This is a genomic window from Candidatus Amarobacter glycogenicus (genome assembly GCF_016704105.1).
GTDB classification, from domain to species: Bacteria; Chloroflexota; Dehalococcoidia; order Tepidiformales; family Tepidiformaceae; genus Amarobacter; species Amarobacter glycogenicus.
Genome location: NZ_JADJAT010000022.1, coordinates 1 through 221,748 on the forward strand (window position 1 = coordinate 1; position 221,748 = coordinate 221,748).

Below are 221,748 nucleotides of genomic sequence, written 5' to 3' on the forward strand. Positions count from 1 at the left end.
TCGCCGCCCTGTTCGCCCCGCTAGTCGCTCCGTTCGATCCGAACTGGATCGCTGGCCCAGTTTTATCAGCCCGGCGGTCTTTCGCACTTCCTCGGGACGGACAACCCCGCCGCGACGCGGGTGCTCTCCCCGGGTGATCTACGCGGGGCGTGTTTCGATGCGGGTGGGGCTTCGCCGTGCTCCTCGGCACCACGCTTTCCGTCACTATCGGTATTGTCGGGCGGGTACCGGCGGCTGATCGACATGCTTTTCCAGCGCGCCTCATCGATGCACGGATCGCCTTCCCCGCGATCATCTTCGTGATGGTGTTGATCCGGTGACGGGCCCCGGATTCTGGTGGTTGACGTTGCCATCGGGATGCAGCTCGGCGTCGGCAGCTCGCGCATCATCCGCAGTGCCACCTCTCCGTGAAGAGCATGCCGTTCGTCTTAGCGGCCCGGTCGCTCGGTGCGGCTAATCCGCGATTCTTCGCGCGCCACATCTTGCCCAACGCCATCGCCCCGGCAGGATCACGCCTGCGACCCTGGTCTCGGGAGTGATCCCGATCGAATCCAGTTTGAGCTTCCCTCGGCCCCGGTGTGCCCGACCAGCCAACCGGGAGGCCTCTGAGCCAGGGCCGCGCGTTCATGCTCGATGCCCTCCTGGCCCGTGATCGTGCCCGAATGGCCCCCTCAGCCTCGCCGTCTTCGGTTTCAACATGCTCGGAGACGCCCTCCGCGACCTGCTCGATCCCCGCCTCCGCAAGGCGTGATCCGTGGTCGCTTCGCCGAGGGTAGGCTGAGCAACTCCCCTGTTTCAGCCAGTCGCTCGGGCGGATCGCCCACTTCGCCCAGGGAGCCACCCCTCCCGGGTTGCCCGATCCCCTAAGCCCCCGGCGCGGAGTCCGCCTCCCAGGCTTCCGGGCCGGCCCCTTCCGAATGACGCAAAGGCCCACGCCCCGAGCACGGAGAGGAGGATGTCCTCAAGCCGCGAGCGGGTCCATTAGTCGTTCTTCCGCTCCGGGCCCGCGGGTGTGATGGAGCCGCCCGCCCGCCCGGAACCGACGGAGACGGCGACGAACCAGCGGGTGCCGCCCATGCGCGGCGTTCCGTGAGGGCGAACGTCACCGTGTTGGTCTCGCCGATGGTGACGGAGAAGCCCGGATTGGCCGTCGCAGCGCTTCGGTGCGGCCGATGCTGATGGCAAGCGCCTCGCATACACGGCCGCGATGTCCCAGGTTGCGCTGGTCCAGTTGTGGAGCGTGAGCAGCAGGTCGAGTTGCGAATCGGTCGCGGATGCCCGCGAGGTTCTTGATCCGGCGTCGTTCGGTCCACGAGGCGAAGGAGCGCGACTCGTTGCTGGAAACCGTCGCCACTCTCATTGGCATCTCCGACTCCTTGCTGCTTCGGCGTGGTGTTACTGGACGCCCGCGGCGAATTCGGCGGCGAGGGTTCGGGCTGGGGACGGTTCGTGCGTCCGGGAACCATTGGTAAGCGGCTTTCAACAGCAACGGCGCCACGATGGTGGTAAACGATCGTGACGACAATCGCGACTGAGTAGCCGGTGGCATCGACGACGCCTCTTCTGCCAGGCCGACTGAGGCGACCACGAGCGCAACTGCCGCGGCCTACCATCCCCGCGCCGACACGGGACCGAGGTCGCAAGCGACCGCCGCAGAGCCGCGCAGGGATGCCGCAGCCAGCGAGTTTCGTGATGAGGGCCACGAGGACGATGGCTGCGGAGATGAGCGGCGCGCCGTCAGGTCCGCCGTAGGTTCACGCTGCTGCCGATGTAGACGAAGAAGATGGGGATGAAGAGCGTACCGAAGGCGGGAGACCGGCTCGACTGATGTGGTGGCCGAGGTCGGTGCGAGGAGAGCATGACGCCCGCGAGGAACGAGCCGGTGACCTCGGCCAGGCCGCCGACTTCGTATGCGAGCCAGGCGAAGCCGAGTGCCATCGCCAGCGTCAGCAGCGCGCGTAATGCGCGATTCGATCCGGTATGGTGATCGCGATCAGCGGCATCATTACCCATCGCCCGATGCCAGAGGCCAGCAGCGAGAAGAGGACGAGTTTGATCAGGCTCGCCGATCGACCCTCCCGACTCCGGCGACGACGGAGCGCACTGGAGGACGAGCACGCCGGAGGACATCGTCGATGATTGCCGCGCCCATGATGATGTTCCTCGCGGCTGCGTGAACGGCCCAGCTCCTTCAGGTCTCGGCCGCGATGCCGACCGAGGTCGCCACCAGATCGGCCCGAGGAAGAGCGCGTGCATCGTCTCCACTGCCCGCGAGCTTAAGCGCCGACGGCGTAGCCCGCGCCCATTGGCAGTGCGACACCGCCGATGGCTACAAGGAAGGAGGTCCGGCCAACGGTGCGGAGGCCCCGAGGTCCGTCCTGAGGCCAGCCAGAACATCAGGAGGACGACGCCGATGTGGCCGGAGGTTGCCGACGAATTCGTCGTGGGTGAATGAGTCCGAGCGCCGCCGGGCCTGCCAGCAAACCGGCGACGTTTAGGATCCCGAGCACCGAGGGCATGCTGAACCGGATGGCGACTGCGCCGGAGACCTTCGCCAGAGCAGGAGCCCGGCGATGAGGAGCAAGGAGTCTGGAGACGTTCCACATGGCGGAGGCTAGCGGAGACCCGTTTCGCGGGGGTTTGCGAGGGTGTTACGGGTGGTTTGCGGGTTCGTTTCGAACACGTTTCCGGCCATTCAACAACAGGCCCGCACGGGTGTGCGGGCCTGCCTGCCGGAGGCTCGGGAAGGCGGCCTGAGCGGAAGTGCGCCGGTCCTTCCCCGGTGCCTGCTTTGGTGCGGCTGCTAAACCGCTGCGCTCCCTCGCTCCCCCGGTCCGGACGCGGATGACGTCCTGGACTTCGAAACGAAGATCTTCCCATCGCCGATTTCGCCGGTGCGGGCGTTCTCGGTGATGACGGTGAGTACCTTTTCGAGGTCGGCGTCGTTAACGACCAGGAGGATCCAACCTTGGAGAGGTATTCGACCCGGATATATTCGCGGCCGCGCCACTGTTCGGTGACGCCGCGCTGCTTGCCGTGCCCTTTCACCTCCGAGACGGTGATGCCGCCGTAGCCCAGGACGTCAGAGCTTCTCGGACGAAGTTGAGCTGGGATGGACGACCGATTCGCGTCGATACGCTTCAGGAGTGGGTGACTCCTCTCTGGCTGCGCTCAGCGTGCTTGTGCCGAAGTCCCGGGTTCACTTGCCGCCCGCCGTGCTGAAGATGCCGGTGCCGGAAGGCCCGAAGTCCGGTGAGGCATCGATGCCGTGCTCGAGCAGGTCCAGGCCCTTGGATTCTTCTTCGGGCGGCACGCGAAGTCCCATGGTGTACTTGATGGCGAGGAAGATGAAGGCGGAAAGCGCGCCCGTCCATGCGAGGATGGTGACAGCGCCGATGAGCTGGGCCGCGAGCTGTTCCGCTCCGCCGCCAGGAGCAGCCCGTAGGCGCCGGATTCGCCGCCGTAGGCTGCCGCCATGCCGCTTTCCGAAGAGAAGAGCCCAACGGCGATCACGCCCCAGAGCCCCGTGAAAAGGTGCACCGGCGCGCGCCGACCGGGTCGTCGATCTTGAGCACATTGTCGAGCAGGTCGACGGCATAGATGACGATGATGGCGGCAACGATGCCGATGACGACGGCGGCCCACGGTTCGACGGTGGCGCAGCCGGCGGTGATCCCAACCAGTCCGCCAAGCGTGCCGTTAACGACGAGGCCGAGGTCGTACCGGTTGGTCTTGATCTTGGTGGATACGACGGCCGTTACGGCTGCCGCACAGGCGGCGAGGGTTGTCGTGACGGCCACCTTCCTGCGAGGGCGGCGAATCCGCCGGTCAGGAGGAGGGTGGAACCAGGGTTGAAGCCATACCAGCCGAACCAGAGGATGAAGAGACCGAGCATGCCGCTGGTGATGTTGTGGCCGGGGATGGCGTTCACGGAACCATCCTTGTTGAACTTGCCCATGCGTGGCCCGACGACCTTGGCGCCGACGAGCGCGGCGGTGCCTCCGACCATGTGGACAACGCCCGAGCCCGCAAAGTCCACGTAGCCTTCACCCATGAAAGGATCTTCGTTGAAGGCGCTCATCCAGCCTGCAGCGTCCCACGCCCAGTGGACAACGAATGGATAGATGATGGCGGAGATGAACGCGGTGTAGACGAGGTAGGCCGAGAACTTCGTCCGTTCGGCCATCGCGCCAGAGACGATCGTCGCGGCGGTGGCGGCAAAGGCGAACTGGAAGAACCAGAAGGCGTAATTCTCGAAGTCGCTGAGGAAGAAGTTGCCATCTCCCATGAAGCCGTTCGAGAATCGCCGGAGACGCCGAAGGCGATCGCGTATCCGAACGCCCAGAAGAACAGGCCGCCGACGCAGGCGTCGAGCATGTTCTTCATGAGCACGTTGGATGTGTTCTTCGCGCGGATGAATCCGGATTCGACCATGGCGAAGCCGGCCTGCATGAAGAAGACCATGCTCGCTGTAACGAGCAGCCAGGCCGTGTCGATGGCGGTGACGAGATCAGTGATCTGGTCTTCGGTTGTGGGTGCTTCCTGGGCCGCGGCACTGGAGAACACCGCCATGGCGAGGAGCGCGCCGCCGAGCATGCCGAGCGGCCGTCGCAACCTCCGTTTCATGATCCACTGAGACATTCGCTGGACCCCCCGGTATGGAGCGCTCTCGCGCGGTGATTTGTACCAGCGGGCCTGGCGGCCCCATGCCTCACGCACCCGGCTGGATGCCATGAACGCTAAGAATCCAGAATTACTGTCCGGTTTCCGGCTGGTTTCCGGGATATTTCTCTGTCGTGACGATCACATTTCCAGCGCGCCTGAGTGAAGCGGATGACAGAGCAGATGCCGGGCGCCTGAGATTCTGGTGTTCGGCGAACTACATCCCGGAGGAGGGCCAGCCATGTTCTGTCCCAACGGACACCAGCACTTCGTCATCGGCCCCGAGTACGTGGCGGGCCGTGCGGAGGCACTGATGACGTGTCTCCAGTGCGGCTCCCGATTCGATGCCTATACGCAATTCGGCGCCCTTGCGAAGGCGCTCCGCAGGGCCGCCTGAGGGGCACCTTCACTTTCCGGAAGCCGGCGAGCGCTTGAACGATGCTCCGGCGCGGCCGACCTGGCGCCGCCTCAGGCTTGTTCGCGGTTCCAGCGGAAGAAGAACCGGGCGAGCAGGAAGCTCGCCACGAACCAGGCGAAGAGGACGAGGAATACCTGTTCGACCTGCCAGCCGCCGCCGTAATCGTCCTGGGCCACCCACTCGGGGAGGAAGACGTAGCGGAAGCCCTGGACCATCCACTTCAAGGGGAAGATCGAGGCGACAGCCTTGAGCCCCGATGGCACCTCGTTGTACTGGAGGAAGACCCCGAAATGAACTGCAGGACGAGGTATGGCGGTTGGACAATCGCCGGCGCCGAGGACCCAGTGCGAATGAGCCGGGTGTACGCGAGCCCCAGGAGTGAACAACTACCGACGCCGAGCAGGAACACGCCGGCGAAGGCGAGCCACCTGATGGGGTCGGTGGGCAGGTCCACTCCGTAGAGGATCACCTGATCGCGAGGATGAGGACGACATCGAGGAACGAGGTGACAAGCGCGAGGCCCACCTTGCCGGCGAAGTAGGCACTGCGTGGCAGAGGTGTGCCCGAGAGTCGGCGGAGCAGCCCTTCGTGTTGTTCCATCGCCACGGTCATCGCGAGGCTGGCGAAGGTGGCGCTGACTACCCCGGTCGCGATCATGCCGGGCACGAAGTACTGGGCGAACTGCACCGGTTCAGCCCCGGGCGGTCCGTCGATCGCCCCGCTGAAGATTGTCGAGAAGATCAGGACGAACAGGACCGGCAAGAGGAAGGTGAAGAAGACCTGTTCGGGAGTCCGGAAGAACGTCTGCAGTTCGAAACGTGTCCGTTCGAAAGATAGTCTCACCAGCCGCCCGGGCGCGTTCGGCCGAAACGCGGGATTGGCGATGGTTGCAGTCATTCCATGGCTCCTTCCGCCTCGGAAGCGCCGACCATCTGGAGGTAGATGTCTTCCAGGCTTGGCCGGGTGACGGATAGTTCGGGCAGTTCACTCTCGCCCTGGGCCTCCGCCCAGTGTGTCAGTGCTACCACGGCCCGGCCGGGCTCCGCCGTCATCAGCGTGGCGACACCTCCGGATGTCGAGACGGCCAGGCCCTCCGGAAGCGTCTTTCCCTGGAGCTGCGGCGAAACGGAGAAGCTGACGCGGGCCATCGCCCGCTGGCGTCCGCCGATCTCGCGCGGCGTGCCGACCTCTGCCAGTCTCCCTTTGATGATCACTCCGACGCGGTCAGCCAGTTGTTCGGCTTCATCCAGGTAGTGCGTCGTCAGGAGCACCGTCTTTCCGAGTGCGGTGAAGTTGCGCACGACCTCCCATATCTGCCGGCGTCCCTGGGGATCGAGCCCGGTGGTGGGCTCATCGAGGAAGATCAGCTCCGGGTTCCCCACGATGCCGAGAGCCAGGTCGACGCGGCGCTTCTGCCCGCCGGAAAGGTTCTTGCAGCGCGCATCGCGTTTTTCCTTCAGGCCGACCATCTCCACCACCGAATCGACATCGAGCGGGGTGGGGTAGAACGAGGCGAAGTGCGCGGTGATCTCGCGGGGCGTCAGCGCTTCGAAGAACCCGGCCGACTGGAGGACGATGCCGAGGCGTGCCCGCCAGGCGGCATCCCCGGTCGCGGGGTCGATGCCCAGCACGCTTGCCGAGCCGGAAGTTGGCTCGCGGAACCCTTCGAGGATTTCGACGAAAGTCGTTTTGCCGGCGCCGTTCGGACCGAGAAGGGCAAGCACCTCGCCCTGCGCGACTTCAAGGTCGACGCCTCGCAGGGCTTCGACCGGGCCGTAGCGCTTGGTGATCCCGGTGGCGGTTATGGCTGCAGTCATTCCGTTAGCTCGCCGTGGCGGGGAGCAGCCCCAGCCGCGCGCGGACAACCCTAACAGAGCGCTGGAGCCTGTCGAGATCCTTCGCCGTCTCCCATTCCTCCCGGAGTGCGATCTGGCGGGGATGGGCGAGGAGTTCTTGCTGGCGGCTGCGGGCGATTTCCTGAAGCATGGAGGTTCTCCTTGGATAGTAGACAGTGACACTATCCGATAGTGATACTATCCTTGTCAATACCTCCTTCGGGACGATGGGCATGAAGATTTCGGAACTCAGCTCGCGCACCGGGGTTTCGATCCCGTCGTTGAAGTTCTACCTGCGGGAGGGTCTCCTGCCCCAGGGCCAGCTCTCCGCGCCGAACCAGGCGGACTATTCCGAGAGCCATGTGCGCAGGGCCGCACTGATTCGAGCTCTGCGCGATGTGGCCGGGCTTTCGATCGCGAAGATCAAGGCGATCGTCGACGCCCTGGAACATCGGGAGCTGTACGAAGTCATGGGGCAGGCCGTGGATTCGCTGGGCGGTGAGACGATCGCCGAGTTCACGCCCGCGCAAAGCGAGGCCGCAGTGGAGGTTGATCGGCTCCTCGGGGCGTTCGGCCTCCCAGCCCGGGAGGATTCCCTCGCTCGGCACCAGATCATCGCCGCGTTCGCGTCGGTGCGCGAAATGCTCTTCCCCGGCGTGCCAGGGGAATTCCTGGAGCCCTATGCACAGGCGGCGATCGAGATCACGACGATCGAACAGGCCGCGATGCCGGGACTCTTCGACCTCGAACCTGAGAGCGCAATCGAAAAGGCGATCCTCGGTCTGGCGCTCCTAGAACCGATTCTCGTGGGCTTCCGCCGTCTCGCGCATGAACGACGAGTGCAGGACCTCATCGCGCCAGCGGCGAAGCAGTAGGCGCCGCGGTCAGTCGACCAGCGCTTCGATCACCAGGTCAACGATTGCATCGGCCTTCGCCCGCATCTCGGCGTCGGTCGCATCCTGGATCGGGTGCGGCACGAAGATGCGCCTCACCTCCGGGAAGCCGAGGGCGACAGCCTGGGCTTCCGCCGCATCGGTGAACTCCGTCGAGGCGATGAAGACGGACGGCTTGCCGTTGATTTCGAACCAGGTCGTGTCGTGCACACTGCACGTCGTGCAGGATCCTCAGTCAGCGAGCGCTTCGATGACGAAGCCGCACTCCTCGGCGATCTTCTGGCGAAGGTCCAGGGGTGCGGGTTTGGTGAACGTCGGTTTGGCGTAGTTGCGGAACTCGACGCCCGGGAGGCGTTCGCGGAGGCGTGCCTCCAGTTGGCCGATGAGGATGTCGCCTCGCGGCTTGGAGATGTTGAGCAGCCCGACCACGCCGGTCACGCTCTCGGGCCGGGCTGTCAGGCTTCGGCGGACAGGGACGCGCTCATCGGTTGGGTCGAGGATGGTGGTCATAGCCGGGATTGTAGGGTTGTCGGGGAGGGATTGGTAGTGGCCGCTGCCGCGGAACCGCCGTTCGCCGCCGGGCTACTCCCGGATCTTCACCGTCGTCATCTGGCTGCCCATGGGGCCGCTCACCCAGCCGCCCAGGTAAGCGGCGAACTTGCCGGCTTCGCCGCCTGCGACCACGAACGTGATGTTCTTCGGGTCACGGAACTTCGGGACGAGCGTGTCCAGGCCGATGCGTTCCGCCTGCTGGAGGGTGATCCCTTCGGCGCAAAACTCGTCCCGGATGAGTTCCCGTGCGGGGCGCGCGGTTACCTCCTGGATGCGTGCTCGGACCTGGTCCTTGGTCCAGCCATCCTTGGCGAAAGTGTCGACGTGTTCCGGGGGGATCACGACGACGATTTCGCCGTGCCCGTACTGCTTCGGGTGGCCGCTAGTGGCGAGGGCGAGGCCGTAGCTTGTCGCCAGCGACTCCGCGCCGCGCGAGAGCTGGTCGATGATGCCGTTCGGCGCGCCGCCGGCGTAGACCGTCACCGTGCTGTCTGTCCGTTCGAACCCGCGTTCGACGTGAAGTGACTCCCAGTTGCTTCGTTCCTCGAACTCCGGGAAGCAGAACGTGTATTTGCCCGGCTGCCCTAGCGCTGCACGGTCGACTTCTCCCGGGCGGCCGCCTCCGACATTCCGGACGACGAGTTGGACGGCCCGCCCAATGGTTGCGTTCGCACGGTTGCCCTGTCCGAGGACGTTCATCCTGTAGTTCATGCCGATCCGGTCGCGGATCGGGCCGTTCACGATGATGACCGGCGTCGGGAAGTGCGTCGTCGCGAGGACGCCGTGCATGTTGAACTGCTCGGTGGTGATTGCCTCGATGGCGGCGAGGACCACTGGCAGGTACTCGGGTTTGCAGCCCGCCATGACGGCGTTGATTGCGATCTTCTCCACGGTTACCGGCGCGAGGTTCGGAGGGACGATGCCCACGACCTCTTGCGGATCTCGCTTCGTGCCAGTGAGCATCCGGACGACACGTTCGGGCGTCGGCGGGACAACCGGCAGGCCGTCGGTGAGGCCCTGCTCGAACATGAACTCGAAGATGTCGTCGGATTCTCCGACATCGATCCGGCGGGCGCGGATGGGGCTGCCTTCCATTTCCGCTTCGAGACGTTCGGCGATTCCGGGCTCGACCGATTTCGAACCACAGCCTGGCCGGCTCTCAGGGTATCGGGACCAATCGATCACCGGCGCCGGGGATAGCGTCACGGTGATCAAGCGTTGGAAGAGTGCCTGCCAGTCGCTTCTGCCGAAGCCAATGAACCGGTCGAGTTCGTCGCCAATCGCGTCGGCGAGGATGATCGTCGGCACGGTGTCGAGGTCGTAGCGGTAGGAGACATGTAGCGACGAGTCGTCGAGCATCGGCGCTGCCAGGGCGAATGTCGCGGCCAGGCGCGCGTTGCCTTCGGCATCCTGGCCGATGCACCAGATGTCGATCGATTCACCGAAAGCCTCCGCGGCGGCCTGGATGAGCGGCATGGAAAGGACGCAGGTGGGGCAGTCTTCCTTTACGAAACAGAGCAACGCATGGCGCCCAGTCGGGAAGTGGTGGAGGGATCCGTCGGCGGTGGCCAGGGAGAACGAAGGAAGGGGCATGGCGGGTGGATTGTCGAGCCGCCGCGCTGGCTTGTCGACCGGGAGGGTCAGTCGTCGAGGATCGCGAACAAGTCGCTCAGCGCCAATTCGAAACCGGGTAAGGACTGTGCCGCCAGGATCGCCACCGGCGTGCCGGTCTTCTTGCGGCCCTCAAAGACCTCGGCAGTGCGCGTAACCGGGTCGATAAGCCAGCAGGTCTCCACGCCTGAACTCCGAAGGAACTCGCACTTCCTACGGAGTTCGGCGACCGTCTGATCTCTCGAACGGACTTCCACCGCAATTGTCGGGGGCTCCTCGTTGCCAAATGGTGCGTCGGGCTTCCAGTAGGAGAGATCGGGCAACCGGTAGTTGGGGAGGTCTCCGAGGCGTGCCCGTATCTCGCCGCCGATTCTGGCCGGAATGCTGCCCAGCCAGGTCTGAATGAGGAAACCGATGCGGAACGCGATGCGACCGTGTTCTTCGTTGGGCATAGGCTTCTGCAACACCACCCCGTCGACGTATTCGAGGTATGGCTTCTCCTCGGGCAACGCCAGATACTCCTCCGGGGTCATGCGGACGCCGTGGTACTTCGATTGCCACCTGGGACGCGTTGGAGGTTTGGCGCGCGGCGCGCTCGGCTGGCGGATGGCCATACCGGCATTATAGTCCCTGGCCGTCGTCGCAGACCCGTCAGTGCCATCGTTCGCTTCGCCGCTCGACTTCGCGCCGCCCCGGGCGCGGCCCACGGAAGTCGCCATTGGTCACCGCTCAGAGCAATCGACAAATCCACTCACCGCCGTCGCCCTCCACGAGGTCGGCAACGTCCGTAACAGCGTCCGTGTTGATTGGCCCGTACACGTGCGGAAAGCGGTCCATGGGAGAAACGCCCTCCATCGGCGCCGAGGGAGGTTCCCATCTGACTTCGGCCTCCAGGAGTTCCTCGTCGATGCCGAGGACGCCGAGACCGGGTTGACCGCGGAAGTAGCTATTTGCCACAGTCCGAAGCAGTGGCTGGGTGCAGCAGTGGATGAAGCCTTCGTCCGACCAACCCGGCGGGGCGTACTGGGTGAGTGATTTGGCGGCGTGCCACTCCTGCCCGGATGCGATGTGGAAAATCACGAGTCGTGACCTTGCTTTCAGTCGCAGCATTGTAATGTTCCGCAAGGCGGGCGGGGGAAGGAACGTGTATTGTTGACTTTGTCGCTCGACTTTCTCCAGCCAACCCCGTAGGCTGAATACCCCGCCAGCACACCGACCACAGTTCACGTTCCCGGAGGTTCCCCATGCCTGACATCGCCGCCCGCGGCTACGCAAACCCATCCGTCCTTGTCTCCACCGAGTGGGTGGCGGAGCACAAGGACGACGCCAACATCCGCATAATCGAATCGAACGAGGACCAGCTCCTCTACCCCTCCGGCCACATCCGAGGCGCTGTCCAGGTCGACTGGGCCGCGGATCTCAACGACCAGTTGCGGCGGGACTACCTGGACAGGGCGGGTTTCGAGAAGCTGGCCAGCAAAATCGGGATCACCCGCGACACGACCGTCGTGTTCTATGGTGACAAGAGCAACTGGTGGGCGTGCTATGCCTACTGGGTGTTCCTGCTCTTCGGCCACACGAATGCAAAAGTGATGGACGGCGGCCGCCTGAAGTGGGAGAAGGAGGGCCGCGAGCTCACCCGCGACGTCCCTGCCTACCCGCCGACCAGCTACACGGCTCCCGAACGCGACGACTCGAGGATCCGCATCTTCCGCGATGAGGTCCTCAAGAAGCTCGACGGGAAGACCCGCCTGGTCGATGTCCGCAGCCCTCAGGAATTCTCCGGCGAACGGACCCACATGCCTGAATACCCCCAGGAAGGCGTACTCCGGGGCGGACATATCCCCGGGGCGAAGAGTGTGCCGTGGGCCCGCGCGGCAAACGCCGAGGACGGCACGTTCAAGACTGCCGCCGAGCTCAAGGCAATCTACGAAGATGAGCAGGGACTGAAGGCGAGTGACGACGTCATTGCCTACTGCCGCATCGGGGAACGCAGCTCGCACACGTGGTTCGTGCTTACAAACCTGCTCGGATACCCCAACGTCAAGAACTACGATGGCTCGTGGACGGAGTGGGGCAACTCCGTCGGCGTACCGGTCGAGCGGTAGCCGCCCCCGGGAACGTTCCCGGGTGGCCTGCACGGAGGCGGGCCACCCGCTTCGCCCCTAAAGTGAAGCACGTGACCTCCCGGCCGACGCACCACCCTGCCGGCGACCCCGGCGACCCCTGGTTAATCGGGGCGGCCGAGGTTGTGCGGGCGCTCTCCACCGACGCGGTTCGCGGCCTTGATGAAAGCGAAGCGGCGGCACGGATTGAACGCTTCGGCAAGAACGAATTGGACGCCGGCGAGGCTTCGCCGGCGTGGCGAAAAGTGCTCGCGCAGTTCCAGGACCCGCTGACCTACCTCCTCGCCGCGGCGATCGCGGTTTCACTGGCTGTGTGGTTCGTCGAGGGTGCGAACGGCTGGCCGATAGAGGTCCTGGTCATCGCCGGGATCGTCCTCGCGAACGGGGCTCTCGGATACCTCCAGGAGGCGCGTGCCGAGCAGGCGGTCGCCGCCCTCAAGCGGTTGGCCGCCCCGATGGCGACGGTCGTGCGGAGCGGCGCGGCGCGAACGACGCCCGCCTCCGAAGTGGTCCCGGGCGACGTGCTGTTACTCGAAGAAGGCACCGCGGTCCCCGCCGATGGCCGCCTGCTGGATGCAGCCTCGTTGCAGGTCTCCGAGGCTGCGCTGACCGGCGAAAGCGAAGCGGTGCTGAAAGACGCCGCTCCTCTCCCCTCCGCTGTCGCCATCGGGGACCGGCTCAACATGGTGTTTGGCGGCACGTCTGTGGCGAGTGGGCGCGGCCGTGCTGTCGTGACAGCGACGGGCATGAACACGGAGATCGGTCACATCGCCCGGCTCCTGGGACAAACGCAGGCCGATCCGACGCCGCTCCAGCGGGAGGTGAGGCTGATCGGGCGGACGCTCGCCTTCGCGGTAGTCCTGATCGCCGCCGTCGTTGTCGCAGCGATTGTGCTGACCTCTGATATCGAGGACGCCAGCGATGTCGTCGACGTGCTGCTGGTGGGGGTTTCGTTGGCCGTTGCGGCCGTGCCGGAAGGCCTGCCCGCCGTGCTGTCAGTCATCCTCGCCCTCGGTGTCCAGCGTATGGCCCGCGAGCGCGCCATCGTGAAGAAGCTCTCCTCGGTGGAAGCGCTCGGGTCGGCCTCGGTCATCTGTTCCGACAAGACCGGCACACTCACGCGGAATGAGATGACCGTGACAACGGTGGTTACTTCTTCCGGTGTCGTCACCCTCACCGGCAGCGGTTACCGGCCCGAGGGCCATGCACTGACGGCGGGGCGCGCACTGGGAGAAGCGCCCGCCGATGAACTGCTCCGGAACGAGGTGCTCGCGGTGGTTGGCGGCGGCGGGCTCGCCAGCGATGCGGTCCTGCAGGAAGTTGAAGGCGAGTGGACCGTCCGGGGCGACCCGACCGACGGGGCGTTTCTCGTGGCCGAGGCGAAGCTGGGCGCGACCGCGACGCGCGAGGCGCGCTTTGGTCGGCTCGCCGAGGCCCCTTTCACCTCCGAGCGCAAGCTCATGAGTACGCTTCATGCCGATGCCGATCGTCATGGGCTGGTGGTTCTCGTTACCAAGGGAGCTCCCGACGTGCTGCTGGGACGCTGCACGCACGAGCGCGCCGCTGAATCGGTACGGCCCCTCAGCGCTGCCCGCAAAGCGGAGATCCTTGAAAGCGTCGATTGGCTGGCCGACCAGGCGCTCCGTCCCCTTGCAGTCGCCTACCGCGAACTCCCGGAGGACGAAGGCGCCCGCAGCGTTGCTGCACCCGAAAGCTATGAGCATGGGCTGACATTCCTTGGGGCAGTTGGCATCATCGATCCGCCCCGGCCCGAGGCAGCCCGGGCGATCAGCGATGCCCAGGCGGCCGGAATCCGCGTGCTCATGATCACCGGGGATCATCCTCGGACCGCTTTGCGGATCGCAACGGAACTCGGACTCGACACCCGGGCAGGGAGCGTCCTCACAGGTGCGGAGCTCGAAGCTATCAATGATGCGCGCCTCACGGACTTGGTCCGCGAAGTCTCCGTGTACGCGCGCGTGGCGCCGGAACACAAACTGCGGATCGTCCGGGCCCTGCAAGCCGACGCCAACATCGTCGCGATGACCGGCGACGGCGTGAACGATGCACCGGCACTTCGCGCGGCCGACATCGGCGTGGCCATGGGGATCTCTGGCACGGATGTCAGCCGCGAGGCGGCGGACATGGTCCTCGCGGATGACAACTTCGCGACGATCGTCTCGGCGGTCCGCGAAGGACGGGCGATTTTCGACAACATCCGGACGTTCCTCCGCTTCCTCCTCTCATCGAACGTGGGCGAGGTCCTGACGATGCTGCTCGGTGTGCTCGGCGCGCGATTGCTGGGGTTGGACCAGACCGGCGAAGCTGTCGCCCTACCGCTGCTCGCCACGCAGATCCTCTGGATCAACCTGCTCACCGATACGGCCCCGGCCCTTGCGCTGGGCCTCGATCCTCCCTCGGGTGATGTCATGCATCGGCCGCCCCGGCGGCTGAGTCATCGCGTGATCGACCGCGAGATGCAGGGGGGCATCATCTTCGTGGGGCTCGTCATGGCGGTCGCCACGCTGGTCGCTCTTGATCTTCGCCTGCCGGGCGGATTCATCGGAGGCGACGGAGATATCGGGCAGGCGCGCACGATGGCGTTCACGACGCTGGTGCTCGCCCAGCTCTTCAACTGTTTCAACTCGCGGAGCGACCGGGCGAGCGCCTTCGGGCGGATGTTCACCAACCGGCTCCTGTGGCTTGCGATAGGCGTTGCTCTCGCTTTTCAGGCGGCCGTCGTCCACGCCCCGTTCCTGCAGGACGCATTTAGCACTGTCCCGCTCTCGCTGGCCGACTGGCTGTTGTGCGGCGCTCTGGCGAGCACGGTGCTCTGGGCCGACGAGGCCCGGAAGCTGCTCCTGCGCCGGTCTGCCTGACCTGGCACGTCCGCATAGCCGATGACTCGCGCGCCTGAGTTGCATGATGCAACGCGGCATCCCGGCTGCTAATCTGGCACGGCACTGCTTCGCGAAAGGGGCACGGAATGGCTTCGGAGACCTTCATACTCGGCGGTTACCAGACTGACTTCGCCCGAAACTGGATGCGCCAGGGACAGCAGATCCCCGACATCCTGACCGAGATCGTGGAGGGGGCGCTCGAAGAGACCGGCGTCCCGGCGCATGAAATCGAGACAGGCCACGTGGGTAATTTCGCCGCAGAGCTGTACGCGATGCAGGGCCACCTGGGCGCGTTCCTGGTCCAGACGCATCCGGCCTTCCGCGGCCTGCCGACCTCGCGGCACGAGGCTGCCTGCGCCTCCGGATCGATGGCGATCCTGGCAGCTTCGGCGGAGATCGAAGCCGGCAGGTACGACGTCGCCCTGGTCGCAGGGATCGAGCACATGAAGACGGTGGACGCCGCCGCGGGTGGTGAATTCCTGGGCACCGCGGCCTGGTACGAGAAGGAAGCGAAGGGTGTCGCGTTCCCGTTCCCGGCGCTCTTCGGCAAGCTCGGCGATGAATACGAACAGCGTTACGGTCTCTCCGCCGATCACCTCACCCGCATTTCAGACATCAATTTCGAGAACGCCCGGCGCAACCCGCTCGCCCAGACGCGCGAATGGCCGGCGAACCCGGAGAAGATGCAGCAGGTGCTGACCGGCCGCATTCGCATCTGCGACGCCTCCCAGGTGACCGACGGGGCGGTCGCGGTCGTCCTCGCTTCGAAGGCGTACACCGAGCGGTACATCGCCTCGCGCGGAGGCGACGCGAGGGGCGTCAGCAAGATAGAAGGTTGGGGCCACCGGACGGCGACGATGAGCTTCGCCGAGAAGATGGCCGAAAGTGCGACGGCGCCATACGTCCTGCCGCACACCCGCCGGGCGATCGTCGATGCCTTCAAGCGGGCCGGCATCGAAGACGCGTGGTCTCTCGACGCCATCGAAACCCACGACTGCTTCACGACTTCGGAGTACATGGCTATCGACCACTTCGGCATCACCGAGCCGGGCGAGTCGTGGAAGGCCATCGAAGACGGGACGATCGCCTTCGACGGCAAGCTGCCCATCAACCCGAGCGGTGGCCTGATCGGCGCCGGGCACCCGGTGGGAGCGACCGGTGTGCGCCAGCTCCTTGATGCTCACCGCCAGGTTGTGGGTTCCGCGGGGGCCTACCAGGTCGCGGGGGCACGGCGCGTGGCGACGCTCAATCTCGGAGGCAGCGGGACGACGAGTGCCTGCTTCGTGGTCGGCTCCGCCAGCTGAGGGGTCGTGCCCCGAGGGCCCGCCGGCCGGCCCGGACGCGTCTGCTTCTGCTCTTCCGCGGGCGCGTATCCCGAACTCCGGCCGCCTCGTAAGATCGGCAAGCCATCGGAGGGATGGCATCCCTGTATGCACAACAAGACCACGCTCCCCAACGGCTTACGCATTGTTACGGGCGAACTGCCGCACACTCGTTCCGCAACCGTCAGCATGTACGTCGGTGCGGGCAGCCGCTATGAACCCGACGAAGAGGCGGGCCTGTCTCACTTCCTCGAACACATGCTGTTCAAGGGTGCTTCGCGGCGGCCGACTGCCCGGGAGATCTCGGAGGCAATCGAGTCCGTCGGCGGCTCTCATAACGCGGCCACCGACAGGGAACTCACGGTCTACTACGCCAAGGTCCCACACACTGCGGCGATGGAGACGATCGACATCCTCGCGGACATGATCCGCGCGCCAATCATGGATCCTGCCGAGTTGGAGAAGGAACGCTCGGTCATCCTCGAAGAGCTCGCGAGCGTGGAGGACAGCCCCGGCGAACTGGCAGGAATCCTCATCGACGAGACGCTCTGGCCCGGCCAACCGATTGGCCGGAATGTGGGCGGCTCTCCGGATTCGGTCTCATCCCTCCCGATTTCGGCGGTGAATGCCTACCTGGCCCGCCAATACGTGCCCGAAAACACGGTCCTCGCGGTTGCCGGCAACGTGAATCACGAAGAAGTCGTGGCGGCGGCAGAACGGTGGCTCGGCGCTGTCCCGAAACAGGCCCCAGGCGCCTGGTACCCGGCCACCGCGAGAAACGGGACCGTGCGCTTCGCCCTCCGCCAGAAGGAGACGGAGCAGGCACACATCTGCCTCGCTTACCCGAGCGTCTCGCTCAGCGACCCGGACCGGTACGCGGTGGACTTGTTGAGCACGGTGCTCGGCGAAGGGATGTCGAGCCGGCTGTTCCTCGAACTCCGTGAAGAACGTGCGCTCGTATACGACATCCACAGCTACCCGAGCGAATTCCGCGACACCGGGTCGTTCACGATCTACGCCGGGTGCGATCCTTCAAACGCTCGCGTGACGGTCGAGGCGGTGCTTGAAGAGACCTATGGCCTCTTGAAGGGGTTGCCGGCGGCGGAGTTGCGAAAGGCGAAGGAGATGGCCAAGGGCCGGATCCAGTTAAGGATGGAAGACACGCGTTCGGTTGCCGGATGGATTGGTTCGCAGGAGTTGCTGCTGGGCCGGGTGCAGACCGTGGACGAGGTGGTCGAGCAGATCGAGGCGGTCGAGTATGACCAGCTGATGGCGGTTGCGAAGCGCATCCTCTCGCCGGACCAGGCAACGATGGCGATCGTCGGCCCCTTTTCCGACGAAACTGAGTTCACCAGGGCACTGGGCGTCTAGACTCTTCCTGTGGCACAGGCGTACTTCGGCAAGCCGTTCAAGACGTTCGTTTCCGGTGGGGCGCACGTCGCGGTGTACCTTGTCCCGGTCTATGAAGGCCGGCTGGTGGTATTCGATGTGGCGGCGAGCGCTGCCCGCGGCCGCTGGTTGCCCTGGGACGTCCTAGAGTTCGGCGGCAACCCTTACGAGGCTGCGGCGGCCCTCGCGGATGATTGGTGCGACGGGGCTGTCTCGGACCTCACGCTGGCTGACGCGATGTCCTTCCCGTTCGAGGAGGGGAGCTGGGAACTGGCGCTGGTGTTCCGGGCCGAGCTCACCGCGATCCCGGCGGGCGACGCCGCCCGCAGCACCTTTGTCTATGACCCGGGGGAGTTTGATGCGATCGGGAACTTCGACCCGGTTGACCTCGAGCGCTGGGCCTTGCGGGGACTGCCGGCGCCGGAAGCGCCGCCAGGCGGTGGGGTCAGTGACAATCTGGTTTTCTGAGTACCTTCGTCCTACGAGGTGCGGCGCTCGTGGACCACGACGTGTATCGGGCGGCCGCCAACCGTCGCGGCATCGAGTGCGATCCCGAGATCGGCGTAGTGCTCGCCGCGGTCGCCGCACATCAGGATCCAACCATCAGCCTTCGGGAAGAGGTGGACGGTGCGGGGCGCCAGGCGGGTTTGGAGAGCGGGCATCGTATTCCGAAGTTCGACCAGCATTCGGCTGGCGAAAGTAGGGGAATTCCCCTAAATACCGATAGGCGATTCCTTGCCGGGACAGGGAAATGCACTCGGCCTGCATGAGCCCGCCGGAAGGCGCGTGAAGGTGCCCCGGGATAGGATGCACCTATGTCTGAACCTGACCCCGATAGCTACGGTCTTCCAGCCCCGCCCGCCAGCCCAGGCACGCCACAGTGGGGCAAGAAGCCCCCGAGCAACGGCGAGCGGGTGTTCCTCTCCGGCCCGCAGGATCGGGGCAACGAGCTGCTGCGCACCCTCCGCATCGGATGGGAGTTCTTGCGCGGATTCCGCAAGCTCCACTGGGTCGGGCCGTGCGTCACGGTCTTTGGGTCGGCGCGCTTCCCTGAAGGTCACCCGTACTACGCGATGGGGAGGGAGCTCGGCGCCGAACTCGCGCAGGCCGGTTTTACGGTGATGACGGGCGGCGGCCCCGGACTGATGGAGGCCGCGAACCGGGGCGCGATGGAGTCCGGCGGCCGCTCGGTCGGGTGCAACATCGAACTCCCGATGGAGCAGGCGCCGAACAAGTACCTCGATACCTTCGTTGAGTTCCGCTACTTCTTCGTGCGGAAGGTGATGCTGGCAAAGTACTCCTATGCCTTCGTGGCGCTCCCCGGCGGGTTCGGCACCCTGGATGAGTTGTTCGAGATCTCGACGCTGATCCAGACAGGGAAGATCCGGAATTACCCATGCGTCCTCATTGGCCAGGACTACTGGCAGCCGCTGATAGCCTTCTTGCGAGATCGGCTGCTGGCGATGGGGACGATCGAAGCTGATGACATCGCTCGACTCTATGTGACCGACTCGCCAGCGGAGGCGGCTGCACGCATCCAGGCCACCGCGATGAAGTCGTTCGGGCTGAAGTACGCGGCTCCGCCGAAGAAGCGCCGCATCCTCTTCGAGTGACTTTCCGCCTCAGGTGAGGTGCCAGTCCTCGCCGAACTCGAACGCCGCGAGCTTCGCTGCGAGTCCTCGGGAGGCGTCGTTCGACCACTCCGTGCTGTAGAACGCGAGCCGTCCGGTTGATTGGACTGCCGCCCCCCACGCCCGGACCGCTTCCAGCGCGAGCCCCTGCCCGCGATAGTCGGAGGCGGTCTCGACGCCGGCGGCGGCGGCTTCGGCGGAGAGACGTGAGCTGTAGCAGACCGACACGACCGTGCCATCGCGGATGATCCCGAAGTACGGAGCCTGCTCGTCGTGCCTCCAGCCGCGCGCGACCAGGTCGGGATGGAGCGGTGTCGCGGCGGTGACCGGCACGACCTCCGGATGGAACGATGTCTGCGTGGGGAGGATGAAGGCGGGGCCCCGGTATTCCGTAAGAATCTCGCTGTGCGCGGCCACCTTCTCTCGAAGTTCGCCTTCGTCCCGGCACGCGAGCCACGACCGCGTGACCAACTCGGGCAGGTCGGACCTTGTCCGCAAGACCCTCCCACCGGAGCCAGAACCACGGTAGACCCGAGGCGCGGTTCGTCCACCGCGCTCGTTGACTGTCCTGAGCCTTCCTCGGGCGTCGAGGACGAACAGCGTTCGGAGGTGAATGTGAAGAAGATCACGAGTGGGGGGCAGTTGACCAGTCACAATTCGCAATTCTGACCTTGCTGGCGGCTTGCAACCATATGCCCGTGCTATACAGTCAGCGGCCACTCACCGAAATCGCGTGGAGGTCTCCCGAAGTGTTCGATGCCATCGTTGTCGGCGCGCGTTGCGCCGGATCGCCCACCGCCATGCTGCTCGCCCGGATGGGCTACGGGGTCCTGCTTGTCGACCGCGCGACCTTCCCGAGCGATACGCTCTCGACCCACTACATCACGCCGGACGGCACTGCCAGGTTGAAGGAATGGGGGCTGTTCGAACGTGTCCTCGCTACCGGAGTGGAACCCTACCGCGGCATCGCGCGGTCGATTCAGGGATTCTCCATCCCGCCTGACAGAAGCGAGCCGGAAGCCATCGCTCCTCGACGCACAGTGCTCGACAAGATCCTCGTGGATGCCGCGCGGGAAGCGGGCGCGGAGGTGCGCGAAGGCGTTTCTGTGGACGGACTCATCGTTGAGGACGGAAGCGTCGCCGGAATTCGCGCCCACAGGGGGGAGGACGCCTTCGAGGAGCGGGCACGGATCGTCATCGGCGCTGACGGACGAGAGTCGTTCGTGGCGCGCCAGGTGAACGCACCCGAATACAACGAGGGCGGGGGCACGACCGCCGGTTACTACACCTACTTCAGGGGCTTCACCCACGACGGTCCGGAACTCTACCTCAACGACGGCGCCGCCCATTTCGTATTCCCCACGAACGATGGAGAGGTGTGCGTCGGCGTGGAGTTTGTGGCGGAACGGTTCAAGGAGTTCCGCGGAGATGTCGAAGGGAACTTCCGGGCCGACCTGGAGACGTTTGGGCCACTCGCCGAACGATTCCGGCGAGCCGAGCGGACGAGCCGAATCTTCGGCCTGGCTCCCCACAAGGGCTTCTATCGGAAGCCGTTCGGCCCAGGGTGGGCGCTCGTGGGCGATGCCGGCTACTACCGCGACCCGCTGCTGGGGCAAGGGATCAACGACGCCTTCCGCGATGCGGAGGGCCTCACAGAAGCCCTTGGCGCCGTCCTCGCCGGCAGGGAGACGTTCGAGGTCGCGTTGGGCGCCTACGAGACGGCGCGCAACGAGGCGACCTTCATGCTCTACGGCCTGACGAACCTGCTCTGCCAGGACCTCAATCCTTCTCCCGAAGTGCTGCAAATGATGATGAGCGGCCCCCCGGCTCCTGCCCCTGCGGGGTGACCGCTGCAGGCAGCCGGTGGCACACTGGGCCGATGGACCTGCGCGTCGCCCACCTCTACCCGGACGTCATGAATATCTATGGGGACCGCGGCAACGTGATCGCGTTGCGCTACCGCTGCGAGTCCCGCGGCATCGGGTTCTCGTTGACTGAGGTGAACATCGGCGACTCATTCGACCCGGCAGCGTTCGACCTCGTCCTGATCGGCGGAGGCCAGGACAGGGAGCAGCGCCGCATTGCCGATGACCTGGCGAGGCGCGGCGAAGGGATCCGGATGGCGATCGAGGACGGGTTGCCCGCGCTGGTGGTCTGCGGCGGATTTCAACTCTTCGGGCGCCGCTACATCGACCAGGCCGGCGAAATCATCCCAGGGATTGGCGTCTTCGACCTCGAAACGCGGCACCCGGGTCCGGTGGCCGATCGCTGTATCGGCGACGTGGTCATCGAAACGGCCGAGGGCGAAGTGGTGGGATTCGAGAACCACGGTGGCCGCACCTATCTCGCCCCCGGGCAAGCGCCCTTTGGGAAGGTGCGCTACGGGGCGGGGAACAACAACGGAGACCGCACCGAAGGAGCCCGCCATAAGAACGCGATCGGCACCTACCTGCACGGCAGCCTCCTGCCCAAGAACCCCGCGCTCGCAGATGCACTCATCGTCGCGGGCCTTCGCCGCCGGTACGGCCCTGGTGTCGGGCTCGAGCCGCTGGAAGACACCGCAGAAACCGGCGCCCACGCTAATGCGGTCAGGATCACCGAAAAACGCCGGAGTTGACAGACCAGTGCTAAAGTGTGAAAGTGTGTTCGCACAGGAGAAACAAAATGAGCGCGAGACTAACGGTCGTCCTCGATGACGAAGACCTCTACCGCCGGCTGAAAGTGAAGGCTGCCGTAGATGGCGTCCCGATGAAAGACCTGGTCGAGGCGGGGCTCCGGCATCTCCTCGGCGAGCCGGCGAAAGTGAAGCCCGAACCCAAGCAGTTCGACTGGGAGCGTTACGAGGCACTCATCGAACAGTTCCGTAAGGAAGACCAGGAGCTCGGGGACGAAGCATCCTATCCAACGGACCTCTCGGACGTGAAACACCACCTCTACGGCTACCCGAAGGCTGCCGAACGCCGGACGCTTCACGTCGCGGAAGACCGCGAGGAGTACGACTCCCATTGAAGGTTTTCATGGATGCCAGCGCACTGGTCCCGCTCGCGCTGGAGCGGGACCAGTGGTTCCTCTCCGTGCGGCGGAACTTGAGAGCGTTGCGAGAGAGCGGGACGCCTGAACTCGTTACCAGCAACTGGACGTATTACGAAGCGCTCGCCCTGTGCCGGCGCAGCGGGATGCACACGGTCAGCAAGCTTCGCCGGATCGTTGATGCCGAGGTCACGGCGGTCCGTGTCGATGAAGTGGCGGAGGCGGAAGCGCTCCGCCGCTTTCTTGGCTGGCACGACAAGACAGCGTCGGTCGTTGACCACGCGAACCTGCTTGTTGCGCTCGAACTTGGCTGTGCGGCCATCCTCACCTTCGACGAGGACTTCGTCCCAATCGCGAACGGGACGGGCCTCCGAGTCCTGCGTTAGTCGTCGACGACGGCGTCAACCTCGATCTCGATGAGCATGCCCGGGGCCATGAGAGCACTCACCTGGACCATCGTTGCAGCGGGTTTGATGTCGCGGAAAACCTCACCGTGGGCCTTGCTGAACTCCTCCCAGCGGCGGATGTCGGTCACGAACATGCGCGTGCGCACGACGTGGCGCATCCCCGCCCCGGCCTGGTGAAGTGCCCGCTCGATGATTTCGAAGCAGCGTTTCGCCTGGAGATAGCCGTCGTCGCCGCCGAAGATGGCGCCGTCAGGCTCTGCCGACGTCGTCCCGGCGACGAAGACGGAATCTCCGACGCGGACGGCGCGCGAGTATCCAACCACGTCTTCCCAGGGGCCTCCCGAAGAAATGAGCCTTCGCTTCATGGTTTTCGTCCCTTCACTCGTCTTCCCAGAGCCCGCTCTGCTGGGCCGCTGGAACGGGCTGATCTGGGAGGGGGATCCCGAGATGCGCATACGCGGCGGCCGTCGCAATGCGCCCCCTCGGTGTCCGGTTGAGGAAGCCGCATTGCAAGAGGAACGGTTCGTAGACGTCCATGATGGTGTCGGATTCCTCGGAGATGGCGGCAGCGATGGTTTCGAGGCCGACGGGCCCGCCGCCGAATTTCTCGATGATGCAACGGAGGACCGCACGGTCGGCGTCGTCCAGTCCCAGGTCATCGACATCGAGCTTCGCCAGGGCGGCCCGCGTGGACTCGAGTGTCACCACGCCGCCGTTGCGCACTTCGGCGAAATCTCGCACCCGGCGGAGCAGTCGGTTCGCGATGCGGGGAGTACCCCGGGAACGCCGGGCGATCTCCATGGCCGAATCCTCTGGCACATTGGTGCCCAGGATTTCGGCCGAGCGCTTGACGATCGTTGTGAGAGTTGCCGCGTCATAGAAGTCCAGGCGGAAAACCGATCCAAAGCGGTCGCGGAGGGGCGCGCTGATCATGGCGTAGCGCGTCGTGGCGCCGATGAGGGTGAAGCGTGGCATTGCCAGGCGTACGGTGCGAGCCCCCGGCCCCTTGCCGATGACCAGGTCCAGGGCGAAGTCTTCCATTGCCGGATAGAGGATCTCTTCAACGGCGCGCGAGAGCCGGTGGATCTCATCGATAAAGAGGATGTCGTGTTCCTTGAGACCGGTAAGGATGGCGGCGAGATCTCCCGGACGCTCGAACGCGGGACCGCTCGTCGTCCGGATGGCGACGCCCATTTCGTTCGCGATGATGTTGGCGATGGTGGTCTTGCCGAGCCCTGGTGGGCCGTAAAGCAGGAGGTGATCGAGCGCTTCGCCGCGGCCCTGGGCCGCCTGGATGGCGATACTCACGTTCTCCTTGATCCGATCCTGTCCGGGAAATTCGGTAAGGGAGCGGGGCCGCAGGGAGCGTTCGTCGCCGTCATCGGCATCCAGATCGGCGGCCACGATGCGTCCGTCATCGGTCACAAGGGGAGTATACCGCACGGATGTTCTAGGGGGCGGGGTCGGCTCCGATGGCGTTGCGGACCACGCTTCTGAGCGTGGCCAGGTCGTATGGCTTCTGGATGAAGCCGGAAAGCCCGCTGCCGCCGAACCTGTCGGTTGCGTCCTGCTCGGCGTAGCCGCTCATGAGGATGACTCGCGCTTCTGGACGTTCTTTCCGGATCTCTCCGAAAGCGGCCTCTCCGTTCATGCGGGGCATGGTCATGTCGAGAAGGACGCAGGCGATTTCGGGGTGTTGCCGGAACATTTCGACTCCCTCGATTCCGTCCGCCGCTTCGAGGACATCGAAGCCGAAGGATTTCAGCGCTCTGGCTGTGACGTTGCGTACGGTGGGTTCGTCATCGACAACGAGCACGGTGCCAGACCCGCGCCAGGGTGCGGGCTGCAGCACCGGGGGATGCGGCGACGCAGACTCGGCGCTCGCGGGGAAGAGCAGGCGGAAGGCCGTCCCTTTGCCGGTTTCGGTCTCGACTTTGATAGCGCCACGGTGTCCGCGCATGATCCCGAGGGTGGCGGCCAACCCAAGCCCCCTCCCGGTGAACTTCGTCGTGAAGAACGGATCGAAGATCCTGGCGAGTGTCTCAGCTTCCATGCCGGACCCGGTGTCTTCGACTTCGAGTGACACGTAGCGGCCGGCGGGCAGGTCGGGCGAGAGGTACGTTCCGGCGAGTAGCGCGCGGGTGGCTTCGACGGTCGATGTGGTGATTGAGATGACGCCGTGGGCGCTGCCGATCGCATCGCTCGCGTTGACGACGAGGTTCATGACGACCTGGCGGAGCTGCGTCGCATCGCCCTGGACGAGGGGGAGGTCGCTGGCGAGGTGCAGGCGAAGGTCGATCGCCTTGCCAATGGATACGCGCAGGAGGTGGGTCATTTCCTGGACGACGGCGCTGAGGTCGATGTCCTGGATGAGGAAGTTCCCCTTCCCCGAATACGCGAGCATCTGGCGGGCGAGTTCCGCGGCGCGTTGGCCGGCGAGCTCGATCGCTTCGATCGTGGGCCGGGCCGGCGAGTTCGCCGGGAGTCCCGCGAGGGCGAGGCCAGCGTTGCCGAGGATCCCGACGAGCAAGTTGTTGAAGTCGTGGGCGATGCCGCCGGCGAGCACCGCCAAAGATTCAAGTTTCTGTGCCTGGAGGAGTGCCTCGCTGCTGCGCTTGCGGTCCGTGATGTCGCGGCTCGTGATGACGACGCCGCGGATTGAGCCGTCTTCGAGCCGCACAGGCCCATAGCTCACATCGAACCAGGCGGAGTTCCCGCCGAGACGCGTGTGCCGTTCGAAGGCCGTGGGCTCGCCACGGAGGGCAGCGGCGAACTTCACATCGAAGTCGGGAGCGTCCTCAGCGGGGACGAAGTCACGGAACCTGCCATCCAGCACCCGGTCCGGCCGGCCGAGGCGCCAGGCCAGGCGTGCCGCGGGGTTGGCGTTGATGATCGTTCCTTCTGTGTCGAGGAGGAGGATTTGGTCGCGCGAAGTGGAGAAGACGGCGTCCAGGTCGGCTGCCTTCTCCCGGAAGGCAGCCTCGGTCCGGCGCTGCTCGGTGACGTCGGTGGCGGTGCTCCCGGCGCCGATGATGTTCCCCGCGCTGTCCCGGAGCGGAAAGGCAGAGACGATGATGTCGATGGTGTGACCGTCTTTGTGTTTCCGCCTGGTGGGGACTCCAACGTAACCCTCGCCTGTGAGCAGGCCTTCGAAGCGTCTCAGCGTTTCGTTCACCACTTGCTCGTCGTCGGTGTAGAGCATGGACGCTGGCTGTCCGATTACTTCCTCGGCGGTATAGCCGTACACCCGCGTCGCCCCGGGGCTCCACGAAGTGATGATCCCCTGCAGGTCAATCGCCTGGATGGCGTCGTTGGCCGACTGGACGATGATCGCCAGGCGTTCGGCGCGCTCCCGGGAAGCCCGCTCTTCCTCAGCGAGACGGACAGACGCGGTGATGTCGCGGGAACTTCCGATGATCTGCACGCAGCGACCCTCGGCATCGAACACCGGAGACATGGTTGTCTGTACGTGCGGTCGGTCACCGTAGGAGATCACCTCCTCGTAGGTGATCGGGGCGCCCGCGGTGATCACCCGATGGTAGTGCTCGAGCGCGGCCGGGACTATCCAGCGCGGGAGGGCTTCCTCCACCGGGAGGCCAGTGACGCGCTCGGCTGAGAGCCCGGTGAGCCGTTCGAATGCTGAGTTGACCATCGCGACGCGGAAGGTCTGCCCGTTGGGAGACTCCTCGATATCGAGGGCGAACATGCCGTCAGTGGTGTTTTCGATGACTGCGCGATGGTGTGCCGTTGCCCGGCGCAGGGCCTCCTCTGCGGCCTTCCGTGCCGAGATATCACGGCTGGTTGCCGCTGCGGCGACCACTTCGCCGGATGCATCGCGCACGGGGTGATAAACGTGTTCCCACCAGCTCACCGCGCCCGTCTTCGGGTCTGTGAGCTGGAGTTCGATGGCCGGGTGTTCTCCAAGGAAAGCCCGGGTGATGTACTCCCGGAAGCTGGCCCAGCGCTCGGGCGGGATGTACTCCTCCATCGCGTTCCCGGTCTCCGGCGGCGAACCACCGAACTTCTTAACCCGTTCGAGAGCGATCGGGTTGCCCATGATGAACCGAAGTTCGTCGTCGACGAGCATCAGCGCTTCGTTCATGGAGGAGAAGACGGCCTGGAGCGCGGCCTCGCGCTCGGCGAGTTCTCGCCCCAGGCGGCGCGCCTCGGTGATGTCGCGCGCGATTACGCTGACCGCATAGATCTGGTCCGTTTCGTCGCGGACCGGGTTGAAAGTGAACTCATACCATGCCTGGCCCCCGCTCCCGCGGGGAAGGGCCGAGGTGGAAGTGATTCGCTCGCCTGCGAGCGCCCGGCGGCAATTCTCCTGGAAAGCGTCCCAATCATGTTCGGCAACCCACGGACGAAGGTAATCACCTGGGAGCGGGGCCGAGCCGTACGCGGCGATCGCGCCTTCGTTGCTCGCATGGTTCGCAACGATGAGGGTCAGGTCTGGGGCGATGACCAGGATGCCTTCGGAGGTACTCTCGAAAACCGCCTTCAGCTGAGCTCTCGCCTGGTCGAGTTCGAGCTGTTGGCGCTTCCGCTCGGTGATGTTACGGAGTGTGACGGCGATCCCGTCGCCGAGCCGCACCACCGTCTGGTGTACCCACTCCGCGGAAATTCTTGGCGAGGTCAGGTGCGCTTCCGCGTCGAGCGGCTCACCCGAATCAACCACGTCCACATACGCATCGAAGAACCCGCGGGAGCTGATCGCCGGGAGCAACTCGCGAATCAGACCGCCAATGGCGACATCCCGGGGGATTGTCAGGAGTCGCTCGGCCGCGGGGTTCATGTCGACGAACCGGAAGTCCACGATCGCCCCGCGCTCATCGCGGACCGAGTGCAGGATGGCGAACGCTTCGAGGCTTGACTCGGATGCGGCCCGGTAGCGCTCTTCGGATGCCTTGAGAGCCTCTTCGCTGGCGATGCGCTCGGTGAGGTCGATGCAGACACCAACGGCGCCAATCGCGACTCCGTCCGAGTCACGGAGGGTCGAGGCGGCGATGTGGGCGGGAAACGCCGTCCCATCGGCGCGCATGAGGGTGGTTTCGCGCGAGCGGGGCCCGAGGCCGCCGTCGGCGCGAAGTGATCCGAGCGCCCGCGCGACGCGCTCCTCCGGGAGGATGCGCTCGATGACGGGCCTGCCGACGGCCTCGGCGGCGGGGATGCCGAACATCGCCGCCGCGCCCCGGTTCCAGAAGAGGACGACGCCATCGCTATCGACGGCGAACGCGGCAGCCTGGAGGTTCTCGAGGACTTCGGCCCGGAACGTCAGGCCGAGTTCCATCTCTCGACGCGCGGTCACATCGCGGGCGATGCCCTGGACGCCGCTCGGCCGGCCATTCTCCACGAGCAATCGACTGCTGACTTCCACCCAGCGCGGCCGGCCATCGGCATGGAGGATTTGCAGCTCATAGACGGAGGACTCCGACTCGCCGGCGAGCTTGGAGTTGGCATGCGCCATCGCGAGCTCCGCGTACTCCGGGGGCAGCAACTCGGAGAGGTGTTTGCCCATGAGCTGTTCGCGCGGCACCCCGGTGAGCCGTTCGGCGGCCGCGTTGGCGGAGGTGAAGCGGCCCTCGAAGTCGATCGTGTAGATGACGTCGTTCGCCTGTTCGATGCGTTGGGCGGCCGCTTCGGCCACGGCTGCGTAGACACCCTTGCGCGCCCAGAGCGTGACGCGGAAGACGATCGACGCTTCCGTCCCGGCGACGTAGAACTCGTCCATGCCTGCCCGGAGCCCGGCATCGACGGCCTGGGCCGAAAGGTCACTGATCCCGGCAAAGCAATACGGGCGCGGCGCTTCCGCGGGGATGAGGGCCGCGAGAATGGCCGGCCACGATCCGACAGGGAAGCCATCGAGAGCGAGCGCATCCATGCCTTCGGGGATGGGAAGCCCGGGAGGGAAGGCGCGCGCATCGAAGCCCGAGGCGCGAAGCGCCCGGCTGAGCCGCTCCGCAGTCTCCATCTCGGCAGCGACGATGGCGATGTTCACAGGTGGCCCGGGGACCTCTTCTCATGGCCAGTCGCCCGGTCGGGCGCCGGCGCCGGCCCGGACAGTTTAGTAGGCGATTATCCGTGATTACTCTAGGTGGAAACCCCAATTCGACGGTGCGAGGCGGTGCGGCGCCGGGAGTCTGCGGGTCTCAGGGGATGGAGGTACGACCGCGCCGGCGGCCCATGCTCCCGGTGCTGAAGGGATAGGCCACAAGGTTCACGTGCCGCCGGTTTTCCAACATCCGCTGCAGCCGCTTCAGGCTCTGGTTCACGAGCGGACGGTGGTACGGTCGCCGCACTTCCAGGAGCGGGATCATGACAGTCACTTCGTGGGGGGCGCGCTTGAGGCGATCGTCAACGTAACGAGCGATTGGGTCCGAAGCATTCCGGAAGGGCGAGGCGATGACGACAAGCGGGATGGATGGGAACTGGCGGCTCCAGCGCTGCTCCACGGTGGATGGGGCATCCGGGTCCACGATGACGTGGACAGCCACCACCTCGCGTGAGCGCTCGCAGGCCGCACCCAGCGTCATGACCGTTGCGAGGTTGATGTCTTCGACCGGGACGATGATCGGCACGCGGGACTCGCCGTTCGGCCGCATATCGAGCTGGGCGTCCGGCGATACATAGAGCTGGCGCTGGAGTCGCTTGTAGAAGCGGCCGATCCACCAGAGTCCGGCTGTGAAGAGGGGGATCGCGACGACCACGATCCAGCCGCCTTCCCCGAACTTCGTCACCATGATGATGACGAAGACGATGCCCGTGACGACGCCGCCGAAGCCGTTGATCACGGCTGACCGCTTCCATCCGGGCGTCTTCCGTTTGAACCAGAGGGCGACCATGCCCGCCTGGGCAAGCGTGAAGCAGAGGAACACCCCGAGGGCGTACAGCGGGATGAGCTGCGTGGTGGTGGCGTTGAAGATCACCAGGAGCAGGGCCGCGAACCCGGTCAGCGCGGCGATGCCGTAGCTGAAGACGAGGCGATTGCCGCGGGCGTGGAAGACGCGGGGCATGTAGCCATCACGCGCGAGGATGGCTGCCAGGATGGGGAAGCCGTTGTAGGCCGTGTTGGCGGCGAGGAAGAGGATTCCCGCCGTGAATCCCTGGAGGAGGTAGTACAGGAGGTTTCGCCCGAAGACCTCTTCGCCCACCTGGGACATGACGGTCTCTTTGTCGCCGTGTTCGAAAATGATGCCGTAATGGCGGGCGAGAATCGTTGTCCCAAGGAACAGGAACCCGAGGAGGAACGCCATCGAAACCATGGTCGCGATCGCGTTCTTCCACTCGGGCGGCTTGAACGATGAAACGCCGTTGGAGATGGCCTCGACACCGGTCAGTGCTGCGCAGCCGGCCGAGAACGCCCGGAGGACGAGGAAGAGTGTGAGCGCGTGGGTGGCGTCCTCGGCAGCCTCTTTCGGCTCGCCCGTCCTCAGGATGTTCGGGTCGTCGCTCATGAAGACCCGGGCCATGCCGATGACGATCGTGCCCGCGAGAATGAAGACGAAGCCGTAGGTCGGGATCGAGAACAGCGTGCCGGATTCGCGAATACCCCGCAGGTTTCCCAGCGCGATGAGCGCAATGAGGCCAACCGCGATTGGCACGCGGGCGCTATCGACATCCGGGGCGGCTGAGACGATCGCTTCGACGCAGGCGGCGATACTCACCGCCGCGGTCAGGGTGTAGTCGATGAGCAGTGATGCAGCTGCGATCAGTCCGGCAATCACGCCCAGGTTCTCCAGCGCGACGGTATAGGCGCCTCCACCGGAGGGGTACGCCTTGATCAATTGGCTGTACGAAACCACGACGATGCCCAGCAGCGCCGTGATGGCCAGGGCAATGGGGAGGGAGAGGTGGATCGCGGAGGTCCCGGCGATAACGAGGACCAGGAGGATCTCCTGGGTCGCATAGGCCGTGGATGAGAGCGCATCGGAGGAGAAGATGGCGAGCGCGACCTTCTTGCTCAGGCGCTCCTCAGCGAGCCGCTTGCTGTTCATCGACGTGCCGATAAGGGAGTCCTTGAAGTTGGCCAGGCGGCCGCCCCAGCCGCGACGCCGTTCGGCGAACTCCGTGGCCTCGAAGTGCCCGGATTCAAGCTCGACGATGCCGGCGTGGGGGAACTCGACCCGGTAGCGGGTGACCCGGCCTTCTTTATCGGCGACTGGTGTGTACTGTGGGCCCGAACCAGGCGACGGCATTGGCGTAGGTTACTCTCGCGGCGGTTATGGTCTGCAATTTGTTCGAGTTCTGGCGGCCCGGCGCTACCCGACTGGCGGCGATTCCGGCCCGGTGGTAGAAGAGTTCACGGAGAACTCCTTGGCCGCAACCGACTCACGAAACGATGCCTACATCCGCGATCTGCCGCTCCTCGCACGTCTCCCCGATGACGATCTCAAGGCGCTGGCTTCGCGCGGGCGGGTTCGCCGATTCACCTCCGGCGCCACGATCTTCCATGAAGGTGACCCGGGCGACGCGATCTACGTGGTGGTCGAAGGCCGCATCCGCATGAGCCGGCTCTCCGGTTCTGGCTCGGAAGCGACACTCGCCCTGATCGGCCCGGGAGACTGCACCGGCGAGCTGGCGCTGTTCGACGGGCGGCCCCGCTCGGCGACTGCGACGGCCATGCAGGCGACCCGGACGTTCGTCGTCTCGCGCGATGACTTCGTGAACTGGGTGCGGGACCGGCCCGGGGCGGCGCTCGCGCTGCTCGAGACGCTCTCCCTCCGCATTCGCCGCACGAACGACATCGTGACGGACCTGGTCTTCCTGGACCTGGCTCACCGCCTGGCGAAGCACCTCCTGACGCTCGCCGCGGCACACGCCGATGGCCCGAGCTCGCGCCGCCCCCGCCTCCAGGTTACCCAGGCCGAGCTTGCATCGATGCTCGGAGTGAGCCGCGAGAGCGTGAACAAGCAACTGAACCAGTTTGCCCGCGACGGCTGGATCACCCTCTCGCGCGGGGCAGTCATCATCGATGACGCAAGTGCCCTGCGGACCTTTGCCTGACGCCGGGCAATCGCGGACCTCAATCGACAACCCAGCCTCCCGGCTCCAGAATCTCCGCACACCCGGAGGTAGACCCCATGCGCTTTGGCTTTTGGCCCGGCCCGAACAACTCCTGGAGCGATACGCTCGCCCTTGCCAGGCACGCCGAGACCGCCGGCTGGCACGGCATCTGGTACGCAGACCACTTCATGCCCAACGCGGAAGACACGAGCGGCCCCACCTCCGAATGCTGGACGACCCTCGCTGCGCTCGCGGTCGCTGTCCCCCGCGTGCGCATCGGCGCGCTGGTCACCGGGAACACCTACCGCCACCCGGCCGTGCTCGCCAAGATGGCCGCGAACGTCGACAACATTTCCGGCGGACGCTGCGTCCTCGGCCTGGGCGCAGGCTGGCAGGAGAACGAGCACAGGGCCTACGGCATCAACTTCTCGACGCTCGGCGGGCGCATGAACCGCTTCGAAGAGGCCTGCGAAGTGGTTACGGGGCTTTTCACGAACGCACAGACGAACTTCAGCGGCAAGCACTACCAGCTCACGGACGCGCCCCTCGCACCCAAGCCCGTCCAGCAGCCGCTTCCGCTCCTGATCGGCGGCGGCGGCGAACAGCGGACCCTGCGGATCGCGGCGAAGTACGCGAACGAGTGGAATGTCTGGGGCACGCCCGAACTGCTCGCGAGGAAAGGCGCGATCCTCGATCGCTACTGCGAGGAGCTGGGGCGCGACCCAAGATCCATCAAGCATTCGACCCAGGGGATGCTCGTCCTCACCGATGACGCCGCCGCGGTGGAGCGCATGAAGGCTTCAGGACGGCCGGTTATCGGCGGCGACGGGCCCGGCGTCCGCGCGACCATCGAGCAGTACGCCGAGGCCGGAGTCGACGAGGTGATCATCCCCGACTTCAACCTGGGCGCCACGGTCGAGGCGAAGACCGCCGTGATGGACCGCTTCGCGCGCGAGGTCATGAGCTACTTCAAGTAGCATCGCCAGGTGCCCGGATTCCTCCATGCTGCCCACCAGGCGCGAGAGACGCTCGGCCAACTCGAGCTGGTCTCGTGGCTGGCGATCGGCTTGGGCGTCGGGGTTCTGGTGCTCACCTGGGGCAAAGTCATCGCATGGCTGCGCGATCCCGGCTCTCCCGGGCCGTCGCTGCGCCGCTGGGGAGCCGATTCGGCGGGCTGGTACTTCGAGATAGCCAATCCCGGCCGAGGCGAATGGTCCGTTGTTGACTCCGCGGGGACGGCCCACGAGCTTGCGGCTGACCCCGGGGATCGCTTCTTCCGCGTACTCGCCGGAACGCCGCCGCCGGTGGCATTGCGCTCGAGCGACGGGTTCGACCTCACCCTTTAGGGGGAGGGGGATCCCCTCCAATTTGGACGCGAGCGGGATTGCCCGGTTGCGCTAGGATGCGTGCTCGGGGAGGCCGCTGCGGATGTTGCCACGGATCCAGTACGCGCCAACCTCAGACGGAGCTTCCATTGCTTTCTGGGCGCTCGGCGATGGCGTGCCCATCGTCCTGATGTATCCCCCCGGCTTCAGCAATATCCAGTTCGAATGGGACATCCCCGAATTCCGCGCCACCTATGAGAATGTCGCCGAATGGGCGACGGTAATCCGGTTCGACCAGCGGAACCACGGCCTCTCAGAGCGCGGGCTCGCCGGGGTCTCGCTCGACTCCTACGAGCATGACCTCATGGGTGTTCTCGACCGGCTGGAGATCCAGCGTGCGCACCTGTTCGCCGCGAACGATGCCGGTAAGGTCGCCCTGGTTTTCGCCGTGAAACACCCGGACCGCGTCGCGTCGCTCTCCCTCTTCCGCACGAATGCTGGCCCGGCCACTTCGGCGCCCTCGCCCGGCTGGACCTCGCTTGTCCCGCTGATCAGGCACGATTGGCACCTCTTCACCAACCTGATGGCGACGGCACTCAACGGTCTCGACGACGGCGAGCAAACCTCCCGGATCGCGCAGTTCATCCGCGAAAGCGTGACCGCCGCGGAGTTCGAGTCGGCAGGTTCGGCGTTGGCGGCCATCGATGTCCAGGGGGTGTTACCGGAAGTGAAGGTACCGGTCCTCGTGATGCACCGCATGGACACGCCGTTCTTTCGCATCGATACCGCTCGCCAACTGGTCTCGACGATCGCCGATGCGCGTCTTTCGGTGCTGCCGGGGAAGTCGCCAATTGCCTGGGACAACGCGGTCGTTGAGGCGGTCCGCGCTTTCGTCCTCGAGGTCGCGGCGGCCGAAAACCGGGCCCGCTTCGGCCTGCGTAGCGGCAACGCCTTCCGCACGATCCTGTTCACCGATATCGAGCAGCACGGCGACCTCCTTCGCCGGCTCGGCGATGCGGGCGGCCGCCGGCTCTTGCGCGAGCACGAGCGCATCACCCGCGACGCCCTCCGCGCCCACGGAGGCAGCGAGGTCAAGTCCATGGGCGATGGGTTCCTCGCGTCCTTCGGTTCTGCCCAGCGTGCGCTGGAGTGCGCGACCACCCTCCAACGCGCCCTCCGCGAGGAGCTCGGCACCGAAACGGAGGGGCTGCCGAACGGCCTCCGTGTGCGGGTCGGAATCAACGCCGGCGAACCCATCGCGGAAGACGACGACCTCTTCGGCACTGCCGTCATCGCGGCCGCGCGGATCGCTGCACTTGCCGAAGGCGGCGAAATCCTGGTCGCCAACGTGGTACGCGAACTCGTGGCGGGCAAGGGGTTCTTGTTCAACGACCGGGGCGAACAACCACTCCGCGGCCTGGAAGATCCCGTGCGCGTCTGGGAACTCCGCTGGTAGCCTTCACCACGCCTTTCGCATGCTTACCCTCGTTATTGGCCGCCCTGCTACCGTCTTCTCAGGTATGCGCCGTTTCTCGTTCTTCCTCATAGCGGTCGTCCTCACCGCCCTGGCCTGTTCCGATGCGGGCGAATCGAGCGTCAGCGCGGCCTCCGATGCGAGCATCGACTGGGAGGCCTGCGGCCAGAACGAATGCGGCACGCTTTCCGTCCCCCTCGACTACGCGAAGCCGGATGGCGCAACGATCGAACTGTCGCTCGTCCGCTACAAGGCGCGGGACCCGGAGCGCCGCATCGGTGTCTTGTTGGCGAACCCTGGCGGCCCTGGCGCGTCCGCCAACGACTTCATGCGTATCTGGCGCTCGATCGTCTCCAGCGAACTGCGCGACCGATTCGACTTCGTTTCGTTCGACCCGCGCGGAGTTGGTGATAGTTCGCCGGTGGTTTGCCACGACAACCTCCAGGACCTGGTCGCGGCAGACCCCGACCCGGATACCGAAGCGGAATGGCAGGAAGCGAAGGCGGAATCGAAGGAGTTCGCGGATAACTGCGCGAAGAAGTACGGGGCGGTTCTTCCCCACCTCGGTACGAAGAACGTCGCCCGGGACATGGATGCGATCCGGGTGGCGCTCGGAGAAGAGAAGCTGAACTACGTCGGCTACTCGTATGGCACTTCGCTCGGCGCCGTCTATGCCGACATGTTCCCGGGGCGGATCAGGGCGATGGTCCTCGATGGTGGGACGAACCTCTCGCTCGACTTCGCCGAGGTGAACCTCACCCAGATGATCGGGTTCGAGCGGGCGTTCCAGGCCTACCTGGACAACTGCAAGGAGAAGTCCTGCGCGCTGGCGAAGAACGGCGACCCGCGCACAGCCGTCGAGGCGATCATCGCGAGGGCGGAGCTGAAGCCCATCCCTTCGAAAGACGCCGACCGGCCCGCCGGTCCGGGCGAAGTCCAGCTCGGCATCATCTCGGCGATGTACAGCACCTTCAGCTGGAATTCGCTGACGCAAGCGCTGGTCGCTGCCCAGGGTGGCGATGGGAGCGGCCTGGTGGACCTCACCGACGAGTACCTTCAGCGCGATGGAAGCGGCGACTATCCGAATCTCATCGAAGCCAACGCTGCCGTGAACTACGTCGATCAGGTATGCCCGAAGGACCCGGACGCATACCGCAACCTCGGCGATGAGTTCGCGAAGCAGGCGCCGACGTTCGGGCGGTCGGCCGCTACCGCAGGCCTCACATGCGCCTACTGGCAGGCCGCGCCGGACGCGGTGCGGGCGCCTGAGGCCAAGGGCGCGCCGCCGATCCTGGTCATCGCCACGACGAACGACCCGGCGACTCCGTATGAGTGGGGCAAGGCACTCAGTGAACAGCTCGATTCGGGCGTCCTTGTGACTCATCGTGGCGAAGGCCACACGATTTACGCCCAGGGCAACAAGTGCATCGATAGCCTCGTGAACGCCTATCTCCTGGCTCTGGCGGTGCCTGCCGCGGGCACCACCTGCGGCACGGGGGCCCTCCCGCCGGGCCAATCGGCAACGGCGACGCCATCGAGCCCTCCGACCGAGGGCGCGGGCACGCCTGCCGCCGCCTCGCCGACGGCGTCGCCGCGCGAGTCCCCCCGGCCGCCGGCAACTGGTGACGCCCGGGACGATGGCTCGCTCACGGTTGGCCTGTGGGCGGCCGGCGCGGTGCTCGCTGCGCTCCTGGCGGGAGCACTTTCCGTTCTTGTCATCCGGCGGAACTGAGGTGGCCCGTGGCCCTGAGTGATTGACCGCGTAGACTCGGCCTAACCCCACCCGTGGAGGCATTGATTGGCCGAGGCCACGTCTCGAGCTGGGGCGGCGCGCATCTGGCGGCCGCGCACGATCTTCTACGGCTGGTGGATCGTCTTCGCGGGCGGCGGGTTGCAGATGATGGTCGCCGCCCTGATGGGCCAGGCCTACGGCGCCTATGTCGTCCTTCTCCGCGATGATTTCGGCTGGAGCAAGACGAGCCTCGCGGCCGCCTCATCCCTGCGGGAGGCGGAGAGCGGCATCCTTGGCCCGCTTCACGGGTTCATGCTCGATCGCTTCGGGCCGCGCGCAGTCTCGCGCCTTGGCGTGGTGATCCTCGGGATCGGGTTCATGCTTTTCAGCCAGGTGCAGACGCTGTGGACGTTCTACGGCGCGTTCCTCGTGATGGCCGCCGGGGCCAGCATGTGTGGCTTTCTGACTGCCACGACGGCCGCCGTGAACTGGTTCGAACGGCGGCGTGCGACCGCGATCAGCCTGACCTCCGCCGGGTTCGGTCTCGGGGGCATGCTGGTGCCTCTCACCGCGCTTTCGATGGAGAACTTCGGGTGGCGCAATACGGCGATACTCTCAGGTGTCCTGGTGTGGGTGGTGGGCTTGCCGCTCTCGCAGTTGTACCGCCACCGGCCGCAGGACATGGGCCTCGAACCCGACGGCGTCCCGCCCAGGACCCAGGCGACACTCGTCGCGGCCTCGGACGTTAGCCCCGGAGGGACCGACTTCACGCTGGGTGAGGCCCTCCGCACCTCGTCCTTCTGGTGGATCGCGCTGGGCCACACGTCCGCGTTGTTCGTCGTCTCGTCGATGGGTGTGCACCTGGTTTCGCATGTGCGGGAGAGCCAGGGCTACAGCCTCGGTCAGGCGTCGACGGTGGTCCTGATGCTCACGTTCGTCTTCATGTGCGGGAACATCAGCGGCGGCCTGCTCGGCGACCGTGTGAACAAAAGGCTGCTCGTGGTGACCTGCATGGTGATGCATTGCATCGGCCTGCTCCTGCTCTCGCATGCCGTGAACTTCTGGATGGTGCTCGCCTTCACGGTCGTCCACGGGCTGGCCTGGGGCTGGCGCGGCCCCCAGATGACGGCCATCCGCGCGGACTACTTCGGACGGTCGGCATTCGGCCGGATCATGGGCGCCTCGAATGTGGTGATCATCCTCGGGACGATCAGCGGCCCCCTCATCGCCGGCCTGCTTTACGACCGTACCGGCAACTACCGGATTGGGTTCGACATCCTGGCAGCGATAGCCCTCACCGGGTCCGTGTTCTTCATGCTCGCGAAGAAGCCCGCGCCGCCGGAACGGCGGAGCCGGCTGGCGGAAGCGTAGTGCCGGGCCGCGCTGTAGCCGGGCTCGCCTCTGCTATGCCTTGAGCCAGTAGAGGTGGTTGCCCCGCATCACCTTCGCCAGGCGGCCCTGTTCGAAGAGGAACTCCAGGTGGGCGAGGGTTTCCCCGACGGCGGCGCGCTGCATGTGGGGTTCGAAGTCCTTGAGCGTGCCAGTCGCCCACTTCACGCGGCCCGCCACGTCCCAGCCGGTCGAACCGCCTGAGTCGACGCAGTTGACCATCTCGTTGAGCCGCTCCTCGTGGTGACCTTCGATCTCGTGGATCCGCTTCTTCAGGTCATGGATTTCGAACTCGTGGGCCGGGAGGACGATATCGACATCGAGGTCCACGAGGAGATGGAGCGAACGCATGTAGTCCCCGAGCGGGCTGCCGTGGGTCTGCGTGTTGATCGAGACGTTCGGGGTGATCGTGGGGAGGATATGGTCGCCGGTCAGCAGGATCTTCCGGTTCGGTTCATACAGGCAGATGTGCCCCGGGGAGTGTCCCGGCGTCCAGATGATTTCGAAGTCGAAGTCTCCGACTTTGAAGGTCTCGCCACCCTTGACCTGGGTATCCGGCGGGACCGCGGCGACGTTGCCGATCATCCCCATGGAGCCGCGAGACATCCCGGAGGTGTCCATCGGCGGGACGCCATTGCCCTCCATGAACTTCGCCATTTCGTCGACGAGCCCACGAGGGGCGAAGTAGCGGGCAGTGATGACTTCGGCGTCTTTCTCGTGGAGGACGACTTCGCAGCTCGATAGCTGCTTGAGCCGCCCGGCCATGCCGTAATGGTCGGGGTGGACATGGGTGACGACGAGCTTGTTGATGCCCGACGGATGGGAGCCGTGCTCCTTCATCCCCTCTTCGAGGGCGGCATAGGCGCTATCCGTGTTCCAGCCGCAGTCGACAAGGACGGTGTCGTCGCCGTCCTTCAACAGGTAGGGGAGCACATAGGGAAGGCCCTTGGTGACGCGTGGGTGCGCCTCGAGCTGCTGCCGCAGCATCTTGGCGTCTTCGAAAGTGAACTGTGGGAAGGGCGTGAGCAGCTGGTAGATGCCATCGATGATCTTCATGGTGTTCGCCCGGGCCTCTCGTGGCTCGCCGTCCGCGGTCGCGGTTGGCGGCTCGCCGATACTACAGGAACGGGCGGTGAGCCGCCCCTCGTCAGCTGGCGGCCAATGCCCCGGCCCAGAGCAAGCCGAGCACGAGGTGGTAGCGCGCGGTCGCCTTCAGGACGGGGTTGAGGTCTCGTCCAGAGGTCCCGCGATGGATGGGGCGGTACACCAAAATGCCCAGGGGGATGCCCGCCCCGAGCGCCGCCGCCCCGAACGGCGCCTCGGCCAGGAGGCCGGCAGCCATGGCGGCCCAGGCCGCCAGCAGGAGGATGCCGAACCAGCGGCGCGTCCCCCGGTAGCCCATCACGACACCCAGGGTGGTCTTGCCCGCTTTCCGGTCGGTCGCGATGTCGCGCAGGTTGTTGACGACGAGGATGCAGGTGACCGTGCATGCCACCGGCAGCGCCGCCAGGAGGGCGAGGCCAGTCACCTCGCGCGCCTGGACGAAGTACGTGCCCATCACGGCGACGAGCCCGAAGAAGACGAACGTGAACAGGTCACCAAGGGCGTGGTAGCCAATCGGCCACGGCCCACCGGTGTAGACGATGGCCCCGGCGATGCTTGCCAGGCCGACGGCGACGACGGGCCAGCCGGCGACGGCGGTGAGATAGACCCCGCAGGCCATCGCCACCGCGAAGGCGGCCCACATGCCGAGCTTCATCCTTGTGGGCGAAAGCAGTCCGAGCTGGGTCGCCCGGGGTGGTCCAAGCCGCTCGGAGGTGTCGGCGCCCCGTTCGAAATCGAAGACGTCATTTGCGAAGTTGGCCCCGACCTGGAGCGCGAGGGCGCCGAGCAGCGCTCCGAATGCGGGCCCGGCCGCGAACGCGTCGTCGTGAAACGCGGCTGCCGAGCCCACGAGGACCGGCGTGACCGCCGCGGTGAGCGTGGGAAGGCGCACGGCCATCTTCCAGGCTGCGAACCGCCCGGCAGCGGGAGCGGCGGCAGCGGTCACGCGCGCACCGCGGTGATGGCCTGGATCGCGCCAAGCATGGGGCGCTTCTTCTGGATTCGGCGGAAGCCGGCGGCCATCAGCATTCGCACCATATCCTGCTCCGCTGGGAGGTAAACGGCCGATTGAGGGAGATACCGGTACGCCGGGTCGCGGCCGATCCAGCCACCGATCCTTGGCACCATCCGGTCGAAATAGAGACTGTGCCCGAAGCGAATGACGGCGTTCCGCGGGCGGTCTACTTCGAGCAGTCCGATGCGTCCTCCCGGTTGGATTACGCGTCCCAGTTCCTGGAGGACGGGTTCGATGGCCGTGAAGTTCCGGAGGGCGAAGCCCGAAACGGCCACGCTGAAGCTGCCATCGGCGAAGGGCAGGCGCAGGGCGTCTCCCTGGACCCAGAGGCCGAGCCCGGGAGTGCGTTCGCCGGCGGCCATCAGCATCCCCCGCGAGAAGTCGAGTCCGACTGTCTGTGCGGCGCGCCCGCGGCAATGTTCGGCGAAGTCTCCAGTCCCGCAGGCGAGGTCCAGGACGCGGTCCCCCGGCCCGACGGCAAGGCGTTCCACCAGCTCACGCCGCCATCGCTGATCGGCGCTGAAGGTCATCAGCCGGTTGACGCGGTCGTAGCGCGGCGCGATCCGGTCGAACATCGCCCGGACGGAGGCGGCTTTCTCTTCGGGGCCAGGGAGCACGCTCACAGCAGGCACATCTTCGCTCGGAACTTTCTTATGAGAGGTAGGGGCGCTGACTTTCCAGAGAACCGCGAGGGGCGATGGTGGCCTCACACACAACCGCATCCCTGGAGGAGTGAATGAAGCGTCGGATACTTGTGCTCTTTGCGATGATGGCCGTCCTGGCGGCCGCCGCCTGTGGTGGCGAAGACGACGACGGCGAGCAGTCGTCGAACCCGGACGGGACGGGCAAGCCGGCAGAACTCACACAGGTCACGGTCGGGTACATACCCTTCCTTATCGATGCCCCTTTCTTTGTGGGTATCGAGAAGGGGTACTTCGCCGACGAAGGGTTGGAACTGAAGCTCGAACGGATCGCGGGCGGGGCCGACATGCTCCTCCAGACCGCGGCCGGCAACTTCGACATCGGTTCGGGTGGCATCGGAGTTTCGCTTTTCAACGCCGCTGGTGCGGCGATCAAGTCGGGCAAAGAGGTCCCGTTCGAGGTGGTCGCCCCGCTCCACCACGAGAAGGCGCCTGTTGCCACCCCGCTGGTCGTGAGCAAAGAACGGTATGACTCGGGGGAACTTACCAGGGTCAGTGACCTCAAGGGCAAGAAGGTCTCGATCAACGCCCCCGGGGCCTCCATCGAGTACTGGCTCTACCGCGCGCTGAAGGCCGGTGGGCTGAAGTACACGGACGTCACGGTGGTGACAGTCTCGTTCGCCGAAGTCTCGGCTGCCCTGAAGAACAAGAGCATCGACGGGGCCATGCTCGGCGAGCCCTTCACCACGCTTGGGGAAGACCAGGGCCTGGTCCGGGTCCTCAGCGAAGACTTCGTCAACGGCGATCAGCCGACCGGTGTCTACTGGAACCGGGCCTGGGCGAAGAAGAACCCAGAACTCGCGGCCGGATTCCTTCGCGCGTACCTGAAGGCGGTCGCCGACCTCGAGAACGGGGGCTGGCAGGACCCGGCAACGCTCGCAATCCTGGAGAAATACACGCAGGTCCCGGCGGATGTCATCAAGCGGGCGGCGCGGCCGTACAACGATCCGCAGGGCAAGCTGAATTTGGAAGGATTCCGCGACCAGGAGCGCTTCTTTCGCGGGCTCGGCCTGTTGACCTATGACGGCGAGCTGGACTTCAGCCTCTTCATGAAGACCAAATAGCAGCTCAATGGACGTGTCCGGCGAGCTGAGCATCCGCGGCCTCACCGTCGACTACGGTGGGGCGGGCGGTGTGCGCGCGCTGCAGGCGCTCGACCTCGAGGTCGAACCAGGATCGTTCCATGCCATCCTCGGCCCGAGCGGGTGCGGCAAGTCCACCCTCATCAAGGTACTGGCCGGGCTCATTCCGCGGACGGCCGGCGAAGCGCGCCTGCCGGGCGATGGTTCGGTTGCCTATGTCCCCCAGGGGAATTCCTGTTTCCCATGGCTTCGGGCCGAAGAGAACGTCGCTTACGGGCTCAAGCTTCGCGGAGTCGGGCGGCGGGAACGGGCCGAGCGGGCAAGAGACATTCTCAAGAGCCTCGGACTCGAACAGTTCTCCCGGGCGTTCCCGGGACAGCTGTCCGAGGGCATGCGCCAACGGGTCGCGATAGCGCGGGCGTTCGCCGTCGAAGCGCCGCTCCTCTTGATGGACGAGCCGCTTTCCGCGCTGGACTTCCAGACGAAGATCGCCGTGCAGGCGGAACTCGTCGACCTCTGGCGCGATCGCCGCTGCACTGTGCTTTACGTCACCCATGACATCGACGAAGCGCTCACCCTGGCCGACCGCGTTTCCGTGCTCTCGGCGCGGCCAGGGCGGGTGGCGCTCACGGCTGAAGTCCCGTTCGCGCGCCCCCGGCACCAGGCAGGGCTGCGCGAACAGCCGGGCTACGCGGCGGCGTTTCGAAAGCTGTACGAGGCGATCGAAGGATGAGCGCGCCCATGAGGGTCCTTCGAGCCATCGCGATCGGCCTCATCCTGCCGGTCGCACTCGTGCTTCTCTGGCAGGTTGCCTCGTCTCGCGAGTGGATCAACTCGTTGTTCTACCCGGCGCCGTGGGATGTGATGCAGCGCACCTGGGACCAGGCGAGCGGCGGCAAACTCCCACACGACGCACGCGTCACGACGGGGCGCTTGCTCGCCGGTTTCGCGCTCGGCGCGGCCCCCGGGCTGGCCGTCGGGCTGGCAGCGGGCGTTTCGCGGACCATCCGCCAGCTCCTTTACCCTCTCGCGACTGCGCTCTACGTGGTGCCCCGGATCGCGATGCTGCCGCTCGTCCTTGTCGCGTTCGGCCTGAACGACGAGGCACGGGTGTTCATGGTGGCCTTCAGCGTGTTCTTCATCGTCTTTTTCAGCGCGCTTTCCGGCGTCGAACAGGTCGACCGCATCTTCGTCGATGCTGCGCGAGCCTTCGGCGCCGGGAAGGTCCGGCTTGCGGCGACCGTCTTGCTCCCGGCTTCGGCGCCGGCCGTCTTCGCTGGCTTGCGCGTCGCGATGGGGTTCGCCCTGATCGTCATCGTCGGGACCGAGTTCCTCGCCGCGAATGACGGCCTTGGCGCGCGCATCTGGCTGAGCTACCAGATCTTCGACTTCCCCTCGATGTATGCCGGCATCATCGCTGTCACGGCGCTTGGCGTGTTGCTTGCCTGGGCGCTCCTCGCGGTGGAGTGGCTGGCGGTGCCGTGGCGCCGCTAAGCGCGGCAGACAGCCGGTGGAGCCATTCCAGCCGTTCCCGATGCCACTTGCTGGCGAGCCCGCTCGAACTGGGGATGACCCAGGAGACGGTTTTGCCGATGCGCTCCGGCTGGGCGCCGTATTCGCGCCGGACGAGGTCCTTCGCCCTCAGTCCCAGGGCGTGCCGTCCGAACAACTGGTAGATCCCGCGCCCGCTGAAACAGGCGATGGTGGGCTGGTGTTCGAGCAACTCGGCGTGCAGGCGAACCGCGCCGTCTGCGATTTCGGCGGTGGTGAGGTGTTCCGCCCGAACCGTCGGGCGGCAGCAGAGGTCCGTGAAGCCGATACCGGCCTCTGCCGGCAGAAGTTCGTCATCTTCCGGCCGCACGTCGCGCCCGGCGAGTCCCGATTCGCTTAACTGCGGCCAGAAGCGGTTTCCCGGCCGCGCGTAGTAGTGCCCGGCTTCCGCGGAGTAGATGGCGGGGTTGTATCCGATGAAGACCACGCGCAGGCCCGGCCGAAGCAGGTGTGGAAGCGTTGGCCCCGCCCATGTCATGGCCAGGTTACTTCGAACTTCACGCGCGGGTCCGAGAGATGGACGGCTTCGACTGTCAGCGAGGTGACCTCGTCAGGTGGGAATTCAACGACCCAGTGGACTTCGATCGTCGTCTCGTGGTGTTCGATGATCGTCGTGAGCGGTTGCCCCGCGACGGTAGCCTCGGTGGCCTTCTGCCAGTCATCCAGTTCCTTGAACTCGAGCGTGAAGTCCGTGGCTTTCGGCTGCCAGGGGTCGTTGCTGTGGACTTCCAGGTGGGCGAAGAAGTCTTCGCGACGCATGCCGGAGGCCGCTTCGCCGAGCGGATCCGACGCCTGCGAGACGTCCAGCAGGATGATGGACTTGCCGCCCGCCCGGTAGGTCTCGTTCACGCCGACGACGGTCTCGCCGTAGTAGTGCTTGAGGATGGGGGGGAGGGCATAGACGCCGACCATGATCCCGGCGAGGACCCCCAGCACGGCTCCCCAGGTGAGGCAACCCGCCCGCTTCCCCCGCTCTTCGGAGGGTTGCTCAATCGGCCGGCGGACTGGTTGGGTCACCTCCCTATTGAGCAACGACCGCCGGTCAATGAGCAACGAGCGCGCCCATGGTGCGGCGGTGCGATGCCGTTCGACTGCCGAGCGCCAGCGGAGTGCGCGGCGTAGAATCCCGGACGATGGAACGCGACGAAATCCTCAGCACAGCGGCGGCGATCGCGGCGGACCAGCCGGGCGGCACTCTCGCCACAACTCACGCGGAGGACGGCACCCCCTACGTCACGTTCGTCCTCTTCCACCTTCGCCCCACGGGTGAAGTGCTCTTCGGAAGTAACTCCCGCCCCCAGCACACCAGGAACATGGCGGCGACGCCCGAGGTTTCGTTCCTCATCGACAACCGTGAAGTGATCCGCGGCGACTGGACAGCTTTCAACCGGATCGTTATCGAAGGCCGCGCGGAAGAAGTCTCGAAGGATGAGCCGGGGTACCCGGGGCTCCTCGCCGAGCTGGCCGAAAAGAGCCGGATTGCCGCCGTCTTCACAGACTCTGGCATCCTCTTCAGACTGGTGCCGCGGCGGCTGGTGCTGATGAAGGGCTTCGAGCCCGCTCGCAACGTCGTCGAATTCCGCTAAGCCCGCGGCCCCGCGAGGAATTCGATCCCCCTCCGGATGCCGGCTTCCCCGAATCCCGAGAGCACTCCCCGGGAAACGCCCGAAACGGGCGAGTGCGTCTCGCCGTCCCAGGCCGCCAGGCGTACCTCGAGGCATGGCGCCGCCCGCCCGCGCAGGACCGCGGCGAGCGAATCCAGGTCCTCCGGGTCGAGACCGTCAGTGACGAGGATGGCCGGGGCTTCACTGGCTCGCAGCGCGACGACCGCGTCGACGACTGTGTGGAAGTGGACGAGTGCCGCGCTTTCCGGGAGGGCGGGCGCGGCCAGCGAACGCGGCACAAGTACGAGCACGGCGCTCACAGGGCTGGCCCGCCGGCGTAAATTGGGCGGTCGCCGGTGATGCCTTCTGCGACGAGGGCGCTGAGAGCATCGCCGGAGATCCCCAGGAGTTCACTGAACACCTCGCCATTGTGCTCGGCGAACATCGGTGCTGCACGGCGAATCGTTGCCGGCGTCTTGTCGAACCGCCATGCGAAACCGGGGAACATCCGCGTCCCGGCGAGGGCGTGGCGGACGGGCACGAAGTAGCCGCGGTCGTTCAGGTGGTTGTCGGCGAACAGTTCCCAGTTCGCCATCACGGGCGCCGCTGCGAGCCCAGCGCGCTGCAGTTCATCGGCCGCTACGAGGTGGTTGCGGGTTATCAGCCAGGCGCGAAGGGCATCCTCGCCGGCGCCTCCCGTAATCGTGGCGAGCCGGGCGAGTTCCGCGTTATCGCGGATGGTCACGGCCAGCCAGCAATCCTTGCCCGCCGCCGGAAAGGCGCCCTGCAGGACGTAGCCTTCGCCCCACTGTGATCCCTTGGGCACCGGGGATTCGCCCGTGACGGAGTACCGCAGGAAATCCTGGGCGAGGAACGGTTCAACCGCTTCGAGCAGGGCCATGTCGATCCACTGCCCCTTTCCGGTGGTCCGGCGTGCGTGCAGCGCCGCGAGGATGGCGACGGTGGCGTGGTTCCCGGAGACCGGGTCGGCATAGAAGCTGCCCGTCCCGAAGAAGCGCGTCTCGTCGTATCCAAGGATGCTGCCGAGCCCGCTCGTCGTCTCGATGTTGCTGCCGTAGGCGGAGTAGGCTCGCTCGGGGCCGGTGCCCCCGTAACCGGAGAGCGAGCACATCACGATCCCGGGGTTCGCTGCGCTGAGTACAGGGTAGTCGAGCCCCAGCTGGGCCATGACGCGGGCGGCGTTGTTCTCGAGCACGACATCCGACTGCTTCACCAGCTCGATGAACAGCTCCTTCCCCTTCGGTTTCGAAAGGTCCAGCGCGATGCCGCGCTTGTTTCGGTTGAGCTTGTTGAAGTAGCCCGCCCGGTTGAAGAAGTCTGGCCAGATGTCATCGCCCGGGTAGATGAGCGCGCGCGTCGCCGGTTTCGTCTGCAGCTCGATCTTGACGACGTCGGCGCCGAGGTCCGCGAAGTGGCGCGCGGCGATGGGCCCCGCCCAGTTCGCGGTCAGCTCAATGACCCGGAGACCGGAGAGGGGGCCGGCCGATGTCCGGTCCCCGGTTTCGGATGCCCGTTCGGCGGGTGGTGGGGGTAGGGCATCCCAGGAGAAATCATCGTGCTCCCCGAGCGCGGGCGCCCGCCCTGGAGGCTCGCAGGGGGTGCCCATGAGCTTGTAGGGAAAACCAGGCCCGGTAAACGTCTGTCCGCCCGCTGCGACCTTACCGAACCACTCCCGTGCTGCGAGCTGTTCGCTCGCCGCAACATCGGCCATGGTGTTCACCGGCGACGCCGCAATTCTCAGCTCCTGGCAAGAGTGATAGATTTCGTGTTTCGTCCGCGTCGCGCACCACGCTTCAAAGGCTGCGAAGACCTCGGGGAAGCGCGCGGCCCAGTTCACCGGGAGCTGCAGCCCTTCATCCTCCAGGAGGTCGAACCGCTCCATCAGGACGAACAGGTTGGGGTAAGCCGCGAGGTTGAAGATGTAGACCCAGCCGTCGGCGCAGCGAGCGTAGAGGCTCCCGTTTCGGCGTTGGACGGCGCCCTGGTGAGTCCACATTGTGGTGAGCCAGGCGTGGTCGTTGAGGCACGCTTCCTGGTGGGAGATCTCGACGCGCTGGCCCTCACCCGTTTCGCGCGCATGTCGCAGCCCGGCCATCGCCGCGACGCCCGCGTGGAGGCCCGCATGGAACTCCGCCTGGTGGCCGGGCAGCGAAAGCGGCTCTCGGGCCGGGTCCCCGGCAAAGTAGAAGAACCCGCTCGTGGCCCATTCCGTGAACGGCGTCGCCTGCCAGTCGCTCTTCTCCCCCGAGCGGCCGTACGGCGAAAGTGAAACGACAACGGCGGCCGGGTTCGCCGCGGTTGCCATGCGCTCCAGGCGTTCGGCCTCGATCCCGAGCAAGTCGTGTACGACGATGTCAGCCCGTTTCAGTGCCTCCGGAGGCACCGCAGCCACAGCCGGTGCGACGAAGCTGAGCTTGCCGGCGTTCAGGTAGTTGAAGAAGGCGCTTTCGCCGCCCGCCAACGGTCCCGCCAGGCGGAGCGGGTCACCGCCGGGCGGTTCGAACTTGATGACGGTAGCGCCGAGGTCGGCGAGGAGACGGCCACAGTACGGGCCGGCGACGCCGCGGGCGAACTCGAGGACGACGACATCACTCAGGGCTGACATGGCCGGGAAAGGTAGCAGGTTTCGGCCGCCGGCGAACACGCCGGTTGACCGGCCCCGCCTGCGCGGCCACGATTCCTCAACGCGCGTGACTGACCCCGACCACCAACGCCACGATCCGCTCCAGGCTCTTCGCCAGCCCAACTTCGCGATCTACGCGGTGGGCCGGCTGCTGGCGACCGTTGCGATGACGCTGCTGAACGCGTCGATCGCCTGGCAGGTGTACGAGATCTCCGGATCGGCCTTCCAGCTGGCCATGCTCGGGCTGGCCCGCTTCGTGCCATCCCTCGGGCTGAGCCTCGTCGGCGGAGCGTTCGCCGATAGCCATGACCGGCGCAGGATCGTCATGGCCGCCCAGACCATCCCACTGCTGTGCTCCGCAACGCTGTTCCTGGCGACGATAAACGGCTTCACGGAACTCCCGCTCTTCTACGGCCTCGTGCTCCTGATCGCGCTCGCTGCCGCCTTCGAGAACCCGGCTCGCCAGGCGCTCCTTCCGCAGGTGGTGAGCAAGGCCGCGTTCCAGAACGCGATCATCGTGAGTTCAACCATCCAGTCGCTGGGGTTCGTCACCGGCCCGGCGGTTGGCGGTCTCCTGATCGGGTTCTTCGGGGTCGATTCGTCCTACGCAGTCCACATGGCGCTCATCGCGGGTTCGCTGGCCGGACTTTCGGTGCTGCGGACCGCACCCGCAGAGGGCGCCCGGCGCGCGGTGAGTTTCGCGGCCATCAAGGAAGGCGTGCAGTTCGTCACCCACCGACAGGTCCTTCTCGGGGCGATGACACTGGATATGTTCGCGGTGATCTTCGGGGGAGCAACAGCCCTCTTGCCCGTGGTCGCGAAGGACATCCTGGAGGTGGGGCCGAAGGGATACGGCGTGCTTTCGGCATCTCTCGAGGCGGGAGCACTGCTCATGGCGCTCTCGCTCGTCGTCCTTCCGCCGATCAAGCAGGCGGGTCGCGTGCTCATCGTCACCGTCGCGCTCTTCGGGCTTGGCACGATTGTGTTCGGGCTCTCACGGAACATCTACCTTTCCGTCGCGACGTACATGTTCATCGGGATGGCGGACCAGGTGAGCGTGGTGCTGCGGCAAACGGCCGTGCAGTTGAGCACCCCGGATGAGCTGCGGGGCCGGGTGAGCAGCGTGAACATGCTGTTCATCGGCGCATCGAACCAGCTCGGTGCGGTCGAGTCCGGACTGGTGGCGGCCGTGACGAACGCAACGTTTGCCATCGTCAGCGGCGGGATCGGGTGTCTCGCTGTCGTGGGCATCGTCTGGGCGAAGCTGCCCGAACTGCGCGCCTACCGGATAACACCCCACCCGGCATCGCCCTCCTCGAACGAGGAGGGCGACGGGGCAGCGCCAGCGGATGTGCAGCAGGCGGCGAGTTAGTTTGTCTGGCGGGCAGTCCCGGCCGACGTCGTGCCTTCGACGATGGCAGCTCCGGACACGACCGTGCCCATCTCGCTGAGCATTGCCGCGGCAGCGAGACCGACGACCGTGAACTCCTCTTCACGCTGCCGGAGGAGCGCGATGCCGGCGGTGACCAGGAAGAGGTAGAAGCTGATCTCGGCCACCCCGCTGCCATTCTGAAGGTTCCACCCACTGCCCGTGTCGAACGCGGCGGCGCTTGCCAGATGAAGGACCGCACCGAGGATCCCGAGGTAGCCGATGTACGCGGGGAGTGCATGCGTCTGGAGAATCAGCCGGGCGGCCGCGAGCATCGCGATTGCTGCCGGGAAAGCCGAGAGCGCCAGGATCCCCCACGCCAGGTCTCGTGTCAGTCCGGCAGTGTCGCCGGTGACACTGTCAGCCCGATACGCGCCGACCGCGAATGTGCCCAGGGCGACGAGGACGATGGCGATAGCGGCGAGGGAGGTCAGCAGGAAGGTAGCGCTCATCATGGCGGCTCCGCCTTCAGCCGCCCGCAGCCGCGAATAGATGACAACCAGGAGGGGGATCGTCAGGGCGATCCCCAGGCCGAGGAGGTACGACCCGGTCAGTGCCAGGGCACGGTTGTCGGCCAACCAGGTCGCCATCTCGCCGCCGCTCTCGTCGATGGTCGGAGAACCGAGAGTGATGGCCTGGCCCACGATCGCGATCACGATCCCGAGGAGGCCGCTGAGGATGAGCAGTTGCCGGTTCGACTGGAACAACGGAGTTCACTCCTATGTCAGTGATAGGAACAATCTATACCTTAACAAACCGGCGTCAAGAGCCCGAGTCCACCGACGACTGGAAACACAGCCACCGCCCGCTGCACGTGCGGCTGCGGTCAAGCAGGCCCCGGCGGCTGACCCTACGGGAGGAAGAGCGTGCCCTCCGCAACCTTCACCACTCCCCCGCCCACGGTGACCCGGGTGATAGCGTCCGCAGCCCCGGTGACAGTCACCTCGATGTCGCTTGGGCGGCCCATTTCGTGTCCCTGTCGAAGGCGGATGCTGCCCGGTGGGAGCACTCCCTGGTTCACCAGGTAACCGGCGAGTGGTCCGGCTGCACTCCCGGTCGCGGGGTCTTCGAGGGTGGCGCCGTTCACCAGGAAGAACATTCGGCCGCGGACGTCGCTTTCGGCGTCCCGTTCGATCGAGAAGAGGTAGACCGCCTTGTGGAACGCATCGCCAAAGTAGCGCGTCATCGCGGCAGCGTCGGGCCGGGCCGCAGCCAGGTCGTTGCGGTCCCGTAGCGGGACATAGAGGTAGTCCACCCCGGCTCCGCCGTTCAGGATCGGGAGCGAAGCGTGCACAGCCTCGGCGCCGAGTGAGACCAGCGACGCGGCCTCCTCCCGGTTGGCCGCCGCCTCCCAGTAGTTCGGGACGCGCTGCTGCATCGTCGCCCGGCCCGCCATGCCGTTCGTGACCTCGACCGACACCGGTGTCGGTCCCACGCCGAGTTCAAACACCAGGTCGGCCTTCCCGCGTTCGGCCCCGAGGACGAAGCCGGTCCCAACGGTTGGGTGGCCGGCCATCGGCAATTCCTGGCCGGGCGTGAAAATGCGTACGCGGGCGTCATGGTCCGGGTCGGTGGGCGGCAGCACAAAGGTCGTTTCGGAGAAATTCATCTCGCGGGCGATGGCCTGCATCTCTGCATCGGCGATCCCCTCCGCCTCTGGAAAGACCGCCAGCTGGTTACCTCCGAAGGGCCGGTTCGTGAACACATCGACCTGGACGAAGCGGTACTTGCGCATCGGATGAGTGTAGCCGCGCGATTCTTCATCGAGACGAACCACTCGCGGCCGGTATACTGCGTCCATGACAACCATTGAGCCCGTTGAGGGCCCGGTCTCGCTGCTCGTCGTCTCCGATTTCGTCTGACCGTGGTGCTACATCGGCCTCGTTGGGGTCGAACGATTGCAGCGCGAATACGACGTTGAAGTGCGCTGGGCGCCCTACTTCCTGGACCCATCGACGCCGCCCGAAGGCAAGCCACGCAAACCGCAGACCCGGCCGGACGACCCGCCGACACGCATCGAGGCGATGGGCGAGGAACTCGGCCTGCACTTCTCGCGCGGGCGCACATGGACCTCGAACTCTCACCTCGCCCTGGAAGCGGCGGAGTTCGCCGCCGAGACGCCCGCGGCCGAAGCCTTCCACCGGGCGATGTTCAAGGCCTACTTCGATGACCTTGAGGACATCGGGGCCATCGACACCATCGTCCGCATCGCCGAAACAGCGGGCCTCGACGGTCCGGCCCTCCGCGAAGCACTCGAGACCGGCGCCTTCCGCCAGCAGGTGGATGACGGCATCGATTGGGCGCGGCAGGCCGGGGTCACCGGTGTGCCGACGTTCATCATCGCCGACCGCTGGGCCGTTGTTGGCGCGCAGGACTACAACGTCTTCGAGTCGATGATGAAGAAACTCGGCAAAGAGCCAAAGACGCAGCCGGGAGCCTGAACCCGCCGGCCCGGACGGTTACGCGAACTCCGGCGCCTTGTAGAACGGGAACAGGTCTGGAAGGTCGTTCGCGACGCTCATCCTGAATTCGGGCTTGCGCTTCTCGAGGAACGAGGCGACGCCCTCTCTCACGTCGGCGCTCTGGCCCATCAGGAGGATGCCGCGCGAATCCGCCATGTGCGCCTCCATCGGGTGGTCGGCCACGAGGCCCCGCCACATCAGCTGGCGGCACAGCGCAACCGAGACAGGGGCGGTATTGTCGGCGATCTCGCGCGCCAGCCTGTTGGCAGCGGGGAGCAAGTCCCCCGGCGCGTGCACAGCCTTCACGAGCCTGCCGGCGAGTGCTTCGGACGCATCGAAGACGCGCCCGGTCGACACCCACTCCATCGCCTGGGAGATGCCGACGATGCGCGGGAGGAACCAGGAACTGCAGGCTTCGGGGACGATCCCGCGCTTTGCGAAAACGAAGCCCATCCGCGCGGTCTCCGAGGCAAGCCGCACGTCCATCGCCAGCGTCATCGTGATGCCGACTCCGACGGCCGGACCATTGATGGCGGCAATGATCGGCTTCTTCAACTCGAAGATCCGCAGGGTGAGCTGGCCGCCGCCGTCCCGGTTTTGCTGGATGTCGGTTGTCCGGCCGCGAGACGACGCATTGAAGGTGTCGGGCCCGCCCGAAAGGTCGGCGCCGGCGCAGAACCCCCGGCCTCGCCCGGTGACGATGATCGCCCGAACGGCGTCGTCACTGTCCGCGCGGTCGAAGGCGTCGGTCAGCTCCTTCAGCATCGTGCCCGTGAAGGCGTTGAGTTGCTCAGGCCGGTCCAGCGTGATCGTCAGCACGCCATCGGTGGCTTCGTAGGCGATGTGTTCGTAAGACATGGGCGGGATTCTGTCCCCTCCGGGAGAGGATGTCGAACCCACCCGACCGGCCGGCTGCCCACCTGGCAACGGTCCTCAACTCCGGCCCCGGCGACGGCGCTCAGCCCCGGCTGATGCCCAGGCCGCCCCGCGCGCTCAGCCGCTGACAGCCCCCATCGAAAATTGCGTCTCCGATCCCCTTGCAGGCGGTGTATCTTGTGGGCAATCGCGTGCTTCCCGGAGGCCCACCGTGAGCAGCTTCGTCCCTGTCAGCGACATCCGCGAGCCCACCGACTTCGGCGACCGGGACTTTCCCGGTGCGCTCGTGAACGTCACCAACGTTTGCAATCTCTCGTGCCGCCACTGCTTCGTGTTCCGCGCCGACAACCCGAATAAGCCGAAGGACAAGATGGACGACGCGACAATGCTCGCCCAGCTCGAACGGCTCCGGGACAAGCATCACATCAGGTCCATGTTGTTCATGGGCGGCGAGCCCATGATCCGGAAGAACCTCGTCCTCCAGGCGATGCCGCTCTTCCAGCAGTCCTCGATCGTGACCAACGGCACATACGGCATACCGTCGGTCCCCGGGCATCTCGTTACCGTCTCGCTCGACGGGCCGAAGGCGATGAACGACCCGATCCGGGGTGAAGGCGTCTTCGAAAAGGTGAAAGAGGCGGTCTTCGCCCGCGACCCGAACGACGGGACGACCGTGATGCTCCAGATGACCGTCACGCGCGAGAACGCTCCCGGAATCGAGGCGTTCGTCGAGGAGGTCAAGGACTGGCCAGTCACCGGCATCGCCTTCACCTTCTACGTTCCCAGCGTCGACGATGAGACGAATCTCGGCTGGCCGGACCTGCGCGACCGCGACCGCGTGATCGACCAGGTGATCGCGGTCAAGCGCAAGCATCCCGACCGCGTGAAGTCGAATATCGCCGCACTCGAACTGATGAAGTCGGACCGCTGCCTGGAAGCGACGGGGGCGCACGGCGAAACTTGTGGCTTGCGCAGGATGCTGCCGCTGTACATGGGCGAAGGCGGCAACTTCGAGCGGACATTCTGCTGCTACGGCAACAACGTCGATTGCACCCGTTGCGGCGCCTACGCGGTGTTCAACGGCTACCATCACCGGATGGCGGGGACTCCCGAGGATGCTTAACGGGTGACCGTATCACTCGTCTACGAAACCCATTCGATAACGACGGACAACGAGGCCGGAATAGCGACCGGCTGGCTGCCCGGACAGCTTTCGAAGGAGGGCCGGCGGCTGGCGTGCGAACTCGGCGAGCGCCGCCGCAACGACAACCTCTCGGCCGTGTTTGTCTCGGACCTGGCGCGCGCCGCCGAGACAGCGACGATCGCCTTCGCCGGGAGCAACATCAACATCAACTACGACTCGCGCCTGCGTGAGTGCGATTACGGGACGTTCAATGGAGCGCCGGCCGCCGAACTCAACCGGGTACGGGCCCAACACATCGAGCTGCCTTTCCCGGCGGGCCAGAGCTACCTGGACGTGATCGCGGAGACGCGCGACTTCCTGACCGACATCGCCCGCCAATTCGATGGCAGACGGCTCTGCGTAATCGCGCACTCTGCGAACAAGTGGGCGCTCGATGTCCTGCTCCACGGCAAGCGGATTGAGGACCTCGTCGCTGCCCCTTTCGAGTGGCAGCCGGGATGGGAGTACACACTCGAGGCGCCTTTCGCCTAGGTGTGGCTCCGGGCCCACTCCAGCAATTCATGCGCAGGGCGGGTGTTCACGATCCGCTCTGCCGGGACGCCGCATTGCTCGGCCCGGTCGCATCCGTAAGGCTGCCAGTCGAGTTGTCCCGGCGCGTGCGCATCCGAATCGACCGCGAAGAGGCATCCCAGTTCGAGTGCGAGGCTGAGCAACCGGCGAGGCGGATCGAGCCGCTCCGGCCGGGAGTTAATCTCCACGGCCTTGCCGAACTGGCGGCAGGCTTCGAAGACCAGTTCGGCGTCGAATTCGGATTCTGGCCGGTTCTTCCCGGCCACGTAGCGCCCGGTGCAGTGCCCCAGGATATCCATGTTCGGGTTGGCGACCGCCATCACCATTCGCCTCGTCATCGCCTCGCGCTCCATCCGCAGCTTGCTGTGGAGGCTGGCGACGACGATATCGAGGCGGGCCAGCAGTTCGGGCTCCTGGTCGAGCGCGCCGTCATCCAGGATGTCGACCTCGATTCCGGTGAGGATGCGGAACGGTGCGAGTTCGGCGTTCAGTTCAGCGACCACGTCGAGCTGGGCCCGGAGACGCTCGGCCGTGAGTCCGCGGGCGACGGTCAGGCGCGGCGAATGGTCGCTGAGCACCATGTACTCGTGGCCCAGCGCGATCGCCGCCTCCGCCATCTCGCGGATGGGCGAGCCGCCATCGGACCAGTCCGAGTGGACGTGGCAGTCGCCGCGCAGGGCGGCGCGGAGAGCCCGGCCCCCGGCCGGTGGCCAGTCCGAAGCTGTTTCGAGCTTCGCCAGGTAAGCCGGGACCTCGCCCGCCAGCGACTCGCCGATGACTTTCGCGGTGACATCACCCACGCCTTTGAGTGACTTGAGCGATCCCTTCGCAGACATGTCCGCCAGTTCGTCCGGCGAGAGGGCGGCGATGGCCGCCGCCGCCCCGCGGAACGCCTTGACGCGGTACTCGGGTTCGTTCGCCCGTTCGAGCAGGAAAGCGATGCGCTTCAGCGCGGCCGTTGGTCCCACCCGCCAAGCATACCCGGCAGTGTGTAGCCAGCCGGGGCCGGAGCGTCCGTGTAACGCGCGTGGCGGCGGAATGGCCGCCGGGGTTTACATCGGCCGCGGAAAATTGCGCACCCGCTTTCGCGTTTGTTAGGATCGTGCAAAGGCGGGCGTGGGTATGGATGTGTCATCCGTCCTCGTGCTTAACCAGAACTACGAGCCGCTCAATGTGTGCAACGTGCGGCGCGCGCTCGTCCTTGTGTTCCGCGGGAAGGCGGAAATCATCGAAGCGGCGGCGGCGGCCATCCACACCGCCAGTAGCAGTTTCGTTCTCCCCTCGGTCATCCGCCTTGTCCACATGATCCGCCGGCCTCGCCCAAAGATCCGCCTGACGCGGAAGGAGATCTTCGCGCGTGACGGCTGGGAGTGCGTGTACTGTGGCCGCCAGACGCGGGACCTGACGCTGGACCACGTGATGCCGCGTCACCGGGGCGGTCCGCACACCTGGGAGAACCTCGTGAGCGCCTGCCGGGCGTGTAATCACAAGAAGGCCGGCCGTACTCCCCAGGAAGCCCGCATGGCTATGGCCGTCCAGCCGCACGTACCCCGGGTCTCGGTCTACCACGCGTTCTTCCCGTATCTCGGTGCGCAGGAAGAGTGGCGGAAGTTCGTCCCCGGTTGGGAAGGGCAACTGGCTGGCTAACGGCAGGCATCCCGGCAGGCGAACAAACCCCCTTCTCGATGCCCTCCCGTACGCCCTATAGTCGCGATAGCTCACGTCTATCGAGGTTCCCCCATGACCCAAACTGCTGCCGATTGGCGGTCGCGCACCGCCGGCAAACTCGTTTCCCCCGGGGAGGCTGTCGCGACCATCCGAGACGGCGACACCGTCTGGGCCGGCGGATGGACATCGGTGCCACCCCAACTCTGTGGCGCCCTCGCTGCCCGCGGCCCCGAGCTGCACGACGTCACCATCGTCTCGTTTCTCACTCCGTATAAGTGGGACACGCCCGAGAACCTCGCCAACTTCACGGTCGTTACCGCCTATGCCAGCCCGTTCGACCGGGCGGCAGTCCGGGAGGGCCGGATGGAGTACGTCCCGGTGTCGCAGTTCCGCGAGGGCGTGATGCCTCCTGGCATCGCGCGGATCGATGCGGCGATGATCCCGATTTCGCCGCCGGACGAAGACGGCTGGTGTTCCTTCGGCAGCGGCGTCTTCTTCGGGCCGACGGTGGCGAAGCTCGCGTCGCGCCTCATCGGGGAGATCCACGAGGGTTTCATCCGGACCGGGGGCGACAACCGCATCCACATCTCGCGCTTCGAGCGAGTCTGCGAGTACACGCTGCCGCCCGCGGTCGCCCCCATTCCCCCTCGCAGCGAAGAGACCGAGGTGGCGGCGCAGGTCATCTGCTCACTTGTGGCGCACGAAATCGTCTACGACGGCTGCACACTCCAGTTTGGGATCGGCGATGTGTCGGCGGCACTGCCGGCCTTCCTCGAAGAACGCCACGAACTCGGCGTGCACACCGAGCTCTTGCCGGGCGGCATCCCGGATCTCGTCGAGAAGGGCGTCATCACCGGCCGGAACAAGCCGCATCACGCCGGCAAGGTCGTGGCCAGCGCCGTGGGGCAGGTACCGCCTGAGGACCTCAGGCGGATCGACGGAAACGCCGTCTACGAACTGTACGACTTCACCCACACCGATGACCTGAGGCTGCTCCTGCAGATCGAGAACTTCGTAGCAGTGAACAACGCCATGGCCGTCGACCTGACCGGCAACGTCTCCTCGGAGACGCTGGGGGCGGCCCTGTTCAGCGGTACAGGTGGCCAGGCGGCTTTCGCAGTTGGTGCGTCGACCGCGGCAGGGGGTTCGGTGATCGTCTTGCCATCCAGTTCGCTGGTGAACGGGGAGAGGGCAACGCGCATCGTCGGCGGCCACCCTCCCGGGACCGTGCAAACAGTCCACCGCGGCTTCGTCGACTACGTGGTCACCGAACAGGGGATCGCCCGGCTGCGAGGCAAGTCTGTCCGCGAACGCATCGGCGAACTCATCTCGGTCGCCCACCCGGACTTCCATGCGGAACTGAAGAAGGACGCGTTGCGGCTCTACGGCATCGCCATCTGATGCACCTGCCGGTCAACGGTCATGCCGGTGACTCCTCCCGGTCGACCGCTCCAGCGCCTCGACGAATTCCGCATAGGACTCCGCGCTGAGGGCCGGCCCCCGGCGGAGTTCGTCGCCCAGATTCGCGGAGGGAGTCGGGCCCTCATCGTGACCGGGGTGGACGATAGTCTCCGGAGGCAGCGCCCGGAGCAGCCTGGCACTCTCCCAGAGCGCCTCGACCGCGTCACGGTCCGGCCCTGGCCTGCCCATCCCGCCCACATGGAGCGTATCGCCGGCAAACAGGCGGCCTCCTGCCAGGAACGAGAGCGAGCCGGCCGAGTGTCCGGGTGTGTACAGCGCCCGGACCCCGACTTCGCCGAGCGGCAGCGTTCTTCCCGGCACGGCGACTTCAACCGTTCCTGAGAAGTGGTCACGGAGCCCGTTTGCTTCGGATTCGTGGACGAAGACTGTCGCCCCTGTCGCTTCCACCACGGCGGCGACACCGTTCGCGTGATCGCTGTGACTATGGGTGAGAAGCACCCATCGGATGTTCAGCCCCTGGCCCGCCGCGGCGGCAAGGATGGCCGCCGTATCCCAGGCGGGGTCGATGACGGCGGCTTCGCGCGTGGCCGCGCAGGCGACCAGGTAGGAGAAGTTCCAGAGCGGGCCCTGGCGGAGAGGGAGGACGAACAGGCCGTCCACGGGTCAGTTCGATCCCGTGGAAGAGTGGGATGGGGGACGCAGCGGACCAGAGTTCGATCAACAGCTCCTCTAACTCCGGCTGCCAGCGCTCCCAGGTGCCGCGGGCGTAGGCAGCCTGGGGGCTCGCCAGCGCGGGCTGCACGGCATCCGTGCTGGCGAACCCGTAGATCGCCAGCAGCGTCCCGTCGCCGTTGTGGCCCTTCCGGACGTTGGTGACGCCAGGGATCCTGGCGATGTCCTGCAGGTGGACTGCTCCGAACCACTCGTCGAACGCCCGGCGCGCAGCGATGCGTGCGCGCGCCCGGACCAGCATGAACGGTTGCTGGTCATCCACCTGCGCGACCCTCGATGAGAGACTGGACGAGCGCCACTGCCGGCCCCAGGTCGAAGCAGGTGTCCAGTACCACGACCGGCACACGAAATGGCTGGACGCGGCCGCGCATCTGTTCGAACACCGCCACGCCGGCCTGCGAATAGCCGCTTCGCTCCCGCGAGAGCCGTTCCCGGATGGTGGCGTCCGGCGCCGTCACCCGGACTGCGACCAGTCGCGCTCCGGTGGCGGTCGCCAGCCCCAGGAAGCGCTTCCGATCGCGCGTCGTGAGGTTGGTCGCGTCGATCAGTGCGTGCCGGCCGCTGGCCAGCGCACGGCGAGCTTCGGATTCGACCGTTGCGAAGACGCGGCCGTTCTCGGCAAAGGAGTAAGCAGGTTCGGGCGCGATCCGGCGGCGGACCTCGTCGCTCTCGATGTGACAGAATTCGACTCTGGTCGCGAGTGCTCTTGCGAAAGTCGTCTTGCCCGATCCCGGCAGTCCGGAAAGGAGGATGAGCGCGGGTCCGGAGCTCGGAAAATTGCCGTCAGCCATTTCTTATGCTAGGTTGGCGGATGTTCATACGTTAGGCAAAGGAAGACCGAAGAGAAGGTTGCTGACCAACGAGCAGAAGACCACAACGATCCGGGAGTACGGCGTCCACGCCACCGATACGGGCTCCCCTGAAGTCCAGGTTGCGATCCTCACAGAGCGGATCAAGTACCTGACGACGCACCTCAAGGCGAACAAGCACGATTTCCACACACGACGTGGACTCTTGAAGCTTGTTGGCCAGCGGCGCCGTCAGCTCCGCTACCTCAACAATCGCGACGTAAACCGGTACCGCGAAGTCATCGCCCGGCTTGGCCTCCGCAAATAGCGGGGGCCTTTGTCTTTTTGAACTTTTGAGCGAACGGCAACCTCCTACCGCGTTATTTCCCTGAGCCGCCGCCCCGCAGGAAGCGGGCGGTATCGAATCACGTCCTCTCCGCGCATGAACCGGGAGAGGACTGGGACGCATCTGAGAAGCAGAGCCAGAAACAGAGAGCATGAAAGAACCACGACAGTACGAACTCGAAGTCGGGGGCAAGACCCTCACCATCCAGCACGGCATCCTCGCCAACCAGGCCAATGGTTCCGTCACCGTCCGCCTCGGCGATACCGTCGTCCTCGTAACGGCCACGATGGCCGATGCGCGCGAGGGCATCGACTTTTTCCCCCTGACGATTGACTACGAAGAGCGGCTCTATGCCGTCGGCAAGATCCCCGGTGGGTTCCCTCGCCGCGAAGGCCGCGCCAGTAACGATGGCATTCTCGCCATGCGCCTGACCGACCGGCCGCTGCGGCCGCTCTTCCCCAAGGGTTTCCGCCAGGAAGTCCAGATCGTTGCGACCACACTCAGCGCCGACCGCGAGAACCAGCCCGACACGCTCATCGCCATCGGCGCCAGCGCGGCCCTGATGATCAGCGACATCCCGTTCAACGGCCCGGTGAGTTCCGTCCGCGTCACGCGTCTCGACGGTGAGTTCATCGTCAATCCCACATTCCAGCAGGCCGAAGCCGGGGACCTCGACATCATCGTCGCGGGGACCAGGGAAGCCGTCGTGATGGTGGAAGCCGGCGCCAAGCAGGTCACGGAGGACGTTGTCCTCGAGGCCATCGATGTCGCCATGGAAGCTAACCGCCTGATCATCACGCTCCAGGAGCAGATCGCCGCTGAAGCGGCGCCGGTGAAGAAACCCTTCACCCCGGTGGCGGAAAACGCCGAGGCGTACGCTGCCATCAGCGATTACTTGAAGGACCGCATCCCGGAACTCGTCGCGACCGCGGCCAGCGAACGGAGCGACGCCAACAAGGCTGTCCGCCAGGAACTCAACGAGAAGTTCGGCGAGCAGTTCAAGTCGGGCGAAATCGGCGACGCGCTCTACAGCGTGATCAAGAAGGCGATGCGCAAGCAGATCCTCGAGAAGGGCAAGCGCGCCGACCAGCGCGATATCACCCAGATCCGGCCGCTCGATATCCACGTCGGCGTGCTCCCGCGGACGCACGGCACCGGGCTCTTCACCCGCGGCGAAACGCAGGTGCTCACCGTCGCCACGCTCGGCGGCCTGACGATGTCGCAGAAGCTCGACACGCTCTCGCCGAAAGAGTCCAAGCGCTACATGCACCACTACAACTTCCCGCCCTACTCGGTCGGTGAAGCTCGCCCGATGCGCGGCCCCGGCCGCCGCGAAATCGGCCACGGCGCCCTCGCCGAGCGTGCCCTCGAACCGGTCGTCCCGAGCGAGGCCGACTTCCCCTACGCCCTCCGCCTCGTCAGCGAAGTCATGTCGTCGAACGGGTCGACCTCAATGGCCAGCGTCTGCGGCAGTTCCCTCGCGTTGATGGACGCCGGTGTGCCGATCTCGGCCCCGGTGGCCGGCATCGCGATGGGCCTCATCATGGGCGAGGACGGCAACTACAAGGTCCTGACCGACATCGCCGGCCAGGAAGACTTCATGGGCGACATGGACTTCAAGGTCGCCGGCACAACGGCGGGCATCACCGCCCTCCAGATGGACATCAAGATCGGTGGGGTCTCTCGCGAGCTCCTGACCACCGCCCTCAACCAGGCGAAGGATGCCCGCCAGTTCCTGCTCGAGAAGATGGCGGAAGTCATTTCCGAGCCGCGCGCGGAGATGTCCGAATACGCTCCCAAGATGTACAAGGTCCAGATCAACCAGGACCAGATCGGGACCGTCATCGGCCCCGGCGGCAAGACCGTCCGCAAGATCCAGGAAGAATCCGGTGGCGCGACCATCGAGATCCAGGAAGACGGCACGGTCATCGTGGGTTCGCCGAACGAGGCGGTCGCCCGCAAGGCCATCCAGATGATCGAGGGCCTCACCAAGGAAGTGAAGATCGGCGAGATCTACACGGGCAAGGTGACTCGCCTCCTGAACTTCGGCGTCTTCGTCGAAATCCTCCCGGGCAAGGAAGGCCTCGTCCATATCTCCCAGCTCGGCGAAGACCACGTCGAGACGGTCGAAGACGAAGTCCAGCCGGGTGATGAAGTGACCGTCATGGTCACCGAAATCGACAACCTCGGCCGGATCAACCTGAGCCGGCGCGCCGTCCTTCTCGGCGAAGAACCGCCTCCTCCTGGCAGCGGCGGCGGTAGCCGCGGCGGCGGCGGCGGCCGCGGCGCCCCTCGCAGTGGCGGCGGCGATCGTGGCGGTCGTGGTGGCGGCTTCGGTGGCGACCGTGGCGCCCCTCGCAGCGGCGGCGGCGACCGTGGCGGTTTCCAACGCAGCGGCGGCGGCGACCGTGGCGGCCAGCGCAGCGGCGGTGGCGGCGGCTTCGGCGGCGGCGATCGTGGCCCGCGCAGCGGCGGTGGCGGCGGCTTCGGCGGCGGCGATCGTGGCCCGCGTCCCGGTGGTTCGAGCCCCGTCGGCGGCGTCAGCCGCGGCTGGGTGCGGCGTTCCGGCGAAGGTTCCGAAGGCCCGGGTGGCCCTCCTCCCGCGCCTCGCCGTGACTTCGGTGGCGGCATGGACGAAAACGACGAGTAACCGTCGTCAGCAAACATCAAACGAAGGCCCCGGCAGCAATGCCGGGGCCTTTTTTCGTCGCGCGCCGTGGGCGCGTTATTCGACTCCACCCGATTCGACCAGTGGATTGACCTTCCCCATTTCCGTTACCATGCGCCCGCTCAGGGTTAGGCCAACCTCATTGGAGGCGCCTGCCTTACCTTCATGCGAAAGGGCCACAAACCCCATGTCCGTAGAACCGAAGACTGTTTCCGTCCGAAGCGGCATGTTCCAGCCGCCGACGTATCGCAAGGGCGCCGGCGTCCCGCTCCTCTACCTCCACGCCGCTGGAGGCCTGCGAAACGGGTTCACCCCGGAGCTCGAAGCACTCGCGCAGCACTACGATGTCATAGCCCCGACCCACCCCGGCTGGGACGACACCCCGGGCCTCGAAAGCATCGACGACATCCACGACATGGTTTCTTACTACCAGGACTTCGTCGATGAGCTGGGACTGACGTCGTTCCATCTCGCCGGACACTCGATCGGCGGCATGTTCGCGGCTGAGCTCGCAGCGGCCCGTCCGGACCTGGTGAAGAAGCTGGTGCTGACCTGCCCTGTCGGCCTCTGGATGGATGAGACACCGGTGACCGACCTCTTCACGCTCATGCCGAACGAACTCCCCGGCGTCATCTTCGGAGACCTCTCGAACCCGGTGATCCCGACGTTGTTCAAAGCCCCGGCAAACGAAGAGGAGATGGCCGAGAACTACTACTTCCAGCTGGCGAATTTCTCGGCGACCGGGAAATTCATCTGGCCGATCCCGGACAAGGGACTCAAGAAGCGCCTCCACCGGATCAAAGCCCAGACACTCGTCCTCTGGGGGGACCAGGACAAACTCACCCCGCCCGCATACGGGCCGCTGTTCGCATCGAAGATTGCGAAGGCGCAGCTGGCCACCGTTCCCGGCGCCGGCCACATGCTCCCGCTCGAAAACACGCCCGCCTGGTCCAGGGAGATCGTGGACTTCCTGGGTTGAAAGCGCGATGACCCCCGAAGAGCGCCATGCATTCGCATCCCGGCCACTACCGGCCGTCCTGGCGACCGTGGATGGTCACGGCCGGGCGCATGCCGTCCCGGTGATCTACCTGTACGAGGACGGTGAGTTGCTCGTCATCACTGACCGAGGCTCGCAGAAGCACAGGAATGCTGTGCGGCAGGGCCGGGCCGCACTCTGCATCGACGACCGGGCGCGCTTCCAGACCGTGACCGCCGAAGGGCCGGTGCGCGTCATCGACCCGATCACCTACGAGTTGCGTCTGCGCCTGCATACGCACTACCGGGGAGAGGAGGCGGCGTTGAAGGCCACCGCTGACGGTGGTCACAAACGGATGGTTGCACTCGTGATCGCCCCGGAGCGGTGGTACTGAGCCTGCCGGTATAGGGAACGGATTGACAGCTCACAGCGCCCTCCGCATGCTCCCGCCGAGAGCGGCCGTGGGTCGCTCTGAACACGACGGAGTGTTGGCAGTGCGAGACGATGAGGCTGAACTTCCTTCCCACCTGCACCTGACGGCCGCGGGGCGCAGAGTCCTCGGGTTGGTGGCGCTCGGCCGCGCTGACATCGAAGTCGCGGACCTGCTGGACGCTTCTCCAACCGCGTTCTCCCTGTTCCCCGTTCCCGGTTCCGCGTCTACGCTACCGGCATGGGCAAACTCGAAGGCAAGACCGCGCTGATTTTCGGCGTTTCGAACGACCGCTCCATCGGTTGGGGCATCGCGAAGGCGTTCCACGAAGAGGGTGCGAAGCTCGCCTTCTCCTACGCACTCCCCATGGAGAAGCGGATCATGCCGCTCGCCCAGGAACTCGGTGTCGAGTTCGTCGAGCCCTGCGACGTAACCAGCGACGCCGAGCTCGATGAGGTGTTCGCCAAGGTCGAAGCCAGGCTTGGCACGATCGACATCCTCGTCCACGCGATCGCGTTCGCGAACCGGGAAGACCTCATGGGGCGGTTCGTCGATACCTCCCGAGAGGGATTCCTGCTCGCCCACAACGTCTCGGTCTACTCGTTCGTCGCCGTGGCCCACCGCGCCCGGAAGCTGATGCCGAACGGCGGCAGCATGATGACGCTGACTTACTACGGGTCCCAAAAGGTGGCCCCGATGTACAACGTCATGGGTGTCGCCAAGGCATCGCTCGAAGCGACGACGCGCTACCTCGCCTGGGACCTTGGTCCGGAGAGAATTCGCGTCAACGCCATCAGTGCCGGCCCCATCCGGACGCTCGCCGCCAGCGGCATCTCCGGCTTCCGCGACTACCTCAAGCAGTTCTCGGCCATCGCCCCGCTGCACGAAAACGTGACCATCGAGCAGGTGGGCTCCGCTGCCGCGTTCCTCGCCGGCGATGGCGCCGCGGCGATTACCGGCGACGTCCTCTATGTCGATAACGGCTTCAACATCATGGGCCTGGCGAACGAAGAGCGGGAATGACGCGTCTTCCCGGGCCGTTCCATATTGTGCCGTACGACCGTTCGCGCCACGCCGATGGCCCATGGCGCGTGGTCTCCGCCGTCTTTGAGGAATACGGCTTCCCCTTCGCCGAGAACGACTACGACGCCGATGTCGCCCGGCCGGACGAACACTATGACGGGAGGACTGGCTGGTTTTCCGTTGCTGAAGACACTGAAGGCGGCGTCGTGGGCTGCGTCGGGCTGACGGACGAGGGCGGCGGCGAGTACGAACTACACCGTCTCTATGTGCTCTCCGAGGCGCGCGGCCACAACCTTGGCGAGCGCCTCTGCACGTGGGTGATTGAAGCCGCCCGCGAGAAGGGCGCCGAACGAGTCGTCCTCTTCAGTGACGTCCATTTCGCCCACGCCCACCGGCTCTACGAACGTGTTGGTTTTCGCGCCAACCGCTTCCGCTATGCGCCCGACCCGTGGCGAAGCCGCGAGTGGGGCTTCATCATGGAGTTCCCGAAGGACGGTACGAACTGATGCCACGACCACGCTGCACCTGGTGCATCGAGCCGCCCTACCAGGACCTTGCGGTCCTGAAGTGGCGCGGAGAAGAACGCGAGCGCCTCACCATCCCGCTCTGCCGGAAACACCTGATTCGGCTGAAAGAAGCCGGTCCCGCCGGGCGCGAGTTCAAGGGCTGGTTCTACAAGGACGGCTGGTGGTAAACGGTTTCGGCCTGTGCCAGCGAGCGCCCGAAGCGGGCCTCATCCGTATACTCCGGGCCACATGAACAACAGCCGTTTCAGCGACTGGCCAGAGGAATACGCCAGCAAGCTCGTCGAACCTTCCCGCGCCGCGGAACTCGTCCGGCCCGGCGACACCATCGTCATCCCCATCGGCGCCATCACCCCGGCCCTCTCCCAGGCCGTCTGGGAACGGCGCGCCGAGTTGAGCGGCATCGACATCCTCACCTGTGCCCCCTACCACGATCCCGGTTGGTTCGAACCGGGCGATCCGGCCTTCCGGATGCACGTCGAACTCTTCAACACCGCCGTCGGCCGCCAATCAGTCATCTCCGGGCGCAGCGACTTCGTCTCCATGCCGTTCAGCCGCCGGTTCAAGCGCGAAGACGAACGCGGTGGCGGTGAGTACCCGGTTGACGTCGCGATGGTCTCGGTCTCGCCGCCCGACCGGTTCGGTTTCTGCAGCTTCGGGACAAGCATGTGGAACAAGTTGAGCTACTGCCGCCGGGCCCGGACGGTGCTCGCGGAGGTCTTCCCCGGTTACCCACGGACTGGCGGGACGAATCAGATCCACGTCTCGGAGATCGATGCATTCGTCGATGGTGGAGAAGTCATCCCACCCCGGGCTGGAGCGCGCGAGATACAGCCATTCCCGAAGCCGATCGCCGGGTTCATCAACGACCTCGTGAACAACGGCGATACGCTGCAGATCGGCACGGGAATGACAACGCTGCAGCTCGCTGTGAACGGCGCCTTCGACGGCAAGGTTGACCTCGGTGTCCACAGCGAAGTCTCCACACCGGGTCTGAACGACCTCGTCTACCGTGGCGTCATTACCGGTTCACGGAAGAACGTGCACCCCGGGCGCTTTGTCGCCACGGCGCTCACTGCCGGTACTCCCGATGAGATGGAGTTCATCCACGAGAACCCGATTTACGAGGTCTACGAGGTGCACTACACGAACGACATCGCCGTCATCGCGGCGCATGACAACATGGTCGCCATCAACAACGCACTCTCGATCGACCTCACCGGTCAGGTTGCGGCGGAGTCGATCGGCGCCGACATGTGGAGCGGCCCCGGTGGGCAGCTCGAGTACGTCATCGGGGCGAACCTTTCCAAAGGTGGGCGAAGCATCACCTGCCTGCCCGCAACGTCGCGCGCCGAGACAATCACCCGGATCGTCGCCGAGCACCCGCCCGGGACCGTGATCACCGTGCCACGCCAGTTCGTGGACATCGTGGTGACCGAGTACGGAATTGCCCGGCTTTACGGCAAGAGCGACCGCGAGCGTGCGCGCGAACTCATCAACATCGCACACCCGGACCATCGCGAAAGTCTCCGCCGTGCGGCCCGGCGTATGGGGATCTAGCCAGGACTGCCGGCGCGCCGCTGCGAGAGGAAGTTCCACACCAGTTCCGCGCCGGAGACGCGCGAGGCGGGGCTGCCGGCCTGCACGCCGGGGTAGCCGGGCCAGAGGTGGTCGCACCCTTCGATGGTCACGATTTCCGTCGCTGCGGCACAGTCGATGAAGCGCCCGTGGTTCACTCCCTGTGCGATCTGTGTGGCTTCCGTGACCGACCGGCATCCGTTGCTGGCCGCCCAGTCCTCGATCGCGTCGTAGGCGCCGCCGTACTGCCATTGGCGCACGATCCCGCCTTCGATCGGCACGATGCTATCCGCCGTCCCGTGGATGGCGAGCACCGGGACAGTCGACTTGCAGGCTGGAGCCGGGAAGTCGACCCCCCCGACAGCCACGACGGCCGCGATGCGGTCCGGGATCTGGCAGGCGAGGCGGGATGACATGAACGCGCCATTGGAGAAGCCCGTGGCGTACACGCGCGCTGGGTCGACGCAGAGCTGCTTCGTTAGCGTGTTCAGGATGTCCTCGGTGAAGCGGACATCGTCGATCGAGTTTGGTTCTGTCGCGCCGGCTGACCACCCCATCGGGGTGCCCGTGCCATCTGGCGACACGAGCACAAACCCTTCGCGGTCGCTTAGCGGGACGAGGCCGGAGGTGATCTCCTGGTCGATCCCGGTCCCGGAACGGCCGTGGAAATTGAGGATCAGGGGCATGGGCTTCGCCGTCGAGGCGGTCGTGGGGATGTGGACGCGGTACGTGCGCTTCATCCCACCGGATAGAAGCGTCTGAATAGTCGTTTTTCCGGGGCTGAAGCCAACCGGCAACGCCGATCCGCACCCGCCGGGGGCCACCTGCCGAAGGGCCTGCGGGCCAGCCGCCGAAGGGCGGGTGGCATCGACTTCGATACCGAACAGCTCGGCGGTACCGATGAACGGGGCGGCCGAAGCACGCAACGCTTCGCCGGCCACCTCGCCGACGGACACTCCGGCTGGCGGATCTCCAAGCGACGCGCCCCCAGAACCGCAACCCGCGGCGAACACGAGCGACATCCCGAGAACCAGAGCTGCTGCCAGTCTTGCGCCGATATGGCACCTCCGTGGTCCACCGACCAGTGTATCGCTGGCACGCGGAAATGCGTGGGCCTTTCGGGCCATTGCGTGAAGACCGTTTGACCCTGAGTTCGGACCTATTCTGTGCAGCTAGAATGGACCCGTGTTCCCGGTTGTGACGAGGTGAGCGCCCAGCCCGATGCCGCGCCGCCAACCGCCGCGGGGCGTAAGTCGCCGCACAACCAGTTTTTGGACCTGGTGCGAACGGTCGCGATCATCAGGGTGCTTGCCTGGCACACCTATGGGTTCGCGTGGCTTTCGTATCTCATCGCGTCGATGCCGGCCATGTTCTTTGTGGCCGGGTCGCTCATGGCGCATTCGTTGGAGCGGACATCCGTGCGGAAGGTGCTCTACGCGCGCTTCCGGCGCCTGCTCATCCCCCTCTGGGCGTTCGGCTTCGTCGTGCTATCGGGAATGATCCTTCACTCGGCGACGGAGGCTGAGCTTGGCCTTCCTGTGCGCTGGGAACAGGTGCCGTGGTGGATATTTCCGCTCTGGGACCCGCAGGGCAGCGACTGGGGGATCACCTTCTGGGCCGTCCTCTGGTACATGCGTTGCCTCACCTGGCTCATCCTCCTCAGCCCGATCCTCCTCTGGCTGTTCAAGCGCCTCTCTATCGTCCTGATCGGCGTGCCCCTCGGCGCGCTCGCCGTGTTCGAAATGCGGTCGAGGAGCGGCCATGCCGTCGCCTGGCAGTTCGAGGACCTGGCTCTTTTCGGCATCTTCTGGTTGCTCGGCTTCGCCTACAACGCGGGCGATTTCGCCCAGATGTCCACGCGACTCCGGGCACTCGCCACAGTAGCCTTCGCCGCCGGCGCCGCGATCTGGGTCACCACTCAGGACGTGCCGGGGATGGTGGTCAACGCTTCGTACCCCGCCCACCTGCTGGTCGGGCTGACGTGGCTGATGGCCGCACTCACCTTCGAACGGTTGCTCAACCGGTTCGCGCTCAGGGCGGGGCCGGCGCGGTTCATCGCCTGGGTGAACGACCGTATCTTCACCATCTACCTCTGGCACGCAGCCGGGCTGTTCGTGATGTACGAACTCCTCTGGGTTGAGGATCGACCCACGTGGGTCCGGAACGCCTTCGCGCTCCCGATCGTGCTTGTGGTGACTTTCGTCTGCATGCTGGCGTTTGGTTGGGTGGAGGACCTGGCCGCCCGGCGCGAAGTGCACCTTGCTCCACGTGCCGGCGACGGGCCGGTGGTTGCGGCCCGCACCCGGCCTGCCTGGGCCAGGGCGATCATGCCGGGCGTCGCCGGGCTGGGTGTCCTCGCGATGCTCGCCGGGTTCCTCACCGAGCGATTCGATAACGCCCCGTCGCTCTCCGCCTCGGCGGTCGCGATCCCCCCGTCCGGCGTCGGCATCGCCCTCCGCGCAGAAAGTGCAGTCATCCTCGAGAAGCCGCCGGAAACGGCGCCGGCCGACACCACACAGGCCGCGATTCCGGTTTCCGCAGCCGAACTCCAGGCACTGTTCGATTCGTGGCGCGCCGCGAACAACCTGCCTGGGGCGACTGTCGCGCTTCGCCGGGCTGACGGCAGCGCGTGGGCAGCCGCTTCGGGAGTCGATGCATCCACAGGCGCCCCGATTGCCGTCGGCAGGGTCTATCCCACCGCCAGCGTGACCAAGACGTTCACGGCGGCCCTCATCCTTCAGCTCGTCGAGGAAGGAAAGGTGGACCTGGATGCGAAGGTCTCCAGTTACGTCCGTGGCATCGCTCACAGCGACCAGTACACCGTCCGTCACCTCATCCAGCACATGTCGGGACTGATGGCGACCGACGCGGTCGCCCCGGCCGAGGCGCTCCTCGCAGCCTCCCGGACGCCGCTGGCATTCGCACCCGGCACCGGGTTCCTCTACTCCAGCCCGGGCTATTACATGTTGGGGCTGGTCATCGAGAAGGTGACCGGCGTGTCGTACACGCAGGCACTCCACGAGCGGCTGCTCGATCCCCTCGAACTTCGGGGGACACTCATGGACGAGGAGATCAGCCCGCTGGCGGAATCGACCCACGCGCAGGCAAATCCGGCCCTCCGCTCGAGTTCCGGAGTCTTGCGTTCGTCTTCCGGTCCAGCGGTAACGGGGGTGCAGATGGAGTACTTCGGCGTGCTCTGGTCATCGGCCGGACTGCATTCGACGGTGGAGGACCTCGCAAAGTGGGCGGTTGCGTTCTACGCGACCGACGCTGTCGTCAACGAAGCGACCCGCGACCGGATGACGACCTTCCTTGGTCCCGAGTTCCAGTACGCCGGGCTCGGGACCTACCCATTCTGTCCTTGCTGGATCGAAGACGGCCGGATCCTGAGCGACCGGTGGGGGCACTACGGCCGTTCCGGCGTGATGGAGTACGACCCGAGCGACCAGATCGCTTTCACCCTGTACACCAGCGGGACCGACATCGACGAACGCCTGATTGTGGCCTACGACGACCTGAGCGCCCGCCTCCGGGACCTCGTCCGCGGGCGCCCACTCCCGAACTGACGTTAGTCGATCGGAGTCCCGGCCTGCTTCGTGAAGTCGGCCGGCCGCTTGGTGAGGAATGCCTCGATGGCTTCCTTGTGTTCCCAGGAACGGTAGGCCGCGCCCAGCGCGATGCCTTCGGCCCGTTGTACAGCGCCAGTGTCGTTCGCGTTGGTGTTGGCGATGATGAGCTGGCGGATCTTCGCCATGGCGAAAGCGGACTGTCCCGAAAGCTGTTCGCCCAATTCGACCGCGCGGTCGACGAGTCGCTCGGGTGCGACGACTTCCGAGATCATGCCGGCCTCGCGAGCCTCAGCCGCCGGGATTAGCCGCCCGGTGAGGCACCACTCGATCGCCCTCGCCTGGCCAACCATCTGCGGTAGCAGCGCGGAGCTCGCCAGTTCTGGGACGAGGCCCATCTTCACGAAGAACATGCCGAACCGGGCCTGTTCACTCGCGATGCGAATATCCATGGGCAGGATCTGGGTGACGCCGATGCCGACGGCGGCGCCGTTCACGGCCGCAATCGTCGGCTTCGGGAAGCTGTGGAGGAAGGAGACCCAATCCCCGGAGTTCGCGGTCGCCGTGTTCTCCGGCTGATCGGCCTCACGCGCTTCGACGTTGGACTTGAAGACGGCGTCGATATCGGCTCCCGCGCAGAAGGCGCGGCCGGCGCCGGTGACGACGATCGCTCCGACGCCGGTATCGGCGGCTGCAGCCTCCATGGCCCGCCGCAGTTCGACCATCATGCCCGGCGTCCAGGCGTTGAGCTTCTCGGGGCGGTTGAGTGTCAGGAGGGCAACACGCCCCCGCTGTTCGACGGTGATGGTTTCGTAAGACAAGGTGTTGCTCCGGGGCAAAGGTGCGCGGAAAGAATAGGCGCATTCCTTCGACGCTCGCAAAAGACTGCGCTGCTGGCCACCCCTGGCCCCGCGGCGTAGGCTTTCCCGACACAACACATCCTGGAGCACCCCCATGGCGAACCTCCATTTCGGCGTCACCATCCCCCAGATCAAGCGGACCTGGGAGGAGGCCAAATCGAATTCGCTTGAGTTCGAAGCGATGGGTTACGACTCCCTCTGGGTTTGCGACCACCTCTATGGCCCCCAGTCACCGCAGATTCCGATCCTCGAAGCATGGTCGCTCATCTCCGCGGTCGCCGCTGTCACCAGCAAGGTCGAAATCGGCACACTGGTTACGCCCGCCGGCATGCGCAATGCGGCCCACCTCGGCAAGGTCATCGCCACGATCGACAACATCGCTGAGGGACGCATCATCCCCGGACTCGGGGCAGGGTTGGATGCCGCGCGAGTTTAGCGACTTCGGGGTGCCGTTCCTGCCGACCGCCGCCCGCCTCGGCCAGCTTCGCGAAACGGTCGAGCTTCTGAAGCGGATGTGGACCGAGCCTTCGGTGACCTATGACGGCAAGTATGTGAAGGCGAACAACCTTGTCTGTGAACCGAAACCAGTGCGAATCCCGCCGATCCTCATCGGCGGCTCGGGCGAGAAAGTCACCCTCAAACTTGCCGCCCAGCACGCGGACATCTGGAACCACCAGGCGGCCCGCCAGTTCGAACTCCCGAAGAAGATCGAGGTCCTCAAGCAGCGCTGCGCCGAAGTCGGCCGCGACTTCTCCACGCTGACCGTGAGCCAGCAGTGCCTGGTGACGATCGCCCCGGACGAGGCGAGCGCGGCTCCGATGATTGACACGGCGAAGAATATCTTCGGCGGCCACATGGGTGACCCCACGGGGCCGCTCGCCATCGCCGGCAGCCCCCAGCGGGTCCGCGAGCAGATCCAAAAGCACGTCGACCTGGGTTGCACGATGTTCCTGATGGAGTTCTTCGGGCGTGACACGCGCGAGCCGGCGAAGCTCTTCGCCGAGACGGTGTTGCCGCACTTCAAGTAGGAGTGCGGGCGGGTCTCTGAAGGCGGCGGGCGAGGCCGGGGTCGTGTCACCCCCTCTTCCGGCCGGCCCGGTACAATCCCGCCCATGAAACTGGGACTTCAACTCTCGAATTTCACCTGGAAGGGCCGCGGCCCGAAGCTTGGCGAGAACCTCGCTGCCATCTCCCGCACCGCCGAGGATGTCGGTTACAGCTCCATCTGGGTGATGGACCACCTCTTCCAAATCCCGCAGGTAGGCGCCGCGCAGATGGAGATGCTCGAGGCGTACACCGCCCTCGGCTTCATCGCCGCGCATACGAAGTCCGCTTCGCTCGGGACCATGGTCACGGGCGTGACCTACCGGAACCCCGGCCTCCTTTGCAAGCAGGTGAGCACGCTCGATGTGCTCTCGGGCGGGCGAGCGGTGCTGGGCATCGGCGCAGCCTGGTACGAGAGGGAACACCACGGTCTTGGCATCCCCTTCCCGCCGCTCAGAGAGCGGTTCGAGAGGCTGGAGGAGACGCTCCAGATCTGCAAGCAGATGTGGAGCCGCGACGACGGCCCCTTCGAAGGCAAGCACTACCAGCTACGTGAGACCCTGAATTCGCCCCAATCGCTCCAGAAGCCCCACCCACCGATCCTCATCGGCGGCGGAGGCGAACGGAAGACACTGAAGCTTGTGGCGAAGTATGCCGATGCATGCAACGTCTTCGGCAACTCCGTGGAGTTCGTCCAGGGCAAGTTCGAGACGATTCGCCGTCATTGCGAAGCGATCGGCCGCGACCCCAACGAGATCGAGCGGACAGTCCTGTTGCGCCTCGATGTCGGCGAAGACGGCGAGAAAGCCGCCGAGGTTGTTGATCAGCTCGGGCGCCTTTCCGAAGCCGGGGTCCAGGCCGTCCACGGCTACCTCGTCGGAGTCGACAAGATGAAGCCACTCGAAGTGATCGGGCGGGACGTGTACCCGCAGGTGAAGGATCTATGACCACCCCGAACATCCCCAACCTCCCGGGCATGGGCAATGCCCCAACGCTCCAGGCACAGCTTTCGACCGTGACCGGGCGCGTCCTGCTCTACTGCGACCGGGCGGTGCAGGGACTCAGCATCGAACAGTTCTGCGATACGCGCGGCGGCATCACGAACAGCATCGGCTGGGACGTTTGGCACGTCGTCCGCACGATCGACAACATCATCCACTTCGTCTTCGAACGCCAGCAGCCAGTCTGGCTGAGGGATTCGTTCAACGAACGGTGGAACCTGCCGCGAGTCGACCAGGGCACGGGCCAGGACCCCAACGACGCCTACAGCATGGCGTTCCCCGAACCGGACGAATTCAAGCTGTACACGAAGGCCGTGCGCGACGCCGTCGTCCCCCGAATTGCCGCGATGAGCGATGCCTACCTCACAGAAGTGCAGACCATTCGTCCCTGGGGACCGATCCCCCGGATGGAGGCGATCCTCCACGGGTTGATCGGGCACGGCAACGGCCATCTCGGCCGGGCGAGCCTGGCGCGAAACCTGTACGGACTCGACGGGCTGCCGTTTTAGAAACCGGCGCTACGGCCTCCGGGCGTTCCTCACTACTTCGTCCAGCGCGCGTTTCGTCCTTGGTTCGGCGCGGACAGCGCGGGCAACGCTGAAGGCGAAGATGGCGACTGCGAGCCAGGCCAGCATCCCCGCAAGGGCGATCGTGTGGCGGCCCGCCTCGTAGTCCAACCGCTCGCCGAGGAGCGGGACTCCGGCGCGCAGCACCAGCGAACCGAGCAGCAGCCAGAAGGGCAGCCGCTCCAGCAGCATCGGGACGCCGGCCTCGGTCCGCTCCAGTGCGAAGACCGGTGCGACGAGCCGGGCCATGCCGAAGATCAGCATTGTTATCGTGCCGACGCCGAGCAGGTGGCGTGCCGCGTCTCGCTGTTCGAACGCTCCCCAGGAGGCGTAATCGTCGCCGCCCATCACTTCCAGTCCGCCCCAGACCATCAGCGCTCCCGCCGCCATCGCGGCGATGTTCGCGGTGACGACGAACCGCGCGGCCGACCGGGCACGCGGCCGCAGCCGCTTCGCCTGGCCATAGACCGATCCGCAGATCGGCGGAAGCGACACCAGCGCAGTCCCCGCGAGGACAAACCCGAGGCCGCCGCTCCACTGTCCGGTTTCAACGTCCGCGCCTCCTATCGCGATCAGCGCTGCCCCGGCATTGAGGAGCACCCCCGGCACCGCTGCCACGACGAGTTGCGGTGTCTTTCGGCCGTAGAAGATCGGTACGCTCCGGCTCTGCACCGCCCAGATGAAGTTCCCAACTGGCCCGAGCATGACCGCCCACAGGAGCGCATCGTTTTCGCGATGCTCCAGCAGTCCGGGTGCGGCCTCGTTCCCCGGGATGTTCCAGAGTGCGAGTAGCGCCCAACCGGCCCACCAGACCGTCCCTGCCCAGGCGAAGTACCTCCAGGGTTCCTTAGCCTTCTTCCCACGGCTCAGCGTCACCGCCAGCACGGCGGCGACCCCGATCGCTCCCGCGGCAGTTGTCACGCCGATTGCCATGGCGACAACGTCGGCGGTCCCACCCCTGGCCGTGGTTTGCAGCGCAATCCGGAGCACGACCGGGACCGCCAGGACTGCCAGCAAGGGGATGGTCACCCGTCGCGGCACCGGCCGTCGCCCGGCAAACCGCGGGATCAGGCGGATTGCCATCCCCGCAACGAAAAGTCCTGCCCAGCCCTGGACCTGGACCCAACCGTGGGCCTGGACCATCCAGGCCAGGCGGCCGGCGCCGCCCACCGTCCCGCTCATCGTGAGTGGGATCCAAACCGCGAACACCAGGCCCCCGAAGAGCACCGAGGCGAGTGCCGCGGCGATGAATCCGAGGTACGACCGGTCCTCCACGGCTCGGACGATGCCCGGCCCCGCGGCAGTTGGTGGCTCGATCGCGATGTCCGAAGTTCGTCGCATTTCTCGCGAGCTTACCCGCGGACGCCTGCTGCGTCTGTGGCGCGGGTTGCGAGTTGCTAGTGGGCTGGAGGGTTGCCACCATGGCTCATCCCACCAAGGTTCGTCCAACATGCGCACGGTTGCCGCCCTTCTTGTCCTCCTCTCCCTCCCGCTGTGGGTCGCGGCCTGCGGAGACGGCGACGGCCCGCCCGGTGGCAATACGAAGTCATTTTCCCGGGCCCAGCAGTCCATCGACCCCGCGAAGGAGTACACAGCCTTATTCGTAACGTCGAAGGGCGAATTCGCCGTCCGCCTGTATGCCGGCGAGGCTCCCATGACGGTCAACAGCTTCGTCTTCCTGGCGAAGCAGGGCTATTTCGACGGCCTGACGTTTCACCGCGTGGTGAAGGGTTTCGTCATCCAATCGGGCGACCCGACAGGCAGCGGCAGCGGTGGCCCCGGGTACGAGACGGCCGACGAACCCAACCAGCTCTCGAACCGGCGAGGGACCCTGGCGATGGCGAAGACGGCGGGAGCGAAGGTCTTCGGCAGTCAGTTCTTCATCAACCTCAGCGATAACACCGGGCTCGACTGGAACAACCCCTCGAACAACAAGTTCTACCCGTTCGGCGAAGTCATCTCCGGAATGGACGTCGTTGATGCGATCGCGGCCTCGCCGGTGAGAGGAAGCCAGCCGGACCCGGAGGTAGTCATCACCTCTGTGAGGATCTCCGAGCGGTAGTCAGGCGACGAAGAGTCTGACCAGCGCTTCGAGTTCATCGAGCTCGAAGGGCTTCGCCAGGACGCGGGCAACGCGCTGGGCGCGAGGGTCGTCCGCGCCGATGCTGCCCTCGCCGGTCATGAGGACGACCGGAGGTTTCGGACCGACATGGTTTTCGAGCGCGGTGACGACGCGCATGCCGTCGCCATCGGCGAGATTGAGATCCAGGAGCACGAGGTCGAAGGCGGACTGCTCCAGGTGATCGACCGCCTCGGAGGCGCTCTGCACCCCCACCACTTCGTGGCCGGCGTTCGTCAACACCTGCTTGATGAGGCGCGAGATGGTGCGCTCATCTTCCGCGAGAAGGATCCTCATCGGGTCTCTCACCGGACCTCTCCACCGGAGCCCAACGGAAGCGCGACACGAATAGTCGCGAATCGCTCGGCCCGCCGGCAGTGTACGGATCCGCCCATGGCCAATACAAGCTGTCGCGAACGAAAGAACGAAAACCCCGCATCAGCTGCAATCGGCTTCTCGGAGCCGGCGGGAACCCCGCTGGTGAAAGTGAGGTCGGCCGTCTCGCCCTTTCGCACCGCCTCGACCTGCACCGTGCCTGAGCCGTCGCCGATCCGGTTGGCGGATACGGCGAAGCCGGCGATCGCGCGGACAAGCCGGGCGGCGTCCCACGGTCCCTCAAGGCCGGGCTCGGGGATTCCGGCGAGGGAGATGTTCCCGGCCAGTTCGCGGGCCGCATCGAGAGCCGTTGCGATCTCGCACGGCCCGGTCGACAGGGCCACCTTTCCGCGTTCCAGGCGCGAGGCTTCCTGGAGGTCGTCCGCGAGTTGCTGGAGGTCCTCGACCGAGGACTTCAGCATCTCTGCCAGCTCCGTATCGAGCAGGAGTTCGCCGTGCGAAGACTGGCGGCGAGCGAGCTCCATCACCATCTTTATCGACGTCAGGGGTGTCCGGACTTCGTGAGCGAACGCGCCCATCGCTTCACGCCGGAAGTGCTCCGCATCCTCGGGTGTTGTTGTGAAGGGACCCATAACGGCGACAAGCACTACGCGACCGTAGTCTCGCCGGCCACTGCTCACAATCCGGTGAACGCCCTAGGGAATTCCCGGACTTCTGCCGTGGCCGCCGGCAAGCGGCATGATACGCGGTTCATCCGCGCGCGGGGAAAGCCCTGGATGCGCCCCCGCGACCTGCTCTTCGGCGTGATACGAGCTGCGCACGAGGGGGCCGCATTCGACGTGCTTGAAACCCATCGCGATCGCGGCCGTCTTGACCTCCTCGAACTCCTCCGGAGTCCAGTAGCGCGCGACCGGCAGGTGGGCAGGAGTCGGCTGCAGGTATTGCCCCACGGTCAGGATGTCGACGGCCGAGTCGCGCAGGTCGCGAAAGACCGTCAGCAATTCTGCCGAGGTTTCGCCCAGCCCGACCATCAGGCCGCTCTTCGTGAGCGTGCCCGGATCGAGTTCGCGAGCAGTCCGCAGCAGCTCCAGTGAGCGCTCGTAGCGCGCCTGTGGCCGCACGACCGAGTAGAGGCGAGGGACGGTTTCCGTGTTGTGGTTCAGGATCTCCGGGCGGGCGCCGAGCACAGTTCGAAGGGCGGCCCAGTCTCCTTTGAAGTCCGGGATGAGGACTTCGAACGTGGTGTCGGGTGAAAGCCGGCGGGACCACTCGATGGTCTCGGCGAAAATGCCCGCGCCGCCGTCCGCCAGTTCGTCGCGGTTCACGCTGGTGATCACCGCATGGCGCAGTCCCAATCGCTGGATGGCGAGCGCTACGCGGCGGGGTTCTTCCCTGTCGAGCGTGCCGGGCCGGCCGGTCTTCACCGCACAGAAGCCGCACGACCGTGTACAGGTGTCGCCCAGGATCATGAACGTTGCCGTGCCGCGGCTCCAACAGTCGCCGATGTTCGGACAGCGGGCCTCTTCGCAGACGGTGTTGAGTTCCTGCTCGCGCATGAGCACGCGGATCCGCTCATAGTTCCCGCCGGCGGGGAAGCGCACCTTTAGCCACGGGGGCCGCTCGGGATGCCTGAGAGCCATGGTTCCAGTGTGCAGGATGCGCTCCCGGGTTGCGAGGTCCGCAGGCCCCTGCCTCGCGCCAACCCCAACTGACAACCGAGTCTAATTCGGCTACGCTCCCTTCCATCGGCCCACCCCGGCGGCCGCGTGGAGGCCAGATGACGCTGCGATATCGCTATTCGATGTGGGATGGCACCCAGGAGGTGCCCGCGCTCGAAGCGAATGACATCCTCGATAACCTCACCGACGACCTGATGAATTTCGGAGACTTGCAGCACGCCCTTCGGAACTTGCTTCAGCGGGGCATGCGCAGCCCCCAGGGCGACCGCATGCAGGGCCTTCGCGACCTTCTCCAGCAGCTCCGGCAGCAGCGCCGCCAACAGCTCGATCGCTTCGACCTCTCTTCGGTCTTCGATGACCTGAAACGCCAGCTCGAAGAAATCGTCGGCATGGAACAGGGCACGCTCGACCGCAGGCTCGATGAAGCGAACGGCCAGCCCGGCCAGCAAGGCGAGCAAGGTGAACAGTCGCAGCAGAGCGGCCAGCAACCCCAGGGACAGCAGGGGAGTCAGCAGCCCCAGGGACAACAGGGGCAGCAAGGCCAGCAGCCACAGGGGCAGCAGGGCCAACAGCAGCCCGGCGCACAGCAGCAAGGTGGCGAACAGGGCGGCCAACAACAGGGCGGCCAGCAACAGTCCGGTGGCGAAACCCCCTCCGAATTCGCCGACATGCTCCGGAATATCGCCAACAAGAAGAAGCAGTTCCTCGAGCAACTCCCCGAGGACGTCGCCGGCCAGGTGAAGGAACTCCAGAACTACGAGTTCATGGACCACGAGGCCCAGGAGAAGTTCAACGAACTGCTCGAATCCCTGAAGAAGGCCATGATGGATACCTTCTTCAAGGATATGTACAACCAGATCGCCAACATGTCGCCGGAAGACCTCCAGCGCATGAAGGACATGGTCCAGGACCTGAACAAGATGCTTCAGGACAAGATGGCGGGCAAAGAGCCGAACTTCGACGAGTTCATGAAGCAATACGGCGACCTCTTCGGCGACAACCCGCCCCAGTCGCTCGACGAGCTCATCTCCCAGATGCAGCACCAGATGGGCCAGATGCAGTCGCTCCTCGATTCGCTCCCGGGCGACATGCGCCAGCAGCTCCAGGACCTCCTCGGCGACAAAGTCGGCGATGCCGAACTGCAGCAATCCCTCAGTGAGCTGGGCCAGAACCTCGAGTACCTCTACCCGATGCGCGACCTGCGCAACCAGTACCCCTTCCGCGGCGATGAAGAGATCGACCTCCAATCGGCCATGAACCTCATGGACCAGATGCAGTCGATCGACGAGCTCGAGCGCCAGCTGGAGCGGACGCAGTACGGCGGCGAGGTCGACGATATCGATGCCGACAAGCTCGAAGAGCTGCTCGGGCCCGAAGCCCGCGAGACGCTCGACCAGCTCAAGCAGTTCCTCGAAATCCTCGAAGACGCCGGCTACATCCGAAAGAAGGGGAACCAGTACGAGCTGACGCCGCGCGGGACTCGCAAGATCGGCCAGCGCGCGCTCGTCGAAATCTACAACTCGCTCAAGGCCGATGCCTTTGGCAAGCACGAAGTGCGCGAAAGCGGCACCGGTGGCGAGCGCACGGACAGCACAAAGAAATACGAGTTTGGCGACCCGTTCTTCCTCGATATCCAGAAGACGATCATGAACTCGATGTACCGCGAAGGTCCGGGGACCCCGATCAAGCTCAAGCCCGATGACTTCGAGGTCGAACGCACCGAACTCATCACGCAGACGGCGACCGTGATCATGCTCGACTTGAGCTGGTCAATGGCGTTGCGCGGCAGTTTCCAGGCGGCGAAGAAGGTCGCCCTCGCGCTCAACAACCTCATCTCATCGCAGTACCAGCGCGATAGCCTCTACATCATCGGGTTCAGCGCCTATGCGCGGGAACTAAAGGCCGAAGAGCTGCCGTACGTCCGCTGGGACGAATCGGTGCTGGGCACGAACATGCACCACGCCCTGATGATCGCCCAGAAGCTACTGGCCAAGCACACCCAGGGCACGCGCCAGATCATCATGATCTCCGACGGCGAACCGACCGCGCACCTGGAGAAGGGGCGCAGCTACTTCGCCTACCCGCCCAGCCCCGTCACCATCCGCGAGACGCTCAAGGAAGTGAAGCGCTGCACCACCAAGAACATCACGATCAACACCTTCATGCTGGACAGGAACTACTACTTGAAGGAGTTCATCAACCAGGTGGCGCGCATCAACAAGGGTCGCGTCTTCTACACCACCCCCGACAAGCTTGGCGAGTACATCCTCGTGGACTACGTCGCCCAGAAGCGCAAGAAACTGAGCGGCGTGGGGTAGGGGCGCGGGGGCACGTCCCGGTTCTGATAGACTGCGACGGATGAAGTCTCAGGAAGAACTCTGGGCCGAGTACGAGCGCCTCAAGCAGGCGGAGGACTGGGAGGCCGCTCTCAAGCTGCTGGACCTCATCGAGCCGGTCAGCGATGAAGAGTGGCATCGTCGCCTCCGCGAGGCGCCGATGGACGACGAGCCCCTTACTCCCAGGGATCGCGAGCGGCTTGAAGAGGCGCACCGTGCCCTCGCAAAGATGCCCGGTCTCAGTACAGGGTGAGGCGTGAGCTCTACTGGTTCCAGGCGGCCGCGGAAGAACTCGCCCAGCTCGCCGCGCGGAACTCCAAACAAGCGACCCGTATCCTGGTTTCCGTCCGCGAGTTCGGACAATCGCGCCGCGGCGACGTCAAGAAGCTTGCTGGTTCCCAGGAGTGGCGACTTCGCGCCGGGGATTGGCGAGTGATATTCGTGCTCAGGGGCGACGAGGCGTACGTCGTGAGGATCACCGACCGCCAAGACGCCTACTAGCGGCGGTCGGCGTGGATCTGATGACTCGCGTGGCCGGGCGCACTTTCGACCCCACTTCTAAAGCAACCCCTTCTCCCTCGCCAAATCCTCATCGAACAGGATGTTCCCCGTAAATTCGGGACCCTGCTCGCAGATCCAGCGCGCCCCCTTCGCCATGGCGAAGGCCGGCTCAAAGTCGAGGTTCGGGTTCTCGGGGTCGTTCTGGGCGAAGAGGTTGCCGGGGGTCTTGATGCGTCCCTGGGGCGAAAGCACGTTCACGGTGATCTTGTCGTCCTGGAGCTCCATTGCCAGGCCCTGGCTCAGCCGCTCGAGGCCGGCTTTGACCATCCCGTAGAACGCCCCGCCCCGGCGGGCTTCCTTGTAAGGCCCGGGACCAGGGAATACGCCTGCCACCGAGGAGACATTGATAATGCGGCCGCCGCCCTGCTTCCGCATGTGAGGGATCGCTTCGCGCATCAACAAGATGGGCCCGCGCAGGTCGACCTGCCAGATGAGGTCGATATGACGCGGCTGGATCGTCTCGATCGTCCCCGGGACGAGGATCGCCGCGTTGTTGACGACGATGTCGAGGCGTCCGAAGGTTTCCACCGTCTTCGCCACCCCGGCGGCGATGCTCTCCGGCTCCCGCATATCCATGTAGATACCCTCGGCTTTGCCCCCGGCGTCGCGGATCGCCTGGGCGACCGAGTGGATCGTGCCGGGCAGGCGCTTGTCCTTCACCACTTCAGTCCGCGCGCAGACGGCGACCGCGCAGCCAGCGCGGCCAAGTTCGAGAGCGACATACTCGCCGATACCGCGAGACGCGCCCGTGACGAGGGCAACCTTACCGTTGAGTTCCATAGCGCGGCGATTGTAGTCGGTTGGTGCGCCGGAACGAAGGGAACGGCCCGCGGGACGTCCGCGACGACCATCTTCGTGGTGCAAACGCCTAGGGGAAGTCGCTCCCCGGGATCCGGTCGGGGTCATTCACGAGTTCCCCCCAGCGACGGGCGATGACATCCAGGGGTGATGGCGGAGGCGACCAGGGAATGCCGCGCACGATGATCCCCCGGTTCGGCGCATGCTCGACCAGGCCCTCGCTCTCGAGCCTCCGGAACGCTTCGCGCACTGGTGTCTGGCTGACGCCGAGGCGTGCCGCCACTTCCTCCTGCCGCAGGTGTTCACCCTCGCGGATGTTCCCGGACATGATGGAGGATTGCAGCGCCTCGTACACGAGGTCCGCCTTGGTCCGCTGCTGCTTGGGGATCGTCATCTGTCTCAAGCATACGCGGGTCGCGACCGCAGGGGCATGGAGTGTCCGACGAGTGCCCGGACCGCGCGGGCATCCCCGCGAAATGCCCATCGCTGGCGCGCCGGTTCTTGTAGACTCCCACCATGCCCTACGTCATTACCGAACCGTGCATCGACGTGAAAGACGGCACTTGCGTCGATGTTTGCCCCGTCGATTGCATCAAGACGACGCCGGACGATGCGATGTTCTACATCGACCCGGATGGCTGCATCGATTGCAACGCCTGCCGCCACGTCTGTCCGGTCGATGCGATCTTCTCGACCTGGGAGATCCCGGTGGGCCAGGAACAATACACCCAGATCAACGCGGACTTCTTCCGTAAGAAGTAGCGAACAGCCGATGAAGCGGCGCCCCGCCCCAGCAGACGGGCCGATGGTCTCCGAACAGGACCGGGCAAGGCTGGAGGTCGACTTCCGCCTGCGCGGCTCTGCCTACGTGCCGGTGGAGCGGTCGCACAAACGCTTCGGCCGCGTCCTCGATTTCTTCGAGACGCTGGCACAGGGTATGGGCGGCGGGGCTCCGCGCCGCTAAGGGATCGCGAACTGTCAGTCGTCGTAATCGCTACCGACTTTCGGCAGCTTGAGGTCTGGCGGTTCCGGCTCTCCGGCCACCGGGAGTTGGTCGTCGGCGGCGAGCGGCGGTATCGAGATGTTCGCGAGGATTGCCTGCGGTCCAACGGGCGCCGCCCCATGGGCTGTGCCCGGGTAGACCGCCAGCGTCTCGAACGGCCGCAACGTGTGGTCCACGCCGTCGACCGTGATGCGGGCTTCACCCGCGATCACCATGTAAATCTGCGTCGAATGGTGATGGACGTGCTGCTCGATTCGTTCGACCGAACCCTCCATCCGGAACACGCGCACGCTCGCCGCCTTCGTTTCGTAGTCCTGGAGGATCTCGTACTTGCCGACGGGAATCGGGCGTTGCGCGGTAGTCATCGGGTGCTCCTCGTTGCCATGGCGGAAGCGAGCCATGCGAATTATCGTTCGTCTACGATCGCATGGCCCCGGGTGACGAGTATGGGCCGAAAGGTCTGAGTCAGGTGGCCTGGTGGCCCGAAGCCGCCGGCCCGAGCCTCCCCGCTGCCACGATGCCCGCACGGATGCCCTGGTAAAGCACGTCCGCTTCGTGGACGTGGCGGACTTCGTTCGCATGCAGCCCGTCTCCGACGGTGGTGCCTCCCAGGAACGCCGGCTGGTTGCGCACACCGCCTTCGCCGACCCCGTCGTAGGTCACGTGGAGCTCCGCGCAAAGGTCTTCGAGTGCTTTGTGCAGCTTCAGGCGCTCCCGCTCGTCGCGTTCGAAGGCGCGCTTCCGGGCACTCAGCCGCGCTTTCCCGTGCGGCCCTTTGACCACCACGACCGCGCCCTCGGCGCGCGCCGCGATGCGGACGCAATCCGACATCCGGTCGATGACCTGCTGCGTCGTGAAGTTCGTGTCTCCGCCGATAGTGGCCTGAAGCACCCGCCGTGTGAACCGGAACGGCGCGTTGTACGCCCAGCGCTTGCTCTTCGCCACCCGCGCCCCCGCATCGCCGAGGCGTTCGCCGCCGACCCGTCCCAGTAGGCGTTCCACGCGCAGCGGCACCGAGCGATACAGGAACCAGTAGCTCCCGGTGTTCACGTACACCAGGTCGGGTTGCGACTCTTCGACCCAGCGTTCCACCAGCCCGGGCAACTCGGCCGTCGGCCAGACGCCCTTCACCACCCACTCGACCGGTTCGCCGAGCTCCGCTTCAAGCCGCTCGCCCGCGAGCACGTGCTTCTTCTCCGTCTGGCGCACCCAGGAACCGGTGTCGTTGCTGCTGCCAAGAAGGAGGACGCGCACGAGGGTAATAGTGCGGAGGGACGGGCAATGTGCAACGAGTGGGCAGGCTCGAGGCCCTCCCTCAGGAAAGGCGGCCTCGCTCACCTGTTAGCCTAGTCTGAGCGAGGCAACTCATGCAGAGAGCACGTTATCTACGCTGGGCCGGGCTGACCGTGGCTGTTTCAGGGTTGGTCGTGATTGCCCTATTCGTCATTGGCGGTACTTGCGGGGTTCGCGATGGCGATGAGACAACGACCGAACCGGCTATCCCAACCGAATCGCAGCCAAGCCGGGCGGAGTTTGATCCGTCCGCTCTGTTGGCGGAATCAGAATCAATCGCGTTTCGTCTCCGGTATGTGGCTGACCCTGACCTTCCATGCAGCGGCCCCTGTATGGGGCTGAAGGACATCGCCCTCAGTCTTCGCAATGCTTCGGCGCGTTGTGCCAAGGTTCCCCGAGTCCCGACAGATGCTCGGTCTGAATTCCTCGAACTCGAAGGCGCGGTTCGTTCCGTGTGTGGAGAAATCAGAATTGCCCTGGCTGACGGGAAGGTGCTTGAGCCGGATAACGGTGTCTCCTGGGCACTCCCATTGACTGAACAACTCGACAGCAAGTTGCGGCTCGCGAACAGCGTCCGGTAGCTCCTTCCCCTACCCCACCCCCACCCCCGCGAACGCCTCATCCAAAATCTCGTGCACCTCTTCATCCGCGATGGCGATGACGCGGCCGTCGTCGTAGAGGCGCATGACCATGTCGAGGGCGCGCACCAGGCGCGGGTCGCGCTTGTCCAGGCCGGCGGCTTCGGCCGGGCGGTGGGTTTGCATCCACATCAAAAGTCCGGCCGCGCCGCTCTTGTCCGTGATGGCCACTCCCGGAGGCCGGTTGAGCAGCCGGGTTGTGTCGAACGGGTTGTAGATCTCCTCGTCCTTGATCATCCCGTCGGCGTGGATGCCCGCGCGGGTGACGTTGAAGTTCGAACCGACAAACGGCAGCCGCTGGTCCACGGTCTCTCCGATCTCGCGGTAGTAGTCGGCGATCTCGGAGATGACCGTGGTGTCGATGCCCTGAGTCTCGCCGGTCAGGCCGATGAGCCAGAAGGCGAGCGCCTCGATCGGCGTGTTGCCGCTGCGTTCGCCGATGCCGAGCAGGGTGCCGTTGTTCGAGCTCGCGCCGTAGAGCCAGGCCGAAACCGCGTTCGGAATGATGGCGTTGAGGTCGTTCTGGCCGTGGAACTCCAACGCTTCGCTCGGGACGCCGCCTTCCGTCCGAAGCAGGTGAGTCAGCCGGGGGATACCCCGCGGGAGCGCGGCGTACGGGTCGCTCACACCGACGCCCATCGTGTCCGGATAGCGCACCTTCACCTGGATGCCTGCCTGCCTGCCGCGCTCCATCAACGCCTGGACGAAAGGCAGGACCACGTGGTGGAAGTCGGCGCGCGTGCTGTCTTCGATGTGGCAGCGCGGGATGACGCCGTCGGCGAGAGCGGCATCGACGACATCCAGGTAACCGGCGATGACAGCTTCCCGGCTGGAGCCGAGCTTCTTGAAGATGTGGTAATCGGAGATCGAGGTGAGGATACCGGTCTCCTTGAGCCCGGCCGCCCGCACGAGCTGGTAGTCCGCCATCGTCGCCCGGATCCATCCGGTCACTTCCGGGAAGCGGTAGCCCAGTTCCTGGCAGCGCTCGACCGCCTCGCGGTCCTTCTTTGTATACAGGAAGAACTCCGACTGCCGGACCATGCCTTTTGTGCCGCCGAGGCGCTGCAGGAGCGAGTAGAGGTGGACAATCTGGGCGACCGAGTAGGGAGCGCGGCTCTGCTGGCCGTCGCGAAAGGTGGTGTCGGTGATCCAGATATCGTGTTCCGGATTCAGGGCGACAGGTTCGCGTTCGAACTGGACCAGCGGCGGGAGCGTGTAGGGGAACTGGTCGCGGTAGTAGTCCGGGCCGGCGACAGAGGAGTGTGCATTGGGGGTCGTGAAGGTGAGCCAGGAAGCGGCCAAGGCTTGGTCTCCAGGTGTGATGATTGTATACAATCACATCGAAGCCGTTCTGTGCCACCTCAGGTTCGCTATACCTGCCACCCCCAGCCATAGAGCGTGCCACATGCCCGGCACACCGGGCATTCGCGGTTTTGTACAGCAATGTCTAGAATCCGCTCCAATGTCTGAATCCCAATCACTCGTCATCGAAGAACGCAGGGGCGCGGTCGTTTGCCTGGCGCTAAACCGTCCCGAGCGCCACCACGCCCTCAGTGCCGCGCTGAGCGACCAGCTCGGCGACGCCATCCTTCGCGCCTCCGAGGACCCGGAAGTCGCCGCTATCATCCTGACCGGCACCGGCGAGAAAGCTTTCTGCGCCGGCGGCGACATGCTCGAAATGAGCGGAGTCGAAGAGAACGCGGCGGTGGCCCGTTCGCGCGGCGCCGGTGGGCTGTTCGGCGTCATCGCGAAAGCGCCGCAGCCGGTTATCGCCGCGGTGAACGGCTACTGTTTCGGCGGCGGTGCGCGCATGGCGATTGGCTGCGATATCCGGATCGCCTCCACCAACGCGAGCTTCCGCCTGCCCGGCGCCGAATACGGCCTCGTCGTCGCGGCTGCCTCGCTCCCGCGGCTGGTTGGCGCCGCCCGGGCGAAAGAGCTGATCTTCACGGCGCGGCGGTTCGATGCGCAGGAAGCGTTCGACTACGGGCTCGTGACATCATTGCACCAGCCTGGCGAACTGATGGAAGCGGCCTGGGCGATGGGGCAGACGATCGCCGGTATGTCGCGCTCCTCCGTACAGGAGTCGAAGCGCGTCATCGATACCGCGACCCTCTCCGATGACGCGCGCCACATGGAAGACGATGCGAATCGCCGCCTGCGCGGCAGCCCCGAACAGGTCGCCCGGTTCCGGGATGCGACCAAGCGGGTGACCGGCCGCTGACAACCGCTCAGCCGACCCTCGATCCAGGGGGAGCCAGCCGGCGCAGGCATGCCGGACCACGAAGAAGGAGCCTCACATGCCGGGACCGCTTTCGGGAATCAAGGTGCTCGATTTCACCTGGGCGCTCGCCGGGCCGTACGGCGTGATGATCCTTGCCGATCTCGGCGCCGAAGTCTGGAAGATCGAGACGGCCCACCAGAACGAGACGCGTCGCGGCAGCGGGCCCTATGTCCACGGCGTGAGCACGTACTTCTTCTCCGTGAACCGCGGGAAGAAGAGCATCATGCTCGACCTGAAGGTGCCCGAGGCAAAAGAGATCGTCTACAAGATGGTCGAACAGATCGACGTGCTCACCGAGAACTTCTCGCCGGGGACCATGGAAGGCCTCGGCTTCGGCTATGACGAGATGAGCGCCCGAAACCCGCGACTGGTCTACGCCTCGACTTCCGGCTTCGGGCACACCGGACCGTACCGCGAGCGCGGCGCCGTCGACGCCATCGTCCAGGGTATGGGCGGGGTGATGAGCATGACCGGGCACACCGGAGGCAACCCGGCCCGCGCCGGCTACTCCATCGGTGATATGGGCGGCGGTATGTACACAGCCATCGGTGTTCTCTCCGCGCTCGTCGAACGCGACCGCTCTGGCCTTGGCCAGCACGTCGATGTCGCAATGCTCGATGCCCAGGTCGCGCTCATGGAAAACGCGCTCGTGCGTTACACCTCCACCGGCCAGGTCCAGGGGCCCGTTGGCCTTCGCCATCCCCTGAGCACGCCGCACCAGGCTTTCCCCGCGAAGGATGGTTGGGTCGTGGTTGCGAATGTAAAAGACCACAACTGGCCGTTGTTCTGCGGCCTGCTGGGCTGCGACGAACTCGCCACCGACGAGCGCTTCGCCACGAACCCGATCCGGACGAAGAACTACGCCGAGCTCGAGCCGATCCTCTTCGAAGCGTTCCGCCGGAAGACAAAGGCCGAATGGCAAGAACTGTTGAGCCCGGTTGCCCTCATCGGCCCGATGAACCGCGTCGACGAAGTGGCGGCGGACCCCCAGGTGGCCGCCCGGGAGATGCTGGTCGATTTGCCCACCTGGACCGGCGGCACGCTGCGGGTGGCGAACACGCCGGTGAAGCTGTCGCGTACTCCAGGTGGGGCCGTGCGCGGCGCAGCTAAACCCGGCGAACACGCAAACGAGATTCTCGGCGCTATCGGCTACACCGAGACCGAAGTAGCGCACCTGTTTGAATCCGGCGCGGTCGGCCAACTGCGCGACTCCTAGACGCTTTGCTCCCGGCAGGTGCTATCGTGTGCCGGCAATGAGCGTGAAATCGTTTGTGTTCCTGGCCCTCCTGGCGGGGGTCGCTGTCGTCGCGGCCGCCTGCAGCGACCGCGAGAAGACCTCGGACGACGATGAGCCCCTCGACGGCCCGTTCGACTCGCCGTACACCGGCGCGGAGCTGGCTGACCGCATCCAGAGAGCCATCGACGCCGAAGGCGCTTACACCATCTCCGCTCGCCAGGAGAACTTTGTCCTGCCGCAGTGGGGCGGCGCGGACAGCGGGACCGTGGCGGTTGGCCGCGAGGACGGCAGGGTAACCGCTGCCGCGAACCTGTTCCGCACGGGCGACGGGGATTACAGCCTCTGGCTGCGGGACGGCCAGACGTTTTTCAAGCGGAGCACCTGCGATGCTCTTGCCCGCGTGCCGGGCGGCGGCGGAGAAGTGCTTTCGCCTTTCGTTTTCCTCGGCAACGACCGCATCCGGGGCGCCACCGGCCTGAAGGCCGCGACCGGTCGGACAACGCTGATCCTCGTCCTCGATGGTCTTGGCGAGACCGAGATCAGCTTTCGCCCGGGGACCTTCCTGCCAAACCAGCTAAGTTCCCGCACGGCCACCAACAACGGCAAGCCCCTGGTCTGGACGTTCGAGAAATGGGGCGAACAGCCGAAATCGAGCCTATCGTCCGAAGCGTTTTCGAAGGCCTACGACCGCGGGCCCGGCGGGAACCCCTGCTAGTCACAGCCGTCGGGTCGCCGGGACTCTTATAGTTGGTCTTGTGGCTCCTCCTCGAATCGTCGTAACCATGGGTGACCCGTCCGGCATCGGCCCGGAGGTTGTCGCGAAGGCCCTTTCGAAGCCAGAGGTCCGCTCGCTCGCCGACCTCTCGGTCGTCGGTTCGGCCCAGGTCCTGTTCGATGCCTGGCAGCGGCTCTCCCTGCCGGGGGCGCCACCACCCGTGACCGAGATCCAGGGTGTCCCCGAGGGCCCTTTCCCGATCGGCCAGCTCTCCCTTGATTCGGCCCGCGCGGCCCATGCCTGGATCGAATTCGCGGCGAAGCTGTGCCTGGCGGGCGAAGCCGCCGCCATGGTCACCGCCCCGGTCAACAAGGATGCCTTCCAACGGGCCGGCATCGCCGATACCGGCCACCAGGAGGTCCTCTCGCGCCTGAGTGGCGCCACGAATGTGAAGACCATGCTCATTTCGGGTCGGCTTCGCTGCATGCACCTGAGCACGCACAAGTCGCTCGCCGAAGCCTGCCGCTATGTCACCCGCGACAACGTCCTCGCAGCGATCCAGTTGACCCATGCCCACTTCGCGCGCTGGGGAGTGCCCTCGCCCCGGATCGCCGTTGCAGCCTTGAACCCCCACGCGAGCGACAATGGGCTCATCGGCCGCGAGGAGCTGGACGAAATCGCGCCCGCGGTGACGGAGGCCTGCGCCCTCGGCATCGACGCCAGCGGCCCTCACCCGGCGGACTCGGTCTTCAACGCCGCCATCGCCGGGAGGTTCGACGTCGTCGTCGTCATGTACCACGACCAGGGACACATCCCGATCAAGGTCTACGGGTTCGAACAGAGCATCAGCGTGAACCTCGGACTCCCCTTCATCCGCACCTCGGTGGACCACGGTACCGCCTTCGACATCGCTGGACAGGGTGTCGCCGACGAAACGAGCATGGTTGAAGCGGTCCGGCTCGCGGCGAACCTGGCAACCGGTAATGGATTGGGTTAGGGCGGCGACCTGCCGGCCGTGCCGATCGTGACTGCTCTGTCTCGGGCACACTTCGCGGTTCCCTGACGGTCGGGCCTGTGAGACCTGCTACAATCCTTCGAATGCACACGTCTCCCGTGTCGCCGGTGAGAACAACCCCGCGTCCATCACGCGGGGCTGCCATTTAGCACCTTCCCTCCTTCGCCGTTTTCCCGTTTACCGACGCCCGCTACCCTTGTTCAAGAAGGAAAGGTCCCTCACGCATGCCGACTGACCGCGTCCAGCTCTACGACACCACCCTCCGAGACGGGTCCCAGATGGAGGGCATCTCCCTCTCCGTCGAGGACAAGATCCGGATTACGCGGAAGCTCGATGAGCTGGGTCTCGAATGGATCGAGGGCGGCTTCCCCGGGTCCAACCCCAAGGACGCCGAATACTTCCGCCGTCTCCGCAACATCGACCTCAGGAACGCGAAGGTGAGCGCTTTCGGCGGGACTCGTAAGCCGAACATCACCTGCGAGACCGATGCGAACATCCAGAGCCTCGTCGCTGCCGAGACACCGGGCATAACGCTCGTTGGCAAGGCCAGCATGTACCAGGTGCGTGAAATCCTGGAGACCAGCGCGGAAGAAAACCTGGCGATGATCGCCGACACCATCTCGTACTTCAAGAAGCTGGGGAAGACGGTGTTCTTCGATGCCGAGCACTACTTTGACGGCTTCGCGGCTGATCCCGACTTCTCCCTTCAATGCCTGGCAACTGCGGCGCGGGCGGGCGCCGATGCGCTCGTTCTCTGCGATACGAACGGCGGCATGACCACCCGTTCGATGCTGGCCGCCATCGAGGCCGCCCAGGCCCGGGTCAATGACGTCCGGCTGGGCATTCATTGCCATAACGATGCAGGCCTGGCGGTGGCAAACTCCATGGCCGCGGTCGAGGCCGGTGTCTGGCAGGTTCAGGGCTGCGTGAACGGCTACGGCGAGCGCTGCGGCAACGCCGATATCCTCACCATCCTCGCGAACCTGAAACTCAAGATGGGCCTCAACGTCGTGGAGGATGAGCAGCTTGCCCGCCTCACCGAGGTCTCCAACTATGTCTCCGAGCTCGCCAACATGGTCCCGAACGCCGGTGCGCCGTACGTCGGGGCTTCGGCATTCGCCCACAAGGCCGGCTACCACGTCGCGGGCATCATGAAGGATGAACGCGCCTATCAGCACATCGATCCGGGTCTCGTTGGGAACTCCTCGCGCGTGCTCGTGAGCGAGCTCTCCGGCCAACGCAATCTCCTCATGAAACTCCAGGAGCTGGGCATCGACTATCCGCTGACACAGGCGGAGGTGCGCAGCCTCCTGGAAGTGGTGAAGGAAAAGGAGAGCCAGGGGTTCCAGTACGAAGGCGCCGAAGCCAGCTTCGAACTGCTCGTGCGGCGTTCCCTGCCGGGCTACCGCGCCCCCTGGGAGCTGGAGGACTTCGTCATCGTCGAACGTCGTGGGCGCAGCCACGACCGCGAGACGCAGAACGAGATGCTCGCCGAGGCGATGGTGAAACTCTCGGTCGAAGGACAACAGCAGCACACCGCCCATGAAGGAAACGGGCCGGTGAACGCGCTCGACGGCGCCGTCAGGAAAGCGCTCGTGCAGGTCTATCCGCAACTGGAGCACGTGAAGCTGGTGGACTACAAGGTCCGCATCCTCGATTCCCAGGCCGCTACCGGCGCGAAGACCCGGGTCCTCATCGAAAGCACCGACGGCAACCGTTACTGGACTACGGTTGGTTCCTCGACCGACATCATCGAGGCGAGCTGGCTTGCCCTGGCGGATGCGCTGGAGTACGCGCTGATCGCCGCGGGGTAGCGGCGACCAGCATGAATCCATGCGAAACCGGCCCCATCCGCGTACCCTAACCGCGTGATCATCCTCCTCTTCGGCGCGAACGAACTGGCCATGCGCCGCCGCCTCCAGGAGCTGAAGGATGAAGCGGACGGCGGCAGCGGAATGCTCGTCACGAACATGTCTGTCGTCGACGGCCGCGATGCAAAACCGAACGATGTACTCGGGCCGTGCATGGCGCCGCCCTTCCTTGCTCCGAAACGCCTCGTCATCGTTGAGCACCTTCTCGAACGCTTCGAGGCGCGGGGTGGACCTCGCGGCCCGCGTGCACTTGGCGTATGGGAACAGGTCCCCGAAGAGTTGGGGCGGGGAATCCCGTGGACGACCACGCTCGTGTTTTTCGGCCAACCGTTCCTCGTGGAAGGGCGCCAGCGCGCGGTGACGAAGACGAACCCGCTCGTCTCGGCGCTCTCGAAGCTGCCCGACGTAAGCGTCGAGGAACACCCCGCGCTCGAAAAAGACCACCTCCTGCGCTACATCAACGAGGAGGCGGCGATGCGCGGTATTCGCTTCCGGCGCGGCGGCAACTTCGAGGCGCATGAGGAGCACCCGCCCGAGACCGACCCCGCCCAGTTGCTCGCAAACCTCTTGCAGGGAGACACGCTCAGCATCGCGAACGAACTGGACAAGCTGGCGCTCTACACGCGTGATTCCGGCTGTGAGGTGACGGTCGCCGACGTGAATCGCGTCTCCCACGGTGACCGCGAGGCGAAGTCCTGGGACCTCACCGATGCGGTCATCAACTGCCAGCTGGGAGCGGCGCTCTCCACGCTCGAGATCTTGAAGGAGAGCGGCGAGAACCTGCAGGGCCTGCTCGGCCTGATCACCTCCCGCTTTCGAACACTCGCCCCGGTGGTGGATCTCGTCGCCGCCGGGATGCCGCCGCCCGCCATGGCCGAAGAGCTCAAGCGGCAGAACAACTGGCAGTTGGAACGGGATGTCCGCGCGGCGAAACGTCTCGGCCCGGCCGGTCTGAAGCGTGCCTACCAGTACCTGGTGGAGGCCGACCGGACCAACAAGCTCGGAGAAGTAGCGGAAGAGGTCGCGCTCGACCTCTTGCTGATCAAGCTCTGCTCGCTCGCCGAGCCGGTCCCGTCTCGAACCTCCCGCTGACGCCCTCAGTCCAGCGACTGCCACACCGGGTTGTAGCACGCGACCTCGTGGGTGGCGGTCCGGGGCTGCGCCAGCGACGGTGGCGGCTCCTGGCGGCAAACGTTCATGACCTTCGAACAGCGAGGGATGAACGGGCAGTGCACCGAAGGCTCGGTCATCTCCGGCGGGTGGCCGGGTATCTGGCGCAGGTGCGAATGCGCGCCATCCACGCGCGGGAGAGTGCCCAGCAGCGCGTGCGTGTAAGGGTGCAGCGGCGCCTTCAGCATGTCCCGGACGTTGCCTGATTCCACCACACGGCCGGCGTACATCACGGCGACATGGTCGGCCATCTGTGCCACGACTCCGAAGTCGTGCGTTATCAACAGGATGGCGGTGCCGCGTTCCTGCCGCAGCTGGTCGAGCTGGTGGAGGATCTGCGCCTGGATGGTCACGTCGAGGGCACTCGTGGGTTCGTCGGCGACGATGACTTCCGGGTTGAGCGCCGTGGCTATTCCGATCATCACGCGCTGACACATGCCGCCGGAAAGCTGGAACGGGTACGACTTCGCGATACGCTCCGGGTCCCGCAGTCCGACATCACGAAGGATCTGCACAGCCTGGATGCGCGCCTCCTTCTTGCCAATGTTCACATGGCTGGTGAGCATCTCGGCGACCTGGCTCCCGATGTCGATGACCGGGTTGAGGCCCGCCACGGGATCCTGGAAGATCATGGCGATGCGCCGCCCCCGCAGCGGGCGGAGTTCGTGTTCGGTGAGCGATAGGATGTTGCGTCCTTCGAAGTTCACTTCGCCGGAGAGGACATCTGCTTCTCCGGGGAGGAGGCGGAGGATGGCCATGCCCACGGTGGACTTCCCGGAGCCGCTCTCGCCCACAATGGAGAGGATCTCGCCGCGGCGAAGGTCGAAGGAGACGTTTTCGGTGGCGTACGTCACCGTTTCCCGCGTGCGGTAACGGATAGAGAGGTCGCGGACGCTGACGATCGGTTCGTTCATCCCAAACCCAAGCGCGGGGCCTGCAGTGGCCCCGCCGGTGAAGCGTGCTGAACCGTGATTCTAATCGCTTGGGCGGATCGACGAGATGAAGCGGCCCTGTATCTCTACGTTGTCGGGTGACGTGTAGATGGGCTGCATGCTGCTGTTCGCCGGCTGGAGGCGCACGCGGTTCCCTTCGTGGTAGATCCGCTTGAGGGTCACTTCACCGCGATCCTTCAGCCAGACCGCGACCTTTTCGCCATCATTGGCCGCGCGGGCCGGTTCGAGGAAGACGATGTCGCCGTCGTCGATAAGATCCTCGATCATCGACTTGCCCTTCACACGGAGGGCGAACACGTTCGTCTTTCCACGGACCATGTCCTCGGTAACGGCGACCGTGTCTTCCGCGTCGTAACTCCAGCGTTCGGAAGAGGGGACAGGTATCGGTTGTCCTGCGGCGATCGCACCGATGACCGGGATCTCAATGATGCGCGCGCGGCGCCCACCCTTCGAACCCAGCACCTCGATACCGCGGGAGACCTCGCGGTCGCGCCGGATCATCCCCTTCTCCTCGAGCTTGCGAAGGTTGTAATCGACAACAGAAGTGCTGCTGATGCTGCAGCCCTCCTGGATGTCGCGAATGCTCGGGGGGTAGTCCTTGTCCTCGATGAAGGTTCGAAGGAAATCGAGGATCTGGTCTTGTTTGGATGAGAGTTCTTTCATCGGGGCCTGGCCTCTCGAACGCATGTTCGTGCCCGAACTTTAGCAACGCCTCGGGTTTATCGTCAATCGTGTTCCGAACACCCGTCGCCGGTGGCGGGGCCGGACGTCTGCCGGGGTGGATTGCGATCCGCCGGGAAGTGCCACAACATCGATCGACGTATGGCAGAAACAGCACTGGTTATCGCCGCCCACCCGGACGATGGCGAATTCGGCGCCGCCGGGTATTCGGCCCAGCTCGCCGCCAGGGGCTGGGACGTGTACTTCCTGATCGCCACGAACGGGGCGAAGGGGACCGAAGACCGGTCGATGCCGCGAGAACGGCTGATCGCCCTCCGCCGGGAAGAGCAACGCGAGGCCTGCCGCCGCCTCGGTGCGCGCGACGTGTTCTTCCTCGATCACGAAGACGGCGAACTCGTTTACACCCGCGTTCTCCTGGAGCAGTTGGTGCGCTTCATCCGCATGCTTCGCCCGCACGCGGTCCTCACCCACGACCCGACCGACATCATCATCCGCGACAGCTTCATCAATCACCCGGACCACCGCGCACTCGGGACGGCCGCGCTCGACGCGGTCTACCCGACGGCGCGGGACCACCTGAACTTCCCCGAGCACCTCGCCGAAGGACTCGAGCCGCACCGGGTCCGGGAGGTGCTCCTCTGGAACACCAACCAGCCCAACTTCGATGTCGACATCGAACCTCAGGTGGACCAGAAGATCCTTGCACTCTCCGCGCATCTGACGCAGTTCGGCAGCCTGGAAGACTTCGCGGCATTCTCCCGCGAGCGGTGGAAGTCTGAGGACGGTCGGTACGTCGAGCGCTTTCGCCGGGTCGAGTTGCAGTTCTAGCGGTCAGCCGGCCAACAGGTGGCGGAGGATGTCCTGTTCCTCAAGCATGGTGCGGCCCCGGCTGGCGAGCGTACTGACCGTGCTCTTATCCCGGCCCGAAAGCACAGCGGCGATGCGTGGGAGGCTGTATCCGCGCTGTTGGAGCGCTGCGGCCGCCACCGCGCGAGCATCGTTGAAACGAGGACTGCGTGAACGCCCAACGATGTCCTCGGTAGCGATCGCGAAGTAGCGTGCGATGCGGTCCAGGAGGTCCTGCTCGCCGCCGGCCGAACCCTGGGCGTGAGTGGCATCGAGCACGGTGACGCCGGCGAGTGATGCATCGAGGGAGCGGGCGTCGAGTTTCTGGGCGCGTTCGAGTGCCATGGCCGCATTGACGCAGCCGAGCAACACCCGCACCGAGGAGGCGTTTACCGCGGCCAGCCGGTCGATAGCCCATGCGGGGAGACCACCACGTTTTCGGCGGGCGATGTGTTCGACGAACGCCCGGCGCTCGCCCCGATCGAAGGGCTCGACACGCGTGATGATGCCCGCCGCGAGACGTGACTCCAGCCGTTCGGGCAGGCCGAGTTCGAAGGGGTGCCGCTCGCTCGCGACCACAACATGTCCCCCGGCGTTGCACACCGCGTCCATCGTGCAGACCAGTTCGTCCTGGGTGGCCTTCTTGCCGGCGATCGATTGGAGGTCATCGACGATGAGAATGTCCACGGAACGAACCTGGTCCTGGAACTCCTCCACCCGTCTTGCCCGCAGGGCGCCGAGGAACCGGTTCGTGAACTCCTCCGCACTAAGGCAGGCGACGCTGCGGCCGAGATCCTTCGCACGGCAGGCGAGCGCGTGAAGCAGGTGAGTCTTCCCCATCCCTGGGGCGCCGAAAAGCACAACCGGACTCGCCACGAGGTCGCTCGGTTCGACGAGCGCGATGCACGCCTCGAACGCCAGCCGGTTGCCATCGGAAGCGAGGTAGTCCTCGAAGGAGTAGGCACAATTGAGCGTCCCCATCGCCAGCACGCCGGCCGAAGGCGCGGCCGACGAACCGGTCGAAGTCGAAGGTTCGTCCGGCGCCTCTCCTGCCGCGACGAGAGCAAGGCTGACCGGGCACCCGAACACGTGGGTAGCGGCTCGTTCGATAACGACGCGCATCCGACGGTCCAGGTACTCGCTCGCCATCGCGGTGCGCGCCTCGAGAGTCAACACGGCCCCATCGAACGAGAGTGCTCGAGTTGGGCTGAACCAGGCAGTCATGTTGTGCGGATTGAGTTCGAGTTCGAGCCGCCCGAGGATCGCCTGCCAGGCACGAGCCAGTTCGCGCGCATCGAGCCGGGCACGGTCTTCCATTTTCGGGCAACACTCCTTCCTCCCGCAGTGCGGGCGAATCGAAAGACGGCGACGATGAAGGTGGTCAACGGGGCCGCTGAAGGGCCCTTCCAGGGGAGGCATCACGGCGGGCCGCCCGAGAACGCAGGGCGTAAGGTAGTCCCACCCCGGGGCTGGTTCAACGCTGTTATGTACTTGTGCCGGGCCTTCGCACGCAGTTTTCACGAGCGGGTCGGCTTATGTGGCAATCCGATTCCAGAGCCTGAAACTCGGGAATACGCAACCCTCTCGAACGTCGTAATCCTCTCACTGAAACCGGATCTCAGGGACTCCCTGATGTCCCTGGTGAAACATTGACGTTCGCGTTAACGTTGGTAGACTACAGTCCAGCCATGGCCGAAACCCCCGCGTCCGAACGGTTCCTTCAGATTGGCGAGGCTGCCGAGCGCGCCAGCCTCACCCAGCGGACGCTCCGGTACTACGAAGAGAAGGGTCTCCTGAACCCGCCCACCCGGATGGACGGCGGTTTCCGGCTCTACTCCCGCGAGGACATGGAGCGGATCGACCGGATCCGGCAGCTCAAGGAGTTGCTCGGCTTCTCCCTGGCGGAAATCAAGGAAATGATGGAAGCGGAAGACGTCCGCCTCCAGGTGAAGGCCGGTTGGCGCAAGGATGCCGACGCAGACGAGAAGGCCGAGAAGGTTCGTCTTGGCCGCGAAGCCACCTGCCAGCAACTCGCGATCATCGACCAGAAAATGGAAAAGATGTCGATGCTGCGGGAGGAGCTCGCCGAGCGGGTCCGGAAATACGACGAGCTGCTCCTCCGCTTCGCCGAACTTCCCGAGCAGGAAGCCGCCACTTCGCAGGCCTGATTCGCTACACTGGTGACGTGGCACTCACTGACGCCTTTCAGCGCCCCCTGCGCGACTTGCGCATTTCCGTCACCGACCGCTGCAACTTCCGCTGCACCTATTGCATGCCTCGAGAGATTTTCGGCCCGGGATACCAGTTCCTGGACCGCGCCGAGATCCTGAGCTACGAGGAGATCACCCGCCTTGCCCGCATCTTCATCGCTCACGGCGTGGAGAAGATCCGGCTGACCGGGGGCGAACCACTCGTCCGCAAGGACCTCGACTCGCTCATCGCCCAGTTGCGCGCCACGCCCGGCCTCCGAGATCTGACACTGACCACGAATGGCTCGCTCTTGCGCAACCAGGCCCGGAAGCTGAAGGCGGCTGGCCTCGAACGGATCACCGTCTCGCTCGACTCACTGGACGATGCGGTCTTCCAGTCGATGAACGACTCCGGCGTGCCCGCTTCGGTTGTGCTCGATGGTATCGAGGCCGCCAGGGAGGCGGGGCTGGACCCGATCAAGGTCAATGCGGTGGTGAAACGCGGTACAAACGACCACACGATTGTCGACCTCGCGCGCCACTTCAAGGGGAGCGGCGTCATCGTCCGCTTCATCGAGTTCATGGATGTCGGTGCGACGAATGGCTGGCAGCTGGAACACGTGGTGACCGGCCGCGAAATCGTCGAACGAGTCAATGCCGAACTCCCGATCGAACCGGTCGGAGCGAACTACCGCGGCGAGGTGGCGCGGCGCTGGCGCTATCTCGATGGTGAAGGCGAAATCGGCATCATCACCTCGATTTCCGAACCGTTTTGCGGCGATTGCACCCGCGCCCGCCTCTCTCCCGAAGGAGAGCTCTACACCTGCCTGTTCGGGGTGCGCGGCCACGACTTCCGGGCACTCCTGCGCTCCGGGGCGACCGATGGCGAGCTCTCCGAATTCCTGGCATCGGTCTGGCACGTTCGCGATGATCGGTACTCAGAACTGCGGACCGCGGAGACCGCCCTCCTTCCGAAAGTGGAGATGTCGCACATCGGTGGGTAGCAGTGGCCAACGGCGCGGCGCGGCGCTAGGCTTCCCGCATTCGTAATCAATGAGGCGACCAATGACGACCGCGTCAGACTCTGGCATCTCCGTAGCAGACGGAATCATCAGCGGGCCTCTGCGCCGCTCGGTGAACAACTCAAGCACCGCCAAAGGAAGCATCCACGACGATGCGACAGCGTCGAAGCTTGGCTTCCGCGGCGGCACCGTCGCGGGCTCGATCCACAACGAGCTCTTCCCTCCCCTCCTCCTCGAAGCGTTCGGTCAACGTTGGTTCGAGCGCGGCAGCCTTTCCATGTACTACATGAACGCCACCACCGACCGCGAGGCCGTCCGGGCCTTCCTGAAGCAGCCGCCGGCCGGCGCAACCGACGCCCAGGTCGACGCCTGGGTGCGACGGGACGACGGGATGCAGGTCGCCCAGGGCACGGCTTCCGTCGGCAATCCCGGCGTGCCTTCGGCGCTCCTGGCGCGACCGCTGGATCGCTTCGCGGCTGGCGAACTGCGACTCCTTAAGGGGATCGTGCCCGGCCGAAAGTTCGACCCCGTCCGAGTTTCCGTTTCGCTCGCGCAGCAGCAGGAACGGATGAAGATCACGACTGAACCGCTCGACTGGTTCGTCTCCGATTCGCCCTGGGGCAAGCCGATCGCGATGCTCGCGCCGATGGTCCAACTCCTCTATGCGAAGAGCGTCGCCTCCCTGCGCGGCCCCATCGGCCAGGCGGTAGGACTCTTCGGTGCAATCGAACTGCGGAACGTGAATGGGCCGGTAATGGTTGACACCGAATACACCTGCACCGGGGAGGTTGTGGCCGTTGGCCAGAGCCCCAAGACCGAACACATGTGGTTCGAGACGGGCCTCGATGACGACAGCGGCAGGCGAATCGCAGAAATGCGGATGCTCCTTCGCTGGATGAAAGCTTCCAGCCCGTTGTACACGCAGGACGGTGTCCAGTAGCCAGCGCCGCCCCGCCCGGCGCGCGGGGTGCTCCCGGGCGGTCCATGCGTTCGGCCTACATACCCGAATGAGCGCTGGAACCCCGGGCCGACCGGGGAGCGTCCTTCTTGTCGAACCGCACACCCCGTCGGCGGATGTGTGGCGGAGCATGGCGCGCTATGCCGGCCGGCTGACGACGCTGTTGCGGCCGGAAGTAGCGGTGACCACCGTCGACGCGAGCCATATCAACATGCCCCGGCCGTTCCGGCGTCTCGTGCCGAGCTACCGGCGCTTCGCCCCGCTGCCCCCAAGCTGGCCGGCCCCGATCGACGTGGTCCACTTCACCGATGTGTACCTCGGTGTCCACGCACGGAGGTTTGATGCGGCCCGGGTGACGACGGTGCACGACACCATGCCCGCCGAGTACGCCACGTGGCGTCGTGGCGGAGCGCGATGGCGGGTGGTCTACAAGCGCTCCCTCAGGCTCTTGGACCGTTCTGACCTCGTGATCACGCCGTCAGAACACACGCGGCGGGAGCTCTTGAAGGCGCGGCCGCTGCCGCCAGAACGAGTCCAGACCGTTGGCATCCACGTCCCTGGCGAGATCTCGCCGCCCGCTCCGGGCGCCGTGCGCGAGCCCGCCACGATCTTGAGCATCGGCACAACGGCGCCCTATAAGAACCTTCCCCTCTTGCTGCACGCCCTGGCCCGGCCGGAACTCCGTGGCGCAAAGCTTGTGCGCGTGGGGTACCCCTTCGACGAGGACTTGCCCTCGCTGGTGCGCAAGCTCGGCCTGGAGGATCGCGTCGTGGAACTCGGGGGAGTTAGCGATGAACGGCTGCTCTCTTTACTTCGGAGTAGCACCGTCCTCGCCCAGCCCAGCCTGGACGAGGGTTTTGGCATGCCGGTTGCGGAGGCGATGGCAGCTGGCCTGCCGGTGGTTTGCAGCAACGGCGGCGCGCTGCCGGAAGTCGCCGGGAGCGGCGCCCGGATCGTACCGTTTCGCAAGCTGCGGAAGGGGCCACCGGACCTCGACGACGCGCGAGACTTCGCCGCCGCACTCGCCGAAGTCCTCGGTTCGGCCCAACTTCAGCAGTCGCTCGCCGCGGCCGGCCTGCGTGAGGTCGCACGCTACAGCGCCGGGACCATCCGCAACCAGCTGTTCAGTGCCTACGGACGGGCGATGGACTTCGCGCGGGCCCGGACGGGGGCGTAGGGGCACTCGACCTCCCGACCGTTGGCGGGTCGATGAACCCCGCCTTCCGGGTGGCTCGCTGCTACTGGCTGATGATTGGGAGCCCACAGAGGTAGTCGCGCGCCTGGTTGCGGTAGCGCCAGCGCGTGACCGTGCCATCGAGTTCGACGCTCTCCCAACGCATGCCGTCCTCCTCGTCAATCGGGAGGATGGCGCCCTTGAGGCGCCCACTCGTGTACACCTTGAAACTCGTGGAGTACGGGTCGACCGGGTCATGGCGGCGGGCGCGCAGTTCACATTTCGGGGGTGTGTTCGGCATGGCTCTACTCACTCTTGGGCGACAGGACTGTGACGGCAATGGTATCGCAAAATTCCGTTTACTGAGCAAGTGCTAAGTAGGCGTCGTGGCGCTCGCGCGCGACGTACGTCCGCACCCCGCGGCTCCCGTTCGCGGACAGCCACCGGACACCGGCCCACGTTGCCTCGTCTATCGGGATCCAGTCGTTGAACGAGATCGACCCGACTGCGTCCGCCGGGTTCACCTGGACGTGGAAGCTCAGCCGCCCCGCTTCCGGGTGGAGCCACGTGACCGGGTAGGCCCAGCGGCGCTTGCGCTTCCTCGGCTCCACCGCGGCCCAGATCTGGAGCAGGCGCTGGACATACGCCGGTTCCCCTTCCAGGAAGTGCTGCATCGCCGCGGCGAGGTAGGGGTTGTGTTCAACCTGGATGGCCGCGTCTCCCCCGTAGTGCCCTTTCAGGACCGAAACGGCGATGCTCGTGGCTTCGTCCCAGTTCTCGATGCGGTCTGCCACGTCCGCCGCGCTCAGCATGCTCAGCAGGTTGAGTTCGAACGGCCGCCGGTGATCAAACCGAAGGTCCACGCCCCAGACGCCTTGCATGGCCGTGTTCGCTGCGACGACGTCCATCGTCTCGCTTCCGAGGTGTGCCGGGAACGGTGACTGTTCGATCTCTGCCGCTGCCTCTTCGAACGTGAACCACTCGTTATCCAGCCGATCGGCGTGGGTCCGTCCGTCGGGGACGAATCCCGCGCCGGCGAGCACCTGGTTCCTCGTGAGGAGGTCGGCTTTCAGGGCATCGAGGACGGCCGCGAGCAACTCGCGAGAGGGGTGGCGGAGTCCAAGTTCGTACGCCTTGACCGTCGCCGGGGCGATTGCCGCCCTGGAGGCGACTTCTCGTCGTGTGAGACCTTCCCTATCCCGGAGGTCCCTCAGCAGTGTTGACCAGTCAGCCACTGTGCCACCCTTGGCGGGACTATAGCACTCGGGTGGATACACAGCGTAGCCGCCCCGGGATTGTCACGACGGTGTCCCGGGCCCGACGCTGCGCTATCAACAATCGGAAGCACCGAGGCTCCCCAATGGCGACCAAACCCAAGAGCCCACTCACTGGACCAACCCCTGTAGCCAAGCAGCGAATCGCCGAGGTGAAACAGGCTGCGAAACAGGCGCCCGCGGACGATGCGCCGCCCACAATGACGCACCAGGGCCCTGGCTCCGGCAAAGCCGGCGCTGTCGACCCTTCCGCTGCCTCCGCCATCCTCACCAAACAACAGGGCTCCGCAACGGCTACGACTGCCGCCAGTCCCGCCCCGGATCTTCGCGCGCGGGTCGCCGAAGCGGAGGTGAAGCTGACTCCGGGGACTGAACAGGCGCCCGGCACGGCCGCGACCATCCCGACTCCCGGCAGGCAGGCCAACGACAGCGGCATCAAGACCGGCGCCGATCCTGGCAGCGGGAGCCAATCCCAGGGAGAGAGCAGTGCGACCAGCCAGCTCGATGCGGCCGTTGAAGATGCGGTCGGCAAGCTCGCAGCGTCGCGCGCCAACATCAAAGGCCCCATGGACGTCTTCGAGGCGGCTGCCAGTACGACGACGGCTCCCGGCGGCGCGGCGGCTGGCGCTTCCAGCCCTGCACCAGCGGTCGACGACCTCTTCGGGAATTCGGGCGACGGAGGTGAGCAACATACCGCCGAGGTCGTCGGTCAGCTAACTTCCGGCGGTGGCTCGTTGTTCGGTGGTCGCCTGGCTTTCGCACAACAAGAACTCGCGATTGGCGCGGGCCTCATCGGTGACCAGCAAACCCGCGAGAGCTCTCCCAATGTTGCCCACGGTTCGAATCCATTGAGCGACGCGGTGAATTCCGTGACTCCAGAGGATCGAGCACGAGCTGCCGAAGCGGCCGGCGTCACGCCGGACTCCGGCTCTCCGTCAGTTCCCGGGGGCTTCAAGTTCCAGAAGGCGGGCTATGGTTTTGGGAGTGCCGCCGAGGCCGAAGCCGCCAGTGAGAAGGGCTGGATGGACCGCGCTGTCGATTTCATCAAGGAGGCGTCGGCGCCGACGAATGTCAACCAGGCCAGGCAACTCCACGAAGTTGAGGACGGGATCGGAACGACGACGGACTCACAGACCGTGGCGGAGGGCCACGAAGAGCAGGGCATCAAGAATCTCGAGACCGCCGTCGGCAAAGTCATGGGCAGCGCCGCGGGCGGTGACAAGGGTGGCGGCGTGCAGGACCCGGGCAGCCCCGACGGAGAGGGAGGCCGCCCGACCCAGGCGGAAATGGCGTTCCGGCAGGCGCTCCACGAAGCTCTCGGCATTCGGCGGGTGGTTGGTGGTGACGTCGATCCCGCCGACGAGTCCGCGCCGGGCGGCATGTCCGGCCCCGTTGCCGATCTGCCCAACAACAGCGAGTCGCTCATCGGCAATCCCGGGACGCCCGACGGCCAACGCGGCACCGGCAGCGCCCATCCGTCGCCCGGCGGGACCGATATCGATCCCCTTGAAGGCAGCGCCTTCAGCGGCGCCGCGCTCGGCGGAAACCCTGAAGACCTGGACTTCGGAAACGGGAGCCTCGGCATCGACACCGCCCGCCGCTCGAGTTCGACAGACGACGACGACGAAGAGGAAGAGGACGACGAAGAGGATAAGGACGAGGCGTAGCCTGCCTCGTTCCCGGCATTCGGGATGGCCTCCGTTTTGCGCGGGCCTACGCCAGTGTGGCCAGCGCCTCGTAGGTCGCCTGCTCGCCCGGCGCCCCTGCAGGGATCGCCGCGACGAAGTCGGTCACGCCCACCGCTTCGAAGGCCTTGAGTCCCGCGGAGACAGCAGACCTATCCCCGATGACGGCGACGTCCGCAGGCGTGGCCGCTCCGCCGCGATCCAGCGTTGCCCGGTACGAAGGAATTTGTCCGTAAGCCTGGAAGACCCGGTTGACGGTCTCGCGGCCCGCATCGACGTCGTCAGTGAGGAGCACCGGCACCATGGCGACGAACCGTGGAGCAGGCTTGCCGGCCTTCGCCGCTGCGGCGGACATCGTCGGCACTGCGACCGTGCGCAGGTAGTCGATGCCGCCCATCCAGGTGATCGTGCCATCGGCCAGGCGCCCGCACAGGCGGAGCATGTCCGGGCCAAGGGCAGCGACCAGCACCGGCGGCTTCTTCGCCCCGGACACCCTAACCTGCGCGTTTACCTTGAACAGTTCCCCGGAGAACCGCACGGGCTCGCCTGCCAGCAGTCCATTCAGGATGGTCAGGTACTCCCGCATGTGTGGGATGGGCTTTGAATAGTCGAGTCCCAGGCTGCCTTCGATCATCATCTGGTGGCTGAGCCCGATCCCGAGCGCGAGACGGTTTCCTGTGGCGTCCTGCGCGGTCAGTGCTTGCGCGGCGAGGACCGCTGGGTGGCGGGGATAGGTCGGGACGACGGCCGTCCCCAGTTCGATCCGGCGCGTAGCAGCCCCCGCGACAGCGAGCGCCATCAGGGCGTCGACCGTCGCCACCTGTGGCAGCCAGGCCGAAGCGTACCCTGCCTGTTCGGCCCGGACGGCCCGGGCGGTTATCTCCCCGGTGGCTGCCGGGTCGCCCGGCATCGTAAGCATGATTCCCACGCGCATGACCTGACTCCTGATCTGGGGGTTAGGGATGACTATTCTGCCGCGGCCGCGTTGAAGATGCCGCGAGCCATCAGCGAATCTTCGCTGGCCGCTCGCGCCCGGAGGATGCTGGCCCGCGTTTCGTGGATCGCCGCGTCGTCCGGCGCCGCGAGTGCCGCCAGTTCGGCGACGTGGCAGGCGAGCTTCAGATCGCCTGCTGCGGCCAACTCCGATGCGCGCGAGGCAAGCCGCGCTGGCCCGCCGGAAAGCTCTGCCAGTTCCCGGGCAACCGCGGCCTCGGGTGCAGGCTTAAGGTTCGCCGGGTTGCCGTCGTACCAGCCCGCATAGAGGCGCCAGATATTCCGGACGATGAACTCCGGCTCGTCATAGAGCGGCCAGAGGTATGGGCGCGCGAGCAAGTGTTCCGGCGCCTTCACGCTATGGATCACCTCATCGAGCCGGACGCCGCGGTTGATGAGCGCAAGGCTCTGTTCGACCAGCGACTCCAGCAACTCGGCCGTTTCGCCAAGCGCCTGCACGATCCGCGCGTTTCCGTAAATCGGCGTGCCGTGGCTCGGGATGAAGATTTCCGCTCCGACGGCAGCCATCTCCCGGAGAGCGACGGCCCATTCGGCAGGGTAGCGCTGGACCTTCTGCGGGTTGCCGGCGTTCGGGCAGCGCCAGATGAAAAAGTCCCCGGCGCAGATCACCTTCATGGAGGGGATCCGCACCCACGTGTGGTCGTCGGTTTCGCCCTTCCCGTGTCGCAATTCGAAGCGTACGCCGCCCTGTTCGAACGCATGCGAATCCCGGTAGGTCTCATCGGGCATGCGTGCGCTCGCGAAGTTCTCCACCATTTGCGGGGGCGCCACCGGCCGCGAGAGGAACTGGCGCGCGTTGACCGTCGCGTTGTAGCCGGCCGTCTGCGCGTACCGTTCCAGGCGTAGCGGCAGGTTCTCGTGGGCGAAGACGTGGGGCCGCGGGTACCCTCGCTGGAGCGCATCGGCATCGTAGGCGCCCATGCCACCCACGTGGTCGAAATGCCCGTGCGTGTATACCACGTTCCGCACTGGTGATTGGTCCCATTCGCGCATCGCGGCGACGACCGTTTCGCCGTGGTTCCGGCCGCTGGTGTCGACGACGACGAGTCCATCTCCGGTCTGGATGCCGATAGAAAGGCCGAATCCGCTCACAAGGGCGATCCCGGGGGTTACCTCGTAGATTCTCCCTGGCCGGCCGAAGGGGTCTATGATTGCGGCGCGATCCGCACCGCTCCATGTGCGTTCGGCAAGTTCTCGGACGGACTCCATGGGGACCTCCACCGGACAACAAGATGGGGCGCCCCTCGCGGGACGCCCCATCCTACTCACACCCGGCGGCCAACCGCCAACCGCGGGCTACTGCCCGCCGCCGCCGACGGCCACTGCCACGCGGGCCTGGTCCTTCTCCTGGACAATCGGCACGGCACGTTCGGGCGCCGGCATCATCTTCGGATACCACCTGTCTTCGAAGTCGTTGAACTTGTCCTTGAGGTGCGGCATCACCCGTTCCGCGAACATCTGGGTGTTGTACATCGCGACATCGCGCGGCATCGAGCCCATCTGGAGCAGGACCATCAAGTGCCCCACGCGGAGGTTGTCGGAGAGCTCGTTGAGCTTCGCGACCACCTTGTCTGGCGGGCCGGCGACCACGTAACCCTGTTCGACGAGCCCCTCCCACGTCAGGCGCGCCTTGGCATTCTGCTGAGCCTGCTCGAATTGGCTCTTGATCCCCGCCTTCACCGTCCGGAGCGTGCGGTATCCGGGAGCGTCGGCGAAACCGGGATAGACATGCAGGCAACGGTTGTAGAAGTAGTCGATGTGCGGCCAGTAGAGCTCCTTGGCCTCGGCTTCGGTTTCGGCGACGCAGACGGTCTGGGCGAAACCGGCGTGATACGGGTTCGGTTCGATTCCCTTGTCGGTCATCCGCTTCCAGAAGCCGTCCATGATGGTCTGGGCGCGTTTGTAGCCGGAATACGAGAGATAGGAATAGAGGTAGCCCATGTCGGCGCACCACTCCCACGTCTCGATCGAACCGCCGCCCGGGATCCAGACCGGGGGGTTCGGCTGCTGGATCGGCCGCGGCCAGGGGTTCATATAGCGGACCTGGTTGTACTTCCCGTTGAAGTGCGTCACGCCCTTTTCGTGCCACGCCTGCATGATCAGGTCGTGTGCTTCGTAGTAGCGGTCGCGGAGCTGAGCTCCGGGGACTCCGTAGGCGTAGTTCGTGTCCATGCTCGTACCCACCGGGAATCCCGCGACGAGCCGTCCGCCGCTCAGCACATCCAGCATCGCGAACTCTTCAGCCACGCGCAGGGGAGGGTTGTAAAGTGCGATCGAGTTGCCCATCACGACGATCGCCGCCCGGTTCGTCCGGCGTGTCAGCGTCGCCGCCATGATGTTCGGACTGGGCATCAGGCCATAGGCATTCGAATGGTGCTCGTTGACGCAGATGCCATCGAAGCCCACTTTTTCGGCGAACTCAAGCTCATCGAGGTATTCGTGGTAGAGCGCGTTGCAGCGTTCCGCGTCGAAGAGGTTGTAGTCGACATCGACCCAGACTGAACGGTGCTTCTTCTGGAAGTCATCCGGCAGGTCTGGCCAGGGCATGAGATGGAACCAGTGGAATTTCAAGGTGCGGCCCCCTGAGTGTGGTCAGTCCCGGGCGAGGCGTTTCACCTCAACCGGAGGTGGCCGGGAGTATAGCCGAAACCAATAGGCGTCGTAAGCCTAGCCTTATCAGGTTGGTTCGAGAGGCCACCTGATACGATCTGGTCTCGTGGAAGAGTTCCAACTGCTCACTTCCGTCGCGATCGCCCTGGGGCTTGCGCTCGCCGGCGGCGTCCTCGCCCGGTTCGCAGGCCTCTCACCGATCGTTGGCTATCTTGCAGCCGGCGTGGTCATTTCCCCCTTCACGCCTGGCTACGATGCCGACCTCCGCTCCATCCGCGAACTCGCTGAACTTGGGGTCATTTTCCTCATGTTCGGTGTCGGTCTGCATTTCAACGTGCGAGACCTGCTGAGCGTCCGAGCCATCGCCGTCCCGGGGGCGATCATCCAGGTGACGCTGGCGACGGCGGCCGGCGCCGGCGTCGGCCTCGCCTTCGGCCTCGGAGGGCGTGAGGCGCTGGTGCTCGGGCTCGCCATGAGCATCGCCAGCACCGTCGTCCTCATTCGCACGCTGGAGGACCGGGGCCTGCTGCAGTCCGTCCACGGGCGCGTTGTCGTCGGGTGGCTGGTGGCACAGGACATCATCACTGTCCTGGTGCTCGCCATCCTTCCAACGCTCGAACCGGGCCAGGACGGCGACGTTCCGCGGAAGATCGCCATCGCCATCCTCCGAGCCGGCGTCTTCGTCGCAGTGATGCTTCTCGTTGGTGCCCGGCTCGTGCCGCGGCTGCTGTCTGTGATCGCTCGGACTGGCAGCCGGGAGCTTTTCATTCTCGCGTTCGTGGCCGGCGCCCTCGGCATCGCCACCAGCGCCGCCGCCTTCGGATTGTCCGTCGCCCTTGGCGCATTCATCGCCGGTGTCGTGGTTTCCGAAACGGAGACGAGCCACCAGGTCGCCGCCGATATCGTCCCCTTGCGTGACGCCTTCGCCGTCCTGTTCTTCGTCTCTGTTGGCATGTTGCTCGACCCCGGAATTGTCGCCGCCAACTTGGGGCTCTTCGTGGCGGTCACCGCTGTCGTGCTCTTCGCCAACGCGGCGATCGCCTTCCTCACCGCCGCGGCGTTCCCCTACTCCGGCCGCACCGCCCTGACTGTGGGGGCTGGTCTTGCCCAGCTCGGCGAGTTCTCGTTCATCATCGCTGATGAGAGCCTCGAACTCGGCCTCATGGACTCGGCAACCTACAACGTGGTCCTCGCGGCCGCGGTCGTCTCTATCTCTCTCAACCCTTTGGCCTTCGCTTCTCTGCCGCGACTCGAACGGGTGCTGCGAAAGGTCCCTCTGCTCTGGCAATTGATCGACCGCCAGGGAGAGGTTCCGGAACCGCCACTCCCCCGTGACGGCCACGTCGTGATCATCGGCTACGGTCGAGTCGGTGAACTCGTCGGGCATGCGCTCGCGCAGATTGAAGTCCCGTTTGCCGTGGTCGAATCGGACCTCAACCGGGTCCGCCAGCTGGCGGCGGCTGGGATCGCAGCGACGTGGGGAGACGCCGGCCGGCACGAGGTCCTGGACCGTGTGCATGTGCCCACCGCAATCGCGGTGGTGGTCGCCGTCCCGGATGAGAGCACGGCACTCGTGGCGACGGCTGCCGCGCGGGAACGCAGTGCGGTCGTACCCATACTCGTCCGCGCGCGCAGCGGCGGCGAGATTGCTACTTTCCGGGTACTCGGAGCGAGTGAGGTCGTCGTTCCGGAGTACGAAGGCGGGCTCGAACTCATGCGCCAGGCATTGATCGCCATTGGCAGCGCGCCCGAAAAGGCGCTCCAGCTCAGCCAGGCGATGCGCGACGTTCACTACGAATCTGCCGGTCACGTCTGAACATAGGGAATTGACGCAGGCTTCCTACAGGAAGATGATAAGACACACTTCAGATATTAGGTAGAACTAATGATTGTTGTCAGGCGATACATGCCCAGCCGTGTCTCAGTCTTCCTTGTTGGCTTGCTCGTCGCGCTCCCCGTTTTCACGGGCTGTTCCGACGACGAGGACAGCGACGTTGCTGCAGGCGCCGACCCGGAGGCGTCTTCGTCCACGGAGTCTGGGACGCCCACCGTCGACCCGGGTCCGCCGGACACCACCGTCTCCGTCGTGCTCAAGGAGTGGAGCATCGCGCCGAGCAAGACCGTCGTGAACGCTGGCGTCGTCCGCTTCATCGCCGACAACAGCGGCACTGAGACTCATGAGCTCGTCCTCCTCAAGGACGGGAAAGAGATTGGCGAAGTCGAAGGCCTCCAGAAGAACCACGTCGAATCGATGTCGATCCGGCTTGAGAAGGGCAACTACGAACTCGCCTGTCTCATCGTGGAAAAGGAGAACGGGAAGACAGAAGACCACTACTCTCTTGGGATGCACACGAAGTTCGAAGTGAAATAACGGGCCGGCGGCCCGGATTGGATACACTTGGCGGTCACTAACCTGCCGGGAGTTCCACCATGAAAGCCGCTGTCTATTCTGAAACGGGAGCCCCTTCGGTCTTCCGATACGAGGACCTGCCCGACCCCGATTGCCGCCCCGGGGGCGTCATCGTCGAAATCAAGGCGATCGGCATCCAGGGTGGCGACACCCTCAATCGCCTTGGCGGCATGATGGCCTCCAGGCCGCACGTCGTCGGCTACCAGGCTTCGGGGATCATCAAGCAGGTCGGCGACCGCGTAACTGATCGCCACGTCGGCGACCGCGTTGTCGCAACAATGGCATTCGGATCGCATGCCGAACTCGCCTCGGTGCCCGCGGGGTCGACGTACCTCCTTCCGGCGTCGCTCAGCTTCGAATCAGCGGCAGGAGTGCCTATCGAGTTCGGCACCGCCGCGGATTGCCTCTTCGAATTCGGCCACCTGCAACCCGGCGAGACTGTGCTCGTCCAGGCCGGTGGAGGCGGGGTCGGCCTCGCCGCTATCCAACTTGCGAAGCGTGCGGGAGCGACCGTGCTTGCCACCGCTTCCAGTGACGACAAGCTCGAACGATTGAAGTCATTCGGCCTGGACCACGGGATTAACTACCGGACCGAGGATTTCGTCGCGCGGACGATGGAACTGACCGCTGGCCGCGGCGCCAACCTGATCGTTGACTCGGTGGGCGGTAAGACCCTCGAGGGGAGTGTTGCGGCACTCGCTTATCGCGGACGAATCAGCTGGGTGGGCAACGCCGGCCGCGAGGGCCCGGCGAACCTTGGCGGGCTCGGCCAGAAGAACGCGAGTGTCACCGGCGTCTACCTGGGAGCGGAGATGTCCGTGAACGCGGACCGTTGCCGCAAGATGATCGAAGGGCTGCTGGCCGATATCGCCAGGGGCGAACTCACTGTCGTCATCGACCGCACTTTCCCGCTCAGTGACGCGCGGGGCGCCCACGAATACATCGAAGGCCGGGGAGCGTTCGGCCGAGTCCTTCTAATTCCCTGAGCCGGGGTGGTGTGACTTCCAGGCGCGGGCCATGACGTCGAACTCTTGGCCCGCGCGACGGGTGTGGCCCCTGGCATTGACGTGGATGCGGTCGCCAAGCAGTTCATCCTTCGGGTGAGCGGCCGCGGCGTCGAACCCCATGTACTCCACGTGCAGCGACCGGCAGAGCTCGGCGAGACCCTGGTCGAGCGCTGCACGCCGGGCTTCGCAGATGGCCCGGAAGTGGCCGGATCCGGCGATGCTCAGCGGGAGCGGTCCGCGGACGGCGAGCGCAATATCTTCGTGGCGGAGCACCACCCGGATGACCTGCTCGACACGGGCGAGGGCAACTTCCGGTTCGAAGAAAAACGCGGCGGTCGCCTCCCGGTTCACAAGCCGGCGCGCTGCATGGAAGAACCACCGGTCCCCGAGGAGCGGCTTCGAGGCAGCCCAGAAGCCGAACCGCGCCAGTTGATGGGTCCCCGGCAGACGGCTGCGATGCACCTTCAGCGGCGCCGAGGGATAGGACACCCAGAAGGCGACGCAGAGTAGGGCCACCATGTCGGGCCGCTCCTCCGCGATGTCCCGCTCCACTTCCTCGCTCCAGGCACTCCCTGGCCAGGACCGCTTGATGACGGTCTCCCAGGGTTGCCCGGTCAGTTCCTCGAGACGCCTGGCGGCGAGATGCCAGGAACGCTGTTCCGCTGGCAGTTCGCCGAATTCATCGTCGCTGATCCCGTAGCGAAGGACCTTCACGAGGGCGTTGCGCCCCCGGCGGTCCGTCCAAGAGCGAAGCAGAGGCCCGCGGCCGCAATGCAGGCGATCCCCGCCGGGGGCGTAGTGATGCCGCTCCGTGCCAGGCCGATTGTGAGGCAAGTTACGGCAGCTATCGCAAGGTACCAGCCGCTGAGCGGGTAGCCGGGATGCGCGCGGTGGCGAGGCGCCAGGAGGGTCTGCCACGCGCCCGCAACCGCGACTCCGAGGATCGCGAACCGCACCGCCCAGACCGCACCTCCCGCCGCCACCGAAAGGTCGAGCGCCTGGAGACGGCCGGCGAACCCGACCAGCGTGAACCCGCTGAACTCGGTCGCGCTGAGGGCGCCTGGCCCGGTCGCCCAGGGCAGGAAGAAGCCCACCAGCGCAAGCGGCCCGGCGCCGTACCGCAGCGACGACGCGAAGCGCCGCCAGCCACGCGTCTGCCTACTCCTCGATGGTGAGGATGCCTGAGAGACGGACGATGCCGCGTTCATCAACGACATTGATGATAAGCCCCGAAAGTGCGCGTTCCACCTCATCGAGGTCGGCAGGGATCCCGCCCTCGGCGAGGCGAAGGAGTTTCGAAAGGTCGAAGTAGCCGTAGGAGCCGAGCTTGCTTGGCATCTGCTCCACCGTCCGGTTGTAGCGGTTCAGGCTTGAGAGCGGCGGCTCGTTGTTCCCGAGCACCTTCTCGACGCCGGCCCGGGTCCCCAGCACGAGGTTCCCATCAAGGAAGGCGTACGCGGTTTCGTCGCCGTCCTGGTCCTTGAACCAGGTCATGTCCTTGCCGTTCACCTTCTTCGTCTGGGGCGTGCCCCAGGCAGACGTCGCCGAGATCTGCTTGAGGAGCGCTTCCGCCCGTCCCTGGTCGACCTCGGCGAGCATCACGCCCTCGGCGTCCTCCTCGCTGCCCTTTGGGAACCAGAAGGCGAACGAGGTCTCGCCGTTCAACAGTTCGATGAGGTCCTCGATCGACTGGATACCAATTTCGCGTCCCGCCTCGCGAAGCGCGTCGTCGAGACTGTCATAGTCGCCTTCGCTGCGGATCGCCCGGTCGATCTCCGGCCGGGCCGAGGTCATCACCTTGTCCCAGGTACCCGCGATGTCCGTGGTGCTCAAGTAGATTGCCGCATCGGCGGGGACGTAGCGGACGAGCCGGGACTCGCGGGGGACGAGCATTGGCGATACCGGGCCACCCTTCCCCAGGGACGCCGCCTGGAATTCGAAGCCGTCCGCTTTCGCGCCGATGACCCATGCCGCGGGCTCGAAGACGAGGTCGCCCGCCCCCGAACGCTCAAGGGCGTCTTTCACATCCGGGTCGTCCAGGAAGAAATCGCCGGCAAGGCTGTCCGCGCTCAGGTAGACGAAGCCGAGGAAGTTGCCGGTGAGCTCGTCGCGCAGCCGCTGGAAGTCGTCCCGGCTCGAGAGTGACTTGATCTTGCCGTTGTGGACGTCAATTACCGCTTCCATGCTGTCTTCGTCGAACGCGATGACGAGGTGGTCGCCGATGATGGCCACGAAACCCCCGAACGTCTCGAAGTACTCGATCTCTCCATGCTCGGCGTCGTCGCCGAGTCCCACCTGGTCGTCGATGACCTCGAGTGCTGCCTTCGCGTCCTTGCAGCGGACGATCACCGCACCCTGGGCGGAGATGTCTTCAATGGAGATCCCGCGGACGAAAATCGCGGCGTTTCCACCGAGGAACGGCGCGACCTCGTCCTCCCAATCGACGCCGGCATCGTCGACGCCGTCCTTGAGGGCCTCCTCCGGGTCGTCCTGTCCGAGGCGTTCCACGAGCCGGAATGTGTTGACCCATTCGCTGGAGCTCAGGTCGGTGTTGAGAGCGAAGTAGATGCCCGCGTCTTCCGGCACCAGGCTGGCAGTAGTGAGGTTCACTTCACTCGCACGGCTGGAGGTGAAAAGGATCGCGCCACCCACGAGCGCGGCTACAGCGACGAGACCGGCCGTGACGGCCAGGCCCAGAGTTCTTGAAGGCACGGTCTTCCCCCTGCGTTCCGTTACGTTGTAACTATCGGCGGCAGATCGCTTACGGCGCATGAGGAAGGTCTCACAGCGCGGCGACTGCCGGGTGCGTGCGCGTCTGCCGTAGACTGCCCCTCTTATGGACTACACCTTCCGGCTCGCCGGCAGCGACGACGCCTCGGCAATCGCGCGGCTCTACGGCGCCTCACGGCTCCCGGGGGCGCCGGAGACGCCGGGTCAGTTCGAGCGGTTGGTGCAGACCGGCCACGCCTTCCTCGCGGCGGAATCCGGAGGGCGGCTGATCGGCGCGGTCCGATTCCGTGATGAGGAGGGCATCGGCTGGTTCGACCTGCTGGTTTCCGGTCGTCCCTGGGCCGGGGCGCAGCTCGTCCGCGCAGTGGAACGCGGTTGCCAGGACCGGGGTATCCGGCTGGTACGGACGCGCTGCGAAGACTGGCGGTTGCTGGAGGACTACTTTGCCCGCCTCGGCTACCTGGCAATTGGCCGCGGGAGGAGCGAAGCCGGCGACGCAGAGCTGCTGCTCGAACGGCGGCTGCCGCTGCTGACGGTGCGCGAGCAGCGGCGGAGCGATGCGGAGGCCATCGGCGGGTTGCTCGGTGAAGACCCGTGGGTGTTCGAACAGGGCGCACGGCCAGGCTGGTTCGTCGCATCGGACGGCGAAAAGGTGGTTGGGGTGATCCAGGCGGCGGGTATGGGCCACGGTGTTGCGAGGGTCAGCGTTCCGGTGATCCTCGCTGGCTACCGTGGCCGAGGGATCGAGGCGTGGATGGTCCAGCGGGCGGCGGAGTACGCCGAAACCAACGGATTCCACAGTGCGGAAATGGAAGCGTCGCCGGTGCTGGCCGGCTCCCGGAAGGCCCTCGAAGATCGCTACTGGGTGTTGGACGGCTCGGGCTGGAAGCGGGTGTTCTTCACCCCAAGGTCCGGCGAGTACGACGAACAGCTGGACTAGTTGGAGCTGACCGCGCAGACCCGGGACAGAACCCGGCGGGGCGGGCGAGTCTCAGCGGTTGTGTTTCTGCCCGCGGTGGAGCCAGGTCGCGCCGGCGAGGGCGCGTGCATCGTTCGCTTTCGCCAGTTCCGCCCGGAGCCAGTCGCGTTCGGCCTGAAGGTCCTTGATGTGGTCGCGAAGGGCGGCGACCAGCATGTCGACTTCGGAGACCCGGGCGACGGCCCGCTCGCGGACGAGCCGGATCTCGGTGGCGATGTCGCCGTGGACCCGGGCCGGGAGGGCAATCACCTGTGCGGCTCGCCGCCCGGGAGTTCGCCGGGACGTTCAAGCTTCGGCGGCGCCCACTGGCGGAGGAACTCGCGTTCGTGGCGCAGGTCACCGAGGTTGTCGTGGAGCGCGCCGATGACGTCTTCGAGCGTCTGAAGGCGGCTTACACGTGCAGCCTCCGCGAGTTGGAGTTCCTGCAGGCGCGCCTGCATCTGGCGCTGGCGTTCCTGCACCTTGCGGGCGCGCTTTCGCAGGCGGCGGTTTTCGGATTCAGCTGAAATCACTGCCCTCACCAGGACCGCCGGCGCCAGCGTGAGGGCGGCTTCCGGGTTCTTCACGACCGAAGCCGGGTCGACTTCGAGCATCTCATCGTGTTCCTGGGCGAGTGCGGTAAGGGTCTCCTGGAGCGCTGCGACTTCCGTCCGGACCTGGCGCACAAGCCGTTCGGCGCGGGCATCGGTAGACGTCATCTGGCCGCGCATGCGGATCTCGCCGCCGCGCGTACGGCTGCGCAACAGTTCATCCCACGTACCGGCGTGAGGGTCGATCGGAGTCGAAGCCGAAGGGGGGAAGGGGATCGGTTCGGGCGCGGGCGGAGGCGACTCCGGCACTGCCGCGAGCTCTGCATCCTGCTGCCGACGAAGTGGAAAACGCACCGGAGCCCCCGTTCACCAGACCTCTACCTGAATATACGCCCGGATTTCCGCTGCCAGTAGAGGGAAAGCGGCAGAGCGAACGTCAAGGTTTTTCGGTCAGTCGCGGGCTATGGCCGGGCCGATTGCCCGGTATGGCCGGTTTCCGGGAGGCGTGGGCTGTGGCGTCGGGGTTGGCGTCGCGGCGATGCCGTAAAGCGCGATGACTCCGAAGATGTCGTCTTGCTGCGGCGTGGTGAAGAGCATGGCTGCGGCCCCGGCGCACATCACTTTGCCCGGGCAGGCCGGGGCTTCGGTGTGGTCCAGCCCGAGGGCGTGTCCGAATTCGTGCAGCGCCAGCGCGTGGAGCGAATCGGCCGAATACGCGAACAGCGGTTCGAACACGATGTCGATCTCTTCGATCGCGAAGTACGGCGTCGCCGGGACGAGTGAGGCGCTCCGCCAGTGGCACGAATACCCAAGGTGCCCACCAACGATGTGTCCCCAGCCAACGACGTTCTTCCCGTCCTTGGCGTACTGACTGACATTCCCGTTGCAGCCCGTAGCCGTCGCCGTCTCTCCCAGGTAGTCGAAGTGGAAGCCCGAACTTCCGGCGTTGTCCCAACCCTGGGCCCCGGCGGTGATCGCTTCGAAGGCGGCCTTCTCGGGCATCGCGCTCGTGCTCCCGGAGGGGTTGTAGAGCCAGCTCGCGCCGGCCTGGGGCCACCGGACGGGGGCCGCGAACAGTCGGAAGGCTGCGCTGGCGCTGTCCTCATCGAGTTCGACCGCGCCCGGAAAGCGGGCGAGCATGGCCGCTCGTCCATCCGCCTGCCGCGCCGCCATGTCGCCACCGTCATCCACGGCGTAGAGGTGGATCTCGCCGAACTCCCAACCGTTCGGTCCCGGTACCGCGAGTTCCAGGGAGTATTCGAAAACCGCGACCGATGCCCCAGCGTTGGCCTCGTGGTTCGGTCGCGCGACGGCTGCTATCGCCAGCGCGCCGCCGGCCACCGCCGCCAGGAGAGCTGCGCCCCGGAAGTGTCGCACCAGCCGAGTGTGTCACCGGCCCGCGCGGACCGCCACCCGGGGTTTCACTGCTGCGCTACAGTGGCGTCCATGACCACCAACATGTTCGAAGGCAAGAAGGTGCGGTTGCGGGGAGTCCGAGCCGACGACTGGGTGCATTTCTTACGCTGGGGAAGCGACAGCGTGGCGGATCGCCACGGCTGGCAGGTGTGGCCGCCCCAGGGCGAGGAAGCCCACAGGGAATTCGCCCGCCAGGAGTCGTTGAAGAAACCCGAATCGGGAAACTTCCGTCTCATCATCGAAACGCTGGAGGGCGAGCCTGCCGGTACGTTGAACACCCGGGTGGATCCCCGCCGGTTCAGCTTCGAGTACGGCATCGCGCTTGGACGCGACTCCTGGGGGCATGGCTACGGCGAAGAAGCGGTCACGCTCGTTTGCCGGTACATGTTCGGCGAACTCCGCATGCATAAGGTCCAGGCGTGGGTCTATGCCTTCAACAAGCGGTCGGCGTCGATGCACCGCAATCTCGGGATGACGCTCGAAGGGACTCTTCGCGATGGCCAGTTCACCGATGGCCGCTTCTGGGACGTCCACATCTTCGGGATGACGGATGCCGAGTTCTTTGCGAAGCACGGCGAGCACTGGGGTGACCTGGACCAGCCGGCCGGCAGGTAGTTGCCCCGGCGGCGCTTCACGCCGTCTACTTCCACCATGCGACGCAAGCTCGAATTCGATGGCGCGTTCTGGGCCGGTTCGGTACAGGGCCACCCGTTTCACTACGTCTCCTTCGAAGTGCCGCCCCGCTGCTCACGTATCGAGGTGGCCTACCACTTCGCTCCCGTTTCCGAGACCGAGGAACCGGCGACCGTGGACATCGGGATTTTCGATGTGCGCGGGACGGAGCCCCTCACCGGCGGATTCCGCGGATGGAGCGGTAGTGCACGCCGGAGCTTCTTCATTGAGCGCGAGTCGGCGACTCCCGGCTTTCTTGCTGGACCACTCCCTGCCGGCTCCTGGTCGGTTGTCCTCGGCGGCTACGAGATCCCTGAAGCCGGCTTGCGCTGGTCGCTCACTATCGCCCTGGAGACGAGCCAGCGAGCTCGCCGCACCGCGCCCGACCCCTCCGGTTCGTCCCCCCGCCTCTCCCGTCCGCCAGCACCCGGCTGGTATCGCGGTGACCTCCACTCCCACACAGACCACTCCGATGGTTCGAACTCCATTGCGGAGATGGCCCACTTCGCGAAGAAGCGAGGACTCGACTACCTGGCGATCACTGACCACAACACCACGAGTCACATGCCGGTCATCGACGGTTGGCGGGATGCCCCGTTGCTCCTCGTCCCCGGCGAAGAGGTGACCACCTACAGCGGCCACGCCAATGTCTGGGGCTTGCGTGAATGGGTCGACTTCCGCGTCACCACCGATGAAGAGATGCAACGGGTCTTTCGCTGGGTCGAATCGCGGAAGCGGCCGTTCTCCATGAACCACCCGAAGCGTGTCGGCCCGCCGTGGGCCCTCGCGGACCCCGGTTTCGGTGTGCGCGAGGTGTGGCAGGCGCCGTGGCGCTGGTACAACTGGGAGTCGGTAGACGCCTGGGATGAGCAACTCGCGGCCGGGCGCCGAATCGTCCCCGTCGGGGGGAGCGACGCCCACAGCGCGCCGCCCGCCGAGCCCGTGCACCCGCATCATGTGGGCGACCCGACAACATGGCTCTACTGCGCCGGCGGGCTCAACGAGGCCTCGGTGCTCGGAGCCATCACGGATGGCCGGACGACTATCTCCGACGGACCGCGGGGTCCGTTCCTAACGATCGCGCAGGACGCGGAGGGCCGCGTGGCCGCGACCTTCGAACGAGCGGCCGGCACGACGCTGGAGTTCATCGCCGATGGCGAACGCAAGCATCGCGCGGACCTGACCCGCGGTAGAGGCGCTTACGCGTTACCGGCGGACGTGCGTTTCGAGCGCTATCTGCGAGCGGAATTGCGGTCCCCGGCGGGACACGGCCGTGAGGATGTGCGGGCGCTCTGCGCGCCGATCTACCGTTGACCGCCGCTTCAATGCTTGTCCTGTCTGCTACCATGGAAAGCAGACCCGCATGGTGCGGAAAACAGGAGACCCATCCCCTTGGCATTTGCCGACAAACAAATCGCCTGCCGCGACTGTGGCACGATGTTCGTGTTCACCGCCGGAGAACAAGAGTTCTACGCGAACAAAGGCTTGATGAACGAGCCCACCCGTTGCCAGTCGTGCCGCTCCGCCCGCCGCACGAGCCAGAGCACGCTGGAGCAGAACGACGGATACGTCCGCTACGGCAACTTCGCCAGCTTCGGCGGGAAGACGCCGCGCCAGATGCATCCCGCTTCCTGCGCCGAATGCGGCCAGATGACCGAAGTCCCCTTCGTTCCGCGTGGCGAACGTCCCGTGTATTGCAGCAACTGCTACAGCAAGATTAAGCCCCCGCGCGAGGAAGTCGCGCACTAACCCGCCCACCCATGAGCGATACGCGGCACCGCCAGCTTTCGCGCATCTATGGGAAGACCATCGAAACCGACCGGGATGCCCGGGCCGCCGTCGCCGGCGCCCTGGGCATCCTCGCTTCCGCGCTCTTCATGGAAGCGGTCGAAAGCGACGACGTCACGAGCCTGGATTCGGCGCGGACTTACCTCGAAGACCGCATCGCCTTCTTCGGAGACCTGGCCTCTGCGGCTGCTGGCGCCGTCCGAACGGGGTTCGAAGAGCGGCTCCACGCCTGGGCGTGATACCGCTTTCTTTGCTCAGGGCATGATTCCGCCGGTATTATCACGGTTAAGTCCGGGGGTTAGGCGCATGCGGTTCATCGGCATAGTCCTGTTGGCGGCGATCGTCCTCGGCCTCGCCATTCTTGGCGTTAACGGGATCCTCTCGTACTGGGATACCGACTTCATCCCCGGTGAAGCCTTCCCGGACGCATGGACCGGCCCGGATAGCTGGAGCGAATGGCGCGACATCGTCATCGTCTTCACGGCACTCTTCTGGTTGCTTGCAGGGATCGTCTTCGTCGCCGTCGCCATCGCCCTCTTCTTGCTCATCAGCGTGACTCGCAAGGTGATGAAAGAGAATGCGGTCCCGGCTATCGATTCGCTGAAGGCCTCCCTGGACAACGTGAAGGGCACCACCGAGTTCGCCGGCGAGACGGTCGCATCGCCGATCATCCGCGTGTACTCCGTCTTCAAGGGTGTCCGCACCGGTCTCGGCGCTGTCAGCAGCGTCGGTGACCGCATCAAGTCGCGGAAGCGGGGCAAGTGATGACCAACCCCGAGCGCGAAGAAGAATCGATCCTCCCGGAAGCAGAAGCGTTCGAAGACGAGCCCGCCGAGAACCCCATCCTGGGCTGGGCGAAGGCTATCGTCTTCGGCATCGGCGATACCGCGAAAGACGTGCTGGCCGAAGGCCGGCGGGGCGCGCGCGAAGCGATGGAGCAGGGCTGGGACCGCTTCGACCAGAAGACGAAGCACCGCCGCAGCTAGCTCTCCGCAAAGAATGGCGAACAACGGCCAGTCGTCCCCGGCGGATGCTCACTACTGCGGGGCTGCTACCATGGCAGTCCGCGGCCCTGGGAGAGGTGCTGGAGTGGCCGATCAGGTACGCCTGGAAAGCGTATGCGGGCGCAAGTCCGCCGTGGGTTCGAATCCCACCCTCTCCGCCAGTACTGAATCTGAGCTGAGCTTGGCTGCATCCACTCCGCAGGACCTCCCGCTACGCCTGCCGCCTGAGCCTCGACCGTAGAACCGAACGCGCTTCGCGTCTTGCGAACCTCCGTATAATCCGCGCCACGACACTCAGGAGTGCGCGGATGAGCGCTTGTAGCTCTTGTGGCCAGCAGCTGAGGGAAGGCGCGAAGTTCTGTGGGAGCTGTGGCGCCGGGGCGCCGCCACAGGACATCCAGGCGTGCCCCAACTGCGGCGCCCGCGTACAGGCCGAGTGGGTCTTCTGCGGGTCATGTGGCCAGAGTGCGGTAGGCACGCTCCCCTTTGCGGAGTCCGCCGGGATGCCCGGCGGCGCCACCAACCGCAGGATATTGCAGGCGGGCCTCGCTGCAGGACTCGTCGTGCTGGTGGCTGCCGGCGGGGTCTTCGCATGGCGCTTTCTGGGCGGAAGCGACGACGGGACGCTGCACTTCGCTGCCCCACCGAAGGTCGACCGCGCCATCGTTGCCGCCCTCGATCAGCGTTTCGCTTCGCTGCCTCACCCCGCAGGAGAGAACGACCGTGATCAGGTACGCGACCTCATGGGTATCCCGGACGCCTTCATCATCTCGTGGGAGAGCATCGGCGCCGAGCCCGAGCCCGTCCGCTACGAAACGTGGTTCTACTACGAACTCCTGTCCGCGTTCGAGTTCGCCGACGGCCAACTGATTTCGAACCTCCCGATAGACGACGAAGAGGCAGTGTTGCTCCTGCCGCGCCAGTACGACCCTTCCAGCTTTGCCCGCGAACTCGACTGGAAAGCGGTCTCGGCGATGCTCCCGGACCCTGCTTCGGCCGCGACGACAACCGTGCCGGAGGAGTTGGGGGTGGCGTTGACCGCCTATGCGGGCGATCAGCTGCTGGTGGTCTTCGATGAGTTCGGGCTTGTCTATGTCGAAACCATCCTGCTACGGGGGCAAACGCCGTGAAACTGAAGCTGTTGCTGGCGTCGGTGGTCGTGGTGGTGGCCGCGTTGGCCGGCTCGGGCGCCGCCACTCCGGCGCCCAGGGACGCGGAGGCGGGCGTCCCCTTCGCCGCTCTCGGGCGAGCGTTTGTCGGGACCATCGCCCAGGCGGTCCACAGGGGAAACACCTACGAGCGACTTGAGGGTCAGCGAGACGCAGAAATCCGGGCGACGAAGCAGAAAGACCAGATCGTCGAATTCCATGCGCAGCGCGGCTGGCTCGATGCGCAGTCGGCCGAGCGCGAGCGCCAGCGACTCGATGAACTCCGGCGCGCGATCACCGAGCGGACAGAGCGGGAGAAGAACATCACGCGAGTCGCGTACAACCGCGCCATCGGCAGCGAGTGGAAGAACGCCGCGGCTACGGCCCTGCCCGGAGCGGTCGGACTCCAGGGCTTCACCGGCGGCTTCGTCGGCGGAGTTCTCCGCGGAGACAGCCCGCTCAACGCCGCCGTCAACGCCCTCTCGGGAAGCGCTCCAAACAACACCCAGAGCCTCGACGACCTCAAGAAACAGCTGGTCGAGAGCCGCGCCCAGTTGCGTGTCGCTCGCGACAAGAAGCTCACGGAACGGCTCGATGAACTGCTGGGCGAGATGAATTCGCAGCCGCCGGGACAGAAGGTGGACGTCGCGCGGACGCTCCTGCGCGACGAGATCGACGCGGTGGCAGCGGCGCTCAAACAGGCCAAGACCACCTGGAAGGACTGGACCGGCAACAAGGTGCAGATCAACGCTGAGCGTTTCGCAAGGGACGCGCGCTGGCAAGAACTGAACACGAACGTCCAGGCGACGAAGGTCTCGACCGCGGAAAAGGCGATCATCGCGGGCCTCGGGCGCGCCGCCGCGGAACGGATCGACCGGATGTCGGAAAAAGGCGGTGTGAAGCTTAGCGACGAGGACCTTGTCCGTATCGCGGCCGAAGCCGGAGCGCGGTTCGTCGAGGCGCGTGCAGCGGCGAAAGCCGCTGGCGAATCCGCGGATTCCATCGACCTCGATTCACTCGTCCGCGCCGCTATCAACGAGCACCTCGCCCAGGCTGGCCTGGACCCGCTGCCGGAGGAAGGGGATCGACAGGCCGCTCGGCCGACCGAGTCCGGGCCGTCAACGGCCGATAGTGGGAAGCCGAAGGCGGTCGTTGCGAAGGGCAGCGTTGTCCTGAGGGGCGCGAAGGCTCCGGCGGTCATCGCCTCCGGAGCCTTCTTTATCCTTGATAGCGAGTTCGTGATGGACTTGCCCGCTGAAGACGGCGCTATCCGTGGGACCGCGACCGCCACTTTCCGCGTCGATGACAAGCTCTTCCTCGGCAGTTGGGCAACGGAAGTGTGCATTGCGGACTACTACTACTCGTTCACTCTCGATGGCACGCTGCAGGGGGCAACGGTCACGGGGACGGCGCGGCTCACCGGTTCGATCAGCGTGGTGCAGGGGTGTCAGAAAACGACCTTCGACCCGGTGCAGGTTCAAACGTTCCCGTTCCAGGGCACATTCGACCGGAACACGGGGACGGTCGATGGATGGTTCAGCGAGGTCGACGTAGAGGATTTCGACCCGGAGTTTTACATCGCCTTCGAGGGCAAGGGAAAGTAGGCGTCCCGGGTTCGGAGCTTCCCTCGTATCATCCCGAACCACATTCGGCACCGGAGGGATGAGATGAAAGACCTGGCAGGAAAGGTCGCGGTCGTCACCGGTTCGGCCAGCGGCATGGGTTTCGCCTTCGCGAACCGCTTCGCCGAAGAGGGGATGTCGGTCGTGCTCGCCGACATCGAAGCCGAACCGCTGGCGATGGCCGAGGCCGCTATCAAGGCCAGGGGCGCCAGGGTCCTCGCGGTCCGCACCAACGTCCTCCAGGACGGCGACGTGGAGAAGCTGGCAGACGCCGCCTTCAGGACGTTCGGCAACGTCCACGTCGTCTGCAACAACGCCGGTGTCTCCGGCACGTCTGGTAAGCCCGTCTGGGAAGCGCCCCAGGAAGACTGGGACTGGGTCTTCGGTGTGAACTTCTGGGGCGTGCTGCGGGGCATCCGCGCCTTCGTCCCGCGCATGATCGCCAACGGCGAAGAAGGCCACATCGTGAACACCGCATCCGTCGCGGGATTGCTCACCGCAGCCGACCCGTACTCCGTCTCCAAGCACGCTGTGGTCTGCCTCACCGAGGGGCTTTACAAGAACTTCAAAACGCTGAACCTCAAACTCTCCGCATCGGTCCTTTGCCCCGGCTGGGTTAACACCAACATCGCCGATGCGGGCCGGAACCGCCCCGCGGAGCTGGGCGAAGTGACCGATCCCGCGTCGCTCCCGGCCGCGGTTCAAGCGGGCCTGGTAGCGATGCGAGGAATGCTCCAAAACGGCTACCAGCCATCGGAGATAGCGCAGCACGTCCTCGATGCCATCATGACCGATACCTTCTTCATCATCCCGGCGCAGGAGTACATCCAGGAAGCCATCAAGACCCGATTCGACCAGGTGCTAAAGCGCGAGAACCCAACGACCGGGCTCTTCTGACCGTGAGTGCTGGAGCCTCGCGGGGCATAATCCCCGCCGCCGAGATACGACGTATCGCTATGCCTGCAATCGGGTAGGGTTTCCTTCGCGGTCGTCTGATACATTCGCGTCCGTGCTGGGAGCTACTTCTCCTCGGGCGGTGCGACTGAGCCGCAGGCAACGACAGGTACTGCAGTTGTTGTCGGAAGGGCGAACAAATCCAGAGATCGCGGCGGCGCTGGGGATCTCACTGGACGGTGCGAAATGGCACGTCGCAGCCGTGCTCGAAACTGGATGTCACGCGAAAAGACGGAACGCCGCACAGCCCAGGCCCCGCGGTGGAGTCTCGGACTCCGGAGGGGGCCCGACCCGACTTGCACTCGCCGAAGCCGACGGAGCACTTCAGGAGGCCACCTGGCGCCAGGCAGGTCATCGAGCGCCCGCAGGGGGGGGGGGGGGGGGGGGGGGGGGGGGGGGGGGGGGGGGGGGGGGGGGGGGGGGGGGGAGGAACCGCTCCCGCGGCACTCGCCGGCGGAGTGGCTGCGGCCAGCCTCTCAGGACGCTCGGGCCGCAGGCCGCTCGCCACTCACGCCAGAGGAACATCCTGCGTTGCCAGGTCTGGATCGAGCAGAACCGCCCCACAGCGAGCGAAGCGGCGGAAGCGAGGGCGTTTGTGGCGCGGTGCGCTGCGGAACGCGGCGGCCGCGTGGCGACCCTGGAACCCACCGATATGGATATTTCCAGATGGATGGACAGCCCAGATCCGGCCACGCGAATTTGCGATCGGGCGCGACAAGAGCGTTACAGGGTGTACGGCTCCGCCGCACGCCGGCTGGCCCTTTTGAAGACGGGCCACCTCCACTTGGTTCCCCGGTCTACTTCCCGACGAACGTCGGCGTGCGCTTCTCGAGGAAGGCCTGGCGGGCTTCCTTCGCATCCTGGCTGGCGAACGCCTTGCCGATGCTCACCAGTTCGAGGCGCGTCTGGGCTTCGAGGTCGATGGCCGTAGTCGCCTTCACGAGCGTGCGCTTCGTCATGCGCATCGTGATGGGCGAGACGATCGCGCACAGGTTCTGGCAGTACTCCCTCAGGCGTGCGTCCCACTTGTCGTCGTCCACCACCTCGCCAACGAGGCCAAGGCGCAGGGCCTCTTCGGCGTCCACCGTCTTACTCTCGAGGAGGAATCGCATCGCCTGTTCGTAGCCGAGCGCCTGCGAGAGCGTGAAGGTCATGCCACCGTCCGGCGAGCCGCCGATCCGCGGATAGCCGGCAAGGATGCGCGCGCTCCGCTTCATCAGGCGGATATCCGTCGCGAGCGCGAGCGATAGCCCGGCGCCAACCGCGACCCCGTTCAGCCCTCCGATGATTGGCTTCTCGCACTTTTCGCGAAGCGTGAGAAGGAACTGGGAGACCCACCCAAGGTCGTCGAGCTGGGCCGTCATCGGCGTCTGTGGGCTGAAGGGCTCCGAACCGCGCAGGTCCAACCCCGAACAGAACGAGTCACCGCTGCCGGTGAGGCAGATCAGCCAGATGTTGTCGTCTTTCGTGGCGTCTTCGACGGCGCCGAGGACGCCCCAGGCAAGCTCCTGGGAGACGGCATTCTTCACTTCCGGCCGGTTCAGACGGATGGTCCGGACGTGGCCTTCATCGGAAACCAGGACGACAGACATGGCGAGCTTCTCCGGGCGCAGGGTGCGCAGCGCAGGGAAGTATAGAGCAAGGTTGCACCACGCTACCTAGGGCACGGCCGCGGCGTTCAAGAACCCCTTGATGGTGACCTCGCCCTCGAACGTCAGGAGCAAGCCGATGGGGATGGCGGCGACGAATGAGGCCGTGCTCCCGCTCGCGAGGACCGCCGGCTGCCCGGCCTGTTGGAACGGTACGGATAGCTCCGAGGCTGCCGTCACCATCACGACGCGGCCTGCACCGTCGTAGGCGGCTACGACGACGCCCATCTCTCCGTAACTCGTATCGCTCGTGTTGGTCACCGCGCCGCGTAGTTCCTCGACGGTCGTGGAGTAAGGGATGACGCCCGTCTTGGGGTCGGGCGGCCCGATCTGGAACGGGTATGGACCGGAGAATGTGAACATCGCGGATGGGGCTGAGCTCGAGCTTATCTCCATCGAAGTGACCACAGCAGTCACCGTCCCCAGGGTGTCGGTAATGCCCGCGATGTAGACGCGGAAGGGGCCGGTGGAGCCTGGTTCGATCACCTTCACGAGCGACTCCGTCTCCCGCATCGTGACGGCTCCCCCGGAGGCATGAGACACGCTGACCTTCACGGCAGTTATCGCCGCGCTGCTCCCGTTCACCACCTCGCCGGTAATGACGAGGCCGCCTTCGAGGTGCTGACCGAGATGGGTCGCGACGACCAGCGACGCCTGGTCGGGTTGGCTGCTGCTATCGGCGGCCATCCCAGGGACGAACGCGCGGAAGGCGAGGGCTGGTGCCGTCTCCGCCGCCGCCGAAGGTCCGCGTAACAACGTGGCTCCGCAGATCATCGCGACCGCGAGGATGCCGGGGATGCGTAGCATGGAGAGATGGTCGCTGCGCAGGCTGAAGATTCGCTGAGAGTTCGCCGGGAGTCCTCCGGCGGTCTCAGGCGCCCGGGATGCGCGCCTCCGGGACCGAATCGTATTCCGGGAGGTACGGCTTGATGTCGAGGATCGGTGTGCCGTCGATCGCGTCCAGTCCGCGGACCAGCACAGTCGCTCCGTCGTGCCCCACGATCGTCGCGACGGAGACCCCGAGGTGATTGGGGCGGAGTTGGCTCCGGGTGGCCAGGATCCCGTACCGGCGCCCGCTTGCCAGCGTCAGCGTCTCCGGCTTCTCCGGTGCGCCCGCTGCGACATCCAGGTACGCCACGATGAGGGCGTGGCTGTACCGCTCGATCCCTTCGAGTCTCCCGGTGTGCTCCGGCAGGAACTCCAGGCGGCTTTCGACCCTGTCCCACCCGCGCGGCCGCGGCTTCGCCACTCCGTTGCGCACAAACCCGATCGCCTGGAGTGTCACCTCGGCCGGGGCCGGCGGACGATCCCATTCATCGTCTCGCCGCCGGCGGAAGAGCGCCCTCACGACGCCCGGCCCGCGAGTTGGCGCGAAGTCACCCGTTCGTCCGAATTGGCGCCATCGCCGCCGGGTCCATGCCGAACGCGGAGGCGATGCGGCCCCCCATCTCGGCGAATGACCGTCCAGCCGTGAGCCCGCCATCGACCGTGATCGCCTGGCCTGTGACGTAGCTCGCTTCGCTGCTGGCGAGCCAGAGAGCGGCGTTCGCGATGTCCTCCGGGATGCCGGAGCGGCCCATGGGGGGCCACGACGAGAACGCCTGGTCGACCTTCGGCAACATAGCGTCGCGGATCTCCGGGGGCAGCCCAATCGCGGCCGTGAAGATGTTGGTGAGGACAAGGCCCGGGCAGATGGCGTTCACGCGGATGTTGAACGGCGCCAGTTCGACCGCGAGGCAGCGGCTCATGTGGGCGACGGCGGCTTTCGCGGCGCTATAGGTCACCGGGCCGAACCCGGCCTGCAGCCCGGCGATGCTCGCCGTATTGATAATGCAGCCGCTGCCCTGGGCCTTCATCTGCCGGACGGCGTGCTTCGATCCGGCGAAGACCGCACGGAGAAGCACGGCCATGGTGCTGTCGTAGGCGGCCATATCGAGATCTTCGATGTTCCCGCTGACGCCGCCAAACCCGGCATTGTTGAACATGACATCGAGCCGGCCCCACTTGCTCACCGCCTGGCCGACGGCTGCCGCAACCTGCTCTTCCTCAGAGACATCGGTACGAATGTAGGTAGTGCCGGGACCGAGTTCTTCGGCAAGCGCGCCGCCGCGTTCGTCCTGGATGTCAGCGATGACGACGCGCGCGCCTTCGGACACGTACTTGCGTACGGTCCCTTCACCGATACCGCTTGCGGCGCCGGTGATGATTGCGACCTGGTTTTCGAGACGGCCCATGGTTTGCTCCGGTGGCTGGGGTGCACGCGGAGTCTACCGGAGACAGCGCTCCTCCGTGGCCTGAAGCCAGGGACGGCGCCTTGACATCACCACCAGGGTGAACGCGCACGCGTCTCTCGCCACCGGGTGGATGCGGGGCGAGGGGCGGGGGCCGCCGGGGGGGGCGGGGGGAGGGCCGGGGCGGGAAGGGGGGCCCGCTGAGCAACCCGGCGATCTCACCGAGCGGTCGTTCCCGCTATTGGTTCCCAGGGAGCTTGAACTGCGCCAGCCGCGCCTCCGAAGCCTGCTGGCGTTCGGACCAGAGGCGGCCGGTCGTGATGCCGCCGTCCACCACGAGCGCATGCCCGGTGACGAAGCTCGCTTCGTCGCTGGCGAGCCATGCCGCCGCGTTCGCGATGTCCTCCGGCAGGCCTGCGCGCCGGATAGGCTGGCCCATCGCGAGGCGGTCCTTCATCAGCTCCACGGTGAGGTCCGCCTGCTCTGCCGAGAGGCCCATGCCCTTCCCGAAGATCGGTGTCGCGATTCCCCCCGGGCAGATCGCATTTACTCGGACGCCGCTTTCGCCCAGTTCGTTCGCGACCGACTTCGTGAGGTGGATGACGGCAGCTTTCGCCGCGCTGTAGACGTGTGGGCCGAAGCCGATGCCAACGCCCGCCACGCTCGCAGTGGAGATGATGCTGCCGCTGCCCTGGTCTTTCATCACGCGGCCGGCGTGCTTCATCCCCAGCACCACGCCGCGCAGGAGGACTGCGACCGTCGCGTCGTACTGCGCCATATCGACATCGCAGATGGAGCCAGAGACGCCGCCGTAGCCGGCGTTGTTGAACATCACATCCAGCCGGCCCCACTTCTGAACGGCATGAGCCACGGCGGCTCGCACTTCTTCTTCCTCCGCCACATCGGTGTGATAGAAGCTGGCGCTCGGCCCGAGCTCCTCCGCCAGCTTCTGGCCGCGTGCGTCCTGGACATCGGAAATCACGACACGCGCGCCACTCCCGACGAACTTCCGGACAGTACCCTCGCCTATCCCGCTCGCCCCTCCGGTGATAACCGCGACCTTGCCTTCGAGCTGTGCCATGAGACCCTCCCGGACGTGTCCGCGGAGTCTACGAGGGAAGGCGCCCGAACGCATTCAGCTGCCGCCGGATACCGCACCGCCGGGGCCCGGAGTGACTCGGTAGACCGCTCCCGTCATCCAGTCGCCGACGAGGAAGGTCCCTCCGTCGCTGGCGACGACAGCCACAGGCGCCTGGATACCCGAGAGGAACGGTTCGGCCGTGCCGCCATAGCTGCCGTCGTCGCCCCGCGTGATGTTCACGCGCACGACCCGCGTCAGCCCCCATTCGGCGACAAACGCCGAAAACTCTCCGGTAGCCGCGTGCAGGACCGCGACACCGCTGACTGCCGCGTGGTCGTCGAGTTCAGCCACGGGCTCGGGCACGCCCTCGCACGCCGTGCCGCCCTGTCCATAGCATTCCGGGAAGCCCCAATCCTGCCCGCTCGCGACGACGGCGAGGTAGTCACCGGGAGTGAGCTCGTCCAGGTCATCGCGCTGGTTCATCGTCGCCAGGAGGTCGTTTGTCCCCGGGATGTAGGCGAGTCCCACGGCCGCGCGGATGCCGCTCGCCTCGATCTCCGCGCCGCTGCCGTCGGGCAGGAAGGAGACCACAGCGGCCGCCCACCTCGATTCGGGCTCGCAGGCGTTACACGGCGCCGAGATACCCACGCGTAAACGTCCGTCTACGCCGAGGACTATCGACCCGGCAACGCCGCCGCCCGGAAAGGTCAGGATCGTCTCCTCTTCGGCGAAGCGGCTGCCGTCGAAACCGCGGAAGACGGTGATGCCTTCGATCGAAGAGACGTACAACTCATCATCGATCCACAACAGTCCCATCGGTGTATGCATGCCGGGGACGACTTCCAACAGACCCTCGCCTGCGTTCGTCACCACGTAGATGGCATCCGTGCCGGTGTCCGTGAAGGCTGCGGTGGCGAGCCAGAGCCTCCCCAGCGAATCCTCGGCGAGCGCGGAGACGTTGGGTGGGCCCGACGTGACCAGTTCCGCCACCGTGCCCGTTGGACCCGTCAGCCCCGCGCCGATGGGAACCTGGGTCTCTGCCGGGTTCTCACCATCTGCAGGTGCGTCGGAGCAGTTCGAGACAGTGACTGAAGCGAGTGCGAGGAGCCCCGCGAAAAGGGTCATCCTGCGGGATAGGCGGAAGCGGCGGGCCGTTTCTCGTTCTCTCATGGGTCGCCCCTGGGAGGTTCTTCGGGGGTGGCGGCGGCGGCCGCGCTGACGGCCACCGCCTGTTGCCGGGACAGACGCGCGGTCAGGGCCGCGCCTCCGCCGTTAGTACGCGACCGTTGCCGGCTGCTGCGATCCGCGGGCCGGACGGGTCCGCGTTTGCGTGGTCGAGCCGCTGTCGCTGGTCCCACTGCCGCCGGTGCTCGAGCCGGAGCCGGGACCGCCCATGTTCGGGCAGTCCTCGGCGCTCATGCCGTTGCGCGGCTTGTGCTCCGGTGCGGCCGGAGTCGTGGGGGTCGTGTCTTCCTGCTGGGTTGTCCCGCTGCCGGTCGACGGTGTGGGCTCGCTCGATTGCGCGAACGCGATCGACCCGCCGTACACCGCTGCCAGCGCGAATGGGGCCGCGCCAACAAGAAGAAGCCGTTTCGGAAGGGTTGTCATTCCTGCCTCCAGTTTGTGATAACGGGTTTCCCCGTCTCAACCCGAGGCTATTGGTCGTCCTGGAAAGTTCTGGTGTTGTTTTTGAGTGACATGAGAGGAGTCGTTAACCAGTAACAGAAATATCGCTGGATTCTTTGAATCTTCAAAGATTCCAGCGTGGTTATTGGGAGCGGATGAACTCTACGTTAGGACACCCTGCTTTCAGCTGCGCCACATCGCCGGTTCGCTGCCTTCCACCAGTGCGTCGCCCCCGGAATAGCCCATGGCGGCCCCATCAGCCCGCCAGCAGGCGGCGCCCTCGAAAATCCCATCGGGCCTGCGGAGGATACCGTTCATGCCTCCCGCAACTTTGAGCGGTGCTTCCACGGCGTGGCCCCGCGCCACAAGGCCGGCTTTCAGGTCCGCGAACCCGGGGAATCCGCGCTCGATCTCAAGAAGTGGGCCGCGATCCCACATGCGTGCCGCCTCGAAGGCTTCCTGCAGGGGCATCTGGTGGTCGATGACATTCGAAATCGCCTGTGCCACGGCACCGAAGATCTTGAGCCCGCCGGGTGTGCCAAGCGTCATGAACGGCTGGCCATCCTTCATCACGATGCAAGGAGACATCGATGAAAGCACGCGCTTCCCGGGGGCGATCGAATTCGTGCGGCCCGGGTTGGGGTCCATCAGCTCCATGCAGTCGTTGAGGAGCATGCCTGTGCCTGGGACGGTGACCTTCGAACCGAACCCCATGTGGAGCGTGTTCGTGGTGGCCACGATGTTCCCCTCGTCGTCCATCGCGCAGCAGTGTGTGGTCGATTCGACGAGCGACGCCGGAGCGACGCCGTGCCGATACTGCTTGCACCGTTTGGTATCAATGTCCGCGCGGCGCTTGTCGGCGTATGCCTTCGAGGTCAACCATGCCACCGGCACCGCAACGGAGGCCGGGTCCGCGACGTACTCGTGGCGGTCGGCGAACGCGAGCTTCATCACCTCGGCCCAGAGGTGCACGGTCTCGACGGTCCCGAAACCCAGCGCCCGCACGTCGAAACCTTCGAGGATGTTGAACATCTGGATGATGTGGAGGGGCCCCGAAGATGGCGGTGGCGGCCCGATGACCTCGTAACCGCGATAAGTCCCGCGGACCGGTGCGCGTTCGAAGATCTGGTAGTTCTCGATGTCATCCATCGTGATCAGGCCGTCGTTCACTGCCATGTCCGCGGCGATCGCCTGGCCGAGAGGCCCGTGGTAAAGGTAGTCCGGCCCGTGTTCGGCGATAGCCGCGAGAGTCCTCGCATAGTCCGTGCGGACGATCCGGCTGCCGGCCTCCGGGACCTTGCCCGATGGGAGGAACACTTCGGCCGTCGCCGGGTACCGGCGAATGTTGGCTTCCTGCATCCGCGTGATTGCCTGCAGGTATGGGCTAACGCGGAAGCCATCACGGGCGAACCGGATCGCCGGGGCGATCACTTCGCCGAGGGTGAGCCGCCCGTATTTCTCGATCGCGGTCGCCCAGCCGAGGAGAGTCCCGCCTGTCGCGACGGACCGGTGGCCGACCTCGTTGAGTTCGTCCCGTACCTTGTGGTCGATGCGCCCCGGGATCGGCTCGAACATGTCCGGCGTCGCCCGTCCCGGGACCGTCACATAGTTGTCGATGACGGTGCTGGTCCCGTCGGCAAGGCGGATGTTCACAAAGCCGGCGCCGAAGATCGTCACCATCATCGGTTCGACCACCGTGAGGGCGAACATCGTGGCGATCGCAGCATCGACCGCGTTGCCGCCCTTCACGAGCATCTCCGTCCCGGCGAGAGAGGCGAGGGGATGGTTCGAAGTCACCATCCCCCTGGATGCGGTGGCCGGCTGCTTGAAAGTCATGCCGCCCGTTCTACGCGGGCGCGGGGCGCATGGAAAGGGGAAACCCCTTCCTTCCAACCCCGGTGTTAGCATGGAGCCCATGGCCGGGATGGATGCGCACACGCACCTCTTCGCCCCCGGGCAGTTGCTCGGGCGCGAACAGATCGCCCAGGGCGACCGTACTTTCCGGGAGATGTACGGCGATCCCGCGGCAAGGATGGCCGTTGCCAGGCAGTTGCTGCAGGCGCTCGATGAAGCCGAACTCGATAGCGCCGTCGTCGCCGGCTTCGCGTTCACGCACGAGCCCGACCTCATCGAACAGAACGAGTACCTGATGGAAGCGGCACGGGTTTCCGGGGGACGCCTCGTCCCGCTCGCCACCGTGAACCCCGCCCTCCCTGGCTGGGAGCGCGTGGCGCACCACGCACTCGACCTCGGCGCGCGCGGATTCGGCGAACTCAGGCCCCACAACCAGGGGTGGGACCCCCTCGGAGAGCAGGGCCGGCGGCTCTGCGGCCTGGCGAAGGATTCCCGCCTCGTGCTTCTCTGGCATTGCAGCGAACCCGTGGGACACGCTTATCCCGGCAAGTTCGGCGGCATCGCACCATCGGAACTCGTCGCCATCGCGACCGCCTTTCCCGGTCTGCCGATGATCGCCGCCCATCTCGGCGCGGGGGCCTCGTTCTACCTGCAGATGCCCGAGGTAAGGTCAGCCATAGATTCCGTCTATTTCGACACCGCCGCGGCTTCTCTGCTGTATGATGATGGGAGTGTTGCGCGTCTCGTCGACCTCACCGGTCCCGAGCGCGTGCTCTTTGGCTCTGATTACCCACTGCTTTCGCCCCGGCGCCAGATCGAACGCCTTGCCGCGCAATTGCCGGGCCCGGTGCTGGAAGCAGTGTGTGGCGGCAACGCCCGGAGACTGTTTTCGGATAACGGCACCCAATGACAGATAGCACCCTGGAACACGTGCGCCTTTTTGTGGCCTGCGAAGTTCCCGACGACGTGAAGGACACCATCGGCGAGGTCATCGAAGGCCTCCGCCAGAAAAGCGGCACCGCGGTCCGCTGGATCAAGCCTGACGGCGTCCACGTCACCCTCAAGTTCCTCGGCGAAGTGCCGACCAAGAAGCTTCCTGCGGTGAAGCTCGCGATCCAGGAAGCGGTCGTCGGCCACTCCCCCTTCGAACTCGAGTTCTCGACGATCGGCACATTTGGCGGCCGGGAAGGCCTGCGCATCATGTGGGTGGGCATCGCCGGCGATGTCCTCCGGCTGGAAGCGCTCGTCCGCGCCGTGAACGCCGCTCTCGCTGTGGTCGGCTTCGAACCGGAACGCCGACCTTTCCGCCCCCACCTGACTCTTGGTCGCGTGCGGGACGAGATCTCGACGCGCCACCGCGCTGAGATCGAAGTGGCGGTGGGCAAGTCCGGTGTCCCGAATGCCAGCTGGCGCACCGCCCAGGTCTCGCTCATGCGCAGCCGCCTGACGACCCAGGGGGCGAGCTACGAAGTCCTCGCGACCTTCCCGCTGCGCGTGATGCAGTCCAACAACTAGGATCGCGCACCGTGACTGAGGAACCCGGCCTCCAGCCCAGCCGCCTGCTCGTCCTCGGCGCGAGTGGTGCTTTCGGGGGCGGCCTGCGCGAAGTCCGTGAATCGCTTTGGCCGGATTTGGTCCGCGAGCAGTTGGCCGCGCGTGTAGGCGAGGTCGACCTCCTTCTCCGCAGGTTCTACGTCCATTCTGGTGAACCGTTCACCTTCCTCGAACGCGAGCTCTCAGCAGGCCAACCCGATTTCATCGTCCTTCAGTGCACATCATTCCCCGCAACCCAGAGGACCGTCGCCCACCGCGTCGATCGGCTGCTTGGCAAGCGCGCCGCAGCCTGGACCGAAGACCGCGTAAGGGCCTTCGATAGGAAGACACGCCGCCAGGGCCGCGTTCGGCAGCAAGTGAATCGGGCGAGCCATCGCATCGCGCGGCGCCTGGTAGGCACCGCCCCGATCATTGACTACCGGCCTCTCGTGGACGGTTACTTGAAAGCCATCGACCGCATCGCGATGGTGGAGACGGCGGCCGTCGCGATCATCGGGACGGGTTACGCCTCCGAAAGCCTCCGGAAGAACAACCCGCAGGTTGACGCGCTCAACGAACGGTTCAACGCGGAGATCTCCGGTGCTGCACGCCGCAAGCACCTCGGCTGGGTCGATTCCGACGCGGTCACGCGCAACCTCGCCGATCCGGAGTCCACTTTCCTCGACCAGCTGCATCGCGGCCTGGACTGGCATCGCGGAATCGCCGAGGGCGTGGTCGCCGCGCTGATGCGCGACTGAGCTACCAGTCGTCCCAGTCATAGGTTCGCCCCGGTCGCTGAGCACGCTGGATGAGCAGGTCCGGGTCGTCGAGTTCATGCGGGCTGATGCGGCGGCCCACCAGCGCCTCGATCCGAGAGTAGAAGAGTTCCTCCGGCACGGAGCGGTTCGCCAGCAGCCAGCGTTCGAGTTCCTCCATCCGCGCGCTCGTCGAGAGGTCGCGGACATCCGGTGCCTCCCGGAGGAAGCGCAGGCAGTACCCGCAGCCTCGTTCATCGTGGAAGGGTACGAGGTGGATGTCGCATTCCAGCGCGCGGGCGATCCTCGCCATGCAGAAAGTGTAGGCGGTCGGGCAAGCGACGGGCCGGGTTCGACAAGCCTGCCCCCGGGCTCGAAAATCCAACGCCATGAGTAAGAAGGCGAAAGAGAAGAAGAAGCAACGGCTTGCTGAGAGTGCTGCGCCGGCCGCCGCCGCGCCGCTGATCGGTTCGGCCCAGCAGGCTGCACCGCCCCCAATCGAGGGCCCCGCACGGGCGATGGTCATCGTCGCCCATCCCGACGATGCCGAGTTCATGTGCGGCGGGACCGTCGCAAAATGGTGCAAGGAAGGCTGGGACGTTTACTACGTGCTGGTCACCGGCGGCGACAAGGGCACCCATGACGACACCATGCACCCCGAGAAGCTCGCGGCCATCCGCGAAGAAGAACAGCGCGCCGCCTGTCGCCTCCTTGGGGTGAAGGAATGCATCCTCCTCGGTTATCCAGACGGCTTCACCAGCGAGAGCGCTGAACTGCGCGGCCAGATCGTCCGCCTCTTGCGGCTCTACCGGCCCGACGTGGTGATCACCTGGGATGCCTTCCGCGGGACGTTCAACCATCGCGATCACCGCAACGTCGGCCAGGCCACGATGGATGCCATCTACCCTATCGTGCGCGACCGGCTCTTTTACCAGCGCGACGAAGAGGACGGTCTGGCTTCGCACCAGGTGAACGAAGTCCTCCTCGCGGGCGCAGCCGACGGCGACTACGTGGTCGATGTCACGGACGTCTGGGAGAAGAAGGTCGATGCGATCCTCTGTCACACCAGCCAGATAGGCGGCCGGACGAAGGAGGCGTTCCTGAAGGAGCGCGCGGAGCGCGAGGCGAAGGAGCCGGGCAAGCCGGTCGAAGAGCGCTTCCGGCGCTGGAGCATTCGCCGCCCCCCGCGACAGACGAAGCCCGAGGATGAGCAGAAAGAAGAAGCCTCCGTCGGCGCCAAAGCCAAACCCCAGCACGTGGCCTGAATCGGCGGCGGGACGCCGGGGCTGGTCTACTCAGGCGGCGGGACGGCGTTCCCGTCCGGGCTCCACGCTCCCGGCCCTTTCCGCGTAGGATTCGCGCATCGATTTCCATCGGGCCCGCTGGGCCGAGGCAAGGTTTGGTGCATGGCTTACGACAACGTCATCTACGACAAGCAGGACCACATCGCGTTGGTCACGCTCAACCGGCCAGAACGGCTCAACGCGCTCAGCCGCCCGCTTCAGCTCGAAATTCTCGAAGTCTGTAAGGAGATTAGAGCCGACGACGACGCCTGGGCCGTCATTGTTACCGGCGCAGGGCGCGGCTTCTGCTCCGGTGCCGACATCAGTGGTCCACGCCCCGAAGGCGAGCCGCCGGCGCCCCCCCAGAACGCGCTCCTCGATGAGTTCCACTGGGTTGGGGACCAGGCGATGGCCGTCTACAACCTCGACAAGCCGACGATTGCGGCGATGAACGGCGTCTGTGCCGGGGCCGGTATGAGCCTGGCGCTTTCCTGCGACCTCCGGGTCGGCTCGGAGAATGCTCGCTTCCGCAGCGTCTTCCTGGAACGGAACCTGTCCCCGGACTCGGGCATGAGCTGGTTCCTCACCCGGATCCTCGGCTACAGCCGGGCGATCGACCTGATCCTCACGAGCCGCGATGTCGCAGCCGAAGAGGCCTACCGCCTCGGTCTTCTCGACCGGCTCGTCGCCCACGACCGGCTGATGGAGGAGTCCCTCGCGCTGGCGCACCAGATCACGCAGTGGCCCCCGGTCGCGGTGCGCGCCGCAAAGCGCGTCACGCAACAGAACCTGAACAAGGACCTCCCGGACGGGCTGCGAAATGAGGCCTATCACCTGGAATACGGCCGCAAGGCGAAGAACGACTCGCGCGAGGCATTCACCGCCCGGATCGAAAAGCGCAAGCCCGTCTACACCGGGACCTAGGGCGCTCGGCCGCACCCCGACCCTTCTGTTCCTTCTGGACGAGGGGAGTCCCGATCCGATTAGGAGTGGTGCATCGCATGGTGTTTTCGAAGTTGCTTGTGGCGAACCGGGGCGAAATCGCCGTCCGCGTGATTCGCACCGCGCGAGAGATGGGCATACCGACCGTTGCCGTGTACTCGGCGGATGACGCGCTCGCCCCGCATGTGCGCCTTGCCGATGAGGCCGTCGCATTGCCCGGTGAAGGCGCCCCACCGTACCTGGATATCGCCGGGATGGTTGCCGTGGCAAGGCAGACAGGATGCGATGCACTGCACCCGGGCTACGGCTTCCTGAGCGAGAACGCGGCCTTCGCCGAGGCCTGCCACGAGGCCGGGATCGTCTTCGTCGGCCCGCCGGTCGAATCGCTCCGGATGATGGGCGACAAAGTGCGGGCGCGGGCCGCGGCCGCTTCCGCCGGGTTGCCGATCCTGCGCGGCGAACCGGTGGCAGGCATCGAAGAGGCTGCTGCCTTCATGGCTGGCCTCGCGCCCGGCGCGACGATGCTCCTGAAGGCCGTCGCCGGCGGGGGTGGGCGTGGTCTCCGCGTCATCCAGGCGCCGGCCGAGATTGAAAAGGCGTTCCCGCGTGCCGAATCGGAAGCAAAGGCGTCGTTCGGCGATGGCAGGCTCTACGCCGAGCAGTTCGTTGCCCGGGCACGCCACATCGAAGTCCAGGTCCTCGGCGATGCCCATGGCGCGGTCATCCACTTCGGCGAGCGGGATTGCAGCCTTCAGCGGCGTCACCAGAAGATCCTGGAGATCGCACCGGCTCCCGCCTTCCCGCCTGGCCTGCGCGACCGCATCACCGCAGCAGCCGTGACCCTGGCGAAGTCCGTTGGCTACCAGAACGCCGGCACGGTCGAGTTCCTGGTGGATGCGAGCCGCCCGCTCCACGATGGCACGCCGTTCTTCTTCATCGAAGCGAACGCGCGGCTCCAGGTGGAACACACCGTCACCGAAGAGGTGATGGGCATCGACCTCGTCCGCGCCCAGATCGAGATAGCGAGCGGCCGCCCATTGGCAGAGATGGGATTCGCCCAGGGAGCCGCACCACGCGGCTTCGCCATCCAGGCCCGCGTGAACATGGAGACAATGCAGCCCGACGGCTCGGTGCGGCCTGCCGGTGGGATGCTCGCCGTCTTCGATCCCCCGGGCGGCCCTGGCGTCCGCCTCGATACGTTTGGCTACGCCGGGTTCCAGCCGAGCAACCGCTTTGACTCGCTGCTGGCGAAGGTCACAGGGTACGCGCCTTCGAATGACATAACCGTCGCCGCGAAGCGGGCCGCCCGGGCTCTCTCCGAGTTCCGCATCGAAGGGACGAAGACGAACGCCGCCTTCCTTCGCAGCTTGCTCGAACACCCGGACTTCCTTGCCGGTGACATCTACACCCGCTACATCGATGACCATGCCGCCGAGGTCCTGGCCGGCATAGCCGAGCAGGCTCCCTCAACCCCGCCCACCCACGACACGACGTCCGGGCTCGCCGGAGCAAGGATCGACACGAAAGACCCCCTCGCTGTGCTTTCGTACGGGCAATCCGAGGGGCGCGGGGTCACCAGGGCGGCAGTGACCGAGGAAACGCCGGCCGATGGTTCGCTCGTTGTCGCTTCGCCGCTCCAGGGCACCATCGTCAGCATCGCGGTTGCCGTGGGCGATACGGTCCGTGCGGGCCAGACCGTCTTGATCATGGAATCGATGAAGATGGAGCACGAGATCAAGGCGGAAGCGAGCGGGATCGTGCGGCGGGTGACGGTGGCGAAGGGTGACACCATCGTCGATGGCGTGACGCTGCTCGTGCTCGAGGAAACGCAGGTTGAAGGCGGCGACATCGTCCAGGAAGAAGTGGTGGACCTCGACTACATCCGCCCGGACCTCGCCCTCGTGCTCGACCGCCGGGCAATGACGCGCGACGAGAAACGTCCCGAAGCGGTCGCGCGCAGGCGGAAGACGGGCCAGCAGACCACACGGGAGAACCTCGAACAGCTAGTCGATCCGGGAACGTTCGTGGAGTACGGGCCGCTCGTGCTTGCCGCGCAGCGCGCCCGCCGTTCAGAAGAAGAGCTCATCGTGAAGAGCCCGGCCGACGGCATGGTCACGGGCGTGGGCAGCGTCAACGGGGACCTCTTCGATGATCCGGCGGCCCGCTGCGCCATCATGGCTTACGACTACACCGTATTCGCCGGCACGCAGGGCGCCCAGAACCATCGCAAGACCGACCGCCTCATCGATGTGGCCGAGCACGGGCGGATGCCGATGATCCTGTTCGCGGAAGGTGGCGGCGGCCGCCCCGGAGACACGGACCGTGTCGGAGAGAGCGGCCAGCGCACGTTTTCCCGCTTCGCCCAGCTCAGTGCGCTCGTGCCGATGGTCGGTATCACCTCCGGGCGTTGCTTCGCCGGCAACGCCTCATTGCTCGGTTGTTGCGATGTCATTATCGCCACGGAGGGTTCGAACATCGGCATGGGTGGCCCGGCGATGATCGAAGGCGGCGGCCTCGGCATCTACGCCCCGGAGGACATCGGACCAATGGATGTCCAGGTCCCCAGCGGCGTCGTGGACATCCTCGTCAGGGACGAGCAGGAGGCCGTGACGGCCGCGAAGAAGTACCTTTCCTACTTCCAGGGAAGGATCAGCACGTGGGTCGAGCCGGACCAGCGGCTGATGCGCCGCATCATCCCGGAGAACCGGCTTCGCGTGTACGACATTCGAAAGGTCATAGACACGCTCTCCGATGAAGGCTGGGTGATGGAGCTCCGGCCGAAGTTCGGGCTGGGGTGTATCACATCGCTGATCCGCGTCGAAGGTCGCACAGTCGGCATCATCGCAAACAATCCGGCCCACCTCGGCGGGGCGATCGACTCCGACGCTGCCGACAAGGCCTCGCGCTTCATGCAGGTTTGCGATGCGTTCGACATCCCGCTGCTCTACCTCTGCGACACGCCGGGGATCATGGTCGGACCCGAGATCGAGAAGACGGCGCTCGTGCGTCACTCGAGCAGGATGTTCCTGATCGGTGCGAACCTCTCTGTCCCGTTCTTCACGGTCATCCTGCGCAAGGCGTACGGCCTCGGCGCCATCGCCATGGCTGGCGGGTCCTACAAGGTCCCCGCCTTCGCCGTGTCATGGCCGACCGGCGAGTTCGGCGGCATGGGCCTGGAAGGCTCGGTGAAGCTTGGCTTCCGGGAGGTCCTCGCTGCCATCGAGGACCCGGAGGAACGTCGTCAGAAGTACGAGTCGATGGTTGCCCGGGCCTACGAGAATGGCAAAGCGCTCAACAACGCCAGCGGCTTCGGTATCGACGATGCCATCGACCCGGCAGAGACGCGATTCTGGCTGGCGAACCTGCTCGCCTCGATACGCCCTCCGGCCCCGCGCGAGGGGAAGAAGCGGAGCGCCATCGACGCCTGGTAGGGTCCGGGCAGGCCCTGGTGGAGGCCCTCAGGCGAGTTCGTCTGCCTGCTCGGGTCATTCCGGCCGGCTCCACCTCACCGCCGCTGGGTCACCTGTCGCCGCGCCCGGGGCGCGCCTCATCCCCTATACTCCGCCCCACTATGGATTTTCGATTTACACCTGAGCAGGAGAGCTTCCGCGGCGAGGTCCGTTCGTTCATCAAGACCGAGTGGCCGAAGGCCCGCGAAGGCGAGTCGTTCACCAGGAAGCTGGCCGCAAAGGGCTGGCTGACCATGTCCTGGCCCGTGGAGCACGGCGGCCAGGGCGCCGACCACATGCGCCAGCTCGTTTACAACGAAGAGATGGCTTACAACCGCGCTCCCGGCCAGACGATGGGCACGGACCGCGTCGGGCCCACGATCATCCTCTTCGGCACCGACGAGCAGAAGAAGGAGTTGCTTCCCAGGATCATCAAGGATGAGATCACCTGGTGCCAGGGTTTTAGCGAGCCTGGTTCCGGCTCCGACCTCGCCAGCCTCCAAACCCGCGCCATCCGTGACGGCGACCACTACATCGTGAACGGCCAGAAGATCTGGACCTCCAACGCCCAGCGCGCCGACTACATCATCCTCCTCGCGCGGACCGAGCCTGATGCTCCCAAGCACCGCGGGATCACCTACTTCCTCGTCGATATGAAGTCGCCCGGCATCACCGTGCGGCCTCTGATGCAGATGACCGGGCAGGCGGGCTTCAACGAAGTCTTTTTCGACGACGTCCGCGTCCCGGCGAGCGCTGTCGTCGGCGAGGTGAACCGCGGCTGGTATGTTTCGACAGCGACGCTCGACTTCGAACGCTCCGGCATCGGCCGGGTGATCGGTGGGCTCAGGACCTACGAGGAAGTGGTGGAACACGCTCGCCAGACGCCTGCACGGGAAGCTGGTGGGGCAACGCTCTGGGATGACCGCGCGACGCGCCTCGCACTCGCCGATATCGGCTTGAGCTTCCGCGTCGGGCGCCTTCTGAGTTACCGGGTTGCCTGGATGCAGAGCAAGGGGATGGTGCCGAACTACGAGGCGTCGATGGCGAAGACACTCGGGACCGAGCTCCACCAGAGGATGGCCCGAGTGGCGATGAACACCCTCGGCATGGCGGGCCAGGTGATGTCCGGGACCGGAGCCGCCATCGACGGTCTCGGCGGCAACACCTACCTCTCGACGGTTTCCCTGACGATCGCAGCGGGAACTTCGGAAATCAACCGCAACATCATCGCGCAGCGTGGTCTCGGCCTGCCGCGCGGTTAGGCGCAGATCCCGGTGCGCGGGAGAATACACATGAACGACTACTACCCCGGCACGAACTGGGAACACGATGACCGTGGCTGGGATCGTGCAGCCCTCGCCATCGTCCTCGAATCCGCCCGCGAGTTGAACAGCACCGATATCGCGGTCGTCCATCGGGGCAGGCTTGTGGCCGATGCTCGGTGGCAACCAGGCCCCGTTGCAGCGGCCGAGGTGGTGGAGTCGTTGCCGGATGGCCGCGTGCGGCAGGACATCGCCTCTGCACAAAAGTCCGTCTCTTCGGTGCTCGCGGCCATCGCCGTCGGCCGGGGACTCCTGGATATCAACTCACCCGTCAGCGCCCACCTGGGCAAGGGCTGGGCCGGGCCTAAGGCGCCGCCCTCGGAGGGGCGAATCACCGTCCGCCACCTCCTGACCATGACCTCCGGGCTCGCGGATGACATGTCGTTCGTCGCCGAACCGGGTACGCGCTGGGACTACAATCTCGGCCCGGCGTACCACACCGTGAAGCGGGTTCTCGCGGCTGCTGCCGGCAGTTCAATCGATGAGCTGACCGCAAGCTGGTTGACGGGTCCGTTGGGGATGGACGCGAGCGGATGGGTGCGCCGAACCTGGCGCGAGGGGACGCCGGAACTCCTCCGTCCTGCGTTCCAATACCCCGATGGTGAGCCAATCGAGGGCTTCGTAACGACCGCGCAAGACCTGGCGCGATTCGGGCTGGCCGTCCTGCGCGGCTGCATGTGGAACGGGACGGCCCTTGGCGCCGACCCGAATTATGCGGCTGCCATGGTTCGGCCCAGCCAGCCGTTCAACCCGGCCTACGGTTACCTCTGGTGGCTCAACGGTCAGGACCGCTATCTCGCCCCCAAGAACGAAACGGTCTTCGAGGGATCGTTCTTCCCCAACGCGCCCGGTGACACCTTCGGGGCGCTCGGGGCGATGGATCGGATGTGCGTGGTGATCCCCAGTCTCGATCTGGTGATCACTCGCTCCGGCGGCCTTGCCCAGGAACGCTCGGCAGCGGGGAGCGCATTTGTGCGCTCCCTCGTCGCTTCGGTGTGCGCCGCCCACCCGCTCCGCCGCCTCCCGTGACTTCGAACACGCCTGTAGAATCCCGGCACAGCACAGAACAAGGCCAACTCCACATGACCGTTGTCTCAACCACCTACGGACAGCTCGAAGGACTTCAGCGCGAAGGCCACCAGGCATTCCTGGGCATCCCGTTCGCAGCGCCACCCGTCGGCGAACGCCGGTTCAAAGCGCCGGAGCCGCCGGCCTCGTGGTCCGGTGTTCGCGAGGCGAAGGAGTACGGAAAGGCAGCGCGGCAGACGAGCCATCCGATCCCGGGCTTCGCCGCGAGCGGCCCGCAGGACGAGGACTGCCTCTATCTGAACGTCTATACGCCCGCGGCCGATGGCAACCGGCGGCCAGTCCTCTTCTGGATCCACGGCGGCGGTTACACCCACGGGACGGCGTCAGAAGCGCTCTACGACGGCGGGCCACTGGTCACTCGCGGCGACGTCGTTGTCGTCGGCATCAACTACCGTCTCGGCGTATTCGGCTTCCTCCATCTCGATGACCACCTTCCCGGCGAGGGGCTCCGGGCGAACTGCGGCCAGCTCGATATGATCGCCGCGCTCGAATGGACCAGGGAGAACATCGCTTTGTTCGGCGGTGATCCTGGGAACGTCACGATCTTCGGCGAATCGGCCGGTGCGGCGGCTGTGGGGACCCTGCTCGCCATGACCGGGGCAAAAGGGCTATTCCACAAAGCCGTCCTCCAGAGCGGCACCGGCCGGGGGATCGACCGCGAGCGCGGCAGGCAGATCGCACAGATGGTGCTGGACGATCTCGGCATTTCTGACGACCCGGCCGCCGTCCGCACCGTCCCCGCCGACAGCCTGCTCGAAGCCCAGGGGAATGTTGCCGCGAAGGCGGGCCGCGCCGGAGGACCGCTCTATGGCCCGGTGATCGACGGCTTTTCACTCTCCAAGAGGCCGCTCGACGCGATCCGCGACGGAGACGCCGCCGGCATTCCGGTGATGCTCGGGACCAACCGCGACGAGACAAAACTCTTCGCGGCCACCATGCGGCGCGAAGAGATCGACGATGTTGCCCTCGCAAAGGCCATCGCTGGAACCTTGCCGGGCGTCCCTGCTGCAGCAGTCGATGCGCTCATCACGACCTACAAGAAATCTCGCGCTGAAAAGGGCCTGCCAGGGACGAACCTCGACATCATGGATGCCATCCAGTCAGACAACATGATGCGGGTGAACGCCATCCGGCTCGCCCTCGCCCAGCAGACCCGCCAGCCGAACACCTACGTCTACCTCTTCACCTATGCTTCGCCGGCGCGGGGCGGATCGCTCGGCTCGTGCCACGCTCTGGAGATGCCGTTCGTCTTTGGGACCACGAAGGCTCCGACGCAAGATCGCTTCGCGGGTTCGGGGCCGGATGTCGAACGGCTGGCGGAGAACATGATGGACGCGTGGCTGAGTTTCGCCCGCACGGGAAACCCGGCCCACGAGCGTATCGGCGCGTGGCCGGCGTATAACGCAGCTGACCGGCCAACGATGATCTTCGACAGGAAATCCGGCCTCGAAAACGACCCGTTCGGCGAAGAACGCCGGGCGATTGAGGCACTTATCCCGTGAGTGAGAACCTCCAGCCAAACGGCGTCCTCAAAGGCGTCAAGGTGCTCGACTTCAGCGAGTACATCGCCGGGCCCCTCGCTGGCGAGATGCTTGCCGACCTGGGGGCGGATGTGATCAAGGTCGAGCCTCCTCATGGCGACTTCTGGCGACATACTGCCCCCGTCGCCCCGTTCGAGAGCCGGGGCTTCATGGGCGTGAACAAGGGCAAGCGCAGCATTTCGCTCGACCTGAAGAATCCGGGATCGAAAGAGGTCCTTCGCCGTGCCGTGCTCTCGTCCGATGTCCTGCTGGCGAACTACCGGCCGGGCGTGGCCGCTCGCCTGGGCATGGACTACGCCACCCTCTCGGCCCTCAACCCGCGCCTGATCTACTGCGAGAACACGGCCTTCGGTTCGAAGGGGCCGTATGCCGACCGACCCGGCTTCGACCTCGTCTCCCAGGCGATGACCGGGATCATGTCGTTCGAAGGTGCGGGCGGCCTTCCCCACCCGATCATCACCACTTCGCCGACCGACCTCTCCGCCGGCATGTTCATGGCCTATTCCGTCGCGGCAGCGCTTTACCATCGGGAACTGACCGGCAAGGGCCAGTACATCGAGACGAGCCTCTTTGGGGCAGGGATATTCGTGCAGTACCGCCCGATGTTCGCGATCGAAAAGTTCGATCGGGCGAACCGGGAGGAGATGCTGCGCGACATCCGCGAGGCCCGGGCGCAGGGAAACCGCGCCGACGAAGCCACAGCCGAGCGCCGCTCCCGTGGCGACCAACTGCGGCGGGGGAACCCGTACTACAGGATCTTCGAGACCGCCGACGGCTACATCGCGCTCGCCTGCTTGAACAACCGGCTGAGGCGCGCCGCCGCCGGCGTGCTCGGGGTCGAAGACCCGCGGTTGGCCGGCGACCAGTTTAACGTGGAGCAACTCGGCCCAGACGAGACACTGGTGATCGGCGAGCTGATCGCCGCGATCTTCTCCAGCAGGCCAACTGATGAGTGGGTCGACCTGTTCGACGCGGCCGGTGTGCCAAGTGGAGCCGTGAAAATGACGGCGGAACTCTTCGATGACCCGCACGTCGAAGCCGAAGGGTTCCTCGTCGACCTCGAGCACCCAACGCTTGGCACCGTGAAACAGGCGAACACCCCGGTGCGCATGAGCGGAGGAGAAACCGGCACGCGCCGCTCGTCGCCGGCGCTCGGCCAGCACACGGAGGAGTTCCTTGGAGAGTTGGGATTCACGGGCGACGAAATCGAGGCGCTTGAGACCGGCGGCGTCGTGCGGAGTTGGAAACGCGGCGCTTAGTCTTCGCCAGGACTAAGCGTTGGCTGGTCCCGTCCACCATGAACGACGCGGACGATGTCGATGTAGTCGGCCCGAACGCGGTAGAGGATTGACCACGTCCGAACGTTGAGTCGGCGGACTCCTGAGCCTTTCAGTTCCGCGATCTCCGGGTGACGCAACGGCATCTCGCGAAGAGAGTGGGCTCGCTCTATCAGTTCCACGACGAGATTGTCGGCGGAGACCTCCGACGATTCCCGGACGAAGTTCCAGATGTCTCTCAGGTCCTGCAGCGACTCGTCGCTAAAGAGGACATGCATCTAACCGGATGTGACTTCCCGCGCTGACCACTCCTGGCGTGCATCGCTGATGACGCGCGCCGCGAGGTCGGGAGTCCACGGGGTCCCCCCTCGGGCATCGAGCGACGCGATTCCGGCTTCAATCTTCTTCTGGATGCCGTTCCAGTACTCGCGCTCATCTTCAGCAAGCCGCCGTACTGCCACGTCGACAAACTCCTGGGCACTGGCGAATGAGCCACGCTCCACGCACTCCTGGATGTCTGAAGCCAGGTCATCGGGGATCCGCACTTGCATAGCCCGATCGTACCACACTGCTTTTGGCCCAGGCGGCCCGGGGCCTGCCCGTTTCCGCCAACCCGGTGCCAGGCAAGGAGACCGAACTCCAAGACGAGGCTAGAGTGCCAGGCCCGGCTTGACCACCAGTGCTGCGAGACCGCGGAGTTGGAAGTTCGGGACGTGTTCGGCGGCGACGACTTCGTACTCGCCGAACCGTTCAAGGAATCGGCCGAGGGCGATCTGCAGTTCGAGACGGGCAAGCGGAGCGCCAAGACAGAAGTGGATGCCGTACCCGAATGAGAGGTGGCGATTGTCGACCCGGTCGAAGTCCAGGGTATGCGGTTCGGCGAAGCGCGCGGGATCCCGGTTCGCTGCCCCGGTCATCACCTGGACCTGTTGGCCGGCCCGGATGGTGCGGGAGCCTACTTTCACATCCTGCCGTGCGAACCGGGCGACCAGGTGGGTGGGACTGTCGAAGCGGAGCAACTCTTCCACCGCCTGGGGCCGGAGTCCAGGGTTGCCGGCCAACTCGAGCCGCGCCACAGGGTGGCGGGCCAGGGCGACTATCGCGTTCCCCAGTGCCATCGCCGTCGGTCCGTTTCCGGCCAGCGAGATGTGGATGAGCATCGTGAGCATCTCTTCCGGCCGGATCGTCTCGTCGTCGCAGGCGCCGAGGAGGACTGAGAGGACGTCAGCAGGCGCCTCATCCGGAGATGCCTCGCGGCTTTCGGCCAGGGAGGCGAGGTAGTCGAACATCTCGGCCTGGGCCTGTCCCGCCGCTTCCACGACACCTGGAGTGGAGGCGCCTTCGGCCCGCGCCCGCATGAGGGCGAGCGACCAGGCCCGGAACTGTCCGAAGTCCGCGCGAGGGACGCCGATGTGTTGGAGGATGGTGCTCACCGCGAGGGGCTGCGCCATCTCCGACATCACTTCGAAGGGCCGGTCCATCGGGACTTCTTCGAGGATCGCATCGACCGAGGCTTCGATGTGGGCACGGGCAGCCTCGATCGCGCGGGGCGTGAAGCCGCGGTTCACCACGGCCCGCAACCGCGTGTGCTCCGGTGGGTCGGAGTTGCCCATGATGGTGGTGTGACCGAGCGGCGCTTCGTCCCGCTTCCGCGCCACCTCACCGCCGAACGCGCTGGGGACCGCTGTTGGGTCCGAGGAGAAGTTGTCGTCGTCCTGGAGGATGCGCAGGCAGTCGGCATAGCTCGTCACGATCCATGCGTCGATAGGGGCGTTCCAATGAACCGGCTCTTTGGCCCGGAGCGCTTCGAGGATGGGGTAGGGGTCTGCCAGGTAGGCCGGGCGGAACGGGTTGAAGTTGGCCACGGAGTACAGTGTACGTGTCGCTAACTTTTGGGGCGTAGTGAATAGTTCCGATAACAGAAAGGGCCGGGTCGCTCACCCGGCGCCTTCCGCGTGGACGGGGCCCGGCCGGCATCGAGGTGCGCCGGCCGTGGCGCAATCCGCCCACCCCCCTCGAAGTTCCCCTCGAATCAGAATACGAACGGGCGTGAATAAGGGATCTCCGGATCGTGAGATCAGGGGACTGGGCGATAGGGTTGAGGCGTGCAAGGTGAGCCCCGCCGGCAGCCTCCCGTGTCGGAATCGAACCAGCTGCTCCAACGGCTGAAGAAGCCGCAGTATGCCCTCCCTGCCGCCATTGTCGTCGGCATGCTCGCCCTCGCATTCGGCGTTCAGCCGCGGACGAGCGGCCAGGCGAGAGACGTCTCGGCCATCCCCATCGAACGGTCCAGCGCCACCGTGCCGCCGCTGCCTTCGGCGACCCCCACTGCGGCGGCGACCAAAGCTGCAGCAACGCCCGCAGGGACCGCCGGACAGTCAGCATCCACCACCGCAACCTCGGACGTTGCCGGCGCTCGGTCGACGCCTCAGGTCGCTCCTTCGTCGACTGTCGATCCCGCGCTTCAGCGCCAGCCCACGCAGTGCGGAGCGTTGAAGGAGTCGACTTCGGCCCTCGCCGTCGAGCAGGCGATTTCGGGCTTATCGATCAAGGCGACGAAAGTGGCGGTCTATCCGATCGATTACTTCCGTTGCATTCTGATGGCGACCGGCGGCCAGGAAGCCTACGGCCTCGCATCGTCGATCCTGAAAGCGGAAGACCAGGGCCAAACGCACATCGTGCTCATCGACCTCTGGCTGGCGAATGCTTCGAAGCAGTTCGGCCAGGTCAATCTCCGTCACGCGACCGTGGCCATGGCGGGTCAGTCGTTCGTTCCCCTCGCCACGCTGGGCGGCCGTGCGGAAGTCGTCGTGTCATCCGGACAGGGGCGCACGCTCAGCCTCGTCGTCGCCATCAAGAACAGCATCGGCGAGACGACGGGGCCGATAACGCTGGTCGTCGAAGGCCCGCTGCTCGGAGGGAACCAGGTGCCGGGCAAGTACCAGCTCTTCCTGCCGACTCCCTGAGGACGGCTTTCCTCAACCCGAGCGCTGCGCCATGCTTCGGGCATGGCTACCTACGACGAAATCCAGATTGGCGATTCTGCCACGTTTACGAAGACCATCAGCGAGAGCGATGTGTACCTGTTCGCCGGCATCACCGGGGACCTGAATCCTGCCCATATCGACGCCGTTTCGGCCGCGAATGGCATGTTCAAGCAGCGGGTCGCCCACGGCATGCTCACCGGCTCGTTCATCTCTACCGTGGTTGGCATGCAACTCCCGGGTCCGGGTTCCATCTACGCGGCCCAGGAGCTCTCGTTCCGCGCCCCGGTCTTCTTCGGCGACACGGTGACGGCGAAAGTCGAGTGCACCGAGAAGCTCGAACCGCGAAAGTGGCTGAAGTTCCGGACAACGGTGACGAACCAGGACGGCAAGCTCGTGATCGACGGCACCGCCACGGTGATCCCGCCTTCGGCCTGATTCTCAGGCTGAGTTTCGGCGACCCGCAGACACTGCTGCTACCGGGTCGGCGGCACTCATGATGGCTTTCATGTGGCGGAGGGCGGTCTCGGCGAGGGACGTCGCGCGGACGGACTCGAGCCAGGCGCGGGCATCGGCGTCGCGTGTAAACACACCGAACTCCTCGCCGGCCTGTGCCAGGCGGGCGAAGTGCCGAGCGAGCGGCAACTGGCGTTGGTTGCAAACCACCGCGACGCGCTGGTCCGGGGCTGATCGCCCGTGGAAGCTCGCGGCGATCACCTGGAGGCTGCCGTGGGTGAGCCCGCCGTCGACTTCACGCACATCGCAGAACGCGTGCGCGATCCCGCCCGCTTCAGCGAGCACGGACGCCTGGGAAAGGGCACGAAGGGCCTCCGCAGCGGGCACATCCGCGGAGAAAACCGCCTCCAACACCTCACCACCTGCGCCTACGCGGATAGCGTACATGACCGTACCTCGCCTCCAAGCATCCACTTGGCGAGGGCCAGAGGCACTAGGGAATCTCCCCCATTTACGCCCTGATCACTAGCCCGCCGCCTCGAATCGGGCAGGGGGCCGGACGTCTCGCGGGTTGACCACCGCGAAGGTGCAGCGCCCGTCAACCAGGACGCTGAGGCGGGACGCTACACCGGTTAGCTGGTCCGATGGGGCTCTCGGCACGATGAGGATGACGCCGTCATGCCAGCCGACTTCGTCGTAGCCGCGGGAGAAGCGTTTCAGCAACCAGCCGAGTTCGAAAAGGTCCGTGCCAGGGAGCGGGTCGCACTGGACGACGGGCCGGTCCAGCTTGCTCGTATGCAGGACGGGAAGGCACGTCTCCGCGTCCCACGAGCCCACTTCGCCCCGGGATGCGCGCGAGAGCACGGCCGTCAGCTGTTGGGGGGTGACTGGGATGGTGGCCCAGCAGCGAGCGCCCGCTTCGAGGGCCTGCGCCAGGTCGCGTTTCGCTCGAAGACCGGCCACGACGATCGCGGCGATGTCGAGTCCGCGCCGCTCTCGAACCTTTCGGGCGGCGTGGCCGGCGGCTGTCGCCTGCGTGATCAGGATGTCGGCCGGCTCGGACGTAAGCTCCATCCCCATGGCGCGGCAGGTCTCCGCCATCAGCGAGCGCGAAGCGTGGTCTTCCACATCCAGGTGGACCTTGAGCCCGCGCAGGTTGGGATGTGGCCAGTTGCCGTACGGTCCGTCCACCTCCCGGTCGCCGCTGCCGCGAACCGTCCGCCCATCGCTCGCGAGGGCCGTCAGCCAGGCTTCGCAGCCGGTACAGGCGAACAGCTCCAGGCGGCGCCCGGTGGGCGAGACCCAGGCCATACGGGCCGCCTTGCCCGCGGGCATCTCACAGCAGACCTGGCACTGGTCTTCGAAGACAAGCTTGCGGTTGCCGGCGCTCGGCCCACCGAGCACGCGATGCGTCCCATCCGGCGCCCGCGCGGCGGCCGCGAGCCCGCCGAGCCACTCGGCACAACTTTCGCAGAGCGGCACAACTGATCCCGTGCGGTGCGGGTCGGGGCGCCATTCCCGGTAGAGGCGCACGGGCCGGATGTCCAGTTCCCAATCGGCGGGCAGTGCGCGGCCGCAGCAAGGGCAGCCTGTCTGTTGCATGTGCGACGATCATCGGGAGAACACCGTAAAGCCTTGAGGGCGCGGCTAGTACACCTCAGCCTCGGCAACGATGGCGAAGTGGTCGCTGGGGTAAATGGTCGGGTCGCCCGGTGGGTGTACGTTGGCCCCGATCCGCGCAGAGGAGATTCGGACGCGCCCCGAATACCAGATGTAGTCCAGGCAGTTCGGGTCGCCATCGGTATCCATCGTCGGCGCCTGGATCCCGCTGGGCCATGTCACCGGCGGCTCGCTCCCGTTCGCCTCGAACGAGGCCGAACGATAGCCGGCGGCCCTCATCACGGTGTAGGCAGGTTCGGTTGGTGGCGTGTTGAAGTCTCCGACGATGAACACCGCATCCGCCGCCGGCGCTTCCGCCATCCAGTCCACGATCGCCGTCGCCTGCTCGACGCGGACCTCCGGTTCTCCTGGTTTGTGATGCAGGTGTGTGTTGGCGAACCAGACCGTCCGTCCCTCGCTCACGAGGAGGACTCTTTGGACGGATCGGCCAGTACTGAGGCGCAGCTCTTCGTGCACCTGGATGTCCCCCCGCGCCACGAGGATCGCGTTGCCGAAGTCCGGGTGACGTTCGTGTCTGGCGATGAGGCTCCGGTAGTGCCGTTCCGGCAGCTGGCCGGCAAGGAAGTCATCCTGGCGAGGTTCGCTGAAGATGACCTCCTGGAGCCCGATGACATCCGCTTCCAGTTCTGCGAAGGCGGCGCCAAGGAGCGGCTGGCGCTCGCCGTAGCGGTCGGTGGTGTTGCGGATGTTGAAGGTAGCAACGCGGATCTGCATGTCGGCGAACTCTAGTCGATAGCGCCTGCGGAGCGTAGTGCGGCGAGGATGCGCTCCCCCGTTTCGGGCGGTGCGTCCCCCTCGAAGGTCATAATCGCCACTCCAGCGACGAACGGCGCGGCGACAAGCTGTTCGAGTGTCGCACGGAAAGCGTCCCAGGCCAGGGCGGCATCACCTGTCGCAAGCAGCTCGCGCAGTGCGTCCGGGAGGCGCACCCCCAGCCGTTCCTCGATTCGCTCCGCAGCTTCTTCGGAAAGGAGCGGCATAGCCATGGCGATGATGCGGGTTTCCGGCGCTTCCCGGGCGATGGCGGCCGCGTACCCCTCCAGCGCCGAAAGTTCGAAAACAGGCTGCGTCTGGATGTAGCTCGCCCCCGCCGCAGCTTGGGCACCAGGTTCCGGATGACCGCCTCCGGGTCCCTCCCGTACTGGTTCAGGGTGGCGCCGATGAACGCGCCCGGAATGCGGGCCCTCGTCATCGCGATCGCCTCCCGGATCGTGGGGCCGTCAGGCCCCGCCGTCCCGGCATGGTCTCCGAGGATGCAGAGGACCTGGTCGATCCCCGCGGTGGCTGCCGCCCTGAGGTCACCCTCTATCTCAGCGCGCGAGCGTCCCCGCGTCACCAGGTGCCACGCGGGTTCGATGCCTGCCTGATGGAGCGCGATCGAGGCATCCAGGCTCGATTGCCTTCCGGGGCGCTGGATGACATTGATCGCCTGCGGAGCGCCGCCAAGCAGCCGCGCGCGGCGCAGCAACACCCTGGGGAGGGCCTTCTGGGGAGGCAGGATCTCCAGCGCCACGGCGAAACGGCCATCGTCAAGCGTTCGGAGGAAGCGCATCGGATAAGCGTGGAATGCGCCGGAGTTGGCGTCTACCCGAAGCCGCCCCCCGCTCCCCGCAGCCGTGGGTCCAGCAGGTCGCGCAGTGCGTCGCCCAGCATGTTGAAGCTGAACACCGCGAGGGCGATGCAGACACCCGGCCAGACGACCGACTGGACGTGCACCGAGGAGATCAGGTTGCCCAGGTTCAGCATCTGGCCCCAGGTCGGCTTGTTCGGGTCGACGACGCCGAAGCCGAGGAAGCTGAGCGCCGCCTCGGCGAGGATGATGCCGCCGAGCCCGATCGTCGCCTGGACGATCAGTGGGCCGAATATGTTGGGGATCACATGCCGCAGCATGATCCGCCGGTCGGTGCAGCCGATGACACGCGCGGCTTCCAGGTACTGGGCCGCCCGGACGCCGAGAACAGACGAGCGGATGACCCGGGAACCGCCTGCGCCCCCGAGGAACCCGAGGACCAAAGCGAGCTTGAAGAACGTGATTTGGGAGTCATCCAGGGGGAGCGGGCCGTCCAGGTCCCACCTCCCGATCATCTGCGGGAGCGCGAGGAGGACGACGAGGGCCGGCAGGGCCATGATCGCGTCCACGAATCGCTGGACCACGGCGTCATATTTGCCACCAAAGTAGCCGCAGGTGACGCCGATTAGAAGCGAGATGGATGAGCTGATCGCGACAGCGATAAGGCCGATGTAGATCGCCCAGCGAGCCCCGTAGACAAGACGGCTGTAGACGTCCCGCTGCAGCTGGTCCGTCCCAAACGGGGAGGACAGCGACCCTTCGACCGTCCGGTTCCCGGTGATCTGGCTCGTCTCGACCTTCGTCGGGCAGAGGAAGGTGTCCTTCGGCCCGAGGCAGTAGTTCTGGAGCCGCTCGCCCACTCCCGTGTCGGCCGGTCCGTGTGTCGCGAACAGCTGCGGGAAGAGGGCGACGACGAACAGGAACACGAGGATCAGGAAGCTAACGAACCCGAGTGGCTTTCGCTTCGCGAGGGTCCGGAAGAATCCAACGAGGCGGACGAGCGCGGAGTTGCTTGCTGGTCTGCCGAGGGAAACCTGGCCTGCTGCTGCTTCTGCCATTGGTTAAGTCCTCGCGCGGGGGTCGAGGACGGTGTAGCTCACGTCCACGATGAGGTTGACGGTGACGACGGCGATCGAGAAGAACAGTGCCACGCCCTGCACGACTGCGAAGTCCTTCTGCGCCACCGCCAGGATGAGATGCCGCCCGAGCCCGGGGATGCCGAAGATCTGCTCGAATGTGACGGTGCCCCCGATGAGCGTCGCCAGCGTCAGCCCGATAACCGTAATCACCGGGAGCATCGCGTTCTTGAGTGCGTGCTGCGTGATGATCGCGCGCTCGCGGAGGCCCTTGGACCATGCCGTCCGGATGTAATCCTGGCGGAGGACATCGAGCATCATCGTCCTGGCGAACCGCATCACCTGGGCAGAGGTGGCGAGCGACACGATGACGGCCGGCATCCACATCTGCTGCAGGTTCTTGAGGGGATCGTCGATTAGTCCGTGGTAGCGGATCGGCGGGATCCACTGGAACTGCTTGGCGAGCAGGGCGAGGACGACCGTCGCGATCAGGAACCCTGGCACGGAAAGACCGAAGATGGCGAACGAACGAAGCACATAGTCGGGCCACCGATCCTGCCGCATGGCGGAGTACACGCCGACCGGCACACCGACGATCACCGCGAAGACGATGGCGAGGAACGCGAGTTCGAGCGTGACCCCGATCTTCGGGCCCATCTCGGAAAGCACTGACTTCGACGTGTACGCGGACTCGCCCCAGTCCCCCCGAACGACGCGCCCGAGCCAGGCGACGTATTCCGTCGCGATCGGGTTGTTCAAGCCGTATTCGTCCTTGATCAGCTCCGCCTGCTCCGGTGTGTAGCCCTCGCCCAGCCGTGCAGCCACGACTGAATCCGGGTTCAGGCGGATCATCCCAAAGATGAGGAACGAGACGATGATGAGCGTCGGGATCGATAGGACTGCGCGGCGCAGCACGAATTGATACATGGCCGTTGCTCCCGCCAGGGGTTGGAAGGCAGCGGGGAGTGTGAACTTCACACTCCCCGCAGGTTGTTCCGGTGGAACGCTACGCCTTGAGCCAGATGTTCTCCGACCCGTAGTAGCCCGCGGCAAACGGGAACGAAGCCGGGTTCTTCACCCTGCTGGCCCACACCGTGAGGACGCCCCGGGAACCGAACCAGATAGGTCCTGGCGCGTTGATGATGTCGCGCTGGATCTCCTGGACGAGTGCGAGACGGGTCTTCTCGTCGTAGATCGTGGACTGCTTTTCGAGCTTGGCATCCAGCCCTGCGAGCGAGTAGTCGCCGTAGTTCCGGGTGCCCTTCGTCTTCGTGTCCGAGTGGTGGTACAGGAGCAACTGCGCGTCCGGATACCCGCCGGAAAGGAAGAGCGTCGTCGCGAGGTCGTACTGGCGCCCCACTTCCCGAGGAAGGAAGTTGGCCGCGAAGTCCGTGCCGACGTTCTCGGTCTTCACCGTGACGCCGATGTCCTTCAGGTTCGAGACCACGACGTCGTGGATCTTTTCCGTGTCGAACGCCGTCACCGTGATGACCGTCTCTTCGAAACCGTTGGCGAGTCCCGCAGCTGCGAGGAGCGCCTTCGCTTCCTTGATCTCGTCCTCACGCTTCCCGAATCCGGGAAGCTTGGCCAGTTCGGCATCCGGGAGCACCCAGACCGGCGCCGCCGGTGTCATCGGCCCACCGACCCAGCCGACGCCGCCGAACACCGTGTCATAGACCTGCTTCCGGTTGATCGCCCGCTGCAAGGCCAGGCGCACCCTCGGGTCCTTATAGCGGTCCTTGCCGTGGTTGATGAGGAGGCACTCGCGCGTCGTCGTCGGCGCCTTGGTGATCACGAAGTTCTTGTCGTTTTCAATCGTCTTGGCGAGGTCCGCTGTCGTTCCGATGACGTCGGTCTGGTTGGCGCGCAGCGCGTTGAGCGCCTGCTGCGGGTCGGTCTGGTGGATGTACTCAGCTCCGTCCAGCCACGATGTGTTCTGGCGCCAGTACCCGTCGGCCCGCCGCTTCAGCGCCGACTTCTGGGCGGCCACGAACTCGACGAGCTCGTACGGCCCCGAACCGATCACGTCGGCCGCCGTCTTGATGGCGTCCGGCCCGCGCGAGGCGATTTCCTTCGGGATGATGAAGTTGTACTGGTCGCTCATGGCGGCCATCAGGTCCGCCTGTGGCGTCTTCAGCTTGAACTGCACGGTCTGTGCATCGATCACGGTGACCGAGTCGATCGCGCCGAAGTTCCCGGCGCGAGGTGAAACTGTCGCCGGGTCTTTGATGCGGTCGAAGCTCATCTTCACGTCTTCGGCGGTGACAGCGCGTCCGTTCACGGGGGCCTTGTTCTGCCACTTCGCTTCCGGGCGAATCTTGAAGGTCAGCGTCAGGCCGTCTGCGGGGATTTCCGGGAGTCCGGTCGCGAGGTCTCCCTCGACGCTGCCCTGGTTCTTCGTGCTGAAGCGCACCAGCGTGTTGCCGACGGCGCCCCAGAGGGTGACCGATTCGTGTGGCGTGTTTGTGCGGTGCGGGTCCAGGATCGAACCGATGGTGGCCAGGCCGCGCAGTGTGCCGCCCTTGACCGGCTGTTCCGTGGTCTGAGTCGGGATGACGGGCGTCAGGTTCTGGCCGCCGTTGTTGCCCGATCCTCCGTCGTCGTCATCGTCGTCGCCGCATCCCGCGAGGGCCATTCCGGCCACGCCGGCGGCGGCAATGGAGCTGCCGGCGAGTACACGCCTGCGGCTAAGCGTCCTTTTCCGATAGGAATCCCAATACTGGCTCAAAAAAAGTTCCCTCCTGGCGGTCGTGGCTCGATCGCCGTTAGCCCCGGATCCTGAGAGTACTTACGGAGAAGGTCAACTTACCGCCGGATGACGCTTTCGCCGAGCAGGTACTCCCGTGCCTCAGCTACCACATATAACGATCCCGTGACGCAGATCAGATCTTCCGCCCTGGCGTGCGACAGCGCTGCATCGATCGCAGCTGCGACGGTGTCTTCTGCAACTGCCGCAGGCCCAAGGAAGCCAACCTCCTGGACCATCTGATAGGGGTCCATCGCCCGCGGATTGTCGAATCCGGTGCAAATGATCAATTCCGCAAGCTTCGATAGCTTCATGCCGATCTCTCGGATGTCTTTGTCGCGGTTGCATCCCAGCACCAGGAAGCAACGTTTCCACTCGAAGTACTCGCGCAGGGCAACCGCCAGGGCGGCCGCGCTCTCTCCGTTGTGCGCCCCGTCCGCCACGATGAGCGGCTTCTGTCCCATCACTTCCAGGCGCCCGGGCACCCGGGTGAACGCAACACCATCTACGATCGCCTGTTCGGATAGAGCGAAGCCACGGCTGCGCAGCGCTTCCGCGGTGGCCACGGCCGTCGCCGCGTTTTGGAGCATGTGCCCGCCCAGCATCGGCGTCCGCATCTTCCGCTCGCCATTCGGCCCAATCAGCCGGAAGCTTTGTCCGTACGGGAACTTCTCCAGGACTTCGTACTGGTAGAGCGTCGCCACGTCCAGGAGTTGGGCGCCGACTTCCGTGCAGCGCTCGCCGACGACCTCGAGCACGGCAGGGTCCTGCTGTGGCGCAACCACCACGGTCGTGCCAGGTTTGATAATCCCGGACTTATCCCTGGCGATCTCCCGGGGGGTATTTCCGAGGATCGCCGTGTGTTCAAGCGAGATCGGTGTGATCACGGCGACTTCCGGAGGGTCGATGACGTTCGTGACATCGAAGCTCCCGCCGAGGCCAACTTCCACCACCTGCCAGTCGACCCGCGGTACCTGGGACCGGACGAGCCAGAAGAAGAGGGCGGTGAGCACACCGAACGTGCTCACATCGCCGTGGACGCTCTCACGCTCGGCATCGACCGCGGGCTTGATCGCGCCGATGCCGGCCGCAAACTCCGCTGGCGAAATTGCCTCGCCGTTTATCGCGATTCGCTCGGTGAACGAGTGAAGGTGCGGGCTGGTGAACAGGGCGGTCTTGTTGCCCGCGCGTTCGAGGATTCCCGCAATCATCGACGCCGTTGTGCCCTTGCCCTTCGAACCCGTGACGTGGACCGTCGGGCGGCCGCGGTGCGGGTCGTTCAGCCGCGAGAGCAGCGAACGCATCGACTCGAGGTTCATCGTCGGGTTGGCCGAGGCCTGGAAGCCGCGTTCCATGTCATTCAGGGAAAGCAGAAAGTCGAGCGCTTCGGGGTACTCCACACGGGGATTGTACGGCCACCTGCTGTCGTGGCGTGCGTTCGACATTCCGCGGGCGCGCCCGGAGAATGCGCCGATGGCGCCGTTGCCGGAGCAGTTCGAACCCTGGCTGAACCGACTCGAAGGGTTCTCCAATGCGCGGGTGCTTTCGATTACTCCCGTCGATGGCGGCGCCTCGAACATCACCTGCAAGGTGGACCTCCTCGGGGGGAGTGCCCCGGCGGTTTGCCTCCGCATGCAGCGGGAACGAGGGATCTTCGAGCCCTACGATGTCGTGCGTGAGGGCCGGGTCATCAGGGCCCTTGCCGCCACCGGAGTGCCGGTACCTCGCTTGATCGCCTCCGAGCCCGGCGGAACCGCCCTCGGCGCGCCGTTCATCGTCCTGGAGTGGGTCGATGCTCCCCACATGGGGATTGCTGCGTCTCCGAGCTTCTCAGCTTTCACCAGGGCGGTCGTAGAGATACACCGCGTCGATTGGCAATCGAACGGAATGGGGTTCCTCGGAGTCCCGGAGTCGCCGCGAGCCGGGATCTTGAGAGAACTCGACATCATCGCCAAGCGCATGCCCGCCTTCGGCTGTGAAAAGCATCCGCTCCTCGTCGCCGCGCTCGAACGCCTGCGTGCGACCGCACCGGATAGCGGCCGCCTGGCACTCTGCCAGGGCGATATCAACATCTTCAACTACCTCTTCCTGGGCGAAGAAGTCGTGGCCGTTGTGGATTGGGAACAGGCTCGCATCTCGGACCCGCGGAGCGATATCGGCCAGCTCGTTTCCCTTTCGCATCTCAAGGGCGCGCCATTCGGTCCGGCCGAAGCCCAACCGTTCGTCCAGGCCTATGGAGTCGCGGCGGGCAGGTCGGTCACCGGCATGGCCTATTTCCGCGCCCGCTGGCTGTTCGAACTTGGGGTCATCTATCACGGCTGGCTCCGCTTCAATGACAGCCAGCCATGGTACGAGTGGGACCACCTGGCGGACCTGCTGGAGCGGTCGATCGCCGAGTTGGCCTGATGGACTGGCGCGAGCGGCTCGCTGCCTACGCCGTTGGCCAGCTGCACGGTGCCGATCGGATTGAAGTCGCCAACGTCCGCGGCATGCCGGCAGGCGCCAGCAACGACACGGTAAGCCTCGACCTGCGCGTGTCCTGTGACGGTTTCACTTTCGATGTCCCCCTCGTGCTTCGCCCCGAACGCCCCGACGGCATCCTCGCGCCGTACGATGTCGAGCAGCAGTACCGCGTGATGCGGGCCCTGGCATGCAGCCCGGTCCCCGTCCCCGCCGTGCTCTGGTACGAACCGGACGCTTCGGTGATCGGTGCGCCGTTCTTCCTGATGGAGCGGGTCTCCGGCGAAACCCTGCCGCTGTTCTGGTACGCCCCCTCGGTCCGGCTCCGCGCTGCAGCCCGCCAGCTTGCCGCCATCCACTCCATAGACTGGCGGGCCGCGGGGCTGGATTTCCTCCTTCCCACGCCCTCGGTGACCTCCCCTCTCGAAAGTGCCCTCGGTGCCTGGCGGCTCCGTGCCGAGCGACTCCGTATTTCTCGCGCCCCGCTCCTCATCGCCCTCGGCGAATGGCTGAAAGCGAACGAGCCGGCCGATGCGCGGATGGCGCTGCTGCACGGCGACCCGAACCCGGGGAACTACCTCTTCCGGGGCGACCAGGTGGCAGCCGTACTCGATTGGGAGGTGGCGGCGATCGGCGATCCGCGCTCGGATTTGGGGTTCTATTCAGCGCTCCACACGGTCTTCGGCGGCGTCCCCGGGCCGGACGGTCGCACGCTCCTCTCGGACGCCTACCAGGAGGTGACCGGCGTCCCCCTCCGGGACCTGGAGTTCTATGAAGCGACCGGACTCTACCGCATGGCGGTAGTCATGGCCGGCTGGGCCGGACGCTTCACGGGCATGGCCAGCGGCTACACCATGGACGCCATCGCCCGGCGCTTGAGCGTCTTGCTCGGACCGCGCTGGAACTTCTGACGAGGCCGGAGCGAGCACTCTTCGGCCGGAGCGTGTAGAAACGACCGGACGGGCCCCTGCGAGCGGGCCCACCCGCGGGAACTAGCATGGAAATCGCCCAGTACGACGCGATCATCATCGGGGCTGGCATCTCCGGGATGTACCAGCTCCACCGGCTCCGTGGCCTGGGCCTCTCGGCCCGCGTGTTCGAGGCGGGCGACGACCTCGGCGGGACCTGGTATTGGAACCGCTATCCCGGCTGCCGGTTCGACTCGGAAAGTTATAGCTACGGCTACTCGTTCTCCGATGACATCCTCCGTGAATGGGATTGGAGCGAACACTTCGCTGCCCAGCCGGAAACGCTTCGCTACCTGGAGTTCGTCGCCGCCAAACTCGATCTCCGCCGCGATATCCAGTTCGGTAGCAGGGTGGAGAGCGCCACCTACGACGAGCAAGCCAATCTCTGGGAGGTGCTGCTGGCGGATGGCCGGAGCGCCAGGAGCCGCATCGTGATCACGGCCATCGGTGCACTCTCAACGCCGGTCTTGCCGGCAATCGAAGGGATCCAGAGCTTCCGCGGGCCCGCCATCCATACCGGCCTGTGGCCCAGGGAGCCGGTGGAATACGCAGGCAAGCGCGTCGCGGTCATCGGGACGGGGGCGAGCGGTGTTCAGGTCATCCAGGAAATGGCGAAGGTGGCCGCCCACCTCACCGTCTTTCAGCGAACGCCGAACTGGTGCGCTCCCCTGCACAACTCGCCGATCGACGCCGAGTCACAAAGGCGGATCCACGCGACCTACCCGGAGATTTTCGCTCGCTGCCGCGAGACGTTCGGACAATTCCTCCACGACTCCGACCGCCGAAACGCACTGGACCTCTCTCCCGAAGAGCGCGAAGCCGTTTGGGAGCAGCTCTACGCCGAACCAGGCTTCGGCATCTGGATGGCGAACTTCCGGGACGTGCTCGTCAGCGAAGAAGCGAACCGCCTGTTGAGCAACTTCGTCGCCCGGAAGATCCGCGAGCGGGTGAACGATCCGGCGCTTGCGGAGAAGCTGATCCCCACGGACCACGGCTTCGGCACGCGCCGGGTACCGCTCGAAACGAACTATTACGAGGTCTACAACCAGGAGAATGTCCGGCTTGTCGACCTCCGTGACTCGCCGATCCAGCGGATTACGCCGGATGGCATCCAGACCGCCGCCGAGGACTTCGCGTTTGACCTGATCGTGTTCGCGACCGGCTTCGATGCCGTCACCGGGGCCTTCGACCGGATCGAGTTCCGCGGCGCCGCCAGCCGAACCCTGAAGGAAGCCTGGGCCGATGGGCCACGGACTTACCTGGGCCTGCAGGTCCCGGGCTTTCCGAACCTGTTCACGCTGGTGGGCCCACACAACTCGGCGACCTTCTGCAACATCCCTCGCTGCATCGAACAGAACGTCGATTGGGTGTCCGGCCTCCTCGCGTATGCGAAGGAACGCGGCATTACGCGGATCGAGGCATCGGAAACGGCTGCGGACGAATGGACCGAACACGTCCACGCCGCCGCTGGACGAATGCTCTTCAGCAAGGTCAACTCGTGGTTTACCGGAGTGAACCGGAACCAGCCGGGGCACGACCAGCGCCGGGTGTTGCTCTACGCCGGTGGTGCACCCGCTCACCGGCAGCGCTGCGACGAGGTCGCCCGCGACGGCTACCCGGGATTCCTGCTGCGTTAGCCCCGCTGGCGTGGTGGCGTCGCCCGGCCCCCCGTCGGGAGGGTGAAGACGAATGTCGTGCCTCGCCCCGGCTCGCTCGTCGCCCAGATCTCTCCTCCGTGGGCGCGGACAATTTCGCGCGAGATAGCCAGTCCCAGCCCATAACCCTGGCGCGCGCCGTTCTGGTTGTCGCCCCTGTAGAACCGCTCGAAAAGGTGGGGCAGGTCGTTCAGCGGGATCCCGGGGCCAGTGTCGGCCACCGTGACCTGGAGCGTCCCCGGCTGAAGGTCGCGGCAGGCGACCCGGACCGTTCCGCCTTCGGGCGTGTGCCGGAACGCGTTGTCCAGCAGGTTGTTCATCACCTGTTCCAGGCGGTCGAAGTCCCCGCGGATGTGGGCTTGCCCCTGGATCGAAGCGTCCAGGGAGACCCCGCTCTCTTCGCTCCGCAACGCGAAGACCTCGCCGACATGGCCGAACAGTTCGTTCAGGTCGATCTCGTCCTGCTGCATCGAGACCTGGCCGCTCTCGATCCGGGAGAGGTCCAGGAGTTCCTGCACCAGCCGCAGGACGCGGTTCGATTCGTCGCTGATGATCTTGGCCGAACGCTCGATACCAACCTGGTCATCGATCGTCCCGTCGAGCATGGCCTCGCTGAACCCCCTGATCGAGGTGAGCGGAGTCTTCAGTTCGTGCGAGATGTTGGCCAGGAAGTCGCGCAGCGTCTGTTGCGAGCGCTGGACCTCCTCGGTCATGCGGTTGAAGTTCGCGGCAAGGTCCCGGACTTCCCTCGGACCAGTGGCAGGGACCCGCTGACGATAGTTCCCGCGAGACACGCTCCGCGCCGCCCGCGCGATGTTTCGTAGCGGCGCCGCGACGCTCTGGCTGAGCGCGAACCCGAGCACCAGCGCTGCCGCCACCCCGATGAGGCCCGAGAAGACCAGTCGGGGGAAGAGGTCGCCGACGATTTCGCCCAGGCTCGCAGCGGGCCGGGCGACGATGATTGCGGATGCGTTCGTGCCTTCCAGCGCGGCCAGGGCATCCGCCCCGAGTGTGGTACTCACGCACAGGATGTCGGGGCCATCGGGCCGATCCAGGCGGCAGCGGCGAGGGTCGTTCAGCGCGTCGTCGGGCGGCTGCACGGCCAGGTCGCGGACGACTGAGCCATCGAGGCTCGTCGAGCTAGTCGCGAAACCGGGCAGGACGCGGCCGCTCGCATCGATCACAGCAACCGTCGTCTCGCGGCTCAGCCGGCCGGAGTCACTGTTGTTGAAGTAGTTGTTCAGGTCGGCCAGGAGTTTCTTGCCACTGTCGTCGCCCGTGGAGCCCGAGGGCTGATCGCCCGGCAAGGCCGAGTCCGCGGAGAGCTGGATCTGGAGGCTCGCCTGCGAGTTCACCAGCCGCCCCATGTCCTCCAGGTTCCCGTACGAGATCGAGTCGCGGTATTCCCCCAACTGGAGCAGCAGGCTGAGCGAGGCCAGGCCCAGCGTCACCGCGATGACGAAGAAGTAGGTGACAAGCAGGCGGACCTGGAGGCTATCCACGGAGCGCCCCGGCACCGCGGACACGGCACGGCGAGGATGCGCGCTGCCGTGCAACCTCGGGATTAGCCATCCTCGACCAGTGGGCGAGCGTCAGCGCACCTCCCCGTGCGCGGCTAGGCGGGCGCCTCGATCAGCTTGTACCCCACCCCCCGCAGGGTCTCTATCTGTACCTTCGCATTGTTCAGCTTCGAGCGCAGGTGTTGCACGTGGACGTCCACCGTGCGTGTCTCACCGGCGAAATCGTACCCCCAGACCGAGCCGAGCAGCTGGTCTCTCGTCAGCGCAATCCCCGGGTTCTCGACGAAGGCCACGAGGAGGTCGAACTCTTTCGTCCGGAGCGTGAGTTCGTCGCCATCAACCCTCGCCTCGCGGCGCGCCTTGTCGACTGAAAGGTTCGAGACGCTGATAGCGTTCTGGGGCTTTCGTCCGCCCTCCACCCGGTGGAGGATGCGCTTCACCCGGGCGACGAGCTCTCGAGGGTTGAACGGTTTGGTCATGTAGTCGTCCGCGCCCAGCTCCAGGCCGACGATCTTGTCGACATCCTCGCTGCGGGCGGTGAGCATCAGGATCGGGACGTCGCTCTCGCGACGGAGCTCGCGGCAGACTTCGAACCCGTCCATCCCGGGCATCATCACGTCCAGGACGACGAGCTGGGGCTGCGCTTGTTCGAAGCGTGCGAGCGCATCCTGGCCGTTCGTGGCGTGTTCGACCGCGAAGCCTTCCTTCTCAAGGTACATGGCGTTCAGGTCGCGGATGTTCGCCTCGTCATCAACGAGGAGGATTTTTTGTGCCAATCGATCCTCTCGCGGCGGGAGCACTCAGAATTTCAGTATGCGCCGAGGGCTCCGGGCCTGCCACCCGGCAAGACCGGGACGGGGTTGGCGAGCCTGGAGCCCTCGACCACCAGAGGGTGGCTGGCTGCCCGGGGCCGTTTTCCGGGCCGCCGCTATGCGTATGTTCGGCGGCCGAGGTAACTACTTCACGGGGGCTCTGCAAACTGCGTGTAAAACCTCCGCAATCCCTTGCCGCTGCCTTGCCGGTCGGCCCTCGCCTTGCGGCTGACCCGCCGAAGCTGGCTCGGGCATCGTGCTCCCTCAACCGGCCCATGGCGTTAATCCCGCATTAACGGTTCAGCCATAGCCTCAGGGTGTAGAAGCTCGACAACTTCAAACACTGGGAGTCAGAAACCTGTACATGTTACGAACGATGAAGAAGACAAGATGGGCGCTGCTCTTCGGCGCGCTGGTATCTTCCGTCGCCCTGGGTGCCGCGGCCTGCGGTGGCGACGATGACGACGACGACGATGGCGGCGAAACGCCTGGCGCCACCAGCGCGGCCACAACCGCCGCGACGGCGACCAAAGCCGGCGGCCTCGACTACACCAAGCTCTCCGGCGACGTGAAGGTCGATGGTTCGTCCACCGTCTTCCCGATCTCCGAGGCCGTCGCCGAGGAGTTCACGAAGGTGGCGAAGGGCGTCCAGGCCAAAGTTGCGCTCTCCGGCACTGGCGGTGGCTTCGAGAAGTTCTGCCGCAAGGAGATCGACGTCTCCGACGCGTCCCGCCCCATCAACCAGAAGGAAAAGGACGCCTGCGCCGCAGCCGGCATCCCGAACGCAGACCTCGTCGAGCTGCAGGTCGCCATCGACGCACTGACCGTCGTCATCAGCCCCCAGAACACCTGGGCGAAGTGCATGACCACGGCGCAGTTGACGAAGGCCTTCCAGGCCGGAGGCGCCACCAAGTGGAGCGACCTCGACCCGAGCTGGCCCGCCGAGAACATCAAGTTCTACTACCCGGGCGCCGATTCCGGAACCTTTGACTACTTCAAGGAAGCACTCAAGCTCCGGGGCGAAGCCAGCAAGGAACCGTCCCACCGCTCCGACGGCACCTCCTCGGAAGACGACAACGTCCTCGTCCGCGGCATCGAAGGCGACAAGAACGCCATCGGCTACTTCGGCCTCGCCTACTACCTGGGCGAAGGCAAGAAGCTCAAGGCCGTCGAAGTCGATGGCGGCAAGGGTTGCGTCGCCCCGTCCTTTGATACGGCCCTCAACGGCACGTACACCCCACTCAGCCGCCCGCTGTTCGTGTACACCGCAGCCGCAATCCTGAAGGAGAAGCAGGCCGTCCTCGGCTTCCTCGACTTCTACCTGAAGAACACGCAGAAGCTTTCGAAGGAAGTCGGCTACGTGAGCCTGCCCGACGCGCTGTTGAAGACGCAGCAGGACAAGCTCGCCGCCTACCTTCCCAAGTAACCCTCGCTCCGGCGATTCGACCATCAACCCCGGCCGGGCCAGGAGCCAAATCCTGCCCGGCCGGGAGCATATCCCGGCCCCTTGGGCCATCCGCTAGACTGCCGGACGCGGAAACACTGAGATTGGCAGTAGAGAGTCCCTCGTCGGAGGACGAATGGCTTCGGAACCGACCACTGCGCCGATGGGTCACGATGCGGCCCTGCTCCAGAAGCAGATGCAGCACTCCACCTTCAAACGCCCGGGCGAACTCGCCGTCGTGGCTCTGCTCTGGTTGTGTGGCACGATCTCCCTGATCACGACGGTCCTCATCGTCACCACGCTCTTCGGGGAGACCATCGACTTCTTCCGGGAAGTCTCACCGGCCGAGTTCTTCCTGGAGACGCGCTGGCAGGCCCTCATCCCCGGCACCGAATCGTTCGGGATCTGGGAGCTGGTGGCCGGCACGGCGAACGTTGTCCTCTGGTCCATGGTGTTCGCTCTCCCCCTCGGCCTGGCGGCCGCCATCTACCTGAGCGAATACGCCCACCCGCGCACCCGTTCGATCCTCAAGCCGATCCTCGAAGTGCTCGCCGGCGTGCCCACCGTCGTCTATGCGTTCTTCGCGCTCACGGTCGTCACGGAATACGTCCTCCGGCCCATTTTCGGAGCGGATCGCGTGCCGATCTTCAACTCGCTTTCTGCCTCGCTCATGATGGCGGTGATGATCCTGCCGACCATCGCCTCCGTCTCCGAAGACGCGATGGCGAACGTGCCGAGGGAGTTGCGCGAAGGCGCCTACGGCCTCGGCGCCACCCGCCTGGAGGTGGCCATCAAGGTCGTCCTCCCGGCCGCCCTCTCCGGTGTTATCGCCGCTGTTCTCCTCGCCATTGCCCGCGTCATCGGCGAAACGATGATCGTCGCGCTCGCCGCCGGGTCGACTCCCAACCTCACCCTGATGCCGCTTGAAGGCATCCAGACCATGACTGGCTACATGCTCCAGGTCGGACTCGGCGATGCCGCCCGCGGGACCATCAACTACACCTCGTTGTTCGCCGTCGCTTCCACCCTCTTCGTGTTCACGTTTGCGCTGAATGTCATCGCGACCTGGATCGTCAATCGCTTCCGGGAGGCCTACGAATAATGGCACTGGCGCCTCCGCAGTCCGACCAGATCTCGCTCCGCGCCCAGGGCCGTGTCGCCCGGCGACAGGCGTTCTCGCGCCTCTCTCGCTACGTACTGCTCCTCGCCACGGTCACCGGCATCGGTGTCCTGGCGGTCCTCGCAGTCGACACGATGGTCAGGGGTCTTCCCGTGTTGGACTGGCAGTTCATCACGAGCTACCCGTCCCGCAAGGCCGAGGAAGCCGGGCTGCGTTCATCCCTCCTCGGCACCGTCTGGGTGATGGGGACAACCATCATTCTCGCCATCCCGGTCGCCATCGGCACCGCCGTCTTCCTGGAGGAGTTCGCACCCAAGGGCCGCTTCACCTCGGTCGTCCGCCTGAACATCGCGAACCTTGCCGGCGTCCCATCGATCATCTACGGCATCCTCGGGCTCACCGTCTTCGTCCGTGGGGTCGAGCTCCAGGGGGTCACCCTCTTCCCCGCGCTGGGCACCACCATCCTCGCCGGTTCCCTCACCCTCGCCTTGATGATCTTGCCGATGACGGTCATCGCTTCTGTCGAGGCCATCCGGCAGGTCCCCCCGAGCATTCGCGATGGTTCCCTCGCCCTCGGCGCCACGCGCCTCCAGACGGTCCGCCACCACACCCTCCCCGGGGCCCTGCCCGGAATCATGACCGGCACGATCTTGGCCATCTCGCGCGCAGCCGGCGAAACAGCAGCACTCATCATGATCGGCGCCTTCGCCTTCATCGCCTTCGATAACAAGAGCGTCAACGAAGACTTCACCACCGTCGCCATCCAGATCTACAACTGGACCACCCGCCCGCAAGAAGCTTTCCGGGCCAACGCTTCTGCCGGGATCATCGTCCTGATGGTCATGGTCATCGGCCTCAACCTTGTCGCGGTCCTCATCCGCGAGCGGTTCCGCCGCAAGTAACCGGGAGCACGAAATGACGAACTCGATTGACCTTCGACCGGCCGATACCCGCCAGGTCCCCGCTGAGACTACACTGCGGGCAACCCTGGCTTCGGAGCGCCCAGCCAACGTGATTGCCGAGCCCACCGGTGACATCGCCCTCTCCGTCGAGGACCTCAACCTCTGGTACGGCTCCAAGCAGGCGCTCACCAACGTCTCCATGAAGATCCCCGTGAAGCAGGTCACAGCCCTCATCGGGCCGAGCGGCTGCGGCAAGAGCACGCTCCTGCGCTCCATCAACCGCATGAACGACCTGATCCCCAACGTCACCACGAAGGGCCGAATCCGCTACCACGGGGTAGACCTCTATGGGCCCGGGATCGATCCCGTGGAAGTGCGCCGCCGCATCGGCATGGTCTTCCAGAAGCCGAATCCCTTCCCGAAGTCCATCTACGACAACGTCGTCTTCGGCGCGAAAGTGAACGGCTACAAGGGCAACTTCCAACAGCTCGCGGAGGAATCGCTCAAGCGGGCCGCGCTCTGGGACGAAGTGAAGGACAACCTGAAGAAGAGCGGCCTCGCCCTCTCCGGTGGCCAGCAGCAACGGCTCTGCATCGCCCGGGCAATCGCCAACCAGCCGGATGTCATCCTCATGGACGAGCCATGCTCGGCCCTCGACCCGATCGCGACCCTCAAAATCGAAGACTTGATGCGGGAGCTGGTGAAGGACTACACCATCGTCATCGTCACCCACAACATGCAACAGGCCGCCCGCGTCTCCGATTACACCGCCTTCATGCTCACGGATGAAAAAACGACCGGGCAGTTGATAGAATACGGCCCAACTCAGGAACTCTTCACCACTCCGCGTGACAAGCGCACCGAGGACTACATCAGCGGACGCTTCGGCTAAGGGTTGAGAGGGAGGCCCCACCAATGACGCGCGACCTCTTCAACTCAGAGCTCCAGCAGCTCCAGGATGACGTACTCGTGCTCGGCTCGATGACCGAAAAGGCCATCATGGATGCCATGGAATCGCTTCGCGACGGCGATTCCACCTGGTCGCGCCGGATCATCGAGGACGACAAGAAGGTCAACGCCAAGCGCTTCGAGATCGAAGACCGCACCACCTTCGTCATCGCATCCCAGCAGCCGATGGCGACCGACCTCCGCTCCCTGGCCAGCATCCTCTACATCATTACGGACCTCGAACGGATGGCCGACCACGCCGAAGGCATAGCACGGATTAACCTGCTTCTCGGAGATGAGCCCCTCCCCCGCAGGCTGGGCTACCTCCCGGCAATGGCCGACCGCGCCGTGGCCATGCTTCGCAACAGCCTGAAGGCGTTCATCGACCACGACGTGGATATGGCCCGCCAGATCTGCGATGCAGACGACGAAGTCGACCGCCTGCAGGACAGCGTCTACGAGGACTGCATCGCCGCGATGATCGCCGACCCGGCGACGATCCAGCGGAACACACACCTCATCTGGTGCGCCCACAACCTCGAGCGCATCGCCGACCGCTGCACGAACATCTGCGAGCGTGTGATCTACACCGTCACGGGCCACATGCAGGAAATCAACATCTCCAAGTACTGAGCCGCTGGCTCGCCCGTAGATCCGGCGTTCTGGTATTCTGGTCGTTCGCCGTGGCGGGCGTAGCGTAGTGGTTAACGCGTCTGGTTGTGGCCCAGAAGATCGCGGGTTCGAACCCCGCCGCTCGCCCCATTTCCCAACACACAAAGAAGCCGCCTCTCCCAAAGGCGGCTTCTTCGTTGTTCGGCCGTTCGCGGTGTCAGTCGCGCGCCAGTACCGGCAGGAAGCGCTTGTACTTCTCGGCGCCGCCGCCGAGGAATCCACTGCTCACCTGGTAGTTCCCCTCCGAAGAGGTCTTTGCCAGCGGTTGCCCGATGGCGGAGTGGACCGTGTAGGCGTCGCCAGTCGCCTTGCCCCCGCCCGCGATCGCCCGCCAGGAGAGGTCGTACACACCCCCGGATGTCTGGGCGAAGGCGGCCGCGCCCAGGGCGAGCGCGGCGACGCCGCCCGCTCCGAGTGCGAGACCGCGCCTCCGCCCGCTCACTTCGAGATCACCAGGACGTTGAACTTAGCGCCCGCGGAAATGGAATCCTCAAGCCCGGAGGTCGAGAAAATGACCCAGCGATCCGTGACGCCAGGGCACCACGCGGGTGCAACGGCGGGGTACCACGTGAGCGCCACGCCCTCGATCACGTTGATGGGCGTGATCAGCACGATGGCGGTGGGGTCGGTCACCGGGAGGTAGGTCGCGGCGTTCGCCTTATGGACGCCCCCGTCCCCGGGGCAGGTGTTCCTATCTGGGCCAGCCGTGTCGACGATGTGCACGAACGCCGCAGGGTTCGCGCCCGAGACCTTGATCGCCCCGTCTATCTCAAGGCCAGTCTCGCCGTAGAAGTAGCCGCCGGTGCCCCCGGCGCCAATCGCATATCCCCGCACGCCCACGCCGTCGGCCGCCGTTGATTCACCCTGGACACCAGCCCCGCCGCCGTTGTTCGTCCCCAGCACGCCCGGGTATTCCGAGACATCGGTGCTGGTCCGGTTGCCGGCGATGGCGATACCCGTGCCGGTCTGAGTAACGGTGAAGAGCCCGGTCGTCGAGGCGGGCGCCCCGGCGAGGCTCCCCGAGGCAGCAAACGGGACAGCGATACCCGCCGCCGCCTTCGCGAAGAGCGCGTACGGTGTCGGGCTAATCGGCTGACGTGGCGAGAGCACCGTGTACGTGCCCGCGCTCGCCCCGGGCCGGACGGCGATCTCTACCCATCGGGCATCGCCGTTCCACGCACCCGCACCGAAATCGAGCTCGACTCCGAAGAGTCCGTTCGTGACGGTAACGTCGTCCTTCGTCTGGGTGGTGCCGACAGAAGCGCCGGCCGTATCGGCATCGTAGAGGATGAAGCGAAGGTCGTAGGTACCGTTCGCGGGGCTGCCGGCGTCGGTGAGCCGGCCCTGGTAGGTGAAGCTCGACCCCAGCGCCGTTACGGCTTCTATAGAGCGGCCCTGGGGCTCGCTGGAATCGTCGCCGAGTGCAGTGGCAACGGGGATAAGACTGATGACCCCGAGCCCTGCCGCGACCGTCGCGATGATTCGATTTCGTCGCATCCGCACACCTCCCGGCCCGCTGCAGGCGGGCGCTGGAACAGAGTATAGATCATCCGCACAAGCGTTTGCACATTTTCTTCTTTCAGATTCGCCGCCCACGTTAACAACCGGTGATTGACCCTTCATGACCCCGGACGTACGTTCCAAACGTGCGCAACCCCGCGTGCCTGGAACCTCACCAACGAAGGGCCGTGCAGTGCCAGAAGACGTCGCTGCCCGCGAAGTCCTGGAAGACGCTCGTGCACTCGCTGCCTCTGGCGAGTGGGCGAAACTTGTCGCGCTCGTAACTTCCCTCCACCCCGCCGACCTCGCCGAACTCGTCCTCGACCTCTCCGAGGAAACCCGCCGCGACCTTCTCGGCCGCCTCCCCTTCCGATGTCGTCGGCCAGCTCTTTGAATACGTAGAGGATGACGAACTCCGCGACCTGATCCGCGGCGTCGGCGTGGAAGATCTCCCCGCCGTCCTCGAAGAAGTCGAAGACGACGTCGCCGCCGACGTCATCCAGCAGCTCGAGCCCGCCGAGCAGGTCGAGACGCTCGCCGCCCTGGATCGCGGCGAAGAAGTCGCCGAACTGATGGCCTACGGCGACGAGTCGGCCGGCGGCCTCATGAGCCGCGGCTTCGTCGCCCTGAACGACGACATCACGGTCCTCCAGGCGATCGACTACCTTCGTGTCCTTCGGCCCTCCGCGGAGCGCGCCTACTACCTCTACGTCCTCGACCGGGCCGGGCGGCTCCAGGGCGTTGTTTCCATCCGCGACCTGCTCGTCTCGGCGCCCGAAACCAGGCTGGGCGAGATCACCCAGCGAGACGTCCACGCTGTGGCCACCGGGACCGACCAGGAAGAAGCCGCCCGGGTCCTCCAGAAGTACAACCTGATGGCACTCCCCGTGGTCGATGAAGACGGCCGCCTCGAAGGCATCATGACCGCCGACGACCTCATCGACGTCCTCCAGGAAGAGGCGACCGAGGACATGTACCGGATGGCCGGGGTCGGCGAGGACGAGCGCGTCTTCAGCCCTGTGCGGACGAGTGTCCGGCGCCGCCTGCCGTGGATGATGGGCAACGTCCTGACGGCGTTCCTCGCCGCGGTGGTCGTCGGACTGTTCGATAGCGCCCTCAGCAAGGCAGCCGTGCTCGCGTACTTCATGCCGGTCGTCGCGGGCATGGGCGGCAACGCCGGCACTCAGACGGCGACCATCGCCGTCCGAAGCATCGCCCTTGGGGACCTCGACGTGAGCGATGTCTTCCGGGCCTGCCGCAAGGAGATCCTGGTTGCCATGGCGAACGGCCTCGCCATCGGCCTGGTGGCCGCGCTCGGCGCCTATATCTGGCAGCGGAACGAAACACTCTCCCTCGTGCTGGGCTGCGCGCTCTTCCTGAACATCTGCGCCGCGACCCTCGCCGGCGTCCTCATCCCCCTCGGCCTCAAGGCGGTCAAAGTGGACCCCGCGCTCGCCGCGAACATCTTCGTGACAGCCATAACCGATGTGATGGGCTTCGTCTTCTTCCTTGGCATCGCTTCGCTCGTCATCAGCCGGATTCAGTAGCTAGGCCCCGCACCGGCGGTTGTGCCGGGCGTGCCGTCTCCGCCATGCTTCTCGCATGCGCATAGTGACTCTCGATGAAGCGGTCGCCACCCTTAAGAGTGGCGACCGCTTATACGTCCATGGCGGCTCGGCAACGCCACACGTGCTCATCGATGGGATGGTTGTGCTGCGCGACGACCTCCGGGGCGTGGAAGTCGTCCACATGCATACGAATGGGCCTGCCCCGTACGTCGCGCCGGAGATGGAAGGGCGTTTTCGCCACAACGCCCTCTTCATCGGCCCGAACGTCCGCCGGGCCATCGAGGAGGGCCGCGCCGACTACACCCCGGTCTTCCTCAGCGAAATACCATCGCTCTTCGCGCCAGGCGGGCCGCTTCCGCTCGATGTCGCCTTCATCCAGGTCACGCCCCCGGACGAGCATGGACGCTGCTCGCTCGGTGTCTCGGTTGATTGTGCCCTCGCCGCTGCAAGCCATGCGAAGACCGTGGTCGCCCAGGTCAACCGCCAGATGCCTCGCACCTCGGGGCATAGCCTCAGTCTGGATGACATCGACCTCGCCATCGAGATCGATGAACCATTGCCTGAGTCCGAGCACGAAGCCCCAGGCCCGGAAGCGACGGCCATCGGTGGCCACGTAGCCGGCCTCATCGAAGATGGCGCCACGCTCCAGATGGGGATCGGCGCCATCCCCGCCGCGGTGCTCAACGCCCTCACGGGCCACCGCGACCTCGGCGTGCACACCGAGATGTTTACCGAGGCGCTCCTGCCACTCCTCAGGAGCGGGGTCGTCAACGGCGCGCGGAAGACCATCAACGCCGGCAAGACCGTCAGCGCCTTCGTCGTCGGCAACCGCGAGCTCTACGGCTACCTCGACCGCAATGAACGCATCGCCCTGCGCCCGGTGGACTACACCAACAACGTCGACGTGATCGCTGCCCACGACCGCATGGTCGCCATCAACTCAGCGCTGAGCGTCGATCTCACCGGCCAGGTCGTCGCCGATTCGATTGGCCCGCGGTTCTATAGCGGCATCGGCGGCCAGGTCGACTTCATCCGCGGCGCCGCCCGCTCCAGGGGCGGCCTCCCGATCATTGCGCTGCCCTCGACGGCGAAGGGCGGCACGCTCTCCCGCATCTGCCCCGACTTGATTTCCGGGTCAGGTGTGGTGACCACCCGCGGCGATGTGCACTGGGTGGTGACGGAATTCGGTGCGCGCAACCTTTTCGGCAAGACCATCCGCGAACGCGCCTCGATGCTCATCGAGATCGCTCATCCCGCCTTCCGCGAAGGGCTGCACGAATCCGCGGGCAAACTGGGGTACTTGGGGCGAAGGGCGAACTAGCTCTGGTAGACGCCCGGTTCGTCGTCCGGCTCATCAAAGATCGGCGCCGAGGAACCCTGGAGTGCCGCGATCAGGTCGGCGGCGTCCTGGGGCGTGATCTTGCCCTGCTCGAGCATCTGGAGCACGCGCATCTCTTCGCCTTCCCGCCGGCGAGAGGCTGCGGCGGCGCGGCCCGGCCGCTGCGGTTTGGGCTGGGCGGTGAAGGCCGCGCTACGGGATGGTGCTCCGGCCCCAGCATCCCGAGCCTTCACGATGCACTCGCCGATCCCGGAGGTAACGCGGACAGAGGTCATCGCCGGTTCGGGGGCGCTCGGGTACTCCACGCGAGACTTGCCGATTCCGCTCGACGCCTTGATTGTCACTTCGCCACCGGCCGGGAGCCGCACTTCGGCGCGCCCCAGGCCAACATCCACCTTGTACTCGCCCGCTGCCAGCTCGGCGATGTCCATCAGCACGTCGCCCGTCCCCGAATCGCAGCGGGCGAGGCCGCTGTGAGAAAGCACCGAAACCTTGCCCGCTCCCACGCTCACATCGAGGGACCCGGAGGTGAGGAGGCACTGCACGGTCCCCGCTCCCACATGGACTCGCAGGTCTGCTGCGCTGATTCCCTGCACTTCCGTCTCACCGTAGCCGTTGTCGATTCGGACCTGTTCGAACGAGCCTTCGCCGAGGCGGATGATCGTGGAGGCGCCCTGGCGGCGGCGGAAGAGCCATCCCTTCGTCAGCCGGACCTCGATGACGAGCCGGTCCCCGCTCCGGTGGACGTCGACTTCGGGCGTGCTCTTGTTACCGATCGAGACGACGCCCGGGGCCTCTCCCTCTTTGCACGCGCGGATAGTGAGCTTGCCGGCCGTCTGGTCGACCTGGACCTGGCGGATGCCTTCGAGCGAGAGGGCCTGCTCGGTCCGGACGCCCTCTGCGTCGTCTTCGTTGCTCCCGAAACGGCCTACCTGTGGGCCGCGGCTGCGGTGAGCTTCGCGCCTCGATTCTTCGCGGACCTGGTCGCGCAGCCTTCTCGCTTCGTCGCGCCCGCGCCGGGCGTCGTCGCGCATGCGGTCGGCTTCGGCCTTCGCCTCGCGCCGGAGCCGGTCGGCTTCGGCCTTCGCCTCGCGCCGGACATGGTCGGCTTCCAGTTTCGCCTGGCGCCGGAGCCGGTCGGCTTCTTCCAGCGCGGCGTGGATGTCGTCGCGTCCGTCAGCCATCGCGCGCCCCCAGGCTCCGAAGCTGTTCGGCCGCCTCCGCGGCGCTCAGGCGGCCTGCGGAAAGCTCGTCGAGCACGCGCTGCCGGCGTTCGCCGTCGCGTGGGTCCTCGCCAGCTTCGAAACCGAGTGCGATCAGCACATCGTTCAGGCGGGCGACGACGGTCGGGTAGGAAATCCCGAGTTCCTCTTCGACGTCTTTGATCTTCCCCCGGGCCCGCAGAAAGGTCTCAACGAACGAGAGTTGCTCCCGGTTGAGCCTTGCAAGGGGGCCGGCATCGAACCGTCCATCGACCCCGACTCCGCACGAGGGGCATTCCAGCCGGCGGACGACCAGAGCGCTATCACAGCTGGGACACGCACCCACGAAGCGGGCCATTCGGGTTCCTCCTGCCTACCGGGCGGAGTTGGCGCGCGGTAGGCGGTATTCGGCGACGGTGACGTTCGTCCCGCGGGCCCAACGTTCGACGGTGGCTGCGGCACGGCGGACGCCTGCGGCGGCCGTCGCGATCATAGAGGCAGCGGGCGATCCGTTCCCGTACCGGTAGGGCCGGCACGATTCGCGGCGGCTCTCGATGAAATACCGGCTGTGGTCCTCGATGAACCGGGTGTTGATATCCATTTCTGGTCTCCTTTCGGGCCGGTTGGCCCGGTTGGCACATGGCCTGATGAGATAATCGACCCCTTTCACCAAGAAGTCAATAGCAATTTTAAGAAAATCAATACAGAACTGAAGTTTCATGATACCAAAGGTTCTAACGTCAACTCGGAGTCCGTTTGGCTCAGCCTCGCCGCGCCGAAACATGCTCAGGCCCGTCCCGCGGAAAGCCCGTCCGATTCCATTCAAGATGGAAAGGGACGAGGTCATGCCATTGCAGCAGCCTGATTCAGGGGAGAAGAGGTGAAGCGCCGTGGAGGAATCGGTCAGCCCAGGGCGGAGACCACGTGTTCCGGGGCGCCGTCGCGGCTGAGGACGATCGCGCGGAGCTTGCGACCACCCCACGCGATGCCCATGTTCGCCGCCATCGCTCGCAGGCCCTCCGCCATCATGGCCCCGGCGACGTCTCCGTGGGGCGCACCATCGATCACAACTGCGATAGCGCCGCCCCCGCCGCGTTCGATGACCTGGGAAAACGCGATCGCCGCAACCAGCGGCGCAGTCAGCCCTCCCGCAACGATCGAATCCCACTCGTCACGCGAAAGTTCATCGACCTGGATCCTGGGCGCCGGGCCCGGGGCGATCACCACTGCGTCGCAACGGCCGAGGCGATCACAGACTTCCGCCGCGAAAGCCGCCGCAGCGGCCGGGTCGGAGGCATCGAGGACGGAGTTGAACTGTTCGCGCCCGATCGCCCAGACTTCGTTCGCGATCGACGCGGTCGAGAACTCCTCGACCTGGGCGACCGAGACGGTGCCGAGTGCGAGGTCCGCCCCGGCTTCCGCCAGCGCAACCGCGATCGCCCGGTCCTCTTCGCTTCCCCGGCAGACGAGCGCGACGACTTTCGCGGAGAGGGCTCCCATCAGTCGAAGAGCCCGAGGACGATGGGGACCAGGATCGCGGCGAGGATGAGGATGCCGATGCCGGCGCCTATCGCGTTCCAGTTGCGGGTCTTCATCCTGCCCGAGTAATACTCCCGCTCCCAGCTGCCATCCATCAGGTCCAGGTCGCGTTCATCGGGACCGAGGTCCGGCTCGTCGTCTTCTTCATACAGGTCGGCGGTCTGCGGTCGGGAACTCATCTCCCGGATCTTAGCGCACGATCTTTACACGTTCGTTGTCGTCGTCGCGGTCCCAAAGGTCCCATTCGAGGCCTCGTGGGAAGCGGAAGCCCCCGAACCCGAGCGAAAGCGACGTGAGTAGAAAAGCGATGACGCCGAGCCATGCCATCCCTGCCCCCGTGAGAACGACAATTGCCCCCGCCGCGGCCCACCAGACGATCGCTGCGATCCCGCGCGAAAACGGGTTGTGGCTGTTCGCGACTGCACCGGCGGTGAGGAAGGCGAAGACACACATCCAGCTCGCGCCCTCACCCTGGGCGATGACGGATATTCCGACGGCCAGCCACGCCGCCGAGATCCCCAGGCCCAGCACCCAGGCGTCGCGCTTCATCGTGCTATAGACGACGGCGCCGGTCGTGAGGAACGCGAAGATGCTCGTCCAGGCGGCGTCGCTGGTGCTGCCGGCCGCCAGCGCCATGCCCGCCCATGTGCCGGCAATGGCGAGCAACCGCGATATGCCGAGCCTCCGCCAGGCCGAAGCCCCCACTGCCCCCGTGGCCAGCGCCGCGAAGATCAGGATCCACCAGGCATCGTTTTCGGATACCACCGCGGCGATGCTCGCCGCCCAGATGACCATGATCGAGAAGATGGATGTTGCCTTGATCGTCATATCAGCCCGCCGTCAGCATCGCGAATCTCCGGGCCGTTCACACAGGCGCGGCCATCCCCGAACTTCGCGTCGCGCCAGTGTAGCGCGGCATTCAACCCCTTTTCCGCAGCGACACGATTGCGGCCGCCCGAATCTTCGTTGATGACGGGCGGGTAGTCAGTCACTGGGGCAACCTCCGGGTGGGCCGGATTGTAGGGAGTGCGCCGGACCTCGGCGAATCGAACCGGCAGGAGAAGGAATTTCTCCCGCCGTTGCCTACAATTCGCGCATGCCGCCGCCCGGCAGCTGGTCGAACCAGGTGGAGTTCCGCATCGCGATCTACCGGGGCGAATCTCAGCCTGCCGGACAGCCGTTCCCTCCGGACGTGGGACGGCATCCCGCGCCCCATTATCCCGGGAGGACCCCTATGCCCGCCGCGCCAATCCCCGTCGCCCTCGCCCAGATCGGTCAGGTCGCCCACACCGTGAAAGACCTGGAACCAGCCGTCGCCTTCTTCCGCGACAAACTCGGGATGATCCACCTCTTCACCGCCGGACAGCTCGCCTTCTTCGACTGCGCCGGCACCCGCCTTATGGTCGATGCGCTCCCCGAGGCCCAGGGCAACGGCAACTCCGTGCTCTACTTCAAGGTGGATGACATCCACGGCTCGGTCACGACCCTGCGCGGGAAGGGAGTCGGCTTCGAAGGTGAGCCGCACCGGATCTTCACTCACCCCGACGGGACCGAGGAATGGATGGCGTTTTTCAAGGACCCCGAAGGGAACCTGCTCTCGCTGATGAGCCAGGTGAAGCCTTAGGCGCACTTCGGCCTGCGTTATACTTGAGGCATGACCGCGAAGCAGCAGTTACTGGAGTACGTTTCCCGGCTGACCGAGGAAGAGGCGGAAGACAAGCTTCCCTGGCTTGCTCCGATCCTTGAGCCGCGCCCCGCGAACCGGCGGCTCACTCCAGCAGAGAGGGCCGCGGTTGATCGGGGCCTGGCCGATATCGAGGCCGGTCGGTTCGTCACTCTTGAGGAACTCGAAGCTGAGATGGAGGAGTGGGACGATTGAGGGTCATTGTCTCGCGGGAGGCGCGAGAGTCTCTCAAGGCCATCTCCGCCTACCTGGGTCAGTACTCCCCGGCCGCACGCCGAACCCGGTTCGAGATTAACGCGCGCATCAAGACGCTACCACTGAACCCTCGGAAGGGGCGGAAGGTTCCCGAGTACGACGTCGATGCCATTCGCGAAGTAATCGAGGGGGGACTACCGCATCTGGTATCGACTCTCCCACGAGCGCATCGAAATAATCGCGATCTTCCACGGTGCTCGAGGGGTTTGAGGCCTCGTCCGTCAGCCTGATCTCCGGTAACCATCTGTGTTATGCTCACCAGCAGAGTTGATGGTGACCGAGAGCCCTCTGAACGCTCCCATACGTCTGTCGTACTGTTCGTTTGTCGCCTCCTCGCTCGAGTGTGTATCTGTTATCGCCCGGTCAGCGCGCCTGTGAGGGCTCGGCGCAGCGGCCAGTTCGGCGCACCACCTGTGCGCCACCGAAAGGAACCTGAGCCCCCTGCTGTCCTTCCTCACCCGTAAGCGAAAGGGCGCCGCTGCCACTGATGCGCCCACTACCGCCGCACCCGCGGCCGTCCTTGAACCTGCCGCGCATAGGCCTGCCGCGCCACACCTGCACGCCCACCACGACCAGCCGGTCCACCCCTCCGCGCACGATCCACTGACCCCAAAGCGGCGCCGGAACCGTGGACGGCGCGGTAGCGGCGCCGGTCCCGAGACCCTCGATTCGGCGCCCCGGCCGCGCACCAACCTGCCGCCCACGAAGGCCCCAATCTCCGAAGCATTTGCCAGCCTCGGAGTCGGCGACACCGCCCTCGAGGCGATTGCCGCCCTGGGCTACACCGACCCGACACCGATCCAGGAGGCAGCCCTCCCACGTCTCCTGAATGGCGAAGACCTCATCGGCCTCGCCCAGACAGGCACCGGCAAGACCATCGCCTTCGGCATCCCGCTGGCCCGCTCCATCGACCCATCCCGCAACGAAGTCCAGGCCGTAGTGATGGTGCCGACGCGTGAGCTCGCGAACCAGGTGAAAGATGTCATCGAACACCTCGGCAAGTTCTACGGGTTCACCACGCAGGGCCTCGTCGGCGGCAGCCGTGTGAGGTCCGACCTGATGGCGCTCGAAAAAGGCTGCCATGTTGTCGTCGGTACGCCGGGCCGCGTCATCGACCACCTCAAGCGGGGCACCCTCCGGCTGGAACGTGTTCACTTCGTCGTCCTCGATGAGGCCGACGCGATGCTCGATATCGGCTTCGCCCGCGACATCGACTACATCCTTCGCACCGTGCCCAAGCAGCGCCAGACCGCCCTCTTCAGCGCCACGATGCCCATGAGCATTGCTCGGCTGACACATCGCCACATGCGCCGCGCCGAGACCGTGGAGATCGAACCCGAACAGCGTACCGCCGCCGGCGTCCGCCAGTTCTATTGCGAAGTCTCGGAACGCGAGAAGTACCTCGCCCTGCGGTACATCTACGAACAGCACGGGCTCGGGCGCACGCTCATCTTCCGTAACACGAAGATCGGTGTGGATCGCCTCACCGACCAGCTCGTAGCCGCGGGCGTCCAGGCCAGAGCCATTCACGGCGACCTTCGCCAGGGCCAGCGCGACCGCGTCATCCAGGATTTCCGCTCCGGGACCCTCGATTTCCTCGTGGCAACGAACGTCGCGGCCCGTGGTCTCGACATCCCCGATATCGAGAACGTGATCAATTACGACGTGCCCCAAAACGCGGAGGAGTACATCCACCGCATCGGCCGCACCGCCAGGGCCGGCAAACAGGGTGCTTCCTACACGTTCGTCGGCGAATGGGACCTGGACTTCTGGGATGTCATCCGCAGGGAAGTCGGCGACGAGAACTTGGAGTACCTGAAGCTCCCCGCCCGCTGGGACTAACCTCGTAACCCGAGACTCGCCGTAACGCGGAGCCTTCTTCGTTACGGCCCTACAACTTGGGAAGCCACGGTCCTCGCAGGTACCGCTCCCTCGTCGAAACGGTCGCCACCTCCTGCGTCCAGCGAATCTGGCGCAGCGAGGATTTGAGCGACGCCGACTTCTACGCGTTCGGCGCCTACCTCAACGCTCGCGAAGCTTCCGGCCGGCGGCTCCTTGGCATGCATGCTGCGCCCGCTGCGTGCAGCGACACCGTGACCGGCCGCTGCGGGATTCGGCCGCTTCTTCGATAGCGCGGAACCGAAGCCGCCCTCCCGGCGTTCTGGATCGCAGGGTATCTTCGCCCGGGAGCTCAAGCGTTATGCAGGAGTGGGTCACCCCCGACACACTCGGCGAGCTGGACCGGCGCATCTATGACCTTGCCATCCAGCCGATGCCGCTCGCCGAAATAGCGGTCCGGCTCGGTGTGCCCGTGGGCCAGGCAGACGAACGCATCCAGCACGTGTGCAGACGGCTCGGGGTCGACGGCCGGGCGGGACTGCGCGCCGCCGCCGAACTCCCCGCTGTAACTGCGGCCACCCAGGTCCGAAACGGGAGCGAGGACGAATACGTCATTGGCGCGGAAACGGGCGAACCCGGCCGGAGGCCGCCGAAGCACACGCGCCGGGTAGTGCTGGCAGGTGGGATTGCCACGCTCGCTATTGCCGGCGGGGCAGCGGCGGTGGCCGTCGCTCGGCGCGGCTCTAGCGGCGGACGTGATCCCGGCGCCAGCGAATCAGGCACTGCGGCCCCTGCTGGAAGCGCAACTCCCGCCGCCTTCGGCGGCCTTCCCATCCGTCGTGAAGGTGGCCTGGGCGAGACCTACGGGACAGCGACGTGGGTCAACGGCGCCCCGATCGACTGGCCACACGGGCTCTTCTCGCTCTCCCTGAAAGCTGGCCAGGTCTCCGGGCTCCGCTTCCTCGAAACGGAGCCGCGGGCCGAAGGGGCTTCGGGGTTCGTGTTGTATGAAACCGGCCCGGGCGGAACCTTGGTCTGGGCTCAACATGGCTCCGGCCGCGGCTACCTTGCCGATCCCCTCATCCTCCAGTCGAGCTGGTCGTGGCCGCTCGAAAGCCTCCGACTGGTGGCCGGAGGCGGAGAAGCCCCCAACCGGACGCTGGTCTTCGAGGAGCTCATGGAACGGCGCGGCACAGGCCGGTTCCACATCTTCGCGCTTCGGCCGGGGTCACCCCTCGAGTCTGGCCCGACCGGGGCGTTCCAGCTCCCTGCTTCGGGCTTCGGCCTCCCTTCGCTGCTCTCCCGCGATGCCACGCGTCTCGCTATCTGGTCCGGCACTGATTCAACCGACCCCCAGCTCCACCTCATAGACCTCGTACGAGGCGCGATCGTCCAGAGCAGCCAGAAGATCGAGCCCCATGGAGGTGTGACGGCCCGCCCGCTCCGCCTGGATCGCCTCGATGGCGGGTTCGATGGCTTTCTTGGGCGCTGGCAGTACCCGGGCGCCGAGCCCCTGCCCTTCGGCCAACTGTTCAACTGGGACGGCGCGTGGGCCGAGGACGGCATGTCACGCGTCCAGGAACTGGATTGGACGACGGCCTACTCGCGGGATGGCCTCCGGCGCGTCTCCGAAGTGACCCTGAAGTATGTCCCCATGCAGGGTGTCGATAGCGCCCGGGAGTACTGGACCGCCGTGTCGTCGTTCGGCTCCGGCCAAGCCGACCCGGAATGGTCCATGCTCTCCGCGTCGATCGGCTACGCCGACGGGACGCCGGCCAACCCATGGCTCGCGGATGGCTCTGGATTCGTCGCCATGGTACGCGGGCCCGAACCTGAGGGAGACGCATCGGACGCCTACGAATACGCGATCATCTCGGCCGATGGCCGCACCGTGACTCGCATCCCACTGCCAGCCGTCCCCGGCGAGTCGGTCCCCTGGTTCCGCAGAAACGCGATGCGCTCGCCCTCGCCCTGCCCATTTGATGCCAACCTCATCGCTTTTGGTCGCCTGCAGGTCTACATCCGCCGCACCGGCCAGTGGCTCAGTGCCAACGTCGCGACCCCTGATGGCCCCGACCACCTCGATCCCTGGGCGGCCGGGCCGGGGGACATGGTGTTCGCACTCCCCCACGGCGGCCATGGGGGAGCGTCACCGCCGATCTTGTTGAACCTGAAGCGCGTATCCGGCGCCCCCCCAGCGAGCTTTCGCTTCGTTGTCGCTCGTACCGGCGATGGCCTGAACGTCCGTGCCGGCCCTTCCCGGGGTACATCCGTCCTGGCGCTGCTTCGCGATGGCGATGTCGTCGAGCTCGCAACCGACCTGAAATTCGAAGAAGGCCTGCGGAGCGCCCAACAGCGACGCGACGCAACCTGGCTCTTCATCAGGACGCCGGCCGGCACATCTGGCTGGGTTTCGGCCGCTTACCTCGATTGGGCCTGACCGGAGACGTACATGGAGTCCCGGTGGCGCGCCTCTACATAACACCGTTCCTGAGCACGCCCGCCCCGGTTACCTCGATCTCGACGCTGTCGCCAGTGTTGATCCGCGGCGGTTCGCCCGGCGTCCCCGTGTAGATAATGTCGCCGGGCAGCAGCGTCATCACACTGCTCACGTACCGGACGATCTCGGGGATATCCCGGATCAGTTCGGTCGCTCCGCCGTGCTGCACCTGGATGCCATTTACCCGGGTGACCACTTCGAGCGTCGGGTACTCGATCCCGGTCACGATCGTCGGCCCGAAGATCCCGAACGTGTCACTGCCCTTCGCCCGCCACCATTGGCCGTCCGAACGTTGCCAGGCGCGTTCGCTCACGTCGTTCCCGGCCGTGTAGCCGAAGATCCCGCCGAGGGCTTCTTCGCGCGTAGCGTTCTTCAGCTTCCGTCCGATAACGATGACGATTTCGCCCTCCGGTTCGACGTGCGTCGCTCCCGTCGGCAACAGGATGTCGTCGCCGGGGCCGGCGATGCTCGAAAGCGGCTTGAAGAAGAGCGTCGGCGGATCGGGCACCGGCCTCCCGTTCAGGTGGCTCGAATAGTTCAGGCCGACGCAGACGATCGAGCGCGGCTCGCAGGGTGGGAGGAGCCGCACAGCCTCGAGAGCGAGCCGCTCGCCCGTGGCCGTCGCGCTCGCCCAGAATGGCTCCTCGATGACGCGGATGCTCTGGCCCTCAACCTGTCCAGCCCCTCGCGATCCGTCCTTGCGTTCGAAACGTACGTAGTTCGCCATCGTATTCTCCCGATCCTGGTTCGTGTCGCGGGAGTCTACTGGACACGGTGGATAGGGTCGTTTCCAATTCGCCCACAACGCAACGGAGGCACACATGCCAGGGAAGATGACCCAGGACGAGGTAAACGCCTTTCTCGATAGCCGTCCCGGCTGGATCGCTCTCACAACCATGAGCGCAGACGGCTTTCCCCACTCCGTCCCGATCGGCTACTTCCGCGTCGGTGGCGACATCTACATCGGATGCCGCGCCGGCACCCAGAAGTTGAAGAACATCGGACGCAACCCGAAGGTCTCGCTCATGCTCGAAGCCGGCAGCACCATGCAGGACATCAAGGGCGTCTGCATCCAGGGCGAGGCCGATGTCATTCTCGACCCGGCCCGCCAGCTTCCCCTCCTTCGGGAGTCCATGCGCCGCCGCGGCACTCCCGCCGATCAGCTCCCGGCGGAGGCTCGGCCGGGCTCGGCCTTCATCCACATCGTGCCCAAGAAGGTAATCTCCTGGGACTACGCGAAGGGCTAGCCATGAATATCGTGGACCGTGCCGACGAGAGTTACTTCCAGGCCTGGCGTGCCTTTGGCAGGTGCGCCGCCGGAGGGGCGGTGCGCGAGTCCTCTGGCCTGCTCTGCGTTTCCAGTGGCCTGCCGGTTGCGTTCATGAACCTCGCATTCGTGACGCGCCCGCTCAGCGCCCCGGAGGACCAGATCGCTTCGGCCATGGCATTCTTCGATTCACGTCGCGAACCCTTCATCGTGCGCATCCGCGAGGGTCTTGACCGCGCGAGCGAAGCAGCCTGCGAACGCCTTGGCATGCCTTACAGCGATACCGTCCCGGGTATGGCTTCTACCAGCATGAGCGTCCCGGCGCCGCCCGCCGGCCTCGATATCCGCCTCGTCGATAGCGGCCCGGCGCTTCATGACTTCCGTGCCGTGATCTCCGCCGGCTACGAGATTCCAATGGCGATGGTCGAGGCTTTCGTGACGGCGGACCTCACGCGCGCCCCGGAGGTCGAGAGCTACGTCGGGTACGCGGATGGCCAGCCCGCCGCGAGTTCGACCCTGGCGTTCGGGGGCCGCGTGGCCGGCATCCACAACGTCGCGACGGCGCAGGAGTTCCGAAAGCGCGGCTTCGGCGAAGCGATGACCTGGCACGGCATCGAACGCGGCGCCGCCTACGGCTGCGACATGGCGGCTCTCCAGTCCTCGGAGATGGGCCAGCCCATCTACGCACGCATGGGCTTCCGCGTCGTCTCGCCCTACCGGACGTTTCATCGCCCGGGTGTCTAGCGGCCGCTCAGTGGCTGGCGATGAGCTGGTCGAGCGCCGTCACCAGCTCCGAAACAGAGTGGACCTCCGCGTCCGGGACCTCCTGGAGCGACCGGGGTTGCTGTTCCATATGCCTCCCGGTGCGGAAGAGGACCGTCGCCATGCCCAGTGCACGGGCCGGGAAGATGTCGTTGTCGATCCGGTCGCCAACCATGATGCACTGCTCCGGGGCAACGTCCAGGTCTTCGCACGCCCGAAGAAACAGCCGCGTATCCGGCTTCCGGTAACCGTGGTGACCACTGACTTCGCGGTGGGAGAAGTACCGGCCGAGTCCCAGGCGATCCAGGTCGTCGAGGGCCTGGGCCGGTTGGTTGGCGGCCAGCCCAAGAAGCACTCCTCGCTGGTGAAGGCTCGTCAGCAGCGCCTCGATACCTGGTCGAAGCTCGAGCCCACCCCTGGTTTCGCGACGCTCCACCGACGACTCCGCAAACAGCCGCTGGGCCTCACGGGCGCGCAACCGGTCTCCCCGGCAGAGCCGCCAGAGTATGGCCGCGTACGCATCCGGGGCGTAGGACTGGACGGCCCAGGTGTTCGCGGCCTCGAAGGCCGGTTCGCTCGCGTTCACACCGACGGAGAGCAGCGCGCGGATCAGGTGCGCATCGACCAGGGCCTCGTGGAGCACCTCGGTATCAATCGGGCCGCCGACGTCGAAGAGGACAGCGCGCACGCTCATCGGGGCGAGTGATCTGGCGGTGATGTCTGCGTGGATGTCGCTGGCCCGGAAGGCGTGGTCGGCCGGTTGTCGCGTGAAGAGGACGCGGGCCTCGAAGGCCCGGTCACGGCTGCGCTCGCTGCGCCCGCACCGGCTCTCCGCCCAAGTAGGAGTCGCCCAAGCCTGGGAGCCGGGGCTCAGTTCGAGGCATGCCGCGATTCTACAGCACGCCCCGGCGGCACCACCGCGATCGCGCGGCGCGTTCGTACTGGCGGCGCTGCTACTCTGAGGAATGTGGTTTCCGCAGAAAGCATCCGCGCAGGTTTCGGTGGCCGTTTCGGCGGCGAACCCTCGGTCGTCGTGCGTGCGCCCGGCAGGGTAAACCTGATCGGTGAGCACACAGACTACTGCGGCCTGCCGGTGCTCCCAATCGCCATCGACAGGGCCACATTCATCGCAGCGGCGCCCACCGCCGACGGTGTCCTGCGAGCGACTTCGACGGCGTTCCCGTCGCAGGCGGAGATCGCCCGGTCGGCGCCTCGTCACCAGTCCGAGCCGTGGCATCAGTACCTCTCCGGTGCCCTCCATGAACTTGCGGCCGTGGCTCCCGGAAGGGGCGCGAACCTGTTCATCGATGGCGACCTGCCGGCCGGCGGTGGGCTCAGTTCCTCGAGCGCACTCACCGTTGGAGTGATCTCGGCACTCGCGGCAGCCTGGGGCAGCCCCCTCGAACCTGTCGAGGCGGCGCGGCTCGCGACCACGGCCGAGCGCCATGCCGGCGCAGAGACCGGCGGTATGGACCAGCAGGCGATCGCCCTCGGCCGAGCCGGCAACGCCCTTCGCATCGAGTTCCTCCCACCGGCGGTCCGCTACGTGCCGCTGCCCGAAGGCCTCGCGTTCGTTGTTGCATATTCCGGCCAGGATGCCCCGAAGGGCGGCTCCGTGCGTGATGCCTACAACGAGCGCGTGGTCGGCACCCGCATCGCCGCCCTCATGCTGGCGGACATGCTGGGCGTGGAGCTCGAAGGCACGCCACTCCTCGGCAACGTGGCCGGCATCGACGCCGCCGGCGTGATGGTTGTCGAGTTGCCCGACCAGATGGCTCCCCGGAACGCCGCGAACGCCGTCGAGGCGAACGTCGAACGCGTCATCCAGTTCGCCACCAGCCATTTCGATTCCGCCCGCAAGGTGCCGGTGAAGCGGTATGCGCAGCACGTGCTTTCCGAGGCCGAGCGGGTCGATGCTGCTGAAGTAGCCCTCGCCGCGGGAGACCTCAAGACGTTTGGCAGGCTCTTGAACGAATCCCACGACAGTCTCCGCAACGACTGTCGCTGCAGCACTCCGGCGCTGGACAAGGTGGCCGCGGCGATGCGCAAGTCCGGGGCGTTCGGCGCACGGCTGACCGGCGCCGGTTTCGGCGGTTACGCCGTCGCCGCCTGTCCGCCGGCAAAGGTACAGGCGGTGGTCGAAGCCGCGGTCGCCGCCACCGGCGGGCCGGCATTCGAAGTGACAGCCTCGGACGGGCTCTCGTTCGCATGAACGCGGTCACCTCCGCCGTCTTGCTCGCTGCAGGGCGGGGCGCCCGGCTTGGCCCACTCACACAGGACTTCCCGAAGGCCATGCTCGAAGTCGGCGGCCAACCGATGCTGCACCGGATCATCGGCGGCCTCGCGAATGCCGGAGTCGATCGATTCACGATTGTTTCCGGCCACGCCGCCGAATCCCTCGAACAGGCCACCGGCGACGGCCGTCGCTGGGGTGTCCACATCCGCTATGTCCGCCAGGCGGTGCTCGATGGCACCGCGCGGGCACTGGCTCTCGCCCGGTCCGATGTCGGCGACTCGTCTTTCTTCGTGGGCTGGGGCGACATCGTCGTCGATGCCGCGAACTACGACCGCGTCATCGCTGCGGCCGGTCCTACGGGAGCCTCCCTGGCCGTGAACGAGGTCGATGACCCCCACGCCGGAGCCGCGGTGGAGGTCGATGATGACTGGGCGGTCACCCGGATCGTCGAGAAGCCTCCGAAAGGAACGTCGAACACCCGCTGGAACAACGCCGGGCTCTCCGTCCTGCCGCCGGAGATATGGGGTTTCGTTGCGGCCCTGCAGCCTTCGTCACGCGGTGAGTACGAACTCCCGGGCGCAATTGCGGCGTTCATCGCGGCGGGCGGCCGAATCCGTGCCGTGCCCATCGCAGGGCCGTGGTTCGATGCGGGCACGCCCGAGAGCCTGGCCGCGGCACGGCTGCACTTCGGCGGATAGAGCGTCCGTTGCCCCTGCAGCCTGTACCCTGTCCCTGCATGTTGAACCTTCCCTGGGACCTCTGGCTGAATCCGATTGACCTGCCCCCCGGTCTCACCCTCGAGACGGCGTTCGATGCGGCCACCGGGCGGCTGCAACTCACCGTGGTCAACAACTCCGGCGTTGCGGTCGTGCCTGGCGAGGTCGGCGTCGCGGGCGAACTCGATGCGCCCGCGACTGGCAACTGGGCCTGGCTCCACGGCCGCTATATGCAGATGGACGCGCTCGTCCGGAACTTCGGTGAAGACTCACCGCCCGGCTACGACGGTCGCTTCCTCCGCGATGCGGGCGAGACCCGTACCTACGTCTCTCGCGAAGTCGGTGCGCTCTCGATCCTTTCGCAGCAGCCATCTGTGCTCCTCGTAGGCTCGCTCCGCGGCGACCGCTTCTTCTTTTCGATCGAATACACCCTCGACGCCGCTGAGACGCGCATCCAGGGCATCGCCCTCCGATTCGATCTCGAAGCCGTGGAACTCGCCCCCGGCGAGCGGCTGGTCTTGCCCCCGCTCCTCTTCATCGCCGGGGGCAACGCCCTCGACCTGGTGGAGCGGTACGCCGATGAGGTGGCCGAAGCGATGCAGGCCCGCGTGCCCGCCCGTGTCCCGACCGGCTGGTGCAGCTGGTACTACTTCTACAACCGCGTCAGCGAGGCCGATGTGCTCGCCAACCTCTCGGACATGGTGCGCGAGATGCACCCTGCCGAATTCGTCCAGATCGACGACGGCTTCCAGTCGCACACCGGCGACTGGCTCATTCCGAACGAGAAGTTCCCTTCCGGCATGAAGGCCCTCGCGGACGAGGTCCGCGCCGCCGGCTACACGCCCGGGCTCTGGCTCGCACCCTTCGTCCTCAACGAGCACTCCGCCGCCTTGCGCGAACACCCGGACATGGTGCTGAAGACGCTCGACGGGCAGATGCTGTACGTGCAGACATGGCTCGGCCGGTGCGCTGTCCTCGATTGCACGCACCCCGAGGCCGAAGCCTGGCTGCGCAACACCATTCGCACCACCGTGCGCGACTGGGGCTACGGGTACCTCAAGCTCGACGCTCTGAGCTTCGCCGCCGTGTCATCCACGCTGGTCCGCTATCACACACCCGGCACGACTGCCCCGGCCAACCTTCGCCGCGGGCTCGAGATCATTCGCGAAGAGGCCGGTGACGAGACATTCATCCTCGGCTGCACCTGCCATTTCGCTCCCGCCGTCGGCCTCGTCGATGCGATGCGCGTCGGCCCGGACGTGAAAGAGGTCTGGGCCGATGGCCCGCACCCCTCGGTGAAGCATGCCATGCGCCTCACCCTGCAGCGGAATTGGATGCACATGCGCTGGTGGGCGAACGACCCGGACTGCCTCATCGTGCGCGATACCGACACGTCGCTCGATGAGGCCGAGACTCGCTTTCTTGCCACTGGCATCGCCCTCAGCGGTGGAATGGTCGTCGCCAGCGACGACCTGCCGAAGCTCAACCCACAGCGGCGCGAGATGGCACTTGCCCTCTTCCCGCCGGCCGGAGTCGCGGCCCGCCCGGTCGACCCCTCCGATGGTCCGGTCCCGCGCGTCTGGCGAGCCGACCTCGGTGAGGGCCGTTCGCTGATCGGCGTCCTGAACTGGGACGACACCGCCGAGTGGGTGCCCTGGACCGAAATCCTCCGCCCCGGCGAGGTCGCATTCGATGTCTGGAACGCCCGCCTGCTCCCGATGGGCGATGTCTTCCTGCGTGCCCACGAAGGCACGCTCTGGCAGGTCTCGGCCCCCGGCAAGACCCCCCCCGCGTCGTCGGCGACTCGGCCGGCCTCACCCGGAAGGACCTCTTTGCCCGTCAGGTCTCGGGCCGCCTCCAGGTTCGCAACGACGCGGCTCTGCCGCGAGTCATCGCGATCCAGAACCGCGGCCAGGCCTGGGAAGTCGACCTCGCCCCCGGCGAGATGCGCTGGTTCGATTAGCGGGCAGAGGGACGTGTCACGACTCTGGGTGCTCCACGGGACGATTGCTCAGGCCACCGCTCGGCGTCGCTTCGCCGTAGACATCGTAGGTGTAGGACTTCTGGCTGTTGCCCGAGCTGTCGACGATCGCCATCGTCGAGCCCAGGCCGTCGACGTAGCGGGCGGGCGGGGGGCCGGCCCCCGCGCCCGCCCAGCCGCGCCGGACTCGAAACAATGCCTGTGCCGGAAGGAAGCGTGGTGCTCGTCATCCTGCCTGCATCATCATACGAATACGTGGTGGAATTCGAGTTCCAGTCGGTGACAGATGTGAGTCGGTTCGCGTTGTCGTAGCCGTAGGTCACCTGGTTCGAGGATTGAACTCCTGGAGGAGTTGAGACCATTCTGCATGGTTAGACTCGGGTGAGCCGTCAGACTCAGGTCAACTTGGGCCAGTCTCGGCAGGGGATGGCCAGGAGTTGTGCGGCCTCGTTACAGATATCCAGCCGTTGCGAACTCATCGTGAAGACGTCGTTCACGTACCCGTTCATAACGCCGAACCGCGTCTCCCTCGAACGGCGAAACCGCGAGGATCACGTTCGCGGCTGCTACTGCCCGTGGCACGTCCCCTGACCGCAGCACGTTCGCATCAGGTCGAACGCGGCGCCCAAAAGTTCGGAACTAGGGCTAGGACTTCTTTGAACTTCGAGTCTGCGATTCCGAATTCCTTCAGACCGTAGTGCCTTCGGCCGAGAACGAGTGCCGCGTATGGCCTCACAAGTCCCCGTTCGGCTTCGCGGAACTGACCGACGGAAGCGGGAGTCCAGCCTTTTAATGCCCACTCCGCGTAGGCGAACCAGAACAGGGCGAACGAGTCGTGAGGGGCCGCAAGTTGCGCGGTACGAAATGCTTCTAGGCCCCCGAAGCCCCACTCCGCTTTGTCCAAGAACCATGCGAACGCTCCTTGGAGGAGCCAGTACGCTACTTCGGTTCCGTCCAATGCCTCGCGGCTCCTCTGGTGGGCGAATTCGCGCGCTCCGACGAGGTCGCCATGCTCCACCAAGCTGCGAAAAAGCGCGTAGGTTGAGGATGAGTCGCCCATTACGGGAGCACCCATGCATCAGTGACAATCCACTGTCCCGTGGCCTGATTCTCATAGGTGTTGACCTGGAATCTAACGCCGTTGTATTCCCCAATGAATTCTTCGACAAATTCGCCGTCTCCATGCCCGCTCCCTCGGCTACGAATCTTGTTCCCGGGATTCTTCGCGGTTCGTTCTAAGAGCTCGATTATCTTCTCCTGACTGAGTTTAATGCGGGTCCGTTTGTGCTTGGGTTGGAAGATATGGATCAGCCGGTGTGGGTCATTGACAGGCACTCTCGGCGCGGCCACCGAGCCCTTTCCACCGGCGCCTGCGCCAGGACCCGGCTGCTTCCCACCACTGGATTCTTCCGCGAAGTGCGTGAGACCGCTCGGGTCTCCGAAGTTGGAGGGCGCAGCGGCGGCGTAGCCGAAATTGGACTCGGTCCAGGATTGATCAAGGGCGAGCGGATCGCGGCTCAGGAACACCCCGGTCTCGGGGTCGTAGTACCGGGCCCGCAGGTACTGCAGGCCCGTGCCGTCGGTCTGCTGGCCGGCGAAGTCGAACTCACTCGCCAGCCCACCGCTCGGCGTGGCTTCGCCGTAGACATCGTAGGTGTAGGACTTCTGGCTGTTGCCGGAGCTGTCGACGACCGCCATCGTCGAGCCCAGGCCGTCGACGTAGCTCGAGACAATGCCGGTGCCGGAGGGAAGCGTGGTGCTCGTCATCCTGCCCGCATCATCATACGAATACGTGGTGGAGTTCGAGTTCCAGTCGGTGACAGACTCGGGCAAGGTTCGAATGGCGGTTGCCACCTACTCCCCCACCCACCGGTACTCCCGCAACCGGATCTTCCCCTCCAGGTCGAACCGCACTCCCTCTGTCTCCAGCCGTTGACGTTGGAAGTCCGCAGCCGGACCGCGGTTGCCATGACTAATGCCGCCGCGCACATTCACCACCCGCCACCAGGGCACGCCGCTCGTGCCGGGGAGGTTGTGGAGGGCGTAGCCAACCGCCCGGGCCGCTGCCGGGGCCCCGAGTTCGAGCGCGACCTGCCCGTAGGTGACCACACGTCCCGCGGGTACCTGCGTCACGTAGCCGTACACCCGCTCATAGAACGTCTCATCCACGCCGCGGATCCTCCGACGGCGCACGCTTACCAACCACTGCCCACCAACGGCCAACCTCCGCCGGCCGTATCATTTCCGCCACTATGACCACACCCGAACCCATCCTGCCCCTCACCGGGATCCGCGTCATCACCACCGGCCAGATCCTCGCCGCGCCGTTCTGTTCCACCCTCTTCGCCGAATTCGGGGCCGAAGTAATCAAGATCGAACCACCCGTCACCGGCGAATCGAACCGCGGCAGCGTCTCCTTCGCCCAGGACAACCGCGGACAGAAAGCGATCACCCTCGACATCACCAGGCCGGAAGGCGCCGCCGTCTTCCGCCGCCTCGCCGACAGGGCCGATGTACTGGTCGATAACAACCGCCCGGGCGCACTCGAGAAGTGGGGCTTCGCCCCCGATACCCTCCGCGAAACGAACCCCGGACTCGTCACCGTGCGCATCAGCGGCTACGGACAGACCGGGCCCTACAAGGACCGCGCCGGCTTCGACCGCGTCGCCCTGGCCTTCGCCGGCATCACCGGCCTGACTGGCTATCCCGACCGTCCGCCCGTGCGCCCGGCGTACTTCGTCGCGGACTATGGCGCCGGCATGTTCGCCGCCTTCGGGGCGATGCTCGCCCTCCGCGCGCGCGACCAGACCGGCAAGGGCCAGGACGTCGACATGGCGCTCTACGAAGCGGTCTGGCGCATGAGCGGCACCCACATCGCCAGCTACGGGCTCCAGGGCAAGGACCGCGAGCGCTCCGGCAACTACATGCCCGGCGTCGTCCCCGCCGAGCAGTTCGAAACCTCCGATGGCCACTTCCTCGTCATCAACGCGACCACTCCGCGTGCGTTCAGCAAGCTCTGCGAAGCGATCGGGCAGCCCGAACTCGTGCATGACCCGCGATTCGCCCCCGGACGAACCTGATGCAGAACCACGCTGCCATCCACGCCATCCTCGGGGAATGGGTGGGCCAGCGCCCGCTCGCCGAATGCCAGGCCACCCTCGATCAGTTCGGAGTGCCCGCGACGAAGGTCTACCTCATGGAGGACATCGTCGGCGACCCGCACTTCGCCGACCGTCACCAGGTCCTCTCCGTGGAATCAGCCGACTATGGCCACCTTCTCCAGCCCGGCGTCGTCCCCGTCCTCACCGCCACGCCAGGACGCGTCGCCCACCGCGCACCGCTCCTCGGCGAACACAACGAGGAGATCCTCCTCGGCCTGCTCGGGATGCAGCCCGCCGAGTTGGAGGGTCTCAAGGCGAAAGGACTGGTCTGATTCGGCCGCTCTCCGTATCGTGCCGGCCAGCGCGGGGCTCCGCGGGAGGGTTAGATGCTCGGCAAACGCGTCGTCGCCGCCATCATCGATATCGTCATCCTGGCAGTCGTCTTCTTCCTGATGTCTGCCGTCTTCGGAGACGCCGAGTCCGACACATCGGACGGCGCCTCGTTCTCCGCCAATCTCGATGGCCTCCCCGCCCTCGTCTACTTCCTGCTCGTCATCGGTTACTACATCGCCGCCGAGTTCTACCTGGGCGCGACACCCGGCAAGAAGGCGATGGGACTCAAGGTCGTCAGCGATTCTGGACCGCTCACCATCGGTGCAGTCATCCTGCGCAACGTCCTCCGTATCGTCGATGGGTTGCCCATCTTCTACCTCGTCGGATTCATCTGCGCCGCCGTGCGGCCTGATAACAAGCGCATCGGCGACATCGTCGCGAAGACCAGCGTGGTGGCTGCTTAGCGCCCGGCCGCGCTGGCAGGCCCCCGCAGTGTCCCGGTACAGTTCGCTCGCGGGCGAGCCACGACTCTCCACGTCCGCGAAGGCGAACACATGACGCTCGTATTCCCCGGCGCCCAGTGGGCCACGGAGGCCCCGGCGGCTCACGGTCTCGATCCGGGCCTGCTCCAGAGGGCCGCGGCTGCCGTCGGCAAGATCGACAAGCGGTACGGATTCCTGGTGGTCAAGGATGGCGTCATCGTCCACGAGACGTACTACGAGGGCGATGAGGCGACCAGGCGCCCGGTCTTCTCGATTACCAAGGGGTTCGGCGCCACGCTCGTGGGAATCGCTCAGAAGCGCGGCCTCCTGGACGTGAAAGAGAAGGTGAGTGACTGGCTCCCGGTGCACCATCCGCACATCAAGGAAGGCGCGACCATCGAGCATGTCCTCGCGATGACGGCCGGTGGGTCGCCGGAGGCGAACACCTACCGCTATACCAGCGGGCCGATCCTGAACAGCCTGCCGAACATCCTCTGGCTGGCGACCGGCAAGTCTCCTGCAAGGTTCTTCGATGAGGATCTCGCGGCTCCGCTGGGACTCACCCTCGATTGGCCGCGCAACGAGAAGGGCTGGATGCAGATCGGCAACCGAGGCCCACTCCCAGTGCTCCGGGCGACCCACCGGGACCTCGCCCGCCTCGGGCTGCTCTGGTTGCGAAAGGGGAAGTGGCGCCAGGAACAACTCCTGGACGAGTCTTTCGTCGATGCGGCCCTTGAGCCTCCATTCCCTGAAGCGAACACCGCCTACGGCTATCTCTGGTGGCTCAACAAGGGCGGAGGGACCTGGCGAGACCCCAAGAGTCCGCCCACCGCGCGCGATGGCAAGCGCATTCCCGGGGCCCCGGAAAACGTCTACACCGCCCAGGGCGCGCGCGGCAAGCTCATCATGGTCATTCCCGACCATGAAATGGTGGTCGTCACGCTCGGCGAAACGAACGACGAGTATCAGCCGACACTCGACCTCTGGGACGCGGTTGCCCCTGCGCTCCCCGTCTGACCGCCCCGGCCGCACACGCAAAACCGCCGCCACCTGTGGGACGGTGGCGGCGGTATGGGGGATGCCCTGGAAGCGGTGGAGAGGGGCCGCCCCAGGAAAGAGGCTGAATTAGGCGGCGGCGGCGATGCGATGCTCTTCATTCGTGATGAAGTCGCCGTCGCTCAGCCAGTTCTTGAATTCCTTCGTGGCGCCGCACGTCTTGCAGGTTCCAATGCTCAACTGGCCGTTCGGCTCATCGATTCGCCAGCGGTGAAAGTGCTGTTCCGTGGAGGCCGCCGGAGAAGTTGCGGTGCTGGTGGCGAGTGCCATGGTTGGTGACCATCCTTTCCGTTTGTTGACTCGCCTTCGCGAAGTCATCTACGCTTGTTTTCAGTGACCTGCGGCACTAGCTTTTCGCTAGTGGCGGGCCGTAGCGAAATAATAGCATCCGGCGCTATCGTGTCAATAGTCTTGGTACTAGCGTCCTGCAGCTTCTTAACACTATCAATACGGGAGCCAGCCCATGGCCCAGCGCAGCGACCTTGACCCAGCCAGGAAGACGTACAACCTCCCGTGCGTCATCGCCCAAACCCTGGACGTCCTCGGCGATCGCTGGACCCTGCTCATCCTCCGCGACCTCATGGCCGGTCTCCAACGGTATAACGACATCCTCGAGAGTTGTTCCGGCATGTCGCCCAACGTTCTCTCCGATCGGCTCAAGCGCCTCGAAGCCGAAGGACTCGTCAACCGTAGCTACTTCAAGGGTCTCCCCCCTCGCGTGGAGTACACCCTTACCGATAAAGGATGGGCCGTCAGGCCCGTCCTTTTGGCTTTGTTGGACTGGGGCCGTTGTTTCGCGGAGCCGCTCACCGAAGACAAGATCGGCCATTCGGTAAGCCACGATTTCGCGATGCGCGTGATCCCGACGTTCTCGTTCCGGCCCGAGACAGCCGCAGACCTCGCCGCCCGCATGACTGTCGAAATCTCCGACTGCAGCGATTGCAATACCTGGACCCTGGATATCCACGATGGCCACCTTCACCCCCGCCGTCACGGCGCCCCCGGCGCGGACGTCCACCTGAAGACCAACACCCAGGGTTTCTTCCGCTTCATCCGGGGCGAAGACGTTGCCGAAGCTGTCGGCGAATTGACCGGCTCGCCCGAAGCCGCGCTCAGCATCCAGGCTTGCTTCCAGACCCACTGACTCCCCATCTGAATGGGCCTTTCGCTCCTCTCTGACGGACACGGGGAAACCGCTCCGGTCGCTGATCATAACGGCGGACAAGTGTGAATCCCGCGTCCCGCATGGCTGATCCAATCGCGCAGGATTCGGGCCCACTCTATTCTTACCCACGATGCCCACCACACTCGCACCCGTTTCCGTCGCCGAGCTCAAGGATGTGGCGAAACGCCTCCGCGCCCACATCGTCGAAATGGTCTACCAGGCCCAGAGCGGACACCCGGGCGGCTCACTCTCGGCCGTCGAACTCGGCGTCTCCCTGTTCTGGAACCACCTCCGCTGTGACCCGGCCAATCCCGGCTGGCCGGACCGTGATCGCTTCATCCTCTCGAAGGGCCACGCGACGCCCTTCTACTACAGCCTGCTCGCCGAGCGCGGCTACTTCAGCACCGAGCTCCTCGCGAAGTTCCGCACTCTCGGCAGCCCCCTCCAGGGCCACCCGTCGATGTCCGCGGCGCCCGGGATCGAGATGTCGAGTGGCTCCCTCGGCCAGGGCCTCTCGTTCGCCATCGGCCACGCGCTCTCCGGCCGGCTCGACCGGCGCGACTTCCGTTGCTGGGTCATGATGGGCGATGGGGAGCTCAACGAGGGCCAGGTCTGGGAAGCCGCGATGGCCGTCCCCCACTTCGATCTCGGCGACCGCATCATCGCCATGGTCGACCGGAACGGGATCCAGAACGACGGCTTCGGCGACAACATCATGAAAATCCATCCGCCCGAAATGTGGCGCGGCTTCGGCTGGCACGTCATCGAGTGCGATGGCCACGACATGGCCGCCGTCGACCAGGCACTTTCGGAGGCCGAGCGACCGCATGAGAAACCGCGCGTCGTCGTGGCCTACACGGTGAAGGGCAAAGGCGTCAGCTATATGGAAAACAACCCGAGTTTCCACGGCAAGGCGCCGACGAAGGACCAGCTCGCTCAAGCCCTCGAAGAGATCGCCGGAGGCCTGAAGTGACCGCTCCCACCGCTCCAGCTGCGGCCACGCGCGAAGCCTACCCGGTCGCCCTCTCCGAACTCGTTGAACAGGGCATCGATGTCGTCGCCCTCGACGCCGATCTCTCGGCATCAACCATGGGATACCAGTTCGGCGAGAAATACCCCGAGCGCTGGCACTCCGTCGGCATTGCGGAAGCGAACATGGTCGGCATCGGCGCCGGATACGCGGCAACCGGCAAGACCGCCTTCATCGCCAGTTTCGCCTCGTTCCTCCCCGGCCGGTGTTTCGACCAGATCCGGACGTCCGTTGCCCAGCCGAAGGGCGGGCTGAATGTGAACTGCGTCGCCAGCCACGGTGGCGTCACGGTCGGCGAAGACGGCGCCAGCGCCCAGGCGATTGAAGACCTCGCCCTCATGACGTCGCTCATCCCGTTTGACGTGATCGTCCCAGCAGACTTCGAGTCCGCCCGCCAGGCGATCATTGCCGTGGGAAAGACAACGCGCCCGTCCTACGTGCGTACCGGCCGCCCGAAGGTCGCTGCCATCTACGATCGCTCGTTTCGCTTCGAAATCGGCAGGGCCAACGTCCTCCGGCCAGGTAGCGACGTGACCCTGATCGCCTGCGGCATCCTCGTCGGCATCGCCCTCGATGCGGCCGCCCAGCTCGCTGCCGATGGGATCTCCGCCCGCGTTATCGATATGGCGACGATCAAACCGATCGATCGCGATGCCGTCCTCGCCGCCGCGCGCGAAACTGGCGCCATCGTCACCGCCGAAGAGCACCAGACGCATGGCGGCCTTGGCACTCAGGTCGCACGCGTCCTCGCCGAGACACTCCCGACGCCCGTTGCGTTTGTCGGCGTGGACCGGTACGGGACCAGCGGCAAGTGGGACGAGCTGCTCGGCTACTTCGAACTCACCCCCGGCCGCCTGGCGGCGGCTGCGAAAGACGCTATCGCCCGGAAGCGGTAGGCGAGGCCCGCTCTCACACCCGTCTCGCGTCTTCCCATGCCTTCGCGATCACCGGCGACTCGAGTTCGGCGAAAGCCCTCTGGCCGGCGGCCGTACTGTGTACGTCATCGCGCCCCAGCGACTCCGCCACCGCTGCAGCTGGCCTGGCTGATACGTAGGTCACCCGCAACCTGGCGCACAGTGCGGCAAGTTGTTCGTCGAATTCACCGTTCCGCGCCAGTGCCCGTCGCTGGCCGCGCGCCGTACCTGCGGTGTTGTGGGCATGGCCCGGGCCCCGGACGACGGCGATCGTCGATTCCTTCGCCAGGATGACCCGGAGGACAGCTTCGACGTGCCTGGTTGCCTCGCCAGGAGTGAAGTACGTGTCGCCCCCGATGGCCCGCACGAGCCTGCGCCGGACCCAGACTGCCGCCCGGTTTGAGGCGACCGTTGGCTCGCTGCCCAGCCGTTTGCCCACGGCCGCCGGCCACCGTCCCAGCCGCCCCAGCGTGCGGTCGATGCGCAGCGGCACCGACTCGAACGAGACCCAGTAGGCGGCGCAGCGGATAAAGACCATGTCCGGTTCGTACTCATCGAGCCATCCGGCGACCTTCGCCGGGAGCTTCGAGCTCGGCCAAAACGCACGGGAAACCGTCTCCACCTCTTCGCCGATTGCCTCTGCCACCAGCCGCCGCGTGATGGCCTCCCCGCGCAGGAGCTCCGGGATCTCGTCGTTGTAGTCGTTGCTGTTCGTCAGGCGAAGCAGTCGCATTGGCAGGGCACCTTCCGATGAGGTTCACGTTCTCGCGAAAATCCTCCCACGGCAACCTCCGCGCTTTAGCTCTCAGCCGTACCGCTCGGGCTTCGGTTCACCAGCCCCTGCAGCCTGCGCCTGTTTCAGTCCCGGTAAGCACGTAGAATCCCGCCTTACAACCCAGCGGAGGACCTGCCCTTGCCCACCATCAACCGTGACGGCGTGAACATCTACTACGAAGATCATGGCACCGGACCGGCCATCCTCCTCAGCCACGGCTACAGCTCCACGACCCGCATGTGGACCGGCCAGGTGGAAGCCCTCCAGGATCGCTACCGCATCATCACCTGGGACATGCGCGGCCATGGTCAGTCAGATTCTCCGGACGAACCGACGGCCTACTCCGAAGCCGCGACCGTCGATGACATGGCCGCCATCCTCCAGCACCTCGGGATCGAAAATGCCGTCATCGGTGGGCTCTCGCTCGGCGGCTACATGTCGCTCGCTTTCAACCTCGCCCACCCGTCGATGGTCCGGGCGCTGATGCTGTTCGATACAGGCCCCGGCTATAAGAACCCCGTCGGCCGTGAGGGCTGGAACGTCACCGCAATGAAGCGGGCCCACACCTTCGAAACACGGGGCCTCGATGCGCTGGGCGCGAGCGCCGAGGTGCGTGTCTCGCAGCACCGTTCGGCCCAGGGCTTGGCCCACGCCGCCCGCGGGATGCTCGCCCAGTTCGACTCCCGCATCATCGAATCGCTCGAAGGCATCGCCGTGCCGACGCTGGTCCTCGTTGGCGAGGACGATCAGCCATTCCTCGGCGCGACTGACTACATGGCGAAGAAGATCCCTGGCTCGAAGAAGGTGACGATCCCGGCGGCCGGCCACGCAGCGAACTTAGACCAGCCGGCCGCCTTCAATGCAGAAGTCGAGAAGTTCCTGGCGACTCTGTAGGAACGTCCAGCACGCCGCGGGCGGGTAGCCCGGACTTCGCCGGCGGCCGACTCCTCCGCTCCGTTGCGGCAGGCTCCGGCCCTCTGCGAGTATCTTCGGGCCGGGCGCCGGTCGTCCGGCTTCCGAGCGCATACTCGCGCGCTGCATACCGAACCTGGAGTACTCCTATGTCCCGACAACAACGCATGTTCGGCCTCTGGCCCAGTCCCATCACCTCCTCGGCCATCGCCGCAGGCATTCGTCTTTCCGAACCCTGCTGGGATAGCGATGGCCAGACTCTTGCCTGGGTCGAAGGCCGCTCGGACAAGGGAGTCATCGTCGTCCAGGGCGCCCAGGACAGTTCAACGCGCGACCTCACTTCCGATATCTCCGTCCGAGCCTTCGTTGGGTACGGCGGCGGGGATTTCACCCTTTCTCATGGCGCTGCCTACTTCATCGGACAGGCGGACCAGCGCATCTACCGCCAGGAAATCGCTGGCGGCCGAGCCCGGCCGATTACCCCCGCCTTCGGCGCTGCTTCGACGCCGGTCGTCTCCCCCGACGGCCGCTGGGTCGCCTATATCCACAATTATGAAGATGTCGACGCCGTCGCCATCGTCGATTCCCAGGGCAAGCGCTGGCCCCAGCGTATTGGAGAGGGCCGCGACTTTTACATGCAGCCTGCCTGGCACCCCGCCGGCGACCGTCTCTGCTGGGTCGAATGGGATCACCCCAACATGCCCTGGGACGGTACCGAGCTCCGCGTTGCGACGCTCGCTTTCCCCGAAGACGGGCTACCCGTCGTCGCCGCAACCGAGGTCGTCGCCGGCAACTCCCAGGTTTCTGTCTTCCAGGGGATGTTCTCGACTGACGGCAACTCCGTCCTTTACGTCTCGGACGAGACCGGGTGGGGCCACATCTACCGGAAGGACCTGGCCGGGGGGAAGGTGGCCCAACTCACAACCGGGGAGTTCGAACACGGCACGCCCGCCTGGAGCCATGGCATGAGGACCTTCGCTCAGACCCCCTCGGGCACCGTTCTCGGAGTCCGCCAGCGAGCCGGGTACGGGACACTGGTAGCCATCTCGCCCTCCGGCGAGGCCACGGATCTCGGCCAGCTCCATCCGGGCTACACAGCCCTGAGCACGCCCGCGGCTGCACCCACCGGCGAAAAGGTCGCGCTGCTCGTAGCGGGCGGGAAGCAGCCCGGCCGTGTCGTCGTCTTCGATCTCGCGGGCAAGCCGCCTGCCCACGCAATCATCCGCCGCTCCGATACCGAGACCGTCCCCGCTTCAGCCCTCTCCACCCCCGAACCGGTCTCCTGGAAGTCCTTCGATGGGGAACATGCGCATGGGCTCTACTATCCCCCGGCGAGCGAAGGCTTCGAGGGGACCGGCGCGCCGCCCCTCATCGTCATCATCCACGGAGGGCCCACCAGCCAGGTGGTCGCCGGGTGGGCCGCCCAGGCCCAGTACTTCGCCACACGCGGCTACGCCGTGCTCTTCCCGAACTACCGTGGGAGCACCGGCTACGGCCGTGACTACATGCTGAAGCTGCGCGAAAGCTGGGGCATCTACGATGTCCAGGATGCGAAGTTCGGCGCCGATGCCCTCGCCGACCGTGGAATGGCCGACCCCTCTCGCCTCGTCATCATGGGTGGAAGTGCCGGCGGCTACACCGTCCTCCAGTCGCTGGTGGAGGTCCCGGGCTTCTACAAGGCGGGAATCTGCATGTTCGGCGTCGCCAACATGTTCACTCTCGCCGCCGATACGCATAAGTTCGAAGCCCGCTACCTCGATTCGATGCTCGGCCCGCTGCCCGAAGCTGCGGCCGTCTACCGCGAGCGTTCCCCTATCTTCCACGCCGGCAAGATCGTCGACCCCATCGCCGTCTTCCAGGGAGAGATAGACCGGGTGGTCCCGCGCGAGCAGAGCGATAGCATTGTGTCCTCGCTCAAGGCTCGCGGGGTCCCGCACGAGTACCACCTCTACCCCGGAGAAGGTCACGGCTGGCGCAAGCAGGAGACAATCGACGCGTTCTACAAGTCAGTCGAAGCCTTCTTGAAGACGCACGTCCTGTTCGCCTAGCTGTAGTTCCTACCACCGTTGTTTGCGGGCGAGAGGCCGCCGGTCAGGCACAGGACGGCGACCAGCTCTTCGTGCCGGGCTGCAGGTGGGACGGCGCAGCGCCGACAATTCTGGAGAGGGAAGTGCCATGCGCGTGTCATTGTTCGGCCTTGCGGCCATCGCACTCATCGGTCTGGTGGGATGTGGAGGCGATGACGACAGTGACTCGGCGCCGAAGGCCGACCTTACCGCCTGGAAGGAAACCGCATCGCGGACACTCGCCGGCGAGGCGGAGCGATACGGCGCCTATGTGGACGCCGGAGACGCATGGAGCAGTGCGGCGAAGGCGAAGTGCAAGTCCGGCGATACCGCCTGCGAAAAGAAGTTGCCCGAGTTCACTTCTTGGAACACGGCCGCGAAGGCGTGGGGCGAGTACGTCGACGAGGAGTTCGGAGAGCTGGAGGACTCAGCTCCCAACAGCGAAGCCGAAGAACTCGCGAAGGAAGCCCACGATGCCCTCCACGAGCGCGCCACGAAGGCCGTGGATATCGTCGTCGGAGGCAAGGCCGCAGAGTTCGAACGACTGGAGAGTCGAGCGCGCGAAGCTGGCGGGGCGCTGATGAAGTACGCCTGCCCGAGCGGGCGGAACTGCCCGGGCTTCTAAAAGGCCCGCACCCGGCGGCGGTCCGTCGTCTCCCCGCTCTTCCACACCGTGCAAGTCGCCGGCCTCGTGCGGCCCGCGCCCGAATGACTGCCGTGGATGCTAGGATCGCGCCGCTGTCTGGCGACCGCCGGGAAGTGGAAGTTCGCCCTGACAGGCCGGTGGACGGATGCCCTCCGATACAACCGGGCCTCTTGCGGGCGTCGCCTGGCAACCCGATTGAACACAACCCCCGAGGAGATTTGAAGCATGGCAATCACCAGGGAAGAGGTCGCTCAGGCGATGCATGGATGGGTCGAGGCGTTCAACGCCCGCGATGTCGCCCGGGTCTGGGCCATGGAGGGAGGCGGAGTCGGTTACGGTTACCGGACCCGCGCCCCGCGTGCCGTAACGACATCGGACGACGCCGAGTTCAAGCGATGGTCGGCCCGTTTCTTCGAAACTTTTGAGAGTCGCCGCATGGAGCTGGAGATCCTGGAGACCGATGTCGCCGGGGAGCTCGGCCTCGCCTGGGGTACCTACGTCGAGACCTTCCAGCAAAAAGGCTTCGCCCCGGAACAGGCCCGCGTGCGCTTCTCCCAGGTGATGTCCAGGGACGAATCCGGCTGGCGGGTGGTCATGTTCCACCGCGACATCCAGCCCTTCGATGAACGGGGGGTCTACCCCCGGTCCCTCACGACACTCTGAACCGTCGGAAAACACAGCAACACAGCGTTTATCAAGTCAGAACCCCCGCGAACAGCTCGAACGGAAGGGAAGGACGAATCAATGAAAGGCGAACTCAGGACGGAGTGGCTCTTTGACCTCCACGCGACGGTAGATGCGGTGAATGCCTACCAGGTCGGCGATTTCGGCGGCGGAATGCGCACGATCTATCCCGTCACTGGCGGGACCGTCGATGGACCGCGCCTCCGCGGCAAGGTCATGCCGTTCGGGGCCGATTTTATGGTCGCCCGTGCCGACAAGGTGAACGTCCTCGATGTCCGTGCAGTAATTCGCACCGAAGACGGCGCGGACATCTACGCGTTCTATCCGGGGCTCCTCCACCAGGATTCGCTCGGACCTCTCGCTGAGACTCCTGCCGACGGTATGTACTTCCGGACCACGCCCCGGTTCGAGACAGGCGCCGAACAGTACCGCTGGCTGAACCGCATCCTCGCCGTGGGCGTCGGCTGGATCGACCAGCCCGGCACCGTTTCGTACAAGGTCTACGCGGTGCTTTGAGAGGCCGCTGCCGGCGCTCGTCGCACTACCCCTTGTAAAGCTGTTCCCACAGTTGGCGCTCTTCCGGCCGCGGGTCGGACGCCAGCCGGCTCTCATTGTCGATCAGCATCGTCTTCCGTTCGGTGGCCGAGTAAGGCTCCCAGCGGGGGAGGTCGCCGCTGTTCGGGTCGCCGGTGCGTGCGAACGCAGCCCACGTGGCGCTGACCTTCGCCGCCAGCGTGTGCGCCTCCGGTGTGGCCCGCGTGAATGTCGCCCACGTGCCCAGCGCGACGTTGTCGAAGACGAAGGGGATCTCCAGCGCGTGTGGCGTCTTCAGCTTCCCCCAGCGGGCCGGCGACTCCCACTCGAACGTGTAGTGATACGCGGGCGCTCCTCCCTGGGCAGCCTTTCGTTCCGCTATCCGGATGGAATCGATCGGGTATCGCAGGAACCCCGTATGGATGGCGATGTAAAGGTCCGAAGGCGAAGCGTCCGGGTAGAGCGCGCGCATCTCCTGGATCACTTCTTCGGATCGTTCGCGAAGGAGGCGCGACACCCGCTTCTGGAGACCGGTTTCGTCGAGCTCGAACGCCTCTTTGTCATTCGCGAGGAACAGTGTCGCCTCGGTCCGGTTGAAGCCAACCATCAGAGGCACGTCGGCGGAGAGTCCGGGCGCGGCAGGCGTGAACGGGTGAGAGGGCAGGACCGCGCCGTCCATGACCGGCCGGAATCCGCCCCGCGCATTCGACGACGGCATCTTCGCCGCAGCCGCCGATTGCGCGGCCATGATTCGGCCGAGTGGCAGTCGCTGGATCTCTTCGAGGTTGCCCGGCTTCACCCCGAGTTCCGAAAGCACCGCCTCGGCGAGCTGGGTAGCGTAGGCGGCTTCGTTGACCCGGAGTTCTGGGCCGCTCTGGATGATCGCGCGGTGGAAGAGGCCCTTGGCTGCGGGCATGGCCATCAGCACCGCTGTCTTCCTGCCGCCGCCGGATTCCCCGAAAACCGTCACATTGCCGGGATCCCCGCCGAACGCGGCGATGTTGTCGCGCACCCATTCGAGCGCGGCGACGATGTCGAGCATGCCGGCGTTTCCGGAAGAGGCGAACTCCGGCCCGCCGATCTCCCCGAGATGGAGGAAACCGAGGGCATTCAGGCGGTGGTTGATGGAGACCACCACCACGTCGCCGCGGCGGGCAAGGTTCGAACCATCGTAGGCGGCGCCGCCCGAGCCGCTGATGAACCCGCCGCCGTGGCACCAGAACATCACCGGTCGCCGGCTGCCGTCACCGGTGCCAGGCGTGAACACGTTCAGGACGAGGCAGTCTTCGCCCTCGTTCCCTCGGGCATCGTCGATCGGGTTGGCGGAGCCTGCTCCATCGCGGCTCAGTTGCGGCGCGATCGGGCCGTAGGTAAGAGCATCGCGGACGCCCGCCCACGGCTCCGGCTTGCGCGGGGCCATGAAACGGTTCGCGCCACCCGTGGGCGCCCCATACGGGATGCCCCTGAACGTCTGGATCCCGCCCTGAATCTCGCCGCGGAGGGAACCCGCGGATGTCTGGACGGTAGTCGTAAAAGCCTCTGTCGAAGTCATGCGTTGTGCCTTTGGGAGTTGTGGCGCCGATGGTAGCAGGCGAACTTCGCACCATCACGCAAGAAGAGGCCGTACCATGCCCGGAACACATGTCGGCAGGGCATTCATGACAGGCGCCCACCCCAGTTACCGCATCGTCCCGCACGATCCGGATTGGGCCCCGATCTTCGAGTCAGAGCGTGCCCTCATCGCAGCGGCGCTGGGGCTGCCGCCCGGACAGGTGGAGCACATCGGCAGCACCGCCGTGCCCGGCCTCGGCGCGAAGCCGATCGTCGATGTCATGGTCGGCGTAGAAGAAGAAGCGGCCTACCCGCGCTACGTCGCGCTGCTTGCACCTCTCGGTTACGAATACCGCGGCGAGACGGTCCCCGGCACGCTGTACAACCGCAAGCAGGGGCCGCCGCGGGTCAACGCCCATGTGTGCGTGCTCGGCGGCGAATTCTGGTCCGAACACCTGCTCTTTCGCGACTACCTGCGCGCCAATCCGGCGACGGCCGGGGACTACGAAGCGCTCAAACGCCGGATTCTCGATGAAGTCGGCCAGGACCCGCCTGCCTACAACGCCGCCAAGGAAGGCTTCATCCGCGGTGTCATCCTCGACGCGACGCAGACCTCGGGGACGAAGAATCCCTCTCCGCGGTCCTGGAGAGGGATTCTCGATTGAGGTTCGTGCCTCGTTCACACGGTCGATGAAGCGAGCGGGTTAGACGGAAGCTCGCCTGCGCCTCGCGAGGCCCGTCGCCGCGAGCCCAAGTGCGGCAGCGATCGTTGCCACCCCTGCGATGGCGGGGAGCGTGCTGCCCGTGCTGGCTTCGAGTCCCGTACCGGTATTCGGCGGCAACGGCGCGGTCCCCGTCGCAATAACCGCACAGGCGATACGCCCGCCGGAATTGCCCGTCGGATCAGTCACCTGGTCGTCGGCGCCGGCGTGGACCACGAGCGACGAGCCATCGGCGTCATTGATGCTGAGCGGACCGCCTGTGAGCGAGATCCGGTTTGTGGTTGCCTGGTGCGTACCGCTTCCATCGAACGCGGCCGGGATCTGCGTGAGGTCGCCGCCATGCGCGCCGTCCACAGAATCGAGCCCATGCTTCTTGTTCGTCGGGTTGAAGTGCCCGCCGGCCGATGCAAACGCTGGACCTTCGCACTTCCCTGTCTGGTGGATGTGGATGCCGTGCGCACCCGCGGGAATGCCTGCCGCATCGACGCGGACGAGGACGACGCCCGCCGCGTCCTGGTGTAGCTGCACCGTGCCGATCGCCTGGCCTGTCGTATCAACGAGCGTCGCGGGGGGGGGGGGGGGGGGGGGGGGGGTCCCTGGCCCCCCCCCCCCGCCCGCCCGGCCCCCCCGGGCCCCCCCCCCCCCCCCCCACCCCCCCCCGCCTTGCCCGTGCGGCGGGCCCGTCACTCCCGCCAGGCCATCGCCTCCCGGGCTGCCGCCTGTTCGCGAACGCTCTTCGCTGCCCACCGCGCGAGGAACTCCTCCCCCACGATGCCCTTCGCCGTCTGCCAGCTGAGGGGTGGCTCTGCCGTCTCGGTCCGGTCCCTTACGGCGGCCAGGAACGCTCTCGAATCGCCGAAGTCGAAGCTCCGAAGCACTTCGCAGGCGATGTTCCCCGCTCCGCCGAATGCAGGGTCGCCCATTGCCGTCAGCGTGTGTGCGATCCCGGCCAGCTTCGATACCTCCCGTCCGCTGTGAAGCCCGAGCGGTTCCAGCAGTCCCGCCTGGGCCTCCGCCAGGACCGTGACGGCGAACGTCCCGGATGCGGCCACCAGTTCAGTCGTGTAATTCGTCTTCGAAAGCACCACCAGCAGCCGCGGCCGCTCGGGCACAATCGAAGCGCCGAAGACCGAAACGCAAATTTGCGCGTTTGGCCCCTTCGGCCCGCGGCTCCCGATCGCGCACAGCGGCGCCCAGAAGTGAGAAAGTACGCTGATGCGTTGTTCGCTCATGGCCGAACTGTAAACCGTCTGTAACGCTTGCTGCACCAGACCATTTACCGTTTTACATAGAGCCCGGAGCACGTCGACAATCCCACCATGCAGATGCAGGACTGCCTCTTTTGCCGGATGAGCCGTGGAGAAATCCAGGTGGAGAAGGTTGCCCAGAACGAGCACGCCTTTGCTATCCGCGACATCAATCCCCGCGCACCAATCCACTGCCTCATCATCCCGAAGGTTCACGTCGACAGTGCCCGCGAGTTCGAGTGGAACCACACCGAGATGCTGGCCGGAGTGTTCATGCTCGCGAAAGACGTGGCGCGCGTCGAAGGAGTCTGGGAGAGCGGTTACCGCCTCGCCTTCAACGTGGGCGATGCCGCCGGGATGACGGTCCATCACCTCCATCTGCATCTGCTCGGCGGCCGCATGCTCGGCCCCGAAGGCTAATGGTTGCCTCCGTCCGCGAGCAGATTGCCGCCATCCAGGCGGAGTTCAAGTCCCGGCCGGAAGGCCTCGTCCGTCACGTCCAACGCGTGCTTGTCGAAGCCCTGGACCTGGCCGACCGCTACGACCTGGACTGCGACCGGGTGACGCTCGCCGCGTGGGGACATGACCTCTTCCGGTCCTTCGCCCCGGATCAGCAAATCAGGCTGGCAACCGAGGCAGGACTGTCCATCGAAGCGGCCGACAGGGCCGACCCGGTGCTCCTGCACGGGCCTATCGCGGCGGTAACCCTCCGGCAGCGGTTCGGCGTGATCGATGACGAGGCGCTCTCGGCGGTGCGCGACCACACCCTCGGCGCAGCGCACATGCCCATGATCGCCAAGGTCATCCTGCTGGCCGACAAGTTCGAGAAACGGAAGCGGGACCGCACACCGGTGATGAAGGAGATCCGCCGGCTCGCCTGGCGGGATCTGGACATGGCGCTGTTGTGCTGGGCCGATTGGAAGTGGATTGAGGAGCGGGAACACGGGTGGCAGAGCCATCCGGCCCACTGGCAGGCACGGACCACCTGGGTGGCCGAACACCACGCCGAACTTGCCATGCAGCTCGGCGAGGACCCGCCTACGGGATCTTGAGCTCCTTGCCAATCTGGAGCGTCGCGCAATCGGCCTCGGTCATGTTGTTGGCTTGCAGCAGCGCCGCGAGAGACACGCCGTTCGCCTCGGCAATCGTGCCGCAGAAGTCGCCGGATTTTACGACGTAGGTCTTTCCGCCCGCTCCTGGGGTACCAGTCCCCGAGGTCCGCGTTCCCGTCGCGGTTGGGCCTGCGGTACCCGGAGTCCGGGTACCGGTCGCTGTCTGGCTGCCGCCGGGCGCTTGCGTCCCGTTCGCTGGCTGCGTCGGCTGGCCGCCGGCGGCCTGGGCCGTGCGCGTCTTGTCGACCGCGGCGGCCGTCGCGACGGTGTCGGCGGGCGAGAGTCCCCCGTCGTCCCCGTCATCGACGAGGTTCTGGATGGCGAATGCGATCGCCACGATGACGAGCGCCAGGGCGAAGAGTCCGGCCGTCATCACCGGCATGCTGATGCCGCCCGTGCGTGGCCGTGGCCCAAGGGTGCCGGCATTCGCGGGTCGCTTCGGTCGAGATTCGCCCTGGGGGCGCTGCTTCTGGCCGGGGCGTGGCGCGCGTACGGGTGCCTCGGTCGCTCCCGCGGGGGCCTGGCTCGTGCTCGCCGCGACTGGAGCGGCGGCGGCCGCCCCGGGTGCTGGCCGCGCCGGCACGCCTTCGCCAAGGTAGACCGGGCAGGTCACATGGTTCGCGCCCAGGCAATGCTTCTCCTGGTGCGGCGTCGCAATCCGGGTTGGGTTCGGCAGCCGGTAACAGCGATGCGCTTCCGTCGCGTAGGTCGCGTGTGAATCCGCGTCATCGGCAAGGCCGAGGTACGGGCATACGGCCGAATATTCTTCCTGCGTCACATGTGCTCCTGTCCCGCGAGCGCTCCTGCCACCGAAATCCATGGTATCAGCCATATCGAAAGGCGAAAGGAGGCCACGAAGCAAGGAGTCCGGCGCCGCCCGGGCCGGGGACCGCCTGTATGGGGGTGGGGCGCCCCATTGGGATGGGGCGCCCCTTGCGACGGGGAGGACAATGTCGCTTGGCGAACCCTTGGTCAGGAGGCCGCCTACCCTAACTAACGGACACTTCAACTCGTGGCGAAGGGTGCCCCTCCGGATGATTCGGTGACCGTTTGGTGCAGCCCGGTATGAGTCCAATCGGGACCCGAATTAGTGCGCGAAGTGCCGCATTAATCGTGCCGACAGGTTGCCTCGCTCGCCGGCCGCGATCCGCTCCAGGCCGAGCCACCGCGCCATCGCCCGGAGTTCCCTCGCCAGTGCGGTCGCCGTTTTCCCGGCCGGTGCGCCGGGTTCCAGGTGGGCAGCCGGCACGAGCAGGGTCCGCGTCTTGCGGTCTGCCTTGAGGTCGACTCGAGCCGCGAGGTGGTTGTCATTCATGAATGGCAGCACGTAGTACCCGTACACGCGTTTCGGCTCCGGCGTGTAGATCTCGATGCGGTACCGAAATCCGAACAATCGCTCCGTCCTCGCCCGGTCCCAGACCAGGTTGTCGAACGGACTGAGCAAGGCGCTCGCGCTCAGGTTCGGTGCGGCAGCGACGCCGGGCGCCAGGTACGCCTCGTCCTTCCAGCCTTCCACACGCACCGGACGGGCCATCCCCGCTGAAACGAGTTCTGCGATCCGCGGCTTCACTTCGGCAGTCTTCAAACGGTAGTAATCCGCGACGTCGTGCGCCGTCGCGACACCAAGCGCCGCGAGCGACTGGCCCACCATTTCGCGATGGGCGTCTGCTTCCGCGTGTCCGGGGGTTTCCAGCACTTGGGGGTCGAAGACGCGGTCCGCCACGTCGTAGATTCGCGCGAAGTTCCGCCGTTCCTTCACAGCGAGCCGCCCGTGGGCGAACTGGTATTCGAGCGCGACCTTCGCGTGGCTCCACTCCCACCACCCCTTGCTGCCGCGCTTCCCCTCGAGCTCACCCGCCTGTGCGGGTCCCTCCTCGCGCACCTTCTCCAGGACGGATGCGAAGTACGCCTGGCGCTCCGCCGTCAGGTGGCGGCTGTGCCAGCGCCGCCCGCGATCCATCCGATGGCGCAGCAGGGAGTAGTCGGCCAGCGGGATGAAGCAGGCCTCGTGCGCCCACTGCTCGAAGACATAACGGTCACGGTACGCGAGCTCGTCGAGCATCTCCCGCCGGTACGGCCCCAACCGCGAGAAAAACGGCATGTAGTGGGCGCGCACCAGCACGTTCACCGAATCGATCTGGATCAGGCGAAGCCGGTCGATTGTCCTGCGCATGTCATCCGCGCCCGGTCTTCGCGGACGGGGGAGGCCGAACCCCTGCGCGGCGAGGGCTATCCGGCGGGCTTCGTCGCTCGAAATCGAATCCATGAACCACTATTCTAGGCGGCAGCGGAGCCACCGGTTGAGGCTGTCCCGAAGTTGACAGCACTTATCGCTGTGATACTCTTCTCATTCGGCGCTTATTGACTGGCGAACTTTACGAGTTTGCGCAGGTCGCGAAGCTGAGTGCTTGAAGACGGCTCTGGCCCATGACGGTGCCGGGGCGCTGTTCACGAACAGGCTTTTCGGCCTGTTTTCGTGCCCAGAAGAAGAAGGCCAAATCGGCCAAACAACCGCGGTTGCTGAATACAGGCCGCCCGAAAAAGCCCAGTGCAGGGGAGCAGCGATGCCGACCATCAACCAGCTCGTCCGCAAGGGACGCACGCCGAAGACGAAGAAGTCTGGCGCGCCTGCCCTGCTCTTCAGCTTCAACTCGCATTCCAACCGGCTTACCAAGGTCGGCGGGAAGTCGGGTTCCCCCCAGAAGCGGGGCGTTTGCACCCAGGTGCGCACCCAGACGCCGAAGAAGCCGAACTCGGCCCTCCGCAAGGTCGCCCGCGTCCGCCTTTCCAACGGCATCGAAGTCACCGCCTACATCCCCGGCGAGGGTCACAGCCTCCAGGAGCACTCCGTTGTGCTCGTCCGCGGCGGCCGCGTGAAAGACCTCCCGGGCGTCCGCTATCACATCGTCCGTGGCGCCCTCGATGCGACCGGCGTGAACAACCGCAAGCAGGGCCGTTCCAAGTACGGCACCCGCAAGAACGCCCAAGCGGCCGGCCGCAAGAAGTAAGGCCTGACAGGAGTCTTCGACAATGGCCCGACGTAACCGTCCAGAACGGCGCCCGACCCTGCCCGATGCGCGCTTCAACTCGTCCACCGTGCAGGTCCTCATCAACAAGGTGATGACACGGGGCAAGAAGAGCACCGCCGAACGCGTGGTATATGGCGCGTTCGATCGCATCCAGACGCAGACGGGCCGCGACCCTCTGGACGTCTTCCAGCAGGCCGTGCGCAACACCACGCCCGTGCTCGAAGTGAAGCCCCGCCGCGTTGGTGGCGCCACCTACCAGGTTCCGGTCGAGATCCGCGCCGACCGTCGGCTTGCGCTTTCCATGCGCTGGCTCCTCACCGCCGCTCGCAGCCGCAACGGCCGCTCCATGAGCGAGAAACTCGCCAGCGAGTTCCTCGACGCTGCAAATAACACCGGTGCTGCCATCAAGCGCCGCGACGACACCCACCGTATGGCCGAAGCCAACCGCGCCTTCGTCCATTACCGCTGGTAAGCGAAAGGCCTCGGAGAATTCATGCCCCGCACTGTTGAACTCGAGCGCATCCGGAACATCGGCATCATTGCCCACATCGACGCGGGCAAGACGACGGTGTCCGAACGCGTCCTCTTCTACACCGGGAAAACGTACAAGATCGGCGAGGTCCATGAGGGTGCGGCGACCATGGACTGGATGGAGCAGGAGCGCGAGCGCGGAATCACCATCACCTCCGCCGCCACCTCCTGTGAATGGAACGACCACCACTTCAACCTGATCGATACTCCCGGCCACGTCGATTTCACCGCCGAGGTCGAGCGCAACCTGCGCGTCCTCGATGGCGGCGTCGTCGTTTTCGATTCCGTGGCCGGCGTTGAACCCCAGACCGAGACGGTGTGGCGCCAGGCCGACCGCTACGGCGTCCCCCGCATCGCCTTTGTAAACAAGATGGACCGGACCGGCGCCGACTTCTGGCGCACTGTGGACATGATGATCGACCGCCTCGGCGGCAACCCCATCCCCATCCAGATCCCTGTTGGCTCCGAAGGCGAGTTCAATGGCTGCATCGACCTCATCGAGAACTGCTGGTGGTGGTTCGGTGGCGACAAGGGCGACAAGCCAGAGCGCCGCGATGTCCCCGAAAACCTGAAGCAGGCGGCCGCCGAAGCCCGTGACAAGCTCATCGAGGGCATCGGCAACGTCGATGACCAGATCGCCATCAGCTACCTCGAAGGCCACGACATCGGCATACACGAGTTGAAGACGGCTATCCGCCGGGCGACGCTCCTGAGCCTCGCCGTGCCGGTGCTTTGTGGTTCGGCGCTGAAGAACAAGGGCGTCCAGCTCATGCTGGATGCGGTCGTCGATTACCTTCCGAGCCCGATCGACATCCCCCCGGTGAAGGGCACGGACCCGAAGCGCGGCGGCGAAGTCGAACGAAGCGTCTCCGATCAGGAGCCGCTGAGCGCCATCGCCTTCAAGATCGTGACTGACCCCTTCGTCGGCCGCCTCGCCTACATCCGCGTCTACAGCGGCGTCCTCAAGGCCGGCGAAGGCGTCTACAACTCCACCAAGGACGAACGCGAGCGCGTTGGCCGCCTCCTCCTGATGCATGCGAACCAGCGCGAGGAGATTGCCGAGATCGGCACCGGCGGCATCGCAGCCGTCGTTGGCCTCAAGCAGACGTTCACCGGCGATACCCTCTGCGCACAGGACCATCCCGTCATCCTCGAGAACATCACCTTCCCGGAGCCCGTTATCCGCGTGGCCCTGGAGCCCAAGAGCAAGGAAGACCAGGACAAGCTGGGCGTCTCACTCGGGAAGATGGCCGAGGAAGACCCGACCTTCCACTGGACCTTCGATGAAGAAGCCGGCCAGACCCTTATCTCGGGAATGGGCGAGCTCCACCTCGAAGTCATCGTCGACCGCATGAAGCGTGAGCACAAAGTGGAAGCCAACGTGGGCCGCCCCCAGGTGAGCTACCGCGAAGCTATCACCCAGAAGGCTCGCGCCGAAGGCCGCTTCGTGCGCCAGAGCGGTGGCCGCGGGCAGTACGGCGTTGTCGAGCTCGAAGTCGAACCGCTCGAACGCGGCATGGGCTACGTCTTCGAAAACAAAATCGTTGGCGGCTCGGTCCCGAAGGAATACATCCCGGCCGTGGGCCAGGGCGCCAAGGAAGCCCTCCAGGGCGGCATCCTCGCCGGATACCCAGTCCTCGATGTGAAGGTCAGTCTCATCGATGGCAGCTTCCATGCCGTCGACTCTTCGGAAATGGCCTTCAAGAACGCCGGCTCCATCGGCGTGAAGGAAGCGGCCCGCAGGGCCGGCATCGTCATCCTCGAACCGATCATGAAGGTCGAGGTGCGCTGCCCGGAGGATTACTTCGGGTCGGTTGTCGGCGACATCAATTCGCGGCGCGGCATCATCATGGGTACGGATTCGATGGGCAAGACCCAGATCGTCCACGCCATGGTCCCGCTCGCCGAGACCTTCGGTTACTCCACAGACCTGAGATCGCTTTCTCAGGGCCGCGCGAGTTACAGCATGGAATTCGACCACTACGAAGAAGTTCCCAAGAACGTCGCCGCCCAGCTCACGAAGCAGTCGGCGTAACCCAACCGCGAACACGCTCCACACCAGGAAAGGAATCCATCAATGGCGAAGGCGAAATTTGAGAGGACGAAGCCGCACGTAAACGTCGGGACGATTGGTCACGTAGACCATGGGAAGACGACGTTGACGGCTGCGATCACGAAGGTGCTGGCCTTGAAGGGCGAAGCGGAGTTCCGGGCGTTCGACTCGATCGACAACGCTCCGGAAGAGCGAGCCCGGGGCATCACCATCGCCATTGCGCACGTGGAGTACGAGACGGACAAGCGCCACTACGCGCATGTCGACTGCCCGGGCCATGCGGACTACATCAAGAACATGATCACGGGAGCAGCCCAGATGGACGGCGGCATCCTGGTGGTGGCGGCGCCGGATGGGCCGATGCCGCAGACGCGCGAGCACATCCTCCTCGCCCGCCAGGTGGAAGTGCCGGCCCTCGTCGTCTTCCTGAACAAGGTAGACATGATGGAGGACGAAGAACTCCTCGAACTGGTGGAGCTCGAACTGCGCGAACTGCTCTCGAGCCAGGAGTTCCCGGGGGACGACATCCCGATCATCCGCGGTTCCGGGCTGAAGGCCCTGGAATCGGCTTCGACCGACCCGAACGCACCGGAATACGCGTGCATCTGGAACCTGATGAACGCGGTGGACGACTACATTCCGACACCGGAGCGGCCGCTCGACAAGCCGTTCCTGATGCCGGTTGAAGATGTCTTCGGGATCAAGGGCCGGGGCACGGTTGTGACCGGGCGGATCGAACGCGGCATCGTGAAGGTGGGCGAAGAGATCGAGATCATCGGCATCACCGAGACGCGCAAGACGACGGTGACCGGTGTCGAGATGTTCAAGAAGCTCCTCGATGAAGGCCAGGCGGGCGATAACGTCGGCTGCCTTCTGCGAGGCGTCGAGCGCGACGACGTGCAGCGCGGCCAGGTCCTGGCGAAGCCGGGGTCGATCAAACCGCACACCAAGGTCGAAGCACAGGTGTACGTCCTCTCCAAAGAAGAGGGCGGACGCCACACACCGTTCTTCAACGGCTACCGGCCGCAGTTCTACGTGCGCACCACCGATGTGACGGGCGCCATCGGACTGCCGGAAGGCGTTGAGATGGTGATGCCCGGCGACAACATCACCATGACCATCGAGCTGATTCAGCCGGTGGCTATCGAAGAAGGCCTCCGCTTCGCTATCCGCGAAGGCGGTCGCACCGTCGGCGCCGGCGTCGTCACCAAGATTCTCGCTTAGGCGATTCCGCGAACCGAGGGGAACGCACATGGCACGTCAGCAAATTCGGATAAAGCTCAAGGCGTACGACCATCGCCTCCTGGATCAGTCGGCTCGGCAGATTGTCGAAGCAGCCGAACGGACCGGCGCGGCCGTGGCCGGCCCTGTGCCGCTCCCGACCTCGATCGACAAGTTCACGGTGTTGAAGGGCCCGCACATCCACAAGGATGCCCGCGAGCAATTCGAAATCCGGACCCACAAGCGGCTCATCGACATCATGGAGCCGACTTCCAAGACGGTGGACACGCTCATGCGGCTTCAGCTGCCCAGCGGCGTCGACATCGAGATCAAGCTGTAGCCATGACGATTGAAGGAATCCTCGGCCGCAAGCTCGGCACCACGCAGGTGTTCGATGAGAAGGGACGCCTCCGCGGCGTCACTGCCGTCGAAGTCGGCCCCTGCTATGTGACCGACATCCGCACCCCCGAGAAGCACGGTTACTCTTCTGTGCAGATCGGCTTCCAGGACGACAAGCGCCTGAACAAGCCGGAAGCCGGACACCTGAAGGCCGCCGGCAACCTCAAGCTGCGCCACCTCGCCGAGTTCGCCTCGGACAGCGCCTACGCCCTTGGCGACAAGATCGGCGTCGAGCTCTTCGATACGGGCGAAAAAGTCGATGTAACCAGCAAGTCGAAGGGCCGTGGGTTCCAGGGCGGCGTCCGCCGCCACAACTTCAGCGGCGGGCCCAAGACCCATGGCCAGAGCGACCGCCATCGCGCTCCCGGCTCGATTGGCTCCGGCACCACCCCTGGTCGTGTCTACAAGGGCACCCGCATGGCGGGCCACATGGGCGATGTCCGCGTCACGGTGCGGAACCTCGAAGTCGTAGCCCGGAACGACGAGCGTGGCGTCATCTTCGTCGCCGGCTCCGTCCCCGGCGCGGTTGGCGCGCTCGTCCGAATTCGCAAGACGAAGAAGGTATCGAAATGAAGCTGAAAGTGTTCGATACCGCGGGCAAGGAGCTGCGCGAGATCGATGCCGCCGACGAGGTCTTCGGCATCGAACCGAACCGCTCGGTGTTGCATCAGGCCTACGTCGCCCAGATGGGCAACCGCCGGTCCGGCCAGGCCAGCACCAAGAGCCGCGGCGAAGTCGCAGGATCGACAGTCAAGATCCGGAAGCAGAAGGGCCTCGGCCGCTCTCGCCAGGGCTCGATCCGTGCCTCCCACCACGTTGGTGGTGGCGTCGCGTTCGGCCCGAAGCCGCACAGCTTCGCCAAGGACCTGCCGCGCACCATGCGCCGGCTGGCGATCCGCTCCGCACTCTCCAGTCACGCTGCCAGCGGCACGTTGCTGGTGATCGAAGGGCTCAGCACGCCCGATGCAAAGACTCGCTCGATGCAGAACCTGCTCAACGCCCTCGGCGTTGAACGCCGGGCGCTCGTCGTTACCGGCGCCCACGTGCCGGAAGTCACCCGGTCGGCGCGCAACATCGACATAGCAAAGGCGCTCCCCGCCCAGAACCTGAACGTTGTCGACTTGATTAACGCGCACCGCCTGGTGATGTCGGAAGACGCGATTCGCGCCTGCGAATCCCTCTGGGGCGGCGCCAACCTCAAGCCGCAGCGCGGCCGCGCGAAGGAGGCCGTCGTCTAATGCCGAAGGAAATTCATCCCTACGCCGTCCTCCTGCGGCCCATCATCACCGAGAAGACAACCGTCCTCACGGGCGCCGACAAGTACGTCTTCGAAGTCGACCTTCGCGCGAACAAGAACCAGATCAAGGAAGCCGTCCAGGTCGCCTTCAACGTCCGCGTCGCAGAAGTCAACACCATGGTGATGAAGGGCAAGCCGAAGCGCTTCGGCCGCCGTGTCACGAACCGCCCCGATTGGAAGAAGGCCATTGTGACCCTCGTCTCGGGCGACAAAATCGAACTCTTCGAGGGGATTTAGGCAATGCCGATTAAGCAGTACAAGCCAACATCCCCCGGTCGCCGCAACGCGAGTTCGCAGACGTTCAGCGAGATCACAAAGAAGCGGCCCGAAAAAGCCCTCACCGAATCGCTCAAGGGCAAATCGGGCGGCCGCAACAACCAGGGCCGCATCACCGTCCGTCACCGCGGTGGCGGCGCCCGCCGTCTCTACCGCATCATCGACTGGAAGCGGAACAAGCCGGGCGTGCCGGCCAAGGTCGTCGCCATCGAATACGACCCGAACCGCACGGCGCGCATCGCTCTCCTCCAGTACCGGGATGGCGAGAAGCGCTACATCCTCGCTCCCAACGGCCTCGCCGTCGGTGCGGTGATTAGCAGCGGTCCCCAGGCCGAGGTCCGCGTGGGCAACTCGCTCCCGCTGGCCAACATGCCGACGGGCACGCAGGTCCACAACATCGAACTCACGCCCGGCCGCGGCGGCCAGATGGTCCGCAGCGCCGGTGTGAGTGCCCAGCTGATGGCGAAGGAAGGCGATTACGCACTCCTCCGCCTGCCGAGCGGCGAAATGCGGCGCGTCCGCATCGAATGCGTCGCGACCATCGGCCAGGTCAGCAACGTCGAGCATTCGCTCGTGAAACTCGGCAAGGCCGGGCGTTCGCGCCACCGTGGCCGCAGGCCCGAGGTGCGCGGCGCCGTCATGAACCCTCGCGACCATCCCCACGGCGGTGGCGAAGGCCGCGCCCCGGTTGGTATGCCGGGACCGAAAACACCCTGGGGCAAGCCGACTCTCGGCTACCGCACCCGGAACAACAAGCGCACGGACAAGCTCATTGTCCGCCGCCGGACCTAGGAGGAGTAGGACATGTCACGTTCTACCAAGAAGGGCCCCTTCATCCATCCTTCCCTCGAAAAGAAGGTCTTGGCGATGCGCGGGGCGGCCAGCCGCTCGGTCATCAAGACCTGGTCTCGTGCTTCGACGATCCTGCCCGAGATGATCGGGCTGACGATCGCCGTCCACGATGGCCGCCGCCATGTGCCGGTGTTCGTCACCGAAAACATGGTCGGCCACAAGCTGGGTGAATTCGCGCTCACGCGGACTTTCCGCGGGCACGTCGCCAAGAGCGACCGCCAGAGCAAGGTGAGGCGCTAACCCATGGAAGTTCGAGCCAGCTGCCAGAACATGGGCGCCTCTCCGCGCAAAGTCCGCCTGATTCTTGATCGCCTGACCGGACTCTCGGTCGACCAGGCGCTCGCGCTTCTGCGGTACGTGCAGTCGCCGCACGCTCGCACCGTTTCAAAGGTGGTCCTTTCGGCCGCCTCCAACGCCGAGAACAACTTCGACCTCGATGTCGACAACATGTTCGTCAAGCGCGCGTTCGCCGATGACGGCCCGACTCAGAAGCGCTTCCGGCCGCGTTCGCGCGGCCGCGTTAGCCCCATCCTGAAACGGTCGAGCCACATCACGATCATCCTCGACGAGCGGGAGGCCTAAATGGGACAGAAAGTACATCCGCACGGCTTCCGCCTCGGCATCATCTACGACTGGGAGTCGAAGTGGTTCGCTGAGAAGGACTACACGACCCGTCTCCACCAGGACCTCAACCTCCGCGAGTTCATCCTCCATGAACTTCCGGATGCCTCGATTAGCCGGGTGGAAATCGACCGCAACGCGAACCTCGTGACGGTCACCATCCACACCGCCAAGCCGGGCATCGTCATCGGCCGCGGTGGTGCCAAGGTCGAAGACCTCCGCAATTCGCTGGAGCGCTTCACCGGCGGCCGCGTCCGCGTGAACATCCAGGAGATCCGGACGCCGGAACTCGACGCCTACCTGGTTGCGCGTTCCGTCGCCGACCAGCTCGAACGCCGGGTGGCATTCCGCCGGGCGATCAAGCAGTCGGTCCAGCGGACGATGCAACGCGGCGCCCAGGGTTGCCGCGTGGCCATTGCCGGCCGCCTCGGTGGTTCTGAAATGTCCCGGCGCGAGGACGAGACGCAGGGCCGCGTGCCCCGCCACACGCTCCGCGCCGATATCGACTACGGACTCGCCGAAGCACACACCACCTTCGGCCGGATCGGAGTGAAGGTCTGGATCTACAAGGGCGAAATCCTCCCCCAGCGCGGCCTCCCGCGCATCGAAGAGGAAATGCCGGAACCAGTCGCTGCGGTGGTCGCCGCGCCTGCTGTTCGGCCCGAAGAAGCAGGCCCCGCCCATACCGCCATCTCCATGGAGCAGCAGGCTGCCGCCCGCGGCTCGGATGAGGGGGCCAGCTAATGCTTCAGCCTCGCCGCGTTAAGCACCGCAAGCAGCACCGCGGCCGCCGCCAGGGCGTCGCGGGCACGGGAAACTACATCGCATTCGGCGAATTCGGCCTCCAGGCCATGGGCGCCGCATGGATCGATTCCCGCCACATCGAGAGCGCCCGCCGCGCCATGACTCACGAAATGAAGCGCGGCGGCAAGGTCTGGATCCGGATTTTCCCCGACAAGCCCGTGACCGCGAAGCCGGCCGAGACCCGCATGGGTTCCGGCAAGGGCGCGCCTGATAAGTGGGTCGCCGTCGTCAAGCCGGACCGGATCATGTTCGAAATCGCCGGCGTGCCCGAGGCCGTCGCTCGCGAAGCCCTTCGCCTGGCTGCCCACAAGCTGCCTGTGCCAACCAAAATCGTCGTCCGAGAGGAGGCAGTTATCTAATGGCACGCCAGACCGCCGAAGACCTCCGCCGACTCGACGAATCGAAGCTGGACCACGAGATCAATGAGGCCTACCGCGCCTTGTTCACCCTCCGCTTCCAGCACGCCAGCCGCCAGCTCCAGAACTACCGTGAGCTGCGCAACGCCAAGCGCAAGATCGCGCGCCTTCGCACCCTCAAGCGCGAACGCCAGATCGAAGCCATCCTGGGTGAGGAGTAGCCATGGGAACCCAACGTGTCATCCAGGGCACCGTCGTTAGCGACAAAATGCAGAAGACGGTCGTGGTTTCGGTGGAGCGCAAGAAGAAGCACCGCCTTTATCACAAGGTCGTCACCGTGACCGAGCGTTACAAGGCTCACGACGACCAGGACAGCTGCAAGCTCGGCGACCTTGTCCGCATCCAGGAATGCCGCCCGATGTCCAAGGACAAGCGCTGGCGCGTCATCGAAGTCCTCACCCGCGGCGATGTTGCCGATGTGGCGCCCGAAACCATCGGACGGGACTTCGAAAAGGAAACCCAGGTAGCTCCCAAGGCGGAGGTGCAGGGGTGATTCAACAGGAAAGCCGGCTGAAGGTGGCCGACAACTCCGGCGCGCGCTCGCTGCTTTGCATCCGCGTGCTCGGAGGCAGCCGCCGCCGTTATGCACGCCCCGGCGACATCATCGTCGCCAGCGTGAAGGTGGCCCAGCCGAACTCGAACGTGAAGAAGGGTGACGTGGTCAAGGCCGTCGTCGTCCGCGTCACCAAGGAGTACGGCCGTCCCGATGGTTCGTACATCCGCTTCGATGAGAACGCCGCCGTCCTCCTCGCCAGCGACGGCGAAAACCCGCGCGGCACGCGCATCTTCGGGCCGGTCGCCCGCGAACTTCGCGACCGGAACTTCATGAAGATCGTCTCGCTCGCCCCGGAGGTGCTCTAGTGCCTGCGAAGATCAAGCGTGGTGACAAAGTCGTCGTGCTCGCCGGCAAGGACCGCGGCAAGCAAGGCACCGTGCGCGCCGTCATCAACAAGGACAACCGTGTCCTGGTTGAAGGCGTGAACATCATCAAGCGCCACCAGCGCGCCCGCCAACAGGGCCAGGCTTCGCAGATCATCGAACGCGAAGCCCCAATTCACATGAGCAACGTGATGCTGATCGACCCCAACAACAACCAGCCCACGCGCGTCGCCTTCCGCCGCCGCGAGGATGGTTCGATGGTGCGCGTCGGCAAGCGCAGCGGAGAGGACATCGAGTAATGCCGCCGCGAATGAAGGAGTTCTACCAATCCGACGTTGCCGGCTCGCTCAAGGAGCAGTTCGCCTATGGCAACGTGATGCAGATCCCCCGCATCACGAAGATCAACGTCAACATCGGCCTCGGCGAGGCCCTGACGGATGCGAACGCGCTCGATAAAGCCGCCGACGAGATTACCGCGATCACCGGCCAGAAGCCGGTCATCACCCGCGCGAAACGCTCCATCGCGAACTTCCGCCTGCGCGAAGGCAACCCCATCGGCGTTGCCGCCACCCTGCGGGGCGATCGCATGTGGGAGTTCCTGGATCGCCTCGTTAGTGCCGCCCTGCCCCGCATCCGGGACTTCCAGGGGCTGAATCCGAACGCATTCGACGGCCGCGGCAACTACAGCCTCGGCCTCCGCGAACAGCTCATCTTTCCCGAGATCGAATACGACCGTGTCGATAAGGTCCGGGGACTCCAGGTCACCATCGTGACTACCGCCCGCACAGACGAAGAAGGCCGGAAGCTCCTGGAGCTGATGGGCCTGCCGTTCAGGAAGAACTGAGGAGGCGCTCATGGCATCCAAAGGCATCGTTGGCCGCGACCAGCGCCGGCGCGAACTTCATGCGAAGTACGCCGGAAAGCGCGCCGAACTGAAAGAACAACTCCGCAAGTCCTGGGATAACCCCCAGGAAGTCATGCGCCTCCAGGGCGAGCTCATGAAGCTCCCCCTCAACTCCAGCCCGACGCGGCTTCACAACCGCGACATGATCACCGGGCGGCCGAAAGCCTACATCCGCAGGTTCGGCCTTTCCCGCATCACCTTCCGGGAGCTTGCCCACAAGGGCTTCCTTCCCGGCGTCACCAAATCCAGCTGGTAAGTGCGCCAAGCAAACTGCTAGAGGGGAAGAGTTATGAGTCTAAGTGACCCAATCGCCGACATGCTGACGCGAATCCGGAACGCCTCTTCGGCGCGCCACGATTCCGTGCTGATGCCGGCCTCGAAGATCAAAATCGCGATTGCGAACGTCCTGAAAGAAGAAGGCTTCATCAAGGACTTCTCCGTCGCCAGCGAAGAAGGCAAGCCGCAGCCCAACTTGAAGGTTGATTTGAGCTACGGCGGCCGCAAGCAGCCCGTGCTTAATGGGCTCAAGCGTGTCAGCAAGCCTGGCCTTCGTGTCTATGTCCAGCGCCGCGAAATCCCTCGGGTTTACGGTGGCCTGGGTATGGCCATCCTTTCGACGCCCAAGGGCGTCATGTCGGGGCAGGAGGCCCGCCGCAACGAAGTTGGCGGCGAGGTCATCTGCTACGTGTGGTAGGGGAATAGACGATGTCGCGCATTGGCCGCCAACCCGTTCCTGTCCCCGCCGAAGTCACCGTCACCGTTGGCGAGGGCAACTTTGTCACCGTGAAGGGCCCGAAGGGCGAGCTCTTCCGCCAGTTCCCGCTGAGCATCACGCTCGGCCGGGACGAGGGCGTGATGAACGTTTCCAGGCCCAACGATGAAGGCAAGCAGCGATCGCTCCATGGGCTTTCGCGCACACTCCTCAGCAACATGGTCACCGGTGTCACCACCGGGTTCACCAAAGTCCTCGAAGTGCAGGGTGTCGGCTATCGCGCCCAGATGCAGGGCTCGAACCTGCAGCTTGCCCTGGGCTTCTCCCACCCCGTAGTGGTTACGCCCCCCGAGGGCATTTCGTTCACCGTCGAAGGCCCCCGCGTGAACGTGGAAGGCATCGACAAAGAGAAGGTCGGCCAGGTGGCCGCCAACATCCGCAAGCTGCGTCCACCCGAGCCGTACAAGGGCAAGGGCATCCGCTATTCCGGCGAGCGTGTCCGCCGCAAGGCTGGCAAAGCCGGGAAGGTAGGCAAGTAATGGCAAAGGCTACGTCTGTCCTCGCGCGTTCCCGCCGCCATGCCCGCGTCCGCAAGTCGGTCTCCGGCAACGACGTGCGCCCGCGCCTCAACGTATTCCGCAGTTCACAACACATTTACGCCCAGGTCATCGATGACCTGAAAGGCCACACCCTGGCCGCCGCCAGCGATGCCGACAAGGCACTCGTTGGCGACCTCAAGGGCAAGACCAAGAGCGAACGCGCGGCCATCGTCGGTAAGACCATCGCCGAACGGGCGAAGGCCAATGGCGTTTCACTCGTCGTCTTCGACCGTGGCGGCTACAAGTACCACGGCCGCGTTCAGGCTCTCGCCGAAGCCGCTCGCGAAGCTGGATTGGGGTTCTAAATGGGAAGCAACCGTTCTGACCGTGGTGACCGCGGGCCCCGCGACAGCCGCGACCGTGACCGCGATGGCGGCGATGAGCTGACCGAAAAGGTCATCTACATCAACCGCGTCGCCAAAGTCGTCAAGGGTGGCCGCCGCTTCAGCTTCAGCGCCCTCGTCGTCGTCGGAGACGGCAACGGCAGCGTCGGAGTCGGCCTCGGTAAGGCCAACGAGGTGCCCGAGGCGATCCGCAAGGGTTCCACCCAGGCGCGCCGCGGCATGATCAAGATCCCCATGAAGGGCGGCACTATCGCCCACCCCGTCTGGAACCGCTTCTCCGCCGCCAAGGTCATGATGAAGCCCGCCAGCCACGGTACCGGCGTCATTGCCGGCGGTGCTGTCCGCGCAATCATGGAAGCCGCCGGTGTCACCGATGTGCTCGCCAAGACCTTCGGCAGCCGCAACCCCGTGAACGTCTCTCGTGCCACCATCGAAGGACTCTCGTCGTTGCAGGACCCGACCGGCGCGCGTGCTCGCCGCCTGGCTATCGCCCGGGGTGAAAGCTAGATGGCCACCATCACTGTCACCTGGTGCAAGAGCGCCATTGGTTACAACAAGGACCAGAAGGACACGATTCGCCGGCTCGGCCTGCGCCGTCTCCACCAGTCCGTGGAACTCGAAGACACGCCCGCGCACCGCGGCATGGTGCACAAG

Annotated in this window: 238 protein-coding genes, 2 tRNA genes and 5 pseudogenes (1 of these 245 only partly in view); 146 read left to right on the forward strand and 99 right to left on the reverse strand. The window is 65.7% G+C overall.

Annotated features, from left to right (window positions below; genetic code table 11):
* Positions 1-176: 176 nt before the first annotated feature.
* A complete protein-coding gene (locus IPG14_RS17315; RefSeq protein WP_343392653.1) occupies positions 177-320 on the forward strand; it encodes a hypothetical protein in 144 nt (47 codons plus the stop codon).
* Positions 321-1,737: 1,417 nt separating this feature from the next.
* Here IPG14_RS17315 and IPG14_RS17320 read toward each other — a convergent pair.
* From IPG14_RS17320 to IPG14_RS17340, 5 genes and pseudogenes are all read right to left on the reverse strand, one after another.
* Entirely contained in the window at positions 1,738-2,013 is a 276-nt protein-coding gene (locus tag IPG14_RS17320; protein ID WP_343392654.1) for a cation:proton antiporter, read from the reverse strand.
* Between the two features lie 1,312 nt (positions 2,014-3,325).
* Positions 3,326-3,598, reverse strand: a pseudogene (locus tag IPG14_RS17325) (hypothetical protein); the annotation flags it as partial.
* Entirely contained in the window at positions 3,510-3,800 is a 291-nt protein-coding gene (locus IPG14_RS17330) for a hypothetical protein (protein WP_343392655.1), read from the reverse strand. The pseudogene IPG14_RS17325 and the gene IPG14_RS17330, both read right to left, overlap by 89 nt.
* Positions 3,758-4,288 carry a hypothetical protein gene (locus IPG14_RS17335; protein ID WP_343392656.1) on the reverse strand — a complete coding sequence of 177 codons (531 nt, stop codon included), beginning with the start codon at positions 4,286-4,288 and terminating at the stop codon, positions 3,758-3,760. Before IPG14_RS17335 ends, IPG14_RS17330 begins: the two co-directional genes overlap by 43 nt.
* 71 nt (positions 4,289-4,359) lie before the next feature.
* A pseudogene (locus tag IPG14_RS17340) lies at positions 4,360-4,734 on the reverse strand (hypothetical protein); the annotation flags it as partial.
* Between the two features lie 169 nt (positions 4,735-4,903).
* On the opposite strand from IPG14_RS17340, the gene IPG14_RS17345 reads away from it, so the two are divergent.
* Positions 4,904-5,059 (forward strand): hypothetical protein, encoded by a 156-nt coding sequence (locus IPG14_RS17345; protein ID WP_343389466.1) that lies wholly within the window; start codon positions 4,904-4,906, stop codon positions 5,057-5,059.
* A 71-nt stretch (positions 5,060-5,130) separates the two neighbouring features.
* Here IPG14_RS17345 and IPG14_RS17350 read toward each other — a convergent pair whose 3' ends face one another.
* The 4 genes from IPG14_RS17350 to IPG14_RS17365 all read right to left on the reverse strand — a co-directional run bounded on the left by IPG14_RS17350 (position 5,131) and on the right by IPG14_RS17365 (position 7,066).
* Entirely contained in the window at positions 5,131-5,343 is a 213-nt protein-coding gene (locus tag IPG14_RS17350; protein WP_343392657.1) for a hypothetical protein, read from the reverse strand.
* A gap of 202 nt (positions 5,344-5,545) precedes the next feature.
* A complete protein-coding gene (locus IPG14_RS17355; protein WP_343392658.1) occupies positions 5,546-5,977 on the reverse strand; it encodes an ABC transporter permease in 432 nt (143 codons plus the stop codon).
* Entirely contained in the window at positions 5,974-6,897 is a 924-nt protein-coding gene (locus IPG14_RS17360) for an ABC transporter ATP-binding protein (RefSeq protein ID WP_343392659.1), read from the reverse strand. The genes IPG14_RS17355 and IPG14_RS17360 overlap by 4 nt, the downstream gene beginning before the upstream one ends.
* Positions 6,898-6,901: 4 nt before the next feature.
* A complete protein-coding gene (locus IPG14_RS17365) occupies positions 6,902-7,066 on the reverse strand; it encodes a hypothetical protein (RefSeq protein WP_343385715.1) in 165 nt (54 codons plus the stop codon).
* An 82-nt stretch (positions 7,067-7,148) separates the two neighbouring features.
* Between IPG14_RS17365 and IPG14_RS17370 the strand changes: the two genes are divergently transcribed.
* Positions 7,149-7,790 (forward strand): MerR family transcriptional regulator, encoded by a 642-nt coding sequence (locus IPG14_RS17370; RefSeq protein ID WP_343385714.1) that lies wholly within the window; start codon positions 7,149-7,151, stop codon positions 7,788-7,790.
* Positions 7,791-7,799: 9 nt separating this feature from the next.
* Here the strand turns inward: IPG14_RS17370 and IPG14_RS17375 are convergent, their stop codons facing one another.
* The 4 genes from IPG14_RS17375 to IPG14_RS17390 form a co-directional block, all read right to left on the reverse strand.
* The gene (locus IPG14_RS17375; RefSeq protein ID WP_343392660.1) at positions 7,800-8,318 is read right to left on the reverse strand and encodes a UGSC family (seleno)protein; all 519 of its coding nucleotides are present in this window, start codon (positions 8,316-8,318) and stop codon (positions 7,800-7,802) included.
* 72 nt (positions 8,319-8,390) lie between these two features.
* Positions 8,391-9,953, reverse strand: coding sequence for a TlpA family protein disulfide reductase (locus IPG14_RS17380; protein WP_343392661.1), 1,563 nt, complete (start codon positions 9,951-9,953; stop codon positions 8,391-8,393).
* 47 nt (positions 9,954-10,000) lie between these two features.
* The gene (locus IPG14_RS17385; protein ID WP_343392662.1) at positions 10,001-10,585 is read right to left on the reverse strand and encodes a Uma2 family endonuclease; all 585 of its coding nucleotides are present in this window, start codon (positions 10,583-10,585) and stop codon (positions 10,001-10,003) included.
* Between the two features lie 115 nt (positions 10,586-10,700).
* A complete protein-coding gene (locus IPG14_RS17390; RefSeq protein WP_343392663.1) occupies positions 10,701-11,051 on the reverse strand; it encodes a DUF952 domain-containing protein in 351 nt (116 codons plus the stop codon).
* Between the two features lie 164 nt (positions 11,052-11,215).
* Between IPG14_RS17390 and IPG14_RS17395 the strand changes: the two genes are divergently transcribed.
* From IPG14_RS17395 to IPG14_RS17415, 5 genes are all read left to right on the forward strand, one after another.
* A complete protein-coding gene (locus tag IPG14_RS17395; RefSeq protein ID WP_343392664.1) occupies positions 11,216-12,079 on the forward strand; it encodes a sulfurtransferase in 864 nt (287 codons plus the stop codon).
* Between the two features lie 71 nt (positions 12,080-12,150).
* Positions 12,151-14,976, forward strand: coding sequence for a cation-translocating P-type ATPase (locus IPG14_RS17400; protein ID WP_343392665.1), 2,826 nt, complete (start codon positions 12,151-12,153; stop codon positions 14,974-14,976).
* 107 nt (positions 14,977-15,083) lie between these two features.
* Positions 15,084-16,301 carry an acetyl-CoA acetyltransferase gene (locus IPG14_RS17405; RefSeq protein ID WP_343385706.1) on the forward strand — a complete coding sequence of 406 codons (1,218 nt, stop codon included), beginning with the start codon at positions 15,084-15,086 and terminating at the stop codon, positions 16,299-16,301.
* A gap of 126 nt (positions 16,302-16,427) precedes the next feature.
* Positions 16,428-17,690: a pitrilysin family protein gene (locus IPG14_RS17410; protein WP_343385705.1), complete on the forward strand. Its 1,263-nt coding sequence runs from the start codon at positions 16,428-16,430 to the stop codon at positions 17,688-17,690.
* 9 nt (positions 17,691-17,699) lie between these two features.
* Entirely contained in the window at positions 17,700-18,176 is a 477-nt protein-coding gene (locus IPG14_RS17415; RefSeq protein WP_343392666.1) for a hypothetical protein, read from the forward strand.
* Between the two features lie 11 nt (positions 18,177-18,187).
* On the opposite strand, the gene IPG14_RS17420 is transcribed toward IPG14_RS17415, so the two are convergent.
* Entirely contained in the window at positions 18,188-18,394 is a 207-nt protein-coding gene (locus tag IPG14_RS17420; RefSeq protein ID WP_343385703.1) for a hypothetical protein, read from the reverse strand.
* Positions 18,395-18,523: 129 nt separating this feature from the next.
* Between IPG14_RS17420 and IPG14_RS17425 the strand changes: the two genes are divergently transcribed.
* Positions 18,524-19,321, forward strand: coding sequence for a TIGR00730 family Rossman fold protein (locus tag IPG14_RS17425; RefSeq protein ID WP_343392667.1), 798 nt, complete (start codon positions 18,524-18,526; stop codon positions 19,319-19,321).
* 9 nt (positions 19,322-19,330) lie between these two features.
* Here IPG14_RS17425 and IPG14_RS17430 read toward each other — a convergent pair whose 3' ends face one another.
* Positions 19,331-19,837 (reverse strand): GNAT family N-acetyltransferase, encoded by a 507-nt coding sequence (locus IPG14_RS17430; protein ID WP_343392668.1) that lies wholly within the window; start codon positions 19,835-19,837, stop codon positions 19,331-19,333.
* A 251-nt stretch (positions 19,838-20,088) separates the two neighbouring features.
* Here IPG14_RS17430 and IPG14_RS17435 point away from each other — a divergent pair, with 251 nt between their 5' ends.
* The 4 genes from IPG14_RS17435 to IPG14_RS17450 are packed head-to-tail and all read left to right on the forward strand — an operon-like array spanning position 20,089 to position 22,755.
* The gene (locus IPG14_RS17435; RefSeq protein ID WP_343392669.1) at positions 20,089-21,186 is read left to right on the forward strand and encodes an NAD(P)/FAD-dependent oxidoreductase; all 1,098 of its coding nucleotides are present in this window, start codon (positions 20,089-20,091) and stop codon (positions 21,184-21,186) included.
* A 32-nt stretch (positions 21,187-21,218) separates the two neighbouring features.
* On the forward strand, positions 21,219-21,956 hold the full coding sequence (locus IPG14_RS17440; RefSeq protein ID WP_343392670.1) for a glutamine amidotransferase: 738 nt from the start codon (positions 21,219-21,221) through the stop codon (positions 21,954-21,956).
* Positions 21,957-22,003: 47 nt separating this feature from the next.
* Complete coding sequence (locus tag IPG14_RS17445) at positions 22,004-22,348, forward strand: hypothetical protein (protein ID WP_343389449.1); 345 nt, start codon at positions 22,004-22,006, stop codon at positions 22,346-22,348.
* 8 nt (positions 22,349-22,356) lie between these two features.
* On the forward strand, positions 22,357-22,755 hold the full coding sequence (locus IPG14_RS17450) for a PIN domain-containing protein (protein ID WP_343385697.1): 399 nt from the start codon (positions 22,357-22,359) through the stop codon (positions 22,753-22,755).
* On the opposite strand, the gene IPG14_RS17455 is transcribed toward IPG14_RS17450, so the two are convergent.
* The 4 genes from IPG14_RS17455 to IPG14_RS17470 all read right to left on the reverse strand — a co-directional run bounded on the left by IPG14_RS17455 (position 22,752) and on the right by IPG14_RS17470 (position 30,971).
* Entirely contained in the window at positions 22,752-23,141 is a 390-nt protein-coding gene (locus IPG14_RS17455; protein ID WP_343392671.1) for a RidA family protein, read from the reverse strand. The genes IPG14_RS17450 and IPG14_RS17455 overlap by 4 nt on opposite strands.
* A gap of 13 nt (positions 23,142-23,154) precedes the next feature.
* Positions 23,155-24,201, reverse strand: a complete 1,047-nt coding sequence (gene ruvB, locus IPG14_RS17460; protein WP_343392672.1) for a Holliday junction branch migration DNA helicase RuvB — start codon at positions 24,199-24,201, stop codon at positions 23,155-23,157.
* Between the two features lie 25 nt (positions 24,202-24,226).
* Positions 24,227-28,774 carry a PAS domain S-box protein gene (locus IPG14_RS17465; RefSeq protein ID WP_343392673.1) on the reverse strand — a complete coding sequence of 1,516 codons (4,548 nt, stop codon included), beginning with the start codon at positions 28,772-28,774 and terminating at the stop codon, positions 24,227-24,229.
* Positions 28,775-28,925: 151 nt separating this feature from the next.
* The gene (locus tag IPG14_RS17470; protein WP_343385693.1) at positions 28,926-30,971 is read right to left on the reverse strand and encodes an APC family permease; all 2,046 of its coding nucleotides are present in this window, start codon (positions 30,969-30,971) and stop codon (positions 28,926-28,928) included.
* Between the two features lie 118 nt (positions 30,972-31,089).
* Between IPG14_RS17470 and IPG14_RS17475 the strand changes: the two genes are divergently transcribed.
* From IPG14_RS17475 to IPG14_RS17500, 6 genes are all read left to right on the forward strand, one after another.
* Positions 31,090-31,779 carry a Crp/Fnr family transcriptional regulator gene (locus IPG14_RS17475; RefSeq protein WP_343385692.1) on the forward strand — a complete coding sequence of 230 codons (690 nt, stop codon included), beginning with the start codon at positions 31,090-31,092 and terminating at the stop codon, positions 31,777-31,779.
* 77 nt (positions 31,780-31,856) lie between these two features.
* Positions 31,857-32,756: an LLM class F420-dependent oxidoreductase gene (locus tag IPG14_RS17480; RefSeq protein WP_343392674.1), complete on the forward strand. Its 900-nt coding sequence runs from the start codon at positions 31,857-31,859 to the stop codon at positions 32,754-32,756.
* 9 nt (positions 32,757-32,765) lie between these two features.
* Positions 32,766-33,125 (forward strand): hypothetical protein, encoded by a 360-nt coding sequence (locus IPG14_RS17485; RefSeq protein WP_343389442.1) that lies wholly within the window; start codon positions 32,766-32,768, stop codon positions 33,123-33,125.
* A gap of 82 nt (positions 33,126-33,207) precedes the next feature.
* Positions 33,208-34,560: an adenylate/guanylate cyclase domain-containing protein gene (locus IPG14_RS17490; RefSeq protein ID WP_343392675.1), complete on the forward strand. Its 1,353-nt coding sequence runs from the start codon at positions 33,208-33,210 to the stop codon at positions 34,558-34,560.
* A gap of 19 nt (positions 34,561-34,579) precedes the next feature.
* Positions 34,580-36,310 carry an alpha/beta fold hydrolase gene (locus tag IPG14_RS17495; protein WP_343392676.1) on the forward strand — a complete coding sequence of 577 codons (1,731 nt, stop codon included), beginning with the start codon at positions 34,580-34,582 and terminating at the stop codon, positions 36,308-36,310.
* Between the two features lie 66 nt (positions 36,311-36,376).
* On the forward strand, positions 36,377-37,681 hold the full coding sequence (locus tag IPG14_RS17500; RefSeq protein WP_343392677.1) for an MFS transporter: 1,305 nt from the start codon (positions 36,377-36,379) through the stop codon (positions 37,679-37,681).
* A gap of 33 nt (positions 37,682-37,714) precedes the next feature.
* On the opposite strand, the gene IPG14_RS17505 is transcribed toward IPG14_RS17500, so the two are convergent.
* The 3 genes from IPG14_RS17505 to IPG14_RS17515 all read right to left on the reverse strand — a co-directional run bounded on the left by IPG14_RS17505 (position 37,715) and on the right by IPG14_RS17515 (position 40,441).
* Complete coding sequence (locus IPG14_RS17505) at positions 37,715-38,755, reverse strand: MBL fold metallo-hydrolase (RefSeq protein ID WP_343385686.1); 1,041 nt, start codon at positions 38,753-38,755, stop codon at positions 37,715-37,717.
* Positions 38,756-38,846: 91 nt separating this feature from the next.
* Complete coding sequence (locus tag IPG14_RS17510; protein ID WP_343392678.1) at positions 38,847-39,749, reverse strand: 1,4-dihydroxy-2-naphthoate polyprenyltransferase; 903 nt, start codon at positions 39,747-39,749, stop codon at positions 38,847-38,849.
* Positions 39,746-40,441 carry a ubiquinone/menaquinone biosynthesis methyltransferase gene (locus IPG14_RS17515; RefSeq protein WP_343392679.1) on the reverse strand — a complete coding sequence of 232 codons (696 nt, stop codon included), beginning with the start codon at positions 40,439-40,441 and terminating at the stop codon, positions 39,746-39,748. Before IPG14_RS17515 ends, IPG14_RS17510 begins: the two co-directional genes overlap by 4 nt.
* Positions 40,442-40,554: 113 nt before the next feature.
* On the opposite strand from IPG14_RS17515, the gene IPG14_RS17520 reads away from it, so the two are divergent.
* Genes IPG14_RS17520 through IPG14_RS17530 form a run of 3 tightly spaced genes read left to right on the forward strand, consistent with a single transcriptional unit; the run spans position 40,555 to position 43,095 of the window.
* A complete protein-coding gene (locus tag IPG14_RS17520) occupies positions 40,555-41,583 on the forward strand; it encodes an ABC transporter substrate-binding protein (protein WP_343392680.1) in 1,029 nt (342 codons plus the stop codon).
* 13 nt (positions 41,584-41,596) lie between these two features.
* The gene (locus tag IPG14_RS17525) at positions 41,597-42,334 is read left to right on the forward strand and encodes an ABC transporter ATP-binding protein (RefSeq protein ID WP_343392681.1); all 738 of its coding nucleotides are present in this window, start codon (positions 41,597-41,599) and stop codon (positions 42,332-42,334) included.
* An 8-nt stretch (positions 42,335-42,342) separates the two neighbouring features.
* Positions 42,343-43,095: an ABC transporter permease gene (locus IPG14_RS17530; RefSeq protein WP_343392682.1), complete on the forward strand. Its 753-nt coding sequence runs from the start codon at positions 42,343-42,345 to the stop codon at positions 43,093-43,095.
* On the opposite strand, the gene IPG14_RS17535 is transcribed toward IPG14_RS17530, so the two are convergent.
* Together IPG14_RS17535 and IPG14_RS17540 are read right to left on the reverse strand one after the other, a co-directional pair.
* Positions 43,022-43,630, reverse strand: coding sequence for a mismatch-specific DNA-glycosylase (locus IPG14_RS17535; RefSeq protein WP_343392683.1), 609 nt, complete (start codon positions 43,628-43,630; stop codon positions 43,022-43,024). The genes IPG14_RS17530 and IPG14_RS17535 overlap by 74 nt on opposite strands.
* Positions 43,627-44,169: a hypothetical protein gene (locus IPG14_RS17540; protein WP_343385679.1), complete on the reverse strand. Its 543-nt coding sequence runs from the start codon at positions 44,167-44,169 to the stop codon at positions 43,627-43,629. Before IPG14_RS17540 ends, IPG14_RS17535 begins: the two co-directional genes overlap by 4 nt.
* A 116-nt stretch (positions 44,170-44,285) precedes the next feature.
* Between IPG14_RS17540 and IPG14_RS17545 the strand changes: the two genes are divergently transcribed.
* Positions 44,286-44,738 carry a pyridoxamine 5'-phosphate oxidase family protein gene (locus IPG14_RS17545; RefSeq protein WP_343385678.1) on the forward strand — a complete coding sequence of 151 codons (453 nt, stop codon included), beginning with the start codon at positions 44,286-44,288 and terminating at the stop codon, positions 44,736-44,738.
* Here IPG14_RS17545 and IPG14_RS17550 read toward each other — a convergent pair.
* On the reverse strand, positions 44,735-45,076 hold the full coding sequence (locus IPG14_RS17550) for a hypothetical protein (protein ID WP_343385677.1): 342 nt from the start codon (positions 45,074-45,076) through the stop codon (positions 44,735-44,737). The genes IPG14_RS17545 and IPG14_RS17550 overlap by 4 nt on opposite strands.
* Entirely contained in the window at positions 45,073-47,382 is a 2,310-nt protein-coding gene (locus IPG14_RS17555) for a CoA transferase (protein ID WP_343392684.1), read from the reverse strand. The genes IPG14_RS17550 and IPG14_RS17555 overlap by 4 nt, the downstream gene beginning before the upstream one ends.
* Before the next feature lie 85 nt (positions 47,383-47,467).
* On the opposite strand from IPG14_RS17555, the gene IPG14_RS17560 reads away from it, so the two are divergent.
* Positions 47,468-48,772 carry an MFS transporter gene (locus IPG14_RS17560; protein ID WP_343389431.1) on the forward strand — a complete coding sequence of 435 codons (1,305 nt, stop codon included), beginning with the start codon at positions 47,468-47,470 and terminating at the stop codon, positions 48,770-48,772.
* Here the strand turns inward: IPG14_RS17560 and IPG14_RS17565 are convergent.
* Together IPG14_RS17565 and IPG14_RS17570 are read right to left on the reverse strand one after the other, a co-directional pair.
* Entirely contained in the window at positions 48,769-49,536 is a 768-nt protein-coding gene (locus IPG14_RS17565) for a DUF4386 family protein (protein ID WP_343385674.1), read from the reverse strand. The genes IPG14_RS17560 and IPG14_RS17565 overlap by 4 nt on opposite strands.
* 143 nt (positions 49,537-49,679) lie before the next feature.
* Positions 49,680-50,564: a PhzF family phenazine biosynthesis protein gene (locus tag IPG14_RS17570; RefSeq protein ID WP_343392685.1), complete on the reverse strand. Its 885-nt coding sequence runs from the start codon at positions 50,562-50,564 to the stop codon at positions 49,680-49,682.
* Between the two features lie 139 nt (positions 50,565-50,703).
* Here IPG14_RS17570 and IPG14_RS17575 point away from each other — a divergent pair, with 139 nt between their 5' ends.
* Complete coding sequence (locus IPG14_RS17575) at positions 50,704-51,270, forward strand: DsbA family protein (RefSeq protein ID WP_343389492.1); 567 nt, start codon at positions 50,704-50,706, stop codon at positions 51,268-51,270.
* Between the two features lie 18 nt (positions 51,271-51,288).
* On the opposite strand, the gene IPG14_RS17580 is transcribed toward IPG14_RS17575, so the two are convergent.
* Positions 51,289-52,149, reverse strand: coding sequence for a crotonase/enoyl-CoA hydratase family protein (locus IPG14_RS17580; RefSeq protein WP_343389428.1), 861 nt, complete (start codon positions 52,147-52,149; stop codon positions 51,289-51,291).
* Positions 52,150-52,378: 229 nt separating this feature from the next.
* Here IPG14_RS17580 and IPG14_RS17585 point away from each other — a divergent pair, with 229 nt between their 5' ends.
* Both IPG14_RS17585 and IPG14_RS17590 read left to right on the forward strand, forming a co-directional pair.
* On the forward strand, positions 52,379-53,290 hold the full coding sequence (locus IPG14_RS17585; RefSeq protein ID WP_343392686.1) for a radical SAM protein: 912 nt from the start codon (positions 52,379-52,381) through the stop codon (positions 53,288-53,290).
* A gap of 3 nt (positions 53,291-53,293) precedes the next feature.
* Positions 53,294-53,842, forward strand: coding sequence for a histidine phosphatase family protein (locus tag IPG14_RS17590; RefSeq protein WP_343392687.1), 549 nt, complete (start codon positions 53,294-53,296; stop codon positions 53,840-53,842).
* On the opposite strand, the gene IPG14_RS17595 is transcribed toward IPG14_RS17590, so the two are convergent.
* Positions 53,839-54,849 (reverse strand): PHP domain-containing protein, encoded by a 1,011-nt coding sequence (locus IPG14_RS17595; protein WP_343392688.1) that lies wholly within the window; start codon positions 54,847-54,849, stop codon positions 53,839-53,841. The two genes, IPG14_RS17590 and IPG14_RS17595, sit on opposite strands and share 4 nt — an antisense overlap.
* A gap of 154 nt (positions 54,850-55,003) precedes the next feature.
* Between IPG14_RS17595 and IPG14_RS17600 the strand changes: the two genes are divergently transcribed.
* Together IPG14_RS17600 and IPG14_RS17605 are read left to right on the forward strand one after the other, a co-directional pair.
* Positions 55,004-55,528: an HNH endonuclease gene (locus tag IPG14_RS17600; RefSeq protein ID WP_343392689.1), complete on the forward strand. Its 525-nt coding sequence runs from the start codon at positions 55,004-55,006 to the stop codon at positions 55,526-55,528.
* 93 nt (positions 55,529-55,621) lie between these two features.
* Positions 55,622-56,950 (forward strand): acetyl-CoA hydrolase/transferase C-terminal domain-containing protein, encoded by a 1,329-nt coding sequence (locus tag IPG14_RS17605; protein ID WP_343392690.1) that lies wholly within the window; start codon positions 55,622-55,624, stop codon positions 56,948-56,950.
* Between the two features lie 12 nt (positions 56,951-56,962).
* On the opposite strand, the gene IPG14_RS17610 is transcribed toward IPG14_RS17605, so the two are convergent.
* On the reverse strand, positions 56,963-57,631 hold the full coding sequence (locus IPG14_RS17610; RefSeq protein WP_343392691.1) for an MBL fold metallo-hydrolase: 669 nt from the start codon (positions 57,629-57,631) through the stop codon (positions 56,963-56,965).
* 326 nt (positions 57,632-57,957) lie between these two features.
* A complete protein-coding gene (locus IPG14_RS17615; protein ID WP_343392692.1) occupies positions 57,958-58,494 on the reverse strand; it encodes an ATP-binding protein in 537 nt (178 codons plus the stop codon).
* A gap of 58 nt (positions 58,495-58,552) precedes the next feature.
* Between IPG14_RS17615 and rpsO the strand changes: the two genes are divergently transcribed.
* The 8 genes from rpsO (at position 58,553) to IPG14_RS17655 (ending at position 66,018) form a co-directional block, all read left to right on the forward strand.
* Positions 58,553-58,819, forward strand: coding sequence for a 30S ribosomal protein S15 (gene rpsO, locus IPG14_RS17620; RefSeq protein ID WP_343385663.1), 267 nt, complete (start codon positions 58,553-58,555; stop codon positions 58,817-58,819).
* A gap of 169 nt (positions 58,820-58,988) precedes the next feature.
* Complete coding sequence (locus tag IPG14_RS17625; protein ID WP_343392693.1) at positions 58,989-61,487, forward strand: polyribonucleotide nucleotidyltransferase; 2,499 nt, start codon at positions 58,989-58,991, stop codon at positions 61,485-61,487.
* Between the two features lie 205 nt (positions 61,488-61,692).
* Positions 61,693-62,484, forward strand: a complete 792-nt coding sequence (locus IPG14_RS17630) for an alpha/beta hydrolase (protein WP_343392694.1) — start codon at positions 61,693-61,695, stop codon at positions 62,482-62,484.
* Positions 62,485-62,491: 7 nt separating this feature from the next.
* Positions 62,492-62,875, forward strand: a complete 384-nt coding sequence (locus tag IPG14_RS17635; protein WP_343389418.1) for a pyridoxamine 5'-phosphate oxidase family protein — start codon at positions 62,492-62,494, stop codon at positions 62,873-62,875.
* A 276-nt stretch (positions 62,876-63,151) separates the two neighbouring features.
* The gene (locus IPG14_RS17640) at positions 63,152-63,934 is read left to right on the forward strand and encodes an enoyl-ACP reductase (protein ID WP_343385659.1); all 783 of its coding nucleotides are present in this window, start codon (positions 63,152-63,154) and stop codon (positions 63,932-63,934) included.
* Positions 63,931-64,440, forward strand: coding sequence for a GNAT family N-acetyltransferase (locus tag IPG14_RS17645; RefSeq protein WP_343392695.1), 510 nt, complete (start codon positions 63,931-63,933; stop codon positions 64,438-64,440). Before IPG14_RS17640 ends, IPG14_RS17645 begins: the two co-directional genes overlap by 4 nt.
* A complete protein-coding gene (locus IPG14_RS17650) occupies positions 64,440-64,628 on the forward strand; it encodes a hypothetical protein (RefSeq protein WP_343385657.1) in 189 nt (62 codons plus the stop codon). Before IPG14_RS17645 ends, IPG14_RS17650 begins: the two co-directional genes overlap by 1 nt.
* A 61-nt stretch (positions 64,629-64,689) precedes the next feature.
* Positions 64,690-66,018 carry an acetyl-CoA hydrolase/transferase C-terminal domain-containing protein gene (locus IPG14_RS17655; RefSeq protein WP_343385656.1) on the forward strand — a complete coding sequence of 443 codons (1,329 nt, stop codon included), beginning with the start codon at positions 64,690-64,692 and terminating at the stop codon, positions 66,016-66,018.
* On the opposite strand, the gene IPG14_RS17660 is transcribed toward IPG14_RS17655, so the two are convergent.
* Positions 66,015-66,992 carry an alpha/beta fold hydrolase gene (locus IPG14_RS17660; protein ID WP_343385655.1) on the reverse strand — a complete coding sequence of 326 codons (978 nt, stop codon included), beginning with the start codon at positions 66,990-66,992 and terminating at the stop codon, positions 66,015-66,017. The genes IPG14_RS17655 and IPG14_RS17660 overlap by 4 nt on opposite strands.
* A gap of 249 nt (positions 66,993-67,241) precedes the next feature.
* Here IPG14_RS17660 and IPG14_RS17665 point away from each other — a divergent pair, with 249 nt between their 5' ends.
* Complete coding sequence (locus IPG14_RS17665; RefSeq protein ID WP_343392696.1) at positions 67,242-69,602, forward strand: serine hydrolase; 2,361 nt, start codon at positions 67,242-67,244, stop codon at positions 69,600-69,602.
* Between the two features lie 2 nt (positions 69,603-69,604).
* Here IPG14_RS17665 and IPG14_RS17670 read toward each other — a convergent pair whose 3' ends face one another.
* On the reverse strand, positions 69,605-70,423 hold the full coding sequence (locus IPG14_RS17670; RefSeq protein ID WP_343385653.1) for an enoyl-CoA hydratase-related protein: 819 nt from the start codon (positions 70,421-70,423) through the stop codon (positions 69,605-69,607).
* A gap of 133 nt (positions 70,424-70,556) precedes the next feature.
* Here IPG14_RS17670 and IPG14_RS17675 point away from each other — a divergent pair, with 133 nt between their 5' ends.
* The 4 genes from IPG14_RS17675 to IPG14_RS17690 all read left to right on the forward strand — a co-directional run bounded on the left by IPG14_RS17675 (position 70,557) and on the right by IPG14_RS17690 (position 73,016).
* Positions 70,557-70,898 (forward strand): LLM class flavin-dependent oxidoreductase, encoded by a 342-nt coding sequence (locus IPG14_RS17675; protein ID WP_343392697.1) that lies wholly within the window; start codon positions 70,557-70,559, stop codon positions 70,896-70,898.
* Positions 70,882-71,490, forward strand: a complete 609-nt coding sequence (locus IPG14_RS17680) for an LLM class flavin-dependent oxidoreductase (RefSeq protein ID WP_343392698.1) — start codon at positions 70,882-70,884, stop codon at positions 71,488-71,490. The genes IPG14_RS17675 and IPG14_RS17680 overlap by 17 nt, the downstream gene beginning before the upstream one ends.
* A gap of 84 nt (positions 71,491-71,574) precedes the next feature.
* Positions 71,575-72,453, forward strand: coding sequence for an LLM class F420-dependent oxidoreductase (locus IPG14_RS17685; protein WP_343392699.1), 879 nt, complete (start codon positions 71,575-71,577; stop codon positions 72,451-72,453).
* On the forward strand, positions 72,450-73,016 hold the full coding sequence (locus IPG14_RS17690; RefSeq protein WP_343392700.1) for a DinB family protein: 567 nt from the start codon (positions 72,450-72,452) through the stop codon (positions 73,014-73,016). Before IPG14_RS17685 ends, IPG14_RS17690 begins: the two co-directional genes overlap by 4 nt.
* Before the next feature lie 9 nt (positions 73,017-73,025).
* Here the strand turns inward: IPG14_RS17690 and IPG14_RS17695 are convergent, their stop codons facing one another.
* Entirely contained in the window at positions 73,026-74,414 is a 1,389-nt protein-coding gene (locus IPG14_RS17695; RefSeq protein ID WP_343392701.1) for a hypothetical protein, read from the reverse strand.
* Between the two features lie 109 nt (positions 74,415-74,523).
* Here IPG14_RS17695 and IPG14_RS17700 point away from each other — a divergent pair, with 109 nt between their 5' ends.
* A complete protein-coding gene (locus IPG14_RS17700; protein WP_343392702.1) occupies positions 74,524-75,135 on the forward strand; it encodes a peptidylprolyl isomerase in 612 nt (203 codons plus the stop codon).
* On the opposite strand, the gene IPG14_RS17705 is transcribed toward IPG14_RS17700, so the two are convergent.
* Genes IPG14_RS17705 through lipA form a run of 3 tightly spaced genes read right to left on the reverse strand, consistent with a single transcriptional unit; the run spans position 75,136 to position 77,168 of the window.
* Positions 75,136-75,489, reverse strand: coding sequence for a response regulator (locus IPG14_RS17705; RefSeq protein ID WP_343385647.1), 354 nt, complete (start codon positions 75,487-75,489; stop codon positions 75,136-75,138).
* Between the two features lie 8 nt (positions 75,490-75,497).
* A complete protein-coding gene (locus tag IPG14_RS17710; RefSeq protein ID WP_343392703.1) occupies positions 75,498-76,175 on the reverse strand; it encodes a histidine kinase dimerization/phospho-acceptor domain-containing protein in 678 nt (225 codons plus the stop codon).
* A gap of 48 nt (positions 76,176-76,223) precedes the next feature.
* Positions 76,224-77,168 (reverse strand): lipoyl synthase, encoded by a 945-nt coding sequence (gene lipA / locus IPG14_RS17715; RefSeq protein WP_343392704.1) that lies wholly within the window; start codon positions 77,166-77,168, stop codon positions 76,224-76,226.
* A gap of 137 nt (positions 77,169-77,305) precedes the next feature.
* On the opposite strand from lipA, the gene IPG14_RS17720 reads away from it, so the two are divergent.
* From IPG14_RS17720 to IPG14_RS17730, 3 genes are read left to right on the forward strand one after another with little or no spacing between them, the layout of a single operon-like run.
* Positions 77,306-79,525, forward strand: coding sequence for a VWA domain-containing protein (locus tag IPG14_RS17720; protein ID WP_343389408.1), 2,220 nt, complete (start codon positions 77,306-77,308; stop codon positions 79,523-79,525).
* A 40-nt stretch (positions 79,526-79,565) separates the two neighbouring features.
* Positions 79,566-79,796 carry a hypothetical protein gene (locus IPG14_RS17725; protein WP_343385643.1) on the forward strand — a complete coding sequence of 77 codons (231 nt, stop codon included), beginning with the start codon at positions 79,566-79,568 and terminating at the stop codon, positions 79,794-79,796.
* Positions 79,793-80,044 carry a hypothetical protein gene (locus IPG14_RS17730; RefSeq protein ID WP_343385642.1) on the forward strand — a complete coding sequence of 84 codons (252 nt, stop codon included), beginning with the start codon at positions 79,793-79,795 and terminating at the stop codon, positions 80,042-80,044. The genes IPG14_RS17725 and IPG14_RS17730 overlap by 4 nt, the downstream gene beginning before the upstream one ends.
* A 57-nt stretch (positions 80,045-80,101) precedes the next feature.
* Here the strand turns inward: IPG14_RS17730 and IPG14_RS17735 are convergent, their stop codons facing one another.
* Positions 80,102-80,884 carry an SDR family NAD(P)-dependent oxidoreductase gene (locus tag IPG14_RS17735; RefSeq protein ID WP_343385641.1) on the reverse strand — a complete coding sequence of 261 codons (783 nt, stop codon included), beginning with the start codon at positions 80,882-80,884 and terminating at the stop codon, positions 80,102-80,104.
* 88 nt (positions 80,885-80,972) lie between these two features.
* Positions 80,973-81,296: a GntR family transcriptional regulator gene (locus IPG14_RS17740; RefSeq protein WP_343385640.1), complete on the reverse strand. Its 324-nt coding sequence runs from the start codon at positions 81,294-81,296 to the stop codon at positions 80,973-80,975.
* 122 nt (positions 81,297-81,418) lie between these two features.
* Between IPG14_RS17740 and IPG14_RS17745 the strand changes: the two genes are divergently transcribed.
* The gene (locus tag IPG14_RS17745; RefSeq protein WP_343389406.1) at positions 81,419-81,664 is read left to right on the forward strand and encodes a 4Fe-4S binding protein; all 246 of its coding nucleotides are present in this window, start codon (positions 81,419-81,421) and stop codon (positions 81,662-81,664) included.
* Positions 81,665-81,674: 10 nt separating this feature from the next.
* Positions 81,675-81,866 carry a hypothetical protein gene (locus tag IPG14_RS17750; protein ID WP_343385638.1) on the forward strand — a complete coding sequence of 64 codons (192 nt, stop codon included), beginning with the start codon at positions 81,675-81,677 and terminating at the stop codon, positions 81,864-81,866.
* A 14-nt stretch (positions 81,867-81,880) separates the two neighbouring features.
* On the opposite strand, the gene IPG14_RS17755 is transcribed toward IPG14_RS17750, so the two are convergent.
* The 3 genes from IPG14_RS17755 to IPG14_RS17765 all read right to left on the reverse strand — a co-directional run bounded on the left by IPG14_RS17755 (position 81,881) and on the right by IPG14_RS17765 (position 85,138).
* On the reverse strand, positions 81,881-82,270 hold the full coding sequence (locus IPG14_RS17755; RefSeq protein ID WP_343385637.1) for a cupin domain-containing protein: 390 nt from the start codon (positions 82,268-82,270) through the stop codon (positions 81,881-81,883).
* 100 nt (positions 82,271-82,370) lie between these two features.
* Complete coding sequence (locus tag IPG14_RS17760) at positions 82,371-83,159, reverse strand: hypothetical protein (protein ID WP_343392705.1); 789 nt, start codon at positions 83,157-83,159, stop codon at positions 82,371-82,373.
* A 629-nt stretch (positions 83,160-83,788) separates the two neighbouring features.
* Complete coding sequence (locus IPG14_RS17765) at positions 83,789-85,138, reverse strand: 2-isopropylmalate synthase (protein WP_343392706.1); 1,350 nt, start codon at positions 85,136-85,138, stop codon at positions 83,789-83,791.
* 160 nt (positions 85,139-85,298) lie between these two features.
* Here IPG14_RS17765 and IPG14_RS17770 point away from each other — a divergent pair, with 160 nt between their 5' ends.
* From IPG14_RS17770 to holA, 6 genes are all read left to right on the forward strand, one after another.
* Complete coding sequence (locus IPG14_RS17770) at positions 85,299-86,060, forward strand: enoyl-CoA hydratase/isomerase family protein (protein ID WP_343385634.1); 762 nt, start codon at positions 85,299-85,301, stop codon at positions 86,058-86,060.
* Between the two features lie 76 nt (positions 86,061-86,136).
* Positions 86,137-87,336 (forward strand): CaiB/BaiF CoA-transferase family protein, encoded by a 1,200-nt coding sequence (locus IPG14_RS17775; RefSeq protein ID WP_343392707.1) that lies wholly within the window; start codon positions 86,137-86,139, stop codon positions 87,334-87,336.
* A gap of 37 nt (positions 87,337-87,373) precedes the next feature.
* On the forward strand, positions 87,374-88,072 hold the full coding sequence (locus IPG14_RS17780; RefSeq protein ID WP_343392708.1) for a hypothetical protein: 699 nt from the start codon (positions 87,374-87,376) through the stop codon (positions 88,070-88,072).
* Positions 88,073-88,112: 40 nt separating this feature from the next.
* Complete coding sequence (gene pdxA / locus IPG14_RS17785) at positions 88,113-89,069, forward strand: 4-hydroxythreonine-4-phosphate dehydrogenase PdxA (RefSeq protein WP_343392709.1); 957 nt, start codon at positions 88,113-88,115, stop codon at positions 89,067-89,069.
* 242 nt (positions 89,070-89,311) lie between these two features.
* Entirely contained in the window at positions 89,312-90,901 is a 1,590-nt protein-coding gene (gene cimA / locus IPG14_RS17790) for a citramalate synthase (RefSeq protein WP_343385630.1), read from the forward strand.
* 54 nt (positions 90,902-90,955) lie between these two features.
* Entirely contained in the window at positions 90,956-92,050 is a 1,095-nt protein-coding gene (gene holA, locus IPG14_RS17795; RefSeq protein ID WP_343392710.1) for a DNA polymerase III subunit delta, read from the forward strand.
* Positions 92,051-92,055: 5 nt separating this feature from the next.
* Here the strand turns inward: holA and IPG14_RS17800 are convergent, their stop codons facing one another.
* Both IPG14_RS17800 and lexA read right to left on the reverse strand, forming a co-directional pair.
* Positions 92,056-93,042, reverse strand: a complete 987-nt coding sequence (locus tag IPG14_RS17800) for an ABC transporter ATP-binding protein (RefSeq protein WP_343392711.1) — start codon at positions 93,040-93,042, stop codon at positions 92,056-92,058.
* Between the two features lie 60 nt (positions 93,043-93,102).
* On the reverse strand, positions 93,103-93,744 hold the full coding sequence (gene lexA / locus IPG14_RS17805) for a transcriptional repressor LexA (protein WP_343385627.1): 642 nt from the start codon (positions 93,742-93,744) through the stop codon (positions 93,103-93,105).
* A 159-nt stretch (positions 93,745-93,903) separates the two neighbouring features.
* Here lexA and IPG14_RS17810 point away from each other — a divergent pair, with 159 nt between their 5' ends.
* Positions 93,904-94,590 carry a PIG-L deacetylase family protein gene (locus IPG14_RS17810; RefSeq protein WP_343385626.1) on the forward strand — a complete coding sequence of 229 codons (687 nt, stop codon included), beginning with the start codon at positions 93,904-93,906 and terminating at the stop codon, positions 94,588-94,590.
* A 3-nt stretch (positions 94,591-94,593) separates the two neighbouring features.
* On the opposite strand, the gene IPG14_RS17815 is transcribed toward IPG14_RS17810, so the two are convergent.
* Positions 94,594-95,925 carry a DnaA/Hda family protein gene (locus IPG14_RS17815; protein ID WP_343392712.1) on the reverse strand — a complete coding sequence of 444 codons (1,332 nt, stop codon included), beginning with the start codon at positions 95,923-95,925 and terminating at the stop codon, positions 94,594-94,596.
* Positions 95,926-96,296: 371 nt separating this feature from the next.
* Between IPG14_RS17815 and IPG14_RS17820 the strand changes: the two genes are divergently transcribed.
* The 4 genes from IPG14_RS17820 (at position 96,297) to IPG14_RS17835 (ending at position 99,954) form a co-directional block, all read left to right on the forward strand.
* Positions 96,297-96,776 carry a MerR family transcriptional regulator gene (locus IPG14_RS17820; RefSeq protein WP_343392713.1) on the forward strand — a complete coding sequence of 160 codons (480 nt, stop codon included), beginning with the start codon at positions 96,297-96,299 and terminating at the stop codon, positions 96,774-96,776.
* 17 nt (positions 96,777-96,793) lie between these two features.
* Complete coding sequence (gene moaA / locus IPG14_RS17825) at positions 96,794-97,801, forward strand: GTP 3',8-cyclase MoaA (protein WP_343392714.1); 1,008 nt, start codon at positions 96,794-96,796, stop codon at positions 97,799-97,801.
* Positions 97,802-97,862: 61 nt separating this feature from the next.
* Positions 97,863-98,759, forward strand: coding sequence for a hypothetical protein (locus tag IPG14_RS17830; protein ID WP_343392715.1), 897 nt, complete (start codon positions 97,863-97,865; stop codon positions 98,757-98,759).
* Between the two features lie 148 nt (positions 98,760-98,907).
* Complete coding sequence (locus tag IPG14_RS17835) at positions 98,908-99,954, forward strand: glycosyltransferase family 1 protein (protein ID WP_343392716.1); 1,047 nt, start codon at positions 98,908-98,910, stop codon at positions 99,952-99,954.
* Positions 99,955-100,015: 61 nt separating this feature from the next.
* On the opposite strand, the gene IPG14_RS17840 is transcribed toward IPG14_RS17835, so the two are convergent.
* Positions 100,016-100,252, reverse strand: coding sequence for a hypothetical protein (locus IPG14_RS17840; protein WP_343385620.1), 237 nt, complete (start codon positions 100,250-100,252; stop codon positions 100,016-100,018).
* Between the two features lie 58 nt (positions 100,253-100,310).
* Positions 100,311-101,186, reverse strand: a complete 876-nt coding sequence (locus IPG14_RS17845; RefSeq protein ID WP_343392717.1) for a helix-turn-helix domain-containing protein — start codon at positions 101,184-101,186, stop codon at positions 100,311-100,313.
* A gap of 125 nt (positions 101,187-101,311) precedes the next feature.
* Here IPG14_RS17845 and IPG14_RS17850 point away from each other — a divergent pair, with 125 nt between their 5' ends.
* Positions 101,312-102,892: a hypothetical protein gene (locus IPG14_RS17850; protein WP_343392718.1), complete on the forward strand. Its 1,581-nt coding sequence runs from the start codon at positions 101,312-101,314 to the stop codon at positions 102,890-102,892.
* Between the two features lie 46 nt (positions 102,893-102,938).
* On the opposite strand, the gene IPG14_RS17855 is transcribed toward IPG14_RS17850, so the two are convergent.
* From IPG14_RS17855 to IPG14_RS17865, 3 genes are all read right to left on the reverse strand, one after another.
* Positions 102,939-103,844: a TIGR03564 family F420-dependent LLM class oxidoreductase gene (locus IPG14_RS17855; protein WP_343392719.1), complete on the reverse strand. Its 906-nt coding sequence runs from the start codon at positions 103,842-103,844 to the stop codon at positions 102,939-102,941.
* Positions 103,845-103,876: 32 nt separating this feature from the next.
* Positions 103,877-105,133, reverse strand: coding sequence for an alkyl sulfatase dimerization domain-containing protein (locus tag IPG14_RS17860; protein ID WP_343392720.1), 1,257 nt, complete (start codon positions 105,131-105,133; stop codon positions 103,877-103,879).
* Positions 105,134-105,220: 87 nt separating this feature from the next.
* Positions 105,221-106,495 (reverse strand): LLM class flavin-dependent oxidoreductase, encoded by a 1,275-nt coding sequence (locus IPG14_RS17865; protein ID WP_343385615.1) that lies wholly within the window; start codon positions 106,493-106,495, stop codon positions 105,221-105,223.
* Between the two features lie 145 nt (positions 106,496-106,640).
* Between IPG14_RS17865 and IPG14_RS17870 the strand changes: the two genes are divergently transcribed.
* The 3 genes from IPG14_RS17870 (at position 106,641) to IPG14_RS17880 (ending at position 109,930) form a co-directional block, all read left to right on the forward strand.
* Positions 106,641-108,350 carry a cation:proton antiporter gene (locus tag IPG14_RS17870; RefSeq protein ID WP_343392721.1) on the forward strand — a complete coding sequence of 570 codons (1,710 nt, stop codon included), beginning with the start codon at positions 106,641-106,643 and terminating at the stop codon, positions 108,348-108,350.
* A gap of 90 nt (positions 108,351-108,440) precedes the next feature.
* Positions 108,441-108,905, forward strand: coding sequence for a cupredoxin domain-containing protein (locus tag IPG14_RS17875; RefSeq protein ID WP_343392722.1), 465 nt, complete (start codon positions 108,441-108,443; stop codon positions 108,903-108,905).
* A 59-nt stretch (positions 108,906-108,964) separates the two neighbouring features.
* Positions 108,965-109,930: a zinc-binding alcohol dehydrogenase family protein gene (locus IPG14_RS17880; RefSeq protein ID WP_343389389.1), complete on the forward strand. Its 966-nt coding sequence runs from the start codon at positions 108,965-108,967 to the stop codon at positions 109,928-109,930.
* On the opposite strand, the gene IPG14_RS17885 is transcribed toward IPG14_RS17880, so the two are convergent.
* The 3 genes from IPG14_RS17885 to IPG14_RS17895 are packed head-to-tail and all read right to left on the reverse strand — an operon-like array spanning position 109,919 to position 112,663.
* A complete protein-coding gene (locus IPG14_RS17885; RefSeq protein ID WP_343385611.1) occupies positions 109,919-110,665 on the reverse strand; it encodes an SGNH/GDSL hydrolase family protein in 747 nt (248 codons plus the stop codon). The two genes, IPG14_RS17880 and IPG14_RS17885, sit on opposite strands and share 12 nt — an antisense overlap.
* Positions 110,662-111,159: a hypothetical protein gene (locus tag IPG14_RS17890; protein ID WP_343392723.1), complete on the reverse strand. Its 498-nt coding sequence runs from the start codon at positions 111,157-111,159 to the stop codon at positions 110,662-110,664. The genes IPG14_RS17885 and IPG14_RS17890 overlap by 4 nt, the downstream gene beginning before the upstream one ends.
* Entirely contained in the window at positions 111,110-112,663 is a 1,554-nt protein-coding gene (locus IPG14_RS17895; protein WP_343392724.1) for a DUF3352 domain-containing protein, read from the reverse strand. The genes IPG14_RS17890 and IPG14_RS17895 overlap by 50 nt, the downstream gene beginning before the upstream one ends.
* A gap of 124 nt (positions 112,664-112,787) precedes the next feature.
* Here IPG14_RS17895 and IPG14_RS17900 point away from each other — a divergent pair, with 124 nt between their 5' ends.
* Positions 112,788-113,621: a GNAT family N-acetyltransferase gene (locus IPG14_RS17900; RefSeq protein WP_343385608.1), complete on the forward strand. Its 834-nt coding sequence runs from the start codon at positions 112,788-112,790 to the stop codon at positions 113,619-113,621.
* A 51-nt stretch (positions 113,622-113,672) separates the two neighbouring features.
* On the opposite strand, the gene IPG14_RS17905 is transcribed toward IPG14_RS17900, so the two are convergent.
* From IPG14_RS17905 to IPG14_RS17915, 3 genes are all read right to left on the reverse strand, one after another.
* Positions 113,673-113,909 carry a hypothetical protein gene (locus IPG14_RS17905; protein ID WP_343392725.1) on the reverse strand — a complete coding sequence of 79 codons (237 nt, stop codon included), beginning with the start codon at positions 113,907-113,909 and terminating at the stop codon, positions 113,673-113,675.
* Entirely contained in the window at positions 113,906-114,403 is a 498-nt protein-coding gene (locus IPG14_RS17910) for a hypothetical protein (RefSeq protein WP_343385606.1), read from the reverse strand. Before IPG14_RS17910 ends, IPG14_RS17905 begins: the two co-directional genes overlap by 4 nt.
* Positions 114,404-114,640: 237 nt before the next feature.
* A complete protein-coding gene (locus IPG14_RS17915) occupies positions 114,641-115,567 on the reverse strand; it encodes a matrixin family metalloprotease (protein WP_343392726.1) in 927 nt (308 codons plus the stop codon).
* Between the two features lie 69 nt (positions 115,568-115,636).
* Between IPG14_RS17915 and IPG14_RS17920 the strand changes: the two genes are divergently transcribed.
* The 10 genes from IPG14_RS17920 (at position 115,637) to IPG14_RS17965 (ending at position 122,737) form a co-directional block, all read left to right on the forward strand.
* A complete protein-coding gene (locus tag IPG14_RS17920) occupies positions 115,637-116,221 on the forward strand; it encodes a GNAT family protein (RefSeq protein WP_343392727.1) in 585 nt (194 codons plus the stop codon).
* Between the two features lie 36 nt (positions 116,222-116,257).
* Positions 116,258-117,592, forward strand: coding sequence for a CehA/McbA family metallohydrolase (locus IPG14_RS17925; protein WP_343392728.1), 1,335 nt, complete (start codon positions 116,258-116,260; stop codon positions 117,590-117,592).
* Between the two features lie 78 nt (positions 117,593-117,670).
* Positions 117,671-118,027 carry a zinc-ribbon domain containing protein gene (locus tag IPG14_RS17930; protein WP_343385602.1) on the forward strand — a complete coding sequence of 119 codons (357 nt, stop codon included), beginning with the start codon at positions 117,671-117,673 and terminating at the stop codon, positions 118,025-118,027.
* Between the two features lie 11 nt (positions 118,028-118,038).
* A complete protein-coding gene (locus tag IPG14_RS17935) occupies positions 118,039-118,305 on the forward strand; it encodes a hypothetical protein (protein WP_343392729.1) in 267 nt (88 codons plus the stop codon).
* A 67-nt stretch (positions 118,306-118,372) separates the two neighbouring features.
* The gene (locus IPG14_RS17940) at positions 118,373-118,831 is read left to right on the forward strand and encodes a hypothetical protein (RefSeq protein ID WP_343389378.1); all 459 of its coding nucleotides are present in this window, start codon (positions 118,373-118,375) and stop codon (positions 118,829-118,831) included.
* On the forward strand, positions 118,831-119,052 hold the full coding sequence (locus IPG14_RS17945) for a hypothetical protein (protein ID WP_343392730.1): 222 nt from the start codon (positions 118,831-118,833) through the stop codon (positions 119,050-119,052). Before IPG14_RS17940 ends, IPG14_RS17945 begins: the two co-directional genes overlap by 1 nt.
* 89 nt (positions 119,053-119,141) lie before the next feature.
* Positions 119,142-119,231 (forward strand) — tRNA-Ser (locus IPG14_RS17950).
* A gap of 147 nt (positions 119,232-119,378) precedes the next feature.
* The gene (locus tag IPG14_RS17955) at positions 119,379-120,200 is read left to right on the forward strand and encodes a zinc ribbon domain-containing protein (protein ID WP_343392731.1); all 822 of its coding nucleotides are present in this window, start codon (positions 119,379-119,381) and stop codon (positions 120,198-120,200) included.
* Positions 120,197-121,822, forward strand: coding sequence for a hypothetical protein (locus tag IPG14_RS17960; protein WP_343392732.1), 1,626 nt, complete (start codon positions 120,197-120,199; stop codon positions 121,820-121,822). The genes IPG14_RS17955 and IPG14_RS17960 overlap by 4 nt, the downstream gene beginning before the upstream one ends.
* Positions 121,823-121,885: 63 nt before the next feature.
* Positions 121,886-122,737 carry an SDR family NAD(P)-dependent oxidoreductase gene (locus tag IPG14_RS17965; protein ID WP_343385596.1) on the forward strand — a complete coding sequence of 284 codons (852 nt, stop codon included), beginning with the start codon at positions 121,886-121,888 and terminating at the stop codon, positions 122,735-122,737.
* Between the two features lie 854 nt (positions 122,738-123,591).
* Here IPG14_RS17965 and IPG14_RS17970 read toward each other — a convergent pair.
* The 8 genes from IPG14_RS17970 to ggt all read right to left on the reverse strand — a co-directional run bounded on the left by IPG14_RS17970 (position 123,592) and on the right by ggt (position 131,217).
* A complete protein-coding gene (locus tag IPG14_RS17970; RefSeq protein ID WP_343392733.1) occupies positions 123,592-124,386 on the reverse strand; it encodes an enoyl-CoA hydratase/isomerase family protein in 795 nt (264 codons plus the stop codon).
* A gap of 66 nt (positions 124,387-124,452) precedes the next feature.
* Complete coding sequence (locus tag IPG14_RS17975) at positions 124,453-125,250, reverse strand: hypothetical protein (RefSeq protein WP_343392734.1); 798 nt, start codon at positions 125,248-125,250, stop codon at positions 124,453-124,455.
* A gap of 64 nt (positions 125,251-125,314) precedes the next feature.
* Positions 125,315-125,791 carry a TrmO family methyltransferase gene (locus IPG14_RS17980; RefSeq protein WP_343392735.1) on the reverse strand — a complete coding sequence of 159 codons (477 nt, stop codon included), beginning with the start codon at positions 125,789-125,791 and terminating at the stop codon, positions 125,315-125,317.
* A gap of 28 nt (positions 125,792-125,819) precedes the next feature.
* Complete coding sequence (locus IPG14_RS17985; RefSeq protein WP_343385590.1) at positions 125,820-126,677, reverse strand: SDR family oxidoreductase; 858 nt, start codon at positions 126,675-126,677, stop codon at positions 125,820-125,822.
* 235 nt (positions 126,678-126,912) lie between these two features.
* The gene (locus IPG14_RS17990) at positions 126,913-127,755 is read right to left on the reverse strand and encodes a glucose 1-dehydrogenase (protein ID WP_343385589.1); all 843 of its coding nucleotides are present in this window, start codon (positions 127,753-127,755) and stop codon (positions 126,913-126,915) included.
* A gap of 54 nt (positions 127,756-127,809) precedes the next feature.
* On the reverse strand, positions 127,810-128,925 hold the full coding sequence (locus IPG14_RS17995; RefSeq protein ID WP_343392736.1) for a hypothetical protein: 1,116 nt from the start codon (positions 128,923-128,925) through the stop codon (positions 127,810-127,812).
* A 102-nt stretch (positions 128,926-129,027) separates the two neighbouring features.
* Positions 129,028-129,363 carry a hypothetical protein gene (locus IPG14_RS18000; RefSeq protein ID WP_343385587.1) on the reverse strand — a complete coding sequence of 112 codons (336 nt, stop codon included), beginning with the start codon at positions 129,361-129,363 and terminating at the stop codon, positions 129,028-129,030.
* 201 nt (positions 129,364-129,564) lie between these two features.
* On the reverse strand, positions 129,565-131,217 hold the full coding sequence (gene ggt, locus IPG14_RS18005) for a gamma-glutamyltransferase (RefSeq protein WP_343392737.1): 1,653 nt from the start codon (positions 131,215-131,217) through the stop codon (positions 129,565-129,567).
* A gap of 79 nt (positions 131,218-131,296) precedes the next feature.
* Between ggt and IPG14_RS18010 the strand changes: the two genes are divergently transcribed.
* The 3 genes from IPG14_RS18010 to IPG14_RS18020 are packed head-to-tail and all read left to right on the forward strand — an operon-like array spanning position 131,297 to position 133,526.
* Positions 131,297-132,145: an amidohydrolase family protein gene (locus IPG14_RS18010; RefSeq protein ID WP_343392738.1), complete on the forward strand. Its 849-nt coding sequence runs from the start codon at positions 131,297-131,299 to the stop codon at positions 132,143-132,145.
* Positions 132,142-132,750 carry an RNA 2',3'-cyclic phosphodiesterase gene (thpR, locus tag IPG14_RS18015; RefSeq protein ID WP_343385584.1) on the forward strand — a complete coding sequence of 203 codons (609 nt, stop codon included), beginning with the start codon at positions 132,142-132,144 and terminating at the stop codon, positions 132,748-132,750. Before IPG14_RS18010 ends, thpR begins: the two co-directional genes overlap by 4 nt.
* Before the next feature lie 11 nt (positions 132,751-132,761).
* On the forward strand, positions 132,762-133,526 hold the full coding sequence (locus tag IPG14_RS18020) for a hypothetical protein (protein WP_343392739.1): 765 nt from the start codon (positions 132,762-132,764) through the stop codon (positions 133,524-133,526).
* Between the two features lies 1 nt (position 133,527).
* Here IPG14_RS18020 and IPG14_RS18025 read toward each other — a convergent pair whose 3' ends face one another.
* On the reverse strand, positions 133,528-133,836 hold the full coding sequence (locus tag IPG14_RS18025; protein ID WP_343385582.1) for a hypothetical protein: 309 nt from the start codon (positions 133,834-133,836) through the stop codon (positions 133,528-133,530).
* 76 nt (positions 133,837-133,912) lie between these two features.
* Here IPG14_RS18025 and IPG14_RS18030 point away from each other — a divergent pair, with 76 nt between their 5' ends.
* From IPG14_RS18030 to IPG14_RS18060, 7 genes are all read left to right on the forward strand, one after another.
* Complete coding sequence (locus IPG14_RS18030) at positions 133,913-134,788, forward strand: PIG-L deacetylase family protein (RefSeq protein WP_343392740.1); 876 nt, start codon at positions 133,913-133,915, stop codon at positions 134,786-134,788.
* A 141-nt stretch (positions 134,789-134,929) separates the two neighbouring features.
* Positions 134,930-135,730: an enoyl-CoA hydratase/isomerase family protein gene (locus IPG14_RS18035; protein ID WP_343392741.1), complete on the forward strand. Its 801-nt coding sequence runs from the start codon at positions 134,930-134,932 to the stop codon at positions 135,728-135,730.
* A 77-nt stretch (positions 135,731-135,807) separates the two neighbouring features.
* Positions 135,808-139,179: a carboxyl transferase domain-containing protein gene (locus IPG14_RS18040; protein ID WP_343392742.1), complete on the forward strand. Its 3,372-nt coding sequence runs from the start codon at positions 135,808-135,810 to the stop codon at positions 139,177-139,179.
* A 140-nt stretch (positions 139,180-139,319) separates the two neighbouring features.
* A complete protein-coding gene (locus IPG14_RS18045) occupies positions 139,320-140,459 on the forward strand; it encodes an acyl-CoA dehydrogenase family protein (protein WP_343385578.1) in 1,140 nt (379 codons plus the stop codon).
* A gap of 30 nt (positions 140,460-140,489) precedes the next feature.
* Complete coding sequence (locus IPG14_RS18050) at positions 140,490-141,548, forward strand: serine hydrolase domain-containing protein (RefSeq protein ID WP_343392743.1); 1,059 nt, start codon at positions 140,490-140,492, stop codon at positions 141,546-141,548.
* A 53-nt stretch (positions 141,549-141,601) separates the two neighbouring features.
* Positions 141,602-143,110 (forward strand): carboxylesterase family protein, encoded by a 1,509-nt coding sequence (locus IPG14_RS18055; protein ID WP_343392744.1) that lies wholly within the window; start codon positions 141,602-141,604, stop codon positions 143,108-143,110.
* Positions 143,107-144,408 (forward strand): CoA transferase, encoded by a 1,302-nt coding sequence (locus tag IPG14_RS18060; RefSeq protein ID WP_343392745.1) that lies wholly within the window; start codon positions 143,107-143,109, stop codon positions 144,406-144,408. Before IPG14_RS18055 ends, IPG14_RS18060 begins: the two co-directional genes overlap by 4 nt.
* Here IPG14_RS18060 and IPG14_RS18065 read toward each other — a convergent pair.
* The 3 genes from IPG14_RS18065 to IPG14_RS18075 form a co-directional block, all read right to left on the reverse strand.
* Positions 144,405-144,704: a type II toxin-antitoxin system RelE/ParE family toxin gene (locus IPG14_RS18065; protein ID WP_343392746.1), complete on the reverse strand. Its 300-nt coding sequence runs from the start codon at positions 144,702-144,704 to the stop codon at positions 144,405-144,407. The two genes, IPG14_RS18060 and IPG14_RS18065, sit on opposite strands and share 4 nt — an antisense overlap.
* On the reverse strand, positions 144,705-144,977 hold the full coding sequence (locus IPG14_RS18070; protein WP_343392747.1) for a hypothetical protein: 273 nt from the start codon (positions 144,975-144,977) through the stop codon (positions 144,705-144,707).
* Positions 144,978-145,076: 99 nt separating this feature from the next.
* Positions 145,077-146,291, reverse strand: coding sequence for a cytochrome P450 (locus IPG14_RS18075; protein ID WP_343392748.1), 1,215 nt, complete (start codon positions 146,289-146,291; stop codon positions 145,077-145,079).
* Positions 146,292-146,531: 240 nt separating this feature from the next.
* Between IPG14_RS18075 and IPG14_RS18080 the strand changes: the two genes are divergently transcribed.
* Both IPG14_RS18080 and IPG14_RS18085 read left to right on the forward strand, forming a co-directional pair.
* Positions 146,532-147,392 carry a hypothetical protein gene (locus IPG14_RS18080; protein ID WP_343392749.1) on the forward strand — a complete coding sequence of 287 codons (861 nt, stop codon included), beginning with the start codon at positions 146,532-146,534 and terminating at the stop codon, positions 147,390-147,392.
* A gap of 42 nt (positions 147,393-147,434) precedes the next feature.
* Entirely contained in the window at positions 147,435-147,848 is a 414-nt protein-coding gene (locus IPG14_RS18085) for a MaoC family dehydratase (protein ID WP_343385570.1), read from the forward strand.
* A 3-nt stretch (positions 147,849-147,851) separates the two neighbouring features.
* On the opposite strand, the gene IPG14_RS18090 is transcribed toward IPG14_RS18085, so the two are convergent.
* From IPG14_RS18090 to IPG14_RS18125, 8 genes and pseudogenes are all read right to left on the reverse strand, one after another.
* Positions 147,852-148,313, reverse strand: coding sequence for a hypothetical protein (locus IPG14_RS18090; protein WP_343392750.1), 462 nt, complete (start codon positions 148,311-148,313; stop codon positions 147,852-147,854).
* A gap of 78 nt (positions 148,314-148,391) precedes the next feature.
* The gene (locus IPG14_RS18095; RefSeq protein ID WP_343390076.1) at positions 148,392-149,468 is read right to left on the reverse strand and encodes a hypothetical protein; all 1,077 of its coding nucleotides are present in this window, start codon (positions 149,466-149,468) and stop codon (positions 148,392-148,394) included.
* A gap of 45 nt (positions 149,469-149,513) precedes the next feature.
* Positions 149,514-150,260, reverse strand: a complete 747-nt coding sequence (locus IPG14_RS18100) for an endonuclease/exonuclease/phosphatase family protein (protein WP_343392751.1) — start codon at positions 150,258-150,260, stop codon at positions 149,514-149,516.
* An 11-nt stretch (positions 150,261-150,271) separates the two neighbouring features.
* Positions 150,272-150,628: pseudogene (locus IPG14_RS18105) on the reverse strand (hypothetical protein); the annotation flags it as partial.
* Between the two features lie 502 nt (positions 150,629-151,130).
* On the reverse strand, positions 151,131-152,174 hold the full coding sequence (locus IPG14_RS18110; protein WP_343385565.1) for an ABC transporter permease: 1,044 nt from the start codon (positions 152,172-152,174) through the stop codon (positions 151,131-151,133).
* 3 nt (positions 152,175-152,177) lie between these two features.
* On the reverse strand, positions 152,178-153,119 hold the full coding sequence (locus IPG14_RS18115) for an ABC transporter permease (protein ID WP_343385564.1): 942 nt from the start codon (positions 153,117-153,119) through the stop codon (positions 152,178-152,180).
* Between the two features lie 79 nt (positions 153,120-153,198).
* Positions 153,199-154,920 (reverse strand): ABC transporter substrate-binding protein, encoded by a 1,722-nt coding sequence (locus tag IPG14_RS18120; protein WP_343392752.1) that lies wholly within the window; start codon positions 154,918-154,920, stop codon positions 153,199-153,201.
* A 77-nt stretch (positions 154,921-154,997) separates the two neighbouring features.
* The gene (locus IPG14_RS18125) at positions 154,998-156,338 is read right to left on the reverse strand and encodes a folylpolyglutamate synthase/dihydrofolate synthase family protein (protein WP_343392753.1); all 1,341 of its coding nucleotides are present in this window, start codon (positions 156,336-156,338) and stop codon (positions 154,998-155,000) included.
* A gap of 73 nt (positions 156,339-156,411) precedes the next feature.
* On the opposite strand from IPG14_RS18125, the gene IPG14_RS18130 reads away from it, so the two are divergent.
* From IPG14_RS18130 to IPG14_RS18140, 3 genes are all read left to right on the forward strand, one after another.
* Positions 156,412-157,344 carry a phosphotransferase family protein gene (locus IPG14_RS18130; protein WP_343392754.1) on the forward strand — a complete coding sequence of 311 codons (933 nt, stop codon included), beginning with the start codon at positions 156,412-156,414 and terminating at the stop codon, positions 157,342-157,344.
* Positions 157,344-158,309 carry a phosphotransferase family protein gene (locus tag IPG14_RS18135; protein WP_343392755.1) on the forward strand — a complete coding sequence of 322 codons (966 nt, stop codon included), beginning with the start codon at positions 157,344-157,346 and terminating at the stop codon, positions 158,307-158,309. The genes IPG14_RS18130 and IPG14_RS18135 overlap by 1 nt, the downstream gene beginning before the upstream one ends.
* An 86-nt stretch (positions 158,310-158,395) precedes the next feature.
* The gene (locus tag IPG14_RS18140) at positions 158,396-160,003 is read left to right on the forward strand and encodes an NAD(P)/FAD-dependent oxidoreductase (RefSeq protein ID WP_343392756.1); all 1,608 of its coding nucleotides are present in this window, start codon (positions 158,396-158,398) and stop codon (positions 160,001-160,003) included.
* Here IPG14_RS18140 and IPG14_RS18145 read toward each other — a convergent pair.
* Together IPG14_RS18145 and IPG14_RS18150 are read right to left on the reverse strand one after the other, a co-directional pair.
* Complete coding sequence (locus IPG14_RS18145; RefSeq protein WP_343390067.1) at positions 160,000-161,523, reverse strand: HAMP domain-containing sensor histidine kinase; 1,524 nt, start codon at positions 161,521-161,523, stop codon at positions 160,000-160,002. The two genes, IPG14_RS18140 and IPG14_RS18145, sit on opposite strands and share 4 nt — an antisense overlap.
* A 113-nt stretch (positions 161,524-161,636) precedes the next feature.
* Positions 161,637-162,317 carry a response regulator transcription factor gene (locus IPG14_RS18150; RefSeq protein ID WP_343385557.1) on the reverse strand — a complete coding sequence of 227 codons (681 nt, stop codon included), beginning with the start codon at positions 162,315-162,317 and terminating at the stop codon, positions 161,637-161,639.
* 412 nt (positions 162,318-162,729) lie between these two features.
* Between IPG14_RS18150 and IPG14_RS18155 the strand changes: the two genes are divergently transcribed.
* The 6 genes from IPG14_RS18155 to IPG14_RS18180 all read left to right on the forward strand — a co-directional run bounded on the left by IPG14_RS18155 (position 162,730) and on the right by IPG14_RS18180 (position 167,529).
* Entirely contained in the window at positions 162,730-163,779 is a 1,050-nt protein-coding gene (locus IPG14_RS18155; protein ID WP_343392757.1) for a PstS family phosphate ABC transporter substrate-binding protein, read from the forward strand.
* A 154-nt stretch (positions 163,780-163,933) separates the two neighbouring features.
* Positions 163,934-164,899: a phosphate ABC transporter permease subunit PstC gene (gene pstC / locus IPG14_RS18160; RefSeq protein ID WP_343385555.1), complete on the forward strand. Its 966-nt coding sequence runs from the start codon at positions 163,934-163,936 to the stop codon at positions 164,897-164,899.
* Complete coding sequence (gene pstA, locus IPG14_RS18165; RefSeq protein WP_343392758.1) at positions 164,899-165,819, forward strand: phosphate ABC transporter permease PstA; 921 nt, start codon at positions 164,899-164,901, stop codon at positions 165,817-165,819. The genes pstC and pstA overlap by 1 nt, the downstream gene beginning before the upstream one ends.
* 13 nt (positions 165,820-165,832) lie before the next feature.
* Positions 165,833-166,711: a phosphate ABC transporter ATP-binding protein PstB gene (gene pstB / locus IPG14_RS18170; RefSeq protein ID WP_343385553.1), complete on the forward strand. Its 879-nt coding sequence runs from the start codon at positions 165,833-165,835 to the stop codon at positions 166,709-166,711.
* A gap of 23 nt (positions 166,712-166,734) precedes the next feature.
* Positions 166,735-167,400, forward strand: coding sequence for a phosphate signaling complex protein PhoU (phoU, locus tag IPG14_RS18175; protein ID WP_343392759.1), 666 nt, complete (start codon positions 166,735-166,737; stop codon positions 167,398-167,400).
* 53 nt (positions 167,401-167,453) lie between these two features.
* Positions 167,454-167,529 (forward strand) — tRNA-His (locus tag IPG14_RS18180).
* Positions 167,530-167,596: 67 nt separating this feature from the next.
* Here IPG14_RS18180 and IPG14_RS18185 read toward each other — a convergent pair.
* Both IPG14_RS18185 and IPG14_RS18190 read right to left on the reverse strand, forming a co-directional pair.
* On the reverse strand, positions 167,597-167,881 hold the full coding sequence (locus IPG14_RS18185; RefSeq protein WP_343385551.1) for a hypothetical protein: 285 nt from the start codon (positions 167,879-167,881) through the stop codon (positions 167,597-167,599).
* Complete coding sequence (locus IPG14_RS18190; protein ID WP_343385550.1) at positions 167,878-168,936, reverse strand: hypothetical protein; 1,059 nt, start codon at positions 168,934-168,936, stop codon at positions 167,878-167,880. The genes IPG14_RS18185 and IPG14_RS18190 overlap by 4 nt, the downstream gene beginning before the upstream one ends.
* A 196-nt stretch (positions 168,937-169,132) precedes the next feature.
* Between IPG14_RS18190 and IPG14_RS18195 the strand changes: the two genes are divergently transcribed.
* The 3 genes and pseudogenes from IPG14_RS18195 to IPG14_RS18205 all read left to right on the forward strand — a co-directional run bounded on the left by IPG14_RS18195 (position 169,133) and on the right by IPG14_RS18205 (position 171,828).
* Positions 169,133-169,333: a hypothetical protein gene (locus tag IPG14_RS18195; protein WP_343392760.1), complete on the forward strand. Its 201-nt coding sequence runs from the start codon at positions 169,133-169,135 to the stop codon at positions 169,331-169,333.
* A gap of 22 nt (positions 169,334-169,355) precedes the next feature.
* Positions 169,356-170,486, forward strand: a pseudogene (gene mgtE / locus IPG14_RS18200) (magnesium transporter); the annotation flags it as partial.
* Positions 170,487-170,541: 55 nt separating this feature from the next.
* A complete protein-coding gene (locus IPG14_RS18205) occupies positions 170,542-171,828 on the forward strand; it encodes an acetyl-CoA hydrolase/transferase C-terminal domain-containing protein (protein WP_343390062.1) in 1,287 nt (428 codons plus the stop codon).
* On the opposite strand, the gene IPG14_RS18210 is transcribed toward IPG14_RS18205, so the two are convergent.
* The 7 genes from IPG14_RS18210 to IPG14_RS18240 form a co-directional block, all read right to left on the reverse strand.
* Positions 171,825-173,030, reverse strand: a complete 1,206-nt coding sequence (locus IPG14_RS18210; RefSeq protein ID WP_343392761.1) for a hypothetical protein — start codon at positions 173,028-173,030, stop codon at positions 171,825-171,827. The two genes, IPG14_RS18205 and IPG14_RS18210, sit on opposite strands and share 4 nt — an antisense overlap.
* Entirely contained in the window at positions 173,023-173,406 is a 384-nt protein-coding gene (locus IPG14_RS18215) for a DUF2089 domain-containing protein (protein WP_343385546.1), read from the reverse strand. Before IPG14_RS18215 ends, IPG14_RS18210 begins: the two co-directional genes overlap by 8 nt.
* 15 nt (positions 173,407-173,421) lie before the next feature.
* Positions 173,422-173,649, reverse strand: coding sequence for a hypothetical protein (locus IPG14_RS18220; RefSeq protein WP_343385545.1), 228 nt, complete (start codon positions 173,647-173,649; stop codon positions 173,422-173,424).
* A 302-nt stretch (positions 173,650-173,951) separates the two neighbouring features.
* Positions 173,952-174,548: an SDR family oxidoreductase gene (locus IPG14_RS18225; protein ID WP_343385544.1), complete on the reverse strand. Its 597-nt coding sequence runs from the start codon at positions 174,546-174,548 to the stop codon at positions 173,952-173,954.
* The gene (locus IPG14_RS18230; protein WP_343385543.1) at positions 174,548-174,766 is read right to left on the reverse strand and encodes a hypothetical protein; all 219 of its coding nucleotides are present in this window, start codon (positions 174,764-174,766) and stop codon (positions 174,548-174,550) included. The genes IPG14_RS18225 and IPG14_RS18230 overlap by 1 nt, the downstream gene beginning before the upstream one ends.
* A gap of 10 nt (positions 174,767-174,776) precedes the next feature.
* Positions 174,777-175,415 (reverse strand): hypothetical protein, encoded by a 639-nt coding sequence (locus tag IPG14_RS18235; protein WP_343385542.1) that lies wholly within the window; start codon positions 175,413-175,415, stop codon positions 174,777-174,779.
* Positions 175,412-175,579, reverse strand: coding sequence for a hypothetical protein (locus tag IPG14_RS18240; protein WP_343385541.1), 168 nt, complete (start codon positions 175,577-175,579; stop codon positions 175,412-175,414). The genes IPG14_RS18235 and IPG14_RS18240 overlap by 4 nt, the downstream gene beginning before the upstream one ends.
* 104 nt (positions 175,580-175,683) lie before the next feature.
* Between IPG14_RS18240 and IPG14_RS18245 the strand changes: the two genes are divergently transcribed.
* The 4 genes from IPG14_RS18245 to IPG14_RS18260 all read left to right on the forward strand — a co-directional run bounded on the left by IPG14_RS18245 (position 175,684) and on the right by IPG14_RS18260 (position 180,805).
* Entirely contained in the window at positions 175,684-176,211 is a 528-nt protein-coding gene (locus IPG14_RS18245) for a VOC family protein (RefSeq protein ID WP_343392762.1), read from the forward strand.
* 30 nt (positions 176,212-176,241) lie between these two features.
* The gene (locus IPG14_RS18250) at positions 176,242-176,466 is read left to right on the forward strand and encodes a hypothetical protein (RefSeq protein ID WP_343392763.1); all 225 of its coding nucleotides are present in this window, start codon (positions 176,242-176,244) and stop codon (positions 176,464-176,466) included.
* Between the two features lie 858 nt (positions 176,467-177,324).
* Entirely contained in the window at positions 177,325-178,368 is a 1,044-nt protein-coding gene (locus IPG14_RS18255; RefSeq protein ID WP_343392810.1) for a DEAD/DEAH box helicase, read from the forward strand.
* Positions 178,369-178,726: 358 nt separating this feature from the next.
* Complete coding sequence (locus IPG14_RS18260) at positions 178,727-180,805, forward strand: SH3 domain-containing protein (protein WP_343392764.1); 2,079 nt, start codon at positions 178,727-178,729, stop codon at positions 180,803-180,805.
* A gap of 34 nt (positions 180,806-180,839) precedes the next feature.
* Here IPG14_RS18260 and IPG14_RS18265 read toward each other — a convergent pair whose 3' ends face one another.
* Positions 180,840-181,592, reverse strand: a complete 753-nt coding sequence (locus tag IPG14_RS18265; RefSeq protein WP_343392765.1) for a fumarylacetoacetate hydrolase family protein — start codon at positions 181,590-181,592, stop codon at positions 180,840-180,842.
* Between the two features lie 94 nt (positions 181,593-181,686).
* On the opposite strand from IPG14_RS18265, the gene IPG14_RS18270 reads away from it, so the two are divergent.
* The gene (locus tag IPG14_RS18270) at positions 181,687-182,112 is read left to right on the forward strand and encodes a pyridoxamine 5'-phosphate oxidase family protein (protein WP_343385536.1); all 426 of its coding nucleotides are present in this window, start codon (positions 181,687-181,689) and stop codon (positions 182,110-182,112) included.
* 2 nt (positions 182,113-182,114) lie between these two features.
* Positions 182,115-182,876 (forward strand): GNAT family N-acetyltransferase, encoded by a 762-nt coding sequence (locus IPG14_RS18275; protein WP_343392766.1) that lies wholly within the window; start codon positions 182,115-182,117, stop codon positions 182,874-182,876.
* A 7-nt stretch (positions 182,877-182,883) separates the two neighbouring features.
* Here the strand turns inward: IPG14_RS18275 and IPG14_RS18280 are convergent, their stop codons facing one another.
* The gene (locus IPG14_RS18280) at positions 182,884-183,588 is read right to left on the reverse strand and encodes an HAD family hydrolase (RefSeq protein ID WP_343392767.1); all 705 of its coding nucleotides are present in this window, start codon (positions 183,586-183,588) and stop codon (positions 182,884-182,886) included.
* 273 nt (positions 183,589-183,861) lie between these two features.
* Between IPG14_RS18280 and galK the strand changes: the two genes are divergently transcribed.
* Genes galK through IPG14_RS18295 form a run of 3 tightly spaced genes read left to right on the forward strand, consistent with a single transcriptional unit; the run spans position 183,862 to position 188,110 of the window.
* Positions 183,862-185,106, forward strand: coding sequence for a galactokinase (gene galK, locus IPG14_RS18285; RefSeq protein ID WP_343392768.1), 1,245 nt, complete (start codon positions 183,862-183,864; stop codon positions 185,104-185,106).
* A complete protein-coding gene (locus IPG14_RS18290; RefSeq protein WP_343392769.1) occupies positions 185,103-185,828 on the forward strand; it encodes a nucleotidyltransferase family protein in 726 nt (241 codons plus the stop codon). Before galK ends, IPG14_RS18290 begins: the two co-directional genes overlap by 4 nt.
* 38 nt (positions 185,829-185,866) lie before the next feature.
* The gene (locus tag IPG14_RS18295) at positions 185,867-188,110 is read left to right on the forward strand and encodes an alpha-galactosidase (protein ID WP_343392770.1); all 2,244 of its coding nucleotides are present in this window, start codon (positions 185,867-185,869) and stop codon (positions 188,108-188,110) included.
* 776 nt (positions 188,111-188,886) lie between these two features.
* Here the strand turns inward: IPG14_RS18295 and IPG14_RS18300 are convergent.
* Positions 188,887-189,681 (reverse strand): RHS repeat-associated core domain-containing protein, encoded by a 795-nt coding sequence (locus IPG14_RS18300; RefSeq protein ID WP_343392771.1) that lies wholly within the window; start codon positions 189,679-189,681, stop codon positions 188,887-188,889.
* Positions 189,682-189,996 (reverse strand): MGMT family protein, encoded by a 315-nt coding sequence (locus tag IPG14_RS18305; protein WP_343392772.1) that lies wholly within the window; start codon positions 189,994-189,996, stop codon positions 189,682-189,684.
* A gap of 83 nt (positions 189,997-190,079) precedes the next feature.
* Here IPG14_RS18305 and IPG14_RS18310 point away from each other — a divergent pair, with 83 nt between their 5' ends.
* From IPG14_RS18310 to IPG14_RS18325, 4 genes are all read left to right on the forward strand, one after another.
* Entirely contained in the window at positions 190,080-190,907 is an 828-nt protein-coding gene (locus IPG14_RS18310) for a CoA transferase (RefSeq protein WP_343392773.1), read from the forward strand.
* Entirely contained in the window at positions 190,907-191,260 is a 354-nt protein-coding gene (locus tag IPG14_RS18315) for a CoA transferase (RefSeq protein WP_343392774.1), read from the forward strand. The genes IPG14_RS18310 and IPG14_RS18315 overlap by 1 nt, the downstream gene beginning before the upstream one ends.
* Before the next feature lie 54 nt (positions 191,261-191,314).
* Entirely contained in the window at positions 191,315-191,725 is a 411-nt protein-coding gene (locus IPG14_RS18320; RefSeq protein ID WP_343388345.1) for an RDD family protein, read from the forward strand.
* A 90-nt stretch (positions 191,726-191,815) separates the two neighbouring features.
* The gene (locus IPG14_RS18325) at positions 191,816-192,760 is read left to right on the forward strand and encodes a serine hydrolase (protein WP_343392775.1); all 945 of its coding nucleotides are present in this window, start codon (positions 191,816-191,818) and stop codon (positions 192,758-192,760) included.
* 108 nt (positions 192,761-192,868) lie between these two features.
* On the opposite strand, the gene IPG14_RS18330 is transcribed toward IPG14_RS18325, so the two are convergent.
* Positions 192,869-193,069 carry a hypothetical protein gene (locus IPG14_RS18330; RefSeq protein WP_343385521.1) on the reverse strand — a complete coding sequence of 67 codons (201 nt, stop codon included), beginning with the start codon at positions 193,067-193,069 and terminating at the stop codon, positions 192,869-192,871.
* Positions 193,070-193,262: 193 nt separating this feature from the next.
* On the opposite strand from IPG14_RS18330, the gene IPG14_RS18335 reads away from it, so the two are divergent.
* The 3 genes from IPG14_RS18335 (at position 193,263) to IPG14_RS18345 (ending at position 195,890) form a co-directional block, all read left to right on the forward strand.
* The gene (locus IPG14_RS18335; RefSeq protein WP_343388343.1) at positions 193,263-193,943 is read left to right on the forward strand and encodes a helix-turn-helix domain-containing protein; all 681 of its coding nucleotides are present in this window, start codon (positions 193,263-193,265) and stop codon (positions 193,941-193,943) included.
* Between the two features lie 151 nt (positions 193,944-194,094).
* On the forward strand, positions 194,095-194,937 hold the full coding sequence (locus IPG14_RS18340) for a transketolase (protein ID WP_343385519.1): 843 nt from the start codon (positions 194,095-194,097) through the stop codon (positions 194,935-194,937).
* Complete coding sequence (locus tag IPG14_RS18345; protein WP_343392776.1) at positions 194,934-195,890, forward strand: transketolase C-terminal domain-containing protein; 957 nt, start codon at positions 194,934-194,936, stop codon at positions 195,888-195,890. The genes IPG14_RS18340 and IPG14_RS18345 overlap by 4 nt, the downstream gene beginning before the upstream one ends.
* 13 nt (positions 195,891-195,903) lie before the next feature.
* Here IPG14_RS18345 and IPG14_RS18350 read toward each other — a convergent pair whose 3' ends face one another.
* Positions 195,904-196,641, reverse strand: a complete 738-nt coding sequence (locus IPG14_RS18350) for an SGNH/GDSL hydrolase family protein (RefSeq protein WP_343392777.1) — start codon at positions 196,639-196,641, stop codon at positions 195,904-195,906.
* 180 nt (positions 196,642-196,821) lie between these two features.
* Here IPG14_RS18350 and IPG14_RS18355 point away from each other — a divergent pair, with 180 nt between their 5' ends.
* From IPG14_RS18355 to IPG14_RS18375, 5 genes are all read left to right on the forward strand, one after another.
* Complete coding sequence (locus IPG14_RS18355) at positions 196,822-197,577, forward strand: alpha/beta fold hydrolase (RefSeq protein ID WP_343385516.1); 756 nt, start codon at positions 196,822-196,824, stop codon at positions 197,575-197,577.
* A gap of 167 nt (positions 197,578-197,744) precedes the next feature.
* Positions 197,745-199,643 carry a S9 family peptidase gene (locus tag IPG14_RS18360; protein ID WP_343392778.1) on the forward strand — a complete coding sequence of 633 codons (1,899 nt, stop codon included), beginning with the start codon at positions 197,745-197,747 and terminating at the stop codon, positions 199,641-199,643.
* Between the two features lie 127 nt (positions 199,644-199,770).
* Positions 199,771-200,286: a hypothetical protein gene (locus IPG14_RS18365; RefSeq protein ID WP_343392779.1), complete on the forward strand. Its 516-nt coding sequence runs from the start codon at positions 199,771-199,773 to the stop codon at positions 200,284-200,286.
* 246 nt (positions 200,287-200,532) lie between these two features.
* Entirely contained in the window at positions 200,533-200,970 is a 438-nt protein-coding gene (locus IPG14_RS18370; RefSeq protein ID WP_343388336.1) for a nuclear transport factor 2 family protein, read from the forward strand.
* An 81-nt stretch (positions 200,971-201,051) separates the two neighbouring features.
* Positions 201,052-201,507 (forward strand): DUF3237 domain-containing protein, encoded by a 456-nt coding sequence (locus tag IPG14_RS18375; RefSeq protein ID WP_343385512.1) that lies wholly within the window; start codon positions 201,052-201,054, stop codon positions 201,505-201,507.
* Between the two features lie 25 nt (positions 201,508-201,532).
* Here IPG14_RS18375 and IPG14_RS18380 read toward each other — a convergent pair whose 3' ends face one another.
* On the reverse strand, positions 201,533-203,077 hold the full coding sequence (locus IPG14_RS18380) for a carboxylesterase/lipase family protein (protein WP_343392780.1): 1,545 nt from the start codon (positions 203,075-203,077) through the stop codon (positions 201,533-201,535).
* 76 nt (positions 203,078-203,153) lie between these two features.
* Between IPG14_RS18380 and IPG14_RS18385 the strand changes: the two genes are divergently transcribed.
* Positions 203,154-203,741, forward strand: coding sequence for a GrpB family protein (locus tag IPG14_RS18385; protein ID WP_343392781.1), 588 nt, complete (start codon positions 203,154-203,156; stop codon positions 203,739-203,741).
* Between the two features lie 39 nt (positions 203,742-203,780).
* Here the strand turns inward: IPG14_RS18385 and IPG14_RS18390 are convergent, their stop codons facing one another.
* Both IPG14_RS18390 and IPG14_RS18395 read right to left on the reverse strand, forming a co-directional pair.
* A complete protein-coding gene (locus tag IPG14_RS18390) occupies positions 203,781-204,326 on the reverse strand; it encodes a superoxide dismutase family protein (protein WP_343392782.1) in 546 nt (181 codons plus the stop codon).
* A gap of 155 nt (positions 204,327-204,481) precedes the next feature.
* Positions 204,482-205,030, reverse strand: coding sequence for a flavin reductase family protein (locus IPG14_RS18395; RefSeq protein WP_343385508.1), 549 nt, complete (start codon positions 205,028-205,030; stop codon positions 204,482-204,484).
* Positions 205,031-205,117: 87 nt separating this feature from the next.
* On the opposite strand from IPG14_RS18395, the gene IPG14_RS18400 reads away from it, so the two are divergent.
* Both IPG14_RS18400 and yqeK read left to right on the forward strand, forming a co-directional pair.
* Positions 205,118-205,465 carry an HIT domain-containing protein gene (locus IPG14_RS18400; RefSeq protein WP_343385507.1) on the forward strand — a complete coding sequence of 116 codons (348 nt, stop codon included), beginning with the start codon at positions 205,118-205,120 and terminating at the stop codon, positions 205,463-205,465.
* Entirely contained in the window at positions 205,465-206,097 is a 633-nt protein-coding gene (gene yqeK / locus IPG14_RS18405) for a bis(5'-nucleosyl)-tetraphosphatase (symmetrical) YqeK (RefSeq protein WP_343385506.1), read from the forward strand. Before IPG14_RS18400 ends, yqeK begins: the two co-directional genes overlap by 1 nt.
* On the opposite strand, the gene IPG14_RS18410 is transcribed toward yqeK, so the two are convergent.
* Both IPG14_RS18410 and IPG14_RS18415 read right to left on the reverse strand, forming a co-directional pair.
* The gene (locus IPG14_RS18410) at positions 206,084-206,935 is read right to left on the reverse strand and encodes a LysM domain-containing protein (RefSeq protein ID WP_343392783.1); all 852 of its coding nucleotides are present in this window, start codon (positions 206,933-206,935) and stop codon (positions 206,084-206,086) included. The genes yqeK and IPG14_RS18410 overlap by 14 nt on opposite strands.
* Positions 206,936-207,244: 309 nt before the next feature.
* Positions 207,245-208,423, reverse strand: coding sequence for a crosslink repair DNA glycosylase YcaQ family protein (locus IPG14_RS18415; RefSeq protein ID WP_343392784.1), 1,179 nt, complete (start codon positions 208,421-208,423; stop codon positions 207,245-207,247).
* 298 nt (positions 208,424-208,721) lie between these two features.
* Here IPG14_RS18415 and rpsL point away from each other — a divergent pair, with 298 nt between their 5' ends.
* The 24 genes and pseudogenes from rpsL to rpmD form a co-directional block, all read left to right on the forward strand.
* The gene (gene rpsL / locus IPG14_RS18420) at positions 208,722-209,165 is read left to right on the forward strand and encodes a 30S ribosomal protein S12 (protein WP_343385503.1); all 444 of its coding nucleotides are present in this window, start codon (positions 208,722-208,724) and stop codon (positions 209,163-209,165) included.
* Between the two features lie 22 nt (positions 209,166-209,187).
* Positions 209,188-209,658, forward strand: a complete 471-nt coding sequence (gene rpsG, locus IPG14_RS18425; RefSeq protein WP_343385502.1) for a 30S ribosomal protein S7 — start codon at positions 209,188-209,190, stop codon at positions 209,656-209,658.
* Between the two features lie 21 nt (positions 209,659-209,679).
* Positions 209,680-211,752, forward strand: coding sequence for an elongation factor G (fusA, locus tag IPG14_RS18430; RefSeq protein WP_343385501.1), 2,073 nt, complete (start codon positions 209,680-209,682; stop codon positions 211,750-211,752).
* Between the two features lie 42 nt (positions 211,753-211,794).
* Positions 211,795-212,994, forward strand: a complete 1,200-nt coding sequence (gene tuf / locus IPG14_RS18435) for an elongation factor Tu (RefSeq protein WP_343385500.1) — start codon at positions 211,795-211,797, stop codon at positions 212,992-212,994.
* 28 nt (positions 212,995-213,022) lie between these two features.
* Complete coding sequence (gene rpsJ / locus IPG14_RS18440) at positions 213,023-213,331, forward strand: 30S ribosomal protein S10 (RefSeq protein WP_343385499.1); 309 nt, start codon at positions 213,023-213,025, stop codon at positions 213,329-213,331.
* Between the two features lie 2 nt (positions 213,332-213,333).
* Positions 213,334-213,963, forward strand: a complete 630-nt coding sequence (rplC, locus tag IPG14_RS18445) for a 50S ribosomal protein L3 (protein WP_343385498.1) — start codon at positions 213,334-213,336, stop codon at positions 213,961-213,963.
* The gene (rplD, locus tag IPG14_RS18450; protein WP_343385497.1) at positions 213,960-214,628 is read left to right on the forward strand and encodes a 50S ribosomal protein L4; all 669 of its coding nucleotides are present in this window, start codon (positions 213,960-213,962) and stop codon (positions 214,626-214,628) included. The genes rplC and rplD overlap by 4 nt, the downstream gene beginning before the upstream one ends.
* Complete coding sequence (gene rplW / locus IPG14_RS18455) at positions 214,628-214,924, forward strand: 50S ribosomal protein L23 (protein ID WP_343385496.1); 297 nt, start codon at positions 214,628-214,630, stop codon at positions 214,922-214,924. Before rplD ends, rplW begins: the two co-directional genes overlap by 1 nt.
* 3 nt (positions 214,925-214,927) lie before the next feature.
* Positions 214,928-215,755 carry a 50S ribosomal protein L2 gene (rplB, locus tag IPG14_RS18460; RefSeq protein ID WP_343385495.1) on the forward strand — a complete coding sequence of 276 codons (828 nt, stop codon included), beginning with the start codon at positions 214,928-214,930 and terminating at the stop codon, positions 215,753-215,755.
* 12 nt (positions 215,756-215,767) lie between these two features.
* Positions 215,768-216,055 carry a 30S ribosomal protein S19 gene (rpsS, locus tag IPG14_RS18465; RefSeq protein ID WP_343385494.1) on the forward strand — a complete coding sequence of 96 codons (288 nt, stop codon included), beginning with the start codon at positions 215,768-215,770 and terminating at the stop codon, positions 216,053-216,055.
* A 3-nt stretch (positions 216,056-216,058) separates the two neighbouring features.
* Positions 216,059-216,397, forward strand: a complete 339-nt coding sequence (gene rplV, locus IPG14_RS18470) for a 50S ribosomal protein L22 (RefSeq protein ID WP_343385493.1) — start codon at positions 216,059-216,061, stop codon at positions 216,395-216,397.
* Positions 216,398-217,180 carry a 30S ribosomal protein S3 gene (rpsC, locus tag IPG14_RS18475; protein ID WP_343385492.1) on the forward strand — a complete coding sequence of 261 codons (783 nt, stop codon included), beginning with the start codon at positions 216,398-216,400 and terminating at the stop codon, positions 217,178-217,180.
* On the forward strand, positions 217,180-217,599 hold the full coding sequence (gene rplP, locus IPG14_RS18480) for a 50S ribosomal protein L16 (protein WP_343385491.1): 420 nt from the start codon (positions 217,180-217,182) through the stop codon (positions 217,597-217,599). Before rpsC ends, rplP begins: the two co-directional genes overlap by 1 nt.
* Positions 217,599-217,817, forward strand: a complete 219-nt coding sequence (gene rpmC, locus IPG14_RS18485) for a 50S ribosomal protein L29 (protein WP_343385490.1) — start codon at positions 217,599-217,601, stop codon at positions 217,815-217,817. The genes rplP and rpmC overlap by 1 nt, the downstream gene beginning before the upstream one ends.
* A gap of 2 nt (positions 217,818-217,819) precedes the next feature.
* Positions 217,820-218,059 (forward strand): annotated as a pseudogene (gene rpsQ, locus IPG14_RS18490) (30S ribosomal protein S17); the annotation flags it as partial.
* An 86-nt stretch (positions 218,060-218,145) separates the two neighbouring features.
* The gene (gene rplN / locus IPG14_RS18495; protein ID WP_343385489.1) at positions 218,146-218,517 is read left to right on the forward strand and encodes a 50S ribosomal protein L14; all 372 of its coding nucleotides are present in this window, start codon (positions 218,146-218,148) and stop codon (positions 218,515-218,517) included.
* Positions 218,517-218,834: a 50S ribosomal protein L24 gene (rplX, locus tag IPG14_RS18500; protein ID WP_343385488.1), complete on the forward strand. Its 318-nt coding sequence runs from the start codon at positions 218,517-218,519 to the stop codon at positions 218,832-218,834. The genes rplN and rplX overlap by 1 nt, the downstream gene beginning before the upstream one ends.
* Positions 218,834-219,379 carry a 50S ribosomal protein L5 gene (rplE, locus tag IPG14_RS18505; protein WP_343385487.1) on the forward strand — a complete coding sequence of 182 codons (546 nt, stop codon included), beginning with the start codon at positions 218,834-218,836 and terminating at the stop codon, positions 219,377-219,379. The genes rplX and rplE overlap by 1 nt, the downstream gene beginning before the upstream one ends.
* Positions 219,380-219,389: 10 nt before the next feature.
* The gene (gene rpsN / locus IPG14_RS18510) at positions 219,390-219,695 is read left to right on the forward strand and encodes a 30S ribosomal protein S14 (protein ID WP_343385486.1); all 306 of its coding nucleotides are present in this window, start codon (positions 219,390-219,392) and stop codon (positions 219,693-219,695) included.
* Between the two features lie 33 nt (positions 219,696-219,728).
* Positions 219,729-220,133, forward strand: coding sequence for a 30S ribosomal protein S8 (gene rpsH, locus IPG14_RS18515; RefSeq protein WP_343385485.1), 405 nt, complete (start codon positions 219,729-219,731; stop codon positions 220,131-220,133).
* A gap of 11 nt (positions 220,134-220,144) precedes the next feature.
* On the forward strand, positions 220,145-220,690 hold the full coding sequence (rplF, locus tag IPG14_RS18520; RefSeq protein WP_343385484.1) for a 50S ribosomal protein L6: 546 nt from the start codon (positions 220,145-220,147) through the stop codon (positions 220,688-220,690).
* Complete coding sequence (rplR, locus tag IPG14_RS18525; protein ID WP_343385483.1) at positions 220,690-221,055, forward strand: 50S ribosomal protein L18; 366 nt, start codon at positions 220,690-220,692, stop codon at positions 221,053-221,055. Before rplF ends, rplR begins: the two co-directional genes overlap by 1 nt.
* Positions 221,056-221,601 carry a 30S ribosomal protein S5 gene (rpsE, locus tag IPG14_RS18530; protein ID WP_343385482.1) on the forward strand — a complete coding sequence of 182 codons (546 nt, stop codon included), beginning with the start codon at positions 221,056-221,058 and terminating at the stop codon, positions 221,599-221,601.
* Positions 221,602-221,748 carry the 5' portion of a 50S ribosomal protein L30 gene (rpmD, locus tag IPG14_RS18535; protein ID WP_343385481.1) on the forward strand. The gene runs 42 nt beyond the window's last position, so the window shows 147 of its 189 coding nt (coding positions 1-147); it begins with the start codon at positions 221,602-221,604; its stop codon lies off the right edge, out of view.

Excerpts from the sequence above, each read along its gene's own strand:
- IPG14_RS18270 (WP_343385536.1), top strand. The coding sequence starts at position 181,687 with ATGCCAGGGAAGATGACCCAGGACGAGGTAAACGCCTTTCTCGATAGC.
- IPG14_RS17725 (WP_343385643.1), top strand. The coding sequence starts at position 79,566 with ATGAAGTCTCAGGAAGAACTCTGGGCCGAGTACGAGCGCCTCAAGCAG.
- yqeK (WP_343385506.1), top strand. The coding sequence starts at position 205,465 with ATGGTTGCCTCCGTCCGCGAGCAGATTGCCGCCATCCAGGCGGAGTTC.
- IPG14_RS18295 (WP_343392770.1), top strand. The coding sequence starts at position 185,867 with ATGTTGAACCTTCCCTGGGACCTCTGGCTGAATCCGATTGACCTGCCC.
- IPG14_RS18000 (WP_343385587.1), bottom strand. The coding sequence starts at position 129,363 with ATGACAACCCTTCCGAAACGGCTTCTTCTTGTTGGCGCGGCCCCATTC.
- IPG14_RS18050 (WP_343392743.1), top strand. The coding sequence starts at position 140,490 with ATGAACGACTACTACCCCGGCACGAACTGGGAACACGATGACCGTGGC.
- IPG14_RS18095 (WP_343390076.1), bottom strand. The coding sequence starts at position 149,468 with ATGCAACAGACAGGCTGCCCTTGCTGCGGCCGCGCACTGCCCGCCGAT.
- IPG14_RS18360 (WP_343392778.1), top strand. The coding sequence starts at position 197,745 with ATGTCCCGACAACAACGCATGTTCGGCCTCTGGCCCAGTCCCATCACC.
- IPG14_RS18325 (WP_343392775.1), top strand. The coding sequence starts at position 191,816 with ATGACGCTCGTATTCCCCGGCGCCCAGTGGGCCACGGAGGCCCCGGCG.
- IPG14_RS17480 (WP_343392674.1), top strand. The coding sequence starts at position 31,857 with ATGCGCTTTGGCTTTTGGCCCGGCCCGAACAACTCCTGGAGCGATACG.
- rpsL (WP_343385503.1), top strand. The coding sequence starts at position 208,722 with ATGCCGACCATCAACCAGCTCGTCCGCAAGGGACGCACGCCGAAGACG.
- IPG14_RS17335 (WP_343392656.1), bottom strand. The coding sequence starts at position 4,288 with ATGGGAGATGGCAACTTCTTCCTCAGCGACTTCGAGAATTACGCCTTC.
- IPG14_RS18030 (WP_343392740.1), top strand. The coding sequence starts at position 133,913 with ATGAGTAAGAAGGCGAAAGAGAAGAAGAAGCAACGGCTTGCTGAGAGT.
- rpsN (WP_343385486.1), top strand. The coding sequence starts at position 219,390 with ATGGCATCCAAAGGCATCGTTGGCCGCGACCAGCGCCGGCGCGAACTT.
- IPG14_RS18100 (WP_343392751.1), bottom strand. The coding sequence starts at position 150,260 with ATGCAGATCCGCGTTGCTACCTTCAACATCCGCAACACCACCGACCGC.
- IPG14_RS17745 (WP_343389406.1), top strand. The coding sequence starts at position 81,419 with ATGCCCTACGTCATTACCGAACCGTGCATCGACGTGAAAGACGGCACT.
- IPG14_RS18055 (WP_343392744.1), top strand. The coding sequence starts at position 141,602 with ATGACCGTTGTCTCAACCACCTACGGACAGCTCGAAGGACTTCAGCGC.
- IPG14_RS18135 (WP_343392755.1), top strand. The coding sequence starts at position 157,344 with ATGGACTGGCGCGAGCGGCTCGCTGCCTACGCCGTTGGCCAGCTGCAC.
- IPG14_RS17940 (WP_343389378.1), top strand. The coding sequence starts at position 118,373 with ATGCGGTTCATCGGCATAGTCCTGTTGGCGGCGATCGTCCTCGGCCTC.
- IPG14_RS18040 (WP_343392742.1), top strand. The coding sequence starts at position 135,808 with ATGGTGTTTTCGAAGTTGCTTGTGGCGAACCGGGGCGAAATCGCCGTC.
- IPG14_RS17455 (WP_343392671.1), bottom strand. The coding sequence starts at position 23,141 with ATGAAGCGAAGGCTCATTTCTTCGGGAGGCCCCTGGGAAGACGTGGTT.
- IPG14_RS18090 (WP_343392750.1), bottom strand. The coding sequence starts at position 148,313 with ATGTACGCTATCCGCGTAGGCGCAGGTGGTGAGGTGTTGGAGGCGGTT.
- IPG14_RS17505 (WP_343385686.1), bottom strand. The coding sequence starts at position 38,755 with ATGAAGATCATCGATGGCATCTACCAGCTGCTCACGCCCTTCCCACAG.
- IPG14_RS17830 (WP_343392715.1), top strand. The coding sequence starts at position 97,863 with ATGACGACCGCGTCAGACTCTGGCATCTCCGTAGCAGACGGAATCATC.
- IPG14_RS18235 (WP_343385542.1), bottom strand. The coding sequence starts at position 175,415 with ATGACGATCAAGGCAACATCCATCTTCTCGATCATGGTCATCTGGGCG.
- rpsC (WP_343385492.1), top strand. The coding sequence starts at position 216,398 with ATGGGACAGAAAGTACATCCGCACGGCTTCCGCCTCGGCATCATCTAC.
- IPG14_RS18280 (WP_343392767.1), bottom strand. The coding sequence starts at position 183,588 with ATGAGCGTGCGCGCTGTCCTCTTCGACGTCGGCGGCCCGATTGATACC.
- IPG14_RS17855 (WP_343392719.1), bottom strand. The coding sequence starts at position 103,844 with ATGCGCGTGGGAATCATGCTTACGATGCCGGGCGACCCGGCAGCCACC.
- IPG14_RS17740 (WP_343385640.1), bottom strand. The coding sequence starts at position 81,296 with ATGACGATCCCCAAGCAGCAGCGGACCAAGGCGGACCTCGTGTACGAG.
- IPG14_RS17380 (WP_343392661.1), bottom strand. The coding sequence starts at position 9,953 with ATGCCCCTTCCTTCGTTCTCCCTGGCCACCGCCGACGGATCCCTCCAC.
- IPG14_RS18045 (WP_343385578.1), top strand. The coding sequence starts at position 139,320 with ATGGATTTTCGATTTACACCTGAGCAGGAGAGCTTCCGCGGCGAGGTC.
- IPG14_RS17530 (WP_343392682.1), top strand. The coding sequence starts at position 42,343 with ATGAGGGTCCTTCGAGCCATCGCGATCGGCCTCATCCTGCCGGTCGCA.
- IPG14_RS18230 (WP_343385543.1), bottom strand. The coding sequence starts at position 174,766 with ATGAGTTCCCGACCGCAGACCGCCGACCTGTATGAAGAAGACGACGAG.
- IPG14_RS17635 (WP_343389418.1), top strand. The coding sequence starts at position 62,492 with ATGACCCCCGAAGAGCGCCATGCATTCGCATCCCGGCCACTACCGGCC.
- pstB (WP_343385553.1), top strand. The coding sequence starts at position 165,833 with ATGACGAACTCGATTGACCTTCGACCGGCCGATACCCGCCAGGTCCCC.
- rpsJ (WP_343385499.1), top strand. The coding sequence starts at position 213,023 with ATGGCACGTCAGCAAATTCGGATAAAGCTCAAGGCGTACGACCATCGC.
- rplB (WP_343385495.1), top strand. The coding sequence starts at position 214,928 with ATGCCGATTAAGCAGTACAAGCCAACATCCCCCGGTCGCCGCAACGCG.
- IPG14_RS17675 (WP_343392697.1), top strand. The coding sequence starts at position 70,557 with ATGGCGAACCTCCATTTCGGCGTCACCATCCCCCAGATCAAGCGGACC.
- IPG14_RS18155 (WP_343392757.1), top strand. The coding sequence starts at position 162,730 with ATGAAGAAGACAAGATGGGCGCTGCTCTTCGGCGCGCTGGTATCTTCC.
- IPG14_RS17920 (WP_343392727.1), top strand. The coding sequence starts at position 115,637 with ATGACCACCAACATGTTCGAAGGCAAGAAGGTGCGGTTGCGGGGAGTC.
- phoU (WP_343392759.1), top strand. The coding sequence starts at position 166,735 with ATGACGCGCGACCTCTTCAACTCAGAGCTCCAGCAGCTCCAGGATGAC.
- IPG14_RS17880 (WP_343389389.1), top strand. The coding sequence starts at position 108,965 with ATGAAAGCCGCTGTCTATTCTGAAACGGGAGCCCCTTCGGTCTTCCGA.
- IPG14_RS17385 (WP_343392662.1), bottom strand. The coding sequence starts at position 10,585 with ATGGCCATCCGCCAGCCGAGCGCGCCGCGCGCCAAACCTCCAACGCGT.
- IPG14_RS18035 (WP_343392741.1), top strand. The coding sequence starts at position 134,930 with ATGGCTTACGACAACGTCATCTACGACAAGCAGGACCACATCGCGTTG.
- IPG14_RS17680 (WP_343392698.1), top strand. The coding sequence starts at position 70,882 with ATGCCGCGCGAGTTTAGCGACTTCGGGGTGCCGTTCCTGCCGACCGCC.
- rpsH (WP_343385485.1), top strand. The coding sequence starts at position 219,729 with ATGAGTCTAAGTGACCCAATCGCCGACATGCTGACGCGAATCCGGAAC.
- IPG14_RS18110 (WP_343385565.1), bottom strand. The coding sequence starts at position 152,174 with ATGGCAGAAGCAGCAGCAGGCCAGGTTTCCCTCGGCAGACCAGCAAGC.
- IPG14_RS17750 (WP_343385638.1), top strand. The coding sequence starts at position 81,675 with ATGAAGCGGCGCCCCGCCCCAGCAGACGGGCCGATGGTCTCCGAACAG.
- IPG14_RS17775 (WP_343392707.1), top strand. The coding sequence starts at position 86,137 with ATGCCGGGACCGCTTTCGGGAATCAAGGTGCTCGATTTCACCTGGGCG.
- IPG14_RS17685 (WP_343392699.1), top strand. The coding sequence starts at position 71,575 with ATGAAACTGGGACTTCAACTCTCGAATTTCACCTGGAAGGGCCGCGGC.
- rpsG (WP_343385502.1), top strand. The coding sequence starts at position 209,188 with ATGGCCCGACGTAACCGTCCAGAACGGCGCCCGACCCTGCCCGATGCG.
- IPG14_RS17925 (WP_343392728.1), top strand. The coding sequence starts at position 116,258 with ATGCGACGCAAGCTCGAATTCGATGGCGCGTTCTGGGCCGGTTCGGTA.
- IPG14_RS17470 (WP_343385693.1), bottom strand. The coding sequence starts at position 30,971 with ATGCCGTCGCCTGGTTCGGGCCCACAGTACACACCAGTCGCCGATAAA.
- IPG14_RS18025 (WP_343385582.1), bottom strand. The coding sequence starts at position 133,836 with ATGGCGAGGATCGCCCGCGCGCTGGAATGCGACATCCACCTCGTACCC.
- IPG14_RS17755 (WP_343385637.1), bottom strand. The coding sequence starts at position 82,270 with ATGACTACCGCGCAACGCCCGATTCCCGTCGGCAAGTACGAGATCCTC.
- IPG14_RS18415 (WP_343392784.1), bottom strand. The coding sequence starts at position 208,423 with ATGGATTCGATTTCGAGCGACGAAGCCCGCCGGATAGCCCTCGCCGCG.
- IPG14_RS17365 (WP_343385715.1), bottom strand. The coding sequence starts at position 7,066 with ATGCTTCAGGAAATCGCCCGCAGCCGCCAGCAAGAACTCCTCGCCCAT.
- IPG14_RS17690 (WP_343392700.1), top strand. The coding sequence starts at position 72,450 with ATGACCACCCCGAACATCCCCAACCTCCCGGGCATGGGCAATGCCCCA.
- IPG14_RS17625 (WP_343392693.1), top strand. The coding sequence starts at position 58,989 with ATGAAAGAACCACGACAGTACGAACTCGAAGTCGGGGGCAAGACCCTC.
- cimA (WP_343385630.1), top strand. The coding sequence starts at position 89,312 with ATGCCGACTGACCGCGTCCAGCTCTACGACACCACCCTCCGAGACGGG.
- IPG14_RS18115 (WP_343385564.1), bottom strand. The coding sequence starts at position 153,119 with ATGTATCAATTCGTGCTGCGCCGCGCAGTCCTATCGATCCCGACGCTC.
- IPG14_RS18070 (WP_343392747.1), bottom strand. The coding sequence starts at position 144,977 with ATGCAAGTGCGGATCCCCGATGACCTGGCTTCAGACATCCAGGAGTGC.
- IPG14_RS17360 (WP_343392659.1), bottom strand. The coding sequence starts at position 6,897 with ATGACTGCAGCCATAACCGCCACCGGGATCACCAAGCGCTACGGCCCG.
- IPG14_RS17495 (WP_343392676.1), top strand. The coding sequence starts at position 34,580 with ATGCTTACCCTCGTTATTGGCCGCCCTGCTACCGTCTTCTCAGGTATG.
- IPG14_RS17890 (WP_343392723.1), bottom strand. The coding sequence starts at position 111,159 with ATGAACGCGGCATCGTCCGTCTCTCAGGCATCCTCACCATCGAGGAGT.
- lipA (WP_343392704.1), bottom strand. The coding sequence starts at position 77,168 with ATGGCTCTCAGGCATCCCGAGCGGCCCCCGTGGCTAAAGGTGCGCTTC.
- fusA (WP_343385501.1), top strand. The coding sequence starts at position 209,680 with ATGCCCCGCACTGTTGAACTCGAGCGCATCCGGAACATCGGCATCATT.
- rplE (WP_343385487.1), top strand. The coding sequence starts at position 218,834 with ATGCCGCCGCGAATGAAGGAGTTCTACCAATCCGACGTTGCCGGCTCG.
- rplW (WP_343385496.1), top strand. The coding sequence starts at position 214,628 with ATGCCGAAGGAAATTCATCCCTACGCCGTCCTCCTGCGGCCCATCATC.
- IPG14_RS17780 (WP_343392708.1), top strand. The coding sequence starts at position 87,374 with ATGAGCGTGAAATCGTTTGTGTTCCTGGCCCTCCTGGCGGGGGTCGCT.
- IPG14_RS17580 (WP_343389428.1), bottom strand. The coding sequence starts at position 52,149 with ATGTCTTACGAACACATCGCCTACGAAGCCACCGATGGCGTGCTGACG.
- tuf (WP_343385500.1), top strand. The coding sequence starts at position 211,795 with ATGGCGAAGGCGAAATTTGAGAGGACGAAGCCGCACGTAAACGTCGGG.
- IPG14_RS17965 (WP_343385596.1), top strand. The coding sequence starts at position 121,886 with ATGAAAGACCTGGCAGGAAAGGTCGCGGTCGTCACCGGTTCGGCCAGC.
- IPG14_RS17735 (WP_343385641.1), bottom strand. The coding sequence starts at position 80,884 with ATGGAACTCAACGGTAAGGTTGCCCTCGTCACGGGCGCGTCTCGCGGT.
- IPG14_RS17490 (WP_343392675.1), top strand. The coding sequence starts at position 33,208 with ATGTTGCCACGGATCCAGTACGCGCCAACCTCAGACGGAGCTTCCATT.
- IPG14_RS18205 (WP_343390062.1), top strand. The coding sequence starts at position 170,542 with ATGCGCATAGTGACTCTCGATGAAGCGGTCGCCACCCTTAAGAGTGGC.
- IPG14_RS17355 (WP_343392658.1), bottom strand. The coding sequence starts at position 5,977 with ATGACTGCAACCATCGCCAATCCCGCGTTTCGGCCGAACGCGCCCGGG.
- IPG14_RS17600 (WP_343392689.1), top strand. The coding sequence starts at position 55,004 with ATGGATGTGTCATCCGTCCTCGTGCTTAACCAGAACTACGAGCCGCTC.
- IPG14_RS18275 (WP_343392766.1), top strand. The coding sequence starts at position 182,115 with ATGAATATCGTGGACCGTGCCGACGAGAGTTACTTCCAGGCCTGGCGT.
- pstA (WP_343392758.1), top strand. The coding sequence starts at position 164,899 with ATGGCACTGGCGCCTCCGCAGTCCGACCAGATCTCGCTCCGCGCCCAG.
- IPG14_RS18395 (WP_343385508.1), bottom strand. The coding sequence starts at position 205,030 with ATGAGCGAACAACGCATCAGCGTACTTTCTCACTTCTGGGCGCCGCTG.
- IPG14_RS17990 (WP_343385589.1), bottom strand. The coding sequence starts at position 127,755 with ATGGCACAGCTCGAAGGCAAGGTCGCGGTTATCACCGGAGGGGCGAGC.
- IPG14_RS18210 (WP_343392761.1), bottom strand. The coding sequence starts at position 173,030 with ATGGCTGACGGACGCGACGACATCCACGCCGCGCTGGAAGAAGCCGAC.
- IPG14_RS17425 (WP_343392667.1), top strand. The coding sequence starts at position 18,524 with ATGTCTGAACCTGACCCCGATAGCTACGGTCTTCCAGCCCCGCCCGCC.
- IPG14_RS17410 (WP_343385705.1), top strand. The coding sequence starts at position 16,428 with ATGCACAACAAGACCACGCTCCCCAACGGCTTACGCATTGTTACGGGC.
- IPG14_RS17810 (WP_343385626.1), top strand. The coding sequence starts at position 93,904 with ATGGCAGAAACAGCACTGGTTATCGCCGCCCACCCGGACGATGGCGAA.
- IPG14_RS17860 (WP_343392720.1), bottom strand. The coding sequence starts at position 105,133 with ATGGAGTCCGTCCGAGAACTTGCCGAACGCACATGGAGCGGTGCGGAT.
- IPG14_RS17605 (WP_343392690.1), top strand. The coding sequence starts at position 55,622 with ATGACCCAAACTGCTGCCGATTGGCGGTCGCGCACCGCCGGCAAACTC.
- IPG14_RS17345 (WP_343389466.1), top strand. The coding sequence starts at position 4,904 with ATGTTCTGTCCCAACGGACACCAGCACTTCGTCATCGGCCCCGAGTAC.
- IPG14_RS18010 (WP_343392738.1), top strand. The coding sequence starts at position 131,297 with ATGGCCGGGATGGATGCGCACACGCACCTCTTCGCCCCCGGGCAGTTG.
- IPG14_RS17645 (WP_343392695.1), top strand. The coding sequence starts at position 63,931 with ATGACGCGTCTTCCCGGGCCGTTCCATATTGTGCCGTACGACCGTTCG.
- lexA (WP_343385627.1), bottom strand. The coding sequence starts at position 93,744 with ATGAAAGAACTCTCATCCAAACAAGACCAGATCCTCGATTTCCTTCGA.
- IPG14_RS17520 (WP_343392680.1), top strand. The coding sequence starts at position 40,555 with ATGAAGCGTCGGATACTTGTGCTCTTTGCGATGATGGCCGTCCTGGCG.
- IPG14_RS17945 (WP_343392730.1), top strand. The coding sequence starts at position 118,831 with ATGACCAACCCCGAGCGCGAAGAAGAATCGATCCTCCCGGAAGCAGAA.
- thpR (WP_343385584.1), top strand. The coding sequence starts at position 132,142 with ATGACAGATAGCACCCTGGAACACGTGCGCCTTTTTGTGGCCTGCGAA.
- IPG14_RS17535 (WP_343392683.1), bottom strand. The coding sequence starts at position 43,630 with ATGACATGGGCGGGGCCAACGCTTCCACACCTGCTTCGGCCGGGCCTG.
- rpmC (WP_343385490.1), top strand. The coding sequence starts at position 217,599 with ATGGCACGCCAGACCGCCGAAGACCTCCGCCGACTCGACGAATCGAAG.
- IPG14_RS18340 (WP_343385519.1), top strand. The coding sequence starts at position 194,095 with ATGCCCACCACACTCGCACCCGTTTCCGTCGCCGAGCTCAAGGATGTG.
- IPG14_RS17935 (WP_343392729.1), top strand. The coding sequence starts at position 118,039 with ATGAGCGATACGCGGCACCGCCAGCTTTCGCGCATCTATGGGAAGACC.
- rpsS (WP_343385494.1), top strand. The coding sequence starts at position 215,768 with ATGTCACGTTCTACCAAGAAGGGCCCCTTCATCCATCCTTCCCTCGAA.
- IPG14_RS18065 (WP_343392746.1), bottom strand. The coding sequence starts at position 144,704 with ATGCATGTCCTCTTTAGCGACGAGTCGCTGCAGGACCTGAGAGACATC.
- IPG14_RS18265 (WP_343392765.1), bottom strand. The coding sequence starts at position 181,592 with ATGGCGAACTACGTACGTTTCGAACGCAAGGACGGATCGCGAGGGGCT.
- pstC (WP_343385555.1), top strand. The coding sequence starts at position 163,934 with ATGGCTTCGGAACCGACCACTGCGCCGATGGGTCACGATGCGGCCCTG.
- IPG14_RS17700 (WP_343392702.1), top strand. The coding sequence starts at position 74,524 with ATGCGCACGGTTGCCGCCCTTCTTGTCCTCCTCTCCCTCCCGCTGTGG.
- IPG14_RS18320 (WP_343388345.1), top strand. The coding sequence starts at position 191,315 with ATGCTCGGCAAACGCGTCGTCGCCGCCATCATCGATATCGTCATCCTG.
- IPG14_RS18220 (WP_343385545.1), bottom strand. The coding sequence starts at position 173,649 with ATGGATATCAACACCCGGTTCATCGAGGACCACAGCCGGTATTTCATC.
- IPG14_RS18290 (WP_343392769.1), top strand. The coding sequence starts at position 185,103 with ATGAACGCGGTCACCTCCGCCGTCTTGCTCGCTGCAGGGCGGGGCGCC.
- IPG14_RS17970 (WP_343392733.1), bottom strand. The coding sequence starts at position 124,386 with ATGTCTGTCGTCCTGGTTTCCGATGAAGGCCACGTCCGGACCATCCGT.
- IPG14_RS18370 (WP_343388336.1), top strand. The coding sequence starts at position 200,533 with ATGGCAATCACCAGGGAAGAGGTCGCTCAGGCGATGCATGGATGGGTC.
- IPG14_RS18260 (WP_343392764.1), top strand. The coding sequence starts at position 178,727 with ATGCAGGAGTGGGTCACCCCCGACACACTCGGCGAGCTGGACCGGCGC.
- IPG14_RS17850 (WP_343392718.1), top strand. The coding sequence starts at position 101,312 with ATGGCGACCAAACCCAAGAGCCCACTCACTGGACCAACCCCTGTAGCC.
- IPG14_RS17545 (WP_343385678.1), top strand. The coding sequence starts at position 44,286 with ATGGAACGCGACGAAATCCTCAGCACAGCGGCGGCGATCGCGGCGGAC.
- IPG14_RS17630 (WP_343392694.1), top strand. The coding sequence starts at position 61,693 with ATGTCCGTAGAACCGAAGACTGTTTCCGTCCGAAGCGGCATGTTCCAG.
- IPG14_RS18350 (WP_343392777.1), bottom strand. The coding sequence starts at position 196,641 with ATGCGACTGCTTCGCCTGACGAACAGCAACGACTACAACGACGAGATC.
- IPG14_RS17370 (WP_343385714.1), top strand. The coding sequence starts at position 7,149 with ATGAAGATTTCGGAACTCAGCTCGCGCACCGGGGTTTCGATCCCGTCG.
- IPG14_RS17900 (WP_343385608.1), top strand. The coding sequence starts at position 112,788 with ATGGACTACACCTTCCGGCTCGCCGGCAGCGACGACGCCTCGGCAATC.
- IPG14_RS18250 (WP_343392763.1), top strand. The coding sequence starts at position 176,242 with ATGACCGCGAAGCAGCAGTTACTGGAGTACGTTTCCCGGCTGACCGAG.
- rpsE (WP_343385482.1), top strand. The coding sequence starts at position 221,056 with ATGGGAAGCAACCGTTCTGACCGTGGTGACCGCGGGCCCCGCGACAGC.
- IPG14_RS18245 (WP_343392762.1), top strand. The coding sequence starts at position 175,684 with ATGCCGCCGCCCGGCAGCTGGTCGAACCAGGTGGAGTTCCGCATCGCG.
- IPG14_RS17835 (WP_343392716.1), top strand. The coding sequence starts at position 98,908 with ATGGCGCGCTATGCCGGCCGGCTGACGACGCTGTTGCGGCCGGAAGTA.
- IPG14_RS17875 (WP_343392722.1), top strand. The coding sequence starts at position 108,441 with ATGCCCAGCCGTGTCTCAGTCTTCCTTGTTGGCTTGCTCGTCGCGCTC.
- IPG14_RS17800 (WP_343392711.1), bottom strand. The coding sequence starts at position 93,042 with ATGAACGAACCGATCGTCAGCGTCCGCGACCTCTCTATCCGTTACCGC.
- rplC (WP_343385498.1), top strand. The coding sequence starts at position 213,334 with ATGACGATTGAAGGAATCCTCGGCCGCAAGCTCGGCACCACGCAGGTG.
- IPG14_RS17440 (WP_343392670.1), top strand. The coding sequence starts at position 21,219 with ATGGACCTGCGCGTCGCCCACCTCTACCCGGACGTCATGAATATCTAT.
- IPG14_RS17420 (WP_343385703.1), bottom strand. The coding sequence starts at position 18,394 with ATGCTGGTCGAACTTCGGAATACGATGCCCGCTCTCCAAACCCGCCTG.
- IPG14_RS17640 (WP_343385659.1), top strand. The coding sequence starts at position 63,152 with ATGGGCAAACTCGAAGGCAAGACCGCGCTGATTTTCGGCGTTTCGAAC.
- IPG14_RS17615 (WP_343392692.1), bottom strand. The coding sequence starts at position 58,494 with ATGGCTGACGGCAATTTTCCGAGCTCCGGACCCGCGCTCATCCTCCTT.
- IPG14_RS18375 (WP_343385512.1), top strand. The coding sequence starts at position 201,052 with ATGAAAGGCGAACTCAGGACGGAGTGGCTCTTTGACCTCCACGCGACG.
- IPG14_RS18310 (WP_343392773.1), top strand. The coding sequence starts at position 190,080 with ATGACCACACCCGAACCCATCCTGCCCCTCACCGGGATCCGCGTCATC.
- IPG14_RS18330 (WP_343385521.1), bottom strand. The coding sequence starts at position 193,069 with ATGGCACTCGCCACCAGCACCGCAACTTCTCCGGCGGCCTCCACGGAA.
- rplV (WP_343385493.1), top strand. The coding sequence starts at position 216,059 with ATGGAAGTTCGAGCCAGCTGCCAGAACATGGGCGCCTCTCCGCGCAAA.
- IPG14_RS17720 (WP_343389408.1), top strand. The coding sequence starts at position 77,306 with ATGACGCTGCGATATCGCTATTCGATGTGGGATGGCACCCAGGAGGTG.
- IPG14_RS17820 (WP_343392713.1), top strand. The coding sequence starts at position 96,297 with ATGGCCGAAACCCCCGCGTCCGAACGGTTCCTTCAGATTGGCGAGGCT.
- rplR (WP_343385483.1), top strand. The coding sequence starts at position 220,690 with ATGGCAAAGGCTACGTCTGTCCTCGCGCGTTCCCGCCGCCATGCCCGC.
- IPG14_RS17695 (WP_343392701.1), bottom strand. The coding sequence starts at position 74,414 with ATGCGACGAACTTCGGACATCGCGATCGAGCCACCAACTGCCGCGGGG.
- IPG14_RS17985 (WP_343385590.1), bottom strand. The coding sequence starts at position 126,677 with ATGGGCCGTCTCGAAAACCAGGTCGCAATCATCACCGGCGCCGCAAGC.
- IPG14_RS18365 (WP_343392779.1), top strand. The coding sequence starts at position 199,771 with ATGCGCGTGTCATTGTTCGGCCTTGCGGCCATCGCACTCATCGGTCTG.
- IPG14_RS17450 (WP_343385697.1), top strand. The coding sequence starts at position 22,357 with ATGGATGCCAGCGCACTGGTCCCGCTCGCGCTGGAGCGGGACCAGTGG.
- ggt (WP_343392737.1), bottom strand. The coding sequence starts at position 131,217 with ATGACTTTCAAGCAGCCGGCCACCGCATCCAGGGGGATGGTGACTTCG.
- IPG14_RS17840 (WP_343385620.1), bottom strand. The coding sequence starts at position 100,252 with ATGCCGAACACACCCCCGAAATGTGAACTGCGCGCCCGCCGCCATGAC.
- IPG14_RS17570 (WP_343392685.1), bottom strand. The coding sequence starts at position 50,564 with ATGCGCAAGTACCGCTTCGTCCAGGTCGATGTGTTCACGAACCGGCCC.
- IPG14_RS17405 (WP_343385706.1), top strand. The coding sequence starts at position 15,084 with ATGGCTTCGGAGACCTTCATACTCGGCGGTTACCAGACTGACTTCGCC.
- IPG14_RS17815 (WP_343392712.1), bottom strand. The coding sequence starts at position 95,925 with ATGGAAGACCGTGCCCGGCTCGATGCGCGCGAACTGGCTCGTGCCTGG.
- IPG14_RS17955 (WP_343392731.1), top strand. The coding sequence starts at position 119,379 with ATGAGCGCTTGTAGCTCTTGTGGCCAGCAGCTGAGGGAAGGCGCGAAG.
- rplF (WP_343385484.1), top strand. The coding sequence starts at position 220,145 with ATGTCGCGCATTGGCCGCCAACCCGTTCCTGTCCCCGCCGAAGTCACC.
- IPG14_RS17445 (WP_343389449.1), top strand. The coding sequence starts at position 22,004 with ATGAGCGCGAGACTAACGGTCGTCCTCGATGACGAAGACCTCTACCGC.
- IPG14_RS17770 (WP_343385634.1), top strand. The coding sequence starts at position 85,299 with ATGTCTGAATCCCAATCACTCGTCATCGAAGAACGCAGGGGCGCGGTC.
- IPG14_RS17395 (WP_343392664.1), top strand. The coding sequence starts at position 11,216 with ATGCCTGACATCGCCGCCCGCGGCTACGCAAACCCATCCGTCCTTGTC.
- IPG14_RS18130 (WP_343392754.1), top strand. The coding sequence starts at position 156,412 with ATGGCGCCGTTGCCGGAGCAGTTCGAACCCTGGCTGAACCGACTCGAA.
- IPG14_RS18400 (WP_343385507.1), top strand. The coding sequence starts at position 205,118 with ATGCAGATGCAGGACTGCCTCTTTTGCCGGATGAGCCGTGGAGAAATC.
- IPG14_RS18215 (WP_343385546.1), bottom strand. The coding sequence starts at position 173,406 with ATGGCCCGCTTCGTGGGTGCGTGTCCCAGCTGTGATAGCGCTCTGGTC.
- IPG14_RS18335 (WP_343388343.1), top strand. The coding sequence starts at position 193,263 with ATGGCCCAGCGCAGCGACCTTGACCCAGCCAGGAAGACGTACAACCTC.
- IPG14_RS17320 (WP_343392654.1), bottom strand. The coding sequence starts at position 2,013 with ATGGGTAATGATGCCGCTGATCGCGATCACCATACCGGATCGAATCGC.
- IPG14_RS18190 (WP_343385550.1), bottom strand. The coding sequence starts at position 168,936 with ATGCGACGAAATCGAATCATCGCGACGGTCGCGGCAGGGCTCGGGGTC.
- IPG14_RS18385 (WP_343392781.1), top strand. The coding sequence starts at position 203,154 with ATGCCCGGAACACATGTCGGCAGGGCATTCATGACAGGCGCCCACCCC.
- IPG14_RS17975 (WP_343392734.1), bottom strand. The coding sequence starts at position 125,250 with ATGCTACGCATCCCCGGCATCCTCGCGGTCGCGATGATCTGCGGAGCC.
- IPG14_RS17650 (WP_343385657.1), top strand. The coding sequence starts at position 64,440 with ATGCCACGACCACGCTGCACCTGGTGCATCGAGCCGCCCTACCAGGAC.
- IPG14_RS17705 (WP_343385647.1), bottom strand. The coding sequence starts at position 75,489 with ATGAGGATCCTTCTCGCGGAAGATGAGCGCACCATCTCGCGCCTCATC.
- rplP (WP_343385491.1), top strand. The coding sequence starts at position 217,180 with ATGCTTCAGCCTCGCCGCGTTAAGCACCGCAAGCAGCACCGCGGCCGC.
- IPG14_RS18140 (WP_343392756.1), top strand. The coding sequence starts at position 158,396 with ATGGAAATCGCCCAGTACGACGCGATCATCATCGGGGCTGGCATCTCC.
- IPG14_RS18225 (WP_343385544.1), bottom strand. The coding sequence starts at position 174,548 with ATGGGAGCCCTCTCCGCGAAAGTCGTCGCGCTCGTCTGCCGGGGAAGC.
- IPG14_RS17555 (WP_343392684.1), bottom strand. The coding sequence starts at position 47,382 with ATGTCAGCCCTGAGTGATGTCGTCGTCCTCGAGTTCGCCCGCGGCGTC.
- IPG14_RS18380 (WP_343392780.1), bottom strand. The coding sequence starts at position 203,077 with ATGACTTCGACAGAGGCTTTTACGACTACCGTCCAGACATCCGCGGGT.
- rplD (WP_343385497.1), top strand. The coding sequence starts at position 213,960 with ATGAAGCTGAAAGTGTTCGATACCGCGGGCAAGGAGCTGCGCGAGATC.
- IPG14_RS17655 (WP_343385656.1), top strand. The coding sequence starts at position 64,690 with ATGAACAACAGCCGTTTCAGCGACTGGCCAGAGGAATACGCCAGCAAG.
- IPG14_RS17995 (WP_343392736.1), bottom strand. The coding sequence starts at position 128,925 with ATGAGAGAACGAGAAACGGCCCGCCGCTTCCGCCTATCCCGCAGGATG.
- IPG14_RS18315 (WP_343392774.1), top strand. The coding sequence starts at position 190,907 with ATGCAGAACCACGCTGCCATCCACGCCATCCTCGGGGAATGGGTGGGC.
- IPG14_RS18085 (WP_343385570.1), top strand. The coding sequence starts at position 147,435 with ATGGCTACCTACGACGAAATCCAGATTGGCGATTCTGCCACGTTTACG.